212 protein-coding genes, 5 tRNA genes and 15 pseudogenes (2 of these 232 only partly in view) are annotated in these 230,686 nt (G+C 60.1%); 117 read left to right on the top strand and 115 right to left on the bottom strand.

The genetic code is table 11. The features are described 5' to 3' along the window. The 3 genes and pseudogenes from E2K80_RS01420 to carB all read left to right on the top strand — a co-directional run. Positions 1–34, top strand: the final stretch of a protein-coding gene (locus E2K80_RS01420) for a M23 family metallopeptidase (protein ID WP_135372070.1). Its footprint begins 1,091 nt before the window's first position; the window shows 34 of its 1,125 coding nt (coding positions 1,092–1,125); its start codon lies beyond the left edge, outside the window; its stop codon occupies positions 32–34. Between the two features lie 405 nt (positions 35–439). Then, a pseudogene (locus E2K80_RS01415) lies at positions 440–1,668 on the top strand (class I SAM-dependent methyltransferase). A 152-nt stretch (positions 1,669–1,820) separates the two neighbouring features. Beyond that, the gene (gene carB / locus E2K80_RS01410; RefSeq protein WP_135372068.1) at positions 1,821–5,192 is read left to right on the top strand and encodes a carbamoyl-phosphate synthase large subunit; all 3,372 of its coding nucleotides are present in this window, start codon (positions 1,821–1,823) and stop codon (positions 5,190–5,192) included. A gap of 182 nt (positions 5,193–5,374) precedes the next feature. Here carB and E2K80_RS01405 read toward each other — a convergent pair whose 3' ends face one another. The 4 genes from E2K80_RS01405 to E2K80_RS01390 all read right to left on the bottom strand — a co-directional run bounded on the left by E2K80_RS01405 (position 5,375) and on the right by E2K80_RS01390 (position 9,822). After that, positions 5,375–5,836 (bottom strand): hypothetical protein, encoded by a 462-nt coding sequence (locus E2K80_RS01405; RefSeq protein WP_135372066.1) that lies wholly within the window; start codon positions 5,834–5,836, stop codon positions 5,375–5,377. Between the two features lie 97 nt (positions 5,837–5,933). After that, positions 5,934–7,298 carry a hypothetical protein gene (locus E2K80_RS19250; protein ID WP_210405415.1) on the bottom strand — a complete coding sequence of 455 codons (1,365 nt, stop codon included), beginning with the start codon at positions 7,296–7,298 and terminating at the stop codon, positions 5,934–5,936. A 307-nt stretch (positions 7,299–7,605) separates the two neighbouring features. Beyond that, positions 7,606–8,934 (bottom strand): trigger factor, encoded by a 1,329-nt coding sequence (tig, locus tag E2K80_RS01395; protein ID WP_135372064.1) that lies wholly within the window; start codon positions 8,932–8,934, stop codon positions 7,606–7,608. Between the two features lie 141 nt (positions 8,935–9,075). Beyond that, positions 9,076–9,822: a leucine-rich repeat domain-containing protein gene (locus tag E2K80_RS01390; protein ID WP_135372062.1), complete on the bottom strand. Its 747-nt coding sequence runs from the start codon at positions 9,820–9,822 to the stop codon at positions 9,076–9,078. Positions 9,823–10,240: 418 nt separating this feature from the next. Here E2K80_RS01390 and E2K80_RS01385 point away from each other — a divergent pair, with 418 nt between their 5' ends. Together E2K80_RS01385 and E2K80_RS01380 are read left to right on the top strand one after the other, a co-directional pair. Further along, entirely contained in the window at positions 10,241–10,936 is a 696-nt protein-coding gene (locus E2K80_RS01385; RefSeq protein ID WP_135372060.1) for a GntR family transcriptional regulator, read from the top strand. 134 nt (positions 10,937–11,070) lie between these two features. Next, on the top strand, positions 11,071–12,621 hold the full coding sequence (locus tag E2K80_RS01380) for an ABC transporter substrate-binding protein (RefSeq protein ID WP_135372058.1): 1,551 nt from the start codon (positions 11,071–11,073) through the stop codon (positions 12,619–12,621). A gap of 28 nt (positions 12,622–12,649) precedes the next feature. On the opposite strand, the gene E2K80_RS01375 is transcribed toward E2K80_RS01380, so the two are convergent. From E2K80_RS01375 to E2K80_RS01360, 4 genes are all read right to left on the bottom strand, one after another. Further along, on the bottom strand, positions 12,650–12,979 hold the full coding sequence (locus E2K80_RS01375) for a hypothetical protein (protein WP_135372056.1): 330 nt from the start codon (positions 12,977–12,979) through the stop codon (positions 12,650–12,652). Positions 12,980–13,032: 53 nt separating this feature from the next. Next, on the bottom strand, positions 13,033–13,323 hold the full coding sequence (locus tag E2K80_RS01370; protein ID WP_238475610.1) for a BrnA antitoxin family protein: 291 nt from the start codon (positions 13,321–13,323) through the stop codon (positions 13,033–13,035). 30 nt (positions 13,324–13,353) lie between these two features. Beyond that, complete coding sequence (locus E2K80_RS01365; RefSeq protein ID WP_210405414.1) at positions 13,354–13,575, bottom strand: BrnT family toxin; 222 nt, start codon at positions 13,573–13,575, stop codon at positions 13,354–13,356. A gap of 262 nt (positions 13,576–13,837) precedes the next feature. After that, positions 13,838–15,136 carry an ATP-binding protein gene (locus E2K80_RS01360; RefSeq protein WP_443216542.1) on the bottom strand — a complete coding sequence of 433 codons (1,299 nt, stop codon included), beginning with the start codon at positions 15,134–15,136 and terminating at the stop codon, positions 13,838–13,840. A gap of 47 nt (positions 15,137–15,183) precedes the next feature. On the opposite strand from E2K80_RS01360, the gene E2K80_RS01355 reads away from it, so the two are divergent. Further along, positions 15,184–16,062 (top strand): MBL fold metallo-hydrolase, encoded by an 879-nt coding sequence (locus E2K80_RS01355; RefSeq protein ID WP_135372051.1) that lies wholly within the window; start codon positions 15,184–15,186, stop codon positions 16,060–16,062. Positions 16,063–16,132: 70 nt separating this feature from the next. After that, positions 16,133–16,207, top strand: a tRNA-Asn gene (locus E2K80_RS01350). Positions 16,208–16,912: 705 nt separating this feature from the next. On the opposite strand, the gene E2K80_RS01345 is transcribed toward E2K80_RS01350, so the two are convergent. The 3 genes from E2K80_RS01345 to E2K80_RS01335 form a co-directional block, all read right to left on the bottom strand. Then, positions 16,913–17,410: an SMI1/KNR4 family protein gene (locus tag E2K80_RS01345; RefSeq protein WP_168193068.1), complete on the bottom strand. Its 498-nt coding sequence runs from the start codon at positions 17,408–17,410 to the stop codon at positions 16,913–16,915. Then, positions 17,407–19,110 (bottom strand): HNH endonuclease signature motif containing protein, encoded by a 1,704-nt coding sequence (locus tag E2K80_RS01340; RefSeq protein ID WP_135372047.1) that lies wholly within the window; start codon positions 19,108–19,110, stop codon positions 17,407–17,409. The genes E2K80_RS01345 and E2K80_RS01340 overlap by 4 nt, the downstream gene beginning before the upstream one ends. 79 nt (positions 19,111–19,189) lie before the next feature. Beyond that, positions 19,190–19,699: a hypothetical protein gene (locus E2K80_RS01335; protein WP_135372045.1), complete on the bottom strand. Its 510-nt coding sequence runs from the start codon at positions 19,697–19,699 to the stop codon at positions 19,190–19,192. A 295-nt stretch (positions 19,700–19,994) separates the two neighbouring features. Here E2K80_RS01335 and E2K80_RS01330 point away from each other — a divergent pair, with 295 nt between their 5' ends. The 4 genes from E2K80_RS01330 (at position 19,995) to E2K80_RS01315 (ending at position 23,368) form a co-directional block, all read left to right on the top strand. Further along, positions 19,995–20,612: an IS630 family transposase gene (locus E2K80_RS01330; RefSeq protein ID WP_135371897.1), complete on the top strand. Its 618-nt coding sequence runs from the start codon at positions 19,995–19,997 to the stop codon at positions 20,610–20,612. 147 nt (positions 20,613–20,759) lie between these two features. Next, positions 20,760–21,752: a hypothetical protein gene (locus tag E2K80_RS01325; protein WP_135372043.1), complete on the top strand. Its 993-nt coding sequence runs from the start codon at positions 20,760–20,762 to the stop codon at positions 21,750–21,752. A 312-nt stretch (positions 21,753–22,064) separates the two neighbouring features. Beyond that, positions 22,065–22,828 (top strand): IS5 family transposase gene (locus tag E2K80_RS01320; RefSeq protein WP_135372041.1). Its coding sequence is split into 2 segments (ribosomal slippage): positions 22,065–22,403 and positions 22,406–22,828, totalling 762 coding nucleotides; the frame shifts between segments, so codons are not numbered across the junction. Between the two features lie 72 nt (positions 22,829–22,900). Further along, positions 22,901–23,368: a hypothetical protein gene (locus E2K80_RS01315; protein WP_135372039.1), complete on the top strand. Its 468-nt coding sequence runs from the start codon at positions 22,901–22,903 to the stop codon at positions 23,366–23,368. Here E2K80_RS01315 and E2K80_RS01310 read toward each other — a convergent pair. Beyond that, positions 23,365–23,640: pseudogene (locus E2K80_RS01310) on the bottom strand (transposase); the annotation flags it as partial. The gene E2K80_RS01315 and the pseudogene E2K80_RS01310 sit on opposite strands and share 4 nt — an antisense overlap. Positions 23,641–23,942: 302 nt before the next feature. Between E2K80_RS01310 and E2K80_RS01305 the strand changes: the two are divergent. Further along, positions 23,943–24,371 (top strand): hypothetical protein, encoded by a 429-nt coding sequence (locus E2K80_RS01305; RefSeq protein ID WP_135372037.1) that lies wholly within the window; start codon positions 23,943–23,945, stop codon positions 24,369–24,371. A gap of 292 nt (positions 24,372–24,663) precedes the next feature. On the opposite strand, the gene E2K80_RS01300 is transcribed toward E2K80_RS01305, so the two are convergent. The 10 genes and pseudogenes from E2K80_RS01300 to E2K80_RS18995 form a co-directional block, all read right to left on the bottom strand. Continuing rightward, positions 24,664–26,154: a mannitol dehydrogenase family protein gene (locus tag E2K80_RS01300; protein WP_135372035.1), complete on the bottom strand. Its 1,491-nt coding sequence runs from the start codon at positions 26,152–26,154 to the stop codon at positions 24,664–24,666. After that, positions 26,142–26,915: an L-iditol 2-dehydrogenase gene (locus E2K80_RS01295; protein WP_135372033.1), complete on the bottom strand. Its 774-nt coding sequence runs from the start codon at positions 26,913–26,915 to the stop codon at positions 26,142–26,144. Before E2K80_RS01295 ends, E2K80_RS01300 begins: the two co-directional genes overlap by 13 nt. Next, positions 26,912–27,916, bottom strand: coding sequence for an ABC transporter ATP-binding protein (locus tag E2K80_RS01290; RefSeq protein ID WP_135372031.1), 1,005 nt, complete (start codon positions 27,914–27,916; stop codon positions 26,912–26,914). The genes E2K80_RS01295 and E2K80_RS01290 overlap by 4 nt, the downstream gene beginning before the upstream one ends. A gap of 11 nt (positions 27,917–27,927) precedes the next feature. Beyond that, positions 27,928–28,761, bottom strand: a complete 834-nt coding sequence (locus E2K80_RS01285) for a carbohydrate ABC transporter permease (protein ID WP_135372029.1) — start codon at positions 28,759–28,761, stop codon at positions 27,928–27,930. 15 nt (positions 28,762–28,776) lie between these two features. Continuing rightward, positions 28,777–29,652 (bottom strand): carbohydrate ABC transporter permease, encoded by an 876-nt coding sequence (locus E2K80_RS01280; protein WP_443216541.1) that lies wholly within the window; start codon positions 29,650–29,652, stop codon positions 28,777–28,779. Positions 29,653–29,875: 223 nt separating this feature from the next. Next, entirely contained in the window at positions 29,876–31,168 is a 1,293-nt protein-coding gene (locus tag E2K80_RS01275) for an ABC transporter substrate-binding protein (RefSeq protein WP_135372025.1), read from the bottom strand. Between the two features lie 100 nt (positions 31,169–31,268). Then, positions 31,269–32,300 (bottom strand): LacI family DNA-binding transcriptional regulator, encoded by a 1,032-nt coding sequence (locus E2K80_RS01270; RefSeq protein ID WP_135372023.1) that lies wholly within the window; start codon positions 32,298–32,300, stop codon positions 31,269–31,271. 506 nt (positions 32,301–32,806) lie between these two features. Continuing rightward, a pseudogene (locus E2K80_RS01265) lies at positions 32,807–33,114 on the bottom strand (IS3 family transposase); the annotation flags it as partial. Positions 33,115–33,173: 59 nt separating this feature from the next. Further along, positions 33,174–33,605, bottom strand: coding sequence for an IS5 family transposase (locus tag E2K80_RS01260; protein WP_168193067.1), 432 nt, complete (start codon positions 33,603–33,605; stop codon positions 33,174–33,176). Further along, complete coding sequence (locus E2K80_RS18995) at positions 33,581–33,850, bottom strand: transposase (RefSeq protein WP_168193066.1); 270 nt, start codon at positions 33,848–33,850, stop codon at positions 33,581–33,583. Before E2K80_RS18995 ends, E2K80_RS01260 begins: the two co-directional genes overlap by 25 nt. A gap of 169 nt (positions 33,851–34,019) precedes the next feature. Between E2K80_RS18995 and E2K80_RS01255 the strand changes: the two genes are divergently transcribed. After that, positions 34,020–34,562, top strand: a complete 543-nt coding sequence (locus E2K80_RS01255; protein WP_135372018.1) for a hypothetical protein — start codon at positions 34,020–34,022, stop codon at positions 34,560–34,562. 205 nt (positions 34,563–34,767) lie between these two features. Here the strand turns inward: E2K80_RS01255 and E2K80_RS01250 are convergent. After that, positions 34,768–34,854: transfer RNA gene (locus E2K80_RS01250), tRNA-Leu, on the bottom strand. 105 nt (positions 34,855–34,959) lie between these two features. Next, the gene (locus E2K80_RS01245) at positions 34,960–35,454 is read right to left on the bottom strand and encodes a DUF2306 domain-containing protein (RefSeq protein ID WP_168193065.1); all 495 of its coding nucleotides are present in this window, start codon (positions 35,452–35,454) and stop codon (positions 34,960–34,962) included. A gap of 147 nt (positions 35,455–35,601) precedes the next feature. Here E2K80_RS01245 and E2K80_RS01240 point away from each other — a divergent pair, with 147 nt between their 5' ends. The 4 genes from E2K80_RS01240 to E2K80_RS01225 all read left to right on the top strand — a co-directional run bounded on the left by E2K80_RS01240 (position 35,602) and on the right by E2K80_RS01225 (position 37,998). Further along, positions 35,602–36,318, top strand: coding sequence for a LytTR family DNA-binding domain-containing protein (locus tag E2K80_RS01240; protein WP_135372014.1), 717 nt, complete (start codon positions 35,602–35,604; stop codon positions 36,316–36,318). A gap of 3 nt (positions 36,319–36,321) precedes the next feature. Beyond that, the gene (gene lipB, locus E2K80_RS01235; protein WP_135372013.1) at positions 36,322–36,972 is read left to right on the top strand and encodes a lipoyl(octanoyl) transferase LipB; all 651 of its coding nucleotides are present in this window, start codon (positions 36,322–36,324) and stop codon (positions 36,970–36,972) included. A 170-nt stretch (positions 36,973–37,142) separates the two neighbouring features. Then, positions 37,143–37,325 carry a hypothetical protein gene (locus tag E2K80_RS01230; RefSeq protein WP_135372011.1) on the top strand — a complete coding sequence of 61 codons (183 nt, stop codon included), beginning with the start codon at positions 37,143–37,145 and terminating at the stop codon, positions 37,323–37,325. A gap of 37 nt (positions 37,326–37,362) precedes the next feature. Continuing rightward, positions 37,363–37,998, top strand: a complete 636-nt coding sequence (locus E2K80_RS01225) for an exopolysaccharide biosynthesis protein (protein WP_135372009.1) — start codon at positions 37,363–37,365, stop codon at positions 37,996–37,998. 43 nt (positions 37,999–38,041) lie between these two features. Here E2K80_RS01225 and E2K80_RS01220 read toward each other — a convergent pair whose 3' ends face one another. Beyond that, positions 38,042–38,779 (bottom strand): TetR family transcriptional regulator, encoded by a 738-nt coding sequence (locus E2K80_RS01220; protein ID WP_135372007.1) that lies wholly within the window; start codon positions 38,777–38,779, stop codon positions 38,042–38,044. Positions 38,780–38,788: 9 nt separating this feature from the next. On the opposite strand from E2K80_RS01220, the gene E2K80_RS01215 reads away from it, so the two are divergent. From E2K80_RS01215 to E2K80_RS01205, 3 genes are all read left to right on the top strand, one after another. Continuing rightward, on the top strand, positions 38,789–39,982 hold the full coding sequence (locus E2K80_RS01215; RefSeq protein ID WP_338014571.1) for an acyltransferase family protein: 1,194 nt from the start codon (positions 38,789–38,791) through the stop codon (positions 39,980–39,982). Between the two features lie 395 nt (positions 39,983–40,377). Continuing rightward, entirely contained in the window at positions 40,378–42,042 is a 1,665-nt protein-coding gene (gene ctaD, locus E2K80_RS01210) for a cytochrome c oxidase subunit I (RefSeq protein ID WP_135372003.1), read from the top strand. A gap of 8 nt (positions 42,043–42,050) precedes the next feature. After that, the gene (locus E2K80_RS01205) at positions 42,051–42,584 is read left to right on the top strand and encodes a DUF2244 domain-containing protein (RefSeq protein ID WP_135372001.1); all 534 of its coding nucleotides are present in this window, start codon (positions 42,051–42,053) and stop codon (positions 42,582–42,584) included. A 53-nt stretch (positions 42,585–42,637) separates the two neighbouring features. Here the strand turns inward: E2K80_RS01205 and E2K80_RS01200 are convergent, their stop codons facing one another. The 13 genes from E2K80_RS01200 to E2K80_RS01145 form a co-directional block, all read right to left on the bottom strand. Further along, positions 42,638–44,212: an AMP-binding protein gene (locus E2K80_RS01200; RefSeq protein WP_135371999.1), complete on the bottom strand. Its 1,575-nt coding sequence runs from the start codon at positions 44,210–44,212 to the stop codon at positions 42,638–42,640. 177 nt (positions 44,213–44,389) lie between these two features. Then, positions 44,390–45,172, bottom strand: a complete 783-nt coding sequence (locus E2K80_RS01195) for a crotonase/enoyl-CoA hydratase family protein (RefSeq protein ID WP_135371996.1) — start codon at positions 45,170–45,172, stop codon at positions 44,390–44,392. Continuing rightward, complete coding sequence (locus tag E2K80_RS01190) at positions 45,169–46,038, bottom strand: hydroxymethylglutaryl-CoA lyase (protein ID WP_135376429.1); 870 nt, start codon at positions 46,036–46,038, stop codon at positions 45,169–45,171. The genes E2K80_RS01195 and E2K80_RS01190 overlap by 4 nt, the downstream gene beginning before the upstream one ends. A gap of 52 nt (positions 46,039–46,090) precedes the next feature. Further along, a complete protein-coding gene (locus E2K80_RS01185; protein ID WP_135371993.1) occupies positions 46,091–46,741 on the bottom strand; it encodes a glutathione S-transferase family protein in 651 nt (216 codons plus the stop codon). Continuing rightward, positions 46,738–48,675 carry an acetyl-CoA carboxylase biotin carboxylase subunit gene (locus tag E2K80_RS01180; RefSeq protein WP_135371990.1) on the bottom strand — a complete coding sequence of 646 codons (1,938 nt, stop codon included), beginning with the start codon at positions 48,673–48,675 and terminating at the stop codon, positions 46,738–46,740. Before E2K80_RS01180 ends, E2K80_RS01185 begins: the two co-directional genes overlap by 4 nt. After that, positions 48,668–49,096, bottom strand: a complete 429-nt coding sequence (locus E2K80_RS01175) for an ASCH domain-containing protein (protein WP_135371988.1) — start codon at positions 49,094–49,096, stop codon at positions 48,668–48,670. Before E2K80_RS01175 ends, E2K80_RS01180 begins: the two co-directional genes overlap by 8 nt. Next, positions 49,096–49,233, bottom strand: a complete 138-nt coding sequence (locus E2K80_RS18990; RefSeq protein ID WP_168193064.1) for a hypothetical protein — start codon at positions 49,231–49,233, stop codon at positions 49,096–49,098. Before E2K80_RS18990 ends, E2K80_RS01175 begins: the two co-directional genes overlap by 1 nt. A 115-nt stretch (positions 49,234–49,348) precedes the next feature. After that, positions 49,349–50,953, bottom strand: a complete 1,605-nt coding sequence (locus tag E2K80_RS01170; protein ID WP_135371986.1) for a carboxyl transferase domain-containing protein — start codon at positions 50,951–50,953, stop codon at positions 49,349–49,351. Continuing rightward, the gene (locus tag E2K80_RS01165) at positions 50,950–52,521 is read right to left on the bottom strand and encodes an AMP-binding protein (RefSeq protein WP_238475608.1); all 1,572 of its coding nucleotides are present in this window, start codon (positions 52,519–52,521) and stop codon (positions 50,950–50,952) included. Before E2K80_RS01165 ends, E2K80_RS01170 begins: the two co-directional genes overlap by 4 nt. Continuing rightward, complete coding sequence (locus E2K80_RS01160) at positions 52,518–52,835, bottom strand: hypothetical protein (RefSeq protein ID WP_135371984.1); 318 nt, start codon at positions 52,833–52,835, stop codon at positions 52,518–52,520. Before E2K80_RS01160 ends, E2K80_RS01165 begins: the two co-directional genes overlap by 4 nt. A 70-nt stretch (positions 52,836–52,905) precedes the next feature. Then, the gene (locus E2K80_RS01155; protein ID WP_135371981.1) at positions 52,906–54,069 is read right to left on the bottom strand and encodes an isovaleryl-CoA dehydrogenase; all 1,164 of its coding nucleotides are present in this window, start codon (positions 54,067–54,069) and stop codon (positions 52,906–52,908) included. A gap of 205 nt (positions 54,070–54,274) precedes the next feature. Further along, complete coding sequence (locus E2K80_RS01150; protein ID WP_135371978.1) at positions 54,275–55,468, bottom strand: DegT/DnrJ/EryC1/StrS family aminotransferase; 1,194 nt, start codon at positions 55,466–55,468, stop codon at positions 54,275–54,277. A gap of 108 nt (positions 55,469–55,576) precedes the next feature. Beyond that, complete coding sequence (locus E2K80_RS01145) at positions 55,577–56,242, bottom strand: HAD-IA family hydrolase (protein ID WP_135371976.1); 666 nt, start codon at positions 56,240–56,242, stop codon at positions 55,577–55,579. A 137-nt stretch (positions 56,243–56,379) separates the two neighbouring features. On the opposite strand from E2K80_RS01145, the gene glmU reads away from it, so the two are divergent. Genes glmU through E2K80_RS01130 form a run of 3 tightly spaced genes read left to right on the top strand, consistent with a single transcriptional unit; the run spans position 56,380 to position 60,085 of the window. Further along, positions 56,380–57,729, top strand: a complete 1,350-nt coding sequence (gene glmU / locus E2K80_RS01140) for a bifunctional UDP-N-acetylglucosamine diphosphorylase/glucosamine-1-phosphate N-acetyltransferase GlmU (protein WP_135371974.1) — start codon at positions 56,380–56,382, stop codon at positions 57,727–57,729. Positions 57,730–57,731: 2 nt separating this feature from the next. Next, on the top strand, positions 57,732–59,543 hold the full coding sequence (gene glmS / locus E2K80_RS01135; protein WP_135371972.1) for a glutamine--fructose-6-phosphate transaminase (isomerizing): 1,812 nt from the start codon (positions 57,732–57,734) through the stop codon (positions 59,541–59,543). After that, positions 59,543–60,085: a pyridoxamine 5'-phosphate oxidase family protein gene (locus E2K80_RS01130; protein ID WP_135371970.1), complete on the top strand. Its 543-nt coding sequence runs from the start codon at positions 59,543–59,545 to the stop codon at positions 60,083–60,085. The genes glmS and E2K80_RS01130 overlap by 1 nt, the downstream gene beginning before the upstream one ends. Before the next feature lie 89 nt (positions 60,086–60,174). Here E2K80_RS01130 and E2K80_RS01125 read toward each other — a convergent pair whose 3' ends face one another. Continuing rightward, on the bottom strand, positions 60,175–61,146 hold the full coding sequence (locus tag E2K80_RS01125) for a threonine dehydratase (protein WP_135371967.1): 972 nt from the start codon (positions 61,144–61,146) through the stop codon (positions 60,175–60,177). Between the two features lie 112 nt (positions 61,147–61,258). Here E2K80_RS01125 and E2K80_RS01120 point away from each other — a divergent pair, with 112 nt between their 5' ends. The 3 genes and pseudogenes from E2K80_RS01120 (at position 61,259) to ptsP (ending at position 66,368) form a co-directional block, all read left to right on the top strand. Beyond that, entirely contained in the window at positions 61,259–62,497 is a 1,239-nt protein-coding gene (locus E2K80_RS01120; RefSeq protein ID WP_135371965.1) for an aspartate kinase, read from the top strand. A 274-nt stretch (positions 62,498–62,771) separates the two neighbouring features. Next, the gene (locus tag E2K80_RS01115; RefSeq protein WP_135371963.1) at positions 62,772–64,016 is read left to right on the top strand and encodes an MFS transporter; all 1,245 of its coding nucleotides are present in this window, start codon (positions 62,772–62,774) and stop codon (positions 64,014–64,016) included. 106 nt (positions 64,017–64,122) lie between these two features. Next, positions 64,123–66,368 (top strand): annotated as a pseudogene (ptsP, locus tag E2K80_RS01110) (phosphoenolpyruvate--protein phosphotransferase). A 5-nt stretch (positions 66,369–66,373) separates the two neighbouring features. Here the strand turns inward: ptsP and E2K80_RS01105 are convergent. Then, complete coding sequence (locus E2K80_RS01105; RefSeq protein ID WP_135371961.1) at positions 66,374–66,853, bottom strand: GNAT family N-acetyltransferase; 480 nt, start codon at positions 66,851–66,853, stop codon at positions 66,374–66,376. 79 nt (positions 66,854–66,932) lie between these two features. Between E2K80_RS01105 and E2K80_RS01100 the strand changes: the two genes are divergently transcribed. The 6 genes from E2K80_RS01100 to E2K80_RS01075 all read left to right on the top strand — a co-directional run bounded on the left by E2K80_RS01100 (position 66,933) and on the right by E2K80_RS01075 (position 70,135). After that, a complete protein-coding gene (locus E2K80_RS01100; protein WP_135371959.1) occupies positions 66,933–67,538 on the top strand; it encodes a flavin reductase family protein in 606 nt (201 codons plus the stop codon). A 199-nt stretch (positions 67,539–67,737) separates the two neighbouring features. Next, positions 67,738–68,607 (top strand): S-methyl-5'-thioadenosine phosphorylase, encoded by an 870-nt coding sequence (locus E2K80_RS01095; RefSeq protein WP_135371957.1) that lies wholly within the window; start codon positions 67,738–67,740, stop codon positions 68,605–68,607. Beyond that, the gene (locus tag E2K80_RS01090) at positions 68,604–68,795 is read left to right on the top strand and encodes a hypothetical protein (protein ID WP_135371955.1); all 192 of its coding nucleotides are present in this window, start codon (positions 68,604–68,606) and stop codon (positions 68,793–68,795) included. Before E2K80_RS01095 ends, E2K80_RS01090 begins: the two co-directional genes overlap by 4 nt. A 31-nt stretch (positions 68,796–68,826) precedes the next feature. Further along, complete coding sequence (locus E2K80_RS01085; RefSeq protein ID WP_135371953.1) at positions 68,827–69,195, top strand: hypothetical protein; 369 nt, start codon at positions 68,827–68,829, stop codon at positions 69,193–69,195. Continuing rightward, positions 69,192–69,488: a DUF2927 domain-containing protein gene (locus tag E2K80_RS01080; RefSeq protein ID WP_135371951.1), complete on the top strand. Its 297-nt coding sequence runs from the start codon at positions 69,192–69,194 to the stop codon at positions 69,486–69,488. Before E2K80_RS01085 ends, E2K80_RS01080 begins: the two co-directional genes overlap by 4 nt. 107 nt (positions 69,489–69,595) lie before the next feature. Next, positions 69,596–70,135: an adenine phosphoribosyltransferase gene (locus E2K80_RS01075; RefSeq protein ID WP_135371949.1), complete on the top strand. Its 540-nt coding sequence runs from the start codon at positions 69,596–69,598 to the stop codon at positions 70,133–70,135. 40 nt (positions 70,136–70,175) lie between these two features. Here E2K80_RS01075 and E2K80_RS01070 read toward each other — a convergent pair whose 3' ends face one another. Genes E2K80_RS01070 through E2K80_RS01050 form a run of 5 tightly spaced genes read right to left on the bottom strand, consistent with a single transcriptional unit; the run spans position 70,176 to position 75,693 of the window. After that, complete coding sequence (locus tag E2K80_RS01070) at positions 70,176–71,183, bottom strand: oligopeptide/dipeptide ABC transporter ATP-binding protein (RefSeq protein ID WP_135371947.1); 1,008 nt, start codon at positions 71,181–71,183, stop codon at positions 70,176–70,178. Next, complete coding sequence (locus E2K80_RS01065) at positions 71,180–72,148, bottom strand: oligopeptide/dipeptide ABC transporter ATP-binding protein (RefSeq protein ID WP_135371945.1); 969 nt, start codon at positions 72,146–72,148, stop codon at positions 71,180–71,182. The genes E2K80_RS01070 and E2K80_RS01065 overlap by 4 nt, the downstream gene beginning before the upstream one ends. Positions 72,149–72,174: 26 nt before the next feature. Then, entirely contained in the window at positions 72,175–73,092 is a 918-nt protein-coding gene (locus tag E2K80_RS01060; protein ID WP_135371943.1) for an ABC transporter permease subunit, read from the bottom strand. Positions 73,093–73,094: 2 nt separating this feature from the next. Beyond that, on the bottom strand, positions 73,095–74,018 hold the full coding sequence (gene oppB, locus E2K80_RS01055) for an oligopeptide ABC transporter permease OppB (RefSeq protein WP_135371941.1): 924 nt from the start codon (positions 74,016–74,018) through the stop codon (positions 73,095–73,097). 52 nt (positions 74,019–74,070) lie between these two features. Further along, positions 74,071–75,693 carry a peptide ABC transporter substrate-binding protein gene (locus tag E2K80_RS01050; protein ID WP_135371939.1) on the bottom strand — a complete coding sequence of 541 codons (1,623 nt, stop codon included), beginning with the start codon at positions 75,691–75,693 and terminating at the stop codon, positions 74,071–74,073. A gap of 753 nt (positions 75,694–76,446) precedes the next feature. On the opposite strand from E2K80_RS01050, the gene E2K80_RS01045 reads away from it, so the two are divergent. The 3 genes from E2K80_RS01045 to E2K80_RS19725 are packed head-to-tail and all read left to right on the top strand — an operon-like array spanning position 76,447 to position 78,981. Then, positions 76,447–77,856 carry a cytochrome ubiquinol oxidase subunit I gene (locus tag E2K80_RS01045; RefSeq protein ID WP_135371937.1) on the top strand — a complete coding sequence of 470 codons (1,410 nt, stop codon included), beginning with the start codon at positions 76,447–76,449 and terminating at the stop codon, positions 77,854–77,856. 10 nt (positions 77,857–77,866) lie between these two features. Beyond that, positions 77,867–78,868, top strand: coding sequence for a cytochrome d ubiquinol oxidase subunit II (cydB, locus tag E2K80_RS01040; RefSeq protein ID WP_135371935.1), 1,002 nt, complete (start codon positions 77,867–77,869; stop codon positions 78,866–78,868). Beyond that, on the top strand, positions 78,868–78,981 hold the full coding sequence (locus tag E2K80_RS19725; protein ID WP_135371933.1) for a DUF2474 family protein: 114 nt from the start codon (positions 78,868–78,870) through the stop codon (positions 78,979–78,981). The genes cydB and E2K80_RS19725 overlap by 1 nt, the downstream gene beginning before the upstream one ends. 93 nt (positions 78,982–79,074) lie before the next feature. Here E2K80_RS19725 and E2K80_RS01030 read toward each other — a convergent pair whose 3' ends face one another. Continuing rightward, positions 79,075–80,508 (bottom strand): sulfatase-like hydrolase/transferase, encoded by a 1,434-nt coding sequence (locus E2K80_RS01030; protein WP_135371931.1) that lies wholly within the window; start codon positions 80,506–80,508, stop codon positions 79,075–79,077. Positions 80,509–80,717: 209 nt separating this feature from the next. On the opposite strand from E2K80_RS01030, the gene E2K80_RS01025 reads away from it, so the two are divergent. The 5 genes from E2K80_RS01025 to E2K80_RS01005 are packed head-to-tail and all read left to right on the top strand — an operon-like array spanning position 80,718 to position 85,795. Continuing rightward, a complete protein-coding gene (locus tag E2K80_RS01025; RefSeq protein WP_168193063.1) occupies positions 80,718–81,617 on the top strand; it encodes a tripartite tricarboxylate transporter substrate binding protein in 900 nt (299 codons plus the stop codon). Between the two features lie 60 nt (positions 81,618–81,677). Beyond that, the gene (locus tag E2K80_RS01020; RefSeq protein WP_135371927.1) at positions 81,678–82,151 is read left to right on the top strand and encodes a tripartite tricarboxylate transporter TctB family protein; all 474 of its coding nucleotides are present in this window, start codon (positions 81,678–81,680) and stop codon (positions 82,149–82,151) included. 2 nt (positions 82,152–82,153) lie between these two features. Beyond that, the gene (locus E2K80_RS01015; protein WP_135371925.1) at positions 82,154–83,635 is read left to right on the top strand and encodes a tripartite tricarboxylate transporter permease; all 1,482 of its coding nucleotides are present in this window, start codon (positions 82,154–82,156) and stop codon (positions 83,633–83,635) included. After that, entirely contained in the window at positions 83,632–84,336 is a 705-nt protein-coding gene (locus tag E2K80_RS01010; RefSeq protein ID WP_168193062.1) for a FadR/GntR family transcriptional regulator, read from the top strand. Before E2K80_RS01015 ends, E2K80_RS01010 begins: the two co-directional genes overlap by 4 nt. 22 nt (positions 84,337–84,358) lie before the next feature. Continuing rightward, positions 84,359–85,795, top strand: coding sequence for a sulfatase family protein (locus E2K80_RS01005; protein WP_135371921.1), 1,437 nt, complete (start codon positions 84,359–84,361; stop codon positions 85,793–85,795). 297 nt (positions 85,796–86,092) lie between these two features. Here E2K80_RS01005 and E2K80_RS01000 read toward each other — a convergent pair whose 3' ends face one another. Continuing rightward, positions 86,093–87,154: a hypothetical protein gene (locus E2K80_RS01000; protein WP_135371919.1), complete on the bottom strand. Its 1,062-nt coding sequence runs from the start codon at positions 87,152–87,154 to the stop codon at positions 86,093–86,095. 703 nt (positions 87,155–87,857) lie between these two features. On the opposite strand from E2K80_RS01000, the gene E2K80_RS00995 reads away from it, so the two are divergent. From E2K80_RS00995 to E2K80_RS00985, 3 genes are read left to right on the top strand one after another with little or no spacing between them, the layout of a single operon-like run. After that, positions 87,858–89,186: a hypothetical protein gene (locus E2K80_RS00995; RefSeq protein ID WP_135371917.1), complete on the top strand. Its 1,329-nt coding sequence runs from the start codon at positions 87,858–87,860 to the stop codon at positions 89,184–89,186. Positions 89,187–89,203: 17 nt separating this feature from the next. Next, positions 89,204–91,168 (top strand): SNF2-related protein, encoded by a 1,965-nt coding sequence (locus tag E2K80_RS00990; RefSeq protein ID WP_135371915.1) that lies wholly within the window; start codon positions 89,204–89,206, stop codon positions 91,166–91,168. Next, the gene (locus tag E2K80_RS00985) at positions 91,146–92,114 is read left to right on the top strand and encodes a DUF3883 domain-containing protein (protein WP_135371913.1); all 969 of its coding nucleotides are present in this window, start codon (positions 91,146–91,148) and stop codon (positions 92,112–92,114) included. Before E2K80_RS00990 ends, E2K80_RS00985 begins: the two co-directional genes overlap by 23 nt. 23 nt (positions 92,115–92,137) lie before the next feature. Here the strand turns inward: E2K80_RS00985 and E2K80_RS00980 are convergent, their stop codons facing one another. Continuing rightward, positions 92,138–93,793, bottom strand: a complete 1,656-nt coding sequence (locus tag E2K80_RS00980; protein WP_168193061.1) for a DNA cytosine methyltransferase — start codon at positions 93,791–93,793, stop codon at positions 92,138–92,140. A gap of 164 nt (positions 93,794–93,957) precedes the next feature. Further along, a complete protein-coding gene (locus E2K80_RS00975; RefSeq protein WP_238475746.1) occupies positions 93,958–94,161 on the bottom strand; it encodes a helix-turn-helix domain-containing protein in 204 nt (67 codons plus the stop codon). Positions 94,162–94,239: 78 nt separating this feature from the next. Here E2K80_RS00975 and E2K80_RS00970 point away from each other — a divergent pair, with 78 nt between their 5' ends. The 3 genes from E2K80_RS00970 to E2K80_RS00960 all read left to right on the top strand — a co-directional run bounded on the left by E2K80_RS00970 (position 94,240) and on the right by E2K80_RS00960 (position 96,665). Next, complete coding sequence (locus E2K80_RS00970; RefSeq protein WP_168193060.1) at positions 94,240–95,007, top strand: ParA family protein; 768 nt, start codon at positions 94,240–94,242, stop codon at positions 95,005–95,007. Continuing rightward, positions 95,004–95,861, top strand: coding sequence for a hypothetical protein (locus tag E2K80_RS00965; RefSeq protein WP_135371905.1), 858 nt, complete (start codon positions 95,004–95,006; stop codon positions 95,859–95,861). The genes E2K80_RS00970 and E2K80_RS00965 overlap by 4 nt, the downstream gene beginning before the upstream one ends. A 183-nt stretch (positions 95,862–96,044) precedes the next feature. Then, entirely contained in the window at positions 96,045–96,665 is a 621-nt protein-coding gene (locus tag E2K80_RS00960; protein ID WP_238475607.1) for a metallophosphoesterase, read from the top strand. Here E2K80_RS00960 and E2K80_RS00955 read toward each other — a convergent pair. The 3 genes from E2K80_RS00955 to E2K80_RS00945 all read right to left on the bottom strand — a co-directional run bounded on the left by E2K80_RS00955 (position 96,646) and on the right by E2K80_RS00945 (position 98,830). Beyond that, positions 96,646–97,437, bottom strand: coding sequence for a hypothetical protein (locus E2K80_RS00955; protein ID WP_135371903.1), 792 nt, complete (start codon positions 97,435–97,437; stop codon positions 96,646–96,648). The two genes, E2K80_RS00960 and E2K80_RS00955, sit on opposite strands and share 20 nt — an antisense overlap. Continuing rightward, entirely contained in the window at positions 97,424–98,593 is a 1,170-nt protein-coding gene (locus E2K80_RS00950) for a tyrosine-type recombinase/integrase (protein WP_135376427.1), read from the bottom strand. Before E2K80_RS00950 ends, E2K80_RS00955 begins: the two co-directional genes overlap by 14 nt. Before the next feature lie 147 nt (positions 98,594–98,740). Continuing rightward, positions 98,741–98,830 (bottom strand) — tRNA-Ser (locus tag E2K80_RS00945). Between the two features lie 199 nt (positions 98,831–99,029). Between E2K80_RS00945 and E2K80_RS00940 the strand changes: the two genes are divergently transcribed. From E2K80_RS00940 to E2K80_RS00920, 5 genes are all read left to right on the top strand, one after another. Further along, on the top strand, positions 99,030–99,257 hold the full coding sequence (locus tag E2K80_RS00940; RefSeq protein WP_135371901.1) for a hypothetical protein: 228 nt from the start codon (positions 99,030–99,032) through the stop codon (positions 99,255–99,257). A 59-nt stretch (positions 99,258–99,316) separates the two neighbouring features. Beyond that, positions 99,317–99,673: a transposase gene (locus E2K80_RS19365; RefSeq protein WP_238475606.1), complete on the top strand. Its 357-nt coding sequence runs from the start codon at positions 99,317–99,319 to the stop codon at positions 99,671–99,673. 32 nt (positions 99,674–99,705) lie between these two features. After that, a tRNA-Cys gene (locus E2K80_RS00930) sits at positions 99,706–99,779 on the top strand. 94 nt (positions 99,780–99,873) lie between these two features. Next, on the top strand, positions 99,874–100,248 hold the full coding sequence (locus E2K80_RS00925; RefSeq protein WP_135371899.1) for a transposase: 375 nt from the start codon (positions 99,874–99,876) through the stop codon (positions 100,246–100,248). 64 nt (positions 100,249–100,312) lie between these two features. Continuing rightward, the gene (locus tag E2K80_RS00920) at positions 100,313–100,930 is read left to right on the top strand and encodes an IS630 family transposase (RefSeq protein ID WP_135371897.1); all 618 of its coding nucleotides are present in this window, start codon (positions 100,313–100,315) and stop codon (positions 100,928–100,930) included. A 119-nt stretch (positions 100,931–101,049) separates the two neighbouring features. Here E2K80_RS00920 and E2K80_RS00915 read toward each other — a convergent pair. The 9 genes and pseudogenes from E2K80_RS00915 to E2K80_RS00870 form a co-directional block, all read right to left on the bottom strand. After that, a pseudogene (locus E2K80_RS00915) lies at positions 101,050–101,157 on the bottom strand (transposase); the annotation flags it as partial. Between the two features lie 32 nt (positions 101,158–101,189). After that, positions 101,190–101,741, bottom strand: a pseudogene (locus tag E2K80_RS00910) (IS30 family transposase); the annotation flags it as partial. Next, the gene (locus tag E2K80_RS00905; protein WP_238475605.1) at positions 101,675–101,830 is read right to left on the bottom strand and encodes a CRISPR-associated endonuclease Cas1; all 156 of its coding nucleotides are present in this window, start codon (positions 101,828–101,830) and stop codon (positions 101,675–101,677) included. The pseudogene E2K80_RS00910 and the gene E2K80_RS00905, both read right to left, overlap by 67 nt. A gap of 9 nt (positions 101,831–101,839) precedes the next feature. Further along, positions 101,840–102,396 (bottom strand): annotated as a pseudogene (locus E2K80_RS19360) (IS5 family transposase); the annotation flags it as partial. 232 nt (positions 102,397–102,628) lie between these two features. Next, the gene (locus E2K80_RS00890; RefSeq protein ID WP_135371891.1) at positions 102,629–103,093 is read right to left on the bottom strand and encodes an Hsp20 family protein; all 465 of its coding nucleotides are present in this window, start codon (positions 103,091–103,093) and stop codon (positions 102,629–102,631) included. 148 nt (positions 103,094–103,241) lie between these two features. Next, positions 103,242–104,087: a trypsin-like serine peptidase gene (locus E2K80_RS00885; protein WP_238475604.1), complete on the bottom strand. Its 846-nt coding sequence runs from the start codon at positions 104,085–104,087 to the stop codon at positions 103,242–103,244. Between the two features lie 170 nt (positions 104,088–104,257). Further along, complete coding sequence (gene glcF / locus E2K80_RS00880; RefSeq protein WP_135371889.1) at positions 104,258–105,577, bottom strand: glycolate oxidase subunit GlcF; 1,320 nt, start codon at positions 105,575–105,577, stop codon at positions 104,258–104,260. Between the two features lie 56 nt (positions 105,578–105,633). After that, positions 105,634–106,782, bottom strand: a complete 1,149-nt coding sequence (locus tag E2K80_RS00875; RefSeq protein ID WP_135376425.1) for an FAD-binding protein — start codon at positions 106,780–106,782, stop codon at positions 105,634–105,636. Positions 106,783–106,855: 73 nt separating this feature from the next. After that, positions 106,856–108,295 (bottom strand): FAD-linked oxidase C-terminal domain-containing protein, encoded by a 1,440-nt coding sequence (locus E2K80_RS00870; RefSeq protein WP_135371887.1) that lies wholly within the window; start codon positions 108,293–108,295, stop codon positions 106,856–106,858. Positions 108,296–108,431: 136 nt separating this feature from the next. Between E2K80_RS00870 and E2K80_RS00865 the strand changes: the two genes are divergently transcribed. Together E2K80_RS00865 and E2K80_RS00860 are read left to right on the top strand one after the other, a co-directional pair. Continuing rightward, positions 108,432–109,244, top strand: a complete 813-nt coding sequence (locus tag E2K80_RS00865) for an HAD family hydrolase (RefSeq protein ID WP_135371885.1) — start codon at positions 108,432–108,434, stop codon at positions 109,242–109,244. Between the two features lie 256 nt (positions 109,245–109,500). Continuing rightward, entirely contained in the window at positions 109,501–109,854 is a 354-nt protein-coding gene (locus tag E2K80_RS00860; RefSeq protein ID WP_135371883.1) for a hypothetical protein, read from the top strand. 79 nt (positions 109,855–109,933) lie between these two features. Here E2K80_RS00860 and E2K80_RS00855 read toward each other — a convergent pair. The 4 genes and pseudogenes from E2K80_RS00855 to E2K80_RS00840 all read right to left on the bottom strand — a co-directional run bounded on the left by E2K80_RS00855 (position 109,934) and on the right by E2K80_RS00840 (position 116,774). Then, a pseudogene (locus E2K80_RS00855) lies at positions 109,934–112,005 on the bottom strand (hypothetical protein). 2 nt (positions 112,006–112,007) lie between these two features. Next, a complete protein-coding gene (locus E2K80_RS00850) occupies positions 112,008–114,776 on the bottom strand; it encodes a DUF4159 domain-containing protein (RefSeq protein ID WP_135371881.1) in 2,769 nt (922 codons plus the stop codon). A 103-nt stretch (positions 114,777–114,879) separates the two neighbouring features. Further along, a complete protein-coding gene (locus E2K80_RS00845) occupies positions 114,880–115,770 on the bottom strand; it encodes a DUF58 domain-containing protein (protein ID WP_238475603.1) in 891 nt (296 codons plus the stop codon). Then, positions 115,767–116,774 carry an AAA family ATPase gene (locus tag E2K80_RS00840; RefSeq protein WP_135371879.1) on the bottom strand — a complete coding sequence of 336 codons (1,008 nt, stop codon included), beginning with the start codon at positions 116,772–116,774 and terminating at the stop codon, positions 115,767–115,769. The genes E2K80_RS00845 and E2K80_RS00840 overlap by 4 nt, the downstream gene beginning before the upstream one ends. Positions 116,775–116,848: 74 nt before the next feature. Between E2K80_RS00840 and E2K80_RS00835 the strand changes: the two genes are divergently transcribed. The 4 genes from E2K80_RS00835 to E2K80_RS00820 all read left to right on the top strand — a co-directional run bounded on the left by E2K80_RS00835 (position 116,849) and on the right by E2K80_RS00820 (position 119,296). Then, positions 116,849–117,439 (top strand): DUF1285 domain-containing protein, encoded by a 591-nt coding sequence (locus E2K80_RS00835; protein ID WP_135371877.1) that lies wholly within the window; start codon positions 116,849–116,851, stop codon positions 117,437–117,439. Between the two features lie 414 nt (positions 117,440–117,853). Next, entirely contained in the window at positions 117,854–118,228 is a 375-nt protein-coding gene (locus tag E2K80_RS00830) for a VOC family protein (protein WP_135371875.1), read from the top strand. Positions 118,229–118,276: 48 nt separating this feature from the next. Beyond that, on the top strand, positions 118,277–118,966 hold the full coding sequence (locus E2K80_RS00825) for a helix-turn-helix transcriptional regulator (RefSeq protein ID WP_135371873.1): 690 nt from the start codon (positions 118,277–118,279) through the stop codon (positions 118,964–118,966). A 99-nt stretch (positions 118,967–119,065) separates the two neighbouring features. Continuing rightward, positions 119,066–119,296, top strand: a complete 231-nt coding sequence (locus E2K80_RS00820) for a DUF2798 domain-containing protein (protein ID WP_135371871.1) — start codon at positions 119,066–119,068, stop codon at positions 119,294–119,296. Positions 119,297–119,526: 230 nt separating this feature from the next. Here E2K80_RS00820 and E2K80_RS00815 read toward each other — a convergent pair whose 3' ends face one another. Then, on the bottom strand, positions 119,527–121,866 hold the full coding sequence (locus E2K80_RS00815; RefSeq protein WP_135371869.1) for a DUF4962 domain-containing protein: 2,340 nt from the start codon (positions 121,864–121,866) through the stop codon (positions 119,527–119,529). 178 nt (positions 121,867–122,044) lie between these two features. Here E2K80_RS00815 and E2K80_RS00810 point away from each other — a divergent pair, with 178 nt between their 5' ends. Next, a complete protein-coding gene (locus E2K80_RS00810) occupies positions 122,045–122,710 on the top strand; it encodes a DUF2461 domain-containing protein (protein WP_168193058.1) in 666 nt (221 codons plus the stop codon). Between the two features lie 22 nt (positions 122,711–122,732). Here E2K80_RS00810 and E2K80_RS00805 read toward each other — a convergent pair whose 3' ends face one another. Beyond that, positions 122,733–123,170 carry a MarR family winged helix-turn-helix transcriptional regulator gene (locus E2K80_RS00805; protein ID WP_135371865.1) on the bottom strand — a complete coding sequence of 146 codons (438 nt, stop codon included), beginning with the start codon at positions 123,168–123,170 and terminating at the stop codon, positions 122,733–122,735. A 192-nt stretch (positions 123,171–123,362) separates the two neighbouring features. On the opposite strand from E2K80_RS00805, the gene fahA reads away from it, so the two are divergent. From fahA to pcaC, 8 genes are read left to right on the top strand one after another with little or no spacing between them, the layout of a single operon-like run. Beyond that, on the top strand, positions 123,363–124,619 hold the full coding sequence (gene fahA / locus E2K80_RS00800) for a fumarylacetoacetase (RefSeq protein ID WP_135371863.1): 1,257 nt from the start codon (positions 123,363–123,365) through the stop codon (positions 124,617–124,619). Then, on the top strand, positions 124,609–124,980 hold the full coding sequence (locus E2K80_RS00795) for a VOC family protein (protein WP_135371861.1): 372 nt from the start codon (positions 124,609–124,611) through the stop codon (positions 124,978–124,980). The genes fahA and E2K80_RS00795 overlap by 11 nt, the downstream gene beginning before the upstream one ends. A 4-nt stretch (positions 124,981–124,984) precedes the next feature. Next, the gene (locus E2K80_RS00790; protein ID WP_135371859.1) at positions 124,985–125,935 is read left to right on the top strand and encodes an MBL fold metallo-hydrolase; all 951 of its coding nucleotides are present in this window, start codon (positions 124,985–124,987) and stop codon (positions 125,933–125,935) included. Next, positions 125,932–126,462 carry a DinB family protein gene (locus E2K80_RS00785; RefSeq protein WP_135371857.1) on the top strand — a complete coding sequence of 177 codons (531 nt, stop codon included), beginning with the start codon at positions 125,932–125,934 and terminating at the stop codon, positions 126,460–126,462. The genes E2K80_RS00790 and E2K80_RS00785 overlap by 4 nt, the downstream gene beginning before the upstream one ends. Then, positions 126,459–128,084, top strand: a complete 1,626-nt coding sequence (locus E2K80_RS00780; RefSeq protein ID WP_135371855.1) for an FAD-dependent oxidoreductase — start codon at positions 126,459–126,461, stop codon at positions 128,082–128,084. The genes E2K80_RS00785 and E2K80_RS00780 overlap by 4 nt, the downstream gene beginning before the upstream one ends. 4 nt (positions 128,085–128,088) lie before the next feature. Then, a complete protein-coding gene (locus tag E2K80_RS00775; protein ID WP_135371853.1) occupies positions 128,089–128,271 on the top strand; it encodes a DUF2783 domain-containing protein in 183 nt (60 codons plus the stop codon). Then, positions 128,268–128,900, top strand: a complete 633-nt coding sequence (gene maiA, locus E2K80_RS00770) for a maleylacetoacetate isomerase (RefSeq protein ID WP_135371851.1) — start codon at positions 128,268–128,270, stop codon at positions 128,898–128,900. The genes E2K80_RS00775 and maiA overlap by 4 nt, the downstream gene beginning before the upstream one ends. Before the next feature lie 60 nt (positions 128,901–128,960). After that, entirely contained in the window at positions 128,961–129,341 is a 381-nt protein-coding gene (gene pcaC, locus E2K80_RS00765) for a 4-carboxymuconolactone decarboxylase (protein WP_135371849.1), read from the top strand. A gap of 122 nt (positions 129,342–129,463) precedes the next feature. On the opposite strand, the gene glpK is transcribed toward pcaC, so the two are convergent. After that, the gene (gene glpK / locus E2K80_RS00760) at positions 129,464–130,951 is read right to left on the bottom strand and encodes a glycerol kinase GlpK (RefSeq protein WP_135371847.1); all 1,488 of its coding nucleotides are present in this window, start codon (positions 130,949–130,951) and stop codon (positions 129,464–129,466) included. A 43-nt stretch (positions 130,952–130,994) separates the two neighbouring features. Then, positions 130,995–132,556: pseudogene (gene glpD / locus E2K80_RS00755) on the bottom strand (glycerol-3-phosphate dehydrogenase). A gap of 109 nt (positions 132,557–132,665) precedes the next feature. Between glpD and E2K80_RS00750 the strand changes: the two are divergent. Beyond that, positions 132,666–133,433 carry a DeoR/GlpR family DNA-binding transcription regulator gene (locus E2K80_RS00750; RefSeq protein WP_135371845.1) on the top strand — a complete coding sequence of 256 codons (768 nt, stop codon included), beginning with the start codon at positions 132,666–132,668 and terminating at the stop codon, positions 133,431–133,433. Positions 133,434–133,492: 59 nt separating this feature from the next. Here E2K80_RS00750 and E2K80_RS00745 read toward each other — a convergent pair whose 3' ends face one another. Next, positions 133,493–134,188, bottom strand: a complete 696-nt coding sequence (locus E2K80_RS00745; protein ID WP_135371843.1) for an arylesterase — start codon at positions 134,186–134,188, stop codon at positions 133,493–133,495. Here E2K80_RS00745 and E2K80_RS00740 point away from each other — a divergent pair. The 3 genes from E2K80_RS00740 to E2K80_RS00730 all read left to right on the top strand — a co-directional run bounded on the left by E2K80_RS00740 (position 134,187) and on the right by E2K80_RS00730 (position 138,302). Next, entirely contained in the window at positions 134,187–134,882 is a 696-nt protein-coding gene (locus tag E2K80_RS00740) for an ABC transporter ATP-binding protein (RefSeq protein WP_135371841.1), read from the top strand. The two genes, E2K80_RS00745 and E2K80_RS00740, sit on opposite strands and share 2 nt — an antisense overlap. Then, a complete protein-coding gene (locus tag E2K80_RS00735; RefSeq protein WP_135371839.1) occupies positions 134,879–137,407 on the top strand; it encodes an ABC transporter permease in 2,529 nt (842 codons plus the stop codon). The genes E2K80_RS00740 and E2K80_RS00735 overlap by 4 nt, the downstream gene beginning before the upstream one ends. 100 nt (positions 137,408–137,507) lie before the next feature. After that, positions 137,508–138,302 (top strand): metallophosphoesterase, encoded by a 795-nt coding sequence (locus E2K80_RS00730; protein ID WP_135371837.1) that lies wholly within the window; start codon positions 137,508–137,510, stop codon positions 138,300–138,302. Positions 138,303–138,358: 56 nt separating this feature from the next. Here the strand turns inward: E2K80_RS00730 and mnhG are convergent, their stop codons facing one another. The 7 genes from mnhG to E2K80_RS00695 are packed head-to-tail and all read right to left on the bottom strand — an operon-like array spanning position 138,359 to position 144,121. After that, entirely contained in the window at positions 138,359–138,694 is a 336-nt protein-coding gene (mnhG, locus tag E2K80_RS00725) for a monovalent cation/H(+) antiporter subunit G (RefSeq protein WP_135371835.1), read from the bottom strand. Continuing rightward, a complete protein-coding gene (locus E2K80_RS00720) occupies positions 138,691–139,017 on the bottom strand; it encodes a monovalent cation/H+ antiporter complex subunit F (RefSeq protein ID WP_135371832.1) in 327 nt (108 codons plus the stop codon). Before E2K80_RS00720 ends, mnhG begins: the two co-directional genes overlap by 4 nt. Before the next feature lie 4 nt (positions 139,018–139,021). Beyond that, complete coding sequence (locus E2K80_RS00715) at positions 139,022–139,498, bottom strand: Na+/H+ antiporter subunit E (RefSeq protein WP_135371829.1); 477 nt, start codon at positions 139,496–139,498, stop codon at positions 139,022–139,024. Then, positions 139,495–141,033 (bottom strand): Na+/H+ antiporter subunit D, encoded by a 1,539-nt coding sequence (locus tag E2K80_RS00710; RefSeq protein WP_135371827.1) that lies wholly within the window; start codon positions 141,031–141,033, stop codon positions 139,495–139,497. Before E2K80_RS00710 ends, E2K80_RS00715 begins: the two co-directional genes overlap by 4 nt. After that, entirely contained in the window at positions 141,030–141,392 is a 363-nt protein-coding gene (locus E2K80_RS00705) for a Na+/H+ antiporter subunit C (protein WP_135371825.1), read from the bottom strand. Before E2K80_RS00705 ends, E2K80_RS00710 begins: the two co-directional genes overlap by 4 nt. A gap of 3 nt (positions 141,393–141,395) precedes the next feature. Next, positions 141,396–141,815, bottom strand: a complete 420-nt coding sequence (locus E2K80_RS00700) for a Na+/H+ antiporter subunit B (RefSeq protein WP_135376423.1) — start codon at positions 141,813–141,815, stop codon at positions 141,396–141,398. Further along, on the bottom strand, positions 141,815–144,121 hold the full coding sequence (locus E2K80_RS00695) for a putative monovalent cation/H+ antiporter subunit A (RefSeq protein WP_135371823.1): 2,307 nt from the start codon (positions 144,119–144,121) through the stop codon (positions 141,815–141,817). Before E2K80_RS00695 ends, E2K80_RS00700 begins: the two co-directional genes overlap by 1 nt. 194 nt (positions 144,122–144,315) lie before the next feature. Between E2K80_RS00695 and E2K80_RS00690 the strand changes: the two genes are divergently transcribed. The 11 genes from E2K80_RS00690 to E2K80_RS00640 all read left to right on the top strand — a co-directional run bounded on the left by E2K80_RS00690 (position 144,316) and on the right by E2K80_RS00640 (position 157,578). After that, entirely contained in the window at positions 144,316–145,245 is a 930-nt protein-coding gene (locus E2K80_RS00690) for a hydrogen peroxide-inducible genes activator (RefSeq protein ID WP_238475602.1), read from the top strand. Between the two features lie 80 nt (positions 145,246–145,325). Then, positions 145,326–146,177: an Ldh family oxidoreductase gene (locus E2K80_RS00685; RefSeq protein WP_135371821.1), complete on the top strand. Its 852-nt coding sequence runs from the start codon at positions 145,326–145,328 to the stop codon at positions 146,175–146,177. Between the two features lie 15 nt (positions 146,178–146,192). Continuing rightward, a complete protein-coding gene (locus E2K80_RS00680) occupies positions 146,193–147,158 on the top strand; it encodes a LysR family transcriptional regulator (RefSeq protein WP_135371819.1) in 966 nt (321 codons plus the stop codon). A 632-nt stretch (positions 147,159–147,790) separates the two neighbouring features. Beyond that, positions 147,791–149,725 (top strand): acetate--CoA ligase, encoded by a 1,935-nt coding sequence (gene acs, locus E2K80_RS00675; protein ID WP_274379242.1) that lies wholly within the window; start codon positions 147,791–147,793, stop codon positions 149,723–149,725. A gap of 12 nt (positions 149,726–149,737) precedes the next feature. Continuing rightward, positions 149,738–150,136 (top strand): adenylate kinase family protein, encoded by a 399-nt coding sequence (locus E2K80_RS00670; RefSeq protein WP_135371815.1) that lies wholly within the window; start codon positions 149,738–149,740, stop codon positions 150,134–150,136. Positions 150,137–150,238: 102 nt separating this feature from the next. Next, complete coding sequence (locus E2K80_RS00665; RefSeq protein WP_135371813.1) at positions 150,239–150,496, top strand: DUF4212 domain-containing protein; 258 nt, start codon at positions 150,239–150,241, stop codon at positions 150,494–150,496. Between the two features lie 16 nt (positions 150,497–150,512). After that, positions 150,513–152,282 (top strand): sodium:solute symporter family protein, encoded by a 1,770-nt coding sequence (locus E2K80_RS00660; protein WP_135371811.1) that lies wholly within the window; start codon positions 150,513–150,515, stop codon positions 152,280–152,282. A gap of 102 nt (positions 152,283–152,384) precedes the next feature. Beyond that, positions 152,385–154,199, top strand: a complete 1,815-nt coding sequence (locus E2K80_RS00655) for a DUF294 nucleotidyltransferase-like domain-containing protein (protein ID WP_135371809.1) — start codon at positions 152,385–152,387, stop codon at positions 154,197–154,199. Between the two features lie 36 nt (positions 154,200–154,235). Continuing rightward, positions 154,236–154,760: a hypothetical protein gene (locus tag E2K80_RS00650; RefSeq protein ID WP_135371807.1), complete on the top strand. Its 525-nt coding sequence runs from the start codon at positions 154,236–154,238 to the stop codon at positions 154,758–154,760. Positions 154,761–154,814: 54 nt separating this feature from the next. Next, entirely contained in the window at positions 154,815–156,812 is a 1,998-nt protein-coding gene (locus E2K80_RS00645) for a 3'-5' exonuclease (RefSeq protein WP_135371805.1), read from the top strand. A gap of 55 nt (positions 156,813–156,867) precedes the next feature. Then, complete coding sequence (locus E2K80_RS00640) at positions 156,868–157,578, top strand: GntR family transcriptional regulator (RefSeq protein WP_135371803.1); 711 nt, start codon at positions 156,868–156,870, stop codon at positions 157,576–157,578. 192 nt (positions 157,579–157,770) lie between these two features. Here the strand turns inward: E2K80_RS00640 and E2K80_RS00635 are convergent, their stop codons facing one another. Together E2K80_RS00635 and E2K80_RS00630 are read right to left on the bottom strand one after the other, a co-directional pair. Beyond that, complete coding sequence (locus E2K80_RS00635) at positions 157,771–159,219, bottom strand: NAD-dependent succinate-semialdehyde dehydrogenase (RefSeq protein WP_135371801.1); 1,449 nt, start codon at positions 159,217–159,219, stop codon at positions 157,771–157,773. Then, a complete protein-coding gene (locus E2K80_RS00630) occupies positions 159,216–160,229 on the bottom strand; it encodes a type I glyceraldehyde-3-phosphate dehydrogenase (protein WP_135371799.1) in 1,014 nt (337 codons plus the stop codon). Before E2K80_RS00630 ends, E2K80_RS00635 begins: the two co-directional genes overlap by 4 nt. A gap of 155 nt (positions 160,230–160,384) precedes the next feature. Here E2K80_RS00630 and pobA point away from each other — a divergent pair, with 155 nt between their 5' ends. From pobA to pcaG, 3 genes are read left to right on the top strand one after another with little or no spacing between them, the layout of a single operon-like run. Next, positions 160,385–161,554, top strand: coding sequence for a 4-hydroxybenzoate 3-monooxygenase (gene pobA / locus E2K80_RS00625; RefSeq protein ID WP_135371797.1), 1,170 nt, complete (start codon positions 160,385–160,387; stop codon positions 161,552–161,554). Positions 161,555–161,574: 20 nt separating this feature from the next. Next, positions 161,575–162,318, top strand: coding sequence for a protocatechuate 3,4-dioxygenase subunit beta (gene pcaH, locus E2K80_RS00620; protein ID WP_135371795.1), 744 nt, complete (start codon positions 161,575–161,577; stop codon positions 162,316–162,318). A gap of 1 nt (position 162,319) precedes the next feature. Further along, positions 162,320–162,937, top strand: coding sequence for a protocatechuate 3,4-dioxygenase subunit alpha (gene pcaG, locus E2K80_RS00615; protein ID WP_135371793.1), 618 nt, complete (start codon positions 162,320–162,322; stop codon positions 162,935–162,937). 12 nt (positions 162,938–162,949) lie between these two features. Here the strand turns inward: pcaG and iolG are convergent. The 5 genes and pseudogenes from iolG to iolD form a co-directional block, all read right to left on the bottom strand. Next, positions 162,950–163,944, bottom strand: a pseudogene (gene iolG, locus E2K80_RS00610) (inositol 2-dehydrogenase). After that, positions 163,938–164,789: a class II fructose-bisphosphate aldolase gene (locus E2K80_RS00605; RefSeq protein ID WP_135371791.1), complete on the bottom strand. Its 852-nt coding sequence runs from the start codon at positions 164,787–164,789 to the stop codon at positions 163,938–163,940. Before E2K80_RS00605 ends, iolG begins: the two are co-directional and overlap by 7 nt. After that, positions 164,786–165,628, bottom strand: a complete 843-nt coding sequence (locus E2K80_RS00600) for a 5-deoxy-glucuronate isomerase (RefSeq protein ID WP_135371789.1) — start codon at positions 165,626–165,628, stop codon at positions 164,786–164,788. Before E2K80_RS00600 ends, E2K80_RS00605 begins: the two co-directional genes overlap by 4 nt. A 13-nt stretch (positions 165,629–165,641) precedes the next feature. After that, on the bottom strand, positions 165,642–166,610 hold the full coding sequence (gene iolC, locus E2K80_RS00595; RefSeq protein ID WP_135371787.1) for a 5-dehydro-2-deoxygluconokinase: 969 nt from the start codon (positions 166,608–166,610) through the stop codon (positions 165,642–165,644). 1 nt (position 166,611) lies between these two features. After that, entirely contained in the window at positions 166,612–168,474 is a 1,863-nt protein-coding gene (gene iolD / locus E2K80_RS00590; RefSeq protein ID WP_135371785.1) for a 3D-(3,5/4)-trihydroxycyclohexane-1,2-dione acylhydrolase (decyclizing), read from the bottom strand. 125 nt (positions 168,475–168,599) lie between these two features. Here iolD and E2K80_RS00585 point away from each other — a divergent pair, with 125 nt between their 5' ends. The 3 genes and pseudogenes from E2K80_RS00585 to E2K80_RS00575 all read left to right on the top strand — a co-directional run bounded on the left by E2K80_RS00585 (position 168,600) and on the right by E2K80_RS00575 (position 171,791). Next, a complete protein-coding gene (locus tag E2K80_RS00585; protein ID WP_135371783.1) occupies positions 168,600–169,715 on the top strand; it encodes a Gfo/Idh/MocA family protein in 1,116 nt (371 codons plus the stop codon). A 14-nt stretch (positions 169,716–169,729) separates the two neighbouring features. Beyond that, entirely contained in the window at positions 169,730–170,632 is a 903-nt protein-coding gene (locus tag E2K80_RS00580) for a TIM barrel protein (RefSeq protein ID WP_135371781.1), read from the top strand. A 2-nt stretch (positions 170,633–170,634) separates the two neighbouring features. Continuing rightward, positions 170,635–171,791: pseudogene (locus tag E2K80_RS00575) on the top strand (Gfo/Idh/MocA family protein). Positions 171,792–171,912: 121 nt separating this feature from the next. Here E2K80_RS00575 and E2K80_RS00570 read toward each other — a convergent pair. Beyond that, positions 171,913–172,923: a LacI family DNA-binding transcriptional regulator gene (locus tag E2K80_RS00570; protein ID WP_135371779.1), complete on the bottom strand. Its 1,011-nt coding sequence runs from the start codon at positions 172,921–172,923 to the stop codon at positions 171,913–171,915. A 192-nt stretch (positions 172,924–173,115) separates the two neighbouring features. Here E2K80_RS00570 and E2K80_RS00565 point away from each other — a divergent pair, with 192 nt between their 5' ends. From E2K80_RS00565 to E2K80_RS00555, 3 genes are all read left to right on the top strand, one after another. After that, positions 173,116–174,066, top strand: a complete 951-nt coding sequence (locus tag E2K80_RS00565; protein WP_135371777.1) for a sugar ABC transporter substrate-binding protein — start codon at positions 173,116–173,118, stop codon at positions 174,064–174,066. A gap of 84 nt (positions 174,067–174,150) precedes the next feature. Next, positions 174,151–175,266 (top strand): ABC transporter permease, encoded by a 1,116-nt coding sequence (locus E2K80_RS00560; protein ID WP_135371775.1) that lies wholly within the window; start codon positions 174,151–174,153, stop codon positions 175,264–175,266. 82 nt (positions 175,267–175,348) lie between these two features. After that, positions 175,349–176,137, top strand: coding sequence for an ATP-binding cassette domain-containing protein (locus tag E2K80_RS00555; protein WP_135371773.1), 789 nt, complete (start codon positions 175,349–175,351; stop codon positions 176,135–176,137). Positions 176,138–176,450: 313 nt separating this feature from the next. On the opposite strand, the gene E2K80_RS00550 is transcribed toward E2K80_RS00555, so the two are convergent. The 9 genes from E2K80_RS00550 to E2K80_RS00510 form a co-directional block, all read right to left on the bottom strand. Next, positions 176,451–176,855 (bottom strand): RidA family protein, encoded by a 405-nt coding sequence (locus E2K80_RS00550; RefSeq protein WP_135371771.1) that lies wholly within the window; start codon positions 176,853–176,855, stop codon positions 176,451–176,453. Beyond that, positions 176,852–177,256, bottom strand: coding sequence for an acyl-CoA thioesterase (locus E2K80_RS00545; RefSeq protein WP_135371769.1), 405 nt, complete (start codon positions 177,254–177,256; stop codon positions 176,852–176,854). Before E2K80_RS00545 ends, E2K80_RS00550 begins: the two co-directional genes overlap by 4 nt. Positions 177,257–177,263: 7 nt before the next feature. Then, positions 177,264–178,877 (bottom strand): AMP-binding protein, encoded by a 1,614-nt coding sequence (locus tag E2K80_RS00540; RefSeq protein ID WP_135371767.1) that lies wholly within the window; start codon positions 178,875–178,877, stop codon positions 177,264–177,266. Between the two features lie 7 nt (positions 178,878–178,884). Continuing rightward, the gene (locus tag E2K80_RS00535; RefSeq protein WP_210405412.1) at positions 178,885–179,049 is read right to left on the bottom strand and encodes a hypothetical protein; all 165 of its coding nucleotides are present in this window, start codon (positions 179,047–179,049) and stop codon (positions 178,885–178,887) included. Positions 179,050–179,070: 21 nt separating this feature from the next. Further along, complete coding sequence (locus tag E2K80_RS00530) at positions 179,071–180,222, bottom strand: acyl-CoA dehydrogenase family protein (RefSeq protein ID WP_135371765.1); 1,152 nt, start codon at positions 180,220–180,222, stop codon at positions 179,071–179,073. Between the two features lie 136 nt (positions 180,223–180,358). Continuing rightward, the gene (locus E2K80_RS00525) at positions 180,359–181,159 is read right to left on the bottom strand and encodes an enoyl-CoA hydratase family protein (protein WP_135371763.1); all 801 of its coding nucleotides are present in this window, start codon (positions 181,157–181,159) and stop codon (positions 180,359–180,361) included. A gap of 1 nt (position 181,160) precedes the next feature. Next, entirely contained in the window at positions 181,161–181,637 is a 477-nt protein-coding gene (locus E2K80_RS00520; protein WP_135371761.1) for a MarR family winged helix-turn-helix transcriptional regulator, read from the bottom strand. Next, the gene (locus E2K80_RS00515; RefSeq protein WP_135371759.1) at positions 181,634–182,353 is read right to left on the bottom strand and encodes an SDR family NAD(P)-dependent oxidoreductase; all 720 of its coding nucleotides are present in this window, start codon (positions 182,351–182,353) and stop codon (positions 181,634–181,636) included. The genes E2K80_RS00520 and E2K80_RS00515 overlap by 4 nt, the downstream gene beginning before the upstream one ends. Then, positions 182,350–184,647 carry a bifunctional salicylyl-CoA 5-hydroxylase/oxidoreductase gene (locus tag E2K80_RS00510; RefSeq protein ID WP_135371757.1) on the bottom strand — a complete coding sequence of 766 codons (2,298 nt, stop codon included), beginning with the start codon at positions 184,645–184,647 and terminating at the stop codon, positions 182,350–182,352. Before E2K80_RS00510 ends, E2K80_RS00515 begins: the two co-directional genes overlap by 4 nt. Positions 184,648–185,052: 405 nt before the next feature. Here E2K80_RS00510 and E2K80_RS19895 point away from each other — a divergent pair. Next, positions 185,053–185,479, top strand: a pseudogene (locus E2K80_RS19895) (IS5 family transposase); the annotation flags it as partial. A gap of 640 nt (positions 185,480–186,119) precedes the next feature. Here E2K80_RS19895 and E2K80_RS00500 read toward each other — a convergent pair. Next, a complete protein-coding gene (locus E2K80_RS00500; RefSeq protein ID WP_168193056.1) occupies positions 186,120–186,620 on the bottom strand; it encodes a Hint domain-containing protein in 501 nt (166 codons plus the stop codon). A gap of 304 nt (positions 186,621–186,924) precedes the next feature. On the opposite strand from E2K80_RS00500, the gene E2K80_RS00495 reads away from it, so the two are divergent. From E2K80_RS00495 to E2K80_RS00445, 11 genes and pseudogenes are all read left to right on the top strand, one after another. Then, entirely contained in the window at positions 186,925–187,578 is a 654-nt protein-coding gene (locus E2K80_RS00495) for a protein-L-isoaspartate O-methyltransferase family protein (RefSeq protein ID WP_135371751.1), read from the top strand. Between the two features lie 48 nt (positions 187,579–187,626). Continuing rightward, the gene (locus E2K80_RS00490; RefSeq protein ID WP_238475601.1) at positions 187,627–189,006 is read left to right on the top strand and encodes a TolC family outer membrane protein; all 1,380 of its coding nucleotides are present in this window, start codon (positions 187,627–187,629) and stop codon (positions 189,004–189,006) included. 153 nt (positions 189,007–189,159) lie between these two features. After that, positions 189,160–190,341, top strand: coding sequence for a hypothetical protein (locus E2K80_RS00485; protein ID WP_135371749.1), 1,182 nt, complete (start codon positions 189,160–189,162; stop codon positions 190,339–190,341). A gap of 67 nt (positions 190,342–190,408) precedes the next feature. Further along, complete coding sequence (locus tag E2K80_RS00480) at positions 190,409–191,266, top strand: rhomboid family intramembrane serine protease (RefSeq protein WP_135371747.1); 858 nt, start codon at positions 190,409–190,411, stop codon at positions 191,264–191,266. A 402-nt stretch (positions 191,267–191,668) separates the two neighbouring features. Then, positions 191,669–192,649 (top strand): response regulator, encoded by a 981-nt coding sequence (locus tag E2K80_RS00475; protein ID WP_135371745.1) that lies wholly within the window; start codon positions 191,669–191,671, stop codon positions 192,647–192,649. A 19-nt stretch (positions 192,650–192,668) separates the two neighbouring features. Further along, positions 192,669–192,881, top strand: coding sequence for a hypothetical protein (locus E2K80_RS00470; protein ID WP_135371743.1), 213 nt, complete (start codon positions 192,669–192,671; stop codon positions 192,879–192,881). 29 nt (positions 192,882–192,910) lie between these two features. After that, positions 192,911–193,834: a formylglycine-generating enzyme family protein gene (locus E2K80_RS00465; RefSeq protein WP_135371741.1), complete on the top strand. Its 924-nt coding sequence runs from the start codon at positions 192,911–192,913 to the stop codon at positions 193,832–193,834. A gap of 118 nt (positions 193,835–193,952) precedes the next feature. After that, positions 193,953–195,086, top strand: a complete 1,134-nt coding sequence (locus E2K80_RS00460) for an ABC transporter substrate-binding protein (RefSeq protein WP_135371739.1) — start codon at positions 193,953–193,955, stop codon at positions 195,084–195,086. Beyond that, a complete protein-coding gene (locus E2K80_RS00455; protein ID WP_135371737.1) occupies positions 195,083–195,805 on the top strand; it encodes an SDR family NAD(P)-dependent oxidoreductase in 723 nt (240 codons plus the stop codon). The genes E2K80_RS00460 and E2K80_RS00455 overlap by 4 nt, the downstream gene beginning before the upstream one ends. Before the next feature lie 3 nt (positions 195,806–195,808). After that, complete coding sequence (locus tag E2K80_RS00450; RefSeq protein ID WP_135371735.1) at positions 195,809–196,834, top strand: zinc-dependent alcohol dehydrogenase; 1,026 nt, start codon at positions 195,809–195,811, stop codon at positions 196,832–196,834. A gap of 81 nt (positions 196,835–196,915) precedes the next feature. Further along, a pseudogene (locus E2K80_RS00445) lies at positions 196,916–197,623 on the top strand (IS6 family transposase); the annotation flags it as partial. 17 nt (positions 197,624–197,640) lie between these two features. Here the strand turns inward: E2K80_RS00445 and E2K80_RS00440 are convergent. The 6 genes and pseudogenes from E2K80_RS00440 to E2K80_RS00415 form a co-directional block, all read right to left on the bottom strand. Next, positions 197,641–198,434: pseudogene (locus E2K80_RS00440) on the bottom strand (IS5 family transposase). Positions 198,435–198,565: 131 nt separating this feature from the next. Then, a protein-coding gene (locus tag E2K80_RS00435; RefSeq protein ID WP_168193246.1) for an IS5 family transposase occupies positions 198,566–199,335 on the bottom strand; the annotation gives its coding sequence in 2 pieces (ribosomal slippage) (positions 198,566–199,014 and positions 199,014–199,335; 771 coding nt in all). Between the two features lie 272 nt (positions 199,336–199,607). Then, positions 199,608–199,692: transfer RNA gene (locus E2K80_RS00430), tRNA-Leu, on the bottom strand. Positions 199,693–200,144: 452 nt separating this feature from the next. After that, positions 200,145–200,891, bottom strand: coding sequence for an SDR family oxidoreductase (locus E2K80_RS00425; protein WP_135371733.1), 747 nt, complete (start codon positions 200,889–200,891; stop codon positions 200,145–200,147). A gap of 9 nt (positions 200,892–200,900) precedes the next feature. Then, a complete protein-coding gene (locus E2K80_RS00420; RefSeq protein WP_135371731.1) occupies positions 200,901–202,355 on the bottom strand; it encodes an aldehyde dehydrogenase family protein in 1,455 nt (484 codons plus the stop codon). 86 nt (positions 202,356–202,441) lie between these two features. After that, entirely contained in the window at positions 202,442–203,686 is a 1,245-nt protein-coding gene (locus tag E2K80_RS00415) for a lytic murein transglycosylase (RefSeq protein ID WP_135371729.1), read from the bottom strand. Positions 203,687–204,220: 534 nt separating this feature from the next. Between E2K80_RS00415 and E2K80_RS00410 the strand changes: the two genes are divergently transcribed. Then, complete coding sequence (locus tag E2K80_RS00410; protein WP_135371727.1) at positions 204,221–204,922, top strand: DJ-1/PfpI family protein; 702 nt, start codon at positions 204,221–204,223, stop codon at positions 204,920–204,922. Between the two features lie 8 nt (positions 204,923–204,930). Here the strand turns inward: E2K80_RS00410 and E2K80_RS00405 are convergent. Further along, positions 204,931–205,248, bottom strand: a pseudogene (locus tag E2K80_RS00405) (hypothetical protein); the annotation flags it as partial. Between the two features lie 71 nt (positions 205,249–205,319). Here E2K80_RS00405 and E2K80_RS00400 point away from each other — a divergent pair. Both E2K80_RS00400 and E2K80_RS00395 read left to right on the top strand, forming a co-directional pair. Continuing rightward, positions 205,320–206,351 (top strand): SIS domain-containing protein, encoded by a 1,032-nt coding sequence (locus E2K80_RS00400; protein WP_135371725.1) that lies wholly within the window; start codon positions 205,320–205,322, stop codon positions 206,349–206,351. Between the two features lie 119 nt (positions 206,352–206,470). Then, positions 206,471–207,592 (top strand): beta-ketoacyl-ACP synthase III, encoded by a 1,122-nt coding sequence (locus E2K80_RS00395; RefSeq protein ID WP_135371723.1) that lies wholly within the window; start codon positions 206,471–206,473, stop codon positions 207,590–207,592. Positions 207,593–207,659: 67 nt separating this feature from the next. Here E2K80_RS00395 and E2K80_RS00390 read toward each other — a convergent pair whose 3' ends face one another. The 7 genes from E2K80_RS00390 to E2K80_RS00360 all read right to left on the bottom strand — a co-directional run bounded on the left by E2K80_RS00390 (position 207,660) and on the right by E2K80_RS00360 (position 212,382). Continuing rightward, on the bottom strand, positions 207,660–208,166 hold the full coding sequence (locus E2K80_RS00390; RefSeq protein WP_135371721.1) for a hypothetical protein: 507 nt from the start codon (positions 208,164–208,166) through the stop codon (positions 207,660–207,662). 338 nt (positions 208,167–208,504) lie between these two features. Continuing rightward, positions 208,505–209,458 (bottom strand): 2-hydroxyacid dehydrogenase, encoded by a 954-nt coding sequence (locus E2K80_RS00385; RefSeq protein WP_135371719.1) that lies wholly within the window; start codon positions 209,456–209,458, stop codon positions 208,505–208,507. Beyond that, complete coding sequence (locus tag E2K80_RS00380; protein WP_135371717.1) at positions 209,458–209,796, bottom strand: tRNA-binding protein; 339 nt, start codon at positions 209,794–209,796, stop codon at positions 209,458–209,460. The genes E2K80_RS00385 and E2K80_RS00380 overlap by 1 nt, the downstream gene beginning before the upstream one ends. A 7-nt stretch (positions 209,797–209,803) precedes the next feature. Next, the gene (gene proC / locus E2K80_RS00375) at positions 209,804–210,616 is read right to left on the bottom strand and encodes a pyrroline-5-carboxylate reductase (RefSeq protein ID WP_135371715.1); all 813 of its coding nucleotides are present in this window, start codon (positions 210,614–210,616) and stop codon (positions 209,804–209,806) included. A 29-nt stretch (positions 210,617–210,645) separates the two neighbouring features. Next, positions 210,646–211,149 (bottom strand): YbjN domain-containing protein, encoded by a 504-nt coding sequence (locus E2K80_RS00370; protein ID WP_135371713.1) that lies wholly within the window; start codon positions 211,147–211,149, stop codon positions 210,646–210,648. Positions 211,150–211,529: 380 nt separating this feature from the next. Continuing rightward, entirely contained in the window at positions 211,530–212,030 is a 501-nt protein-coding gene (locus tag E2K80_RS00365) for a hypothetical protein (RefSeq protein ID WP_135371711.1), read from the bottom strand. A gap of 100 nt (positions 212,031–212,130) precedes the next feature. Next, a complete protein-coding gene (locus tag E2K80_RS00360) occupies positions 212,131–212,382 on the bottom strand; it encodes an accessory factor UbiK family protein (RefSeq protein ID WP_135376418.1) in 252 nt (83 codons plus the stop codon). A 113-nt stretch (positions 212,383–212,495) separates the two neighbouring features. Here E2K80_RS00360 and lgt point away from each other — a divergent pair, with 113 nt between their 5' ends. From lgt to E2K80_RS19720, 4 genes are all read left to right on the top strand, one after another. Then, on the top strand, positions 212,496–213,410 hold the full coding sequence (gene lgt, locus E2K80_RS00355; protein ID WP_135371709.1) for a prolipoprotein diacylglyceryl transferase: 915 nt from the start codon (positions 212,496–212,498) through the stop codon (positions 213,408–213,410). Next, positions 213,407–214,504, top strand: coding sequence for a class I SAM-dependent methyltransferase (locus tag E2K80_RS00350; protein WP_135371707.1), 1,098 nt, complete (start codon positions 213,407–213,409; stop codon positions 214,502–214,504). The genes lgt and E2K80_RS00350 overlap by 4 nt, the downstream gene beginning before the upstream one ends. After that, entirely contained in the window at positions 214,479–215,252 is a 774-nt protein-coding gene (gene pgeF / locus E2K80_RS00345; protein ID WP_135371704.1) for a peptidoglycan editing factor PgeF, read from the top strand. Before E2K80_RS00350 ends, pgeF begins: the two co-directional genes overlap by 26 nt. A 282-nt stretch (positions 215,253–215,534) precedes the next feature. After that, positions 215,535–215,666, top strand: a complete 132-nt coding sequence (locus E2K80_RS19720; RefSeq protein WP_274379241.1) for a hypothetical protein — start codon at positions 215,535–215,537, stop codon at positions 215,664–215,666. A gap of 28 nt (positions 215,667–215,694) precedes the next feature. On the opposite strand, the gene E2K80_RS00340 is transcribed toward E2K80_RS19720, so the two are convergent. Together E2K80_RS00340 and E2K80_RS00335 are read right to left on the bottom strand one after the other, a co-directional pair. Beyond that, positions 215,695–217,350, bottom strand: coding sequence for a tetratricopeptide repeat-containing sulfotransferase family protein (locus tag E2K80_RS00340; RefSeq protein WP_135371701.1), 1,656 nt, complete (start codon positions 217,348–217,350; stop codon positions 215,695–215,697). Further along, positions 217,347–217,847 (bottom strand): Lrp/AsnC family transcriptional regulator, encoded by a 501-nt coding sequence (locus tag E2K80_RS00335; RefSeq protein ID WP_135371699.1) that lies wholly within the window; start codon positions 217,845–217,847, stop codon positions 217,347–217,349. The genes E2K80_RS00340 and E2K80_RS00335 overlap by 4 nt, the downstream gene beginning before the upstream one ends. A gap of 218 nt (positions 217,848–218,065) precedes the next feature. On the opposite strand from E2K80_RS00335, the gene trxB reads away from it, so the two are divergent. Then, positions 218,066–219,061: a thioredoxin-disulfide reductase gene (gene trxB, locus E2K80_RS00330; RefSeq protein ID WP_135371696.1), complete on the top strand. Its 996-nt coding sequence runs from the start codon at positions 218,066–218,068 to the stop codon at positions 219,059–219,061. A gap of 205 nt (positions 219,062–219,266) precedes the next feature. Continuing rightward, positions 219,267–220,973: a bifunctional sulfate adenylyltransferase/adenylylsulfate kinase gene (locus E2K80_RS00325; RefSeq protein WP_135371693.1), complete on the top strand. Its 1,707-nt coding sequence runs from the start codon at positions 219,267–219,269 to the stop codon at positions 220,971–220,973. A gap of 84 nt (positions 220,974–221,057) precedes the next feature. Here the strand turns inward: E2K80_RS00325 and E2K80_RS00320 are convergent, their stop codons facing one another. After that, entirely contained in the window at positions 221,058–222,602 is a 1,545-nt protein-coding gene (locus tag E2K80_RS00320; protein WP_238475599.1) for an MORN repeat-containing protein, read from the bottom strand. 184 nt (positions 222,603–222,786) lie between these two features. Here E2K80_RS00320 and E2K80_RS00315 point away from each other — a divergent pair, with 184 nt between their 5' ends. Then, positions 222,787–224,457, top strand: coding sequence for an NAD+ synthase (locus E2K80_RS00315; protein WP_135376416.1), 1,671 nt, complete (start codon positions 222,787–222,789; stop codon positions 224,455–224,457). A 278-nt stretch (positions 224,458–224,735) separates the two neighbouring features. Here E2K80_RS00315 and clpX read toward each other — a convergent pair whose 3' ends face one another. Both clpX and E2K80_RS00305 read right to left on the bottom strand, forming a co-directional pair. Next, a complete protein-coding gene (gene clpX, locus E2K80_RS00310) occupies positions 224,736–226,001 on the bottom strand; it encodes an ATP-dependent Clp protease ATP-binding subunit ClpX (RefSeq protein ID WP_135371691.1) in 1,266 nt (421 codons plus the stop codon). 153 nt (positions 226,002–226,154) lie between these two features. Continuing rightward, the gene (locus tag E2K80_RS00305) at positions 226,155–226,784 is read right to left on the bottom strand and encodes an ATP-dependent Clp protease proteolytic subunit (RefSeq protein ID WP_135371688.1); all 630 of its coding nucleotides are present in this window, start codon (positions 226,782–226,784) and stop codon (positions 226,155–226,157) included. A 186-nt stretch (positions 226,785–226,970) separates the two neighbouring features. On the opposite strand from E2K80_RS00305, the gene E2K80_RS00300 reads away from it, so the two are divergent. Continuing rightward, positions 226,971–227,327: an ArsR/SmtB family transcription factor gene (locus E2K80_RS00300; RefSeq protein ID WP_135371686.1), complete on the top strand. Its 357-nt coding sequence runs from the start codon at positions 226,971–226,973 to the stop codon at positions 227,325–227,327. After that, positions 227,327–227,809, top strand: coding sequence for an SRPBCC domain-containing protein (locus E2K80_RS00295; protein ID WP_135371684.1), 483 nt, complete (start codon positions 227,327–227,329; stop codon positions 227,807–227,809). Before E2K80_RS00300 ends, E2K80_RS00295 begins: the two co-directional genes overlap by 1 nt. A 40-nt stretch (positions 227,810–227,849) precedes the next feature. Here E2K80_RS00295 and E2K80_RS00290 read toward each other — a convergent pair whose 3' ends face one another. Next, entirely contained in the window at positions 227,850–228,746 is an 897-nt protein-coding gene (locus E2K80_RS00290) for a zinc ABC transporter substrate-binding protein (protein WP_238475598.1), read from the bottom strand. A gap of 165 nt (positions 228,747–228,911) precedes the next feature. On the opposite strand from E2K80_RS00290, the gene E2K80_RS00285 reads away from it, so the two are divergent. The 3 genes in view from E2K80_RS00285 to E2K80_RS00275 are tightly spaced (each overlapping or abutting the next) and all read left to right on the top strand, a layout consistent with a single transcriptional unit that may run on beyond the window. Next, positions 228,912–229,349, top strand: coding sequence for a transcriptional repressor (locus tag E2K80_RS00285; protein ID WP_338014569.1), 438 nt, complete (start codon positions 228,912–228,914; stop codon positions 229,347–229,349). Beyond that, positions 229,346–230,083 (top strand): metal ABC transporter ATP-binding protein, encoded by a 738-nt coding sequence (locus E2K80_RS00280; protein ID WP_135371676.1) that lies wholly within the window; start codon positions 229,346–229,348, stop codon positions 230,081–230,083. Before E2K80_RS00285 ends, E2K80_RS00280 begins: the two co-directional genes overlap by 4 nt. Beyond that, a protein-coding gene (locus E2K80_RS00275; RefSeq protein WP_135371674.1) for a metal ABC transporter permease crosses the window boundary here: on the top strand, positions 230,083–230,686 show its 5' portion. It continues 191 nt past the right edge of the window; the window shows 604 of its 795 coding nt (coding positions 1–604); the start codon lies at positions 230,083–230,085; the stop codon falls past the right edge of the window. The genes E2K80_RS00280 and E2K80_RS00275 overlap by 1 nt, the downstream gene beginning before the upstream one ends.

Genomic DNA, 230,686 nt, shown 5'->3' with positions numbered 1-230,686 from the left:
CGAGGCCGTGGACCCGAGCGAGTTCATCAACTGACCGAAACGGACGTGTCTCCGACGGAAGTATTTCTGAGATGAAGAAGATACTTCATGACGGTCCAGCCCCCTTGGTTATCCTATCGGCTTCACCAGGGGGCCTTCTCCATCTACGGTCATCGGCGCTTCCGCCTGTACCGCAGGAAAATCCTTCCGCGATTCTGGTCACCAAAGGGTTAATTCCCCTCTTCTTTATCTCATAAATACTTCCGTCGGAGACATCTTCGCCTGAGGAGGGCTCCCGCTTCGGGGGCGTGACGCAGGCGAATGCCCGGGCGCCGCGGCCGAACAGGCCGATGGCGCAAATTCGCCATTTCTGGAATTTTCTTCTTTTTCCCCCCAATCCGGCGGAATATGATGTCTCGGAACTTCGGATCGACCTTTTAAGAAGGAGGGAGGCGAGAAGATGTGGAATCATATATTGGATCATATGCTGGGTGGGTTTATCACCCTCGGAGCGCTGCACGTCACCTACCCTGATGGCACTGAACGGCAATACGGGCAATCCGATGCCGAGCCCATCCGCATCACCCTGCATAAGGCAAATCTGCCGAGACGCCTTTTTTTCAGTACCGAGATGACACTGGGTGAGGCGTACATGAATGGCGACATGACCATCGCCCAGGATGATCTGGGCGGGTTCCTGACCCTTGTCACCCGCAATGTCAAAACCTCAGACAGGCTCTGGTGGCGGCGTGTCTCGCTTGCTTTCCGCCGCATCCGCCGGGTGTTCGACCAATGGAACCCGGCCCCGCGCGCCCATCGGAACGTGGCCCATCACTATGATCTGTCATCGCGGCTTTACGACCTGTTCCTTGATGAGGACCGGCAGTATTCCTGTGCCTATTTCGCCCGCCCGGATATGTCGCTGGAACAGGCGCAGGCCGCAAAGAAACACCATATCGCCGCCAAGCTTCTGCTGGAACCGGATATGGAGGTGTTCGAGATCGGCTGCGGCTGGGGCGGGCTTGGCCTGACGCTGGCTCAGGAATACGGCGTCCGGGTTCTGGGCGTGACACTGTCGGAGGAGCAGCACCGCTATGCCACAAGGCGCGCGGCCGAGGCTGGCCTGTCTGACCGGGTGCGCTATGAACTCCGCGATTACCGGCATGTCAGTGGTCAGTTTGACCGGATCGTCTCGGTGGGGATGTTCGAACATGTGGGCGTGCCTCATTACCGGGAATATTTCAACCATGTGAATGCCCGTCTCAAACCCGATGGCGTGGCGTTGATCCATACCATTGGCCGGGCCTCCCCCCGGGTGCCACATCACCCTGGATCACCAAATATATCTTTCCCGGCGGCTATGTCCCGGCGCTTTCCGAGATGTCGAAAGCGATGGAGAAATCCGGGCTTTACCCCACGGATCTGGAGGTCTGGCGGCTGCATTATGCAGACACCCTGCGCCACTGGCATGACCGGTTCGTAGCCCGCGAGGGGGAGGCCGAAAGCCTTTTTGACACGCGGTTTACCCGCATGTGGCGCTATTATCTGAAAGCTTCGGAACTGACCTTCCGCCACAATCGCCAATGCGTGTTTCAACTGCAACTGGCCAAACATCAGGAGGCAGTGCCGCTGACCCGCGATTATCTCTATTCTGCCGATGTCAGCCGCCATATCCGTGCCGCTGAATAGACGCGCGGACCCGCCTGTTCCGCGTCCCTGTCGGGTTGCACGAGGCCCCTGATCCCTGTCAGGTGATCCAAAGACCCGTTCCGGGGTTGCGCCGACCTGCGCGCTGTCTATAACACGGCCAATTTGCGCAGCTTGGCCGCCCGGGGGACCTCATGCCGAAAAGAACCGATATCAGCTCGATCATGATCATCGGCGCGGGCCCCATCGTGATCGGCCAGGCCTGCGAATTCGACTATTCCGGGGCCCAGGCCTGCAAGGCGCTGCGCGAGGAAGGCTATCGGGTCATCCTTGTCAACTCGAACCCGGCCACGATCATGACCGACCCGGGGCTTGCCGACGCCACCTATATCGAACCGATCACGCCGGAAGTCGTCGCCAAGATCATCGAGAAGGAGCGCCCCGACGCGCTTCTGCCCACCATGGGCGGGCAGACCGGTCTCAACACCTCTCTTGCATTGGAAGAATCCGGTGTGCTGGACAGGTTCGGGGTGGAAATGATCGGCGCCAAACGCCCCGCCATCGAGATGGCCGAAGACCGCAAACTGTTCCGCGAGGCGATGGACCGGATCGGGCTGGAAAACCCCAAAGCCACCATTGCCGAGACGATGGCAGACTGCATGGCGGCGCTGGAACATGTGGGCCTGCCTGCGATCATCCGCCCGGCCTTCACCCTTGGCGGCACCGGCGGCGGGGTGGCCTATAACCGCGATGAGTATGAACGGATCTGCAAATCCGGCCTTGATGCCTCGCCCGTTTCTCAAATCCTGATCGACGAAAGCCTGCTTGGCTGGAAAGAGTTCGAGATGGAAGTGGTCCGCGACAAGGCGGATAACGCGATCATCGTCTGTGCCATCGAAAATGTGGACCCGATGGGCGTGCATACGGGCGACAGCATCACCGTGGCCCCGGCGTTGACCCTGACCGACAAGGAATACCAGATCATGCGCAATGGCTCGATTGCCGTGCTGCGCGAGATCGGGGTGGAAACCGGCGGGTCCAATGTGCAATGGGCGATCAACCCCGAAGATGGCCGGATGGTGGTGATCGAGATGAACCCGCGGGTCTCGCGCTCCTCCGCGCTGGCCTCCAAGGCCACCGGGTTCCCGATTGCCAAGATCGCCGCGAAACTGGCGGTGGGCTATACGCTGGACGAGCTGGACAATGACATCACCAAGGTCACGCCCGCCAGTTTCGAGCCCACCATCGACTATGTGGTCACCAAGATCCCCCGCTTCGCGTTTGAGAAATTCCCGGGCTCCGAGCCCTATCTGACCACGGCGATGAAATCCGTGGGAGAGGCAATGTCGATCGGGCGCAGCTTTCATGAAAGCGTGCAGAAGGCGCTGGCGTCGATGGAAACCGGCCTCAGCGGCTTTGACGAGATCGGGATCGCGGGTCTCACACCGAACCCAACCCCGTCGAGATACATGAGCTACGACGAGGCCTGGGAACATAAAGACGCCTATATCGCTTGGTTGTCGGACAACCGCGCTGCAATCACCAAAGCCCTCTCCCAGCAAACCCCCGACCGCTTGCGCGTCATCGCGCAGGCCATGCGCCACGGCCTTACGGATGACGACATCCACGCAGTCACACGCTTCGACCCCTGGTTCCTGGCTCGGATCCGCGAGATTGTCGACGTGGAGAAACAGCTGCGCGACACCGGCCTGCCCGAGGACGCGGCCGGGTTGCGGCGCCTCAAGATGATGGGCTTCACCGATGCCCGCCTCGCAAAACTCACCGGCCGGGCCGAGGTGTTCATCCGCGCCGACCGGATCGCCCAAGGCGTCACCGCCGTGTTCAAACGGATCGACACCTGCGCCGCCGAGTTCGAGGCGCAAACCCCCTATATGTATTCCACCTATGAGGCCCCGGTCATGGGCGAGGTGGAATGCGAGGCCCGCCCGTCAGCTGCAAAAAAGATCGTCATCCTGGGCGGTGGCCCGAACCGGATCGGCCAGGGGATCGAGTTCGATTACTGCTGCTGCCACGCCTGCTATGCGCTGACCGATGCGGGTTTCGAGACGATCATGATCAACTGCAACCCCGAGACGGTCAGCACCGATTACGACACGTCCGACCGGCTGTATTTCGAACCTCTCACCTTTGAGCATGTGATGGAAATCCTGCGGGTGGAGCAGGAAAATGGCACGCTCCACGGCGTTATCGTGCAATTCGGCGGCCAGACACCGCTGAAACTCGCCAATGCGCTGCATGATGCGGGCATCCCGATCCTGGGCACCACGCCCGATGCCATCGACCTGGCCGAAGACCGGGAACGATTCCAGCAACTGGTGCAGCGTTTGGGCCTGAAACAGCCCGCCAATGCCATCGCCACCAGTGATGCCGAGGCCAAAGCCGCCGCCGAGACCCTTGGCTACCCGCTGGTCATCCGCCCGTCTTATGTGCTGGGCGGCCGCGCGATGGAGATCGTCCGCGATACCGCGCAGCTTGATCGCTATATCGCCGAGGCCGTTGTGGTCTCCGGTGACAGCCCGGTGCTGCTTGACAGCTACCTTTCCGGCGCGGTCGAGGTTGATGTGGATGCGCTTTCTGACGGTGAAGATGTCCATGTCGCCGGGATCATGCAGCATATCGAAGAGGCGGGCGTCCATTCCGGTGACAGTGCCTGTTCGCTGCCCCCCCATACACTGCCCGATGACATCATCGCACAGATCACCACCCAGACCGTGGCGCTGGCCAAAGCGCTGAATGTCATCGGCCTGATGAACATCCAGTTCGCGGTGAAAGAGGGGGAGATTTACCTGATCGAGGTCAACCCCCGCGCCTCGCGCACCGTGCCCTTCGTCGCCAAGGCCACGGACAGCGCGATTGCATCCATTGCCGCCCGCCTGATGGCCGGAGAGCCGCTTTCGGCCTTCCCGCTTACCCCGCGCCAGACACCCGTGCCCGACGATGTGGACCTGCCCCAGGCCGACCCGATGACCCTGGCCGATTTCCGCACCCAGTGGTTCTCGGTCAAGGAGGCGGTGATGCCGTTTGCCCGCTTCCCCGGTGTCGATACCCTGCTTGGCCCCGAGATGCGCTCCACCGGCGAAGTCATGGGCTGGGACCGCACCTTCCCCCGCGCCTTCCTGAAAGCGCAACTGGGCGCCGGAACCGTTCTGCCCGAGGCCGGTGTGGTTTTCCTGTCGATCAAGGACGCCGATAAAACCGACCAGCTGATCGAAGCCGCCCGGACGCTCACCGATCTGGGCCTCACAATCCTCGCCACAAGCGGCACCGCCAGCTTCCTGTCAGACCACGGGATCGCATCAGATGTGGTGAACAAGGCCTATGAGGGCGGCCGCACGATTGTGGACATCATGAAAGACGGCCATGTGGCGCTGGTGATGAACACCACCGAAGGCGCACAAGCGGTGGAAGACAGCCGCTCCATGCGCGCCGTGGCCCTATACGACAAGATCCCCTATTTCACGACGCTGGCCGCCAGCCATGCCGCCGCCCTGGCAATGAAAGCCGCCCGGGAAGGGGAGTTGGGGGTCAGGTCACTGCAGGGGTGAGTGGCCTGCTGGCGGTTTCGTAGATACCAAGATACGTGAAGAAATGTGCACGCGGAACCGTAGGCCATCCAAAAGCAGTTCCGCCCGGCTCAAGGCGTCCTCATATTCGTAGAACAACAAAAAAACAAAACCCGCCTTATCAGCGGGTTCTGCGAAGTCATCTAGGCTGTCTTGCCGGAAGGTCAGTTGTTCCAGGTTTCCAGTTCAAGGCTGGCGTTGCAATAGGCCCCATCGAAGGTGCCGACCCAGATATCGACCTTACCGTTCAGATGCTCACCACCGCGGATATTGATGACCGGGTCAAGGTTTCCGCGTGAATCGTCATCGAAGAACCAGGTTGTGTTGGCCGAGTTGACCAGCAGAACCGTGTCACAGTTGGAGGCGACTTCGATCTCCAGCCGATAGCCCTGCATCCCGCTCAGATAAAACGAGAAGTCCGGTTGCGAGATCACATAGCCGGAATGGTTGAAGCCACAGTTTCCGAGGCTGTTCTGTCCGCCTGCGGTCACCGAGAAGCTCTGCGGGGAGTAAAGCTGGTCGCCGGTGAAATTATAGCTTGCCCCGGTCTGGGAATAATTGGGGCAGGCGATCGCCGCCGCTGTCAGACTGAAAAAGGCGAGGAGCACGGAGAACACAAGTTTCATAGTTACCATCCATATTTTGAACAAAAACACGCCCCGAGGGACGATTTTGCCGCAGGTTTTCTACCTGCGGCAAAATTCACATTCAGAACAAACCTGTTCAGTTAAGCCAGGTTTCCATATTCAGCGTTGCCGGGCAAGAGCTGCCGCCAAAGGTGCCGACCCAGACATCCACGCGCCCGTTCAGCTGATTGCCGCCACGGATATCCATACGCGGGTCCAGATTGCCATTGCTGTCATCGTCATACAGCCACTGACCATCGGCCGTGTTCACAATCAATGTGGTATCGCATTGGCTGTCCACATCAATGGCAAGCCGGTAATCTTCCATCCCGCTCAGATAGAAGCTGTAGTTCGGTGCAGCATTGGCATAGCCACCTGCGTTGATCCCGCAGCCGCTGACATCTGCGCCGCCACCGGCCTGCAAACCATAGGATTGCGGGCTATAGAGCTGCTGACCGGTCAGGTTCAACTGCTGGCCTGTCAGCGCGAAGGTCGGGCAACCGGAAACCGGCTGTGGCTGGGGCTGAGGTTGGGGCGCACTGGCATAGAACGTCTCCATGTTCAGCGTCGCATTGCAGGGCGTGCCATTATAGCTGCCAACCCAGACATCCACCCGACCATTCAGGGCCTGGGCACCGACCAGATCAAGACTTGGGTTCGGATAACCCGCGCCATCATCATCGAAATGCCACTGGGTATCAGCGGTATTGACCAGAAGCGTCGTGTCACAATCGGCCACAACGTCGATGGCCAGGCGATAGGCATCCATACCGCTCAGATAGAACGAATATTGTGGCGCGGCGCTGAAATAGCCGGTTCCCTGGAACTCGCCACAGGACGAGGCTGACATGCTGCCCTGGGCCTGAACGCCATAGCGCTGCGGGGCATAAAGCTGATCACCGGTAAGTTGAATCTGGGCGCCCTGCATGTTCCAGTTCGGGCAATTGGCCGGAAGCGGCGCAGGTGCGGGAACTGGTGCCGGGGCGGGGGCCTGCTGGTTGAAGAAGGTCTCCAGCGTGACCGTGCCGCTGCAAGCGCCCCCTGAAAAGGTGCCAACCCAGATGTCCACCCGGCCATTGAGCTGTGCTGCGTTATTCAGTTCGATCCGCGGGTCAAGGTTACCATTGCTGTCATCATCGAACAGCCATTGGGCATTTGCAGTATTGACCAGCAAGGCCGCATCGCACTGGCTGTCAACGTCGATCGCCAGAAGATATTGGTCCATACCGGTAAGATCAAAGGAATAATCCGGCGCGGAGCGGAAGTTGCCCGAGCCCAGGCTGCCAAGCCCGCAATTGGTCAGGCTGTTATTGCCGCCCGCCTGCACGCCAAAGGTGGTCGGCGTATAAAGCTGTTCGCCGGTATAGCTGAACGCGTTGCCACCCAGCTGATAGTTCGGGCAGGCCATCGCGGCCACGCCCATGGACAGGAATACGAAAATGCTGGCTAAGAATAATTTCATAAGGAATACCCTCCTACATTATATCAATACGAAACCGTTGGCCGGGGGTGTCGTGCCGGGACAAGGGTCCAATACCCAGGCCCGGTTTGCTGTCTCATAAAATAGCGTCATCACTGGCACCCAAGGCACAAACGGATCAAGTTGCCCCAATACGGGACGTGGCGGCACGATAAGCGGCTTTCCGCCGCAAGCATAGGCAAAATAACCTTAAAATGTGGCTTTCTTTGTGCAGGTCACGAAAAAGGCCGCCCCAACGGACGGCCCAGGTCATATCTTTCTGCAATCAGCTTGGGTGGCGGCCCCGGTCTCAGCTATCGTCATCCAGGGCTTCCACCGCTTTTTGCAGATCGTCTTTGGTCACATCCTTGTCTTTGACCGCCGCCATTTCAAAGACGAAATCCACCACTTTATCTTCGAAAAGCGGTGCCCGCAGCTGCTGTTGCGCCTGCTGGTTTTGCTGAATGAAATCAAAGAACTGACGTTCCTGACCCGGATATTGTCGTGCCTGATTCATGATCGCCTGGGTCATTTCCGCATCCGAGACCTGAACGTCGTTTTTCTGCCCCAGCTCGGCCAGCAGCAGGCCCAGACGCACCCGGCGTTCGGCCAGTTTGGTATGTTCGTCTGTCGGCTCGACCTCGGGATGGTCATGGCCTTCGACATCGGGGTTTTCCTCATGCCACAGCTGATGGGCAATCTGGCCCGCCTCGGCCGTAACAAGGCTGGGCGGCAGGTCGAATGCCACATGTTCATCCAACTGGTCCAGCAACTGGCGCTTGAGCACCTGACGCGCGGCACCGGAATATTCGGTGCCCAGGCGTTCCTCGACCTGGCCTTTCAGGGCGGCCAGATCCTCGGCCCCGTATTGCTTGGCCAGATCATCGTTCAACTCGGCGGCAACCGGTTTCTTCACCTCTTTGATCTTGCACTCAAAGATCGCGGCCTTGCCCGCCAGATGTTCGGCCTGGTATTCCTCGGGGAACGACACCTCGACATCTTTCTCTTCGTCCGCCTTGGCACCGATAAGCTGTTCCTCGAACCCGGGGATGAAACTGTCAGAGCCCAGAACCAGCGGATAGTCTTCGGCAGCACCACCCTCAAACGGCTCCCCGTCGACCTTGCCCAGAAAATCAATCACAACCTGATCGCCCTTGGCCGCCTTGCCCTTCTTGGTTGCGAAATTCTGTGCGCTTTCGGCAATCTTGCCCAGGGCCTCATCCACCTCTTCGGCGGCGGGTTTTACAACAAGGCGTTCCAGCTTCAGCTTCTTGTAATCCACATCCGGGATTGCGGGCAGCGCTTCGTAAGACATGGCGACGACGATATCATCGCCCTCTTTCCAGTCCTCGTTGACCATCTTGATCTCGGGCTGCATCGCCGGCCGGTCGCCGCTGTCTTCCAGATGGGACTGCATCGCCCCGTCCACGGTTTCCTGCATCGCCTCGCCCATCAGACGCTGGCCAAACTGCTTTTTCAGCAGCGGCATCGGCACCTTGCCCTTGCGAAACCCCTTCATCTCAACCTCGGGCTGCGCCTCAGCCAGCTTTTCGTCCACCTTCGCATCCAGTTCCGCACCGGTGATGGTGATTTCATAAGCGCGTTTCAATCCGTCGTTCAGCGTCTCGGTGACGTTCATAAGGTCCTCGCATGGGTGAAGAGGCCCCCACAGAGGCCCCTGGCAGAATTTGCGCCTTACTAGTGGGGGGCAGGGTGCGTTCAACCCCGAAATGCAAGGGGTTTGATGCAGGTCGCGCGGACCATACAGGCCGCCCGGCCACTAACAGACCGGCAGCAGCACCTCATAGCTCACCTCGACCCCTCTGGCGCGCAACGCTTCGATCTGTGCCTCTGCCCCGGCATCCCCCCAATCGGCGACCGAGACCTGCCGCAGATGGGGCAGGGTCAGCAACGCGCCAAGATCGGTGGCATAGGTATGACCAAGATCGACCGCAAGCAGACCGGGATGCCCTGCGAGGTCTGACAGATCCTCAAGTTCATATGCACCCGATATGATCAGACGTTCCAGCCCGGGCAGATCCGCCACAAAGGACAGATCGGTCAGTGTTGCGCCGCCAACCGCCAGTTCCTCAAGCCGGTTCAGCCGCCCGATCGGGGTATAATCGTTCAGGGACACATCCTGAATATGCAGAACCGTCAGCCGCTGAAACCCGTCCAGCCCGGAGAGTTCGGTCAGCCGCGTGCCGCCCAGATGCAATTCGGTCAGTTGGGTCATCGGTGCGATATCGGACAGATCGGAAAAATCCGTAAAGCTTGCCATCAGCACCGTCACATGATCCAGCGAGGCAAGAACGGCATAATCCGGCAGGGATTGCCCGTCGAGGTTGAGCGTGCTGCACCGCTCGGCCATGCAGGCGGCCAATGTCGCCTCGCCCTGCGCCAGACGCTCTGCGCGCCATTGCGTGGCATTGCTCCCGTCGCTGACCGTCTGGCAGGCGGTCAGAACACCAAGAGCTGTGCCCAGCAGCGCCATCAGGGCATAGATATGAAGGGGTCCGGGTGTCATGATCAAAACAGGCCTTCCTTGACATGCAGGCAGGGTAGAAGCCCCACCGGCCTCTTGCCAAATGATATATTCCTACAGGTCTGTCGGCGCAGAAACCCCTTGGGTTCAAACGATCATCCGGTGCGGTGAATGCGGCCCGGAACCAAACAGGCCGGCAAGAGCGCTTGACAAGCCTTTCACCCGTGCCGCATTGTCCACTTATGGATTGTCGACATTACACAACATGGCGGCCGCATCCGGGCATTACACCAAATGCCACGGATTGTATCCAATCGACCTGCGCCTTGCTGATTGATGTTGCCAGACCCGTGACCCCCTCCTTTAAGTATCGCCACCTTCCTGTCGGACATTTCCCGCACACCAGGCCGGTTCCGACGGTCCGACAGGCAGGCAGTTATTGCCTTGGAGGAAACATATTATGACCCTTGCAAAACCCGCTTTGACCGATCCGATGCCCCATGACATCGCCCCGATCGAAAATGTGCCCCTGCGCGTTCAGGTGGCCGATCGCTTGCGCAGCGCCATTCTGAGCGGACGCTTGCGGCCCGGAACCGGGCTGGTGGAAACGGCACTGGCCGAACAGATGAATGTGTCGCGCGCGCCGATCCGCGAAGCGATCCAGATTCTGGAAAATGACGGGCTGGTGGAAACCATCGCCTATAAGGGCAAACGGGTGAAACCGCTGACTGCCCGCGAGGTGGCCGAGACCTATTCCCTGCGCGAGGTCTTTGAAGTGATGGCCGTGCAGCGCATTCTGGAAAACGGCGCCCCGCTGGACCTGCTGCGCGAACATTGCGATGCGATGACCGCCGCCGCCGCGGATGATGATTTCGAAGCGCTGATCGCCGCCGATGAGGCCTTCCACCATGCGCTGATCATGCTTGCCGATCACGATCTGCTTCTGGCGTCATGGAAAAATCTCTACCTGCGCATCCACCAGATCATGGCACTTAGAAACCGCGATGAACGCAACCTTGATGAGGTTGCGGGCAATCACCCGCCCATTGTCCAGGCGCTGGCCGATGGCGATGCGGACCGTGCGATCAAGCTGATCTCTGACCATACACGTGTACTGGCCGCGTTCGACCCCGCGACCATTGTGCAAGCCCTTTGATATTCTGTGACCTGACATATGGCGGAACCCACGCCCCGGATGGTTGCGGTTTTAGTGAACCGGACTGCGGCAACGATAATCAAAAGACCAAAAACAGTCCTTTGAAGACCATCCAACAGGTGAAAGGAAAGCCAATGCAAAGACTACACCACTTGCTTGCAGCCGGCGCTGCAAGCCTCATCGTCGGGACCGGCGCAATTGCGCAGGTATCTGATGATACAATTGTCGTCGGGTTGAGCGCGGATATCAGCACATTCGACCCTTCTGCGATCTCCTCGCGCGACAATGCCAATATCGCCCGCCACGTTTTCGGAACGCTCTTTACCATTGATGGCGCAGGCGTGGCCCAGCCTGATCTGGCCAACAATCTTGAGGTTTCCGAAGACGGCATGGCCTATGTCTACACCCTGAACGAGGGGTTGACCTGCGAGGACGGGGAGCCGCTGACCGCCGAGGATGCGGCCTATTCCTTCAACCGTGCGGCCGACCCGGAAAATGCCTTCACCGGAAATACGCCCGGGTTCGTGTTCAGCTCCATCGACTTCCAGAGTGCCGAGGCGCTGGATGATCTGCATGTACAGGTCAATATCGGCGCCCCAAACCCGATTGCATTCGGCCTGATCGCCGAGGTGCTGATCCACTGCAAGGATAGCTATGAAGCGATGTCTCTGGATGAAGCCTCGGGCAATCCTGTCGGGTCCGGTGCGTATCGCGTGGCCGACTGGCGGCCCGGCTCTGAAATCGTTCTGGAACGCGTCGGTGGCGACGTGACGTTCGACCGGATCGTCTGGCGCATCATCCCCGAAGCCTCCACCCGGTCTGCCGAACTGATGGCGGGCAATGTGGACATCATCACCAATGTGGCCCCTGATCAGATGGATGTGATCAATGCCAGCGGTGCAGCCGAGGTGAACCCGATCCAGGGCACACGGCGGATGTATGTGGGCTTCAACCTCAGCGATACGATGGCGCTGGAACCCGGAGGCGATGCCATTCAGGATCCGGCGGTCCGGCGCGCGCTGCAATATGCGGTGGATGTGCCGACGATCTGTCGTCAGTTGCTGAACTTCGAATGTGAGCGGATGACCGGCATTGTGAACCCGCCCAATGCGAACCCCGATATCGACCCCTACCCCTATGATCCCGAAACGGCTGAACGGCTTCTGGACGAGGCCGGCTGGCCCCGGGGGGATGACGGCACCCGGTTCTCGATCCGCTTTCAGGCCGGTCAGGGCCGGTATCTGAATGACGCCAATGTGGTTCAGGCCATTGCCCAGTACCTGTCGGATGTGGGGCTGGATATTGATCTGGACATCATGGAATGGTCCAGCGTCTACATCCCGCTGATCCGGGAACGCAACGCAGGGCCGCTATATTTCATCGGTTCCGGCGGGGCATTGTGGAGCCCGCTTTACGACATGACCGATCTGGCCGCTGTCGATGCAGGCACCAACTACACCCATTGGGATGATCCCCGCTGGTTCGACCGTTGGGCCGATATCGCCGCGGCCAGCAGCGACGAAGAGGTCCGCACGATTGTCGATGAGATGTTGCAGGTCTTCTATGATGACGGTCCCTGGCTGCATCTGTACTTCCAGCCGGATTTCTATGGCGTCAGCAACCGGATCAACTGGACCCCGCGCCCGGATGAAAAAGTCTACCTGTTCGGTGCCACTCTGAACTGATCAGGTTTCTCCCTGTCGCCTGCGACGGTCAGGTGCCGGATCTTCGGGTCTGGCACCTTTCCGTTTGGGGGCACGCATCTTTGCCACTCGGCACAAAGCGGCCAGACACGCTTAAAGCACCCTGCCTGAAACTTGAATCACAAATACCCTGCCACGCTTCGCGTTCTCGGGACATTTGTGATGCGCGATGTCTCAGGTTTAAGGCAGCATGCTGTAGGCCGTCGCGCATTTCGCATGAGATCGCACCGCTGTCCTTCTGCCATGCGCTGCCGGTATTGGTGAAATACGCCTTCTGTTCGCCGTCGCCCTCTTCACAGTTTTCGACCGGTAAAATGTCATGTGTTGGCTTGTTGCCCATGCTCAAATCTCCTTTTCGAAAAAGGGATTCTACCATCTACCGCCCTGCCCTGCTCATGGGGTGTGACGGTCATCCGCCGCTTTTTTATGCGCATCAACATACGCCCTCAGCACAGAGTGCATTCGTGTCAGATGGCCGTTGCCCTGCCCTTTGAAGAACTCCAGAATATCAGGATCAACGCGCAAGCTGACGGGCTTTTTGGCCTTGGGTTCTTGGGGCTTGGCTACATCCCAGAAGCCTTCAGGCATATCAATTTCTGGCGCATCGGCGCGAGGAGACGTGACCTCTCCGTGTTCGTGCATATCCCTCAAACTTTTAAGGGAAGCTGTTTTTGTATTTTTCATAGTCTTTTCTGCCTCCTTTCCATGCAGAGATCAGGCGTATGTTTTCGCCTCGCTCGGTGTGAATGACGGTGTACGGCGCACCATCAACCAGACCCAATGACGCAATGACGCAAACCTGACTTCCCCATAGTCCTCTCGGTTGTCTTCTCGTGTGAGGGTTTTTCCCTCAAAGATCAGAGCAGCATAGAGCAAATCGACGCCGCGTTCTTTGAGCGTTGCCTGCCTCTTTTCTTCGTCCCATTCAAACTCCATTTATTCCGTCCCCATAGATTTCTTGTATGTTCCCGCATGGTCTCTGCCTCATGTTATGGATTCGACTTAGTGCCGATTGATCAATGATATGGTAGCAGTTACCTGTATATACTATATGTATATACAGTCAATAGGTACATATTCCTGCTGTCTGCCAGTCCTGCCTCGCGGCAGGTTTCTTGCTGTTTTCCTCTGCTTTCCGTCGCCGCTTCGCTGATCCCGTTAAGAGCCGTGACAGGTTGTCGTCTACAAGCCACACAGATTACCGCGCCAGAACCAGATCGACCCGAAGCCCGCCCATATCCGTGCTCTGGCTCAGCCTGAGAGTGCCGCCATGACTGCGCGCGATATCATGGGCAATCGCCAGACCCAGACCCACACCGCTGCCCTTGTCCTGATTGCGCGCCTCATCCAGCCGGGCAAAGGGCCGCAACGCATCGGCCCGTTGATCGGGCGGAATGCCCGGCCCGTCATCTTCGACCGTATAGCGCAGCGCGTGATCCAGCACATGCAGGGTAACCCGGGCCTGACGCCCATAGCGCAAGGCATTTGACACCAGATTTTCAAGGGCCCGATGCACCGCCTGGGGGCGGATATCCACAGAAGGCGCATCATCCGGGGCCACCAGATCCACCTGCTTCCCCGCCCGGCCCGCATCCAGGATGATCCGCTCCACCAGCGCCCGCGGATCGGTCGGGGCCGGATCATCCAGCGCATCGGCACGGGCAAAATCCAGGAACGTGGTCAGCAGCGCCTGCATCTCTTCCACATCACGTTCCAATGCCTCGATATCCGGCGATCTTTCCTGCAGGCTCAGCCCCAGTTTCATCCGTGTCAGCGGCGTGCGCAGATCATGGCTGACACCAGACAGCATCATCGTGCGCTGCTCGATCTGCTGCTCGATCCGGCTGCGCATGTCCAGAAAGGCCCGCCCGGCGGCACGCACCTCAAGCGCACCGCGCGGGTTATACCCCACCACCCGGCCCTTCCCGAACGCCTCGGCCGCGCGCGACAGGCGGCGAATGGGACGCAACTGGTTGCGCAGAAACTGAAAGGCAATAGCCGTCATCAACAGCCCGGTGAACACCATCAGCACAAGCAGCTGATGCGGGTTTGAGGCTGACACCCGGTTGCGTCTTACCGCCAGTTCAAGCAGCCCGTCGGGGGTGTGCATCCCGATCTGAACCATCCGCTTATTCTCCAGCAGATCAATGAACTGAACCTCGGGGATCGCGGCCCGCAACACCCGGATCACCTCGCGCCCGGACAGATCGTAGAACAGGCGCTCATCCTGTGAAGGCGGCGCATCGCCGGTCAGTATGATCTGCAACCCCTCCGCCGACGCAGCGGCGGCTGTGGCGCCCTCCTGCTCCCAACGATCCAGAACATAGCGCAGGTCCAGCGCCAGCGCATTGGTCAACTGCTCTGTCACCCCCTCGAAATGGCGTTGCAGAAATGCCGCCGAGACGACAAGTTGCAGCGTGACGATCGGCACGATCAGGATCAGCGCGGCCCGGCCATACAAGCCCCGCGGCATGAATCTATTGAGCCAGCCAAACATCATGCCCCATCTAACCCGGGGCGCAGGGCGGTGCAAAGGACAAGCGAATGGCTCTGACCCAGATGGAACCGGGATTGCGCCGTATCCTGGCCCCCAACCCCTCGCCGATGACCGAACAGGGCACCAATACCTATCTGCTCGGCCAGACCGATCTGGCGGTGATCGACCCGGGCCCGGCCATTGACGCGCATCTGGACGCCATTCTGGCGGCGGTCGGCCCCAGCCAGCGCATCACCGCGATCCTTGTCACCCATTCGCATCTGGACCATTCCCCTCTCGCCCGCCCTCTGGCCCTGGCCACCGGCGCCCCGGTTCTGGCCGCCGGTCCAAGTGACTGGGGCCGCAGCGCCACGATGCAGACACTGGCCCGCACCGGTCTGATCGGCGGCGGCGAGGGTGTGGATGACAGTTTCGCGCCAGACAGGCGGCTGACCGATGGAGAGGTTGTGACCGGAGCCGGCTGGCAGATTGAAACCCTCACCACCCCCGGCCATATGGCCAATCATCTCAGCTTCGTCTGGAAGGGTGCGCTTTTTTCAGGCGATCTGGTCATGGGATGGTCCAGTTCGCTGATCTCGCCGCCTGATGGGGACATGACTGCCTTTTACGCCTCTCTCAACGGGCTGCTGGCCCGCCATGACCGCATATACTACCCCGGCCATGGCGCGCCGGTGCACGACCCGCAAACCCGCTGTGCCGAACTGGTCGCCCATCGTCGCACCCGCGAGACCGCAATCCTTGACGCCCTGAAAACCGCCCCCGCAGACACCGCCGGTCTGGCAGAGCGCATCTATACAGATACACCGCCTGCCCTTCTGCCAATGGCAGAGCGCAATATTCTGGCCCATCTTATTGATCTGGAAGAAAGAAATCTCATCACAACCGATGGCGATCTGTCTGCCAGCGCCCGGTTCAGATCAGTTTGAAAATCCAAAGGGGTTTTTCACCCCTGCCCACTGGACGCGGCAAATCGGGCTTGCTATATCGGCGCTCAGTTCCGGCGTAGCTCAGCGGTAGAGCAGTTGACTGTTAATCAATTGGTCGTAGGTTCGATCCCTACCGCCGGAGCCAAAGAATTCAAGTAGATCAGAGATTTACGAGACACCTCAGCGAGGTGGCTCAAGGGGGTGTTTGGCGTTAGTAGGCACATAGTAGGCAGTTGAAGCTGATTTGCTTGGGCCGTGATGCAGCGATTTGGCGCTTCAACAGCCCAGATTTCGTTTAGCGAACCAGCCCAACTTGGGACCCAAAATGCAAAACACCCTATGCCGCTCCTACGCCGAACCGCCTAGCATACGATCCCAGATGATGGATCGGTTGGCTGTTGCTGTGTCTTCATTGCCCGAAAATCAACTACAGCATGCTGCCTTAAACCTGAGACATCGCGCATCACAAATGTCCCGGGAACGCGAAGCGTGGCAGGGTATTTGTGATTCAAGTTTAAGGCAGGGTGCTTTAGAAACGATTGTGATGCAGACCGAGGCTCTGGCCTTGCCGAGGCCCAAAAAGCCTGGCCCCAAAACCCGATAGCGCATGCGCAAGGCCACTGTCGTCGGGGCGGAATAAGATCGCGGCTCAAGCTTTCCATATGCAAGGCATACTTGTGAGCAATTGTTAGGTGACGCAGTGAGTTAGCTTGAGCCGCACCCGGGACACTTGCCTGAACGGCACCAGATGAATGAACTACGAAAAGGGGAAGTCGACAAAAAGCGGCACGGCGGCCGCAAATTGTCTGGCCACAATCGGATTAGAATAATCAAAGCGCCCACTCAGCACTCATTCTTCAAGTTGTGGATCGGGGCCGAGCATAGCTATGAATTCAGACCAGCTGCTTGCGACGGGATGAAGAAACCTGGCTTCGTCATAGTCGCCGTCGTCCTCAAAACCCGCGTCGTCGACCAAAACAGTTTCGTTTGCGGGACGAGCCAAAATGTAGATTTTGCCGTGCATAGACCCTTCTCGCAGGTCGATGTATATGCCTTGCGAACCCGTATTGGCGACTTGAAGCAAGCGCGCATGGATGTAGTCTGAGAAGTCATTGTAGCGAAAACTTGCGATGTCATTTAGCGATTCTTCTGTAAATCCAAAAAATTCTTCTACGCTTAACCAGGTAAGTCTGTCTGGCTGAAATGAGGAATTTGCGTCTGCGGGTCGACCGCCATTGTATTTCAGAAGGAACACCCTGTAATCTTCAGGAAGCGTGAAACCTCTGCTCGCCTCAAAATCCTTGATTTGAGCTTCATCGGTCGGTTTGTTTTGCCTGTCAAAAATCATTGGTTCCTCGCAATTGATGCGCCGCCAAGATGATAGAAATCGCGGTTTATTTCGAGTGGAATCAGCTGCATTGTTCGCGCATCTTCGACATGGTGCCAAACCCATCCTGCAGGCGGACTGCTTCCCCATTCCGGGTGACCAGCTTCCGTGTTGGCGCGCCGATTATCTGTTCGTGAATGCCCCGACACCTCAATCTCAACAGATCTCACCCCGCTCGGATGTGTCATGAAGGGGGTGAAATCCGGGTATCCCTCGGGATATTCCACCGAGACCCGCTGGCGCTGACCCTGCACGTCAATCTCGGCAGAGTAGCGGAAATGCCCTTCTGGCATAAGCTCAACATTGCCGCCCTGATTGATCCAGCGCTCGAACCGAGGCGCATTCGACCCCGCATTGAGAATGCCCTCGAAGTCGGGGTCGGTTTGAAGCCGCTCAAGCGTGAGTTCTTCGGGCGCGGATAGCCCCTCGGCACGATTGCGCACTCGGCCCAGTGCGGCCACGCCCGCGATCACCTCCGGCAGGGCGTATCCCAATGCGCCCGCGTAATCGCCAACGGCAATGCGTTCTCTGAATGGCTCGACCATCGCCTCAGGCAGCGCCGATGGGTCGGCATAAAGCGCCTGCGCAACACGGCGAATATCTGACCATCGGATGTTCGGGATGTTTCGGATGGCGTCGGCAATATCCACCAAGGACGTTGCCGTTCCACCCACAAACCGATCAATGGCGCTTCGCGATTGGGTCAGCGCCTCATTGACCAGCGCTTCCGGGGCACCCGAGGCAGCCAAGGCCGCCGCCGTCATCAGGGCTTCGGCATTGGTGATACCAAACACCGATGCCAGCCGATCAAAGCCCTCGCCATAGCGACCGATCAAGTCCAGGAACGCACCCGGATCATCCTTGATCGCGTCGCCAAGCTGCTGGAAGGCAACGGCGAGATCACCCTGCGTTTGGATATCGAGCATTTCGCCGTCGATAGTCACGCCGGGTTCGGGCTGGAACAGATCGCGGAGCCGTTCGGAAAATGATTGTGGCCGGACGCCCAGACCAGCCGAGAAATCCTCATCAAGGGTTCCGAGGAAGCGGTCCAGCAGACCAAGCGGCCCCAAGACACCGATACCCGTATCAGGTGGCACCGGACGGGCCGAACAGCGGCAATTTGGGGCCTCTCCGGGGCGCTCGCCATCTGAATCCCAGCGGAAAACACGGCCATCCAGAGCGGCATGTCCCGCGCGGACCCTCTCATCACCAACCGTTTCCCAAGTGTATTGCTCAATGCCCAGTTCACGCTGTCTGATTTCATTGATCAAACCCGCATAGCTGCGCAACAGCCTTTCCTCCATTGCCAGCCGAAGAGGCCGCAATCGCTGAGGATGAGAATGCCATTCGGCCCGGATTCTTGCCAGCCGCTGATCCCAGACGGCCAGCGTTTCGTTTGTCGCCGTGTCGATGTTGGGCAGGTCTTGCTCTTCAAGGAGTGGATCGTAGGATTCTGCCAACGCGGCCAGAAGCATGCTGGCGTTTTCAGCTGCTGCCTCGCCAAGCTGGCCCTCGAAGGCTGCTCGTAGGGAACTGTAGTTGGGTAATGCGTTTTTAACGGACCAACCAACCCGGCGACCGATCATGCCGGTGGTCGATTTGCGCAAAAGAAACTCTCCTTCACCGCCGGAGCGGAGAAACTCTGAAAATGACTGATTCATGGATTTTTCCGCGATTGACGAACCAAGATCATGTCAAATTGATCTTAAATTTTTGATAACGCCTCGAACGGTTGCGCGTTCAGCTTGGTTTCAATCCAATCCGGTCGCTCGTGTATTCCTGAAGATCCGCGCACAGCTTTTGCAGGCAACCGGCGTCAACACGTGTCGAAAGAGCATCCAGTTTCAATAAATCGGGCGTCAGATAAGGGTGGTACTTCTCAAAAACTAGGTTCGGAGCATGGGTGAATAGATCGGGCATCTCCTCGTAGGCCATTGCCGATAGCACCTGCCCCAAAGAGTGATCAGCGTCGCCTGTCTCAACCAATAAAAACCCATCGTGCTGAGTGATCTGAAAACCTGATGCGCCCAGTGCCATGGCCAGCGTCGTCGTTTTTACCGTGCCGCAGCGCGTTGCCAGAATACATGCGCCTCCACCCAACTCAACGAAAGGCGTTGCCGCGAACCCCTGCCGCGCATAGTTGGCGCAAGCCTCGCTAAGCAGGCGCAGGGCTGCTTGATCCATGTAGCTCGGCTCAAAACTCCCTTCGAGAATGTCGAACATCTTCTCGATAACACGATCATGGATCATCCCGGGATCGCCCCCGAATAGCGGCGGAACCCCATAGGCAAGCTGACGCCTCACAAAGATTGGGTGCGCGCGCAGGTGGACGCCAAAGGCGAGATCACGCTTGACGAAATGGCGGCGCGTTTACAGGCAGAGCGCGGCGTGTCTGTCGCTCCTACAGCATGCTGCCTTAAACCTGAGACATCGCACATCACAAATGTCCCGGGAACGCGAAGCGTGGCAGGGTATTTGTGAGTCAAGTTTAAGGCAGGGTGCTTTAGCTCGGTCTGGCGACTTTTTCAGCGGCTCGGGCTGACGCATAAAAAAAGACCTGCAAGCTCTTGAGCAGAAGCGTGCCAAGGTTGCCCGGCAAAGGCATATCTGGATCACACACAGCCAGCCGTTCATGGCACATATGCTGGAACGTATTGGCTTCATTGACGAAACCTGGCTGAAAACCAACATGGCCAAGACGACCGGCTGGGCACCGCGCGGTCAGCGGCTGGTCGATCACGCGCCTTTCGGGCACTGGCGCACGCAAACCTTTGTCGCGGCGTTGCGACATAACAGGCTGGACGCGCCATGGGTCATCGACGGTGCCATGAACCGCGTGACATTCGATACCTACGTCGAAACCCAACTCGCACCGACCCTGAGCAAGGGGGACGTGATCATCCTGGACAACCTTTCCAGCCACAAAAGTGCGCGGGCCGCCGAAATGTTGCGCGATGTCGGTGCGTGGTTCTTGTTCTTGCCGCCATACTCGCCCGATCTCAACCCCATAGAGATGGCTTTCTCAAAGCTCAAAACGCTGATCCGAAAAGCCGCAGCAAGAACATATGACGCGTTATGGAACGCGGTCGGTCAAGTGTGCGATCTCTTCACGGACGAAGAAGGCTTCAACTTCTTCAAAGCCGCAGGATATGGAACCAATTAAACGCAAAACGCTCTAATCTGTATCAAAATCCTCTGCCTCTCGATCAGCAAGATGCTGATCTCGAACGCGAATTTCAATGAGCGATGTTGCAGAATAAAACGATTTCGCTTTAGACTGACCACACGCCGTTCGGGCCAGTGAGCAGATATGCCCCCAGATCATCCCTTTAACGTCTTCGTCGTCGCGCAAGCGGGCCGGTTGCAATATGAGGCGGCCTTGTTTGCCGCGTCTTTCCGGCATCACAACCCCGACTTTCCCGGCACGCTTTATATTGCCGAGCCGCAGCCCGGGCCTCGCTGGCAGAAAGACCCCCGTATCAATGACGAGGCCGTGCGCCAGTTATTTGCGCGTCTCGACGCCGAAATCCTGCCCTTCGAGACCCGGCATTTCGGTGACAGCTACCCCTATGGCAACAAGATCGAGGCCCTGACAGCCCTGCCCAAAGGAGAACCTTTCGTCTTTTTCGACACAGATACCCTGATCACCGGGGACCTGACCCGGGTGCCCTTCGATTTCACCAGACCCTCCGCCTCTCTCAGACGCGAAGACACATGGCCCCGGCAAGAGCTCTACGGCCCCGGATATACCGCCACCTGGAAATCCCTCTATGATAAATTCGGGCTCGATTTCGAAAGCTCCCTCGATCTCGACCAGCCCGATGAATACTGGCAGCGTTATCTCTATTTCAACGCAGGCTTCTTCTATTACAAATGCCCTCATGTCTTCGGTGCCCGCTATCTGGAATATGCGGTTGCAATCCGCGATGACGCGCCCGGGGAACTGGTCTGCCAGTCTCTGGATCCCTGGCTTGATCAGGTGGCCCTGCCCCTTGTGATCCACGCCCTTGGCGGCGGTCGCGACACGCTGGAACCGGGCTGGCTTGACGGGCAAACCAGTTGCCACTACCGGGTCCTGCCGCTGCTCTATGCCCGAGAGCCCCAATCCGTGATCGACGCCCTGGCAGAGGTCGCAGCCCCCAACTGGGTCAAAAAAGTCCTGAAAGCCTATGAGCCGATGAAACGCATGATCTACCAGTCCAAAGGCGAGAAAGCCCGCGCCTTGTTTGATCAAAACAACCTGCCCCGCCGCGAGCAAGCCATCCGAAACACCCTGAAACGCGAGAAACTCTGGTTACGGTAGAGGGGGCCCGACTTGGTCTGTGCGCCCGATAGCCGTGAGACGGTTTGAGTACCGGACCCCGAATTCGGGCCGCCAAATCTGACCTTCTATAGTAAATCTCGAAAAACCCGACTCACAAAGCCCTGCCAAGCGATTGCTTTCTCGGGGGTTTTGTAATTCTGGATATTTCAGGTATTTCGAGACATGCTTTATTCATAAGATAATAGAAGCTTTGGTCTTGTACGTCCTCGACCGCATCGTCGCCAGCAGCAATACTAGGGCGTAGACCTATAAATGGCGATGTGCTTCAAGATGTGAAATCTGGGAGGTTTCATGTCGTCGAATTTCTGGCTCACCGAAGAACAGTTCAATAAAATCAGTCCTTTGCTGCCAAACAAGCCCCGAGGCGTGCCACGGGTGGATGATCGTCGTGTCTTGTCCGGGATCATTTTCTGTATCCAGCGAGGCTATCGCTGGTCCGATGTGCCGCCCGAATATGGCCCGGCAAAGACGCTCTACAACCGCTGGAAACGTTGGTCCGAGGCAGGCGTTTTCGAACGTGTCTTTGACGCGCTGGCGCGCGAGACGGCCGACCTGTCGACACTCATGATCGATGCGAGCCATGTCAAAACGCATCGGATCGCAGCGAACGGTGTCAAAAAAACAGCCCGGGCGGACGGAGCATCGGCAAGACCAAAGGCGGGCTGAATTCGAAGCTGCATCTGGTTTGCGACGGTGGCGGTTGCCCGGTTCACTTGGGGCTGACTGCGGGAAATCGGGCCGATATTTCCCAAGCACGCCAGTGCCTTGAACCCTATGTCGCCAAAGGCTGCACCGTCATCGCGGACCGTGGCTATGACGCCAATCACCTGCGTGACTGGCTGACCAAGGCAGAGGCAACAGCCTGCATCCCGCCCCGCAAAAACCGCAAGGTGCAGTTTGAATATGACGCAGATCTCTACAAAACCCGCAATATCGTAGAGCGCATGTTCAATCGCCTGAAAGACTGGCGACAACTCAGCCTGCGCACATTCCGATGCCCCAACACCTTCCTCGCGGCCGCCCACATCGCCGCTACAGTGATTTGGTTCTTATGAGTCTACGCCCTAGGGTTGTCGCCATCTATGATAAAAAGATTGATGCGCTTGAGCCAGAGAAGACCCGACTGCGTGGACACCAACGCGATCCAGAAATACGAGGAAAAGATTGCAGCACATGACGGCACCAAGGCGCGCTTGACCGAAAATCTTGCAAAACAGGCGGAACCAAAAGACACATTCGAAGAAAAACTAGAACCCGCGCTCCTGTTCCTCGCAAACCCCTGGAAACTCTGGGAAAGCCCCAGCCTGCACCGCACTCAACTACGCCGTTTGGTGCCCAAATTGACCTTCGCAGAACGACTCAAATACTACCGAAACCAAGGAGCCAGAAATCCAGGAATTTCCTTTACATTAAAAGGGTTATTGGAAAGCTCACAGGATGAAGTGTTATACGGTGCACCACAGGGGAGCGACCTAGAACCCGAATTGATTGCAGAATGCCTGTCCGAATTTGAGGATTGGGCGGATATCATTCAGGATGATGATGCGCTGGTCGAACAGCTGAATGCTCTGCCGCCGGTGTCTAGGTTCTGTTAACAGTTAATCATATCCACGATGAGGGCGAAGTTTAGGAAAGCGCGGTACATTACATCGAGCTTTTCGAAGCGCGAGAAGATGCGGCGGTAGCCTTTGAGGCGTCGAAACAGGCGTTCTACCTCATTTCTGCGCTTGTAAATCGTGCGGTCATACTCCCATTTCACCAGCCGGTTAGCTTTTGGTGGAACGACGGGCTCCATACCAAGATCGAGGACGAGCTGGCGGGTCTCATCGCCCTCATAAGCGCTATCCACCGTCATCGGCAGGCCCTTGATCGGGTTCCTGGCCCGCGCGAATGCACTAGTGATCAAAGACTTCGACAATTCCAAATACTCCAAACTCGTCACAACCGATCTCAGGCAGATATCAACTGCAAATATCAAACATCCCAACCCGCCCCTTCAATGGTTCGAGCCGTTCCGAATGGTCAACCGCCAATCTGGCATCGGGCGTCTCGGGGTCAATGGGCGGCCCGCGCCTTCCCCGTGTTGCCCATGACCCGTTCGCCTCATCCCCGCTGCCCTTTCTTTGACGTCCTTCGGGACGGTCCAAACCAAAATGAAAGGAAAAAGTTATGGGATTAGATTTATATGCAGGAGTTACACATGAGGATTATCCGGTTGGACATAGCTGGTATTATCGCCTCGGAGGCGAAACCCTGAAACCAAAGGCGATCCGCGCCGAGGTGATTGCAAGCGGATATGAAGGATATCGCGGCGATGAGATCGAAGCGATTGACCAAATGGCCGAGCCCGTCAGATCGCAAAAACTGCGCGCTTTGAACGCAACAGTCCCCCGCGATTTGAAGTGCGATCTCGCCCGCTATCGTCAGATTGCATCGGACATCCGCCGCTTGCCGCGCAATGGTATCATTGCCGAACACCCCATCTCAAGCTGCCCATACATGGCAATCTCACTCAAATACGCCCATCTCAGCAACAGCTTCGCACATCTTACGCGCTTGGAGAAACTGCTAACCCAACAAGGCGATCTCTTTGGATAATGAACCAAATCCCGGCTTCGGCTGGACCATTTGCGGCAACGCCAAAGCCGCTCTCATGCCGACACGTACGAATTACGTTATGTTTGACGTCCCAGTTGGCCACTTTGCGGGACAAACCTGCCGTTCTTTATCGAAGCGTCAAGGTTCGCTTTGCGCGCTTCGCGACTGCAGCGAAAAACACCTAGGGCGGGAAGCGGTACTTCGCTGTGGCTGCGAACTGATCACTCAAATTCGTCTAGGCTGACATTCGACTGCTTCTATATCATGGGGCAGAATTGGGGCTTTTGACGCTTCAATCGTTCAAATAGGCCTTTAAGGTGCCAATCGCACCTTCTCTAGACAAGATATTCAGCCAATTCGCAAATGCCGCCTCAAATTGCGGGGCAGCGTTTAGCTCTCCGTAGATCGCCGATTGCTCCAGCCACTTAATTGGATGGTTCTGGGCAGCCGTTGCCGTGGCTTGAAGCGCAGCCCAATGTGGGTCGTTTGGTTCGATCTGGGTGCCATCGTCCCGCGATCCGGCACACATCTTGGCCCATAGCGCTTCGACCAGCGCCAAACCTTCGATTGAGCCGTTTGCGGCGATGGCGTCGCGCAAAACGGGCAGCACAAAGCCCGAATGCCGGGCCGAGCCGTCAAAGGCTACGCGACGGGTCGTGTCGCGGATTGCGGGGTTGGCGAACCGGCGCTCAATCAGCTCAAGATACTGACTTGGCGTCGTGCCCGGAACAGGCGCGACATAGGGCAATATCTCTTCGCTTTGAACCTTGTGAAAAAATGCCGCGACGGTTTTGTGGGCCATACAATCGGCAATGGTTGTCAGCGAGAGGAGCTCGCCGACATTTGCCAGAACCTGATGGCCCGCGTTTAAAATGCGGATCTTCATCGCTTCATAGGCATGTACGTCATTGGTAAATGTCGCGCCGACGGCGTCCCAATTGGGGCGCCCATTGCAGAAGGTATCCTCCAAAACCCATTGGCGGAAATCTTCGTGGACGACAGGGGCCACATCGGCAAGGCCGAAGCTTTGCACGAGGGCAAGTTCCTGGGGGCCGGTGGCGGGGACGATGCAATCAACCATTGAATTGGGGAAGGCACCCTCGGTATCGATCCAATCGGCGAGGTCCGGATCGCTCAAACGAGCGAGGCCAACAATGGTGTGGCGTAGGATATCGCCGTTGCTGGTTAGGTTATCGCAGCTAAGCCCGCTGAATGGTCGCGCGCTTTGCGCTCGACGATGCCTGAGCGCCGCAACCATGGCGCCAAAGGCGGTGCGCGGGTTATCAGGGTGGGCAACGTCGTGGCGAATGTCGGGGTGATTGGAGTCCAACCCGCCCGAGCCCGGGTCGATGTAGTGTCCACCCTCTGTCACTGTGAGGGCCACAATGCGGATGGCAGGATCGGACATGGAGCGGATTAGCGCGGCATTGTCTTCTTCAATCGGCAGGTAGTCGATCATCGAGCCGGTGATCTCGGCCGAGCGGCTTTCGGGCGCCAGTTCAATCAGCGTTGTTAGGCAATCTTGCGCCAAGAGCTTTTCGCGCATCGCGGCATCATAGGGACGGACGCCGGCACCTAAAATCGCCCAATCTTGCGCGTCGCCTTGCTGCATCAATCGGTGCAGATACCAAGCCTGATGGGCGCGATGAAAATTGCCGAGGCCAATATGGACTATGCCCGGTGTCAGACCACGGCGGTCATAGCGGGGTCGCTCGATGCCTGCGGGCAGTTGGTCAAGCGTGGCGTCCGACAATGGCACGAGATCTGTCTTCAGCTCATCCATTGGCCACCATCCACGTTGTAGCATTGTGCGACGATGTAGTCGGCCTCATCCGAGGCCAGAAACACCGCCATTCCGGTGAGGTCTTCTGGCCTCCCCATCCGGCCATATGGCACCGCGGCGCCTACCTCAGCCTTTTTCTGGCCTAGTTCTTTGCCTTCATGTTTGGCAAAGAACGCATCCACACCGTTCCAGTGTTCACCATCGACCACGCCGGGGGCGATAGCGTTTACATTGATGCCATGTGGGATCAGATTCAGGCCCGCCGATTGCGTAAGCGAGATCACAGCGGCCTTCGTCGCGCAGTAAACGGCAACCAGCGGTTCGCCCCGGCGCCCCGCTTGGCTCGCCATGTTGATAATGCGGCCCCGGATGCCTTTTTCGATCATGTGGCGCGCCACGGCCTGCATGGTAAAAAGCGTGCCCGAGACGTTAATATCAAAGACGCGCGCCGCGTCGCTGCGGTCAATCTCGACCAGAGGAGCCGCGGTAAAGATAGCGGCATTGTTGATCAGAATATCAATCTGTCCAAGGTTAGCGACGGTCTGGGCAATGGCACTGTCTATGCTGTCTTGACGCGTCACGTCCATCTCAACCGCAATTGCCGCTTCGCCCATTTCTGCGGCTGTGATGCGCGCCCGTTCAATGTCGATATCGGCAATAGCCACGCGCGCGCCTTGCGCGACATAGGCCGCAGCAAAGGCGCGCCCAATGCCGCGCGCGGCACCGGTTATCAAAGCCGATTTCCCGACGAGCCGTGTCATTCGATCCGCAGCCCCTCTTCGTCGAAGCGGTGAACTTGATCCTCAACCGGCGTCAGAAAAACGCTATCACCGTGATACATATCGACCTCGCCCACCGCGCGTACGGTCATTGGGTCTTCGCGGCCCGGAATATGGACGTGGAAAAAAGTATCAGACCCCAGATGTTCAGACACGCCAATGGTGCCTTCCCAAGCGCCTTCTGTCTTGGAGACGGTGATATGTTCGGGCCGGATACCAATGGTTGGCACGCCAAAGGGCGCGGCCATATCACGATCAAGAAGGTTCATCTTGGGCGAGCCAATGAAACCCGCGACAAACAGATTGCGGGGCGTGCGGTATAGGTCCAGCGGACTGCCGACCTGTTCGATATTGCCCGCCCGCAGCACGACTATCTTGTCTGCCATGGTCATGGCCTCGACCTGATCATGGGTCACATAGATCATCGTCGTTTCGAGTTTTTTGTGCAGTTCGGCAATCTCAAGCCGCATGCCAACACGCAGCGCCGCATCCAAATTTGAAAGCGGCTCGTCGAACAGAAAGGCCTCGGGTTCGCGTACAATCGCCCGTCCGATGGCGACTCGCTGGCGCTGCCCCCCGGAAAGCTGACCGGGTTTGTGTTCCAGGTAATCGACAAGGTTCAGCGACTTGGCTGCCGCCTCGACCCGGGCGTCTATGTCAGGCTGTGCCATCTTTGCCATACGCATCGGAAAGGCGATATTTTTGCGCACGGTCATGTGCGGGTAGAGCGCATAAGATTGGAACACCATCGCCAGTCCGCGTTTAGCGGGGGCCACTTTTGTGACATCCTCTCCGTCAATTGAAATCGTACCCGAGGTCACCTCCTCAAGGCCCGCAATCAGGCGCAAAAGCGTTGATTTACCGCAGCCCGAGGGGCCTACAAAAACCACGAACTCGCCATCTTCGATGGTCAGATTCAAGGGGGGGATGACCTCAGCATCGCCAAACCGTTTTACCACGTTCTCAAGGTTAATCTGTCCCATTACGTGTTTCCCTATTTAACGGCGCCGAAGGTCAAGCCTTGGACGAGTTGTTTTTGACAGAACCAACCAAGCACCACGATCGGCCCGACGGCGGCGGTTGAAACAGCGGATAGGCGACCAAAGAAGAGGCCCTCTGGCGCGCGATTGCCTTCGATCAATTTGGACAGCGTCGCCGCATCCGTCGTCGTCAGACGAACGGTCCAATAGGCCTCATTCCAGCAAAAGATAAAACACAGCAGCGCCGTTGAAATGATTCCGCCCCATGCCAGTGGAATCAGGATTTCCTTGATCTCATCCCATGTGTTGGCACCATCCATTTTACCAGCTTCGATGATGTCTTTCGGGATCTCTTTGAAATAGGTGAACAGCATCCAGATCACGATCGGCAGATTGATCAGGCTGAGCACCAGAACAATCAGGAAATGCGTGTCATAGATCCCCAACCCCTTGGTCAGGAAGTTCATCGGATAAAGCACGGCGGCCGCCGGTAGCATTTTGGTGGATAACATCCACATCAGGATGTCTTTGGTAGAACGGCTTGGATAAAACGCCATCGTGTAGGCACAGGGGATAGCCACAAAAAGCGTAAAGACGGTCGCAAAGGTTGCCGTGATGACCGAGTTGGCCGCAAAGCGCCAATAGTCATAATTCTCGGTCATATTCAGGTAGTTTTCGAGCGTCGGCGTAAAGAAAAACAGGAATTCCGGGCGCACCGCATCGGCATCGGTCTTAAAGCTGGTCAGCACCATCCAAAAGATTGGAAAGAAGAACAGCAGCGCCACGACCCACGCGACAACAGGGCGGCCAAACAGGCTGAACCTTGAGGTTTGTGCAACAATTGCCATGGTCCGAACCTCTCCTTAATCCATCAACGTCTTGCCAATCATGCGCAGCAGAAAGAACGCGACGATATTGGCAAGAATGACTGCGAAAATACCGGTAGCACTGGCGGCGCCGATATTGTTGTTGGCGAATTCCCCGATCAGATAGGGCAGGTTTTTGTTGCCATTGCCCCGGCTGACGATCTCAATCTCGGCGTAAAGCGAGAGATGAAAGATGGCCTGGATCATCACGACAATCGCTATCGGACGGGAAAGGTGAGGCAGCGTCAGGAAACGAAACTGAGAGAACGTCCCGGCCCCGTCCAGCACGGCGGCCTCCTTCTGCTGCTGATCCTCGGATTGCAGCGAGGTCATAAAGATAAGTACTGCAAAGGGGGTCCACTGCCAGGTGACCATGATGATGACAGCAATCGCCGAGGTTTGCGTTGCCCGAAATGAGATTGGCTCAAGCTCAGGCCAAAGCGAGAAAAACCAACCGACGCCTCGCGCATTTTGTAACGACGATACAAGATCATTGATGCCATCAATGGCCAACCCCTGAAGGCCCAAAACGGGATCGAGCAACATATTGATCCACAGCACGGCATTCACCGCAGGCATGACAAAAAAGGGTGAGATGATCAGCACCCGCGCGATTCCGCGTCCCGGGAAGGTCTTGTTGATCAGAACGGCGATCAAGACGCCCAGAATAACGGTCAGCAATAGGATGCTACACACGATGAACAGGCTGTTTTGGATCGCCAGCCAGAACCCATCGTTGTTCCAGACAAACTGATAATTCCCAAAGCCGCGCCAATTGCTAAACGACGGTGTTGTCCAGTGCGGGTTCCGCAGATTGTTCAGCACATAGCGGATAAAGGAAAAGAATAGGGTCATTCCAAGGGGAACCACCATCCAAACCAAAAGCAGCGCAACAGCGGGCGTTTGAAGGAGGCGAGGAAGTCTTCTGTCGGACATAAGTCTATCATCCCTGCAAAACGAGTATTCCGTCTTGCTTACAAGAATTCGGTTCCGATTGGATCGTTTGAACGGCGAAAATCGCTATAGCGTAAATTTTGACGCCCGTTCTGGAAAAGGTGGCCCGGCGCAAACCGGACCACCAGAGATCTCGCGGCCTTTAGAAGTAGCCTGCTTCGCTCATGATCGCCTCTGCGGCGGCCTGCGCGTTTGCAAGTGCTTCATCAACGGTCTGTGCGCCAGACAAAGCCGCAGCCATTTCCTGTGCAACTGCCGATCCCACTTCTGGGAATTCGGGAATTGCCGCAAACTGGACCCCGACGTATGGTTTTAGCTCTGTGGCCTCTGGGGCCGCGGATTCGATGGCTGCAAGCTCTGCTTCTGCGAAACCTGCGACCGCCTGGAACTCAGGGGACGCATAGGTAGATGCGCGTGTGCCGGTTGGAACGGAACCCCAGCCAAACTCAGGATGGTCAGCGACCGCCTGAATATAGTCGCGCGAGGTTGCCCACTCGATGAAGGCCATTGCCTCTTCTGTATTCTCAGTGCCTGCTGGCACCGCCATGGCCCATGCCCACAACCAGTTGGCCCCTACGGGGTTACCGGCATTTGGCGATTGCGCGTAGGCGACGTTGTCCACCTCTAGGAACGAGGCCGCGATCGTGGCGTCGATCCACATGCCGCAACGCCCTTCGTTATAAAGCGCCAGGATCTCGTTGAACGAGTTCCCTTCCGAGCCCGGAGGACCATAGGTGCCCAAGAGATCAACGTAGAAGTTGATCGCAGCGCGCCATTCGTCGCTATCGATAGTTGGGCGGAAATCTGCGTCGAACCATGCACCACCAAAGGAATTCACCACGGTTGTGATAAACGCCATGTTGTCGCCCCAGCCGGGTTTGCCGCGCAGACAAACGCCGTAGACGCCGTTATCGGGATCATGGATCGCCGCCGCTGCTGTGGCGATGTTGTCCCAGCTGTCATTGTCTGTGATCGAGACGTCAGCGGCCTCCATCAGGTCGGCACGGTACATGACCATAGAGGATTCACCATAGAATGGCGCCGCATAAAGCGTGCCATCTGCGGATAGGCCATTGCGGATTGCGGGCAGCATGTCGTCGATGTCGTAGTCGTCGCCGAAATTCAGTGCTTCGATCCAGCCAGCCTGACCCCAAATCGGGGCTTCCTGCATGCCGATGTTGATAATGTCATATTGACCACCGCCCGTGGCAGTGTCCGAGGTTACCTGTTCACGCAAGACACCTTCTTCGAGGGCAACCCATTCCAGCTGAACGCCGGTTTCTTCGGTATACGCTTCGGCAACGGTCTGCATGTTAATCATGTGGCCGTTGTTCACGATGGCGATGGTTAGCGTTGTGCTGTGGCCGTCCGCAATCGCGGCGGTGGCACACAATGAAAGCGCAGTCGTCGCGCTTAGTGTGAGCTTAAAGGACATCCGTTCCTCCCTGATTGGATGTGATGCTCAAAAGGTAGTCAACTTTGCATTCGCGCGTCAATTAAAAACTTTACGCGAGTTAATTTTTTAGTACGCGCCGCTATGCCGAATTTCGCATGACCAACTTCCCCGGAATAAGTGTTTCAATTCTGTATCTTACATCGCTTTCGGTCTCAACTCTTTCGACAAGCCGAGCAACACTTTTGCGGGCAATCGCTTCATAATCCTGGGCAACGGTCGTCAGGCTTGGGCAGGTGAAGCGCGAAAACGGGTGATCGTCATGACCTGCGATTCGGATATCGCAAGACGGCCCATGGCCCACGCTTAGCCCGCTTTCATATGCCGCCGATAGCAGTCCGATGGCCAGACGGTCATTAGAACAAAGAACGGTCCCGGGGCGCGTCGCCCTGCGCGAAAACAACTCCATCCCGCCGCGGAATCCGATCTCTTCAAATGACCAGCCTTCGCCATCAATCTGGAACAGCTCGGGGTTGTGCCCCAGCCGGTCCATTGCCGCCAGATATGCGGCCCGCCGCTTGTTCGCGTTCGGGTTGACCGGCTTAGCCATCTCGAAAAAGGCAGGGGCTTCCCCGGTGCGATTGAGATAGTCCACGATCATACCTACGCTTTGTTGATTGTCTGACCCAATGAAGTCTTCGCCAACGCCTTCGGTGTTGGAGTCGAACAAAACCGTCGGGACATCCTCGCAGAACCGCTCGATTTCGCCCCTGTCAGACGCCCGGCCAAGCGGTGCCATCAGAACGCCCGCTGGTTTAAGGGCCTTCAAGCTGTCGAGGTTTTCGTTTTCAAGCGCTCGATCACCGTGTGAACTAAGCAAGATCGGACGAAAGCCGGCCTCCATGCAGAGCGTTTCAATTGTGCGGGCAATTTCGGCAAAGAACGGATCGGCCAGAAACGGAACCAAGATCCCAACATTCTTTGTCAGGCGTCGGTTCTGGTTCACAGCGTAAATATTGGGACGGTAATCATATCGATCTAGCGCAGCCTCGATTCGGTCGCGCGTCGTTTTTCGCACGCTATCCGGGTCATTGAAATACTTCGAAACCGTGGGACGAGACAGCCCGCTTACGGCGGCGAACTCCTCCATATTCTTGATCTTCTGGGCGCTCATGCAAACCTGCGTTTTGGTTTAGACGGGGTGTCAAAGTTCATAGCCAAAAACCACAAAAACATTGCGCGAGTAAAGTTATTCTTTCTTAGCGTAAGGTTTTTGATCGCGGTTTGAGAATTTTGTTTCCGTCTGAAGTCAATCGATAGGTGGGCTACCAAACGTTGACATATATGAGTGCTGGTTTTTTCCTCTAACGCCGAACGGCTGCTTTGCCGGGCCGCACTGCGACAACTCGTGGTTCAAGTGAAAGTCCTGTGTGGATGGCTCCTGCATTGCAAGAGTTTTTGCGATATTGCGATGGTCTGTCAGTACAGTCGTGTGTCCGGCCTGTTTGCGTGGCGGCTGCCACTGGCCCTGATGAGTTCCGCAAGCAAGGTTCCTATCGGCTAAACGACCTCTGAGGGCCGCGACATTCGTCGGAGTGTCCTTACTCTTGGTTGACTTCGTTTCGCATCATCACATCAAGCGTCTTGCATCTTGTGACAGGATCAGACGATCGGCTGCCGGTAGCCCTGCACATTGCGCAGATACAAAAAGCACAGGCCAAAGCCCCAATTGCGCTTGTTCGTCGTCAGCCGTTCCAACCAGTCCGCGATCTCTTCGTTCTCGTCGCTCAGAACCGGGCTGTATCGATAGCACGTCTCGCTGATTTGGAACGTGCGGCAAGCCAGCGCCACGCTGATCCCATGCACTGCGACCACCTTTATGGCCATCTCTCGTCGTTGAGACGGCCTTAACGCTTTTTTCCAAGGGCTTCCTTCAGCAGATCATTCTGCATGCTCATCTCAGCATACATGCGCTTCAGACGGCGGTTCAGTGAAAACTACGTTCTTGAATCTTTCGTTGTCCTCGGTGAACACGTCTTCGAAGAAATTAGGCAGCGGACTCATAAAACTGGCACCATAGCCTGACGGATGCGAGTTTGATCATCGCCAAGAAGTTGGCAGATGTCTTTTCGTATCGGGTTGCGATGCGGCGGAAGGAAGCTTTGAGGCGGCCAAAGAACCGCTCGATCTTGTTGCGCTCGCGATAGATATCGACGTCGAACTCGGCGGGCAGTTTGCGGTTGGATTTGGACGGGATGACGTCGATGGCGCCCTGTTCCCAGATCATCTTGCGGATCCAATCCGCGTCATATGCCTTGTCAGCCAGAACGTATTGGCCAGGTTGCAGCCCGTCCAAAAGCTGTTCGCATGGGGGTGCATCGTGGGCTTGGCCCGGCGTCAGTTCATAGCGGATCGGCAACCCGTCCTGATTGGTAAGTGCATGTATTTTCGTGGTTAACCCACCCCGCGACCGGCCCATGCAACGACGCGGGTCGTTTTTTTGAGCGTCGCTGCAGAATGGTGAACCCGAACCGATGTGCCATCCACCATCACGGTGTCGATATTGTGCGCATCGGCGACCGCCTCCATTACCCGATCCCAAATGCCCGCATAAGTCCATCGGTTGAAACGGTTGTAGATCGTTGTGTATTCACCAGTTGTGGCGGCGGGCGCGATTGTTGCCCCATCCGGGGGCCAGGGTATCGGATCGGGGCAATTGCCCATGGTGGGGCAAGGTAGCAGCGCTGCTTCCGGGGCGGGCCAGGCTTCCGGCCGTGGGTATGCCCGCGCGGTTATTGTCGGCGCAGGGTCTGATACTCAAGCCGGCGATATGGCGGGTGCCGGCCGCCGGCCTGTTTCGACAGCAGGTGCGCTGGCGCTCACAGGTGTGGGTATGACATCCGGCATTGGCCATCTGCCCGCTGTGATAAAGTACACGCCAGTCCCAATTGCCACGGTGATCGGCACCCCGCGCAGTATCGTGACCTTAACCGGTGCGCCGCAGGGTGTGATGCAGATGGCGGCCGCGCCTGTCGGCTGGCGTGACATCCTCGGCGCACCGGGCGGGTCGGCCAGTATCATCGGTGCGCCCTCGGGCGTCAGAGAAATGGAGGGCAACATGCCTGCGACAGACACGAAGATCACACATTATTATCACGGTGAACCTCTGATTATCCAGATCACGGCTCATGATCCCGACGAAGTTGTGCTTGGTGAGGAAGAGGTGAGTCTGGCGTTGTCGGATACGGCGGGTGGTGATCCGCTTTGGACCGGAACGGAGACCACCGATGCCAGTGGTGTTGCGGTATTCACCGTTCCGGTCGAGCATTTGCCGGAAGGCACCAGGAGATTTTTCAACATCTGGGACAGCAGTAACCGGGTGCAGGCTGTGGGATCTGTCCGGGTTCTGAAATCAGTCCAGCCCGCCGCCGAATGACCCGCTGCCGCCGGCGATCACCGGCCCGCTCTTTTGCGATATGGTGACAGAGCGCTTCCGCTACATCCAGGCGGAAATCGACCTGCACGCGGTTGAATCGTGCAAAAAAGATGAAAAATGTCGGTGGTGCCTGCGCGTTGCTTTCGATCTCAGGAACTAACTATTTACGAACAAATCTACCAAGTATTTGATATTATGTAGTTTCTGGTGCGGTCGGTGGGACTCGAACCCACACGGGTGTTACCCCACAGCGACCTCAACGCTGCGCGTCTACCAATTCCGCCACGACCGCACGTGATCAGAAGTGGGCGCACGTTTAGTCAGGTCATCCCCGAAAGAAAAGAGGAAAAGTTGCGCCATCGGCGCACGCCGTTCCGCGGTGGCCCTCATGCATATGTCATACCGGGCGTCGGGCTTTCCTCTGCCCAAGGGTATGGGCCAGAACCCCGGCCAAGAGCAGCAGGATCATCACATAGCCAAACCTTTCGGCCCCGGCAAAAAAGACCCGGTTCATCACCCGCCCCGGCAGAAAGGTGAAGGCCCCGGCGATCCCCAGACTGTTCCAGTAAAGCGCCCGCATCGACTGTGCATGCAAAGCCCGCCGCCCGGCGCGAATGTGGCGATATCCTTTCCAGAGTATGTAAAATACCGCAATGGACAGAAGATGGATCGGCCCGAACATCCCGACAATGGGGAAGACATGTGCCGGGATCGTCAGGCTGCTGCCCGCAAGCAGCATCATCGCCATGATCCAGATATACCCGGTGAGTTTATGTATCCGGTCGCGCTGACGGCGATAAATCGCGAATGGCCCCAGGAGGATTGCCAGACAGGCCGCCGCGATGTGAACCTGAACAGCCGGCGATGCCGAAAGGATCGGGTCGATGGTCACAGGCGGGCTCCAATCTTGGCAAGATGCGTTTGCCATGGCACCACAGGCGACAACGGGCGCGGGTTTCAATTCCGGATGCGCCAATGACGGGAGAATTGCGTGGTCACCAACGGGTCGCAATCCGCGCTTCGCATATGGCGGCGGCATATGCGTGAGCCTCTGGTGCTGCCTGCGTTGGCCGGATTGGCCGCGATTCTGGCGCTGGTCGGGCCGTTCGGGACAGATCGGGTGCTAAGCTTCTGGCCACGGCTGGCCTATTGGGGCGGCATTGCCTTGGGAAGCTATTCCATCGGCTATTGGTCGGGTCAGCTTTTGAAGCCGGTTGTGCCGGTCCGGGGTGGGGTCCTTCTGATCGGGATCGTGACGGGGCTTGGGGTGACGGGGCTGGTCGTCGTACTGAATTATCTGGTTTTCGCGCAATCGCCCGCGCGGGACGAGATTGCCAGCTTCATCGCAACGGTGGTCAGTATTGCGATGATCATCACCGTGATGCTCGACATTGCCGGGCGCCAGTTGGGGGCTAGTACCGATCTGGCAACAAAGCCGACAATCCCGCTGCTCGACCGACTGCCGCTTGAGAAACGCGGGCGCCTGGTGGCGCTCTGCGTCGAGGATCATTATGTGCGGGTCAGGACAACGAAAGGGGAAGAGATGCTGCTGATGCGTCTGTCGGATGCGATCCGCGAGGCTGGCCCTGTCGAAGGGATACAGGTCCACCGGTCGCATTGGGTGGCTTTGGCCGCGGTCAAAGCGGGACGGCGGGACGGGGACCGGGCGATCCTGACCATGAGCCATGGAGCCGATATCCCGGTCAGCCGGTCACGCCTGGCCGAGGCCAGGGCCGCCGGGCTTTTACCGCGCTAAACGATGGTGGAATGGCTGACATCCCACGGGCTTGTGCCCTATGAAACCGCGCTGGCAGAGATGGAGGCGCGGGTCAGTGCCATTGCCGGGGGGCGGGCGGAGGAGGCAATCTGGCTTCTTGAACACCCGCCGCTTTACACGGCCGGCACTTCGGCCAGACCCGATGATCTGCTGCAACCCGACCGGTTTGCGGTCTATGAAACCCGGCGCGGCGGGCAATACACCTATCACGGGCCGGGCCAGCGTGTGGCTTATGTGATGCTTGATCTGAACCGGCGCGAGCGCGATGTGCGCCAGTTTGTGAGCCGGATCGAGGATTGGGTCATCGCCACGCTGGCGGAGTTCAATGTCACTGGCGAACGGCGGAAAGGCCGGGTGGGTGTCTGGGTTCAGCGGCCGGAAAAACCACCCCTGCCCGATGGCAGCCCGAGGGAAGACAAGATCGCTGCCGTGGGCCTGCGGATTCGCAAATGGGTCAGCTTTCACGGGGTGTCGATCAATGTGGAGCCGGATCTGAGCCATTTTGACGGTATCGTGCCCTGCGGCATCACCGGTCATGGGGTCACCAGCCTTGTGGATATGGGCCTGCCCGTGACGCTGGAGGATGTGGACGCAGCACTGAAACGCACATTTCCGCCGATCTTTGGCAACTGATTGCCTAAATTTCCCGTCCGACATCAAACCCTTTCTGCCTCTGGCCCCGTTTCTGCAACAATCACATTCATAACGTGTTCTCAGTCTCACATGTTCCCTGTCTTTGAAGTTCCCGATCCCTACAGAGGGACGAAAACAACATGACGATACAGGATACCCGCCTTCCTTCCGTGGATTCGGATTATCAGATCGGTCGTGATGACTGGCTGGAGGTGCATATGCTGGTGGCCGCCCTTGCCGGTCTGTGCATCGTGCTGGGCATGGCCATTGCCGAGTTCGTGTCTGACGTGACGCCGCCGGACATGCCTGACCCCACAGTTTTACATGCGCCCTCAGTCTGGATATCCGGGTGACCCCTCTTGATCGGCATGGCCCGGCCATGTCCCTCCGATGGGCCTGCGGACCAGGCGCAAGCAGGCCGCTTTGATCATTCAGCCTGCCACAGCACCGGTTCCCCCAACGGGCCTGGCCGAGATCGTTGACGATATTCTGGCCCTCTGCAAAACGGATCGGGTCAGCATGGGCGATCTGCTGGCCGCCTTCGGCGCGACGGGGTTTCTGCCCGCCCTGTTGATCCCCGCCGTGATCGTCCTGTCACCGCTTTCCGGCATCCCGATCCTTCCAAGCATCTGCGGCATGATGATTTTTCTGGTTGCCTGTCAAATGCTTGGGCATCGCCGGTCTTTGTGGCTGCCCGGTTGGCTGCGCAGACGCGGGATCAGTTCGCACAGGCTGCGCTCAGGCATTGTGCGGCTGCGCCGGCCCGCCCTTTGGCTTGATGCCCATAGCGGGCAGCGATTGCGCCTTCTGACCCGGCAACCGATGCTCAGCATCCTGCAACTGGCCTGCGCGCTTTGCGGGTTTGCAATGCCGTTTCTGGAACTTGTTCCCTTTTCCTCGTCCCTGCTGGCCATGGCGGTCTGTCTGATGTGCCTGGCAATGATGACCCGTGACGGGCTATGGGCGTTGGTGGCCTTGATCCCCGTGGCCAGCGCCGGTGCGGTTTTGCTGAGCCTTTGGGGCTGAGGCGGCGAGACACGGAACCAGAGCCGGGCCAGAATGCGCTTGCCTACCCTCTGTTGGTCAGCCCGGCGATGGCAAACCCAATACTTGCGCTGCGCGCGGCAGCGTCATCGCAGAGTGGCGGATCGCGGTCGCCAGGTCTGCGCATCGCCATCCAAACAAGCATTTCCACTGCCGCGCGCGAGGCCGCAGCGATATCAAGATCGCGTCGGACATAACCCGACATTGAGAGCCGATCTATACAGGTTTCGAAATCCCTGAAAAACAAGCTGCGCTGACCCTTGGTGTAGAGCCGTTCAAGCACCGCGTTTTCCTTGGAACAACTGTCTAGCAAGGTGATGAGTTGGTGCTCACGCCGAAGCATATCGTAGGTCTCGGACAAGACAGCCGCGAGCACGTCGGCACTTGGCGGTGCGCGCAGCGCGGCCTCCTTGAGCACCGGCCAGTCCAACCGCTCCTCAAGGGCGCGGGACGCAGCCTGTTTCAACCGCGCCGCACTGAACTTCACGGGCTTGCCCGCGTCTGGCAGATCGAAGCGGGCGGCGTAAAGAATAGCGAGCTCAATCAATGCCTCCTTTTCAGAAATGTAGACATATACTGTTCCCGCCGCGACGCCGGCGGCCTGCGCCACATCGGCGATCTGGGTCAGCCGCGGCCCGTTCATGGCCAGCACATGGCGCGCGGCGCGGGCGATAGCTTCAAGCTTGGCTGGGCTTCGCTTCGGCCCCCTGCGTCTTGAAGATTTAGCGTTTTTCTGGTTATCATGAATGAGTGATTCGTTCATTATTTAGGAGTGCCTGAAAGTGATCGTGACGTCCAGCCCCCGCGCCGAAACGATGTCGATACACTCCGCGCTGTTGTCGTCTTGCTTTTGGTTCCATTTCACACCGCCCGGCTTTTTGATGCGGAGGTCTGGCATATGAAGGATCTTGAGGCGCCTTTCTGGATTGCCGGTTTTCTGATCCGGTTCCTTAATGTCGCGCAGATGTCGCTACTCTTTCTGCTGGCAGGGATGAGCGCGGCCTGGGCCCTGGAACACCGCAGCGGAGTGGCATTTTTGAAAGAGCGTTCCGCCCGGCTTATCGTACCGCTGCTGATCGGCGCTGTGGTGCTGGTTGCACCGCAGGTCTGGTTGGAACGGATCACGCCCGAGGTGCCTTTGCGGATGAGCCCGCACGATCACGAAGGCGGCCTTTGGTTGTTCATGGGCACCTACTTTCGCTGCTGTTATCCCGAAGCCAATTTCTCCTGGCATCACCTGTGGTTCCTTCCCTATCTCTTTATCTACTGTCTGCCGCTCGCTTTTCTCAGCCATGCCGGTGTTGCACGGCGACCTGCCCAGTCGATGATCGAAGCGCCCTGGCGGCTGTTCCTGCCAGGCTTGATCCTGATCGGTATCGAGGCCGCCCTGCGCCCGGCCTTCCCAAGCACCCATAATCTTGTCTGGGACTGGGCGAACCATGCGCATTATGGCTTTCTGGTGCTCTTTGGGTGGTGGTTGGGACGCAATCCCGAGGTAGAGGCATCTATCGGCGCCATCCGGCAAATTGCGTTGATCATCGCGCTGGGCCTGATTGCAATCTGGTTCGCAACAATGCCGATAGACGTGGGCGGTTTTGGTATAATCGAAACCTCACACACGATCCGCCACCTGATCCGATTTGCTGCAGAATGGTGCCTGCTGTTGACCCTGCTGGGATACGGGCGGACCTTGTTCAGCCATCCCATTCCGCTGTTGCGCGCCTTTGTGCCGATTGCACTGCCATTCTACCTTTTCCACCAGACGATTATCGTTCTTCTTGGCTGGTTGTGGCTGGATTGGGCCAGCATGACGCTATTGAAGGCAACGACCATCGCAATCCTTACAACCATATTGAGTATCCTGCTGGCGTGGGGCGCGGCGCAGTTTGCCGTTACGCGCTTTGCGACGGGCTTGCCGTTTCATCGCAAACCTCGCTTCCACTTCAGGTCTATAGAGGCGACCTAGAACCGCTGGCTGGCGCAACTTAGCTAAAGCTGCCATTCGTCAAGCTTCCAGCATTTGGAAAATACCGCATGCTGCCTTACACCTGAGACATCGCGCATCACAAATGTCCCGGGGCCGCGAAGCGTGGCAGGGCATTTGTGATGCAAGTCTAAGGCAGGGTGCTTTAGGCTCTTTCCAGCCACTACAGCACGCCCATCCTGACCCATCCGGGCCGTTCTTTGACAGGCAGGTCAAACCTGTTTGTGGTGCGACACCCGGACTGAGGCAATTTTTCCCACCCCTCTCGATCCTTCCGCATTGCACGCAGGCCCATGCAGCACTAAAACGACCCACAGCAACTCAGGCAGTGCGGGCAGATCCATTGCCATCTGCATAAGCTAGACAGGGAGCGCATTATGGCCGACGCCGCCATTTCCGGGCATGATCACGACCGGCCGGGGTTTTTCACCCGATGGTTCATGTCCACCAATCACAAGGATATCGGGGTTCTCTACCTTTTCACCGCAGGGTTCGTGGGGCTGATCTCGGTCGCTTTCACCGTCTATATGCGGATGGAACTGATGGAGCCGGGTGTACAGTATATGTGCGCCGAAGGTGCCCGTCTGCTCAGCGCCGCGGCAGAGGCGGAATGTACACCTGACGGCCATCTATGGGGGGTGATGATCACCGGACATGGCGTCTTGATGATGTTCTTCGTGGTGATCCCGGCGCTGTTCGGCGGGTTCGGCAACTATTTCATGCCGCTGATGATCGGCGCGCCCGATATGGCATTTCCGCGCCTGAATAACCTCAGCTACTGGATGTATGTGGCGGGCACCGCCCTTGCCTTCTGCGCGGTCTTTGTGGACGGTGGTGCCGGCCCCGGCTGGACATTCTACCCCCCGCTCAGCTGGCAGGATGCCCCCACATCCCGCGCCGTCGATTTCGCAATCTTCGCGGTGCATGTCTCCGGCGCCTCCTCCATTCTGGGGGCGATCAACTTTATTACCACCTTCCTGAATATGCGCGCGCCGGGCATGACCATGCACAAAGTGCCGCTTTTCGCCTGGTCGATCTTTGTCACTGCATGGTTGCTGTTGCTGTCGCTGCCGGTTCTGGCCGGGGCCATCACCATGCTTCTGACCGACCGGAATTTCGGCACCACCTTCTTTGATGTGGCTGGTGGCGGTGACCCGATCCTGTTCCAGCATATCTTCTGGTTCTTCGGTCACCCCGAAGTGTATATCGTGGTTCTGCCCGCCTTTGGCGTGATCTCCCATGTGGTGGCCACCTTCTCGAAAAAACCGATCTTCGGGTATCTGCCCATGGTCTATGCCCTTGTCGCCATTGGCGGCTTGGGTTTCGTGGTCTGGGCACACCATATGTACACGGTTGGTATGACATTGAACCAGCAGGCCTATTTCATGGTGGCCACCATGGTGATCGCGGTGCCGACGGGGATCAAGATTTTCAGCTGGATTGCCACCATGTGGCAGGGCTCGATCAGCTTCAAGACACCGATGCTGTTTGCGATCGGTTTCATCTTCCTGTTCACCTTCGGGGGCGTGACCGGCATTGTTCTCAGCCAGGCAGGCATCGACCGGGCCTATCATGACACCTATTACGTCGTGGCCCATTTCCACTATGTGATGAGCCTGGGGGCCGTCTTCGGCATCTTCGCGGCCGTCTATTACTGGATCGGCAAGATGTCGGGCCGGCAATATCCCGAGATGATGGGCAAGATCCATTTCTGGTTGTTCTTCATCGGCGCCAATGTGACCTTCTTCCCGCAGCACTTTCTGGGCCGCCAGGGGATGCCGCGCCGCTATATCGACTATCCCGAGGCCTTTGCCTACTGGAATCAAATCTCGTCGATCGGCGCTTTCGTATCCTTTGCCTCTTTCCTGATGTTCATCGGTATCGTGTTCTACACGCTGCTTTATGGGCGCAAGATCGAAGACAAGGCCTATTGGGGCGAACATGCCGACACGCTGGAATGGACCCTGCCGAACCCGCCACCGGAACACACATTCGAGGACCTGCCGACACCCGATATGTGGGATAAGCAGCCCCATCACTAGGCAGGCCGATGCCCGTCTATATAGACACAGCAGATACAGGGGCCGCGGAGGATTTCGCGGCCCTTTCTGATACGACCCACGGCCTGCCCCGGCTGCGGATGATCCTGCGACCCCATCGCTCGCTCACGCCGGATGGGTTTGTCTGGTTCATCGGGGTGACCGCCTCGCTGATCTCCCTGCCGCTGCTTGCGGTGATCGGCACCTCGCTCTTCTGGGGGCTGCTGCCTTTCATCATCGCCGCCGTGACCGCGATCTGGGTCGCGCTGAAACGATCCTGGCGCGACCGGGCGATGTATGAAGAGCTGATCCTCTGGGACCGTCTGATCCGTCTGGAACGCCATGACCCCCACCGCGCGCGCCGGGATTGGCAGGCGAACCCCTATTGGGTTCGTGTGACCCTTTATGCCAAAGGCGGGCCCGTGCCCAATTACATCACCCTGTCAGGCGGGGACCGCGAGGTTGAGATCGGCGCGTTCCTCACCCCGGGCGAACGGGTCGCCCTGAAGGACCGGCTGGAACAGGAACTGCTGCACTGCGGTTAAGACACCCCGCTCTGATCTGATCCGAACCACCCCGAAACAGGACGGCTCCTTTTTCAGGATTTCACCCCTTCGGCCCGCAACTCATCGCGCAGGAACCGGCGTAATATCTTGCCCGAGGCGGATTTCGGCACGCTGTCCACAAAGCGGAACTCAACGGGATGTTTGTAATGGGCCAGACATCCCTGCAGATGGGTGCGCATATCCGCCTGCCCGATCCCGGCCCCGGGCGCGGACACCACGAAAGCAATCGGCAATTCCCCGGCCTCATCATCAGGCTTGCCCACAACGGCGGCGTCAATCACCTGATCATGGGCGATCAACGCGGCCTCCACCTCGGCGGGGGCAACCTGAAACCCCTTGTATTTGATCAACTCCTTCAGACGGTCGCGGATGAACATATAGCCCTGCCCGTCGATCACCGCCAAATCCCCGGTTTTCAACCAGCCATCTTTGGTCAGTGTGGCCGCCGTCGCCTCCGGATTGTTCAGGTATCCCATCATCACCTGCGGGCCGCGCACCCATAATTCGCCCTCTTCATCGGGGCCCAGATCGGCGCCGCTTTCCGGCTCCACGATCCGGCATTCGGTGCCCGGCACCGCCTGCCCCGAGGACCCGTGGCGCGGCTTGCCCTTATAGGTGGAATGGCTGACCGGGCTCATCTCGGTCATGCCGTAACCCTGGATTGATTCCGCCTGCAATCGCTGGCCTACGGCCTCCTCCACCTCAGCACCCAAAGGCGCCGCACCGGAAAAGATATAGCGCACCGAAGACATGTCATACTGATCCACCATCGGATGTTTGGCCAGCGCCAAGGCCACGGGCGGCACGATATAAAGCCGGTTGACCCCATGGGTCTGGATCAATTGCAAAAACTGCTCCAGATCGAAACGCGGCATGGTCACCAGCCGGCCTTTTTCTCCAAGGATCAGATTCATCAGAACCGTCATCCCGTAGATATGAAAAAACGGCAGGAAGGCGATGACCGTTTCCCCGGGTTGCAGCTCCGTGGGCAAGGCCAGCTGGTTCACATTGGTGACGATGTTCCGGTGGCTCAGCATCACCCCTTTGGGCCGCCCCGTGGTGCCGCTGGAATAGGGCAGAACCACCGGAAAACTGTCCAGACCAACCGGGGACTGCGCGGCCTGTGCCGGACCCATCAGATCGTCAAGCGACAGCGCGCCCTCACCCCCACCACCGATCACAACCAGTTCCTCAGCAGGCGTATCCGCCATGCCCGCGCGGGCCAGATCTGCCAGCGCCGGAATGGTGATCACCATCACGGCGCCTGCATCCTGCAACTGATGCTGGATCTCGGGTGCGGTATAGGTGGGGTTCAATGTGGTGATCGTCCCTCCGGCAAAAGCCACCCCATGGAACACCACTGCGTATTCGGGGCAATTGGGGGCCAGAATGGCGATGGTCCGCCCCGGGGCCGATCCGCGCGCGGTCAACCCGCCAGCCAGCGCCCTGATCTGATCCATCAGACCCGCAGCCGTCATATGCCGACCTGTTGGTCCGTCAATGATCGCCACATCATCGGGGCGGGTTTCCAGACCCTGAAACAACCGTTCACTGATCGACAGATCGCTTTGCGCAACCTCTGGATAGAGGCTTGGAAAAATTGTCATGGCTCCTCCCGTCTGGCCCTCTTGCCCGGGGCCGGTCCCGGAAGGCTAACACAGGCGCGCAAAAACGAAAGCTGTGATCATGAAAACAACTCCGCCCGCTTCTTCTTGTTCCAAATACGCAAAATCCGACATGGGCCACAGCCGGAATGGCCGCGAAGGGTCATCAGGCAGGCCCTGTTACGCCTGCCAACCGGGTTTCCGCTTGTCGAAAAAAGCCGCAATCCCCTCCGTGCTTTCGGGGTTTTCCCACCGGGCCACCAGCGCATCCACACTCATCGCAATCGCCGCCTCATCGACACCGCCGCCCAGACGCGCAACCAGCGCCTTGCCCTCGGCCACAGCCCCCGGAGCAGCCGCCAGATACGGGGCCACTTCCCGCTCGATCGCCGCATCCAGCTCCGCCTCCGGCACCGCGCGGGCCAGAAGCCCCAGGGCCACGGCCTCTTCCGCGCCGAAAACCCGGCCCGAGAACATCACCCGACGCGCCCACGCGGCACCCATACGCGCCACCACATAAGGCCCGATTGTCGCCGGGATCAGCCCCAGACGCACCTCGGTCAGGCCGAACCGCGCGCCATCAACGCCCAGAGCCACATCGCAGACCGACATCATACCGACACCACCGCCAAAGGCCTGGCCCTGCACCCGCCCGATCAGGGGTTTCGGCATCCGGTCCAGAACGCTCAGCATATTGGCCAGATTGCGCGCCTCCCGCGCGCGGGTCGCCCCGTCAGCCCCCATCTGCGCCCGCATCCAGCCCAGATCGCCCCCGGCGCAGAAGCTTTGCCCCGCGCCGGTCAGAACCACCACACGCACCGCCGGGTCGCGGCCCAGCCGCTCTGCCGTCCCGGTCAGCTCCGCGATCATCTGCGCATCCAGCGCATTATGCTTGTCCGGCCGGTTCAGCGTCACGGTTGCAACCCCGCGCATATCCACCGCGATTTCGATTGTCTCCATCACGCACCCTCCCGCATCGCCTGCGCCATCGCGGCAGCCTGTTCAACCGCGTCTATATCAAGCCCGGTGTCATAACCCAGATCCGCCAGATGCCGCGCCACCGCCTCACTGGCCACATTGCCAGCGGCCCCCGGCGCATAGGGGCAGCCGCCAAGCCCGCCCACAGCCGCATCGAAGACCCGGAGCCCTAGGCTGAGCGAGGCATCAATATTGTCCAGCGCACGACCGCCCGTGTCATGAAAATGCCCTGCCAGCCGCCCCGCAGGCACCACATCGCGCACCGCCAGCAACATCCGCGCGATGCTGTCAGGCGTGCCCTGGCCAATCGTATCGCCCAGCGAGATTTCATAGCAGCCCATCGCAAACAGCTGATCGGCCAGCCAGGCAACCTGCCCCGGCGCAACCGGCCCGTCATAGGGGCAATCGGTGACACAGCTGACATAGCCCCGCACCGGCAGGTCAATATGCCGGGCGGCCTCCACCACGGGCCGGAACCGCGCAAGGCTGTCTTCAATGCTGGCGTTGATATTCGCCCTGGAAAACCCCTCGGAAGCCGACCCGAAAATCGCAATCTCATCAGCGCCTGCCGCCAACGCCGCCTCATAGCCGCGCATATTCGGGGTCAGGGCCGCATAGCGGATGCCCTGCCCCCGTGTGATACCGCGTGTGATACCGGCCAGCACCTCGGCGCTGTCGGCCATCTGCGGCACCCATTTCGGGCTGACGAAAGAGGCCACCTCGATCCGGCGGAACCCGGCCTGGCTCAGCCGGTCGACCAGCGCGATCTTCTCGGCAACCGGGATCGGGCGCGCCTCGTTCTGCAACCCGTCCCGGGGGCCCACCTCGAATATCTCCACGGCTTCCGCCATCACCCTGCCTCTCCTCTTTGTGCCCGGCCCGCACTCCTCTACAGGGCGGGCCTCATCCGTCCCAGGCCTCATAATAGTCCCGGGTATAAAGCCCCGGCCCTGCGGGCAGCGACGCAATGAAACCGGGCCGCCCGGTGATCCGCTGATACCAAGCATGGGCCGCCTCAAACGGCTCCAGCCTCGTGAAATGGCGCGCCATATAGACTGCTTGCCCACAGCTGATATCAGCGGCCGAGAACCCGCCCTCCAGCAGATATGCCCGCCCCGCCAGACGGGTTTCCAGCGCCTGATAACATTTCTCGATCCGCTTCGCCTCGATCTTCATCACGATGGGGGAGCGCATGCTGTCCTCATAGAGCGCCTCATGCTGTTGCGTCAGCGCCGCCGCATGCTGAGAGATCGTTTCGGCGAAATGCACCCAGATCAGCCAGTCGGCCCGCTCTGCATTTTGCCCCGCGCGGCCCAGGCCGGCCTCGGGGAACCGCTCACACAGGATTTCGGTAAGCGCGCCTGTCTCCCACAGGCAACGCCCATCCATCTCAAGCGCGGGCACCCGCCCTGCCGGATTCAGCGCCAGAAATTCCGGGCTGCGCAGGGTTTTATCGAATGGCCATTCCAAGAGGTCGAACGTGACCCCCAACTCATGCAGCAACCACAGCGTCCGCATGGAGCGGCTTTGCGGCACATGATGCAGACGGATCATGTCTCCTCCTCCAGAACAATCAGCGCGGCACCCGCTTCCACCTGATGGCCTTCCCGGGTCAGAACCTCCGCCACAATACCATCGCGCCCGGAACTCAGCGTATGTTCCATCTTCATCGCCTCCAATACTGTCAATCGGTCGCCCTGTTTCACCGCCTGCCCCACCTCGACAAAAACCGCCTTCACCAGCCCGGGCATCGGTGCCTCGATCCGGCCCGCCGCTGCGCCGCCCTCGACCACCACATCCAGCGGGTCGATCAACTCGAACCCGTAATTATTGCCCCAGAAGACCGAGATACCGGCCCCGTGCCGCACCACATTTGCCGAGACCGCCGCGCCATCCACATGCCAGCCACCGTTTCGCACAACCTCATGGGTCGCCCCCCCCACCGACACCCGGAACCGCCCGGACCCGAGCGTTTCGACCGCAATATCAAGCAGATCACCCTGATATCCCAACTGCACCGATTGCCGAAGCGGGGCCCAAAGCGCGAAACCGGCCAGGGGATCACCGCCCTCATGCAGCCCCAACGCCCCCAAAGCCGCCAGAGACCGGGAGCGTGTGCAGGCAACCGGGGCCGCAGCCAGCGCATCCAGATCCCTGTCAATCAGACCGGTATCCACATCGCCCGCGCCAAACCCTTCATGGCGCGAGAGTTTCCGCAGAAAGGCCAGATTGGTGACCGACCCCGCCACTTCGGTCCGGGACAGGGCCTGTTCCAGCCGGGCAAGCGCCACGGCGCGGGTGGGGCCATGGGTGACCAGCTTGGCGATCATCGGGTCATACCAGGGGCTGATCACATCCCCGGTGCGCACGCCCGTATCCGCCCGCGCGCCATCAGGAAAGGCCAGATGCGCCAGCGTTCCCGTGGCGGGCAGAAACCCTTTCGGCACATCTTCGGCATAAAGCCGCGCCTCGAACGCATGGCCTGAAATCGTCAAATCCTCCTGCCGTACGGGCAGTGGCTCACCTGCGGCCACCCGCAACTGCCATTCCACCAGATCAACCCCGGTGATCGCCTCGGTCACCGGGTGTTCCACCTGCAGCCGCGTATTCATCTCCATGAACCAGAACCGGTCGGGCCGCAGACCGTCAGAGCCGTCGACGATAAACTCCACCGTCCCCGCCCCGGCATAGCCGATCGCCTCCGCCGCCCGCACGGCCGCCAGCCCCATCTCGGTCCGCATCTCATCGGTCATGCCCGGTGCCGGGGCCTCTTCAATCACTTTCTGATGGCGCCGCTGAAGCGAACAGTCCCGCTCGAACAGATGCACCGCACGGGTGCCATCGCCAAAGACCTGCACCTCGATATGGCGCGGTTTGTCCACGAATTTCTCGATCAGAACCGCATCATTGCCAAAGGCGGTCGCGGCCTCGCCCTTCGCGCTTTCCAGCGCCTCGATGAACCCGCCGGGTGCATCGACCTTGCGCATCCCCTTGCCGCCGCCACCCGCCACGGCCTTGATCAGCACCGGATAGCCGATGGTATCCGCCGCGCCGGACAGATGCTCCGAATCCTGGTTTTGCCCGTGATAGCCCGGCACAACAGGCACGCCGGCCTCGCTCATCAGCGCCTTGGCCGCGTCTTTCAAACCCATCGCCCGGATCGCCCTGGCGGAGGGCCCGATGAATACCAGACCTGCCGCCTCCACGGCCTCCACGAAATCCGGGTTCTCGCTCAAAAACCCATAGCCCGGATGGATCGCCCCGGCCCCGACGCTCTGCGCCGCTGCGATGATCGCATCCCCCCGCAGATAGCTGTCTTTCGGCGCGGGCCCGCCGATATGCACCGCCTCATCGGCCATCGCCACGTGGCGGGCGCGCGCATCCGCATCGGAATAAACCGCCACCGTCCGCACGCCCATGGCCTGTGCCGTCTTGATCACACGGCAGGCAATCTCGCCCCGGTTGGCTATCAGGATCTTCCTAAACATCCCCACCCCCAAAATCCTCGATCATCCGGAAGCGCTCACAGACCAGCATCATCTCGGGTTCAAACCCGCCATTGCGCTCAAAATACGCCTGATGGGCCGCCCGCCATCCGGCCAGACTCTCATTCTCACCCTCAGCCAGCGCAAATTCCGCATCCACGTCACAGAACCGGCATTCGCTGACCGCAAGCGATTCAATCACCAGCGCCGGATTGCCGTCCCAGTCCAGAGCGATATCGCGCTGCCCGGGTATCGGCTTGGGCTCCCCACCCGGCGAAAACTCTCTGAGCGCCCCGCAGGTCGCGGTCTTGACGCCGGCCCGCACCAGCGCCAGCAGCTCGTCACACAGCGCCCTGCTGTCACCAAAAGTGAATGTCTCCGCCCCCGGATACCGCGCCTTTGCGTCATCGACCGAAATGCTCATCATAGCTCTCCCTGCCAGATCGCGCGGCGCGACACATCTTGCCACCCATCACACAAGGTATCACGCCCTGCTTCGGCGGTCGCGAACCCACATGACGGCACAACACACCAGCCGACGATCAGGATCGTATCAGACATCCGCACCTCCCGGATCGCTCATCATCCCAAGACCGCCCGCTTCTCTGCTTCGCAAATATCCCGGGGAGCGCGAGGGGCTGGCCCCTCGCTCCCGCGCGCTCAACGCTCTCACCGCTCACATCCGGAAGACGCCAAACCGCGTCTCCTCTATCGGTGCGTTCAGGGCTGCCGACAGGCTCAGAAACAGCACTTCGCGGGTTTTCCGCGGGTCCACCACCCCGTCATCCCAAAGCCGGGCACTGGCATAAAGCGGATGCGACTGGCGCTCGAACATATCAATCGTCGGTTGCCTGAACGCGGCCTCGGCCTCGGTGGACCAATCCTCCCCCGCGCGCTCCATCGCGTCGCGCTTCACGGTTGCCAGCACGCCCGCCGCCTGCGCGCCGCCCATGACCGAGATACGACTGTTCGGCCAGGACCACATGAAACGCGGCTGATAGGCGCGCCCGGCCATCCCGTAATTCCCGGCCCCGAAGGACCCGCCCACCACCATGGTGATTTTCGGCACCGATGTGGTGGCCACCGCCGTGACCATCTTGGCCCCGTGCCGGGCGATCCCCTCATTCTCGTATTTCCGGCCGACCATGAAGCCGGTGATATTCTGCAGGAACATCAAAGGAACCGACCGCTGCGAGCACAGTTCCACAAAATGCGCGGCTTTCTGCGCGGCCTCGGAAAACAGCACCCCGTTATTGGCGACAATCCCCACCGGGCAGCCCATCAGATGGGCAAAACCGCACACAAGTGTCTCCCCGAACCGGGGTTTGAACTCGTCAAAGCGCGAGCCGTCCACCACCCGCGCAATCACCTCGCGGATATCATAGGGTGTGGTCAGCGCGGCAGGCACAACCGAGAGCAGCTCTTCAGGGTCATAGGCCGGGTCTTCCGGGGTCTGCCATTGCACGGTGGCGGGTTTTGCCCGGTTGAAGGATTGCACGGCCCGGCGCGCCAAAGCCAGCGCATGGGCATCATCCTCCGCCAGATAATCCGCAACCCCGGACAGGCGCGTATGCACATCGCCGCCGCCCAGATCCTCCGCCGTCACCACCTCGCCGGTCGCGGCCTTGACCAGCGGTGGACCTGCCAGAAAGATCGTGCCCTGTTCTTTTACAATAATGGTCACATCCGACATCGCCGGAACATAAGCCCCGCCCGCAGTGCAGGAGCCCATGACAACCGCAATCTGCGGAATGCCTCTGGCGCTCATCCGCGCCTGGTTGTAGAAAATCCGCCCGAAATGATCCCGGTCGGGGAACACCTCATCCTGATTGGGCAGGTTCGCCCCGCCACTATCGACCAGATAGATGCAGGGCAAACCGCATTCCCCGGCGATCTCCTGCGCACGCAGATGTTTCTTTACGGTGATCGGATAATAGGTGCCGCCCTTCACCGTCGCATCATTGCAGACAACCATCACCTCCTGCCCGTGCACCCGACCGACCCCGGCGATGGCCCCGCCACAGGGGGCAGCACCATCATACATCTCATGGCCTGCGGTGGCACCCACCTCCAGAAACGGTGAACCGGGATCAAGCAGGTTCGCCACCCGGTCCCGCGGCAGCATCTTGCCCCTGGACAGATGCCGGTCACGGGCCTTCTGCCCGCCGCCCGATGCCGCCAGATCCGCCGCCGCGCGCACCACAGCCAAAGCCTCCAGATGCGCCGCGCGGTTGGCTTTCGCCTCTTCCGATCCCGCCATAAAGGCCGATCTCAACTTCATGCGCCATTCTCCTGTTCCGCAACCGCCAGAGCTTTCAGGTCCTTGCGGATCACCTTGCCGGTCACGGTCATCGGCAAAGCCTCCACAAAGCTTATCTCACGCGGATAGGAATATGAGGCGAGCCGCCCTTTCACCCAATCCTGCAAGACCCCGGCGGTGATATCCGCCCCGTCTTTGGCCACCACATAGGCCTTGACGATCTCGGTGCGCAGCGCATCGGGCTTGCTCACCACTCCGGCACTTGCCACGCCCGGATGGCTCAGCAGACAATCCTCGATCTCTGCGGGGCCGATCCGGTAACCCGCCGAGGTGATCACATCATCCTCGCGGCCCATGAACCGCAGATACGGGCCCTCCCAAAGCCCCCGGTCGCCGGTCAGCATCCAGTCGCCCCGGAATTTATCCGCCGTTTCCTGTGGTTTCTGCCAATAGCTCAACATCATCGAGGCCGACCCCCGCCGCACGGCCACATCGCCCTCTTCCTGCGTTTCTCGGCCATCCGCACCGATCACAGCCACCTCATGACCCGGCACCGGCCTGCCGATGGCCCCGGGTTTGGCCGGGAACAGGGAAGAACAGGAGGACACAATCATGTTGCATTCGGTCTGGCCATAGAACTCGTTGATCTCCAGATCAAAAGCACGCCGCCCCCAGTCCAGCATCGCAGCACCAAGCGGTTCGCCCCCCGACGCGACCGAGCGCAAACCGTCAATCCGCGCCTCCGCCGCCTTCAGCATCCGCAAGGCCGTGGGCGGAAAGAACACGTTGCGCACAGCGCCTTTGCGACAGATTTCCAGACAGGCCGCGACGGTGAATTTCGGCATCCGGGCGGCCACTACCGGCACACCCAGGGCAAGGCCCGGCATCAGCACATCGAACAACCCGCCGATCCAGGCCCAGTCCGCAGGTGTCCAGATCACATCGCCGGGCTGGCCCAGGAAATCATGGCTGATCTCGACCCCAGGCAGGTGGCCGGTCAAGACCCGATGCCCATGAAGCGCGCCTTTGGGGCTGCCGGTTGTGCCGCTGGTATAGATCAGCACCGCCGGGTCTTCCGGGCCGGTATCCGCCATCTCGCCAAAGCGGGGTGGCAGCGTTTCAGTCTCGGGGACCAGCACATCCAGATCAAACGCCGCCAAAAGACCCGCACCCTCGCCATCGCTGATCACCCGGCCCGCACCGCTATCCGCCAGCCGGGAGCTGAGCGCATCTTCCCGGAACAGCTTGAACAGGGGCACCGAAATCGCGCCGAGTTGCCATATCGCGATATGGGCCGCCGCGCACCAGCCATCCTGCCCGCGCAGCACGCCTACCCGATCGCCCCGTTTCACACTCCGACTGCGCAGCGCCGCCGCCAATTGGCCCGCCATAAGGCGCAATGCGCCAAAGCTGATATCCTGCCCCGCTGACAGATCGCGGATCGCCAGCGCCTCCCCGGGGTGGTCCAGAACCTGCGCTGCCATGTTCAGCCGCCCGGGCAGATCCCAGGCGAAGCCATCGCGCAATGCCTCGTAGGACCTGCCTTTGAGGCGGGGCAGCATCCCGTTCAGGCCCGAAAAATCGCTCATATCCGGGGCGCCTCCCCATCCAGCGGGTCAGCGATGTCCACAAGGACACCCCAGTCATCCACAGGATACAGCCGCAGCGCGCCATGACCCGGCTGGCAAACAATGACCAACCGCACCTCCGGCAGGGCCGAGGGTTCTGCATGGCAATCTGTCAGCGACCCGCCGGTTTCCACCACATAGCCCGCAGCGATCACGGTGATAATCTCCATCTCCCCCGGAGGTTGGGCGCGCAAACCCAGCCACAGACCCACCAGGCCTGCCAGACCCAACAGACCAGCCAATGAAAACGCATAGCTGCGCGAGAGAGAGGCCATCACATCCCCTCCAGCCGGTCATCTGGAACCTTCCCTGTGGGGGCCGCCCGGCGCGGGCCGATATCGGCGCTCACCCCATCGCCCCCATCAGTTCCCGGCCCACAAGCATCCGGCGTATCTCTGACGTGCCGGCGCCGATTTCCATAAGCTTGGCATCGCGGAACAGCCGGGACACCGCGCTGTCATTCATGAACCCCGCCCCGCCCATGGCCTGCACCGCCTGATGGGCCACAACCATCGCCTCTTCCGACGCATAGAGCACGCAGGCCGCCGCATCCTGACGTGTCACCTGCCCCCGGTCACAGGCTTTGGCGACCTCATAGACATAGGCCCGGGCCGAATTCATCTTGGTATACATATCGGCGATCTTGCCCTGCATAAGCTGGAAATTCCCGATGCTCTGGCCGAACTGCTTGCGCTCGACCATATAGGGCATGATTTCATCCAGACAGGCGGCCATGATGCCGGTGCCGATCCCACTGAGCACCACACGTTCATAATCAAGGCCCGACATCAGCACACGCACGCCCTTGCCCTCTTCGCCCAGCACATTCTCGAACGGCACTTCCACATCGTCAAAGATCAGTTCCGCAGTGTTCGACCCGCGCATGCCCATCTTGTCGAAATGCGGCGATGTGCTGAACCCCACCATATCCTTTTCGATCAGAAAGGCGGTCATACCCTTGCTGCCCGCCTCCGGGTCGGTCTTGGCATAAACCACCAGAGTGTCCGCATCCGGGCCATTGGTGATCCAGTATTTCGTCCCGTTCAGAATATAGCGGTCATTGCGTTTCTCGGCGCGCAGTTTCATGCCGACCACATCGCTGCCCGCCCCCGCCTCGGACATCGCCAAAGCGCCCACATGCTGGCCCGAGACCAGCCCGGGCAGGTATTTCGCCTTCTGTTCCTGGGTGCCATTCAGCCTGATCTGGTTCACGCATAAATTGGAATGCGCCCCATAACTCAGAGAGACAGACGCCGAGGCGCGCGCGATCTCTTCCACCGCGATCACATGGGCCAGATAGCCCATGCCCGCACCGCCGAATGCCTCATCAACAGTGATGCCCAGCAGGCCCAACTCCCCCATCTCGGCCCATAGTTCCGGCGGGAAAGCGTTGGAACGGTCGATCTCGGCGGCCATCGGCCTGACACGGTCCTGGGCCCAGCGATGCACCATATCGCGCAAGGCACCTACATCCTCACCCAGATCGAACGTCATGGAGGCCATGAACATGGGCCGCCCTCCCTTTAATTGAACGATTGTTCAATTCATATCCAAACCGGGCCGCAAAGTCAAAACATCTCGCAGGCACAGCCTTTCTCTATCTCAAAAATACTTCCGCCGGAGGCGCATTTCCAACCTGCGGCCCCGGCCCGCTCTCTTCACGGGGCCGGAATTCTCAAGAATTCCACCGGAAATCCGCGCGGATTTCGGCCCCTCATGCAACCGCCCTCACCTCATCACGGATGATCGCGGCAATCTGGTCGCAATCGGTCTCCTTGAATGTCAGCGGCAACCGCATATCCATCAAAACCGCCAGCACCCGGTCGGTCTTTGGAAGCGTCTGGCGTGGCGCATACTGCCAGCTGTCATAGCGCGAGGTGAACCCCGCCGGTTGGTCCGCGCCGAACCATTTCAGTTCCACCCCCCGGTCCAGACAGGCCGCGATAACGCTTTGGATCACCTCGGGGCTTTTTCCGGGCAGCAGAAACTGGATGGATGAGCCCACTATCCGTGCCCGGGCATCCCGCTCGATGATCCTGAGCCCGGGTGTGTTTCGCAACCCGTCCTCCACCCTCCTGTAAAGCGCGTTCCAGCGGGCCACCTGCGCCGGCAGATCGGCCAGTTGCGGGCGCAGGATCGCCGCGCGCAGATTGTCCATCCGCCCGGAGATATTCGGGGTCACATATTTCACCCGTTCGAACACCTCCGCCGGGGGGGCGGCCCGATGACGGCCATAAAGCATATAACTGCCCGACTGGATGATCGCCCGCGCCATCAGTTCCGCGTCGTCGGAGATCAACACTCCGCCCTCGCCGGAATTGATATGTTTGTAGGTCTGCGCCGAATAACAGCCGAATACGCCATGGCGGCCCGAGGGCACATTCTTCCAGGCCGCACCCATCGTGTGGGCGCAATCCTCGACCACGGCAAGGCCCGCCCGGTCACAGATTTCCATCAGCGCATCCATATCACATATATGCCCGCGCATATGGCTGAGCAGCAGCACCCGCGCACCGCTGGTTGCGGCTTTCTCGGCCAGATCGGGCAGGTCGATGGTCAGACTGTCCGTCGTCTCCACAAAGACCGGCTCGGCGCCAAGGCTGGCAATCGCGCCGGGCACCGGGGCCAGGGTAAACCCGTTCGACAGCACTTTATCGCCGGGCTGAACCTCCAACGCCCGAAGCGCGCAGCCCATGGCATAGCCGCCAGAGGCCACCGCAAGGGCATATTTCGCTCCGGTGAAGGCGGCGAACTCCTCCTCCAGAAGCGCCGTTTCTCCGGCCTCATCGCCTTGCAGGTTATAGCGATGCAGGCGCCCGTGTTGCAGAACCTCCATCGCGGCGGCAATGCCTGCCTCTGGGATCGGTTCCTGTTGTGTGAAACTGCCGGTGAAACGCGTTTTATCCATGGGGCAAGGATTATGCGGCACGCGGCGCGCGTCAATCCCATGTCAGACCCCGCCTGAGAGATCAGAATGCCTCCGGCGGGGATGTTTGAAAAGCAGAGAAGACCCGGATCAGGGGATCAGGCGGGGGATGATAGTGTCGAGATCATCGTAATGGTCGAGAAGCGCCTCGGGCTCCAATCTCTGAACCCCGCGGCCATCGGGGCCGAAGGTGACCAGGATGCTGGGAACACCGGCGGCCCGGGCGGTTTTGCGGTCCGTGTCGGTGTCTCCGATCAGAAGCGAGCGGGCAAGCGTGCCGCCCGCCCGTTCTACCGCCAGCCGGTAGGGGGCCGGGTCCGGTTTGCGCACCGGCAGCGTATCAGCGCCCACAAGGGCATCAAACCGGTCACGCACGCCCAGCCGGGTCATCAATGTCTCGGCCAGTGCTTCGGGTTTGTTGGTGCAGATGCCCACCGCCAGACCGGCGGTGCGCAGACGATCGACCGCGTCGATCGCGCCGGGATAAAGCCGTGTATGCACATCAATCGCCTTGGCATAGGCCTTCAGCAGCACCGGGTATCCGGCCTCCAGCTCCGCATCAGACCATGGGATGCCCAGCCGCTCGAAGCCCAGTTTCAGCATCGCCCGCCCGCCGCGAAAGGCGGTGGCGTCATCGCGCCCCTGCACCAGTTGCGGCGGATGCCCCAGCGCGCCAAGTGCCGCATTGGCCGCCGCGATCAGATCGCCCGATGTATCGGCCAGCGTCCCGTCCAGATCGAAGATCACACAGCGCATCGCGCCCTCCGTTTTGGGCAGGTTTCCGCCTGCATTTGAAATGTAGCGTAAGCCGAAGTGACCCATGCCGACCTTGCGCGACGGGGTGGCATGGATAATACCGGGTTCACAAGACCAAAAACAAAGCGGACAGGCCCATGCCCACAGCCCTTGTTATCCTTGCAGCCGGTCAGGGTACGCGGATGCAGTCAGAGCGCCCGAAAGTGCTCCACCAGATCGGCGGCGCGCCCCTGATCGCCCATGCCATCCTGTCCGGCGCGACCCTGGCGCCTGACCGGATTGTGGTCGTCACCGGCCATGGCGCCGCAGAGGTCGAAGCCGCCGTGACGACATTTGACCCTGATGCCATATGCATCCGCCAGGCGGAGCAACTGGGCACCGGCCATGCAGTCCTGCAGGCCGCACCGGCGCTGGAGGGGTTTGAGGGGGATGTGATCGTGCTTTATGGCGACACGCCCTTTATCCGGCCCGAAACGCTGCATGCCATGCTGGAGGCGCGCAAAACCCATGACATCGTGTTTCTCGGGTTCGAGGCCGCTGATCCCGGGCGCTATGGAAGGATGCGGATGCAGGGCGACCGGCTGCTCCGCATTGTCGAGGCGGCGGATGCCACAGAGGAGGACCTGGCGATATCCTTCTGCAATTCCGGGCTGCTGGCAGGTGATGCCGCAACCCTGATGGGGTTGCTGGCCAGGGTAAAGACCGACAATGAGGCGGGCGAATATTATCTGACCGATCTGCCCGCGCTGGCAACGGCAGAGGGCCTGTCAGCCACCGCGATTGCCTGCCCCGAGGCCGAGACGCTTGGCATCAACACCCGCGCGGAACTGGCCGGGGCGGAAGCCCTGTTTCAGGCCGGCAAACGCGCGGAAATGCTTGATGCGGGGGTCACGCTTATCGCGCCCGAAACGGTCCATTTCGCCTATGACACCCATATCGGGCGCGACGCGCTGGTGGAGCCGCATGTTGTTTTCGGCCCCGGTGTCACCGTGGAGACCGGGGCCCATATCCGCGCCTTTTCCCATCTGGAAGGGGCCCATCTGGGTGCCGATACAGTGGTCGGGCCCTATGCAAGGCTGCGTCCGGGCACGGAACTGGGCAACGGGGCCAGGATCGGCAATTTTGTCGAGGTGAAAGCGGCCCGGATCGGCGAGGGGGCCAAGGTCAACCATCTCAGCTATATCGGCGATGCGGAGCTGGGCGCGGACGCGAATATCGGCGCGGGCACGATCACCTGCAATTATGACGGGGTGATGAAGCACCGGACCACGATCGGCGCAGGCGCCTTCATCGGGTCGAACACATTGCTGGTGGCCCCTGTCACGGTCGGGGCGGAGGCTTTCACCGCCACCGGCTCTGTCATTACCGAGGATGTGCCGGATCAGGCGATGGCCCTTGCGCGCGCCAGACAGGTCAACAAACCGGGGCTTGCGGCAAAACTCATGGCCCGTCTCAAGGCTATAAAAGCCGGTAAAAAGGAACCATAGCGATGTGTGGCATTGTCGGTGTTCTGGGCAATCATGAGGTTGCACCAATTCTTGTCGAAGCCCTGAAACGGCTGGAATATCGCGGTTATGACAGTGCCGGGCTGGCCACCGTGCAGGCAGGACGGCTGGACCGCAGGCGCGCGGTGGGCAAACTGGTGAACCTGTCCGATCTTCTGGTCCATGATCCGCTGGCGGGAAAGTCAGGCATAGGCCATACGCGATGGGCCACCCATGGGGCCCCGAGCGTGGCCAATGCCCATCCCCATCGCACCGGCCGGGTGGCCGTGGTGCATAACGGGATCATCGAGAATTTCCGCAGCTTGCGCGACAGTCTGGCCGGTCGCGACTGGGAAAGCGAAACCGATACGGAAACGGTTGCACAGCTTTGCGAGGATTTCATGTCCCAGGGCATGACACCCCGTGAGGCGGCAGCGGAAACGCTGACCCATCTGGAAGGGGCATTTGCAATCGCCTTTCTGTTTGAGGGCGAAGAGGATCTGATTGTGGCGGCGCGCAAGGGTCCACCGCTTGCAATCGGCCATGGCGAGGGCGAGATGTATGTCGGTTCTGACGCGATTGCCCTGTCGCCGATGACCAACCGGATCACCTATCTTGAAGAGGGGGATTACGCCTTTGTCACCCGCGCCGGGGCCGAGATTTATGATGCAGAAGGCAGACGCGCCAATCGCGAACTGCGTGAAATCCCGGCAAAGACGGCCCAGATCGACAAGGGCGGGCACCGGCATTTCATGGCCAAGGAGGTGTTTGAACAGCCGGTGGTTCTGGCCGAATGCCTGACCCATTATGCCCCGGGTGATGCGGTGCAGATCCCCGAGGGGCATGTGGATTTCACCAATACCGACCGGCTTATTCTGGTTGCCTGCGGCACGGCGCATTATGCCTGTCTGGTGGCGAAATACTGGTTCGAACAACTGGCCGGTCTGCCTTGCGACGTGGATATCGCAAGCGAATTCCGCTATCGCGCGCCGCCGGTCTCTGATCAGGCGACGGCATTGTTTGTGTCCCAATCCGGGGAAACCGCCGATACGCTGGCCGCGCTGCGCTATGCGGATGGCAAAGCCGCGCGCACCCTGTCGGTGGTGAATGTGCCGGAAAGTTCCATCGCGCGGGACAGCGATCTGGCGCTGCCGATCCATGCGGGCGTCGAGGTCGGCGTTGCCTCGACCAAGGCTTTCGTCTGCCAATTGGGTGTACTGGCAAATCTGGCGATCCTCGCGGCCCGGCAGCGGGGCCATATCGACGCCGCGCGCGAGGCCGATCTGCTGGGCCAGTTGCGGGCTTTGCCCGCGCTGATCAATCAGGCGCTGGCGCTGGAGGATCAGATCAAGCGCCATACGGGCACGCTGGCCCGGGCGCAGACAGTGCTGTTTCTGGGGCGGGGCGCGATGTATCCCCTGGCCCTGGAAGGGGCGCTGAAACTCAAGGAGATCAGCTATATCCATGCGGAAGGCTATGCCTCGGGCGAGTTGAAACACGGGCCGATTGCGCTGGTCGACAAAACCGTGCCGGTGGTGGTTCTGGCGCCCCGGGACGAGCTTTTTGACAAGACCGTCTCGAACATGCAGGAGGTCATGGCCCGCGAAGGCAAGGTCTGGCTGGTGAGTGACAAAGCAGGGGCCGATGCCGCCTCGGACGGGGTCTGGCAGACGCTGGTCATGCCCGGGGGGGACCCGTTTTTCGCGCCGATCCTTTATTCGATCCCGGCACAATTGATCGCCTATCACACGGCGGTGCATAAGGGCACGGATGTGGATCAACCGCGCAATCTGGCAAAATCGGTGACGGTGGAATAATGGCCAAGCAATTCGCCCGGATTGAAGAGGATCACCAGCGGTTCATCGCTGAACAGCATATGTTCTTCACCGCCAGCGCCGGGCCCGATGGCCGCGTGAATATGTCTCCCAAGGGGATGGAGTCCTTATGTGTTCTGGGCCCCAACCGTGTCGCCTGGCTGAACCTGACGGGTTCGGGGAATGAAACCGCCGGGCATCTGCGGGAAAATCCGCGTGTGACGCTGATGTGGTGTTCCTTCACCAAGCGCCCTTTGATCCTGCGGCTTTACGGAACGGCGCGCGCGATCCATCAGGGGGATGCAGAATGGGCGGCCATGAGCGCCCATTTTCCACCCCATCGGGGTGCCCGGCAGGTGTTTGATATGGATGTGGATCTGGTTCAGACCTCTTGCGGCTATGCGGTGCCCTTTATGGAATATACGGGTGAGCGGGTAACCTTGCAGAACTGGGCGGAAACCAAATCCGACGCCGAGATCAGGGCCTATTGGTCCGAAAGAAACACCAGAACCATCGACGGCAAAGAAACCGGCATCCCCGTATGAGGGACGATGACGGACGGTGATGTTTTCCTGAAGGAAAACAGAACGGAAAACGCGCGTTTTCCTGTTGCAATTCCCGGGAATTGCAAGGCTCAGATTTCGGGCACACCGCCGGACATCACGGTCACAAACCACTCTGTGTCGATATTGCCGCCACAGAGGATCACACCGACCTTCCGGCCCTGCATCCGGGTTTTCTCCTGCATCAGCGCAGCCAGCGGGGCCGCCCCTGCCCCTTCCGCAAGATTATGGGTGTCGCGGTAATAGATGCGGATCGCCTCTGCCACCTCGGCATCGCTGACCGACACGATCCGGGCGGCCTGCCGGGAATAGATATCAAAAGCCCCCTTCACCGGCATCCGCACGGCCATGCCATCGGCGAAGGTCGCGGAACTGTCGGTCTCGATCAGCTGGCCGGCCTCCACTGACTGTTTCACACAATCGGCCCGGGTCGAGACGACGCCGACAATCTCGGTCTGCAGGCCCAAAGCGTTGCGCGCCAGAATATTGCCGCAGATGCCGGACCCGCAGCCAACCGGCACATAGATCACATCCAGATCGGGCACCGCAGTTAACAATTCATAGGCATAGGTCGCAACCCCGCGCACAATCTCGGGATGGAAGGGCGGCACAAGCACCAAGCCTTCGGCCTCGGCCACGCGCATGGCCTCTTGCCGCGCCACATCGAAATCCTCCCCGAATTCGATCAGATCGGCGCCGAAGGCCCGCATCGCCGCGTTCTTCTCGACCGAGTTGCCATGGGGTACATAGACCCTGGCCGTCATCCCCGCCGCCACGGCCTGACGCGCCTGGCCCTGGCCGTGATTGCCACGCGTCGCGGTGCAGATGCCCTTTGCATCGGGATGGTGGCGTTTCACCCAGTCGATGAATGTGATCGCGCCGCGCGCCTTGAACGATCCTGTGGGGCTGTGGTTTTCATGTTTGACCCACACCTCGCAGCCCGCCCGTTCCGCCAGCTGCGGCCAGGCATATTGCGGCGTGGCCTGCATCTGGGTGTAAACCAGACCCGCCGCCGCCTTCAGATCCTCCACTGTCAGTTTCATCGTCCCACCTTTACATGTCATAGGCGGACCCTAACGACACCGCCCCCCCTTGTCAGCCTCCACCCGCACCCGTATGACCCGCCGGAACCCAGAAACGACCAGGGCGCAGCCTATGCCCATTCTCGTGATGAAATTCGGCGGCACCTCGGTCGCCACGCTGGACCGTATCCGCCGCGCCGCCAAACGCGTGGGGCGCGAGGTTGCCAATGGCTATGACGTGATCGTCATTGTCAGCGCGATGTCGGGGGAAACCAACAAGCTGGTGGGCTTTGTCGAGGAAACCTCACCCCTGTTCGATGCCCGCGAATATGATGCGGTGGTCAGTTCGGGCGAAAACGTGACCGCCGGTCTGATGGCCCTGACCCTGCAGGAAATGGATGTGCCCGCGCGCAGCTGGCAGGGCTGGCAGGTGCCGCTGAAAACCACCTCAACCCATGCCTCTGCCCGGATCGAGGAAATCCCCACCGGCAATATCATCGGCAAATTCGACGAAGGCATGAAAGTGGCCGTGGTCGCGGGTTTTCAGGGGATCAGCCCCGAGGGCCGGATCACCACACTTGGCCGGGGCGGATCGGACACCACGGCAGTGGCCTTTGCCGCCGCATTCGGGGCGGAACGCTGCGATATCTATACCGATGTGGACGGGGTCTATACCACCGATCCGCGGATCACGTCGAAGGCCCGCAAACTGGACCGGATCGCCTTTGAAGAGATGCTGGAACTGGCCTCGCTTGGGGCCAAGGTGCTGCAAACCCGTTCTGTCGAACTGGCGATGCGCTATAATGTGCGTCTGCGGGTGCTGTCGAGTTTCGAGGATAATGACGAACACGCGGGCACGCTGGTCTGTGCCGAGGAGGATATCGTGGAAAGCAATGTGGTTGCCGGTGTTGCCTATTCCCGGGATGAAGCGAAGATGACGCTGGTATCGGTGGCCGACCGCCCCGGTATTGCGGCCGCGATCTTCGGGCCGCTGGCCGAGGCGGGCGTGAATGTGGACATGATCGTGCAGAACATCGCCGAGGAAGGCCGCACCGACATGACCTTTTCCTGCCCCACCGATCAGGTCAAACGCGCCGAGGCGGCGATGAACGAGGCCAAGAAAAAGGAAGAGATCAATTTCCACGATCTGGTCGCGGATACGGATGTCTGCAAGGTCTCGATCGTCGGGATCGGGATGCGCAGCCATGCGGGTGTCGCCTCCAAGATGTTCTCCACCCTGCGGGACGAAGGGGTGAATATCAAGGTCATCACCACGTCCGAGATCAAGGTCAGCGTGCTTGTGGACCGGAAATATATGGAACTGGCCGTGCAGGCCCTGCACGACGCGTTCGGGCTGGAACAGGCGGGCTGAACACCGCGTGATTGCGGGCGGGGGGCGATCCTGTCTATAGCGAAATCGTTTTATTCTGCTCTGTAGCTTTGGCCTGAAATTCTTCACCACCCCGCATCATGCTCCCGCCCGGCGGCCCCGCCGGGCAGCGCCTGAGCCGACCCCACGGGGCGCGGGCGCTTCTCGCCCACCCCTCGGCTCGGACGCGGCCCTCCGCGCAATGCATATGCGTTGCAGATTATACAATTCCTGCTTTAATATCCGCTGTCCGCCCCTGATATATGAGCCCGCGCCGATGTCCCTACTGGCTGCAAACCGATCTTACCGCCTGCTGTTTTCGGCCACAGCCATATCCAATCTGGGCGATGGCGTCTCTGCCCTTGCCTTCCCATGGCTGGCCACGCTGATCACCCGGGACCCGATGCTGATTGCCGCCATCGCCTTTGCGACCCGCCTGCCCTGGTTGCTGTTTGCAATCCCCGCAGGTGTGATCGTGGACCGGGCCGACAGGCGGGTTCTGATGGTGCGCGCCGATCTGGTGCGTCTGGGGCTAACGGCGCTTGTCATCGCACTGGTTATCTCGGCCCCGTCCTTTCCCCTGCCCGGCAGCGAATTGCCCTATGTGGCAGCGCTTGGAGCGCTGGCCTTTCTTCTGGGCACGGCCGAGGTGATCCGTGACAATGCCGCCCAGACCGTGCTGCCCTCAATCATTCCCAAACCCGATCTGGAACGCGCCAATGGCCAGCTTTGGAGCGTTGAGCAGATCATGGGGAGTTTCGTGGGCCCGCCCCTGGCCGGGGTCCTGATCGCGCTGGCCGTGCCTGCGCCTTTCGTGCTGGATGCGATCAGTTTCGGGCTGGCCGCGCTTCTGGTCTGGGCCATCGCCCTGCCGCGCCGCAAAGCCCCGCCGCCGCGCCGGATGCGGGTTGAGATGGCCGAAGGCTGGCGCTGGATGCGCGCCCATCCCATGGTTCTGCGGCTGGCCATCATGCTGGGCATCATCAATGCCCTGTCAACCATGGGGCTGACAATTCTGATCCTTGTCAGTCAGGAGGTCTTCCGGCTGGATGCCGTTGGCCATGGTATCCTGCTGACCGCAGGTGCGGCGGGCGGTGTTGTCGGCGGGCTGGCGGGCCCTTGGGTCATTGCCCGGATCGGCGGGCAACGCGCGGTGATGCTGGCGCTGGCGCTGTTCCCGCTGCCGATGCTGGTCATCGGGCTGACCCATAGCCCATGGATCGCAGGTGCCGCCCTGTTTCTTGAGATGATTGCCGCCCTCCTGTGGAACATCGTGACCGTCTCATGGCGGCAGCGACTGATCCCCGATGAGCTTCTGGGCCGGGTCAACAGCCTGTACCGGTTTTTCGGCTGGGGCATGATGCCCGTCGGCGCACTGGCCGCGGGATGGGTTGTCGGGCTGGCCGAACCGGGGCTTGGGCGGGAAACCGCCCTGCGCCTGCCCTATCTTCTGGGCGCGGGCGGGGCGGGGCTTCTGGCGTTCTATGGCTGGGCACAGTTGCGGTTGACGCAACCCACCTGACATCCATGTGAGCTGCCGGAACCGGCTGGTATGGCCTGTACCGTTGCGCCCTGCCCGTCCGTCGCGTTATGCGTGGTTTCAGGACCATGGGGATTGGCTGCGCGACATGCCCGAACAGACGGAAACCGAAAGCCGCAAGCTGCTCAGCCGCTTGCAGGCCACTCTGGCTGAGGCCGGAGAGGGGCAGGAACGGCTTGACCGGATCACCCATCTGATTGCGGATTCGATGGGCACCGAGGTGTGTTCGATCTATCTGCTGCGGGATGCGGACACGCTGGAACTTTGCGCAACCGAGGGGCTGGCATCCGAGGCCGTACATGTCACCCGGATGCGCATGGGCGAAGGGCTGGTGGGCCGTGTCGCCTCGCGCGCCCGCGCGATCAACACCGCAAACGCCCCGGCGGAACCGGGCTTTCGCTATATGGCCGAAACCGGGGAGGAACGGTTTTCCAGCTTTCTGGGCGTCCCGATCCAGCGGTTGGGCGAACGGCTGGGCGTGCTGGTGGTGCAGTCGAAAGACGCGCGTGAATTTTCCGATGACGAGATCTATGCGCTTGAAGTGGTGGCCATGGTCATCGCCGAGATGACCGAACTGGGCGCGTTCCAGGGGGAAGGCGCCGCCCTGTCGGCCCGCCACCAGCAACAGGTCATGATCCGCGGCGGCGTGGCCCAGGAAGGTGCCGCCGAAGGCCGGGTCTATCTACATGAGCCGCGCGTCGTGATCACTAACCCGATTGCCGAAGACCCCCAGGCGGAAAACCTGCGCCTGCGCGAGGCGGTGGACCAGTTGCGGGTGTCGGTCGATGAGATGCTGACCCATGTGCCCCAGGGCGATGGCGAACAGGCCCAGGTGCTGGAAGCCTATCGGATGTTCGCCAATTCCCGCGGCTGGATGCGGCGGATGGAAGAGGATATCGCCCGGGGTCTCAGCGCCGAGGCCGCTGTGGAGAAGGAACAATCCACCGCCCGCGCGCGGATGGAAACCGTGCCCGATGCCTATATGCGGGAACGCCTGCAGGATCTCGATGACCTGTCGAACCGGCTGCTGAGATTGCTGACCGGTCAGGGCAAGGGCACAACCGGCGGCCAGATACCGGATCGCCCTGTGCTGGTGGCCCGCAATATCGGCCCCGGTGACCTGCTGGATTACGGCCGCTCGCTGAAAGCTGTGGTGCTGGAGGATGGCTCGGTCGGGTCCCATGCCGCAATTGTGGCCCGCGCCCTGGCGATCCCGCTGATCGTCAATGCCAAACGGATCACGACCGAGGCCCTGAACGGCGACCCTATTCTCGTGGATGGCGATCAGGGTCTTGTGCATCTGCGCCCCGAAGACACCGTGGCCGCCGCCTTCCGTGACAAGATCGCGATGATGGCCGCGGCACAGGAACGCTATGCCTCGATCCGCGAAAAGCCCGCTGAAACCCGCTGCGGCACGGTGATCAATCTGCATATGAATGCGGGGCTGATGGCCGATCTGCCCTCTTTGCCGTCATCCGGCGCCGAAGGCGTGGGCCTGTTTCGCACCGAATTGCAGTTCCTGACCCGCAACAGCGTGCCCCGCAGGGGGAGCTGGCCGCGCTTTATGCCCGAGTGATGGACAGTGCGGGCGGCAAGCGCGTGGTGTTCCGCACCCTTGATATCGGTTCTGACAAGGTGCTGCCCTATATGAAGCCGCAGGATGAACCGAACCCCGCGCTCGGCTGGCGTGCGATCCGTGTCGGTCTTGATAAACCCGGCGTCATGCGGATGCAGCTTCAGGCGCTGATCCGCGCGGCCAATGGCCGGCCCCTGACCATCATGTTCCCGTTTGTCGCGCAGTTTGAAGAATTTACCGAGGCACGCGCCCATCTTCTGCGCGAGATGGAGCGTGAAGAGGCGCTTGGTCATATCCTGCCCGAAAAGCTTGAAATCGGCGCGATGCTGGAAACGCCAAGCCTTGCCTTTGCGCCCCGGCATTTCTTTGAACTGGCCGATTTCATCTCGATCGGCGGCAATGACCTGAAACAGTTTTTCTTTGCCGCCGACCGGGAAAATGAACGTGTCCGGCGGCGCTATGACACGCTGAATGTGTCTTTCCTGACCTTTCTGGAACAGATCGTGCATCGCTGCGACGACACCGACACCCCGCTCAGCTTCTGCGGTGAGGATGCGGGGCGCCCGATCGAGGCGCTCTGCTTTGCCGCCATGGGGCTCAGAACCCTGTCGATGCGCCCGGCCTCGATCGGGCCGGTGAAAAGCCTGCTGCGCCGGGTCGATCTGCGCGAAGTCCGCAGTGTCATCAACGAGGCCCGCGCGACAGGGGCTCAATCCGTGCGATCCGCAGTAATGGACTGGTTCCGGCAACAGGGCTGAACCGCTCAACCACCCCAACGGGTGACCGGCCCGGTCACACCCTTCCAGTCGCCCAGGCCCAACACCCGGTCGGGATTTGTCGGCGGCGGCATCAACACGTCTTTGAGCGGCAAAAACCCGAAGCGTCTGTAATAGGGCGCATCGCCCACCAGCATGACCCGGGTCCAGCCATCAGCGCGGGCCAGGCTCAACCCGCCCTCGATCAGCACCGCGCCCAGACCCTCGCCCTGCCGCGTCGGATGCACGGCAATCGGCCCCAACAGCAGCGCCTCGGCCCCGCCGCCCACATGGACCGGCCAGAACCGCACCGCACCGGCCAGAATGCCGTCTGCATCCCGCGCCACCCGGCACAGGTCACGTATCGGCGGCACCCCGTCGCGCAAACGATAGCTTGCCAAGGCTTCCCGCCCCGGAGCGAAACACAGATCATACAGCGCCTCGACCTCCCATCGGTCGTCAGGCTCTTCGCGGAGCAGGTGAAACATGGCCCGATTGCTCATTTGCCTCTGGCCCCGGCCCTAGCACGGCGCTACTTCTTTGCCAAATTAGAGAGGCTTATCGTACATGTTCTACAGACCGGAAGACGGCCACGGCCTGCCCCATAACCCGTTCAACGCCGTGGTGTCGCCCCGGCCCATCGGCTGGATTTCCACACGCGGGGCAGAAGGCGCGGATAATCTGGCACCCTATTCGTTTTTCAACGCGGTCGCTTACGAACCGCCGCAACTCATGTTTGCCTCAACCAGCACCAAACCCGACCGGAGCGATACCAAGGACAGTGTTGCCAATATCCGGGAAACCGGTGTCTTCTGCGTCAACATCGTGGAATATGCCGCACGCGACGCGATGAACCGAACCTCCGGCCCCTGGGAGAAAGAAACAGACGAGTTTGATCTGGCCGGCATCGACCGCGCCCCTTGCGAAACGATCCCCTGCAGCCGCGTGGCAAATGCACCGGCCAATCTGGAATGTAAGCTGACCCAGATTGTGCACCTGGCAGGAGAGGCGAATGTCGTTGTCTTCGGTGAGGTGACCGGCGTCCACCTGCGGGACAATTGCCTGCGCGACGGGGTGTTTGACGTCACCAGCTACCAGCCGCTGGCCCGGCTGGGATACCGCGATTATGCCCGCGTGACAGAGCTGTTTTCCATGACACGCCCCGGCGCCTAGCGGCACATAGAGCCACCAGCCCGATCACGCCTGAAACACTGTCTGCCCCGGCGGATCGCAGATAAATTGATGAAAATTGCCCTTCTTCTTGTTCCAAATACGCAAATAACAGGCATCACCCCCATGCGGTGCCCCATCCGGTTGTCGCCCCTGCGTTCCCTCGTTAGCGTGCGGTGAAACCGCTTGGAAAGGGATCGGCATGGACAGGGTGATTGGTGTGATTGGCGGCTCGGGCGTCTATGAGATCGACGGGCTGCAAAGCCCGGACTGGGTCACCGTCGACAGCCCCTTCGGCGCCCCCTCCGATGCCTGTCTGGTGGGGCATCTGGACGGAGTGAAAATGGCGTTTCTGCCCCGCCACGGGCGCGGACATGTCCACAGCCCCTCCTCTGTCCCCTACCGCGCCAATATCGACGCGCTGAAACGATTGGGGGTGACCGATGTCATCTCGGTCTCGGCCTGCGGGTCGTTCCGTGACCAGATGGCGCCGGGGGATTTCGTGATCGTGGATCAGTTCATCGACCGGACATTCGCCCGCGAGAAAAGCTTTTTCGGCCCCGGGCTGGTCGCCCATGTCAGCGTTGCCCACCCCACCTGCCCCCGCCTTGGCGCGGTCTGTGCCCGTGCCGCGCGGGAGGCCGGGATCAATGTGCATGAGGGTGGCACCTATCTGGCGATGGAGGGGCCGCAGTTTTCCTCGCAGGCGGAATCCAGACTGTACCGCGAGGTCTGGGGCTGCGATGTGATCGGCATGACAAATATGCCTGAGGCGAAATTGGCCCGCGAGGCCGAGCTTTGCTATGCCTCGGTCGCGATGATCACCGATTATGACAGCTGGCACCCGGATCACGGCACGGTGGATATCACCGATATCATCACCACCCTGACCGGCAATGCGGGCAAGGCCCGCGCATTGCTGGGCAGCTTGCCATCCCTGCTGGGCCCTCACACCCCCTGCCCCCATGGCTGTGACCACGCATTGGACCATGCAATCCTGACAGCCCCCGACAAACGCGACCCCGATATGGTGGCCAAACTCTCCGCCATCGCAGGCCGCGTCCTGGGATGAGACTGGACGGGATTGATCTTGCCCGGTTTGCGGCTTTCGCCGGGATGGTTCTGGTGAATGTCCGGATTGCTGCGCAGGTGACACCGGGGGCGGATATCTATTCCAGCCTGACCAGCCTGCTGGAGGGGCGCCGACAAGGCGCGCCCCGGCTGCAACACTTGCCACCGGGCGCCGCGCCAACCGCTTGAAACATGACCTGTTTTTGCCCATCACACCTTAATGCTGACCCGCCGCACCTTTCTTGCCGCCCTTCTGCCCCTGCCCGCCGCGGCCCAGGAATTCGTGGCCGTGCCAGGCCTGATCAGTGATGAGGCTTTCTATAACCTCGTCTCCTGCGGCGCGGCCCCTGATGGCGATTGCACCAAACCGCAGATCCGCTGGCCCGCCGAGCGGCAATTGCGCCTGCGCGTGGGCATTGCACAGGTTGGCATAAGCTTCCCCGGCTACAAGCTCGACCTGGTGGACAGAGCCCTTGATGGCGCGATTGAAGAGATCAACACATCCGGCGCAAGGCTGTTTCTGGAACGGGTCTATGAGGGCCATTATGACATTCCGATCTACCTGCTTGATGTCTCCCGGGGGACATGATTGCCGGAACCGGCAATACGGAACTGGACGGGTCGGATATCTCCATTGGCCGGGTCTCGCTCCGCTCCCGCGGGGTCGACATCACCGCCGCCGCCATCGCGATCAGCCGCGATATCCGCCGACGCGAAATTGCCAGTGTGATCCTTGAAGAACTGGTGCAGTCCCTTGGCCTGCATACGGATATCGCCTCGCCCGCCTATCGCCGCTCGATCTTCTCCGAAGAAAGCAATTCCGTCACCCGTCTGAACGGCCAGGACCTGACTGCGCTCAGACGTCATTACCCGTCCCCATGACGCAGGTATAAGGGCTGTATCCACACGCCCGAACCGCTAGACTGCCAACGGCATCTGCTCCAGCCCCGCCGCAATGGCGGCCAGAAACCCAAAGGACCACCCCCGGAATGCTCGATCAGAAACAGGTGCAGGATTACATCCGCACAATCCCCGATTTCCCCCATGACGGCATCATGTTCCGGGATGTGACAACGCTTTTCCAGGACCCGCGCGGGTTCCGCTTAGCGGTTGATCAATTGCTGGCCCCGTTTGTCGGGCAGCATATCGACAAGGTCACCGGGCTGGAGGCGCGGGGCTTCATTCTGGGCGGGGCCATCGCGCATCAGCTTTCCAAAGGGTTCGTGCCGATCCGCAAGGCAGGTAAACTGCCCGCCAAAACCATCTCGCAGGATTATGAGCTGGAATACGGCCAGGCCACGGTAGAGATCCATGACGACGCCTTCAGCCCCGGCGAAACCGTGCTGGTGGTCGATGATCTTCTGGCCACGGGCGGCACTGCCGAGGCCGGGATCAAACTGATCGAACGCCTCGGCGCCGAGGTTGTGGGCACTGCATTCGTGGTGGACCTGCCCGATCTGGGCGGGCGCGCGAAACTGGAAGCAATGGGCATGTCCGTCCACGCGCTGTGCAGCTATGCGGGCGATTAAAGCGTTTCGAAACGCTATAGCCTCACGTCTCGGCAAGCCTTTACACTACCGCTGCATCCGTGTTCTCGGAATGGTATGGGCATGCGACGATATGGTCATTGCCGATATCCGTGACCGGGGGCACTGCCTCTGCGCAGGCGGGTTGCGAAATGGGGCAGCGGGTGCGGAAGACGCAGCCGGAAGGCGGTGCCAGGGGTGAGGGAAGCTCCCCTTCCAGAACAGGGCGGTGGCGGGCACGTTCCGCCTTGGGTGAAGGGACCGGGACCGAGGCGATCAGCGCCCTGGTATACGGGTGGCGCGGGTTCGCGATCAGTTCCGGCGCGGGGGCGGCCTCGACGATCCGGCCCAGATACATCACTGCGATCCGGTGCGAGATATGGCGCACCACGCTGAGATCATGGGCAATGAAAAGCAGCGACAGACCCATGTCACGCTGCAAATCCTGCAACAGGTTCACCACCTGCGCCTGAACCGATACATCAAGCGCGCTGACCGGTTCATCGCAGATCACCAGTTCGGGCTCGGTGATCAGCGCGCGGGCGATACCGATCCGCTGGCATTGACCGCCCGAAAACTCATGCGGATAGCGATTGACCAGCGCGGGCAAAAGCCCCACCCGTTCCATCATTACCCCCACCTTGCCGCGCACCTGATCTTTTGAAAGATCGGGGAAATGGGTGATCAGCGGTTCTGCCACGATCTGCCCCACATTCATCCGCGGGTTCAGCGCGGCCAGCGGGTCCTGAAACACCATCTGCACATGGCGCCCATGGGATTGTCTGCCGGTCGGCCCCATCGCCGCAACATCATCCCCGCGCCAGAGCACCTGACCGGCACTGACCGGGACGGTGCCGATCACGGCGCGGGCCAGCGTGGACTTGCCAGAGCCGCTTTCGCCCACCAGCCCCAGAGTTTTCCCGGGCTCAAGTCTGATCGAGGCATCCTTGACGGCCTGCAATCTGTCGGGCGCGGCCCAGGGCCAGGCGCCAGGGCGGGGCACATCGAAGGAGACGCTGACATCACGGGTTTCCAGAAGCGGTGCGGTCATACCATACCCTCCCGCGGGGCATGACAGGCCCGCAAACGGCCATTCCCGAAGCCTTCAAGCGCGGGCATGCTGTTCATGCAGGGCTCGTGACTGGAAAGACAGCGCGGGCTGAACGGGCAGCCGGCTGGCAGGGCCGTCAGATCAGGGGGATCGCCCGGAATCGTCTGAAGCACGTCCTGCGGCACGTCGAGACGCGGCACCGCTTTCAGCAGGCCAAGCGTGTAGGGGTGTGACGGTGCCTCGAACAGATCATCGGTTGCGCCGGTCTCCATCACCTGTCCGCCATACATCACCAGTGTTTCGGCACAGGACCCCGCGACAATCGCAAGGTCATGGGTGATCAGGATCAGCGCGGTGCCGAAATCGCGCTGGATATCGGCCATCAGTTCCATGATCTGGTTCTGCACGGTCACATCCAGCGCCGTGGTCGGTTCATCGGCGATCAGCAGTTTCGGGCGGCAGAGCAGCGCCATGGCGACCATGATCCGCTGCCGCATACCGCCGGAAAACTCATGCGGATACATGGCCAGCCGGGACCGCGCGTCGGGAATGCGCACCGCGTCAAGCATTCTGGCGCTTTCCTCAAGGGCGGCGCGTTTCGATGTGCCCTTATGCAGCATCAGCACCTCGGCCATCTGGGCACCGACGCGCATATAGGGGTTCAGTGAGGTCATCGGATCCTGAAAGACCATCGCGATCTCATTGGCGCGGATCTGGTTCAGCCTGGCCTCGGGCAGGTTGAGGATTTCCTGACCGTCAAACCGCACGGAGCCCTCGGCATTTCCGTTCCTGGCCAAAAGCCCCAGAATTCCGAAGGCAAGCTGTGTCTTGCCAGAGCCGCTTTCGCCCACAATGGCAAGGCTGTCGCCGGGATCAAGCGACAGGCTCATGCCGTTGACCGCATGGACCTTACCATCGGGTGTGTCGAAACTGACGCTGAGATCGGTCACGTCCAGCAGAGCCATCTAGCGATCCTTGGAAAAATTGTTCATTATCGATCCTTCGGATCAAGGGCATCGCGCAGCCCGTCGCCCACAAAAAAGAAGCCGAAAAGCGTGATGACAAAGAAGAAAAGCGGCACCAGCAGCATCCAGAGCGTGCCGTTGTTCATCTCATCCGCGCCATCATTGATCAACGCGCCCCAACTGGTCAGCGGTTCCTGCACCCCCAGGCCAAGGAAGCTGATGAAGGACTCGTAGATGATCATCGAGGGGACCAGCAGCGTGGCATAAACGATCACCACGCCCAGAAGGTTCGGGATGATATGGCGCAGGATGATTGTGAAGGGTGCCACACCTGTGGCCACGGCGGCCTCGATGAATTCCTTGCCCCGCAGGCTCAGCGTTTGCCCCCGCGCGATCCGCGCCATGTCAAGCCAGCTGACCAGCCCGATCCCGATGAACAGCATCAGCATGGACCGGCCAAAGACCACCAGCAGAAGGATCAGCACGAACATGTAAGGGATCGACATCAGCACATCGACGACGCGCATCATGATATTATCAAGCCGCCCGCCGAAATAGCCCGCAACAGCGCCATAAAGCGTCCCGACGACGACCGAGATCAGGGCACCGATAATCCCCACCATCAGCGACACCTGGGTGCCCTGCACAGTGCGCGCAAAAAGGTCACGGCCCAGCGCATCGGTGCCGAACCAATGGCCGGTCTCAAGCGAGGGACGCCCGGCTTGAGCCACATTGCCCAATACGTTCCAGTCGATATCCTCGTAATTCCACGGCGCGATGAACGGTCCGACCAGGGCGAAACCGGTCACCAGAACCAGAACGATCAACCCCGCCACAGCCGCCCGGTTGCGAAAAAACCGCGTGCGGGCATCAGCCCAAAGCGATCGCCCCTTGACGGGCGCGGCCCCCGCCAGATCATCCGCAATGGTTTTTGTGGCGAACATGTTCAATACCGGATTTTCGGGTCGATCCAGGCGTAGAGGATATCGACCAGCAGGTTGAAGAAGATGGTAAGCGCGCCAAGCAGAACGGTGATGCCCATCATCACGCCGTAATCGCGGTTCAGCGCCGAGGCGACAAAGAACTGCCCGATGCCGCCGGTGGAGAAATAGATGTCAATCACCACCGATCCGGTGATCATGCCCACAAAAGCGGGCCCAAGATAGGAGATCACGGGCAAGAGCGCGGGTTTCAGCGCATGGCGAAAAATCACCCGCCGCATCGGCAGGCCCTTGGCCCGCGCGGTGCGGATGAAATTCGAGGTCAGAACCTCCAGCATCGAAGCCCGCGAAATCCGCGCAATCGAGGCCATGAAACTGGTCGACAGCGCGATCACCGGCAGGATCACGAATTGCCACTGGCCACCTTGCCAGCCACCGCCGGGCAACCAGCCAAGCCAGAGGGTGAAGACCAGAACAAGGATCGGCGCCAACACGAAATTCGGCAGCACCTGCGCACCGATGGACATACCGACGGCCAGATAATCAAGCCAGGTGTTGTGGCGCACGGCTGCAAGAATGCCAAGCGTGCCGCCCACCAGAACAGCGGCCAGAAAACTCCAGAACCCGTAGGTGAGCGTCACCGGAAACCCCTGGCCGATCAGGTCATTCACATCCTGATCGCGATAGATGAAGGACGGCCCGAAATCGAACTCGGTCACGATCCCGACAATGTAGCGCCAGATCTGCACGTGAAATGGCTGGTCCAGCCCGTATTGCGCTTCCAGATTTGCAAGGACGGCGGGGGGGATTCCCCGCTCGGTCGCAAACGGGCTGCCGGGGGCGGTGTACATCAATATAAACGTACCCACGATCAGGATCAGAAGAACCGGAACCGCGACCAGAAGGCGCCTGATGATGAAGGCAATCATTGATGGAATGTAGCGCCGGGGCGGGCTTTGTCACCCGCCCCGGCGGCACCAATCACTCAGCGGCGCGATAGATGTCGCGCACATACCAGTTGTTTTCCACATTCTGCATCGGCCAGTTCCGAATGGTCGGATCCAGCACGAAATTCTGCGTGTAGTGATAGATCGGCAGGATCGCCATGTCTTCCGCCAGGATCTGCTCGACCTGGGTATATGTCGGCTGCGGATCAGCCTCACTGACACTTTCGGTCATCAGCCGATCGACATCTTCACTGAAATATTTGCCGTCATTGTTCGCGTTGCTTGATGTCATGAGATCAAGGAAGGTCGAGGCCTCGTTATAATCCCCGCACCATGCGCCGCGCGCCACATCGAAGTTCTGATTGCCCCGGATATCGAGATAGGACTGCCATTCGTAATTGTTGAGCACCGTGGTCACACCAAGGGGGCGCCACATCTGGCTGATCACGGTAGCGATCTGCCGGTGGTTTTCCGACGTGTTGTAGATCAGGTTTATCTCAATGGGGTTGTCGGGTCCGTAACCCGCCTCCTCCATCAGTTCCAGCGCGCGGGCCATACGCTCTTCCTGGGTCCAGGTGGCATATTCGATCTCGGGCAGTTCAAAGCCCGCTGTCGCCCAATGGGTGAAACTATAGGCCGGGGCCTGGCCCGCCTGCAGGATCTGATCGGTGATCACATTGCGATTGATCGCATAGCTGAGCGCTTGACGCACACGCGGGTCCTGCAACGCCTCATGGCCATTCTCGGACTGGTTGACCGCGTAATAATAGGAACAGAGACGCGGCACCGAATGGGCGGTATCCGGCATCTCTTCCTCAAGCCGCGGATAGCTGCCGGCGGGCAGGTCGTCCATCATGTCGAACTCACCCGCATGGAACCGGTTGAGTGCCTGATTGGCATCATTGATCACATAGCCGGTGATCTCGGTGATAATGGCATCATCCGCCCCCCAGTATTCCGGGTTCGGGACCAGGTGAAAAAACTCGTTCACGGCGATCTGGTCCAGCACATAAGCGCCGTTGGAGACGATGTTTTCAGGATTGGTCCAGTTCGCGCCATGGGCCTCGACGGTCGGCTGATGGGTCGGCATGAAGGTGTAATGGACGGTCATCTGCGGGAAATACGGCAGGGGTTGGCCAAGTGTCACCTCAAGCGTTCGATCATCAATGGCGCGCACGTCAAGCTCTTCGGGGCCGACTTCACCGGCGATGACGGCGGCGGCATTCCGGATCTGGCTCAACTCAACATACCATGCGTATTCGGAGGCGGTGGCCGGGTCCGCGGCACGCTGCCAGGCATAAACGAAATCATGCGCGGTCACCGGATCACCATTCGACCAGCGGGCATCGTCTCGCAATGTGAATACCCATGTCTGGTTGTCCTCTGACGTCCATTCCTCGGCCACACCGGGACGCAGCGTTCCATCGGCATTCTGGGTCAAAAGCCCCTCGAAGATTTGCCGTGCCACATGGCCGCCCGCCGTTTCTTCGATCAATTGCGGGTCAAGGGACGGGAATTGATCCTGCAGGCGGTATTGAAAGGTTTGATCCTCGGCCAGCGGTTCCCCGGTTTCAGGATGCGTGGCCTGGGCCCATGCGGCACCGCACAGGGCCATTGAGAAAAGAGCGGATGTGGCGAAAAGGCTGTGTCTGATCATTTTTATATCCTTTTATTTGGCAGCATGCGCCATTGCGCCGTCTATAATCGGATGGCACGTGAAGGCGTCAGAAGATTTACAATCGGCATCGAGAATGCCCGTCATCAGAGAGTTTGGGACAGATCGCGTTTTGACTTTGAGGCGTCATTGCTCATCTGTTTTTAGTTAAGCAGCGGTTTTCGCGTGTGGCAAGCGACTTGGTTTCATAGCCCTTCAGTCTGTTTTTTTCCGCTCAAACAGGGCCATTCGGCGGGGCATGGGGAAACCCGTCAAGCGCAGCGGGTCCATTAAAATCCGCGCCGGATAGCACAAGCGCGACAGCCCCAGGAAAGCATGCGCGCGCCATGCGATTGTTTTTGTCGGTGGGCTGCTTTCTCTGATCGGGGCGTCTTCAGAGGGGCCTTGGGGCCGCAAGCGGCAATAACCGCATCGTATAATGTGTGTCGCTGGTGAATTTAATGCCTGTATCCTTGTGTCGCACCAGAAGATGCATTCGGTCTGTTTCTTTTCAAATCCGCCTTCATTAGGGTCAGGACCCTGAGACACGACGAAACAGGTTCTGACATCACAAATGTCACACCAACTGGTCTGATCTGGTTTCATGATCGGGTTCCGGTGCAAGGCTTGATCCTGCCCTCACCCGTGACCGATGCGGCGGCGCAAGACGCCTTCCCGCGGGGGGATAAGACAATCCACCCGTATCTGCGTACCGTCACGCTCTGACCCGCCTGTTCGAATTGGAGACAGCCACCCATGTTCGACACATTCACAGCAGAGACACTGGCCCGAATGCAATTTGCGTTCACCGTGTCGTTTCACATCATCTTTCCGGCTTTCTCGATCGGGTTGGCCAGCTATCTTGCCGTGCTGAACGGGCTTTGGCTGCGCACCCGGGATGAGACCTACCTGACCCTCTTCACGTACTGGAAGAAAATCTTTGCCGTGGCTTTCGGGATGGGTGTCGTCTCGGGCATTGTGATGTCCTATCAGTTCGGCACAAACTGGTCGGTCTTTTCCGACAGAACAGGCCCGATCCTCGGGCCATTGATGGCTTATGAGGTTCTGTCGGCATTCTTTCTGGAGGCAGGCTTTCTTGGCATCATGCTGTTCGGGCGCGAACGCGTGGGTGAGAAACTGCATATGTTCGCCACGGCCATGGTGGCCTTTGGGACGCTGATGTCGGCGACATGGATTCTGTCGGTGAACAGCTGGATGCAGACACCTGCGGGTTATGGCATAAATGAGCTGGGGCAATTCGTGCCGGAAGACTGGTGGCAGATCGTCTTCAACCCCTCTTTCCCCTACCGCCTGGTTCACATGGTTCTGGCGGCGTATCTGACAACCGCTTTGGTCGTCGGGGGTGTCGGGGGCCTGCATTTGCTGCGCAACCGCACGGACGGACCGGCCCGCCGCATGTTCTCCATGGCGATGTGGATGCTTGTTGTTGTGGCGCCGTTGCAGATTTTGGCGGGCGATCAGCATGGGCTGAACACGCTGGAACACCAGCCCGCCAAGGTCATGGCGATGGAGGGGCATTATGAAAGCCATCCCCACGGCGCGCCGCTGATCCTGTTCGGCATTCCCAATGCCGCAGAACGCCGGATCGACTACGCCATTGAAATACCCAACCTGTCGAGCCTGATCCTCAAGCACAGCTGGAATGCACCGCTGGATGGTCTGGACACGATCCCCGATGATGAAGAACCCCCCGTGGCCATCGTCTTCTGGAGTTTCCGCGTCATGGTCGGCCTTGGCTTCGCCATGCTGGGATTGGGCGCCTGGAGCCTGTGGCGACGCCTGCGCGGACGGCTTTATGAGGACCGTTGGCTGCACCGCAGCGCAATCGCGATGGGACCAATGGGGTTTGTTGCCGTCCTCGCAGGCTGGATCACGACAGAGGTCGGCCGCCAGCCATTCACAGTCTATGGTCTGCTGCGCACAAGCGACAGCCTTGCGCCGGTCGCCGCCCCGGCTGTCGCGGCATCCCTGCTGGCCTTCATCATTGTCTATTTCTTCATCTTCGGCGCGGGCACATTCTATCTGCTCAGAATGATGAACAAGCCACCCGCAACCCCGCATCTGGGCCTGAAAGACGGCCCCATCCGCACCGCCGGGATTACCCCGGTTGCGCAAACCAATCCAGACGGCCTTCCCGGCGAGTAGGAGCCTTGTGATGTTTGAACTTTCTTTTATCTGGGCCGGGATCATCGCCTTTGCCATCCTGACCTATGTCATCCTTGACGGGTTCGATCTGGGTATCGGCATCCTGTTTCCCTTCGCAGCGGGGGAACGGGAAAAGGCGACGATGATGAATTCCATCGCGCCGATCTGGGACGGCAACGAAACCTGGCTGGTGATGGGCGGGGGCGGGCTTTTTGCGGTCTTTCCCCTGGCCTATGCAATCATCATGCCCGCACTTTATATGCCGATCATTCTGATGCTTCTGGCATTGATCTTTCGCGGCGTCGCCTTTGAATATCGCTGGCGGACAAAACGCTGGAAACCGGTCTGGGATCTGGCTTTCTTCGGCGGATCGCTTGTCGCCGCATTCATGCAGGGCATCGCCCTTGGCGCCTTGGTGCAGGGGATAGAGGTCGCGGAGCGCGCCTATGCCGGTGGCTGGTGGGATTGGCTCAGCGGGTTTTCGATCCTGACCGGCTGTGCCGTTGTTGTCGGCTATGCACTTCTTGGGGCGACATGGCTGGTTCTGAAGACAGAGGGCAGCCTGCAAAGCCAGATGCAGGTTTACGCAACAAGGCTTGCGGCGGCCACGCTTGGGTTCATCGGCCTGATCAGCATTCTGACACCGTTTCAGGACCCTGTTTACTTCCAGCGCTGGTTCAATCTGCCGGGCAGCCTGTTGAGTGTGTTGATGCCAGGTGCCGTGCTTGCCGCTGCCTGGGCGCTGTTCCGCGGGCTGAAAGCCGGCAAGGATGCGCAGCCGTTTCTGGCGGCGCTCAGCTTGTTCATTCTGTGTTTCATCGGCATCGGGATCAGTTTTTACCCCAATATTGCCCCACCCGGCCTGACCATCGCCGAGGCGGCTGCACCAGATGAAAGCCTGCGGTTTGCCCTTGTCGGAACGGTTATTCTGGTTCCGATGATCCTGGGATATACCGCCTATGCCTATTGGGTGTTTCGGGGCAAGATTGACCCCGAAGAAGGGTATCACTGATGCAGCCCCGCGCGACCTTGCGAAAACTCGGTTGGTTTGTCGCCATATGGATTATGAGCGTCACCGCACTTGGCCTTGTCGCTTACATCATCCGGCTGGCCCTCAAGGTCTGAGGCAGCCACAACAAGACCGGGCGGCAGGTGAATGGGGAGGCGCGTTTAGTCCATGGAATAGCGCCGATCTGCGTTTGACGGAGCGCGTTTACATCATGTGTACCGGTTCCGCTCGGGCGTGTGGTCAAACCAGCGATAGGACTCCTCCGGTCTGGTCTTTCTCACCCAATTTCGAATAACCGAGAATTGTGCGCTTTTTATCGCCTGAGCATCCGCGATTTGCTTGACTGACCATCCGTCGAGCAATTGCGTTGATAGATCTGCCAAAGTGCTAGCATAGCGGACATCTTCCGCGAGATTGCACAATTCATCGGGATCCGACCTTAGGTCAAAAAGCTGAGCATCGTGGCCATCATACCAGATCAATTTGAACCGCCCTTGTCGCAGCATTCTGTGGCGGATATCGGGCAGTCGGATATTCATCAGTCCGCCGTAATAACTGCTGATACAGCGCCCGCCAGCAACCGGATCTTGGGTTAAAGAATGTCCGATGTGCCCCGGCAAACTGGCATTGGCCTGCTCAAGGATCGTTGCAGAGAGGTCGGCCAAGCTGGTCACCCGGCCATCCTGGTGGCCAGCTTCAAACCCTACCCCCCGAAGGATCATGGGGACCTTTGCGCTCTGATCATACATCACGCTTTTCCACCACAGCCCCCGCTCGCCCAAGCTTTCGCCATGATCAGAGGCGTAGATACTCAACGTGTTTTCGCGATCTTTCACCAAGTCGAAGACGCGCCCGCACATACCGTCAATCATCCGCACCAACCCGTAATAGGCGGTGCGGCTAATGCGCTGATTTTCATCCGATATTTCTGCGGTGCGACCCGCGGCGCGCCAGTCGGCAATGGCGGGGTGATCTTCGTTGGGTGGAGGTAATCGAGGGGGCGGCAGGGTGCCATCAAACGCATCGTAATCCTCCCGCGCGCAGATATAGGGCGGGTGCGGGCAGAAAAGCGAGGCCAGCACGAAAAAGGGTCGCCCCGTGTGGGCACGTTGGGCCTTGAGCGCCTCAATCGTCTCAATCGCCTGATCCGTCACGGCGTGATCATAGGCCTGGTAGGATGTCTCACCCGCTCCTGAATGGGCCAACTCGGGCCCGCGATTGCCCCTGCCTTTGGTCAACGGCCCGATCTCGGGCGGGTTGCCCCCCGGATAGCTGGCACCGATATCGCCGATGGGGCGATGGGCAAAACCATGCAGCTGATCCGGCCCATAAAAATGCATCCGCCCCACCAGGTGGCAATCATAGCCCGCCGCGCCCAATGCGTGGGCGATGGTGGGGATGTCAGAGGGCAGGTAGGCGTCGTTGTTCAGTACACCCGAAACATGCGGCTCCAGCCCCGTCAGAAACGACATGCGCGAGGGCACGCAGAGCGGCGAATTGCAATAGGCGTTGGTGAACCGCGTGCCAGCAGCGGCCAGCGCATCCAGCGCCGGGGTCTGGGCATGCGCGTCCCCCGTGCAACCCATAACACGCGCCGCGTGCTGATCCGTCATGACCATCACGATATCGGGCCGAACATCCATAATTGGTTGGTCCTTTGCAGAGTCTGATTTTAAATTGGTCTAGACGACTGGGCCTGTTTTGTCTATTGGTTAGACCGATTTTATCTTGAGAAATCGGCAAATCGGGAGGAAAAATGCTGAATCTTAAAGGAATTCGAGATATTTCGAATCGGGTCCGACATCTATGCGGTATTGCGGCTGTGGCCGGGATTGCCGCATCGGTTGGACCAATGACAGCAACCGAGGTGCAAGCGCAGAGCTTTCCCTCAGAGCCGATCGAGGTGATTATCCCCTTCAATCCGGGCGGGCGCACCGACACGGTTGCGCGGCTTTTGGCGGAAACCATTGAATCGAATGGGTGGCTGGATCAGCCGATGGTGGTGGTGAACGCCGCTGGTGGCGCGGGCGCAAATGCCGTGAACCAAATGCGCCGGGGCGAGGCCGATGGCCATACCATCATCCATTGGCACCATCAGGCGCTGATTGCGATGGCGATGGGCCTGGGGGATTTCGACCTCGGGGATTTTCGGTCCATTGGATATACCGGCGGCGGTAGCCCGGTTTGGGCCGTACGGGCCGATTCCGAGTTCGAGACCATCGAGGATCTGATTGCGCATCTGCAAGCTGAACCGCGCAGCCTGGTTGAGGCCGTGGGCATCGGCACCATCCCGCATTTCGTGGGCGGCATGTTCGCCAATGCGGCCGGATTTGAAACCCGCTATGTGACCGCCAACAGTGGCTCGGACCGTCTGCGCCTTCTTTTGGGCGGGAATGCCGATATCGCGCTTTTCGCCGCCTCGGAATTCCTGCTTCAGGGCGAGGATCTGCGGGCGCTGGTCTATTTCGGGCGTGAACGCCTGCCGGATCTGCCCGATGTACCGACCGCAACCGAACTGGGCTATGACGTTTCCTGGGCCAACCCAAACTGGTGGCTGGCCCCAGCGGACACGCCCGATGAGGTGATCGAGGTTCTGGCCGGTGCGTTGGAACAAGCGATTTCGGACCCCGACATCGTGGCGCATTTCAATTCGAACACGCTGGAGCCCTATTGGATGAGCGGTGATGACGCACTAGAACAGGCCGAGAGCATTCTTGAGGCGCTGAACGAAGTGGCCACGACCATTCAATAAATGAAGGACCGGCGCGCGGCGGGGAACGCGGCGCGCCGACGGGCCGGGGAGAGCCCTACCATGACATCGAAACAGGCCAGAGCGTTGGGCGATCTTGCATTACTCGGCGTCATTTTTCTGGGCGTGGCGCTTTTGTTCATCGGGGCCTCGACCCTGCCGCCACCACGGTTCGAGCCGCTCGGCTCGGCGGCAATGCCGCGCATCCTGGGTGCGGCGCTGGTGCTTTTGTCCTTGCCGGTAGCCTGGGTTGCGATCCGAGATCTGATGGCGCGGGAGGCCGATGCAGAGCGTCAGGCGCTGAAGCTGCCTTATGGTGGGGCGCTGGTTCTGGCCACGCTGGTCGCCTATGTCGCGGCCTTGGATTTCGCGCAGGCGCCTTTCGTGCTCTCGACAACCGCTTTTGTCGCCGCGATCGGCCTGATCGTTGACCGGGTCAACCTGCGGGTGCTGGCGATCTATGGCGGGCTGGGGCTGATCCTGTCCAATGCGCTGCTCTACGTCTTTTCCAACTTCCTCTATGTGCAGATCGGCTGACCATGCTTGATGCGTTTTCGCTTCTCTTTCAGTGGCATAACCTGCTGATCCTGGCGGGCGGCACGGCGCTTGGCATCGTGGTGGGGGCCATTCCGGGTCTGACGGCCTCAATGCTGATCGCGCTCACCCTGCCGCTGACCTTCCATATGGATCCGGTCAGCGCGGTAACGCTGTTGATCGGGGAATATGTCGGCGGGATTTCCGGTGGGCTGATCACCGCGATCCTGCTGAGGATGCCGGGCACACCGGCCTCGATTGTCACCACATTTGACGGCTATCCGATGGCCAAAAGCGGGCGGGCGCAGCGCGCGCTGGCCTTGGGCATCACGGCCTCGGTCGCGGGCGGGATCATCTCTTGGGTCTTTCTTGCAGGCATGTCGCCCTCGCTGGCGCGGTTTGCGCTGCAATTCGGGCCTTGGGAATACTTCGCGCTGGTGCTGATGGCGCTGGTGATGCTGGCGGTGCTGGCGCAGGGATCGCTGGCCAAGGGGCTCTTGGCCGCCGCTTTGGGCATGGCCTTTGCCTTGCCGGGGATCGACAGTTCCATCGGGCAGGCGCGGCTGACCTTTGGCAGTTCTGCGATGCTGTCAGGCTTTGGCATTTTGCCGGTTCTGATCGGCGCCTTTGCCATCAGCCAGGTCTTGCGCGACGCCTCGGCCCCCAAGATGCAGACTGAAAAGATCAACATGCCGAAAGAGCGCCTGCCGGTCTATCGCTCGGACATGAATACTCATGGCGCCAATATGATGCGATCCTCGGTCATTGGCACTTGGATCGGGCTTTTGCCGGGGATCGGCGCCAATATCGCGGCGCTGGTCTCTTATTCCACTACCAAACAGCTATCGCATGAGCCCGAGAAATTCGGCACCGGGCATGAACCTGGCGTGGTCGCGGGCGAGAGCGCCAATAACGCCTCAATCGGCGGCGCGCTGATCCCGCTGATTACGATGGGCATCCCCGGCAGTGTGACCGAAGCCATCCTGATCGGTGCGCTGACCATCCATAATCTGCAACCGGGGCCTTTGCTGTTCCAGAACGCGCCCGAGATCGCCTATGGCATCATCGCCGCCTATCTGATCGCCAATATCTTCATGCTTTTGATGATGTGGAGCGCGGTGCACCATATCGCCAAGGTTGTTCACATCCCACGCGCGGCCCTGCTGAGTGTCATTCTGGTCTTCTGTGTGCTGGGCTCTTACGCGGTGAATAACAGCTTTACCGATGTCTGGGTCATGGTCGCCTTTGGCGTCATCGGCCTGGTGCTGGAAGCCACCAAAATGCCGCTTGGGCCTTTCGTGATCGGCTTTGTCCTCAGCCCGATTGCCGAGGAACAATTGCGCGCCTCGCTGATGATGGCCGATGGAAATGTTGCCGACATCCTGACCCGGCCCTACGCCCTGCTTTTCCTCGCACTATCGGCATTGACCGTTGCATGGCCCTGGATCATGACGAAAATCTCCAGCCGAAAGGGGACTGGGGCATGAGCGCGCTTGATCTTCCCTCTGGCGGACGCCGTTATTTGCAGATCGCCCAGGATCTGGCTGATCAGATCACGGCGGGCGCCTATCAGTCCGGCGATCGCCTGCCGCCTGAGCGCGAGCTGTCGGTACAGCTAGAGGTCAGCCGCACCACAGTGCGCGAGGCGCTTCTGGCGCTGGAGATCATGCGCTATGTCGAGATCCGCGTGGGCGCGGGCGTGTTCGTTCTGCCCGAACATCTGCGCGGGCAGGAAAACGGCGATCTGATCTCGCCCGAAACGGTGGGCCCTTGGGAGGTGCTGGAGGCGCGGCGCATGGTTGAGGGCCACTCGGCCTTCGCTGCGGCGGGCCGGATGACGCCCGCAATGCTGGAGCAGATCGGCGCCACCATCACCCGTATGGAGGCGGCCATCAATGACATCCCCAAATTCGACATGGCCGATGCCGAGTTTCACGCCCTGATCGCGCGGGCGGGCGGCAATGCGTTGATTGAGTCCTATGTCGCCCATCTCTGGGCCATGCGGGGAAACTCGCTGTGGCAGACCTGGTATGACCAGACCCGCAAGGTCGAGAACCGTCGCCGGTCGATCAGCTGCCACAAGGCGATCTATCGCGCGCTTCAACGCGGCCAGGCCGATGTGGCGCGCACCGCGATGGAATCGCATCTCGACATGCTGGCCGACCGCTTTTTCGAACTGAACCTATAGCCCATTTGCCGGGGAGAGAGATTTGTCTGACAAACCCGATATCGTGATGATCGTCACCGATCAGCAACGCTACGACACGATCCGCGCGCTTGGCGCAAGCCATATGGATACGCCCAATCTGGACCGTCTGGCCGAACGGGGCGTGACATTCTCGAACTGTCATGTGACGGCGCCAAGCTGCGTGCCATCGCGCGCCTCGCTGTTCTCGGGCTACTATCCGCATACCAATGGCGTCTTGGCCAATGGGCAGGCGTGGGAGCGCACGTGGGTTTCAGACCTGCAAGAGGCTGGCTATCAAACCGTCAATATCGGCAAGATGCACACGATCCCCTATCTGGCACCCGCCGGCTTTGACGAACGCTTTGTCGTTGAAAACAAGGATCGGTATATGGAGGGGCGGTATTTTCTGGATGAATGGGACAGGGCGCTGGCGGCCCATGGTCTGGTGAAACAGCAGCGCGAAAAATACCGCGAATTTCCAGATTACAAGGACCGCCTTGGGGCCTTCACATGGGATCTGCCGCCCAACCTGCAGTCGGATAATTTTGTAGGCGGCATGACGCGCTGGTGGTTGGAGACGAAGCCCGTTGAAAAGCCGCTCTTTCTGGTTGTCGGCTTTCCCGGACCCCATCCGCCCTATGACCCAACCCCGGATTACGCCGAGAAGTACATGGCGCGCGATGTGCCTTTGCCGGTTGTCACCGATGAAGAGATGGACGCGCTACCGCCGCCGCTGAAGGAAAAACGGATCCATGACGTCGAGGTCGATCATGACTCCGTCAGTTGGAAACTGAACCCGACACGCGACGAACTGCATCGGATGCGCGCCTATTACTATGCCAATGTCGAGATGATCGACCGTGAGATCGGCGATATTCTCGACGCGCTTGAGGCGCGCGGGCGGCTGGACAATACGATCCTGATCTTCACCTCGGATCATGGCGATTGTCTGGGCGATCACGGGCTCAGCCAGAAATGGTCCGGCTATGAAGAGGTCACGCGTGTGCCGCTGATCATCTCGGCACTAGGTCGCATTGAGGGCGGGCGCGAGGTTGAGGAGCTGGTGCAGCTCTTCGATCTAGGCCCCACCATTTTGGAATGGGCGGGCGTCACACCCGATGCCAGTTTCGAGGCTGAAACGCTGAATCCCGCGCTTGAGGGCGACGCCTTCGCCGGTCGCGACCATGTCTATTGTGAACAAGGCGGCGATGTGAATCTGACGGGCACCACGTTTTTCACCATGATCCGCTCCAAAACTCATAAGCTGGTACATTTTCAGGGACAGGACTACGGGCAGCTTTTCGACCTGAGATCAGATCCGAGAGAGGTGCAAAACCTCTGGGACGTTCCTGAAGCAGCAGCAGTCAAGCAGGACCTTTTGAACACCATGCTCAACTGGCATATCGATAGCGCCCTCGCCACGCGTGACGCCCGAAAACGCGTGGTGTCGAGTGGGTGAGTGCCTGGATTGTTCAGAGCCAGGGACGCCCACATATACCAATAGGGCCAATGAACCCGAAAGCCTTTCTGATCCTCCCGCATTGAAGTGGTCCTCCGCTATGTTTATGCGGATTTTCCCCCAAGCGCTGATCCACAAGGGAACCCATGCCCCTTGTGCGCGGGCCGGGTCGGAAGTGATGGTTTCGGCTTCCCAGCTTTTGATCCGGCCTAATCCTGCCGCCTCTGGTCTAGCGCTGGAGGTTGAGTCTCCGAATGCTTACGGCAAAACTTGCTGTGCGAGCAAATTGTAATCCCGTCAAACTTCGTCTTCATCTTCATCTTCAACATACGTCAGAAGTTTCGTCTTCTGGACCTCTGATCGGTAGTCTTGGATCAACTCCCGAACGTCATCGACGGTTTGCGCCAAGTCTTCGTCATAGTCTTCATCTTCTGCATCAAGTTCGGGTGGCAAAACAAAATCCACATCGCCGCCGTCCTCAGAGAATTTGATGTGACGATCCACGGCTTTTTCGAGCTTGGCAATTTCCTCAGGCTTTGCACTGGGTGCGATCTCCTTAATAGCCTCGAGAATAGTGGCTTTGCCGCTCGCGCGCCGTTCATCCTCTTGCCTTTTAAGGTCTTTTTCAATCGCATCGGACATCATTTGAGACCGGCGAAGTTCTTCCCTCTTTAGCTGAAAATCCAAATAGTCATTGGCTATGCTCGCAATATGTTTGGAAACCGTTGCTAGAATTTTGGTGACGATTGGAGTCGCACTGAGAGTGTAGATTATGGACCCATTCTGCGCACCAACAACGGCTACGTCTTCGGGCTTTTCGCCAGCGACGGCGGTTACACCGCTGATGATGAGTTCCCAATCTGTCGCTGTTTTCTTCCAGTCACGCACGTTTTCGATAGCGGCATTTTCTTGGAAAACAACGTTGAAGACATAAGGTGTCGGGGCATCTACTTTGTCGGCGTCAGAAAAACCCACCTGTCCGGCTGAAGTCTGGAACGCCTTCAACAGGCGTTGCGCTTCCTGTAGTTTTTGTTGGCCTTGCTGGACCGTTTGGAAAGTCGTGGCGGGGTCGTAAGTAGTAGCCCTAACGCGATGGTTGATCCAAGCTTTCCCTTGCTTGCCGACGAGCTTTGCCACTTCTAGGTTTTCCAAAACGCCTAGCTGCAACGTGGAAAGTTCAGACGTCTGCATGTCTGCAAGTGCTCGCGACAGTTCTTTAAGCGGTTGCGTTACAGGCTGTTGGCTTGGCTGCTGTGAATTGTTCTGCAGCACAGCCACCAATGCCGTGAACTTTGGCATCACATCAGAGAGGTTTTCCTCCAACCATTCTGACAACTGCACAACCTGTGAAACTTCCATAAAACAATATCCTTTTCTCAAAAATGCGTCTTACCAGCGATATATGGAACTGACACGTAATGCCATAAGGTTGTAGCCCATTATGAAGCTTTCCGAATAGAGACAACCCACTTCGGAAAAAGCCAACAGTTTTGAGGATACTAATTTGCGTCGGCGTTAGAGAGGTGCCGTTAGGGCGAAAGGGCTATCGACCCCGCCGTTGCCAATGGCGCGCTGCTATCACCGAGCTACCCCGGCATATCTGTGGTCAAACCGCCAGAATCGCACGCACATTAGGTGTGGCAATAATACTATAAAAATTCTACCCCTGAGCGTACCCCAGCGCCCGATCTGCGCTTTTCTTAGGATATACCAACCCCGAAGGGGTGCAGATTAATATCTTGATTTTATTGATTTTTTGTGGCGGAGACGAAGGATTCCTATTATTCACTTAATATTCTGATATAAAACAATATTATCCCTTGAATCTCGAAACATACCACAGAAAATACCACAGCCCGTCCCTCACGCAGAATACAGTACCGTCAACATGCGGAGCAAATCGATTGGCTACCTCAGACGACCAATGGAGCTTCACCTTAGAGGGAAACAGTGCTCTTTGCGAGATAAACCACTGGGCAATCCTTGAGCTCACGTCTAAGTTGCTGAGTGCGCAGCATAAGCTTCGTTGCCGCTTTCATTTTGTGAATTTTCTGGGGGCTAGATGGTTCTTTCGACAGATATCCGAAAAAAAAAGCTATCGGAGGTAAAGGCCTCTGAAGAAGAAAGCCAAGGCAAACAAAAACTCTACTACATGAACGAAACGCAGAGTTTTGATGTCTACAGAATTGACCTCGATTTCCTGATCTATAATCGGCACAACGGCAGGATCGAAGCCGAAATGTTGACTTGGGAGCAAGAAAATTCTGCTCCGTATGACGCATACGATGATGAACTTCATGCAAAGATTGGAGCGTTCCTTTGGGAGTCGAATAAGGGGCGAAACAAGACGACCCTCACTGACTTGGCTGCAAAGGGACAACAGAGGCCAGGAATTGTCAGTCTTGACGGTGTAATAATCGATGGCAATCGGCGAGCAATGCTGCTGAGGAGGCTAGAAGAAGCGCCCAAGGGCAAAAAGGAAAAACAGTATTTCGATGCAATTATTCTTCCTCATGCGTATGCGGACAATCAGACCGAGATTGTTCGACTTGAGACTCAGTATCAACTGGGTGAAGACGCAAAAGTCGAGTATGGGCCGCTTCAAAAATACCTCCATGCTCGCCGCCTCCACGATGATCTGAACATCGACGAGAGAGAGATTGACACGCTGATGGGCGAACGCCCTGGGTACACAAAGAAGCTCCTAGGGATCATGCAACTCATGGATGATTATTTGGAGCATATTGGCTGTCCAAAGCTCTATCTGATGCTCAAGGACACCGATGGCACCAAAGAAGGGATGTTCGTTGACCTATATGCGGATTTGCGACGCTTAGAGGCAGGTGACCTGAAAATTCCATGGCCCTATGATCAGGAGATCGATCCGCTTCAGTTAAAGCTGATACAGTTTGACTTCATCCGCTATGGTCAATTCGCCGACGCAAAAAAGGTGTACAGAGAGATTTCGCACAACAGCAAAGGAAAGAACTTCTTTGCTAACAAGGACATCTGGGAGCGCTTTCGCGATAGTCATGCGGCGGAGGTTGACCCTGTCACTATGGATCTCGGCGACCTTAGATCTTTTATACAAGAGGATCCTGACGCTTACGCCTCAAGATTGGATGCGGCACGTGCACGCGACAGAGTATGGTGTGAAAAAGTTCAAGACGCCATGAAAGGTAATTTCGGCCAAGCCAGCTATAAACTGGGCTTGGCCACTGACGATCTGATGCCTGGAGAGCACCTGAAGCGTGCTAAAGATCAACTTGAGAAAATTGATATTGAAGCAGACGGACTGCTTAACTCTCCGGAAAATGAAGGATTAGCGGTCGAGATAGGAAGACTAATCTGGGAGATCAAGAAACGTTTTGATCGCCAATCTAAGAAATAAAGTTTTAGGGCGGATGAATGGCCACCATCGAGTATAATACTGAAGATGAAGTGTTGGCCATTCATGATGTTGGCCAGGCGGTGCGTCACCCGCTTCTTGCTGCTTTCACACGACAAGCCAACGGCTTCGTTGATGAGGCAGGAGTAATTCATGTTCCAACATCTTCCACAGAGCTAACGACCCTATATCGAACCATTGCGAGACTGTTTGATAAACTAAAGATCAACATCGAAACTGGTGAGCATGTGTCGGATGCAGTGCGAAGCGTGGAATCCGAAGAGGCTCTATTTGACGAGTTCTCCCGAAAAGCAAAGGAAATATGGGAAGCACAGATCGACACTTCTGATTTTCGGCGATTTGTTGAGATCGTTGAGGAAAAGTGCCCAGGCCGTGTGTTCTATCGCAAGCAATTGCTTTCAGCTTTTCATCTAGCGTTTTCTCAAAATGCTTGCAATTTTTCAGTTCCCGGAGCCGGTAAGACCTCAGTTGTATACGCAGCCTATGCGTATTTGAGCAGTTTGGGGCTCGATGATGCTAAGTCGGTTGATCGCCTGCTAATTGTCGGGCCACTGTCTTCTTTCAAAGCTTGGGAGGATGAGTTTGCAGCAATTTTTCAACGTAGCGCGTTAGCCAAGAGAATATCTGGACAGATATCGATGGACGCTCGTATCGAACATCTTCGAGGCATATCTGTTGCCTCGAGAACTACGGAGCTAACGCTCACAACATATCAGACGCTCGCGAACATGGAGGAGGAGATAACTACCTTTCTTCAACATGTCGGTACTCGCGCCATGGTCGTTCTGGATGAAGCTCACTACATCAAGAGCAGCGACGGTCAGCAAGCTGCCGCCGCCCTGAGGTTAGCACCACTAGCGAGGTCGCGTGTCGTGCTCACCGGAACACCTGCTCCGAATGGTTACGAGGATTTATCAAATCTTTTCCGATTCATTTACCCAAATCGCAACGTGGCCGGATTTCCTCCGGCAACGCTTAAAGCCATGACCGATGGCTCGATGCCTGGTGCCGTCACTGAACTCAAGAAGCGAATACAACCGTACTACACTCGCATACGAAAAACCGACCTCTCTCTTCCAAAAGTTGAAGAGAAAAGGGTCGAAGTTCCTATGATTGGGGATCACGAAAAAATTTATCGCACCCTTGAAAAGCGGATCGTGCCGCATCTGGGACAGCACTTTGAAGATTCGTCTGCGGGTATCCGACTTCGCGCTAGACTAATTCGACTGCGGCAAGCTGTAGTGAATCCGGAATTGCTTCTCCGCCCCCTAGAACAAGAGGAAGGTATCTTCGATACAGGGGGCACCGGAGATTTAAACGTTGCTGAACTCGAAGTCGCAGACCTTGTTAACCGGTTTGTCGCAGACACAAACCTTGCCCGACTTGACGTATGCCGCAGTTTAGTAAAGTCGGTATTGAATGAACAAGGCAAGGTGCTGATCTGGTCTTATTTCTTGGGAAACCTCGAACTCCTGAAGCAAGGCTTGTCGAGCTATGCGCCATTCGTCGAAGTATTGACCGGCGCGACTCCGGTTGCGGATCGAGAAGGTGATGCACCTCCTGAAATCGGCACTCGAGAAGAGATAATTGATCGTTTCCACTCAACTTCCGGGAAGGCGGTTCTGATCGCGAATCCCCAAGCTGTTGGTGAATCGATCTCTCTCCACAAAGCCTGCCGAACTGCCATTTATTTCGATCGTGACTTTAATGCTGGGCGCTTTATTCAGTCGAAGGACCGTATTCATAGATACAACCCTTTAGGAGGTCGCACCGTGACCTACCATCATTTAGTGACCCCAGCCTCGGTAGATAAGGATATTGATGCAAGGCTAACAATCAAAGAACAACGTTTGGCTGAACTTGTTGACGCCGACGACATCCCACTTTTGACAGCAGCCGAAGACAATGACCAGGCAGATCTTCGCATGATTTTTGAGAGTTATGAGCACCGTAAGACCAAGTGATGGCCTACTTTCGGCAAGCGACACGATCAGATTGATCGAGTTGCTGGCCAAGCGCAGTTCTCCCGTTGATGGAGAGGCACTGCTCTTCGATCTTGCCGCAACAAGCCCGATTTCCTGGTCTCGCGCCAGGAACACAATTGCAAAGCTCTCAAGCTACGGAATGGTTAGGCAAGCTGGCCCCTCAAGCCTTGAGGTTGCCAAACCCCAGACAAAAGACTGGTCTAACGCAATCGTCGCACAGCTAGCACAAGACTTAGCGGCACGAATAACTAGAGACAATGCTTGGTCATGCCTCAAGCGTGAGTCTACCTCCGGTGAATTCAGAATTGACTCGATGACGCTTCCTTCGTTGGAAGATGGCCTTGGCCTCTGGATTACCGAATTTGGAATTGCAACCCGTAGTAGTTTTGCAGCTCGTTATTGGACAGTAGTCATAGAACACCAACACCTTTTCCTTGCTGAAGCAACTAATGCCAATCGAAAGCTTCCACGTCGATCAAAGTCTGCGGCGCGTTTGGCAGCTGACTTGGAGAGACAAGCACATCACGGCGAAGCAGCCGAAAAGTGGGTGCTCGAGTTTGAGCGCAGGCGTCTGAGCAAACATCCACTCCGGGACCAGATACGACGAATATCGATCGATGATGTCGCGGCAGGCTACGACATCCTTTCCTTCGCGTCCGAGGGTTCATTAAACCATGACCTTTTCATTGAGGTGAAGTCGCATGGGGTGACAAAGCTCTTTCATTGGTCCCGAAATGAAATTGCCACCGCCAGGGAATTTGGCCAAGAATACGCACTCTATCTCGTTGACAGAGAACAAACCAGCAAAGCAGAATACTCGCCACATATAATTATGGCACCATACCCCGAGATGTTTTCATCGCCAGATAGTGGATGGAAAGTCGAGGCAACGTCGTTTGAACATGTAGCGTTACACGATGGATGAACGCCTACTGGTTCGGGCAAGGCTTAACTTTTGTTTGCTTTCGTGTGAAATGCAGGAGGGCGGCTCTTTTGTGCAAGTACAGGGTTCAATGAAGACCCCAGAAGCAAACCCGCTATGATCAAAACCGAGTTGCGATGAAGTTTTGCCACACCAGGAAGCTCCTCGCTAGCATCCGGGTGTTGCTGAAGGAGAGCGGCATCTACCAAACCTTTGGCTTCTTCCTCATAAGGGATCAAACTTTCAATCAGTAGCGAACCCGCTTCGTCGAGAGCATCCAGCAACATGAACGGACGTGTACCGCCTGGCCCCTTGTGCGTCCAAACGGTTTGCATGTTGGCGATATCAGCCGATCGGGCAAAGGTTAACGCTGAACATGTTACCGATGAAACTGTGTTAGCCAACTCATCAGTCATGGATTCTATCATATGGTGGTAAAGATCTGAGTCCAACTGAAGGCTTTTGATCTGCTTAGAGGTACCAAAATAAAAATATACCTGCCAGCTGACAAAATCTGCAGAAGTATCGTTACGCAACTCAAACCGAACACCGCTCTTCAGTTGCAAACTTGGCACTGCAAAGCGAAAGGATCTGTTTGCTGGATAGCGCGCACCTACTCGATCGGGAGGTGTATCAATTGGTATTGGTTTGGGCCGTGTCAGACCGCGCGACGCGGTCTTCAAGTCCAGATCATCATCAATTTCCTGATCATTTAATACCTTCCCCATCAAATACGAGAATGCAGGTGGGACTGCATTGCCTATCATACGAAGCTTCTGACTGTACGATGATCCATAGAACTGAAAAGTGATCGGGAAGCCTTGCAAACAAGCGCGCTCTCGCAGCGTCAATCGCCGAAAATCGGTTGGCGACCCTTCGGCAGGAATGACAACACTTTCGCGAGAGACACGAGTACACGTAGCCGTAATGGTTCGGACGGACCGATCGAGTGCGTCTGGAAAAGGCATGGCGTTGTATATGACGTGCGTAGTCTTATTGGCTCGATTTATTCTGACTTCTTCCTCGCTCAGGACGTCCTCCTTAACATGATCGGATAGCTCTTCTCTTGGCACGGAAACTCCAAAAAGTGGATCAGCAACTGGCTCAGCGGAGAGTGCGGCAATGACGTCACCCAGTGTATGGGTCTTCACTTCGGTGCGGTAAGCTTGCAGCTTCTTGAAGTCGAAATTTCCGGCAATGCAACGGCGGCGGCGCTGCGGCAAGCCGTATTCCGACATATCCACAATATGCGTTGCGCATCCGAGATGACGAAATTCTGCCAGCTTTCCGCCTAGCTCGAGCTCAGCATCAATGATCTTTGAAACTCTCGGGACGTTTTCCATCGCCCAAAACCGAGGTTTGAGATGGTCTACAATCGCTAGGAACTTCTTTATGTCTCTTAGACCATCCTCAAGGTTCCCCCCACCTCCGCGGTTACTGAACGAAAATTGGGTGCAAGGCGGGCTGCCAACCACAATATCTATATCGGGCGGAAGATCATCCAGTGAAAGCCTACGAATGTCCACCGTTTGCGCTTGATGGGCATTGTTCTTAAAGTTCGTCTCGTTCGCTGGCCCCCAGAGCTCATAAGAAGAAATGACATCTATACCAGCAAGACGTAGACCAAGTGACCAGCCGCCGACGCCAGAATATAAGTCAATCGCTCGCAGGTTACTGATCATGGTTTTGCCATCCAAATGAGCATTGGCGCTCCGCAACACTTGAACACTATTCCTGAGGAATGGACAAGATCCTTTTCGGTCACGTCTGTCAAAGACCCTGACAGCACGTGTTCCAATTGGCGACATCGAATCAACAGTTAGCGATTTCTAAAGTAGCTTCTATCTCAGTCAGGCTTGACTAAATCGACATGACTGACCCCTAGTGCTTGCGCTAACTCATACAAGGTGATCACAGTAGGATTACGCCTACCTCGCTCTAGGCCGCTTAGATACTGCTGACTGAAGCCTGAACGCTCTTCAACTTGCTCCTGCGTTAAGCCCTTCTTACGCCGAAGGCGTGCAAAATTATTTCCAACTAGTTTGCGCATATCCATGCAACAGACCATTGGAAATTACATACTTTAATGTTATCTACTATATTATGTATTTTGCAGATTGAGGTTCCGATGAAGACCATTGTGATGTTTGCCAACAAGGGCGGCTCTGGCCGCACGATTGCAACGATGGCGCTTGCGTCTGGCTTTCTGGCGCAGGGTAAGCCCGTCGCGGTGATGGATTGCACTGATCAGGCGGGGACCAACCCAAAAGGTCGCCAACCCTCGACCTTGCAAAACTGGATGATGCAAATGGCGGCCTGCAAAATCCGCCCACCGCAACTGGAGCTGATCGAATGCAGAACACGCGATGAGGTCGAGGACAGCGCCGCCGCTGCTGATGCCCGTGGCATTGATGTTCTTCTGATCGACACAAAGGCTCGGCTGGATGAACCGCAACTCGCGGCGCTTGGTTTAGCTGATCTCATCATTGCCCCTGCTATCAGCCCGTTTGAGGCCAAGTGCATTGTTGAAGGCATCGATCAGTATCTTGGAACGCCCGAAGACCTGATGTGCCTGATCACTGGATGCAGAAACGGTGCCGGTGAAGCTGCCGAAACCCGAACAGCTTTCGGCTATCACTCTGTGTTCCAATCGGAGCTACCTTGGGCCGAAGCAATCTCCGATCAGATCCTCAACGGCGATATCGCACATTTCGTCTCATCGCTCGCGTGCAAGCCCGACAGGCCCGGTTTCGCCCGCTATCGCGATGCTCTTGCCGCCTGGAATGCGGTACAACGCCTTACCCACGAGGTCGAATGGGCCTTGGACGGTCAGCGCTTGGAACCCTTTACCGGCGACCAGTCCCCCTATGCATTCAAAAGAAAGGCCGTCGCATGATCCGCACATCGCTGACACTTGGAGTGGCTCTGGCCTCGATAGCGCTGCCTGTCGCAGCAGAAGACGCGCTGACAGCATTGCCTGCACCAGAAGCCCGTCCCTATCCATACGAAATCCTCGGCCTCCAACCCGGAGACCCGCTCAATGACGTTCTGGCCGTCTACGCAGAACGCAGCGACGCTGCCCCAACGAGCGAGAGCGAAGTTCTGCGGGTACAATCCCCTGACGGCAACGTGTTTGAATTCACATACCAGCAGTTCAGCCGAAGCGGCGATGTTGGTGTCAATGGCAGGCTTACTGGCGCAGATCAGGATCAGGTGACAGCCACCCTGTCGTCCGATGTGATGGAACAACGCCCTATGGCGATCCACCGCTCCATGCGCCAGCCAAGCGACGAGCTGCCTGAGCCGCTGGAACTGAAGGCGCAGATCGAGGGGCTCTATGGTCCTCCGTCCCGCGTCGAGATTGATGGGCGCACCATGACGCTGACCTATGCCTGGAGCACCGAAGGCTTCATTGAGGATCTGGATGCACTCGGCGAACTGATCCATGAGGAAACCCGCACCGAGATGGGTCGGGAGCGCACCATCCGGACGACTTACGAGCTGTGCGGCAACTCCCGCCACTATCGCAATGACGTGTCTTACCGCTTCGCCTATCCGCGCGATGAAGAGATCAAAACGGGCTGCCTCGCCACCTTCACTGTCACTTATCGTGGCGAGCCCGGCAGCACTCTCATCGGCTTTTCGCTGGTCGATTATGAACTCGGCCGTCAGCATATGGCGGAGCTTGATCGGCAAATTGTGGAAGCCCTGACCGGCCAGGAGGTCGAAGCCTCGGACATGGACCTGTAATCATGGATAGCCAGACGCAAAAGAACCCGCTATGAGGCGCACATGATCATGAAGCGCAAACATATCACCCTGATTTAACGCTCGCACATATGGCGGGCGGCATCGCGCTGTTCGCCTTTGATGATCGTGCCATCTCCGCAACCGCTCTTGAGGCCGCCGCCATCAACCGATGGAGATGAAGACATGACCAACTGGTACACCGCAGACCCGCATTTCGGGCATGAGAACGTCATCAAGTTCTGTGGCCGCCCCTTTCGGTCGGCCAATCACATGGACGCGGTTCTGATGCAAAACCTCTGGGCAATGATCGGACCCAAAGATGCGCTTTGGATCATCGGCGATTTTGCTCATGGGCCAAAAGCCAAGGACACCGACTGGCTGCGCAAGCTCTTCGACAAACTGCCCGGCGCGGAAAAGCACCTCATTGTTGGCAACCATGACCTGGAACCGACGCAGGCCCTGCCGTGGACCAGCGTTACGCATCTGGCCGAGGTGCGTGACGGACCCCAGAACCAGGCGCATACACTCTGCCATTACCCGATGATCACCTGGAACCACGCCCGTCGCGACGCGCTCCAGATCTTCGGCCATGTCCACAACAACTGGCGCGGCTCACGCAACAGCGTGAATGCCGGGGTCGATGTCTGGGGCTACATGCCTGTCCGGTTCGAGGACATCGCGCGCCGCGCCAAGACGCTTCCCGTGAACAAGCATTCAGGCGATACCTTGAGAGCCAAACGAGCGTTCTTGAGGCACACTTTTGTTGGGGAGACTGGGAGTTCTGTTAGCGAACTTCATAAATGATTGGCCCCGCTGGAGCAGGAGGCTCTTCAACATAATGCTCTTCAAGGATATCGATGTATTTTTTCAGCTGATGGTCGTCGCGCGCAAGTTTTTGAGCCTCCCGCGCGTAACGGTAGAAGTTAACTGGAATACCTGCCCGAGAGAAAATCTCTTGCGCACACTTACCAAAATCACCTTCGGGAACCTGCTCCGTTACGCCAAGAGTAATGCGTTCGTCAGAGTGGACCTCAAATAGAGCCCGCACTACGATTGCAACAGTTCGTGCTCTTTGATGCCCGGATTTCCCCTCACGCTCCTTGGCGTATTCAGAGAAGAGAACATCGATAAGCTCAAGTAAATCCGCCCATTCTAAAGGAGACTTGCAGGCTGCATTGTCAACCCACAGTGAGACCGGAGATGGAAGCTCCTTCATGCGACAAAGCGCGCGCGCCAATTCGGCATCCGACGCATCGTTAGCGCCAGCACGTTCGAGACGCACGGCTTGTTTGACCAACGTCCTAGCCGTCCGCGTTTGCTTGATGACCTTACGGATGTCACCGATTTCCTGCCCTTGATCGGAGTGCATCCAAACCGGCCCTTCGTATGAATTTAACATCAATGCCGCTGGCAAATAGGTCTCTTGGTAGTCCAACGGAACTCTAAGCCATTTCTCTAGGCAACCCGTTATCTCGCGGGCGGCACGATACATGATGTAGTCATGATTTGAGGCACCGTGTCTCAGCGCTGGTAATTTCAATTTGCGCCCGTTCTCCCAAATTTCACGAGGCAACATGATCGCACCACCTTTCCATCAACTGTCGACGCTTTTCCAACAGGTCGGACCGCGCATAGGCGCGCTCAACGTCTGAACCGACTGTGTGTGCAAGGCTAAGCTCGGCGACCTCACGCGACACCCCGGCTTGTTCCGCAGCCCAGTCCCGAAAGGTGGACCTAAACCCATGGACAGTAATACCTTCCATCTTCATCCTACGCAGCAACATCAGCATTGCCATGTTGCTCATTGGCTTGTGGCGTTTCTGACCTTCGAATACGACTTCCGATTTCAGAGCCTTCAACGGCTCGATAACCGCCAGCATCGCTGCGGTAAGCGGAACGCGATGCTCCTGGTCTGCTTTCATGCGCTCTGCCGGGACAGTCCATAGCCTCTCGTCGAAATCAATCTCTTCCCAGCGGGCATGCAAAACCTCGCTCGTGCGACTGGCTGTTAAGCAAGTGAACATCAGCGCCTTTGCTGCCATGGCCTCTTTCGTTGCCAGCTCGGCGTAAAAGTCTGGAACGTCTTTCCAGTGCATTGCCTTGTGGTGTTGTACCTTCTGTTTGACTTGCGGCAAAACGCGCGCGTCCCGGATCGTTGTCACGGGGTTCTCGCCATCTCGAAACCCCTTGGACTTCGCCACGTCCAGCACGGCTTTGATCCGCTGAGCGAGGCGTTTGGCTGTTTCATGTTTCTCTGTCCAAACCGGCAGCAGGACTTGTAGCACTTCGGGCTGACCGACCTCCGACACTGGCAAGCGTCCGATCTTGGGGAAGGCATACTCGGCCAGCGTATTGATCCATTGCTGGCCGTGCTTGGGGTTCTTCCATGTCGGAAGGCGCTCGATGTGGACTTGCCGCGCGATCTCCTCGAAGCAGGGGATTTCTTGGCGTCCATTGTAGCGTGGATTGATGCCTTTCTTTGCGAGGCGGCGATACTCCAGGGCCCGGTCTCGCGCTTCGTTGAGGGTCACGACATCCGCACCGCCTAACCCGAAGTCAGTTCGCAAAGGCTTGCCTTCGCGGTTACGTTGGCCCTTCACTGTGACACGTACGATCCAGCGTCGTGCGCCAGTTGGATCGACCACGAGGTACAACCCGCTCCCATCACCATGACGACCGGGGCCGAGGGTTCGGACCAAATTCTTCGTCAGCTTTCCGCTCAGAGCAGCCATCAAGATACCACGATTCCTACCACGCAATGAATAGAAACGAGTCTAATCGAAGAGAAACCAAAAGCAACAACGAATGCAGATAAACCAGCAAAAACAGCCCCATAAGGGGTTGAATGAGTACCAACAGAATTGAATGAAAATGGTGGGTGGCGGAGACGAAGGGATTCGAACCCTCGAGACGATTCCTCGCCTACTCCCTTAGCAGGGGAGCGCCTTCGACCACTCGGCCACGTCTCCATCGGCGGGGATACGCTGCTAAGCTTTGATGTTCAAGGGCATTTCAGCCACGAATAGCCATTTCTCGCTGCCCTCAGCAGGTGCAAAGAGTATCTTTAATCGCATCAGAAACTGTCCAAACATCGCGGAATATGACTTGCCCCCGATACTTCCCTCGTTCTGATGTAGAGTTTGGTCAACCTTTCGAAGGAGCAAACGAATGAGAAAGAGCCGTTTTACCGAGGTGCAGATCATCGGGATGATCAAGGAACAGGAAGCCGGGATGCTGGAGCGCAAGGGAATGATCATGAACCACAAGAAGCTCTATCGGCTCTACATAGAGATGTTCTACAACGCAAAACGCAAGCACACCAACAACGGCATGCTGTCGCCCGTTGATTTCGAAACCAGGCAGCTCAATCGTATCCGTCCGGTTTGCCTGCTCTGACGCGGCATAGGATGCGGTGATATTGTCCACCATCGATAGTGGACATCTTGGGGCACTCCATGTCGGGCAAGAAGGGCCAAAAGAAGCGTTTCTGGTCGGATGATGAGAAGCAATCCATTTGCGACCAGACGCGGGCTCCCGGCGTTTCGGTTGCGCAGGTTGCGCGTCGGTATTCGATGAATGCCAATCTGATCCACAAATGGCTACGTGATCCGCGTTTTGTGCCATCTTACGCCGAGCCGGAGGATGATATTGAGGTTTCTGATTTTCTCGAAGTCGCGGTGACCGCATCTGATTTCCCTGTTGCGCCAAACACCGACACGGCAATAGCCAACGGCGATCTTTCTGCTACTCGGCCTTGCGCTTACAACAGAACGAGGATAGGTCGTAAATGTATAAAACAACCTATGTGCTGATGCGCCTTTGACAGTCGCGAAAGCCTTAAGTCGGCGAGTTGGCGGAGTGGTTACGCAGCGGATTGCAAATCCGTGTACACCGGTTCGATTCCGGTACTCGCCTCCATTTCATTCTAGAGCGTTTTGCGCCTGATTGGATTCGGGATTCCCAAATGGTTTGAACCGTGATTCCTTGTTTTCAAACAACAAGGGCGGTCTTTATGGGGAAACCTCATCCGATGGAGCTTCGGCAACGTGTTGTTGCGCATGTCGAGGCAGGTAACACGCATCACTCAGCGGCGACGCGGTTCGACGTTTCCGTCAAATTCGTCAATGACATGGTCAAGCTGAAGCGCGGGACGGGATCGCTTGCGCCGACACGCCAGGGTCATCGCGGTATCGGCAAGCTGACGCCTCACAAAGATTGGGTGCGCGCGCAGGTGGACGCCAAAGGCGAGATCACGCTTGACGAAATGGCGGCGCGTTTACAGGCAGAGCGCGGCGTGTCTGTCGCTCCTACAGCATGCTGCCTTAAACCTGAGACATCGCACATCACAAATGTCCCGGGAACGCGAAGCGTGGCAGGGTATTTGTGAGTCAAGTTTAAGGCAGGGTGCTTTAGCTCGGTCTGGCGACTTTTTCAGCGGCTCGGGCTGACGCATAAAAAAAGACCTGCAAGCTCTTGAGCAGAAGCGTGCCAAGGTTGCCCGGCAAAGGCATATCTGGATCACACACAGCCAGCCGTTCATGGCACATATGCTGGAACGTATTGGCTTCATTGACGAAACCTGGCTGAAAACCAACATGGCCAAGACGACCGGCTGGGCACCGCGCGGTCAGCGGCTGGTCGATCACGCGCCTTTCGGGCACTGGCGCACGCAAACCTTTGTCGCGGCGTTGCGACATAACAGGCTGGACGCGCCATGGGTCATCGACGGTGCCATGAACCGCGTGACATTCGATACCTACGTCGAAACCCAACTCGCACCGACCCTGAGCAAGGGGGACGTGATCATCCTGGACAACCTTTCCAGCCACAAAAGTGCGCGGGCCGCCGAAATGTTGCGCGATGTCGGTGCGTGGTTCTTGTTCTTGCCGCCATACTCGCCCGATCTCAACCCCATAGAGATGGCTTTCTCAAAGCTCAAAACGCTGATCCGAAAAGCCGCAGCAAGAACATATGACGCGTTATGGAACGCGGTCGGTCAAGTGTGCGATCTCTTCACGGACGAAGAAGGCTTCAACTTCTTCAAAGCCGCAGGATATGGAACCAATTAAACGCAAAACGCTCTAAATCATAGGGTTAGCGGCTGATCGGTCGGGTGTGACACAAAGTGGGACACACGCCCTATGATGCTGTCATCCTATCTAAGCCCATCAAGACACGGGATTTACTACTTCCGCTGGCGGTTCTCCTCCGCCATATCCTTCATCTCAGACATCAAAGACGCATCCATGCCGCCAAACTTGGCGCGCCATTTGTAGAAGCTTGCGCTGCTCATTCCTGGTGGCTCAAGGGTCGTTGCGACGGTATCCTCTATCTCAGTTTCATCATCTCTTCTCTGAACGCCTCGGTCGGGGTGCGCCATCCGAGGCACTTTCTGGGTGTGCCGTTCAGGCGGTCGCAAATCGCGTTCATATTGCGATTTGAGAGCGCCGCGAGCTGGGTGTCTCGGGGTAGATATCGGCGCGCGCGTTTATTCAGGTTCTCGACCGAACCTTTTTGCCAGGGTGCTTGCGGATCGCAAAACCAGCTTTCGGTCCCGATGCCCGACTTCAGCTTGCGCCACGCGCGGAACTCGAAGCCGCGGTCGAAGGTGATCGAGCGCCTTGCAGGCTGGGGCAGGGGTTCCATCACATCCATCAGCTTGTTGACGAAGTGTGTCGAGCTGCGGTCGTTGTTGAGGAACAGGATAGCGAAGCGGGTCTTGCGCTCGACCAAGGAAGCGACATTCATCTTGCCCGTCTTCTTCTCAAAGATCATCAAGTCACCTTCCCATTCTCCAAATGTCTTGCGGCTCTTCACGTACTCGGGCCGATGATGAATGGACCGATAGTCGGGTGCAAGCCTGCCGCGACGACGGCCCGCGCCGTCGCGGCCCGTAAGACAGTGTAACCGTAATTCAGGAGAGCGTTTTCATCGCTCGCGCCTGTATCCCGTCGAAAGTCGGGGCCCATGGCCTACGGCGGGATCACAGCAGTCGCGCCACGCGTATCAAGGTCTTTGAGCAGCCAGTCGGCGTCGAACGCTTTGTCCGCCAGCAGCGCGTCAAAAGAGACATCGCGGATCAGCGGGGCAACGCCCTTCATATCGTGCGCCTGCCCCGGCAGCAGCAGAAACCGGATCAAGTTTCCAAGCGCGTCCACCAGCGCCACGATCTTGGTCGTCAACCCGCCGCGCGAGCGCCCAATGGCCTGAGCTTGAGTCCCCCTTTTGCGCCGGTCGGCTTTTGGTGAACCTGAACAATCGTGCCATCGATGAGCGCGTATTCGAGGTCGCGATCATCACTCAGCACGTTGAAAAGACTCTCGAAAACGCCCGTCTTAGCCCAGCGGCGAAACCGCCGGAACTGACTGTTCCAGTTGCCGAAGGCTGGCGGCAGATCGCGCCACGGAGACCCGGTACGAACGCGCCAGAACACAGCCTCAAGGAACAGCCTGTTGTCTTTCGCCGTCACCCCGCAATCGCTGGCCTTACCCCGCAAATGCGGTTCAAGCCGCCGCCACAACACATCCGACACCACAAACCGCTACTCGTCCATTCAGACCTCCCGTTTGGGACTCTGAATCAGAAATCAACGCAAATGGAAATCCTTATTGTCCACGGGCCCTAGCTGCGTGTGGAAAACTCGAGTTTCCACACGGAATTCTGCAGAATTCCGGCACCCGGGCTTGCGGTCAGTCCAGCCTGACGCTGGAGCAGAAAAACGCAGCCCCTTGGGGGACTGCGCCAATGTCATTCCGAAAAAAGCCGTATCAGGCGGCGTTGACAGCCTCTGCGTCAAGCGCCCTGGGACCTGCGCTGGTGATCGCAATCTGGCGCGGTTTCAGCGCCTCGGGCACTTCGCGCATCAATTCGATATGCAGCATCCCGTGTTCATGGGACGCACCGGTCACCCGCACATGATCGGCCAGTTGAAACCGTTTCTCGAACGCCCGCGTGGCGATGCCACGATGCAGATAGGTATGCGAGGTGTCATCCTTGGCCTTCCGCGCGGCAACGATCAGCTCTGCTTCGCGCTGCTCAACGGTCAGTTCTGCCTCAATGAAGCCCGCAACCGCGACGGAAATGCGATAGGCATCCTCGCCGGTCTTTTCGATATTGTAAGGGGGGTATGTGCTGGTGCCCACATCCTGCGTCATCACGCGGTCCAGCAAATCAGTCATCCGGTCAAAGCCGACGGTAGCCCGGTACAGGGGCGACAAATCATAAGTGCGCATCACGTTATCCTCCGTTTGAGCGACAACTCATTTTGATCAGGCGGTCCATCACCGGACCCGCCAGGGGTTACGCCGCAGCCCCGTTCGGGCACCGCGACACCCAATATGTGTGACGCCGGATTTCCGGTTTCAAGAGGCGGCGGTCAGGTCAGGGCCGCACAAATCGCGCGCCCGAGCTTTCCCGGCCATCATTGGCACCTGACAGGCTGCGCACCTGCGGCAGGGACCGGACGAATTGCGCGTTTGAACGATCAAGCAGGTCCAGAAGCACCACAAGCTGCCCCTGCAACTCTGCCGACAAAGCCACCGGATCATCGCGCCAATCAGCTGTGGCGGACACAACAGACACCACATTCATCTGCCCGTCCCGGTCCACCATCACCGGGGACCCGGAAGACCCCTGCACAACCGAGCATGACAGGACCAGAACCCCCGGATCATCGGCCAGAACCTCACAATCATCCTCAAGCGAGGCAAACTCCTCACGCTCCGCCCCGTAGGAGACAACCTGAACATGATCCCCGGTTTCAACGCTGCCCCGTGTGGCCAAAGGCCGAATCGTCTGTTCGGGGATCGCCCTGTCCAATTGCAACAGCGCCATATCGCTGCGAATCCGCGACAGTTCTTCCGGCGAACCATAGGTGTAATCCGGGTGCAGGATGCTCTGCCGGACACTGCGCTGCGCCACGGCCCGGCCGTTTCTGAGCCCCGCGTTGAATGACAATGCGCTGTCGGGGCGACGGGTCGCCTCCTGATCGAACAGGCAATGGGCGGCGGTCAGCACCAGATCAGGGGCGATCAGCGTCGCGGTGCAAAACCCGGTGCCGGTGTCAAGGCGGCCCACGGCCTCCCACCCGCGCAGATCATCGGCGGTGTCAAGCGGACGCAAGGCTGTGTCAGGTTCGATACTGGGCAAAAACTGCCCTTCTGCCCGGGCCATCGGCACCGGGGCCAGAACCAGACCAATCACAAACAGACGCAAAAAAGCCTTCATAACCGGGTCTCCACACAGATTTCACCCGGCGCGATTTACGAGGCCAGTGGGGCGAAATTGAGGCTCCACCAAGACCTGGACAGGGGATAATCCGAACGGGATGCAACAGGGCCGATCCACATCAGGATTGCATCACAGACGCCCCATGTCATCAGGCTTACATCAGGGCATCAGCGCAGGACCGGCACCTTCATCTCTGCCCTCCCGACCGTCATCGCGGGCGGTTTCGGCCCGCCGGTCGCCCAGTCGAGCAGCTCCACCGTATGCACAACCGGGATCTCCATCGCGCCACCGATCTGCATCATGCAGCCGATATTGCCTGATGCGATGACATCGGGGTTTTTCGCCGCCAGCGTCTGCACCTTGCGGGCTTTCAACTGCTGCGAAATCTCCGGCTGCATCAGGTTATACGTGCCTGCCGAGCCGCAACACAGATGGCTGTCAGCCGGTTCCACCACCTTAAACCCAGCCCGTTTCAACAGGTCTTTCGGGAAGCTCTTGATCTGCTGGCCATGTTGCAGGGAACAGGCCGCATGATAGGCAACCGTCATATCCGCCGCGCCGCCCTCTGCCAGATCAAGTTTCATCAGCACCTCGGACACATCCATCGCAATCCCGGCAACCGCGCTTGCTTCTGCCGCCAGAGGATCGTTGCGGAAGATATGCCCGTAATCCTTGACCGTGGTGCCGCAACCCGAGGTATTGATCACCACCGCATCCAGCCCCGCCCCGGTCATTTCACCATGCCAGACCCGGATGTTCCGCGCCGCCATCCGATGGCTTTCGGCGGTCTTGCCCATGTGATGGGTCAGCGCCCCGCAGCAGCCCTGCCCGGCGGCAATCACCACCTCACACCCAAGCCGGGTCAGCAGCCGGATCGTAGCATCATTGATATCCGTATTCAGCGCCTGCTGTGCACATCCGGTCATCAATGCCACCCGCATCTTCCGCTCTCCCTGTGCGGGGAAAACCTGCGGGTCGTCATTGCGCGACACCGGCGGGATGGTTTTCGGCGCCATTTGCAGCATCGCCTTCAGCCGGGCATCAGGCATCAGAAAGGCAAAGGGCCGCCCGATTTTGGCGCCAAGCAGCGCCAGACGGAACCGGCCGGGATAGGGCAGAATGCGCGCCAGCATCCAGCGCAGGGCCCGATCGGTAAAGGGGCGTTTATAGGTCTCTTCGATATAGCTTCGCGCGTGATCCAGCAGATGCATGTAATGCACGCCCGAGGGACAGGTTGTCATACAGGCCAGGCAGCCCAGGCAGCGATCCAGATGTTTGACGGTTTTCTTGTCTGCCGGGCGCCCCTGCTCCAACATATCCTTGATCAGATAAATCCGGCCCCTCGGGCTGTCCAGCTCATCGCCCAGCACCTGATAGGTGGGGCAGGTGGCCGTGCAGAACCCGCAATGCACGCAGGATCGCAAAATCTCGTTCGACCGTTCGGTCGCCGGGTCTTTCAATTGCTCTGGCGTAAAACTTGTCTGCATTCCCGCTCTTTCAGATCAGCGTTGCATGCCGGCGACCGGCGCCATGCTTATCCATCTCAACCCATAAGCCCCGGGTTCAGTATGCCCCTGGGGTCAAACTCCTTGCGCAGCCCCGCCGACAGCGCCGCCACCGGCGCGGGTTCCGGGTGGAATACGGGCAGGGTCGCCCGGGTTTCCTCACCTGCGCGGATCAGGGTTGCATGGCCCGAAAATGCGCCAAGCACCGCCCTGAGATCAGTGCCCGGCGCCACTAGGGCCCAGATCAGCCCACCACCCCAATCGTAAAGCACATCGCGTGCGCCCATCCGTGCCACCAGCCCCGGCGCATCGGACGGTTTCACCGACAACCGCCAGACATCCCCGTCCCGTCCGGCAAACCCGTCCACGTCGCGCACCCATTTCCAGCCCGCATCAGTGCCATAGCCGCCGGTCTCAGCCGCCAGTCCGGTCTCGATCTCGGCACTGGCTTCGAACCGGGCCAGCAATGCCTGCAACTGCGCCGCGCGATAGGTGACCGAGGCCGCGAACCCCTCGACCCGGATCATGGTCACCGGGTCACCGTCCAGCCCGCCAGGCGTATGGGCCGCGCCCGATACCTCATAGGGAGAGCCAAGCGCGGCTGCCATCGCCGCCACTGCGGTCTTGTCATCCAGCCCTTTCAGCAACACACAGGCGGTTGCCGCCACGCCCGGCAGCACCTTGAAGCTCAATTCCGTCAGCACCCCAAGCGTGCCGTAACTGCCCGCCATCAGCTTCACCAGATCATAGCCGGTCACATTCTTCATCACCCGCCCGCCATTCTTGATCACCCGGCCGCTGCCATCCACGAAGCGCACACCGATCAGACTGTCGCGGCAGGCCCCGGCCTGAATCCGGCGCGGCCCCGACACATTGGCCGCAACCACACCGCCCATGCTGGGCACGCCTTCAGTCCCCAGCAAGGCCCTGTGATCCATCGGCTCAAACGGCAAGCGCTGGTTTTCAGCGGCCAGCGCCGCCTCGACCTCAGCCAAAGGCGTGCCCGCCTGCACCACGATGGTCAGCGCACCGGGCTCATAAAGCGTGATCCCGCGCAACCCCGCCAGCGACAGAACCTCACCCGTCACCGGGCGCCCGATCGGGCGCGTGCCCCCGCCCTGCACCTGCAACGGCGCCCCAGCGGCCGCCACCATCCCGGCCAGTTCCCTTTCACTTGTCGGCGTCAGCACAGGCGTGGCCCTTCTTCTCTGCTTGGTAAATATCCTGGGGCCCGGGGCAAAGCCCCGCGGATAGGCGCCGTCAGGCGGCGATATCCCGGCGCGGCTGCGACGCCTCCAGCGGAAACACCTTCGCCGGGTTCAAAAGCCAGGCCGGGTCAAACACATCCTTCACCTGCATCTGCAGTTCCAGATCCTCCGCTGTGAACTGCGTCCCCATCAGATCGCGCTTTTCAATCCCCACCCCATGTTCCCCGGTCAGACAGCCGCCGACCTCCACACAGAGTTTCAATATCTCCGCCCCGAAGGCCTCGCAGGTTTCCAGATCGCCGGGCTTGTTGGCATCAAACAGGATCAGCGGATGCATATTGCCATCACCCGCATGGAACACATTGCCGACCTGAAGCCCGTATTCCACGCTCATCTCGCCGATCCGGCGCAGGACATGGGGCAGGCTGGACACCGGGATCGTGCCGTCCAGACACATATAATCATTGATCTGCCCGACAGCGCCAAAGGCAGATTTCCGGCCAAGCCAGATTTTCGCGCTTTCCTCGGCGGATTTGGACTCGCGCAGTTCCACCGGATCATATTTTCGTGCGATGTGCAGGATCATCCCCAACTGTTCGTCAATCTCCGCATCCGATCCTTCCACTTCGACAATCAACAGCGCCTCGCAATCGGGATAGCCCGCATTGGCAAACTTATCCGTGGTCTCGATACACAGCCGGTCCATGAATTCGATCGCCACCGGCAGAACACCGGCCTTGATGATATCCGCGACACAAGCGCCGGCCACTTCGGTATCGTCAAAGCCGATCAGCACCGGCCGCGCGCCCTCGGGCTTGGGCAGGATCCGCAGGGTGGCCTCGGTCACCACGCCCAACTGCCCCTCGGACCCGCAGATCAGCCCCAGCAGGTCATAGCCGCCCGCATCCAGATGCGCGCCGCCGATCTCCATCACCTGACCGTCCATCGTGACCAGGGTCACGCCCAGCAGATTATTCGTTGTGACCCCGTATTTCAGGCAATGCGCGCCCCCGGAATTCATCGCGATATTGCCCGCGATGGCGCAGGCCAGCTGGCTGGACGGGTCGGGCGCGTAGAAAAACCCGTCTTCCTCCACAGCGCCAGTCACACTCAGATTGGTGCGCCCTGACTGAACCCGGATGATCCGGTTGTCGTAATCAGTGTCCAGCACCTGGTTCAGCCGTGCGACACCCAGTATCACGCAATCCGCCGTGGGCAGCGCCCCACCTGCCAGCGATGTGCCCGACCCGCGCGGCACCACCGGCACCCCCATCTCGTGGCATATTTTCAGAACCGCCGCGACCTCCCCGGTCGAGGCGGGCAGAACAGCGACCATAGGCGGGCAGGTATAGGCGGTCAGCGCATCACATTCATAGGCCCGCGTCCCCGTCTCTTCATGGACCACCGCATCCTTGGGCAGGACCGATAACAGCCGGGCAACAAGCTCTGCCTTGCGGGCAAGAATGGCGGGGTCTGGCAGCGGCATATCCATGATATCAGGCCTTTCATCGCATATTGGTAAATAAATATAACCAATTTACGCAAATGGCAAGGGATACCTCCGGGCAGGCATCTGTCGAACGTCGCGCACCTTTGACTCGATGCAACGGATTTGCTGAATCCTATCAATGTTCCGCGTCACGCAATACTGGCCCAAACGTAAAACAATTCTGACCCAGACCGGACCTTCGGCGTTGTTTCTGTTAAGGTCGGCAGTTGGGACAAAGCGGCCTTTCATCAATTGCGCTTGCCTGAATCACCACGAGCTTCACTCAGCATCATTGAAAGGCGATAAGGGGCTAGACCTGATTGTTTCAAGGAAGGGTGCACTGATGCCCAAATGTCTGATGCTCGATGTCGATGGAGTGCTTGTAGACGGTCGCCCTCGCGATGGATTGCGTTGGGACACTGATCTAACCAAAGACATGGGGGTTTCGTCCAAGGCTCTTGTCGATGAGTTCTTCAAGCGTGACTGGAACGATATCGTCATAGGCAAAAAGGATCTGCTGCCTGCACTTTCTGCAGTGCTGAACCGTATCGCCCCGTCTTTGGAGGCAGAAGACCTCATAGCTTATTGGTTTGAGATGGATTCTCGCATCATGGAAGTAGTTCTCTCAGATGTAAGGAAGGCGCGGCAGTGTGGAGTTCTTGTTTACCTAGCAACAAATCAAGAGCACTTGAGGGCAACTTACTTAATGCAGACGATGGGCCTGTGTGACGAAGTTGATGGCATCGTTTACTCTGCCAAAGCGGGTAGCAGGAAGCCCCAAATCGAGTTCTATTCCTTTGCTGAGCGCGAGATCGAGCGCCAGCCGCACGAAATGCTTTTGGTTGATGACACGCTGCCAAATGTAGAAGCTGCTCAATCGGCGGGTTGGGAGGCAGTTCTCTGGGATGGAACGGACGAACTGTCTGCTATTTTGCAACGCAGCATTTGGTAAAGTGGGCTCTTCGGTAGCCTTCGCCGCGTTTTGCACGAAGGGCAGCTTTGCTGTTTTCATGAATTTGGTTCAGTTTATGACATAAAGGTCAAAACCGTCTGACGCTCCATAGCGTCTGACACCGACGAATACCCTGATCGTCACCGCGCCCGGGGACGCCCCCAGCGCCGGGCTTCGGATTGCCTCGGCTTTGTTCCGCAGCTATGTGAGACCTGACCACGCGCCCACCACACCCCGCACCGCGAAGGAGAAAACGATGAAATATCCGCTGATCCTGACTGTCGCGCTGACGCTCAGCTTCCCGCCTGAGGCGGTCAGGGCCGATCCGCCGGTGATCCTTGAGGCCAGATACACAAACGGCCAGATATCGGTCACGCTGTCCCACCCTGATACCGGGTGGGACCATTACGCGGATGGCTGGCAGGTGGAGTTGGAGGACGGCACGGTTCTGGGCAGCCGCACTCTGTTCCACCCCCATGTGGAGGAACAGCCCTTTACCCGGTCCCTTGGCGATCTGGTGATCCCCGATGGGGTCACACAGGTTTTCATCCGTGCGCATTGCAATGTGACCGGCTGGGGAGAAGACCGGTTTGCGCTGACGATCGAATAACGGCACCCGGCAATCAGATTGGCAGGTGGAATTCTCGGGAATTCCACATGTTTTCCTCAAGGAAAACAGGTGCAGCCTTTCAGCGCCGCCCTTCGCGCAGCCAGGCCCCCAGCATCAGAAGGGCCGCAATCAGCAGAAACAGCCATGATGCGATCAGCGGGGTCACCGTGACATCCGTTGTCAGATAGGCCGCACGCGGGGTCACACCGATCCAGCCCCGTCCCGACGCGTTGCGCCCTTCCGACACAAGGCGCAGATCGGGCAGCCCGTCTTCCAGCCGCAACACCCCGCCACGTGTCGGCGCGACCGCCGGGGTCAGACGGGCGGCGCTGGCGATGGTTTCCTCGAACTCCCGGGGGGCTGCCGGGCCAAGGGCAACCACCGTCTCCCTATCGCCTTCGCTCAGCCGGTAGAGCCCCTGTTCGGGCGCGTCATAGGTGCCGGTGAACTGACCCGGCATGGTCTCTTCCAGGTCCACCACCACCTCACGGCCGTCAGGGGGGATCACCTCCACAGGCTCCACCTCTTCGGCCAGGGTCTGGCGGGTGATCCGAATGCTTTGCCCGTCGGCCTCGGCGCGCAGCGCTTCCTCTTCCAGATCAGGCTCCCCCATCATCCAATGGGCGAGACGGCGCAGCATTTCCAACTGCGGCCCGCCCCCCTCATAGCCGCGATCCCATAACCAGGCATGGTCAGATGCCAGAAGCGCCACGCGCCCCTCCCCCACCCGGTTGAGCATCAGCAAAGGCGCCTGATCCGCCCCGGTCATCACGGTCTGGCCGCCCGCCTGTTCGATCACCTCAATCTGGCGAAACCACCGCCCCCAGGAGGCATCGGTGCTGTCCTGCTGCCCCGCATAGTCCTGATCCAGACCTGCGGTCACCGGGTGGCGATCCCCCAGATCCGAGATTTGCGGCAGGAACGGGTTTCCACCACCCGCGCCGTGGGCCTTCCCGGCAGGATCGAGGACAGGGGCGTGCGGTACAGGGAATCCGCGCTGGCAAAATCGGGGCCCGCAGCCAGAAGCAGCGCGCCGCCGTTTTCCACATAGCGCCGGACATTGTCGAGATAGAGCATCGGCAGGATACCACGGCGCTGATACCGGTCGAAGATGATCAGATCGAACTCGTCAATCGCCTCGGTAAACAGCTCCCGCGTGGGAAAGGCGATCAGGCTCAATTCGGTCACCGGCACGCCATCCTGTTTGTCCGGCGGGCGCAGAATGGTGAAATGGACCAGATCGACCGATGGGTCGGATTTCAGCAGGTTGCGCCAGGTCCGCTGCCCCGGATGCGGCTGGCCCGAGACAAGCAGCACCCGCAGACGGTCACGCACCCCGTTGATCTGGACAATGGCCGCGTTGTTGCGGTCGGTCAACTCGCCCTCTGCCTCGGGCAGGGTCAGTTGAATCACATTCACCCCCGCATGCGCCAGGGTCAGCGGCAGGGTGATATCCTCCCCCACCGGCACCTGAAAACTGCGCGCCTGATTGCCGTCAATGGCGATGCGCAGCTCTGCCCGCCCGGCGACACCGGCGGGCACTGCACCCTGATCTTCAATGCGCAGCGTCAGGGTCACTTCCTCATCAAGGATCGCAAAGGCCGGGGCATTCTGCACCATCAGGCGGCGGTCCCAATCCCCGCTTCGCCCGGTAAGAAGCGCATGCAATGGCGCGGGCATCTCAGGTACAAGACCGGCATCATGCAACTGACCGTCGGTCAGCAGAATGGCGCCTGCGATACGGGCGCGGGGTTCATCACCCATCAGCCGGGCCAGCGCCGCCATCAGCAGCGTGCCGGAATTGTCAGCCCCGTCCCCCACACGGGTCTGGCGCAGATCCATCCCCAGATCGGCAACCTGATCTTCCAGTGCCGTGACCGCCTCGGCAACCTGTGTCTGCCGGTCCGACAGGCCCTGGCTGGCGCTGTCATCAATGATCAGCAACACGATATCGCGCAGCGGATCGCGGTCTTCATTCTGCAACGCCGGATTGGCCAGCGCCAGCAAAAGCGCCAGTGATGCCAGCGCCCGGAACGGCCAACCCGACAGGCCCCGCCAGACAGCCAGTGCGGTGATCAGAAACGCAGCCCCGATCAGGGCCCAGATCACCGGCCAGGGCAGAAGCGGATCGAAGAGGATATCACTGGTCATGGCTATTGCCCCAACCGGTCAAGGAGTGCGGGCACATGCACCTGATCGGATTTGTAATTCCCGCTGAGCACATGCATCACCAGATTGACCCCGAACCGCAGCGCAATCTCGCGCTGGCGTTCGCCGGCAAAGCCCCGGCCCACCGGAAATAGCGACCGGCCCGTGTCATCCACGGCCCAGGCCGCAGCCCAGTCATTGCCACCAATCACCACAGGCGTGACCCCATCATTGAGATTGCGGAACGGCATGCCTTCCACCTGTTCCGCATCCGGCGGGGCGGCCTCCACCCAGACATCGCGGCTGAGATGACGGCCTGGAAAATCCTGCAACAGATAGAAGGTGCGGGTCAGAACATGGTCAGACGGGATCGGCTCCAGCGGCGGAATATCCAAGGGCGCGGCCAGCTGGCGCAGCCTGCGACCCGCCGGTGTCGCCGTGCCATACCCGCCGATATCCGCATCGCGGGTGTCGAACACGATCATCCCGCCGGAACGAAGATAGGTGTTGAGCCGTGCATAGGCCGCTTCTGACGGCAGCGGCTGATCGGGGTAGACCGGCCAGTACAGCATCGGGAAAAAGGCCAGTTCATCGGTTTCCAGATTGACGCCGATCGGGGGCGCCGGTTCCACCGAACTGCGCTGCCAAAGCGTGTTGGACAGGCCCAGAAGCCCCGCCCGGCTGACCTCGTCAATCCGTGGGTCACCGGTTTCCACATAGGCCAGTGTGATTTCAGCTGTGGCCAGAAGGGCCAGCCTGTCCTCCTCGGTGTCCTGCGCGTCGGCCATGGGCGCAACAAGCGGCGTCAGGCCAAAGGCGAGGATCAGCAGGGCCGCGCGCCGCACCAGGCCGGACAGACGCCCCGACAGCCAGAGCGCGGCAAGCGCATCCAGCATCAACATCGCCAGCGCTGCGGTAAGAAAGGCCGCCATCAGATCCGTGGGGGCGATGATCGACATCCCCTCCACCGGGATATCGGCGGTCCAGACAGCCGGGGCCAGCATGTCGTCAGGTCCGATGACATTGCGCGCAACCCGGCGTTCGGCCCCGGCATAAAGACCGGGCAGGATATCGGCGGAAAGCGGCGCCTCGGCCAGATCATGGCCCGCAACACCCGGATGATTGCCCGCATCGCGCAGTGTGCCAAACCCGTCCAGCACCTGTTCGGGCACCCAGATGATGCCATCCAGATCCTCAGCCGCCGGGTTTACCGGCCGGGTGGACACCGCAAGCCGTTCCAGCATCTGCACGAACAATCCTGAAAGCGGCAGGCTGGACCATTCCGCATTGGCGGTGACATGGAACAGCACAACACTGCCCTGCCCCAGACGTGCGCGGGTGACCAGCGGCGTGCCATCGGTCAGGGCCGCAATGGTGTGATCGGCCAGCATCGGGTCGGGCTGGGCCAGAACCTGGCTGGTGACCTGCACATCCCCCGGGATCGCCAAACCGAAAAACGGCGATGTTTCCGGGAACGGGCGCAGCACCTTCGGCTCCCCCCAGCTCATCGCGCCGCCAACGGTGCGCCCGCCTTCCCTGAGCCGGACAGGCAGCAGCGGGTCCATCCGATCCCGCGCCACGTCAGACCCGGCAAGCCGTGGCCCGGCAAAGCGGACCAGCAGGCCCCCGGCCTCAACCCATTCGGTGACCCCGGCCTCTTCCTCGGGGCTGAGTTGCGCCACATCGGCCAGAATGATCACATCCGGGCTGGCCAGAAGCAGATCATCCAGCGCACCCTCCAGCAGATCGGCGGTGGGCTCCAGCGCCTCGCGCAGGAAATGCAGCGGCGACAGCAGCATCTGCCCTTCCCGATCCGGCGCCCCGGCGATCAGCGCGATTTCACGGCGTTGCAAACTGTCATCGGTCAGCGAGACCGCCCCGGCACTGCGCGCGCCGCTGATTTCAAACCGGGTGATCCGGTTGCGCAGTTCCGGCGGCAGGCTCAGCTCCAATTCCGCGTCGCTCGCGCCTGCACCAAATCGCAGCCTGTCACGGGCCAGTTCGCGGGGGATGCCCGCAGGGTCGAGGCCATGGGCGGTCAGGGTCACCTCATGCGGTGCGGTGGACCCAAGTCGCAGGCCCCGCACACGGATCGCACCATCTTCAAATTGCGGCGGGGTCAGGGCCAGCACATCCCGCGCGCCCTGAAACACCCGCAACGGGCCAAGCGCCTGAAACGCGTCGATCAGGTCATCCCGGCCGGGATGATCCAGCCCGTCAGAGACCCAGAACACCTCCAGCGGGCCCTCCAGCCCCCGGGCCCAGTCGAGGGCGGCGGCCATATCCGGTGCGTAAGGTCGAGGCGCAAGGTTCGGAAGCCGCGCAGCCCAGGCATTGGCAGCCTGCAAGGGCAACGGGCCTTCGGGCCTGTCACCCAATTGGGCCAGCGCCACGGGCCGACCCGCACGCCCCGCCTCATCCAGCAGCAGATCCACCCGGTCAAGCCGCGCCTGCCAGTCACCCGCACTGGCCCAGGAGGCATCCATGACGATCAGCAAAGGGCCATCGCCCGCGCGCTCTGCCTCGGGGTTCAGCACCGGACCGGCAAATCCGATGATCGCGGCGGCAATTGCAACCATCCGCAACAGCAAAAGCCACCAGGGGGTTTTATCCGACTGGCTGTCCTCATCCTTGAGACCCAGAAGCAGGGCCACACCGGGAAACCGCCGACGGATCGGCGCAGGCGGCACCGCACGCAGCAGCCACCACAGGATCGGCAGCGCGATAAGGGCGGTCAGCAGAAGCGGCGTGGAAAAAGCAAGATTGGCGATCATGGATGCGCCCCACCTTTGCAGACGCCCGGATTTCTGCAGAAATCCACCCCGGAATTCTCAAGAATTCCGGGGTGGAAAACGCGCGTTTTCCGCATGCCACCCCTCATCTGGCCCGGTCCAGGGTCTGGTAAAGCCACAGCAAGGCCGGTTCCGCCGGGCGGTCCGTGTGATGACACAAATAACGCCAGCCGGTGCGGCGGGTCATATCCTTCAGCCGGGCCTTGCGCGCGGCCAGACGTTCCAGATAGGCGGTTTTCAGGGATTTGGCCTTCAGCGTTTCAAAACGGATCGCACCCGACATGCTTTCAAACACCGTGCGCCCGTCATAGGGGAACAGCTCTTCATGGGGGTCAAGAACCTGCACCAGCGCGCCTTTGACACCGCGATCAGCGGCCTGGCCCAGAACCGTTTCCGTCAAGGCGGGATCCCCCATGAAATCGGAAAAGAACACCGCCCGGCTGCCAGCAGGCAGGCTGCGCGGTTTGGGCGCGCCGTAATCGCCCGGTTCATGACTGTCCATCAGGGCGGCGGCCATGCGGATCAATTGCGCCTCGCCACCGCGCGGCGGGTCCGCCAGATGGGTCAGCCCCACCCGCTCCCCGCCGCGCACGGCCAGAATGCCCAACGCCATGGCAAGTGTCTGGGCCCGGCGCAGTTTCGAGGGGCGGGAGGCGGCACCCGTAAAGGTCATCGAGGCCGCATCATCCACACCAATCATCACCGATTGCGCGGCCTGCCATTCGGTCTGACGCACGAAATGGCTGTCCGCGCGGGCGGACCGGCGCCAGTCGATGCTGCGATAGGCATCGCCGGATTCCGCCGGGCGGTATTGCCAGAATTCATCGCCCGTCCCGGCCCGCCGACGGCCATGGTTCCCCAACAGAATCGTGGCGGCCAGATGCTGCGCATCCGCCATAAGCGGCGGCAGGCTTTGCGCCACCGCCTCGGAACGGGAGCGGAGCGTGGCCGGGGTATGAAGGGCCGTATCGCTCAAGCTGCGGCCTCGACACGGGTGACCCGTTCGGTGACCTCACGGATGACCTGATCAAGCTCTGCCCCTTCGGCGCGGGCCGCAAAGCTAAGCGCCATACGGTGGCTGAGAACGGATTTCGCCAGGGCCGCCACATCCTCGGCCGAGGGGGCCAGCCGTCCATCCAGCAGCGCCCGGGCGCGAACTGTCAGCATCAGGGCCTGCGCGGCGCGGGGGCCGGGGCCCCAGGCCACCGTATCGCGCACCCCTTGCGGGGCGCTGTCATCTTCGGGGCGGCAGGCACGGACCAGATCCAGGATCAACTCGACCACCGCCTCACCCACGGGCATCTGGCGGACAATCTGCTGCGCGGCCATCAGGGCCTCGGGCGTGAACACCCGGACAGCCTCTGCCTCTGTCCTGCCGGTGGTGGCCAGCAGGATGCCCCGTTCAGTGTCCCGATCCGGGTAATCCACGTCGATTTTCACCAGAAACCGGTCCAGCTGCGCTTCGGGCAGGGGGTAGGTGCCTTCCTGCTCAATCGGGTTCTGGGTTGCCAGCACATGGAACGGGCGCGGCAGATTGTGATGCACACCGGCGATGGTCACCTCCATCTCCTGCATCGCCTGCAACAGGGCCGATTGGGTCCGGGGCGAGGCGCGGTTGATCTCATCGGCCATCAGAAGCTGGCAGAAAACCGGCCCTTCGATGAACCGGAAAGACCGGGCGCCATCGCCGGCGGTTTCCAGAACTTCCGAGCCCAGGATATCGGCAGGCATCAGATCGGGCGTGAACTGGATACGGTTGGCAGACAGGCCCATGACCGTCGACAGGGTATCGACCAGCAATGTCTTGCCCAGCCCCGGCAGACCCATCAGCAAGGCATGACCGCCCGAAAGCATGGCCGCCAGTGACAGGTCCACCACGCTTTGCTGACCAATGATCTTTGTGGCGATGCTGGCCCTGGCTTCGGCCAGTTGGCCCCCAAGGCGTTCAATCTCGGCCACAAGGTTTTCAGGCTCAGGCATGGCAATGCTCCACAGGGTGAATATGTTAGGTTTAGTAAATCGAACTATTGCTCCGATCACAAATGGCAAAAAGCATGTCCGCACAAAACATTGTGACCCCCGACGCGGAAAGCCTGATGGCATCCGCCAAAGCCGCCCAAAAAGATGGCAAATTACCGCCTGTGCATCTGTGGGATCCCCCGTTTTGCGGCGACCTGGATATGGAGATCAAACGCGACGGGACCTGGTTTTACAACGGCACACCGATCGGGCGCGCGCCTTTGGTACGGCTTTTCTCATCAATCCTGAAACTGGAAAAGGGCAAGTATTTTCTGGTCACACCGGTGGAAAAGGTCGGCATCCGGGTTCAGGATGCCCCCTTTGTCGCGGTGGATTTTGAGACGGCGGGGAACGGCCCGGACCAGATCATCACCTTCACCACCCATGTGGGCGATACGGTGATCGCAGGGCCCGACAACCCGATCCGCGTGCAGCGCGATGCGCGCGGCGAACCCTCCCCCTATGTCATGGTGCGCGGGGGTATGGAGGCGCTGATCGACCGCAAAAGCTTCTACCGGCTGGTCGATCTGGGGGAGGCATATCCGGTTGATGAGGTTGACTGGTTCGGGGTCTGGTCGGGCGGTCTTTTCTTTCCGATCATCCCGGTCGCGGAACTGGAGATATAGGGTATTTGGGCGCGGGTGCTTATTCCACAGATCAAGTGTTACGGCGTTTCAGGTAAGATGAGGGAATTTCGCCCGGCTGAGCCGCCCTCACGGCGCGCGCTTCCTGCCCCCGTTTCAGGCTCGGTGCTATAGCACGTCCATTTATCTGCATCACATATACATTACGCAGAGGGCAGCGCCCGAACCGAGGGGTGGGCGCTGCCCGGCGGGATCGCCGGGCGGAAGGATGGTGCAGGGCGATTCAGAATTTCAGGCCGAAGCTATAACGCAGCATGCTGTGGGTTACGAATAACCTCCAAGAACAGATCAACAGCTGACAAAATCATCTCAGCCATCGCAATCCCTCCTGACAGGACGCTGTCAGGAGGGATGTGTCAAAAGACCCGGGCAAGACCTCAATTATGGAGACCTCATATGCCCGTACATCCCAAAAACACCGCCTGCTGGTTCGAAATTCCGGTCCGTGATCTGGACCGCTCCGTTGCTTTCTATAACGCGGTGCTCGACACTGATATGACCATCGACACCAGCGGCCCGAACCCGATGGCCGTTTTCCCCTATCAGGACCCGGCTACCGGCACATCCGGCCATATTTACCCCGGCACGCCGTCGGAAAACGGCCCCACCGTGCATCTGGTCGCCCCTGACAGTCTGGCCGCGACCCGCAAACGGGTTGAAGCGGCGGGCGGCAAGGCGGAAAGCCCAGATATCGCTATCCCTGCCGGGGCGTTTTTCTATGCCCGCGACCCGGATGGGAATTCGATCGGTTTCTTCCAATACGCCTCCTGACAGGAACGCGCTGGCCCCCGCCCCGGGGGCCGCGCTATTCTGCCTGTCATGCGACGCGCCGACCGCCTGTTTCAGATCGTCCAGCTTCTCCGCTCGGGTAAGCTGATCACCGCCCGCCATCTGGCGGATACGCTGGAAGTGTCTGAACGCACGATTTATCGTGATATCGCCCATCTTGTGGGCTCTGGCCTGCCGATTGATGGCGAGGCCGGGCTGGGATATCTGATGCGCGCGGGCTATGACCTGCCGCCGCTGATGTTCACCACGGATGAAATTGTGGCCCTGACCGCGGGCGCGCGGATGATCCGTGCCTGGGGCGGGGCGGCAATGGTCAAAGGCGCCGAACAGGCGCTGGACAAGATCACCAGTGTTCTGCCCGATGACACCCGCGCCCGGGCCGAGGCCGTCGCCATACATGCCCGGCCGCGCGCAGATATGACCGAAACCGTCCGCCGGATCATCGACCAGCTTGAGGCCGCCGTGACCCGGCGCGAGCGGATTACCATGGCCTATTCCGATGAGGCCGGACAAAAGACAAAGCGCACGGTTCGCCCCATCGGCCTGTGGTATTGGGGCCCGGTCTGGACCTTGATCGGCTGGTGTGAATTGCGGCAGGATTTCCGCATGTTCCGGCTGGACCGGATCGGAACCGCCGAAGGTGCAGGGCCATTCGAGACCGAACCGGGCCAGAGCCTGCAGGATTTTTATGCGCAGCAAGCGGCCCGGCACGGCTGCTAGGGTCAGGACCTATTCATGATAGCTCGATTGTGACTTGTTCACCGGTATGGGATATTTACTGTCCGGTTCGACACAGCAACCAATGTCGAAGACTTGACGATGATCCCCGCCCGTTTTTCCCAAATCCTGTTTGGCCTGATCGTTTCAGGGTTTATGTCATTGCTGGTATCCGGCATCGCCACCCATCGCGCGACAGGGCTGGTTGACGGGTTTGTCGGCATCTGGGTGGTGTCCTGGGTGCATTCCTGGGCGGTGGCCTTTCCCACGATCATGATCGCCAGCCCGATTGCCCGGCGTCTGGTGGCCCGCATGGTCCGCGAAGACAACTGATACCGACCGCCGGAAGGCCGGGTTTCGTGGCGCAACTGTCAGGCCGCAATTTTTCTTTGAACCAATCCACCTGTCACCCCGACACATAGACGAAATGGGGCGTGTTATGCCTGTCTCGTGCAGATGCATGATGGTCCTGTTTCAGCTTTTTATCAGCAAAACCATTTTAGCCACGGCCCCGCTTCGGCGGGGCCGTTTTTACTTTGACAGCAAAAGACCAAAACACGTTGTCAGCCGTGGATGCCGGCTGCTTTGGAAACCCTCACTTTGAAACGCTGATCAGCCGCATCAGAGAAATGAAGGTCACAGCCATCATTCTGCACATCGAAACGGCTGACCACCCGGTATGGCCTGACCAACGGGTATGGGACCAAAAGCGTCGCGATCCGGTGGCGGGTCGCTTTGGGATAGGTCGCATGCAGGCAGGTGCTGACCGGAAGGCCCTTGATCTCGGCCGGGTCAACACCGGGAAAGCCGACCTCCTGTGTCAGGACCGGCGCCCCGGCCTCGGACCACAGGCACTGACCATAAAACCCTGCACTCTTGCCGGAATAGCAGAACCTGTCATCGCCAAGCTCCATCGGGGCATTGGCGTGAAGCAGCCAGTCGATTGTCACCTCTGTATCGGCTTCAATGGCATCGACGATCACGAAATACCTGTCATGGATGAAATAGATATCGCGCAGAACCGATGTCACCTCGGGGGACAGGGCGCGATATGCCTGGGTCGCGTCGCCGCGGATGAAAATATGATCGCTGCGGTCCTCGGCGGTGACAATCCGGCCGGTGGAGGCCATCGCCATCGCTTTGTCATCCCCTGCATATTGACCTTTTCCATTGATCAGAATGGCGTTTTTCGATCGGGTCTGCCGCCGCCAAACCTTGTGCATAGAGCTGTTGAACGCAATGTAATGACCTGACTGAACCGCCAGATCCTCACCGAATCCCGACAGGCAAAAGGCGTTCTGATCCCCATGGCTGTGGCTGACCGATCCAAAGGGGCTGGATTTGAAATTGAACTGAATGTGCCGGTCCGGCTCTGCCATCCGGTGTTGAATGCAGGCCCATCCGATACCTTTGAAACAGCGCAGCCTGTCGATATCGGCGGGCGGGATGGCTGTCACATGGCCATAATCATGCAGACAGGTCATCTGATCAAAGTTCAGATCCCACCAGCCGTAATTATAGAACATCATTTCCGTGCCGGGATCGGCCGCGATCACCTGATCACAATACCATTGATAGACGCCATTGCCGGTCACGCCGGCGAATTGGCGCATGATATGGCCAAGCTTCAGGCAAACCGTATCCCCCAGGGTGCTGTCATCGCCAAATGTGCCCCGTCTGGTATCGGGTGCCTTGGCATATAGCGGGAAATCGGCGGTGTGCTGAAAGAAAGGCCGCTGGAACAGGTCGTAGCCCATGAAACTTTTCAACAGGGTCGCGGCCTCGGTCAGGCTGGCCATGCCGGTCATCCAGTAATGCGGCCCCTCGGCCCAGCCCCCCTGCACATCCCCCCAGGGGGAATAAAGCGTAGCCAGAAATTCGATGGCGTAATCCAGCCAGCCCCTTGCCTCCGGCACCTCGTCCATAAGGGCGATGCAGGCGGGCACCAGAACAGCCGAGACCGCGCGCACCGCGTGGCTGTCAAAGGGCAAGCGGTGAAGTGCTGTGTGATGGATAATATGTTCGGCAATCTCCCGGGTGCGGATCAAAAGCGCCTCCCGCACGAGGTTGCGGTCCGCACCCGTCAGATCATCATGCAGCCAGTCATACCCCCAGGCGAGCGCCACAGTCACCCGAAACGCCCATTCATCCGTATAGCTGCGCGCGGTGCTGCCCGTCGGAGACCAGGCCGCGACCGATAGCAGCCAGTCCCTGGCCCGGGCCTGCATCGCGTCATCACCGGTGATCCTGCTGCCAATCGCCAGATGGCGGATCGCATAGAGCACCTCCTGACAGTCGATATAGGTCTGCCGCCAGATCGGCGCACTGCGCTTGCCATCGGGATAGCCTGTGGGTTCCGGCAGGATATCGCGCGCCATCCAGGGCGTAACCGATTTCTCGAAAAAGACCTGCCAGGCGCAATGGGTCTGATCCTCGGCCACCGCCTTGCGGAAGGCCGCCACCTGATCAGAGCACAGCCAGAGACGTGGATGGGTTTTGGGGGCAGCCAGATAACGATCTGTGCGGGAAGGCAGCGGCGTTTGTGGCAGACCAAGCGGAATGGTGAAGCGGCGGGATATGCTCCACGCACTGGCAGGACCCGCAGTTGCGGGGGACCAGACGGCATATGACCAGTGATAGGCACCGGGCGGAAACACCATATCGGGGGTAAAGAAGTTCAGCGGCAGACCCGTGAAACACCAGGTCTGTCCAGCAGGAAAATCCGGGTCCGCCGACACGCGCAGCACATATGCAGCCACCCCTTCCCCGGCGGGCAGCCAGGAAAATCGCGGCGGGTTTTCGACCACGGGGCCATCCTCCGGGGCGTATTTCACCGTCAGGCGCCCGGCCTCGGGCGCCTCCAGCCCGGGCAGGGCCGATGGGAGTTTGGCAGCCGATGGCATCCTGATCTCTATAGCTTTCCGCGTTTCATTCCGCGCCTTCTATCACATTTTGAAATCCCGCGATGCGGCGGCTGTCTTTGCCATATTTCCTACCTCATACCCTGCCGCGCGCCGGATCGCGGTTTTGATTTTGCATCCGGGCCATGCCAAAATGGTCTGACACCCGAAAGGAGCGATGATGAGCGACGGATTCGAAACGATGGTGGACACCGCACAGGGGTTCTTTGCGGAATTATCCGCGAATAATCGCAAAGACTGGTTCGAGCCGCGCAAAACACAATATAATGATGACATCCGCAAACCCGGGGAACTGTTCGCCGACCTTCTGGCCGAGGATATCAGCCGTCTGACCGGGGTAAGCCATACCCCGAAACTGTTCCGCATCTATCGCGATGTGCGGTTTTCCAAAGACAAATCGCCCTATAAGCCATGGCTGCATATGCTGTGGCGCCCGGCTGATGCGGATGATCTGGCGCCAATCTGGTTTTTCTCCTGTGCGCCGGGGGAACTGCTGCTGGGCATGGGTGTCGTATCGCTGAAAGGGGCGGCCCTGACCCGATACCGCGTCTGGGTCGACACATGGGGTGATTTGGCCGCCGAGGCAATGGCCGAGGTCACCGCTGCCACCGGGGCCGGGCTATCCACCTTCGGGGCCCCGCCCCTGCAACGGGTGCCCAAACCCTATCCGCCCGATCACCCCCATGCGGAGCTTCTGAAACGCAAGGGTCTGGCGATGATGGCCCCGCTGCCCGACACCTGGCGCGACCGGGGTCTGGTGGGCGCAACCAATGACCGGGCCAAGGCGATGATGCCGCTTTGGCACGCCTTTCACGACCATCTCTGAAGGCCAGGCAAAGGCAACGGTGTCAGGAGATGCGGGCAATCCGGGTCAGACATTGACGCAATACGGCCTCTTCATCGGGTGTGAACTCTGCCGTCATCGCCTGATCGAACTGCTGCGCGGCGGCCAGCAGATCGGCAAACACGCTTTCGCCCGCCCGGGTCAGTGACAGCCGTTCCTGCCGCCGGTCCGTATCCATGATACGGCGCGACAGGTAGCGTTTCCTCTCCAATGCCGCCACGGCGCGGCTGGTCTTGGTCTTGTGAATGCGGGATCGCCTGCAAATCTCTGTCGCGGTCATCGCACCGTACCGCCCCAGATGGAACAGCACCCGCCATTCCATGCGCAACATCCCATAGCGGTCCTTGTATTCACGCTGAAATTCCAGGCTGGAGACTTCGGCAGCCTGGGTCAGAAGATAGGGCAGGAAATCCTGCAGATCAAACCTGTCATTTTGTGTCATTGGCGCAGGTTAAGCCTTGTTAGTTACAAAACCAACTAATATCTCTGATCCCAATGGGGAGGGAGGACCCCCGTCATTCACGACCATCGCGCTGGCCAGCCAGCCCCGGTGCCGGATACATTCCTTCCCGGAACAGATATCGCTGTCAGGCCGCCAGAGCCGCACCTGACGGACCAGAAAGAAAGCAGTTGCATGCCATTGATGAAAAGCTGGGTCACCTCGGCCAACAGCGCCGACACACCCTTTCCGCTGAACAACCTGCCCTATGGTGTCTTTTCCGTCGGGGACATGCCGCCGCGCTGCGGCGTGGCCATCGGCGCGATGATTCTGGATATGGCCGCAGTGGAACAGGCCGGGCTGCTGGATCTGGGGGACCCGGACCTGTTCGACATGCCGTTCTGGAACGGGATCATGGATCTGGGGTCAGAGGTCTGGGCCAACCTGCGCGCCCGGCTGACGCAGATGCTGGCCGAAGGCTCCACCGATCAGGCCGCGCTGGAACCGATGCTGGTGCCGCTGGATCAGGCAGAACTGCATATGCCGATCATCGTTGAGGAATATACCGATTTCTACGCCGGGCGGCATCATGCAACCAATGTGGGCACGATGTTCCGGGGCGCGGAAAACGCGTTGCCGCCGAACTGGCTCCATATTCCGATCGGGTATAATGGCCGGGCATCCTCGGTCGTTGTGTCGGGCACGGATATCCGCCGTCCCTGGGGTCAATTGAAAGGCCCGAATGACGATCTGCCCCGCTTCGCCCCCTCGGCACGTTTCGATCTGGAACTGGAAATGGGCGCCATTGTCGGGCAAGCAAGTGACGGCCCGATCAGTGTGACCGAAGCGGATGAGGCGATCTTTGGATATGTGCTTCTGAACGACTGGTCCGCCCGTGACATTCAGGCCTGGGAATATCAGCCACTTGGGCCGTTTCAGGCGAAGGCCACCGCCACAACGATCAGCCCGTGGATCGTGACCAAAGCCGCGTTGGAGCCGTTCCGGGTGGATACCCCCGCGCGTGAGTTTGAGCTGCTGGACCATCTGAAAGACGCAGGCCCGATGCTGTATGACATTGATCTGACCGTCACACTGGCCCCCAGGGGCAAGGCCGCGACCGTTCTGGCCCGGACCAATTACAGGGAAATGTACTATTCCGCCGCGCAGCAACTGGCCCATCACACAACTGCGGGATGTCCGATGAATGTGGGCGATCTGCTTGGCTCAGGCACCATATCGGGGCCTGAAAAATCGCAACGCGGCTCGCTGCTGGAGCTGAGCTGGGGCGGCAAGGAACCGATCACACTGGATAGTGGCGAGACCCGCAGTTTCCTTGAGGATGGTGATACGCTGGCCCTCTCCGGCGCGGCCCGGGGCGATGGTTATCAGATCGGGTTCGGGCCCTGTACCGGTACGCTTCTGCCTGCGCTGGCTGACCCCTATGCGCGCTGATCCGGTGCTCGCGCTCGACCATATCCAGATTGCTATCCCCAAGGGTGGAGAAGCCAAAGCCCGCGCCTTTTGGTGCGATGGCTTGGGCCTTACCGAAATCGACAAGCCAGAGGCGCTGAATGGGCGTGGCGGCCTGTGGCTCTTGCTGGCCGGCGCCGAGCTGCATCTGGGCGTGGAAGAGAACTTCTCTCCTGCGCAGAAGGCCCATCCAGGCTTTGCAGTAGATGACATTGACACCACTGCGGCGCAGATCGTGGCCACCGGCCAGTCCCCGCGCTGGAACGACATGATCAAGACCCGCCGCCGGTTCTTTGCCGAAGACCCCTTTGGCAATCGTCTTGAATTTTTGCAGAAGGACTAGACACATGGCCAAAGCTTTTGCCTCACAAGGCGACATGACGGAAAAAACCATCTCGTTCACCGAAGTGGGCGAGGGACTTTGGGCCTTCACCGCAGAGGGCGACCCCAATTCCGGCATCATCATCGGCGATGACAGCGTGATGATCGTCGAGGCGCAGGCCACCCCGCGCCTGGCGCAAAAGGTGATCGAAAAGCTGCGCAGCGTCACCGACAAGCCGATTTCCCATGTGGTGCTGACCCATTACCACGCGGTCCGGGTGCTGGGCGCCTCGGCCTATGGCGCCGATCAGATCATCATGGGGGATACGGCCCGCGCCATGGTGGTGGAACGGGGTCAGGAAGACTGGGACAGCGAATTCCAACGCTTCCCCCGCCTGTTCGAGGGTCATGAAAGCATCCCCGGCCTGACCTGGCCAACCACAACCTTCAGCGAGGGTATGAGCGTTTATCTGGGCAATCGCCGGATCGACCTGATGCATCTGGGCCGCGCCCATACGGCAGGCGATATCGTGATCCATGTGCCCGATCAGAACGTGATGTTCACCGGCGATATCGTCGAGGATCATTCGGCCTGTTATTGCGGCGACGGGCATTTCGCGGATTGGGGCGATACGCTCGACAATATCGCCAGTTTCGATGTGGATGCGATTGCGCCCGGTCGCGGCGATGCGCTTATCGGCAAGGAGGCTGTGGAGCGCGCCATCGAAAGCACGCGCGATTTCGTGGCCAGCACCTATGCGCCAGCCGCAAAAGTCGCGGCCCGTGGCGGCAGCCTGAAAGAGGCCTGGAATGCGGTGCGCGCCGCCTGTGACCCGAAATTCGCCGATTACGCGATCTATGAACACTGCCTGCCCTTCAATGTTGCCCGCGCCTATGACGAGGCGCGCGGCATCGACACGCCCCGTATCTGGACAGCACAGCGCGACCTCGACATGTGGGAGGCGCTACAGGGATGAGCATCGACTATTTCCTTGCGCAGGCCCGGAACAATGCATGGGCCAATGCCACGCTTTTCAAGGCCGTGACCACCTTGCCACGCGCGGCTTATGACGCGGAATATCCCAGCTTCTTCGGCACCATCCCGCGCACATTGAACCATATCCACGAGGTTGATCTGTTCTATATCGACGCCCTGACCCGGGGCGGCAAAGGCCGCGCCATCTTCCAGCGCGAGGATATTGACGACCCGCAGGCGCTGGCAGCCGCTCAGGCCGCCAGTGACGGTGCGCTGATGGCGTTCTGCGCGACCCTCACCGATACGGACCTGCCGCAAACCGTGACTGTCGGGCGCTCTGACGGGCCGTCCCATGAGCGTATCGACCATCTGCTGCTGCATCTGTTCCAGCATCAGATTCACCATCGCGGTCAGGTCCATGCCCTGTTGAGCCAGACCGGCGCGGAACCACCCCAGCTTGATGATTTCTATCTGGTCTGGGGCCGGGTCGAGACCGCAAAACCCTATTGGGAGGATACTGCCCCATGACCGCATCCCGCTATCGCCTCGCCTTTGAGCTTTACCCGTATGAAAAGGTCGCGGCCCAGGATATGCCCGCCCCGGACCGTCACCCGATTGTCATCGTCGGCGCAGGCCCCATAGGGGCCGCCACCGCCCTTGACCTTGCCCAGCGCGGCCAGCCGGTGCTGGTGCTGGATGACCATGGGGGGATCGGCGAAGGCTCCCGCGCGATCTGCTTTTCACAGCGCTGTCTGGAAATCGCCGACCGGCTTGGCTGTGGTGAGGCGTTGGTGGAAAAAGGCGTTGTCTGGAATCTGGGCAAGGTGTTCCACGGCGAGGATCAGGTTTTCGAGTTCAACCTGCAACCCGAAGAGGGCCACAAGAACCCCGCTTTCATCAACCTGCAACAGCCCTATTTCGAAAAAGCCCTGATCGACCATCTGCGCCTGGAACAGGCCAATGGGGCAAAGATTGAAATCCGCGGCAAGAACCGGGTCACGGCCCTGGAAGACAGGGGCGATCATATGGCCCTGACTGTGGAAACGCCCGATGGCCCCTATGAGGTGCTCGCCGATTGGGTGATTGCCTGTGACGGTGCCCGCTCCCCCCTGCGCGACATGATGGGGCTGGGGTTCGAAGGCCGGGTGTTTGAAGACAATTTCCTGATCGCCGATGTGAAGATGACCGCCGATTTTCCCACCGAACGCTGGTTCTGGTTTGAACCACCGTTCAAAGATTCAGGTCAGTCTGCCCTGCTGCACAAACAGCCCGATGATATCTGGCGGATCGATTTTCAGCTTGGCTGGGACATTGATCGCGACAAGGAACTGGATGAGACCAATATCCGCGCCCGTGTCGATGCGATGCTGGGCCCGGATGCGCAATATGAGCTGGAATGGACCTCAATCTACACATTCCAATGCCGCCGGATGGATCAGTTTCGCCATGGCCGGGTGATGTTTGCAGGTGATGCTGCGCATCAGGTGTCTCCCTTCGGGGCGCGCGGCGCCAATTCGGGGATGCAGGATGCGGAAAACCTGGCCTGGAAACTCGACCTGGTGCTGCGCGGTCTGGCCGGCCCCGCCCTGCTTGACAGTTATTCCGAGGAACGGGTTTTCGGGGCTGATGAGAATATTCTCAATTCCAGCCGGGCCACGGATTTCATCACCCCGAAATCGGAAATCAGCGTGATCTTCCGCAACGCGGTGCTGGCGCTGGCCCGGGACCATGGCTTTGCCCGCCCGCTGGTGAATTCCGGCCGACTGTCGGTGCCCTGCACCTATGACGGGCTGTCACTGACCGGCGAAGACGCGCTGAAAAATGGCCCCGAACGCACCCGTCCGGGTGCGCCTTGCGTCGATGCGCCTTTGGGTGACGGGTTTCTGCTGAACGCGCTTGGGGCCGGTTTCACCCTTCTGACGATAAATGCAGAGGCCCCGGACGAGATAGCTGAGGCGGGCCTTGCCATCACCCGGCTGGCCCTGACCGGCGCCGATGACCCCACAGGCGCGCTTATCCAGCGCTATCTGGGCAAGGCGGACAGCGCCGTTTATCTGATCCGCCCCGACCAACATGTGACCGCCCGCTGGCCTGCCTATGATGAGGCCAAAACCCGAAATGCGCTCTGCCGCGCCCTTGGACAGGAGTGATCCGATGCCCCTGACAGACATCCCCAACATCCCCGATCAGGATGGGTTCTACCAGGAGTTGCTGGCCGCCCATGACGGTCTCGGCAAAGCCGAAAGCGACGCGCTGAACGCCCGGCTGATCCTGATCCTCAGCAACCAGATCGGCGACCGGGCGATCCTCTCGGCCGCGCTCAAGGCCGCCGCATGAGTGATATCATCCTCTATGATTACCCGAAATCCTCCGCCAGCTACCGGGTGCGTATCGCGCTCAATCTGGCGGGGCTTCCCTATCAGGCGGTTCAGGTGAACCTTCTGCAGCGGGATCACAAGGGCGCGGATCATTTGGCGCGGAACCCGCAAGGTCTGGTCCCGGTGCTGGAGATTGACGGGCACAGCTTCACCCAGTCGCTCGCCATTCTCGACTATCTCGATCAGACCCGCGATCTGGGCCTCCTGCCGCAGGAACCCGCGCGCCGCGCCAGGGTCCAGGCTCTGGCCTATGTGCTGGCGGTCGATCTGCACCCGGTCTGCAACCTCTCTGTCGCCACCCATGCCACCGGCGGGACAGACCCGGCGCACATCAAATGGATGCAGCATTTCATCCGCCCCGGCCTTCTGGCCTTCGAGGCCCTGTTGGCGCAATTCCCCCAGGACACGCCGTTTACCACAGGCCCCCAACCCGCCCTGCCCGATCTCTGCCTGATCCCGCAGCTTTACAATGCCGACCGCTGGGAAGTGGATTACACCGATTGCCCACGTATCCGCGCGGTGCAATCCACCTGCGCCACCCATCCCGGTTTTGCCGCCGCCACGCCCGAGGCCGCCACCCCGCAATGAGGCTGGCCAAACCGCCACGCATCCGCCAATCTGAAAGGATCAAGCGATCTGGAGGTAAAAATGACCGACCGCTGGGAACAAGGCATGGCCACAAGACGCAGCGTTCTGGGCAATGCCCATGTGGACGCGGCCGAGGCCCGGCGCACCGCCTTCGACACCCCGTTTCAGGAACTGATCACCGAGGCCGCATGGGGCCATCTCTGGTCGCGCCCCGACTGGCCGCTCCGCGAACGCTCCATCATCACCATCGCGATCCTGGCCACGCTTGGCCAGGATGAGGAACTGGCGATGCATGTCCGCGCCACCGCCAATACCGGCGCGAGTGAGGCCGATATCCGCGAAGCCCTGCTGCATGTGGCGATCTATGCCGGTGTCCCCGCCGCCAATCACGCCATCCGCATCGCCAAAGACACGCTGGCCGAGATGCAGACCCCGGATTGAAGACGAACCCCGCCCTCTCTTCTCTATCTTAAAAATACTTCCGCCGGAGGCGCGCGGACCGCAGGACCGCGCCCGGATCGGTGATGGCGTCCCGCAGCAGCGGGGGGCCTGAGCCGATCCGGCTATCGGCTCAACGTCCGCGCCACCGCATCCTTCCAGCCCGCATAGCGCGCCTCTCGCCTGCCCGCGTCCATCTTCGGGCGGAATGTCTGGTCCAACGCCCAACCGGCGGCAAACCCCGCCTGATCCGGGTACACACCCGCGCGCATACCTGCGGTCCAGGCCACCCCCAATGCTGTTGTCTCCAAGACGGTCGGGCGGTCCACCGGCGCGCCCAGAATGTCGGCCAGAAACTGCATCGTCCAGTCCGAGGCGCTCATCCCGCCATCGACGCGCAGCACCTGTTCGACGCCTTCGCCCTGCCAGTCCGCGCGCATCGCCTCCCACAGGTCGCGGGTCTGAAAGCCGACACTTTCCAGCGCCGCCCGCGCAAATTCCGCCGGGCCTGACCCACGGGTCAGCCCATAGATCGCGCCCCGGCATTCCGGGTCCCAATACGGCGCGCCAAGGCCCACGAAAGCCGGCACAAGATAGAGATCCTGGGTCTCATCGGCGGCGTCTGCCAGCGCTTGTGTCTCCCCTGCCTTGCGGATGATCCGCAACCCGTCCCGCAACCATTGCACCACTGCACCGGCGATGAAGATCGACCCTTCCAGCGCATAGGTCGGCCTGCCATCAAACTGATAGGCAATCGTGCCCAGCATCCGGTTCCGGCTTTCCACCAGCATGTCACCGGTATTGAGCAGCGCAAAACACCCGGTCCCGTAGGTCGATTTCATCATCCCCGGCTGGAAACAGGCCTGCCCAAGGGTCGCGGCCTGCTGGTCACCCGCCACACCCAGAATGGGCAGCGGTTTGCCAAACAGCTCTGCCCGGGTCATTCCGAAATCAGCGGCGCAATCCTTCACCTCGGGCAGCATCCCCATGGGGATGTTCAACAGCCCGCAAATCTCTGCATCCCAGGTGCCTTCGCGAATATTGTAAAGCAGGGTCCGCGCCGCATTCGTGGCATCCGTCACATGGGAGGTTCCACCGGTCAGCTTCCAGATCAAAAAACAATCCACAGTCCCGAACAGCAGCCGACCAGCCTCTGCCTTCTGCCGCGCGCCATCCACCTTTTCCAGCAGCCAGGCCAGCTTGGTGCCCGAAAAATACGGGTCCGGCAGCAGCCCGGTCTTGTGACGCAGCATTGCCTCATGCCCGTCGGCCTTCAGTCGCGCACAGAGATCTGCGGTGCGCCGGTCCTGCCAGACAATGGCGTTATGGATCGGCTCGCCAGTGTCCCGGTCCCAGACCAGCACGGTTTCCCGTTGATTGGTGATGCCGATCCCGGCGATATCTCCAGGCCCCAGATCCGCTTGCTCAAGGGCCGCGCGGCAGGTGCCGATGGTTGTCGCCCAGATATCCGATGGGTCATGCTCCACCCAGCCCGAGCGCGGGAAATGCTGGGTGAATTCCTCCTGCGCCGAGGCAAGCGGTTTCAGCGCCGCGTCAAAAACAATCGCCCGGCTGGATGTCGTCCCCTGATCAATGGCCAGAATATGGGTCATCGTACCCTCCCCTTTGTTCTGTCAGCCTATGGTTTTGCGCCTCTTATTTCACGACCGCCGCCTGATCGGCCAGAAACGCATCCAGCGCCGCAATCTGCCCGGCATCCATGCGCAGGCCCAGTTTCGACCGCCGCCAGATAACATCCTCAGCCGTCACAGCATATTCCCTGTCCCTGAGCCAGCCAAGCTCTGCCTCGGTCAGATCGGCACCGAAATTCCGGCCCAGATCCGCGGTGGTTTTTGCATCGCCCAATACCTCCCGCGCCTCGGTGCCATAGGCCCGCACCAGACGCCGGGCCCATCGCGGGGTCAGGAAGGGGAAATCCCCCTTCAATTCTTCTACAAGAGCACCAAACCCATCCACCGGGAAATCCCCACCGGGCAGGGCCACGCCTGCGGTCCAGTCCCCCGAGGCTTCCGGGAAATGGGAGGACAGTTTCGCCATCGCCGCCTCGGCCAGTTTCCGGTAGGTGGTGATCTTGCCGCCGAATACATTCAGCATCGGCGCGCCATCCGCATCCAGCGACAACACATAGTCGCGCGTTGCCGCCGTTGCCGATTTCGCCCCGTCATCATAAAGCGGGCGCACGCCGGAATAGGTCCAGACCACATCTTCCTCGGTCACGGGTTTCTTCAAATAGTCCGACACGAACCGACAAAGATAAGCCGTCTCCTCCGGCGTACAGACCGGCGTGGCGGGATCGCCCTGATGTTCCTCATCCGTGGTTCCGATCAGGGTGAAATCGGTCTCATAGGGGATGGCGAAGATGATCCGCCCATCGGGGCCCTGAAAGAAATAGCATTTGTCATGGTCGAACAGCCGCCGGGTCACGATATGGCTGCCACGCACAAGCCGCACCCCTTCTGATGAGGTTACCCGCGCCACGTCGCGGACCACATCGGCCACCCAGGGCCCGCCCGCATTGACCAGAGCCCGGGCCCGGATCACGCGGGGTTCCCCCCGCGCATGACCGTCACCTGCCACAGACCCTCCACCCGATCCGCATGGGTCACCTCGGCCCGGGTCAGGATCTCCGCCCCGCGCTCGGCCGCGTCCCGTGCATTCAGCACCACAAGGCGGGCATCCTCCACCCAGCAATCGGAATACTCGAACGCTTTGGCAAATCGCGGCTGCAATGGCGCGCCCTCGGCACTGCCCGGCAGGTGCAGTGTTTGTGTCGCGGGCAATATCTTCCGCCCGCCCAGATGGTCATAGAACACAAGCCCCAGACGGATCAGCCAGTCAGGCCGCCGCCCGCGCATCCAGGGCATCACGAAAGACAATAACCGCGAGGTCGGCGTCTGATTGTCGAACCGCATATCCCCGGACAGCGGCAGCACAAAGCGCATCGGCCAGCTGATATGCGGCATCGCGCGGAGCAGCGTTTCCCGCTCGGCCAGCGCCTTGCGCACCAGCCCGACCTCGAAATACTCCAGATAGCGCAAACCGCCATGGAACAGCTTGGTCGAGGCCGAGGATGTCGCCCCGGCCAGATCGCCCTTTTCCGCCAGACAGACCGACAGCCCGCGCCCGGTCGCATCCCGCGCGATGCCACAACCATTGATGCCACCGCCGATGATGAACAGGTCATAGATCTGGGTCACGACGGGCCGCCTTTTTCAGAAGATCGCTCTGTGATCTCACGCGATATTCGTTTTGTCAATTTTCATGTTCGAAATTCTTCGTTATAACCCAGGAAACCGAAAGCACAGCATGCCCCTGACCCCGCGCCAGTCCGACATCCTTACACTCGCCCGTGCCCAGGGCCGGGTGATGGTGGAGGATCTGGCGCATTCCTTCGCGGTGACGGTACAGACCATCCGCCGCGATCTGAGCGAAATGTGCGACGCCGCCGTGCTGGACCGCATTCATGGTGGGGCTGTTCTGCCCTCGGGCGTCACAAATATCGGTTATGAGACCCGGCGACGTCTGAATGCCGGGGCGAAAGACGCGATCGGGCGCGCTACGGCGGCCCTGATCCCCAATGGCGCGTCCCTGTTCCTGAATATCGGCACCACGACCGAGGCGGTGGCCCGGGCGCTGCATGCTCATACAAACCTCATGATCGTGACCAACAACATGAATGTGGCGCAAAGCCTTGCGCCAAACCCCACGGCAGAGGTGGTGCTGACCGGGGGCAGCCTGCGCCGGGCAGATGGTGGGCTGGTGGGGGATCTGGCGGTGCAGACCATCCGCCAGTTCAAGGTCGATCTGGCGGTGATCGGCAGTTCGGCACTGGACGCATCGGGCGACCTGCTTGATTTCGACCTGTCGGAAGTGCGGGTTGCCCGCGCAATCCTTGATCAGGCGCGCGGTGCGATTCTGGTGGCCGATACGGGCAAACTGACCCGCAGCGCCCCCGTGCGCATCGCCGGGCTGGGGGAGCTTGACCATTGGGTCACCGATGCGCCGCCGCCCGCCCCGTTGCGCGATCTCTGCCATGAGGCGGAAACCCAGATCACGATTGCAGAGCAGACATAGAGATAAGTACCGGAAAACGCGCGTTTTCCGTAACGGAATTCTCGGGAATTCCGATCCGCCTACACCCCCCGAGCCTCTGCGATCAGCGCCTCGACCTGCGGTCCCAAAGCCTGAACGATCAGCGCCACGCCTTCCGCATTGGGGTGGAGACCATCGCTTTGCATATAGCGGCCCAAAGCGCCCGGCTCCCCGGCCACGGCCTCAAGCCCGGCCAGAAAACTCTCTGCATGACGCACATCATATTCCGCCGCCAGTTCCGGGTACATTGCGTTGAAAGCGGCCTGATAATCCGGCCCGTAATTTCCCGGCGCCTGCAACCCCACCAGCAACACCGCAACATCGGCCGCCCGGGCCGCCTGCAAGATCCCGTCCAGATTGGCGCGCGAGACCTCGGGCGCGATCCCGCGCAGCAGGTCATTGCCGCCCAGGGCCACGATCATCGCATCCACCTCGGGCGTCAGGGTCCAGCCGACCCGTGCCAGCCCGCCTGCGGTTGTATCGCCTGACACACCTGCATTGATCACCGTCACCTCATGGCCCCGCACCCGCAGCCAGGCTTGCAGTTGCGGAACGAACCCGTCCTCCTGCACCAGACCATAGCCCTGGGTCAGACTGTCACCCAAAGCGGCAATGGTGATCTCATCGGCGGTTACCGGCCCGGCTGACAGCCCGAAAAACCCTGCCAGAACAACCTTGCCCAATGCGCCGCGCACCCCATATGCGAGGGAACGCAAAGACCCGAGGCGCCGCAGCATGGCCAAGCCGATCCTGTCCCTGACCGACACAAAACTCACGCTTGACGGCAATGCCGGTCGCATCGACATCCTGCATGGCATCACCTTGCAGATCATGGGCGGCGAAACCGTGGGGCTGGTCGGGCCGTCTGGGTCTGGCAAATCATCTCTCCTTATGCTCATGGGCGGGCTGGACCGCGCCACGGGCGGTAGCGTCATGGCTGGGGGCCATGACCTGACAGCGATGAGCGAAGACCAACTGGCCCGCTTTCGTCGCAAACATATGGGGGTGGTGTTTCAATCCTTCCACCTTATTCCAACGATGACAGCGTTGGAAAATGTCGCCACACCGCTGGAACTGGCCGGCCACCGCGATGCGTTCGACCGGGCCGAGACAGAGTTGTCGGGCGTTGGCCTTGCTGACCGGCTGCACCATTACCCGTCGCAAATGTCGGGGGGAGAACAACAGCGCGTCGCACTTGCCCGTGCCGCCGCCCCCCGGCCCGATATCCTTCTGGCCGATGAACCCACCGGCAATCTGGATGAGGCAAATGGCAGGGCGATCATGGATCTGCTGTTCGGGCTGCGCGACCGGCATGGCACCACGCTGGTGCTGGTCACCCATGCGGCTGATCTGGCGGCGCGCTGTGACCGGGTGATCCGCCTGCGCGATGGCCGGATCGACGATACCGCGCCCCGCGCCGCCGCGGAATGAGCGTTGCGTTCCGCATTGCCCGCCGGGAACTGCGCGGGGGCCTGCACGGGTTTCGCGTCTTTCTGGCGTGCCTGGCCCTTGGGGTTGCGGCCATTGCCGCCGTCGGTTCTGTCCGGGTGTCGATTGAGGAAGGGCTGGCGCGGGAGGGCGCGGTGATCCTGGGCGGCGATGCCGAGATGTCCTTTACCTATCGCATGGCCACGACAGATGAACGCGCCTGGATGGAGACCCATGCCAGCGCAATTTCCGAAACGGTCGATTTCCGCTCCATGGCGGTGGTCGACGGGCCGGACGGGCCTGAACAGGCCCTGACCCAGGTGCGCGGCGTCGATAATCTCTACCCGCTTTACGGGCAGGTCGTGCTGTCACCGGATATTCCCATCGCCCAGGCCCTGGCCGAAACCGATGGCCTGCCCGGTGGCATCATGCAGCCCGTGCTTGCAGACCGGTTGGGCCTGCAACCGGGCGACAGTTTTCGCCTTGGCACGCAGGTCTTCCGCCTGACCGCCCTGCTTGAGACGGAACCCGATAGCGCGGCGGGCGGGTTTTCCCTTGGCCCCCGCAGCATTGTCAGCCTTGACGGGCTGGCAAGGTCCGGTCTGTTGCAGCCGGGCACGCTTTATAACAGCCAATACCGCCTGCGCCTGCCCGAAGGCACCGTTCTGCAACCGCTGGAAGACGGTGCGCTCACGCGGTTTCGCGATACCGGTCTGCGCTGGCGCGACAGCCGCAATGGCGCCCCCGGCATCCAGCGTTTCATCGACCGGATCGGCGCGTTTCTTGTGCTTGTGGGGCTGGCCGGGCTGGCGGTTGGCGGGGTCGGCATCTCCTCGGCAATCCGCACCTATCTGGAGGGCAAGACCGCCACCATCGCCACCCTGAAAACCCTGGGCGCGGAGGGGCGCATAATCTTTGCCGTCTATTTCCTGCAAATCGGGGTTCTGACCGTGACAGGCCTTGCGCTTGGCCTGATCCTTGGTGGGCTGGCACCACTGGCGCTGGCCCCGTTGATCCAGGCGCAATTGCCCGTGCCTGCCAGTTTCGGTATCCATCTGGCCCCTTTGGCCGAGGCCGCGCTGTATGGCGGTCTGACAGCGCTGATCTTCACGCTCTGGCCGCTGGCCCGCACGGAACATATCCGCGCTGCAGCCCTTTACAGGGCAGTGTCAAACCCGTCCGGCGCGCGGCCACGGCTGATCTATCTGGGTCTGACCGCTGCGCTGACCGCCACGCTTGTGGGTCTGGCCGCCTGGCTTTCGGGCATTCCGCAGCTTGCCCTCTTCACCGCTGGCGGGGTTCTGATCGCGCTGGCACTGCTTGCGCTTTCGGCCCTGTTCGTGCGTATGCTTTGCCGCCGTCTGGCCCGGGCCCGCATGGCCCGGGGCCGAACGGCGCTGCGCCTGGCGCTTGGGGCGGTCGGCGCGCCGGGATCCGAGGCAGGCTCGGTCGTTCTATCCCTCGGGCTTGGCCTGACAGTGCTGGCCGCAGTGGGGCAGATCGACAGCAACCTGCGCAGCGCCCTGACCGATGATCTGCCCGATGTGGCACCCTCATATTTCTTCGTCGATATCCAGAATGACCAGTTGCCGGGCTTCCTGAACCGGGTTGAAACCGACCCTGGTGTCAGCCGTGTCGAGACCGCGCCGATGCTGCGCGGTGTCATCACCCGGATCAACGGGCGCCCCGCGCAGGAGGTCGCCGCCGATCACTGGGTGTTGCAGGGCGACCGGGGTGTCACCTATCTGACCACGGCACCGCCGACCGAAGAGATCACCGCCGGAACCTGGTGGCCCGACAGCTATGCAGGCCCGCCGCTGGTCGCCTTTGCCGCCGAGGAGGCCGCAGAGATCGGGTTGGGCATCGGTGATGAGATCACCGTCAACATCCTTGGCCGCGACATCACCGCGACCATCGCCGCCCTGCGCGAGGTCGATTTCTCGAACGCCGGTATCGGTTTTATCCTGACCATGTCGCAAAACGCGCTGGCAGGCGCCCCGCACACCCATATCGCCACAGTCTACGCGGAAGAACAGGCCGAGGCACAAATCCTCCGCGATGTGGCCACAGCCGCACCCAATATCACCGCGATCCGCATGCGGGACGCGCTGGAACGGGTGGCCGATGCCCTGTCAGGCCTTGCGGCGGCCACATCCTACGGGGCGGCGGCCACGCTTCTGACCGGGTTCATCGTGCTGATCGGTGCCGCCGCCGCGGGGGAACGTGGCCGGGTGTTCGAGGCCGCCATTCTGAAAACTATCGGCGCCTCGCGGACGCGCATTCTGGCCAGTTTTGCGCTGCGCTCCGCGATATTGGGGGCCGCCGCCGGGATCGTGGCAATCGGTGCGGGCACGCTTGCCGGTTGGGCGGTGATGACATTCGTGATGGAAGCCGGGTTCCGTTTCATGGCGGCTCCGGCACTGGCGATCATCGCAGGCGGGGCAATGGCCACATTGCTGGCGGGTCTTGCCTTTGCGCTCCGCCCGCTGGCGGCGCGCCCGGCACAGGTGCTGCGCACCCGTGATTAAGGCGGTTTTCGATTTAGCTCAAACGCAAACCGCTTTAACCATTCTCACAATCTTCGGCCACCTCTTGCCAAGACCTGTTTGAAGGCGCACTTCATACCCCATGATGCGCAGTCTCAAATCCCTCCTTCAGCGCCCGGATCAGACCGCCGCCCCCACCCCCGCGCCGGATCTTCCGGCCCCCGGCCGCGCGGTTTATGTGGTGGGCGATCTGCATGGCTGCGCCGATCTGCTGGAACAGATACTGGAACTGATCGACGAGGATATCGGCCAGATCAGGACCCACGACCCGCAACTGGTTTTTGTGGGCAATTATGTCGACCATGGCCCCGACAGTGCAACTGTGCTGGAACGGTTGCACGAGCTGACAATCGAACTGCCGAAAAACGTCACCTGCCTGATGGGCAATCATGACCGGATGATGCTGGACTTTCTGGCCGATCCGGTGATCCGTGGGGCCCGCTGGCTGCGCGCAGGCGCCGCCACAACACTGGCCAGCTTTGACCTGCCCGCAGACCACCTGCCGAAAACACCGGAGCCGGAGACCCTGATCGAACTGGCGGCGCTTCTGAAATCGAACTTGACCGCCGCGCGCCACAGCTGGCTGACGGGCCTGCCGCTCAGCTGGTCAAGCGGCACCCTGTGGGTGGTGCATGCCGCCGCCGACCCGCAGCACCGGATGGAAGACCAGAACCCGCGCACCCTGCTTTGGGGGCACCCGGAATTCGAAACCCGCCCGCGCAGTGATGATATCTGGGTTGCCCATGGCCATGATCAGGTCGATCTGCCGGGTTTTGCAGCAGGGCGTATCGCCACCAATACCGCGGCCTGGAAAAGCGGCCGTCTGACCGCCTGCGCGATCAGACCCGATGGCAGTCACAGAATCTTGCAGACCTGATCCGGGGGCGTTTTCCCAAGGCAAACCGAAGGGAATTCGCGCGAATTCCGGCGCTGTCACTTGCGCCGCAATGCGTCTTTAACGCCGTCTTCAACGGTTGTTCTCCACATAGTCACGCCGGACCGGAACGCGGCCCGCCCGATCATATGGGCCGCGACCGGCGCGGTGATCAGCAGAAATACGATGGTCGCCACCGCCCGGGTCACGGTTGCCAGATCCGCAAACAGCACCGCCACCGCGATCAGGATCAGCCCGCTGCCCAAGGTCCCCGCCTTGGTCGAGGCATGCATGCGGATCAGCACATCGGGCAGGCGCAATACGCCCAGACCGGCAACAAAGCAGAAAAACCCGCCCAGCAGGACCAGCACCGCCAGAATGATGTCGATGATCATGGCGATGTGTCCTTGTCATCTGAGATATCCGGCCCGGGGGTGTCCTCACCGACCCGCGCCACGCGCCGTTCCACAAACCGCGCCAGGGCCACGGTGGCCAGAAACCCCACAAGGGCCAGCACGATCGCCACATCCAGAAACGCCGTTTCACCGGAGGCAATGGCGAACAATCCGCAGAATGCCACAATCTGCACGGTCATCATGTCAAGCGCCACGATCCGGTCAGGCAGGCTTGGCCCCTTGATCAACCGGATGAAGGCAAAAACAACGCCCAGCATCACCAGAACAAAGGCGATATCGACGGCTGTCTGCAAAATCCCCATATGGCTACTCCATCGCCTCGATCACCCAGCGTTCCATGCCGTTTTTCAACTGCGCGCGGATCGCCTCGGGATCATCGGCAAACATGGCATGGATATAAAGCGTATCGCAGGCCTCATTCACATCCAGGCTGATCGTGCCGGGGGTCAGGGAAATCAGATTGGTGACCAGAAGAACCTCCATTTCATCCCTGACATCCAGCGGCATCGAAATGATGCCGGGGCTGGACAATTGCGTGGGTGTCAGCACATCCCAGACCACCTGAACGGAACTGACCACCAGTTCGTAAAGGAACAGCGCGATGAGTTTCACCCAGCGCCAGACACGCAGAAAGTACCTCTCGGACCCGGGGAAAAGCGGGCGGGTGACATAAAGCGCGGCAGACCCGAGGGCAAAGCCGACCGCCAGCCCGGGCAGGGTGAAAGTACCGGTCAGCGCCGCCCAGGACACTGCCAGCACGATATTCAGGGTGAAAATATTCATTCGCCCGCCTCCAGTTGCGCCAGACCGCTGGCATTGGCCGCCTCTGCACCCAATACGGTTGCAACGTAATCCGCCGGGTTCAGCAATTGCCCTGCCGCGCGGGTGGCGAATTGCACGAAAGGCTCGGGGAACAGCCCGATGATACAGGTCAGCATGGCCAGCGCCGCAATCGGCAGAAGCAGGGCGGCCCGGTCGCGGGCGGGCAGGCTGCTCAATTTTGGGTGCAGGCCTGACGGGTGCGGTTTCCAGAACGCCGCGCCCCAGATTTTCGTCATCGAATAGATGGTCAGCAAACCAACGGTTAACGCCACCCCGGCGATCAACCAGATCTCAAGATCCAGCGAGGCTTTCACCAGAATATACTTCGCCCAGAAACCCGACAGCGGCGGAAACCCTGCCAGCGAAAAGGCCGGGATCAGGAACAACAGGCCAAGCAGCGGCGCGGTTTTGTACAACCCACCAATGGCCGACAATTCGGTTGATCCGGCAATCCGCCGCGCCACACCGGCCACCAGAAACAGGTTGGCCTTCACGATGATATGGTGGACCAGATAGAATACCGACCCCACCAGAGCCAGCGGTGTGAACAGGGCCAGCCCCAGGATCATATAGCCGATCTGGCTGACGATGTGGAATGACAGGATGCGCCGGAAATCATTCATCGCCGCAGCCCCCAGAACGCCGGTGACCATGGTGAACCCCGCGACCCAAAGCAGGATCGTATGGGTATAGGCCACATCCAGCGTGAACACCAAAGTGAACATGCGGATCAGGGCATAGACCCCGACCTTGGTCAAAAGCCCCGCAAAGATCGCGGAAACCGCGACAGATGGCGTGTGGTATGAGGCAGGCAGCCAGAAAAACAGCGGGAAAACCGCGGCTTTCACCCCGAAGGCCACCATGAACATCACTGCAATAACACTCAACAGCCCCGGGTTTTCCACCCGCTGCACCACCAGATGCAGATCGGCCATATTCAGGGTGCCGGTCATTCCGTAAAGCAGGCCGATGCCGCCCAGAAACAGGATGGTCGAGACCAGATTGATGGTGACATATTTGATACCGCCATCCAGTTGCTGCCGCCGCCCGCCAAGGATCAGCAGCCCGAAGGAGGAGATCAGCATCACCTCGAACCAGACATAGAGGTTGAACAGATCACCGGTCAGAAACGCGCCGCAGACCCCGGCCAGAAGCATCTGGAACAGCGCGTGATAACCCAGCTTCTCCAGCCGTTCCTCGATATCCGCCAGGGCATAGACCGCCACCGCCAGCCCGGTGATCCCGGTGATCACCACCATCACCGCGCTTAGCAGATCGGCGGCAAGCGTGATGCCGAAAGGGGCCGGCCAATTGCCCATCTGGCCCGCCACAACACCATGGGTCAGCACCGCCTGCATCAGCAGGCCCGAGGCGATCAGCAATGCCGCCGAGCCGATGACCGAAATCCACCGCCCTTCCGGGCCATTGCGGAACAGGAATGCCAGCACCGCCGTGGCAAACGGAATGATCAGGGGCGCCGCCAGAAGCCAGCTCATTTCCCGTCCTCTCTCGGCTCTGCCAGGCGCATCTCGTCACTCATCAACGTGCCCATGGACTGATAGCCGCGATAGACCAGCGTCAGGGCAAAGGCGAAAAGGCCAAAGCCGATCACAATCGCCGTCAGCACCAGCGCCTGCGGCAGGGCATTGGCCACCAGATCGGGGGGAAGCGCGGCCCCTTCCGCAATCAGGGGCGGGCTTTCGGCGGTCAGGCGACCGGCCACGAAAATCATCAGATTTGCCGCATTCGAGATCAGGATCAGCCCGAACAGGAACCGCAGCACATTGCGGGCCAGCATCAGATAGGTGCCTGTGGCGACCATGACCCCGACCATGATGGAAATCAGAAGCTCCATCGCTCAGACCTCCTCTTCCAGGGCCAGCACAATGGTCAGGATCGCCCCGAACACCACCAGATACACCCCGATATCGAAGACCAGAACCGAACTGACCGGCAGGCCCTTGTCCTCATCGGTGCCACCAATGAACAGCCATTGCCCGGTAAAGAACGCATCGCCGAAAATCGCCGCGAAAACGCCCGCGGCCAGGGCAATCCCCAACCCGGTCATGGCGATATTCTGCGGCTCCACCCTCAGCGCCGCGCGGGTGGCCGCACATCCATGGGCGATGGTGTAAAGCACAAACCCCGTGGCCCCGATCAACCCGCCGATAAAGCCGCCGCCGGGCAGGTTATGTCCGCGAAGCAGCATATAGACGGAGAACAGCAGCAACAGCGCCACAAGCAGCCGCGTGGCCGCGTTCAGGATAACGGAGTTCATCATCTCTCCTCCTCCGTCCCGGGCGCAGGTTTCCGGTAATAGGTGCCGCGCAGCAGCGCATAGGCCGCCAGCGCCGCGATCACGACCACGGCAATCTCACCAAACGTGTCCAGGGCCCGGAAATCCACCAGGATCACGTTTACGATGTTGCGGCCATGGGCCTCGGGCCAGCTTGCGATCTCGAAGTAATCGGTCAGGCGGCGGTCGATATCGCCTTGCAACACGGCGATCAGAACCACGGTTGTGATCAGGCCCACAGCCACTGACAGGCCCATATGCCAGGGCCGCCGGTCACGGGTGCCGGTCGGGTCAAGATGCGGCAGTTTCAGCATCGCCACAGCCACCAGAACCACCACCAGCGTTTCCACCAGCAATTGCGTGATCGCCACATCCGGCGCACTGAACATCAGAAAGATCAGCGCAACCCCGATGCCGACAACGCCAAGGGATGCAATCGCGGTCATCCGGCTGTTGGTGGCCGCCGTCAGGATCGAACCTGCGGCGACAAAGACCAGCACCGCCCAGTGTTTGAACAACAGCCCGTCCAGTTCTGCCGCCAGATCCAGATCGAAATCCAGCGCCCCCCGCGCCCAGATCGTCGCGCCGATCGCCAGCCCCAGCGTGGCAAAGACCACAAACAGGTAGCGCTGCAACACACCGGATTGCAGATGCCCGGTCTGCCAGGCGGCCAGCGCTTTCAGCCCGTCCAGCAACCGGTCCCAGCCCGGGTCGAATTTGACCGGATTGGCCTCAAACAGCCGGGCCAGCCAAAGCCGCAGGGGCCGATGGATCGCATAGATCCCGGCACCGGCGGCGAAAGTGGCAAGCGACAGAAGGAAAGCCGTGTTCACCTCGCGGAACAGGTAGAGATCAACAGCAACCGACGGGTCACCATAAACCGCCCAGGTGCCGGGCGCGACCAGCCAGGCCTCTATCGTGTCGGGGAAAAGCCCGAAATACAGGCTGAGCCCGGCCAGTATCAGCGGCCCTGTCAACATCGCAACCGGCCCTTCCCGGGCCGGGCGCGGGGTTTCGGCAAGCGGACCGAAGAACGGGCGAAGCGCCACGATACCCGCCACGGCGAACATCAGCGCGCTGGCGACAAAGGCCGCACCGGTGACCCAGATCATCCCCTGATCCAGGCTCAGACCGGCCTTGTAGAGAAACTCTTTTCCGATGAAACCGATCAGCGGCGGAATGCCCGCCATGGACAGGGCAGCGATGATTGCGACCACAGCCGTGACCGGCATCTTCCGCCCCAGCCCGCTGAGCGTATCCGCATCCCGGGTGCCGGTGGCATGATCGACAATCCCGATCATCAGGAACAGCGCCGCCTTATACAGTGAATGCACCACCAGAAACAGCATCATCGCCTTGATCGCGGCACTGCTGCCCGCGCCGATAAACAGGGTCAGCGTGCCCAGCGCCATCAGCGTTGTGTAGGCCAGCACCTGCTTGATATCGGTCTGCCGCAGGGCCAGCACACTGGCAAAGACAGCAGTGACCCCGCCGAACAGGACCAGCATCCAGAACCAGAATTCCGTACCGCCCAGTGCCGGGGTCATCCGCGCCATCAGAAACACCCCCGCCTTCACCATGGTCGCCGAATGCAGATAGGCGGATACCGGCGTTGGCGCGGCCATCGCGTTTGGCAGCCAGAAATGAAACGGGAATTGCGCGGATTTCGTAAAGGCGCCCGCCAGAAACAGGATCACAATCGGCAGGTAAAGCGGATGGGCACGGATCAGATCGCCCCGGCTCGACACCACGGACAGGTCAAATGACCCCGCCACATTGCCCAGCAGAATGATACCCGCCAGGAGCGCCAGACCGCCGGTGCCCGTCACCAGCAGCGCCTGCAGGGCGGAGCGGCGCGATTTAGCCTCGTCCGAATTGAACCCGATCAGCAGGTAGGACGAGATCGTCGTCACCTCCCAGAACACAAACAACCCGATCAGGTTATCCGCCAGAACCAACCCCAGCATGCCGAACATGAACGCCATCAGAAACAGCACGAAACGCGGATATTCCGGGTGGTTTCCCAGGTATTTCGAGGAATAAAGCGTCACCAGCGCCCCGATCCCGCTGATCAGAAGCGCGAATGTCAGGCTCAACCCGTCCAGCATGATCGACAGCCGAATGCCCAGCGAGGGCACCCAGTCATAGGCCCAGAGCAGAACCTCGCCCGCAGCGATGGCCGGTACGAATTGCACCAGCCAGGCACATATCGCCGCCGGGATCGCAATTGCCACCCATCCCGCGGGTCCGCCCGCCAGACGGGGCACCTCACCTGCTGTCTCTGCCACGTTTCCGCGTTTCCTTTTCGTCCGGGGAAGATCACCCCCGCCCGCACCGATCAGGGCAATGTCAGGCCGCCCCGGTCAGGCGCGCCCGAATACCCGTATGTTTCCTGTATCCAATTGTCAGGGGACAGATAAAGCCCCCTTGCTGATTGAGCAAATCGAAATTAAACATGTTTTTGATAGTTATTTCCGATCACATGCGCCTCATGCCCACCCTGCAACAACTCCGGTATCTGGTCGCCGTGGCCGATACACTGCATTTTCGCCGGGCGGCGGAACGGACCCATGTGACCCAACCCACCCTGTCCGGTCAGTTGAAACAGCTTGAGACCAAACTGGGCACGCAACTGGTTGAACGGTCGCGCAGCCGGGTGGTGCTGACCCCCACCGGCGCCGGGGTCGCCGCCCGCGCCCGGGCGATCCTGCGGGATGTGGCGGATATCGAGGAGATCGCCAAACAGGGCCGGCACCCGCTTGACGGCACAATCCGTGTCGGCGTGGTGCAATCGCTTGGCTCCTACCTGTTGCCACTGGTGATCCCCGATCTGCATGCCAGCCAGCCGGATCTCAAGCTCTATGTCCGCGAGGGGCCGGCCAATGATCTGCTGACACGTATTGACGAGGGCAGTCTCGACCTGCTGTTCTTCCCCCTGCCCGCCCCGGGATCAGAGCTGGAAACCGCGCGCCTGTTCCGCGAGCCCCTGCTGGCCGTCACCGCCACCGATCATCCCCTGACCGACAAACCCCGGATTTCCCGTGACGATCTGAAAGGGGAAACCATCCTGACCCTGGAACCGGGCCATCGGCTGCATGCGCAGGTCAGGCAGATCTGCACCGATACGGGCGCGCAGCTTAGCCTGGATTACGAGGCCACATCGCTTGACACGATCCGGCAGATGGTGGCCATGGGCCTTGGCATCTCCCTGCTGCCGGCGCTTTATGTCCGCTCGGAAGTGACACAGAACACATTGGTCACCTCACGCCCGCTGACCGGGCCGGTGCCGTTCCGATCCATCGGGATGGTCTGGCGCAAAACCGCCGCAAGGGGGGAGGCCTTTGTGGAACTGGCCCGGATCCTGCGTCGCATCCTGCGGGCAAATGCGCCGGATGTGACCGTCATTGAGTGACCGCCAGCGGGCCCACCCGCAACGGGCATAGCGGCCCGGCGGGATTGACGGCGGCGGAGTCCCTGATGAAAGAATAACCCATGAGCGAAATTCTCGGCCTGGATGATGTAGAGGCTCTCACCTGCGACACGTTGCGACGGGCCGGGGCCAGCGATCTGGCCGCAGGATCGGTTGCCCGCGCGATCCGAATGGCTGAACGCGACGGGCTGCGCGAGCACGGGTTGCGGCAGGTGCCTGCCTATGTGGAACACCTGCTCTGCGGCACAATTGCTGGGCGGGCCGAACCAGAACTCAGACATGTAAAACCGGCCGCAATCCGCGTCGATGCAGGCGCGGGCTTTGCAGATCCGGCCATGGAGGCAGGCTTTGATGCCTTGATCAAAGGCGCGGATGATCAGGGCATGGCCGCAATGACCGTCTTCAACGGCTATGGCTGCGGCTTTCCGGGGCACCCTGCCGAAAGGATTGCCGAAGCCGGGATGCTGGGCCTGTGTTTCACCAACGCGCCCGCCCGGATCGCCGCTTTGGGTGAGCCTGACCCGATGGCGGGCCCGGCCCGGTTCGCGCTTGGCGTGCCCGGCGGCCCGCATCACGATGCGCGCGTCATTGTCATGCCCGCCAGCGCAATGGCGACAGCGGGTGCATTTGACATCGGCCTGATGGCACAGATATGCGCCACCTGTCTGGCGGGTGTGCCGGTAAGCCGTGATGTGGCTGCGATTGATCCTCTTGGCACGCCACCCCTGAGCGGGCATTGTTGTATCGCAATTGAGACCGGGGCGTTGTCAGGCGGCGCATTTATGGCACATATGGCCAGGTTGACCGCCACGCCCAGGGGCATTGACCTGCCGGGTCGCAAGGCACGGGCGCTGGCCGAGACCAATGGGGTGGCGGTGCCACAGGACCTTCTGGAGCGGATCATCAACGCATGACCGGGGAGCCGTAAGATGAGCGAAAGCACCCTGAAAGGCGTGTCGATCCGGGGGTTGGAGGTGTTTGAAGCGCTGGCGCAGACCGGATCGGTCGCCAGCGCCGCCGACAGGCTGGGGATGAGCGCACCCGCGGTCTCGCAACAGTTGAAGAATCTGGACGCGGTTCTGGGGGTTGACCTGATTGACCATTCCCGGCGGCCCATGACCCTGACACCGGCAGGACGGCTGTTTCTCAAACGGGTCGAGACAGCACTTTCGGCGCTTCGCATGGGGCAACGCGATGTGGTGGCGCTGGATCTGTCCGGTCTGTCCTCCCTGCGTATGGGTGTGATCGAGGATTTCGAGAATGAGGTGACACCCACCCTGACCTCGCGCCTGGCCGAAACGATGCAAAGCTGCGCCTTTCACCTTGAGACCGGCGCCAGCCATGCCATACAGGCCCGGATCGGCGCCCGCGAACTGGATATCGCGATCTGTGCTGCCGGGCGCAGCGCGCCTTCCAACACAAGGGCTCATCTATTGTTGAATGACCCTTATATTCTTGCCGTCCCGCGCGGCACCAATGTGTCCGGCGGGCTGGATGCGCTTTCAGACATGGCGTTTCTGCGCCGTGATATGAACCAGATCATGGGCAAACAGATCGAGGATTATCTGGGTCGGCACGGGTGGATCCCCCCACAGCGTTTCGAGATGGACAGCAATCAATCCATCAGCGCGCTGGTTGCAGGCGGACAGGGCTGGACGATCACCACACCGCTCAGCCTGCTGCGGGCCGGACGCTTTGCCGCCGGGATCGAGGCCCATTCCCTGCCCGATGGCGGGATCGCGCGACAGATCGTGCTTTATGCCAGCGAGGACTGGACCGGGGACATTCCGGCGCAGATCGCCCGGATCGCGCGGGAATTGATCGCCCTGCATTTCATCACACCGGGCCTGACGGCGATGCCCTGGCTGGCCCCGGAGTTCGTCGTGCTGGATTAGGGTTGGGGCGGAGCGAGGGGCCAGCCCCTCGCGCTCCCCGGCGTATTTGAGACAAGGAGAAAGGGCGGGATGGCGTTTGTGTCGGGGGGCCAACTCAATCGGGGGATTGAGGATTATGCCGCGCTGCCGCGTGACATTGTTGGGACGTGCAGATGAGATGTCGGGTTCCGATTATGGGAACTCGTTGATCCGGCATTGTTATTTCTCAATTTTGTAAATTAATTTACATTTTCTGCACCGCGACATGAAAATCCGTTACAGAAAAATCATTTCCCCTCAGTAACATGTTCTTACTTTAACGGATTCCTGTACTCTCGCCCCAACCGGTTTCGGGCCTTGGGCAGCGCTGCTGCGCATAGGGGCGGAACCGGGGATCAAGGGCCGATATGGCAGCGCGATCTGGGAGGTATCGCCCCATTTGGCGCTGCGGGAACGCAGGGAGGTCCGGGAGACGGTTGGGGAGGCTGACCATTACATTCGGCCCGTATGACAGGGCCCGGCCAGTGGCCGCGCGGGCAATCCGGCGCGGGCTGGCCGAAACGGCGCAGCGCGCAGGCCTGTCCAGGGCCAGCCACGGTTCAGCGTGTTGCACCAATGGGATCAGAACCGTGACCTCTTGAGGGAGAGAGATGTTGCCCAAAGGCACCCCCGATCTGCTGCAAAACCCCCATATTGATGCCGCCCGCTATGAAGAGATGTATGCCGCCTCGATCAACGATCCCGATGGGTTCTGGGGTGAACATGGCAAGCGGATCGACTGGATCAAGCCTTATACGAAGGTAAAGAACACCTCATTCGCGCATGAGGATGTCCATGTCAGCTGGTATGAGGATGGCACGCTGAATGTTGCCGCCAATTGCATCGACCGGCATCTGGTGACCCGCGGCGATCAGACCGCGATTATTTTCGAGCCGGACAATCCCGATGAAGCCGCCCAACACATCACCTATGCCCAACTGGCGCGCGAGGTCGGCACCTTCGCCAATGTGCTGAAGGATTGCGGCATCCAGAAAGGCGACCGGGTTGTTCTGTATCTGCCGATGATCCCCGAGGCGGCCTATGCGATGCTGGCCTGCGCGCGGATCGGCGCGATCCATTCCATCGTCTTTGCGGGTTTTTCACCTGATGCGCTTGGTGCGCGGATCAACGGGTCGGGCGCCAAGCTGGTCATCACATCCGATGGCGCGCCGCGCGGGGGCCGGGTCACCGAGTTGAAGGACAATGTCAACAAGGCCCTGCTGCACAATGTGATCGACACCAGATGTCTGGTCGTCAAACGCACCGGCGAACAGGTGGCCTGGGTTGGCGGGCGCGACATCTGGTATGAGGATGTGGCCGGGCGCGTCAGCAGCGACTGCCCGCCGGAAGAGATGAGTGCCGAAGACCCGCTTTTCGTGCTGTACACATCCGGGTCAACCGGGCAGCCCAAGGGCGTGGTGCACACCACCGGCGGGTATCTGGTCTATGCCTCGATGACCCATGAATATGTCTTTGACTATCATGATGGCGATGTTTTCTGGTGTACCGCCGATGTGGGCTGGGTCACCGGGCACAGCTATATCGTCTATGGCCCGCTGGCCAATGGCGCGACAACGCTGATGTTCGAAGGCGTGCCCACCTATCCCGATGCGGGTCGGTTCTGGGCGGTGTGCGAGAAACACAAGGTCAGCCAGTTCTACACCGCACCCACCGCCATTCGCGCGCTGATGGGTCAGGGTGCGGAATTTGTCGAGAAATACGACCTGTCCAGCCTGAAGCTTCTTGGCACTGTCGGGGAGCCGATCAACCCGGAGGCCTGGAACTGGTATAATCAACATGTCGGCAAGGGCCGCTGCCCGATCGTCGACACCTGGTGGCAGACCGAAACCGGCGGCCATATGATGACCCCCCTGCCCGGCGCCCATGAGCTGAAACCCGGCGCCGCGCAGAAACCGTTCTTTGGTGTGAAACCACTGGTTCTGGACCCCACAACCGGAGAGATCATCGACGGGGACGGGGTTGAAGGTGTTCTGGTCATCGCCGACAGCTGGCCGGGCCAGATGCGGACGGTCTATGGCGACCATGAGAGGTTCGTGAAGACCTATTTCAGCGATTACAAAGGCTATTATTTCTCGGGCGATGGCTGCCGCCGCGACGAGGATGGCGAGTATTGGATCACCGGCCGGGTGGATGATGTGATCAATGTCTCGGGCCACCGGATGGGCACCGCCGAGGTGGAAAGCGCCCTGGTCGCCCATGAGACCGTCAGCGAGGCTGCCGTGGTGGGCTATCCGCACTCGGTCAAGGGTCAGGGCATCTATTGCTATGTCACGCTGATGAATGACGAAACCCCGTCAGATGCGCTGAAGAAAGCCCTGTCTGACTGGGTCCGCCGCGAGATCGGACCGATTGCAAAACCCGATGTCATCCAATGGGCTCCGGGCCTGCCCAAGACCCGGTCGGGCAAGATCATGCGCCGCATCCTGCGCAAGATCGCCGAGAATGATTTCGGGTCGCTTGGCGATACCTCGACCCTTGCCGATCCGTCCGTGGTGGATGATCTGATCGCAAATCGTGAAACCATGTAAGGGGCCGGGAGGATGAACGAGACCATAACCCGCCCTGTGAACCTGATCGTGCCGGGCCCGCCCGGGGCCGGCAAAGGCACACAGGCCCGGATGCTGGAGGCGCTGCTGAGTGCGAAAAACCAGAAGATCGACGCGGCCATCAGCCTGAAAGTGGATGATGAAGCGATGGTGGCCCGGGTCGCCGGGCGCTATACCTGCTGCGACACATGCGGCGGCAGCGCCTTCAAACGGCGCCCGGATCACAATGCCGAAACCGTCCGCACATGTCTGACCGCCTATCACGCGCAACCCGCGCCGCTGATTGAATATTACCGCACACGCAACGCAATGTCCGAGATGCCCGGCATGGGCGCCATCAAGGACATCGCAGCCAATCTGGACGCCATCGTCGGGAAACTGACCATGGCGTAAATCGCATTCGCCGCGGCCCGGACCGGTGATCGGGTGGCGGCGGGTACCTTGCCGGTCGGATCAAGGAGGGTCTGGCGGGCATTCATTCGAAGGGAGTAAGCAATGGCGGAAGAGCCAAACAACAACGCATACTGGTCTGCGAATATCCGACTGGTCACCATATGCCTGGTGATCTGGGCGGTTGTTTCGTACGGCTTTGGCATCCTGCTGCGCCCGACGCTGTCGGGCATCGCGGTCGGCGGAACGGATTTGGGCTTCTGGTTTGCCCAGCAAGGCTCCATTCTCGTGTTTCTTGTCCTCATCTTCTTCTACGCCTGGCGTATGAACAAGATCGACAAGGAACATGGGGTGGACGAATAAGGGGCGGACCTGAACCATGGAACAAACAACACTAAACATTATCGTCGTGGGGCTGTCATTCGCGCTCTACTTCGGTATCGCGATCTGGGCCCGTGCCGGGTCAACCTCGGAATTCTACGCCGCTGGCCGCGGTGTGAATCCGGTGATCAACGGGATGGCCACCGCCGCTGACTGGATGTCGGCCGCGTCCTTCATCTCGATGGCAGGTCTGATTGCCTTTGTCGGATACAATAACAGCTCGTTCCTGATGGGCTGGACCGGCGGCTATGTTCTGATGGCGCTTCTGCTGGCCCCGTATTTGCGTAAATTCGGCAAGTTCACCGTGCCCGAGTTCATCGGCGATCGCTACTACTCCAACACCGCGCGCGTGGTGGCAGTGGTCTGTCTGATCGTGATCTCGACCACCTATGTGATCGGGCAGATGGCAGGCGCCGGTGTGGCGTTCTCCCGCTTTCTTGAAGTGGAAAACACCACGGGTCTGGTCATCGCGTCCTGCGTTGTGGCGGTTTATGCCATTCTGGGCGGCATGAAGGGCATCACCTATACCCAGGTGGCGCAGTATTGCGTTCTGATCATCGCCTATACGATCCCCGCAATCTTCATCTCACTGCAACTGACCGGCAATCCGATCCCGGGTCTGGGCCTGTTCTCGACCCATACGGCCTCGGGCGCGCCGCTGTTGCAGACACTGGACAGGATTGTGACGGATCTGGGCTTCAACCAGTACACGGCACAAAGTTCGCCGGTCAACATGGCGCTGTTCACCCTGTCGCTGATGATCGGTACGGCGGGTCTGCCCCATGTGATCATCCGCTTCTTCACGGTTCCGAAAGTGTCGGATGCGCGCTGGTCCGCGGGCTGGGCACTGGTGTTCATTGCGCTTTTGTATCTGACGGCCCCGGCTGTTGGTGCGATGGCGCGTCTGAACATCATGACCACCATGTGGCCTGAAGGTGTGCAGGGCGAAGCCGTGTCCACGGATGAATTGCCCGACTGGTTCAGCACCTGGGAGGTTACCGGCCTTCTGGCGGTTGAAGACAAGAACGGCGACGGTCGCATCCAGTACTATAACGATGGCAATGAAGACATGCAGGCCCTCGCGGCCGAGCGTGGCTGGGAAGGCAATGAGCTTGTCACATTCAACCGTGACATCCTTGTGCTGGCCAACCCGGAGATTGCCAATCTGCCGGGCTGGGTGATCGCCCTGATCGCCGCCGGTGGTCTGGCGGCAGCGCTGTCGACGGCAGCGGGTCTGTTGCTGGCGATTTCATCTGCCATCTCGCACGATCTGATCAAATCGACCCTGAACCCGAATATCTCGGAAAAGGGCGAGTTGATGGCGGCACGCATTTCGATGCTTGTGGCGATCATAGTGGCAACCTGGCTGGGGCTTAACCCGCCCGGGTTCGCGGCGCAGGTTGTGGCGCTGGCCTTTGGTCTTGCGGCGGCATCGCTGTTCCCGACGCTGATGATGGGTATCTTCTCCAAGCGGATGAACTCCGCCGGGGCGGTTGCGGGTATGCTGGCCGGTCTTCTGGTCACCTGCCTGTATCTGTTCACCTATCTGGGATGGTTCTTCATCCCCGGCACCAACATGCTGGACAATACCTCGGCCAACTACCTGTTCGGTATTCCGCCAGCCTCGTTCGGCCCGATCGGCGCCCTGTGCAACTTCGCGGCGGCCTATGTGGTCTCGCGGATGACGGCAGAACCGCCGCAGGATATCCAGGATCTGGTTGAAAGCATCCGTGTCCCGAAAGGGGCCGGTGCGGCCGCCGATCACTAGGGGATCGCTCCAATAGGGCCTGCGACACCGTGGGCCCTATCAGAATATGGGCGCATCCCGCCTGATCGGGATGCGCCTTTTCTTCACCGAAGGTTGAAACTGATGACTATCGACCTTGCCACGCTTCTGACACAGACACATCCCTATGACGGCCTGCCGCCAGAGGATCAGGCGCAACTGGCCGGCGAGTTGTCAGAGCAGCGCTTTGACAAGGATCAGGTCATCTATCAGATCGGCCGGCAGCAGCAGTCGCTGTATCTGATCCTTGAAGGTCGGGTCGATATCACCGATGCCGCCGGAGAACTGGTTTCGATCCTTGGCCCCAGAAATTCCTTTGGCGAACGTGGCCTGATGAAAGACGGCATCGCCGCCACCACCGCCACCGCCGCTGAACCCTGCACACTTGTGCTGATCCCCACCGCAACCTTCCACCGGATTGTCAGCGATCATCCCTCCGTCAAACGCTTCTTTGACCGGACCCGGCCCGCCACCTCACGCAGGCATGACCTGACAACGATGGCCCTGGCCGAGGTGATGACACCTACACCGCTGACCTGCCCGCCCGAAACCTCGCTGATCGAGGCGGCCCGGCTGATGCGCGACCATGCCGTGTCTTGCCTGATCATCACCAGGAACAATGTGCCGGATGGCATTCTGACCACCCGCGACCTGACCAACAAGGCCCTGGCCGAGGGGCTGCCCTATGACACGCCCGTGACCCGGGTCATGACCGCCGATCCCGTCACCCTGCCGCCCACCGCCCTTGTTGCGGATGTGCTGCACGCGATGATTGAACGGGGTATCACCCATATGCCCGTGGTCGATGGCGGCAAGCTTGTCGGCATCCTGACCCAGACCGATCTGACCCGGATTCAGGCGACCTCTTCTGATGCGCTGATCCGCGACATCACACAAGCCGTCAATCGCGCCGAATTGGCACAGATCGTGGGCCGCATCCCCCAGCTGCTGGTGCAGCTTGTGGGCGCCGATAACCCGCATCAGGTTGTCACCCGCCTGATCACCGATATCGGTGATGCCACCACCCGGCGGCTTCTGGCGATGGCCGAAGACAGGTTTGGGCCCCCGCCCGTGCCCTATCTCTGGCTGGCCTGCGGCAGTCAGGGCCGTCAGGAACAGACCGGCGTGTCGGATCAGGACAATTGCCTGATCCTCGACGATACCGCAACGGTCGAGGATGACCGCTATTTCGCCGCGCTGGCCAAATTCGTCTCGGACGGGCTGGACGAGGCGGGATATTTCTATTGCCCCGGCGACATGATGGCGACAAACCCGAAATGGCGGCAACCGCTGCGCGTCTGGCGACAGTATTTCAACGGCTGGATCACCACCCCCGATCCCGAGGCGCAGATGCTGGCCAGCGTCATGTATGATCTGCGCCCGATCGGCGGGCAGCACAGCCTGTTTGCGGGCCTGCAGGAAGACACGCTTGCCAAATCCGCCAGAAACAGCATTTTTGTGGCGCATATGGTCTCCAACTCGCTGAAACACACGCCGCCGCTTGGCCTGCTTCGGGGCTTTGCCACCGTGCGTTCGGGGGAACACAAGAACACCATTGATCTGAAACATAACGGCGTTGTTCCCGTCGTCGATTTGGGCCGCATCTATGCCTTGAGAGGCCAGTTGACACAGGCGAACACCCGCGCACGTCTGGCGGCGGCGATGGAAGCGGGCATCATCTCGACTGCGGGCGGGCGGGATCTGATCGACGCCTATGACATGATCGCCGATACACGGCTGGCCCATCAGGCCGAACAGATCAAACGCAGCGAAGCCCCTGATAACTTCATGGCCCCCGCAACCTTGAGCGATTTTGAACGCAGTCACCTGCGCGACGCCTTTGTGGTTATCAAAACCATGCAATCCGCCGCCGGATCGCGCAGCGGACCTTTGAGTTGATAAAAAAGTCTGAACTGACAGAAAAAGAGTGCGCCGATGTTCTACACCCTGATCGCAACCCTATGTGCCGGGATCGCAGGCGCCGGTCTGGTGATGCTGCTCAGAACCGTGTTGAAAGGCCGGGTGCCGAAATGGGCCACACCGGTTGCCGCAGGCGCCGCGATGATCGCCGCAACCATCGGCAGCGAATATGCCTGGTATGAAACCTCGGCGGATGCGCTGCCCGAGGGGATGGAGATTGTGGCCACCCGCGAAAACCAGTCCTGGTATCGGCCCTGGACATACCTTTCGCCCTATATCGACGGGTTTGTCGCGGTCGATCTTCTGTCAGTGCGTACAAATCAGGCCGCCCCCGGCCTGCATTTGCTGAATGTGTATGTCTTTGGCCGCTGGTCTGCCGCCACCGAGATTCCGTCACTGGTCGATTGCGATCAGAACCGCCGCGCCACCATTATCGACGGGATCATCTTTGACGAGGATGGCACACCGCAGAATGTTCAGTGGCAGGATGCAGACGAGACTGACGAGCTGATCATCGCCGTCTGTGCGGAGGCCAACTGAACCGACCCGGCCGGGAGGGGCCGACACGCGCGGGACAGAGGAGGCCCGCAGCCCATGTTCACCCATCTCAGCCTGCGCCTGCGCATCTTCATTTTCTTTGCCGCTCTGGCCTGCGGGGCCGCGCTGCTTGTGCTTGGCGGGCTGACCCTTGGCTATACACGCCTGGGCGAGGATCACGCGCTGTCCTCTTTCGTGATTGCGGGTGTGGTGGCCGTGTTTGCGGTTGTCGCGCTGATCACCTGGGTCTGGGTTCTGTTTGACGAATATATCGCCCGCCCTGTGGAACGTCTGGCCGCCGATATGCGCGCCCGTGCCCATGCAGGCGTTGGCCATGATATCGACCATGCACCGGCGCGGTATCTGGGCGATCTGGCCCCGGCAGCGGCAGCCGTGGCCGCGAACCTGACCGAGGCGCGCAATGCCATGGCGCTGTCCATCGGGCGTGAAACCGCCCGGCTGGGGTTGGAGAAAACCCGACTGGAAACCTTGCTGGCCGAGGTGCCCGACGGGGTGTTGTTCTGCACACCGGATCATGTGGTGGTGCTGTATAACGGGCAGGCACGGGAGATATTGGAGGATCACCCGGCACTTGGCCTGAACCGGCCTTTGTCTGGCGTTCTGTTACCCGGCCCGATACGGCAGGCCTATGACAGGCTGCTGGCCGCCGAGGCCCGCGAGGGCGCGGATATCCTTTGTGCCACCCGGGCGGGCGCAAAACTTCTGGCCGCCCGGATACGGCTGATGTGGCTGGAAGGGCAGGAAACCAAACGCCCCGGCTATATCCTCAGCCTGCAGGACGTGACCGGCGATTTGCAGGTGCAGGCGGAACGCGCCCATCTATTGAACGATCTTCTGGATGAGGTGGACCGGGCCTTGCCGGATCTGCCTGCCGATATTCCTGCCGTGCAGGCTTTGGCAGCGCGCGCCGCCGAAACCGCCCGCCGCAAAGCCCTGACCGACACCGAATGGTGGCCGAAAGAGGCGCTGCCAGCCAGCGATCTGGGCATCGCGCTGACCGCCCGTCTGGCCCGCAAAGGGATTACACTCACCACCGATCTGCCCGCCACCACGCTGCGATGTGACGGGTTTGCAATCACCCGGCTGCTGGAACGGCTGGCTCTGGAATGGTCTGTCAAGGATGCCACTGACCTGCAGCTGCGCCTTGTTGAAATCGCTCCGGCCTCGGCCACGCTTGCGCTTTCGGCCAGCGGCGCCCTGCCCGATGCGGATGTTCTGGCACGCGCGCTCGACATCCCGCTCAGCCCCGGTCTGGCGCAATTCACCGGCCGTGATGTGCTGGTGACCCATGCCACACAGCTTGTCACCGCCGCCTCTGGCATGCTGCACCTGACCCTGTCTCGCGCCGACCCGGACCCTGCCATGTCAGCCCGCGCTGTCCTTTATGATTTCGAATTGCTGCATGCGGAGGTGCCAAGGGCAATGTCCGAGGCCATGCTGAAACAGTTGAGCTATGTGGTGTTCGATACGGAGACCACGGGCCTGAACCCGCAGGTGGATGAAATCTGCCAGATCGCTGCGGTGCGGATCGTGAATGGCAAAGTGATTGATGGCGAACGTTTCGATATGCTGGTCAATCCGGGGCGCCGGATTCCGCAAGGCTCGATTGATGTCCATGGGGTGACAAATGAGATGGTCGCCGATGCGGCCCCGGTGGGCGAGGCGCTGAAACGGTTTCACGCCTATGCCAATGGCGCCGTTCTGGTGGCCCATAACGCCCCTTTCGATATGAGCTTTCTGCAACGCCGCGAGACCGAGATCGGCACGCGTTTCGATCAGCCGATACTGGATACGGTGCTGTGTTCGGCCATTCTGTACGGGCAATCGGCGGATCACACGCTGGATGCCTTATGTGAACGGCTGGGAATCCTGATCGCAGAGGCCGACCGGCACACCGCGATCGGCGATGCAATTGGCACGGCAGAGGCGTTTCGAAAGATGATCCCGATGCTGGATGCGGCAGACCTGCCTACATTGGGGGCTACAATAAAGGCATTCGACAAACATAGCCGGCTGATTGCGCATCTGAATTGACGATATGCTGCAAGTGCAGCATTTTCTGGTAGAAGAGTCGTGAAAGGACATCCCCATGGCCCGTGTACCCCTGTACCGCCAAGCCGAAACCGAAATGCTGCGCCGGATCAGAACCGGGGACTGGCCGGTCGGGCAACGGCTTGGCAACGAGTTTGAACTGGCCGAGGAATTCGGTGTCAGCCAGGGCACCATGCGGCGGGCCCTGATGACGCTGGAGGCACAGGGGTTGCTGGCCAGAAAGCCGGGCCGCGGCACGATTGTATCAGAACCGGCTGCCAAACCCGATGAGGCTGCGGCCCCGGACCTACCCGGCTTTGACCGTCTGGCCTTGCCCGATGGCGCCGCACCGAAGCTGGAGGTGTTTCGCAGCCGCAGCGGCAGCCAGCGGGTTGATGGCGATTTGGCAGAGCTTTTGGGCGAGGCCAGGGCGCTGGTGATTGAGCGGATGCTGAAACAGGGCGGCATCCGGTTTGCGCTGGATCAGATCATCCTGCCTGAAAGCCTGCTGAACGCCTGCGACGGAGAGGCGGCGGTAGACCTGCCGGATCTGCTATTGGCCCATGGCGTGCAGGCCACCGGGATCGAAGATCGGTTAACCGCCTCCATGTGCAGCATGGGAGAGTCGGTTGCCCTTGAGGTGGATCGCAACTCTGCCTTGCTGGTCCTGACCCGGGTGGCCCGGGATGCATCGGGGCGGGTTCTGGCACAGCAGATGCTGAAAATGGCAGAGGGTGATGTAGGGTATACGGTTGGTCTGAAAGGGTAATACCAACTTCCACAGGCAGGATATGCCGCAAACCCCAAGCACCGGAATTCTCGAGAATTCCGTGTGGAAAACTCGAGTTTTCCACACGCCTAACGCACCCTGCCCTTATCCTCGGCCATGGCGCATCGCCAATATAGCAAGAGCGGCGAAGGCCTGGGGCAGGTATTGGCGATGCCGATTTAAGGTGGTGCTCTAAATCCCGTCAATGCAGACATATTTCGTGTCGAGATAATCATCGAGGCCCTGACTGCCGCCTTCCTTGCCCATGCCGGATGCCTTCACCCCGCCAAAGGGCGCCTCAACCGTGGTGATCAGGCCGGAATTGATACCAATCATCCCGTATTGCAGCCGCTCATTCAGACGGAAGGCACGGGCCAGATCGCTGGTATAGGCGTATGAGGCAAGGCCAAACACCGTGTCATTGGCCATGGCGATGGCCTCGTCTTCCGTGTCGAATTTGAACACAGGCGCAAGGGGCCCGAAAATCTCTTCCTGCGCGAAAGCCATGGCCTGGGTGGCACCGGTCAGAACCGTGGGCTCAAAAAAGCGGCCACCAAGCGCGTGACGTTTGCCGCCGGTTGCGATTTCCGCCCCTTTGGAGGTCGCATCCTCCAACAGGCTTTCCACCTTCTCGACCGCGTCCATATCCACCATCGGGCCCTGGGCAACGCCATCTTCGCGCCCGTCACCCACCTTCATCGCCCGGGTCTGTTCCACCAGCTTTTCAACGAAAGCGTCATACACCCCGGCCTGCACGTAAATCCGGTTCGCACAGACGCAGGTCTGCCCCATATTGCGGTATTTGGAGACCATGGCCCCTTCAACCGCCGCATCCAGATCGGCATCGTCAAACACCAGAAACGGCGCGTTGCCACCCAGCTCCATCGACACTTTCTTGAGCGTATCGGCAGCCCCGCGGATCAGTTCTTTGCCCACCTCTGTCGAGCCGGTGAAGGTGATCTTGCGCATCTCGGGCCGCGCCATCATCGCACCGGCAATGGCGCGCGCGGACCCGGTGACGATATTCACCACCCCTTTGGGAAAGCCAACCTCTTCGGCCAGCGCCGCCCAGGCCAGACCGGAATAGGGCGTGGCGGTGGCGGGTTTGGCAACCACTGTGCAGCCGACGGCCAGCGCCGGGGCCAGTTTCCGGGCCAGCATGGAAGAGGGGAAATTCCACGGTGTGATCATGCCGACCACCCCAACCGGATGCCGGGTGACAAGGATACGGCGGCCGGTGACACCGGCGGGCACAATCTCCCCCTTGGCGCGGCGGGCCTCCTCGGCGAACCAGCGGACATATTGCGCGCCGATGGCAATCTCCCCCTTGGCTTCTGCCAGCGGTTTGCCCATCTCCACCGTCAGCAGTTCTGCCAGATCACCCTGATTGTCCATCAGCGCATCATGCAGCTTCCACAGCAGATCAAGCCGCGCCATCAGCGCCATATCCGCAAACCCGGGAAAGGCCGCATCGGCCGCATCAATCGCGCGCAGGGTTTCGGCCTCGCCTGCATTCGGGATCGTGCCGATCACATCGTCATTCACCGGATTTGTGACCGCGATGGTCTGGCCGCTATCCGCACCAACCCATTGCCCGGCAATAAAATTCTGCTCCCGCAGCCAGGTATTGTATCCGCTCATCCGATCTCTCCCGCAGTCAGGGCGCCCATCCGGCTGGCCACATCCAGCATCCGGCAGGAAAATCCCCATTCATTGTCATACCAGCCGAAAACCCGCAGCATGCCGCCCTCGGACCGCTTTATTTCCGGTCCCGCGATGATCAGGGATTCCGGGCGCGCGCGCAGGTCTGATGACACCAGCGGCTGATCGGTGAAGCCCAGAATTTTCCCTGCGGCGCCGCGCAGCATCTCGCGGGCCTCCTCTGCTGTCGGCGCATCATCGGTGATCAGCGCAAGATCCACCGCAGACACGCTGGCCGTGGGCACCCGCACAGCAGAGCCGGTGATCCGCCCGGCCAGATGCGGCAGGACCAGGCCAACCAAAGCCTCGGCACTGGTGGAGGTCGGCACCATCGACAGTGCCGCCGCGCGGGATCGGGCCAGATCCCCCGTCGGGGCATCCACCGTCGGCTGGCTGCCGGTATAGCAGTGGATCGTTGTCATCAGGGCGGTTTCCAGCCCGTAAGCCTCATCCAGTATCTGCACCAGCGGCGCGACCGCATTGGTGGTGCAGGAGGCGTTGGAAACGATCCTGTGCGCGGCGGTCAGCCGGTCATCATTGGCCCCCAGAACCACGGTCAGATCCGCGTCAGGCGACGGGCCTGAGATCAGCACCCGGGCGGCACCCGCAGCGAGCCCTGCCTCGGCCACCGCACGATCCCGGGCACGACCGGTGCATTCCATCAGGATATCGACCCCGTCCAGCGGCAGCGCGCCCAGATCGGATGCCTGCGAAAACGGGATCACCCGCCCGTCGATCACCAGCGCATTCGGCGCCGTTTCCACACGCCCCGGATAGGGGCCAAAAACGCTGTCATATTGAAACAGATAGGCGCAGGTCTCCAGCGGGGCGATATCGTTGATCGCCACGATATCCACCCCGGACCAGTCCGCGCGGGTCAGCCAGGCGCGCAACACCGACCGGCCGATCCGCCCGAACCCGTTCACTGCCACCCGTACCGGTCCTGTCATCTTGCCGTCTCCTCATCCGCGATCAGTCATGCACCCTGCCTGCGCCAGACGCAACAATCTGTACCGGGCGATACATTCCGCCCCGGCCCGAAGACAGAACGCAATCGTTTTACAAAGCGGGTGCAACCCTCCAATATCTGCAAGGGGGGGACAGAATGCGCACACAGGTTGTCATTATCGGCGGCGGGCCTTCGGGTTTGCTGCTGGCGCAGCTTCTGCACCGACAGGGTATTGCCACGGTCGTGCTGGAACGCCGCACCAGGGAATATGTGCTGGGCCGGATTCGCGCAGGTGTGCTGGAACGCGGGCTGGTGGCTCTGATGGAACAGGCCGGGGTCGGTGACCGGATGCATCGCGAAGGGCTTGAACATGATGGCGCATTGATCAGCTATGGCGATCAGATGTTTCGCATCGACCTCAAGGCCCATACAGGCAATGGCGTCATGGTTTATGGCCAGACCGAACTGACCCGCGATCTTTACGAGGCCCGCGAGGCGGCAGGCGGTGAGATGGTGTTCAATGTCGCGGATGTGGAGATCAAGGACGCCGACAGCGACAGGCCCCATGTCACCTATCGCGTGGGCACCGAAACCCACCGGCTGGACTGTGATTTCATCGCAGGGTGCGACGGGTTTCACGGGGTCAGCCGCCAATCAATCCCGCCGGACCGGAAACGGGAATATGAGAAAACATACCCGTTCGGCTGGCTTGGTATCCTGTCAGAAACCCCGCCGGTCAGTGATGAGTTGATCTATGCGACCTCCACCCGCGGTTTTGCGCTTTGTTCCATGCGCAACGCCCGTCTCAGCCGGTATTACATCCAATGCCCGGACTCGGACCGTGTGGAGGATTGGAGCGATGCCGCCTTCTGGGAGGAATTGAAATGCCGCATTCCCCCGGCGCAGGCCGAGGCGCTGATCACCGGCCCGTCGATTGAGAAATCCATTGCACCGTTGCGCTCCTTTGTCTGCGAACCCATGCAATGGGGGCGGCTGTTTCTATGCGGGGATGCGGCCCATATCGTGCCGCCCACCGGCGCCAAGGGTCTGAACACCGCCGCCTCGGATGTGCAGTACCTCTATGCGGGCTTGCGCGCGTTCTATGAGGATGGGAAAATGGGCGGGCTTGCGGCCTATTCCGCCAAAGCCCTGTCGCGCATCTGGAAGGCGGAGCGGTTCAGCTGGTGGTTCTCGACACTGATGCATCGCCACCCGGAGATGTCAGAGTTTGACCACAAAATGCAGATCGCGGACCTGGAATTTCTGCGCAGCAATGCAGCGGCACAGAAGGCCATGGCAGAGAATTATGTCGGGTTGCCATATTAAGGGTGGGGAGTAGATCACGGATGACAAATACGAACAAGACACCACCGGACGGCTATCTGCCCCGCGACCGGGGCTGGCACCCCGCACCCCATTATCCGGCCTATAAAACCAGCATCACCCGCTCCCCCCGCGCGGCGCCCTTATCGTTTCCCAGCGGTTTGAGCGAGGAAACCGGACCGGTTTTCAGCCCGCAGATCATCGGGCCGCTGGATCAGGACCTGACGCGGAATTTCGCCGCACCGGGAGAGACCGCAATTGGCCCGCGCATCATCGTCTATGGCCAGGTACGTGATCAGACCGGGCGGGGTATTCCCGATGCGCTGCTGGAAGTCTGGCAGGCCAATGCCGGCGGGCGTTACCGGCACAAGAATGAGGGGTATCAGGCCGCGCTTGACCCGAATTTCGGCGGCTGCGGGCGGGTGATCACCGATGCCGATGGCCATTACAAGTTTCGCACGATCATGCCCGCGCCCTACCCCTGGCCGAACGGGCCGAATGCCTGGCGCCCGGCGCATATCCATTTCTCGCTATTCGGTGCGGGTTTTGCACAACGCCTGATCACCCAGATGTATTTCGAAGGCGACCCGCTGATTGCCCGCTGCCCGATTGTCGCCAGTCTCAGCAATCCCGAAGCAGTGCGTATGCTGATCGCACCGCTTGATATGGACCGCTCGATCCCGATGGATGCCCGCGCCTATCGGTTTGACATCACGCTTCGCGGTCGGGACCAGACCCCGTTCGCAAACCGGGCGGAGGGGATGTAAGATGGGTGATGCCCCTGAACATCTGAAAGAAACCCCGTCACAAACGGCGGGGCCTTATGTGCATATCGGCTGCACCCCCAATGTCACCGGCATTCACCGGGTCTATGAAACCGATCTTGGTGCTGTGATGAAAACCGGGCCTGTGCAGGGTCAGGAGATCACCCTGACCGGCACCGTGTATGATGGCACCGGGCTGGCGCAGAAAGATACGATGGTCGAGATCTGGCAGGCGGATGCACATGGCCGATACCCATCGCCGCAAGACCCGCGTGGCGGGGCCGATCCGAATTTCACCGGCTGGGGCCGATCTGCCGGGGATCTGGAAACCGGCGCCTTCGCCTTCGACACGGTCAAACCGGGCCCTGTGCCCTTGCCCGATGGGCGATTGCAAGCGCCCCATGTGACCCTTTGGATCGTCGCGCGCGGCATCAATATCGGCCTGCACACCCGCGCCTATTTCGCCGATGAGGACACCGCCAATGCAGGCGATCCGATCCTGAGCGCGATCAAACCGATATCGCGCCTTTCAACGCTGCTGGCGCAGCCTGACGGGGTGAACCGATACCGGTTCGACATTCATTTGCAGGGGCCGCAGGAAACCGTGTTTTTCGATATCTGACCCTGCGCGCGCCTATTCCACCGGCAGATCGACAATGGTGCCGTTTTGCTGCGCCTCGCTGGCCGCATCCGCCAGTATCTGCGCCCGCAACCCATCGGTGATATCCGGCTGTGGTGTCTGCCCGTCCAACACGGCAGAGACGAAATCGGCCATCTCCAGGGCATAGGCCTGCTGATAACGTTCCAGAAAGAAATGCTGCGCCGGTGCCCGGCGAAACCCGGCACCGGTGGCCAGTTCCACCGTGCTTTCCAACTGGTTCTCCGCCCTCAGCAAACCCTTTGCGCCATGTACCTCGACCCGCTGGTCATAGCCATAGCTTGCCCGGCGGGAATTGGAGATCTGGCAGATCCGCCCCGAGGCCGTGGTCAGGATCGCGGCGGCTGTATCGACATCGCCCGCCCCCCGATTGCCGGGTCCACCAGGGCCGCGCCCACGGCCTGAACGCTGACCGGTTCGTCACCCAGCAAAAACCGTGCCATGTCGAAATCATGGATCATCATGTCACGGAACAATCCGCCGGAGCTTTTTATATAAGAGATAGGTGGCGGGGCCGGATCACGCGACAGGATCGTGACAATCTCGATCTCGCCGATCTCGCCCGTGCGCAGGCGGCGTTCCAACCCGGAAAAATTCGGATCGAACCGGCGGTTGAACCCGGTCATGAACGCTATACCGGCCCTCTCCACCGCCGTGATACAGGCGCGGATACGGGCCACATCCATGTCGACGGGTTTTTCGCAGAAGATCGCCTTGCGCTCCGCCGCCGCCGTCTGGATCAGGTCGAAATGCGTGTCGGTGGGGGTGCCGATGATCACCGCATCAATATCCGGGGCCGTCAGAATATCGCCAGCATCGCGGGTTTCGGCCCCGGTCGCCGCGGCCAGCGCTGCGGCTGCATCCGGCATCGCATCGGCAACAGCCACCAGCTGTGCCCGATCAACCTGTGCAACAGATCGCGCATGCACCTGCCCGATCCGGCCGCATCCCAGAATGCCCAGTCTCAGCATGTGCTTGCCCCCTGCCCGCTGGCACCTACCCCTTGAATCACGGTGCGCGCCGCCGCCATCACCGGGTCATGGGTGTCTTGCAGGATTTGCACCCGATCAAACCGCGCCTTGTCTGCGGTCACGGCCTGCCGCAGGGCGGCCCCGAAGGCCATCCGCAACTCCGTTCCGATGTTGAATTTGCAGATGCTGGACCCTGCGGCCAGCGCCTTGCGCTCTGCCACGGGCACGCCAGACCCGCCATGGATGACCAAAGGCACTGTGGTCAGGGCCTCGATGGCCCGGATGCGCGGCTCATCCAGCCCGCCTTCCCGGTCCTGTTGCAAATGCACATTGCCAACGGAAACCGCCATCGCATCCACTCCGGTTTCACGGACAAACCGCGCGGCGTCCTCCGGGTCGGTCCCGGCAGAGGCTTCACCACCGGAATAGCCCACGAACCCGATCTCTCCCTCGCAGGATACACCGGCCACATGGGCCATCCGGGCAATCTCGGCGGTTTCGGCGATGTTTTCGGCAAGGGGTTTGCGCGATCCGTCATACATCACCGAGGAAAATCCGGCCTCAATCGCCTCCCGGCATTCTTCAGCCGTATAGCCATGATCCAGATGCACCACGACAGGCACCGATGCGTTCTCGGCCAGATTGCGGAACATCGCGCCCAGAACCGGTAGCGGCGTATGCGCCCGGCAGCTTGGCCCCGCCTGCAGGATCACCGGCGCATTCTCGACCTCTGCGGCCATCACATAGGCGCGCATATCCTCCCAGCCCAGACAGACCAGACCGGGCACCGCATAGCCATGGGTCAGGGCGGGTTGCAGAACCTCGGACAGGGTTGCCAGCGTCATTTGAACTTGGCCACCATATCCATGATCCCGGGTATCGTGTGCAGCTGGTCCGCATGGGTCGGCTGAAAATACTGTTTCAGGCTCCGCTGGCTCAGCCCGCCGAGGATGGTGAAATAATACATCTCATACCCCGGCAGCACGGCGCAGGGATGATAGCCCTTGTCGATCAGAATCGTGGAGCCATCGACGATATGATAGGCATCGCCGGGCTTGTTATCCTCGCGCTGCAACATCTGCAGGCCCGAGCCGTAATCGGGTCTGAACCGGAAGTTATAGGTCTCGTCATGGCGGGTTTCGTCGGGCAGCCGGTCGGTATCATGCTTGTGGCTGGGAAATCCCGACCAGCCCCCCTGCCCCACGGTATAAAGCTCGCTGACCAGCAACCGGCCCACACGGTCATGATGGTTGCCACCCAGAATATGTTTGATCTTGCGATGGGTCTTGGTGTCGTCTGAGCCGTATTGGACCAGATCAAGCTCTGCCGCGCGGACCGCAAAGGGTTTCAGCACGCCATCATATTTCGCACCGGCGATGAACACCTCGGCCGTGTCTGTCTGACAGGTGATCCGCGCGCCTGCGCCGGTCGGTATATAAACGCCCTCGGGCTCCCCGTCCCAGACATCTATCACCCGGTTGCCGATATCCGCATAGGTCTCTCCCGCCACCTCAACCGTCACCGTCCCGGTTGCGGGCACAACACAGGTTTCATACCCCGGCACGGCATAGTCAAAGCTTTGCCCCGCCGCCAGCCTGACGATGTTGAAATAGTTCAGCGGCACCAGATCATGGTCCACATCGACGATGGGCGTATTGGCGTTGTCATAGGGGGGAATATGCATCTGAATGGTCCTTTCAGGCCGCAACCGGCCCGGGATGGGAGGCCAGGAATGCCTCCACTTCTTCGGTTGTAGGCATCGCAGGCGCGCAACCCACGCGGGAAACAACAATGGCCGCAGCGGCGGAACCGCGCAGAACCGCCTCCTGCACCTCGCGGCCTGCGGCGAGGGCGGCGATGAAACCACCCATGAAACTGTCACCTGCACCGGTGGGTTTCAGCGCCGTGGTGGGAAAGATACCGGTGCGGAATTCACCTTCGGGTGTCAGGGTCACAGCCCCCCTTTCCCCCATTTTGTAGATGACGACCTGCGCGCCTTCGGCAAGCAGAGACCGGGCCTTTTCAAGGCCTTTGTCATAATCACCGGCCATAAACCCGAATTCCACATCATTGCCGATGATCACATCACAGATAGCCCCGGCACGGGAGTAGACCTGTGCGGCCTCCTCTGCCGAGGGCCAGGAATAGGGGCGATAGTCGATATCGAAAATCAGCGGCAGACCGGCAGCCTTGGCCAGATCGAAAGCATGGAAACAGGCGCTGCGCGACGGTTCTGCCGCGAAAACGGTGCCGGTGGTGATCAGTGCGGAATAGGCGGTGTAATCCACCGCCTCCACATCGGCTTTGGTCATCTGGAAATCCGCCGCGCCATTGCGGTAGATCACCGATTGATGGTCTTCGATGCGGGTCTCAACAACCGCCAGGGATGTACGCGCCTCGCCCCCCACGGGGGTCACATGGGCATGATCAATCCCGTATTTCCGCAACTCATTGACGGCAAAGCGCCCGATCGCATCATCCGACACCCTTGTGACCAGCGCCGCGCGCCCGCCCTGCCGGGTGATCGCCACGCCGATATTGGCCGAAGACCCGCCAAGACAGCTGAAAAACTGTATGGCTTCCTCGGTTCTGGTGCCCGGCGGGTCGGGGTAGAAATCCATCCCTGCCCGCCCGATGATGACAAAATTATTGCCCGAGAGGTCCATGTCACACGCCCTTGCGCTGCCGGGGTCGGGTGGCTTCCTGCTCTGCATAGGCCTTGCGCACTTTGGCGCTGTCGGAAACTTCGGGTGTGCCGACCTCCCACCAGGTGTGGCCCTGCGTGGTCCAGCCCTCGTAAGGGTCCACTTTCATGACAATCACATGGGTCTTGTCGCTGGCCTTCGCACGGCTGAACGCCTCCCCCAGCTCTGTCGGGTTCGCCACGGTCTCGGCCACAGCCCCCATGGAGGCGGCATGGGCCTCGAAATCAACGGTGAAGGGGGCGGGCACGGTCGGGCAATCGGCGATCAGATTGTTGAAGCTTTCATTCCCGGTGTTGTTTTGCAGTTTGTTGATCACCGCAAACCCGCCATTGTCGAGCACCAGAATGATCAGCTTCATCCCCGTCAGGACCGAGGAATAGATGTCGGAATTCATCAGCAGGTATGACCCGTCACCGGTGAACACGATGGTATCGCGCTCCGGCTCAATCTGCGCCTGCGCGATCCGCGCGCCCCAGCCTCCGGCAATCTCATACCCCATGCAGGAAAAGCCGAATTCCACATCCACCGTGCCAATATCCAGCGTGCGCCAGTTGGCGGTGACCTCGGCAGGCAATCCACCGGCCGCCGCCACAACCCGGTCGCGGGTATCGCAGAGCGCATTCACCACGCCGATGGCCTGCGCATAGGAATTGGGCCGGTTGCCGGGGGCGATATTCTCCGCCACATAGGCATCCCATGTCTCCCGTTCCGCCCGCGCCATCGCGGTCCAGCCTTTCGGCGCCCTATACCCGGCCAGTGCCGCATCAAGCGCCATCAGCCCCAGTTTCGCATCCCCCACCACCGGCAAGGACCGGTGTTTGCCCGCATCATGGCGCGCCGCATTCAGGGAGATCAGGGTCGCGTCATGGGCAAAGGCGGTCCAGGACCCGGTGGTGAAATCCTGCAACCGGCAACCAACCGACAGGATCACATCGGCCTGTTCGGCAATGCTGTTGGCGCTGTCTGATCCCGTCACCCCCAAAGGCCCGATATTCAGATCATGGGTGGCAAGCAGATTGGCCCGCCCGGCAATGCTTTCCACCACCGGGATCTGATGCGCCTCGGCAAAACCGGTCAACTGATCCACGGCGCGGGAATACTGCACCCCGCCACCGGCGATGATCATCGGGCGTTTGGCTGCTGTCAGCGCCGTTGCCGCATCCCGTATCTCATCCGCATCGGGTGTGACCCGGCGTATGCGATGCACGGTCTTTTCAAACAGGTCGACAGGGTAATCATAGGCCCATCCCTGCACATCCTGAGGCAGGCCGATAAAGGCAGGCCCGCACTCCGCCGGGTCCAGCATCACCGCCAATGCGGCGGGCAAAGACTGGATGATCTGGGCCGGATGGGTGATCCGGTCCCAGTATCGGGTCACCGCTTTGAAGGCATCATTCACACCCAGGGTCGGGTTTCCGAAATGCTCCAGCTGTTGCAGCACCGGGTCGGGAAGCCGGGTCAGAAACGTATCGCCGCACAGCATCAGCATCGGCAGGCGGTTGGCATGGGCCAGCGCCGCCGATGTCAGCAGGTTGGTTGTGCCCGGCCCGGCACTGGCGGTGCAGAACATGAACCGCCGCCGCAGGTGATATTTCGCATAGGCCGCCGCCGCGAACCCCATGCTTTGTTCATTCTGCCCCCGATAAAGCGGCAAATCCTCCTGCACGGCATAAAGCGCCTCCCCCAGGCAGGGCACATTGCCATGGCCGAAAATGCCGAACCCGCCACCGCAGATCCGCTGCTCAACCCCGTCCAGATCGATAAACTGGTTCTGAAGATAGCGGATGATGGCCTGTGCAACGGTCAGGCGAAGGGTTTGCGGCATCCTGCCCTCCCCAAGCAGATGGTGTCTTTTACATGAGGCACGCCGATTCAGTCTTGCCTGCCACTGTCCGCAACGATAATTGTTTTGCAACCGGTTGCAATAAGAATCTCGGAGAGGAGCCTCTGATGACCGAAATCGGCATCGGAATCATCGGCGGCGGATATATGGGCAAGGCCCATGCGGTCGCGATGGCGGCCGTCGGGGCCGTGTTCGACACTGTGCTGCGCCCGCGGCTGGAAATGGTCTGCGCCACCACACCGGACAGTGCCGAACGCTATCGCAAGGCTTACGGCTTTGCCCGGGCAACGGATGACTGGCAGGCGCTGGTCGCCGATGCCCGCGTTCAGGCCATCATCATCGCCGCCCCGCAGGACATGCACCGCGAAATTGCCCTGGCCGCCTTCGCGCTCGGCAAACCGGTCCTGTGCGAAAAACCACTTGGCGCATCGCTTGAGGACAGCCGGGCCATGGTCGAGGCCGCAGAGACCAGCGGTGCCGTCAACATGGTCGCCTTCAACTATATCCGCACACCCGCCAGCCAATATGCCAGACAGCTGATCGCCGAGGGCACAATCGGCGATCTGACCTGGTTTCGCGGCGAACATACCGAAGATTTCTACGCCGATCCCGACAGCCCCGCGAGTTGGCGCACCAAAGGCATGAGCAACGGTACAATGGGCGATCTGGCCCCCCATATGATCAATGCCGCCCTCGCCCTTGTCGGCCCGATTGCCCAGGTGATGGGGGAGGTTGAGACCGTTCACCAAACCCGCCCCGGCGCGGGCGGGCCGGAACAGGTCACCAATGACGATCAGGCCCAGATCATGTGCCGCTTTGAAAACGGCGTGATGGGGCATATGTATTTCAGCCGTATCGCCACCGGCCGCAAAATGGGCTATGCCTATGAGATCACTGGCACAAAAGGCGCGATCCGCTTCGATCAGGAAGATCAGAACGCGCTCTGGCTCTACCGGGCCGAGGGGCCCGGGGCCACGCGCGGCTTCACCAAAATCCTGACCGGCCCGGCCCATCCTGATTATCTGTCCTTCTGTCAGGGGCCCGGCCACGGCACCGGCTATCAGGATCAGATCATCATCGAGGCGAAGGATTTTCTGACCGCCATCGAAACCGGCCAGCCGGTCTGGCCCAGCTTCCGCGACGGGATGGAGGTGAACCGAATCATCGCCGCCGCACTCACCTCTTCAGCCCGGAAACGCTGGATTTCACTTACCTCTGTCTGAAAGGGACACCGGACATGACCATAAAGATCGGCAATGCGCCCTGTTCCTGGGGTGTGGAATTTGCAGATGACCCGCGAAACCCGGACTGGCAAAGTGTTCTGCAACAATGCGCCGAGGCAGGCTATACAGGTATCGAGCTTGGCCCCGTGGGCTTCATGCCGGAAGACCCCGCAGTCCTTGGCGAGGCTTTGGCAAAGCATGATCTGGACCTGATCGGCGGTGTGGTGTTCCGCCCCTTCCATGACCCGGACGCGTGGGAGGATGTGATGGATGGCGCCCTGCGCACCTGCAAGGCGCTGACCGCCCATAGCGCGCAGCATCTGGTGCTGATCGACTCGATCTCGCCGCGCCGCGCGCCCACCGCAGGCCGCGCCGATGAGGCCGAGCAGATGGATGCCGCCGAATGGGCCGCCTATCGCGACCGGATTGCCACCATCGCCAGAATAGGGGCCGAGGAATACGGGCTGACCGTGGGCATCCATGCCCATGCCGCAGGCTTCATGGATTTCGAACCCGAGCTGGAACGGTTGCTGGACGAGGTCGATGAACAGATCCTGAAAATCTGCTTCGATACCGGGCATCATTCCTATGCGGGGTTTGACCCGGTGGGTTTCATGAAACGCCATATGGGGCGTATTTCCTACATGCATTTCAAAGATATCGACCCCTCCGTCAAGGCAGATGTTATCGCCCGGCGCACCGGGTTCTATGATGCCTGCGGGCAGGGCATTTTCTGCAATCTCGGGCAGGGTGATGTCGATTTCCCCGCCGTGCGGCACCTGCTGCTGGAGGCCGGGTTTCAGGGCTGGTGTACGGTCGAACAGGATTGCGACCCGACGCTTGACCCCGACCCTGTGGGCGATGCCCGGGCCAATCGCGACTATCTCACCTCCATCGGCTTCAACGGAAAGGTCTGATCATGGCGAAACTGACATGGGGCATGATCGGCGGCGGGGAAGGCAGCCAGATCGGCCCCGCCCATCGTCTGGGCGCAGGTCTTGACGGCGCCTTCACCTTCACCGCCGGGGCTCTGGACCACAGGGCTGAGGCAGGCCGCGCCTATGGACAACAGCTTGGGCTGGCCGCCGACCGCTCTTACGGCGACTGGCGCGAGATGCTGGACCGCGAGCAGCAGCGTGCAGACAAACTCGATCTGGTCACCATCGCCACCCCGAACGCCACCCATTTCGAGATCACCAAAGCCTTCCTTCAGGGCGGGTTCCATGTGCTTTGTGAAAAACCGATGACCATGACCGTCGAGGAAGGCGAAGAGATCGTCAGGCTGGCAGAATCAACCGGCAGGATCTGCGCGGTGAATTACGGCTATTCCGGGTATTCGCTGGTCCGCCATATGAAGGCCATGGTCGCACGGGGCGATCTGGGCCGGATCCGTCTGGTCATGGCCGAATTCGCCCATGGCCATCACGCGGATGCCGCCGATGCCGACAACCCGCGCGTGCGCTGGCGCTATGACCCGGCGCAGGCGGGTGTCTCGGCACAATTCGCCGATTGCGGCATCCATGCGCTGCATATGGCCAGTTTCGTGACCGGGCAGGAGGTGGAAAAGCTCAGCGCCGACACCGTATCGGCCATCGAAAGCCGGGTTCTGGAAGATGACGCGATGGTCAATTTCCGCATGTCCGGCGGCACTGTGGGGCGGCTCTGGACCTCCTCCATCGCCATCGGGCGCCAGCATGGGCTGGGCCTTCAGGTGTTCGGCGAAAAAGGCGGGCTGCGCTGGACGCAGGAACACCCGAACCAGCTGTTCCATATGCCCCTGGGCGAACGTCTGCAGGTCATCGAACGGGGGAGGCGGGGCTCAGCCCCGAGGCAGACCGTACCACACGTGTCACCATCGGCCATACTGAGGGCATGCCGCTTGCCTTCGCCAATATCTACAAAGACCTGGCCGAAGCGATCCGGGCGGAAAAAGAGGGCCGCGTGATGGACCCTGTGGCCAATCTCTATCCCCGCGCCGAGGACGGGCTGCGCTCCATGGCCGCCGTGTTCGCCGTTGCCGAAAGCGGCAAGGCAGAAGGCAAATGGGTGGAGGCCCGCCCGCCGATGTTTCGCTGAACCCGGCCCGCCGGGTCCCCACTCCCCCTGCCCTTTCTTCTTGTCACAAATACGCCGGGGGGTTTGGGGGGCTGGCCCCCCGACCGGTCGGTGCCGAAGGCGGCGACACCCCTGCCAAATGTTATGCGCCGCGCGCCACCAGCGGTCGCAACGTGCCGCGTTCCACAATCCGGCATGGAAACAGCCGCGCCTCAGGTGTCCGCTCGGGCCTGTCCACTGTCGCCACAACCAGATCGATCGAGGAATTGATGATCTCTCCCACCGGCTGATGAATGGTGGTCAGGTTGATATTCTCCCACCTCGCCATCTCCATATCGTTCAGCCCGATAATCCCCACATCACCGGGCACGGACAGCCCGGCCTCGGCCACCGCGCTCAACGCACCGATCGACAGCACATCATCGCCGCAGAAATACGCCTCTGCCGGGTCGGTCATCAGCTGTTTTGTCATCTCGACCCGGCCCGCATCGAAAGAATATTCCGACGCGAAACTGTGGCTCACCGCGATGCCGGGATGGCGCCGCATCACCTCCATAAATCCGGCAAGGCGATCCTGGGTTGAGGTCGCGGCCTCGGGCCCGCCCAGAAAGGCCACATGTTCATAGCCCCGGTCGATCAGGGCCTGCGCCGCCATCCGCCCGCATTCCACATTGTCGATACCCACCACATGCACCTGCGGCGCGCTGGAACGGCGACCGAAAGAATGCACAACCGGTACGCCCGCATCCCGGAACTCCTTGGCGAAACTGGGCGGCAGGGTGGATGAGGCCACGATCACCCCATCGACGGAATATTGCCGCAGCATCCGCACAGAGCCCGCCGGATCCGTCTGATCGCTCAGATTGACCAGAAGCGGGCGCAGCCCGCGATCCTGCAATCCCCGGGTGAACAGATCGAACACCTCAAGGAAAATCGGGTTGTGAAAATTGTTCGATACCAGCCCGATCAGCTTGGTGCGCCCCGTTGTCAGGCTGGAGGCGAGCGCATTGGGCCGATAGCTCAGCTCATCGGCGGCCTTCTCGACCTTGCGCCGGGTCTTTTCAGAGACAGAAGCCCCTTCGGTAAAGGTCCGGGACACGGCCGAACGGGATACACCTGCGCGTATGGCCACATCTTTCAGGGTAACTGCCATTCTCTCCGACGATCCGATTGCAAAGCGTCCAGCCTCTCTTTTCAGATAAAATGCGCGAAATCACCATGCATCATGGCCAAGTTTTTTGCAACCGGTTGCAAATTGAGCCGATTCGTGCTTACGATCTGCCCAAGGCGGAAAAACCAACGGCCCCCGTATCCGCCGAGGGGGATATTCCTTGGGAGGAACTTCATGACATCATTTTTGAAAACTGCCGCGCTCACCGCCCTGGTTGCCGCCGCCCCGCTTATCCCGGCGGGCCAGGCCGCCGCAGAGGGGGAACGCTATGTGCTGGTCAGCCACGCGCCTGACAGCGACAGCTGGTGGAACACAATCCGCAACGCGCTGGCCCTTGCCGGTGACCAGATGGATGTCGAGGTTGAATACCGCAACCCGCCCACCGGCGACATCGCCGACATGGCCCGGATCATCGAGCAGGTTGCCGCATCCGGGCCCGATGGCATCATCACCACCCTGGCCGATTACGATGTGCTCAGCGGCCCGATCCAATCCGCCGTGGATGCGGGGATTGACGTGATCATCATGAATTCCGGCACCCCCGAACAGGCCGCCGATGTCGGCGCGCTGATGTATGTGGGCCAGCCGGAATATGATGCGGGTCTTGCTGCGGGCCAGCGGGCGGCGCGTGATGGCGTCACCTCGTTTCTCTGCGTGAACCATGTCATCTCGAACCCGGTTGTGGCCGAACGCTGCCAGGGTTTTGCCGATGGTCTTGGGGTTGATCTGGGCGATTCCATGATCGACAGCGGCACCGACCCGTCCGAGATTCAGAACCGGGTTCTGGCCTATCTGAACGCCAATCCCGACACCGATGCGATCCTGACGCTTGGGCCGACCTCGGCGGATCCGACGATTCTGGCGCTGGAATCCAACGGCATGGCCGGGGATATCTATTTCGGCACCTTCGATCTGGGTGACAATATCGTTCAGGGCATCCGCGATGGCGTCATCGAATGGGGCATTGATCAGCAGCCCTTCCTGCAGGCCTATCTGCCGGTTGTGGTTCTGACCAATTACCACCGCTATGGCGTTCTGCCGGGCAACAATATCAATTCCGGCCCCGGTTTCATCACCGCAGACGGCCTTGATCTGGTGTCCGAATACGCGGGCGAGTACCGCTAGGATACCCGGGCGAAACCCACTTTCCGGCGCGGCCCCCGGGGACAAGGGCCGCGCCGGTTTCATAAAGACAGGCGGGAGGGGCAGATGTCTGACACAGCAACACCACAGGACGAACGTGTAAAGCAGATGTCGGGCATCCGCCGGGCGCTGATCCGCCCGGAGCTGGGGGGCATTGTCGGCACGGTCGCGGTCTTTGTCTTCTTTCTGCTTTTTGCCAGCGACAGTGGCATGTTCAACGCCCAGGGCGTGATGAACTGGTCGACCGTATCAGCCCAGTTCATGATCATCGCGGTCGGCGCCTGCATGCTGATGATCGCCGGCGAGTTTGATCTGAGCGTCGGCTCGATGATCGGGTTTGCGGGCATGTCGATTGCCATCTTCTCGGTCACGCTTGGCCTGCCGGTCTGGCTGGCGATCCTGATCACCTTCGCGCTTTGCGTCTGTGTCGGGGCGATGAACGGCTATATCGTGATCAAGACAGGGCTGCCCAGCTTCATCGTGACCCTGGCGGCGCTGTTCATCCTGCGCGGGTTCACCATTTTTTTCCCCCAGACCATCGAGCGTCGCACCATCATCGGCGGGATTGATACCGCCGCAGAGGGTGATTGGCTGGCGCCGCTTTTCGGTGGCGAGGTGGGCGGGCCGATCTTTGTCTGGCTGGCCGATCTGGGGGTGATCGACACGTTCGAGCGCGGCACGCGCGCGGGCGAACCGGTGATCGACGGCATCCCGATGCTGATTGTCTGGGCGGTCGTGCTGGTGATTTTCGGCCATACGGTGATGACCCGCACCCGGTTCGGAAACTGGGTTTTCGCGGCGGGCGGCGATGCCCAGGCGGCGCGCTATGTGGGGGTACCGGTGAACCGGGTGAAAATCCTGATGTTCATGTTCACCGCTTTCTGCGCCTGCGTCTTTGCCACCTGTCAGGTGATGGAATTCGGATCGGCGGGCGCGGATCGCGGCGTGCTGAAAGAGTTTGAGGCAATCATTGCGGTGGTTATCGGCGGGGCGCTTCTGACCGGCGGATATGGCTCGGTCGTGGGGGCCGCCCTGGGGGCGCTGATCTTCGGCGTGGTCCAGCAGGGCCTGTTCTTTGTGGGCGTCGAAAGCTCTCTCTTCCGGGTGTTTCTGGGGGTGATCCTGCTGTTTGCGGTGATCCTGAACACCTATATCCGCCGCATCATCACCGGGGAGCGTTGATCGTGACCGATCACAGGACGGCGTTGATCGTGACCGATCACAGGGCAGCACTGATCGTGACCGATCATGAGGAGGACAAGCGATGAGCACCGATCATGCACCCATCGTCGAGATGAAGAAGATTGAGAAACACTTCGGCAGCGTTATCGCGCTGAACGGGGTGACACTGGAGGTGTATCCCGGCGAATGCCATTGTCTTCTGGGCGATAACGGTGCCGGCAAATCCACCTTCATCAAGACCATGTCAGGGGTCCATAAACCGACCCGGGGCGAGATCTTCTTTGAAGGCAAACCGATGCAGTTCGACGATCCGCGCGATGCGATCACCGCCGGGATTGCAACCGTCTATCAGGATCTTGCGATGATCCCGCTGATGTCGGTCAGCCGCAATTTCTTCATGGGGAACGAGCCGATCCGCAAGGTCGGGCCGATCAAGATGTTCGATCATGAATATGCCAATGCCGTGACCATGGAGGAAATGGGCAAGATGGGCATCAATCTGCGCGGGCCCGATCAGGCGGTTGGCACATTGTCGGGCGGGGAACGCCAGACCGTGGCCATTGCCCGCGCGGTGCATTTCGGGGCCAAGGTGCTGATCCTGGATGAGCCGACCTCGGCCCTGGGCGTGCGCCAGACGGCCAATGTGCTGGCCACCGTGGACAAGGTGCGCAAAAAGGGCATCGCCGTGGTCTTCATCACCCATAATGTCCGCCACGCGCTGGCCGTGGGTGACCGGTTCACCGTGCTGAACCGGGGCACGACACTTGGCACCGCGCAACGCGGGCAGATCACGCCTGAAGAGTTGCAGGACATGATGGCAGGTGGTCAGGAACTGGTGGCGCTGGAAGGATCGCTTGGCGGCACGGTGTGAGAAGTTTCGCCCTCGGGAACGTCACTGCTGCCTTATTGAACAGACACACGGAAATGCCCACCATCACGCTCCCGCCCGGCGGCACCGCCGGGCAGCGCCCGCACCGCCCCCACGGGGCGGGCGCCGCTCTCAGCTTTCATGTGGAACCGTCTTATGGAATTTCGCTCCGCTTTGAGTAGAAATCATTTAAAGCACCCCCTGCCTTAAACTTGAATCACAAATACCCTGTCACGCTTCGCGTTCTCGGGACATTTGTGATGCGCGATGTCTCAGGTTTAAGGCAGCATGCTGTAATCTGAATCGAAACCCGCTCTTAGCCCTCACCGCCCAGATAGGCGGTGGCCTCGATCTCGACCAGGGCCTCATCCTCGACCAGCCCGGCAACAACCAGCATGGACATGGCCGGGAAATGGCGGCCCAGAACCCGGCGATAGACCTCGCCCACCTCGCGCTGGCGGGCCAGATATTCCGATTTGCTGGTCACAAACCAGGTCAGCCGGGTGATATCAGTCACCGTTCCGCCCGCCGCCTCAACCACCGCCACGATATTGCGCAGCGCCTGTTCCATCTGGGCAATGAAGTCATGGCTTTCAAACACCTGATCCGCGGTCCAGCCGATCTGACCGCCGATATACAGCGTGCCATCGGCGGCAAGCATCCCGTTGGCATAGCCTTTGGCCGGGGCCCAGCCCCTGGGCTGAATGATTGTGGCGGTCATGGTCTGCTCCGAATATAGGGGGTAAGGGCGGCGCGCATCGGGTCGGGCCAGCGCAGGGGCCGCCCGGTGGCATCGACAAGAACCAGGGTTGAGGTGCAGGCGAACCGCGCCTCGGTGCCGGCGGATGCCGTGATCTCAAGGCCCAGGCTGGACCGGCCAAGACGCGTGGCTTCAAGCGTGAGGATCAGATGATCCCCATGGCGGCTTGGCGCGGTGAAGCGCGTGGAAATCTCGGCCGTGGGAACCGAGGCGGTTTTATGCAGGGTTTCGAACGGAAACCCGATCTGCGCGAAAAACGCTTCGACACAGTCATTGATCATCTCGAAATAGCGCGGATAGAAAACGATCCCCGCCGGGTCGCAATGCTTGAACAGAATCTTTTGCGGATAGGTGAATACCATCTGACACTCAGGGCATCTTCAGCAGGAACCGCTGGATCTTGCCCGTCGCGGTTTTCGGCAGCCCCTCGGCAAACACCACCCGGCGCGGGTATTTGTAAGGCGCGATCATCGCCTTGACATGATCCTGCAGCAGCTTCGCCGTCTCGGGGGTCGGGTCACCATCGGCCAGAACCACATGGGCCTCGACAATCATCCCCCGGTCGGCATCAGGCGCACCGATCACCGCACATTCCGCCACATGGGCATGAGACAGAAGCGCCGCCTCCACCTCGGGCCCGGCAATGTTATAGCCCGAGGATATGATCATATCATCATTGCGGGCGGCAAAATGCAGATACCCCTCGGCATCCATGGAAAAGGCATCGCCGGTGATGTTCCAGCCATCGGCCACATAGCCTGCCTGCCGGTCATCAGCCAGATACCGGCACCCGGTGGGCCCGCGCACCGCAAGGCGCCCGACCTCTCCGCGCGGCAGTTCCGCCCCGTCTTCACCGATGACCTTCGCCTCATACCCGGTGACGGGCCGCCCGGTGCAGGCCGGTTTGTGATCATCGAACCGGTTCGAGATGAAGATATGCAGCATCTCGGTCGCGCCGATCCCGTCCAGCATCGGTTTGCCGGTCTTGGCGATCCAGTCCTCATATACCGGCGCGGGCAGGGTTTCGCCCGCCGACACCGCCGCGCGCAGGCTGGACAGATCGGCCCCCTGTTCCATCGCCGACAGCATCGCGCGATAGGCGGTGGGGGCGGTGAAACATACGGTCGCCTTATATTTCTGAATGATCTCGATCATGTTGGGGGGCGAGGCCGCCTCCAGCAGGGTTGCCGTCGCCCCGAAGCGCAGCGGGAACACCGCCAGCCCGCCGAGCCCGAAGGTGAAGGCCAAAGGCGGTGAGCCGATAAACACATCCTCTGGCGTGACGCCCAGAACTTCCTTGGCATAGCCATCGGCGATGATCATCAGATCCCGGTGGAAATGCGCCGTCGCTTTCGGCGACCCGGTGGTGCCAGAAGTGAAGCCCAGCAGGGCCACATCATCGGCCGCCGTGGCCACCGCATCGAAGGTCACCGGTTTTTCCAGCGCCAGCCGATCCAGTTCCGCATCATGGTTCGAGGTGCCGTCGAACCCGGCCACATGGGTCAGGAAGGGGCTGTCCTTGGCGCAGGCCACCATTTCATCCATCAGCCGCGTGTCGCACAGCGCATGGGTGACCTGCGCCTTGCCCACGATCTTGTCCAACTCGCCCGCGCGCAGCATCGGCATGGTGTTGATTACCACCGCGCCGACCTTGGTCGCCGCCAGCCAGCAGGCCACCATGGCAGGGTTGTTCGCCGATCGGATCAGCACCCGGTTGCCCGGTTCCACCCCCATATCCTCGACCAGCACATGGGCCAGCCGGTTGGTCCAGTCGGTCAGTTCCTTATAGGTGCGCCGCCGCCCGTTTCCGATCAGCGCCGTATCGTCCCCATGCCCTTTTGCAACCATCGCATCGGTCAGTTCGACCCCCGCATTCAGACGGTCGGGATACTCGAACCCGTCCAGCAGGAAATCGGGCCATTGATCAGATGGCGGCAGGGCATCGCGGGTGAAACTGTCCGTATGGGCGGAGGGGCTTAACATGGGTCACTCATTTGTTTCGAGGGGACAGGAAATCATCGGGGACAGAATTGGTCTCAAATGCGAATGTGGTCTCGCAGACGGCTTTCGGATAATAGGTCTGCCCGAGGATATTCCAGGTCGTCTCCCGAGACCCGACCCGGTTTTTCGTAATGCCTTTTTCGAGCGCTTGCATGACTTGTTCCTCCCTTTCAGATTAGCCGCCGATACTCTGGCGGGCGATGATGGTTTTCTGAACGTCGGAGGCGCCTTCATAGATACGAAGCGCGCGAATTTCGCGGTAAAGCTTTTCAACCGGCGTGCCGGAACGGACGCCGTCACCACCATGCAACTGCACCGCCCGGTCGATGACTTTCTGCGCCTGATCGGTCGAAAACAGTTTGGCCATCGCCGCTTCCCGTGTGACACGCGGCGCGCCCGCATCCTTGGCCCAGGCGGCGCGATAGACCAGCAGCGCACTGGCATCCACATCCACCGCCATATCGGCGATATGGCCCTGCACCATCTGCAAATCGAACAGCGGCGCGCCCTGAACCTGCCGGGTTGTGACACGGGCGATGGCCTCGTCCAGCGCGCGGCGGGCAAAGCCAAGGGCCGCAGCCGCGACAGTGGACCGGAAAACATCCAGCACTGACATGGCGATTTTGAACCCCGCCCCGCTGGCCCCGATCAGGGCTGTTCCGGGGATGCGGCACTCGGTGAAATCCAGCGTCGCCAAAGGGTGCGGCGCGATGGTCACAAGACGCTCGGCAATGCGCAGCCCCGGCGTGTCGGCGGGAACGATAAAGGCAGAGAGGCCTTTTGCCCCCGGCGCCTCCCCGGTGCGGGCAAACACCGTGTAGAGATCGGCAATGCCGCCATTGCTGATCCAGGTTTTCTGGCCATTCAGGAGATAATCATCGCCATCGCGCGTGGCCGTCATCGTGGAATTGGCCACATCCGACCCTGATTGCGGTTCCGTCAGGGCAAAGGCCGAAATCGCCTGACCGGCGCGGATTTTCGGCAGCCATTCGGCTTTCTGCCGGTCATTGCCGAACAGCGAAATCGCGCCGGTGCCCAAGCCCTGCATCGCAAAGGCAAAATCCGCCAGCCCGTCATGGCGGGCCAATGTCTCGCGGATCAGGCAGAGGCTGCGCACATCCAGTGATGTGGTGCTGCCCGGCTCCACCGCAGCATGGGTCAGCCATCCGCCCTGCCCCAGCTTTGCAACCAGATCGCGGCAGGCCGCATCGGTATCGCTGTGGTCGATCTCGCCCAGGGTCTCGCCCGCCCAGATGTCCAGCATCTTGGCCAGTTCCCTGTGGCGAGGCTCGAAGAAAGGCCAGTCGAGGAAGGACCGGTCAGGCATTGGCAATCCTCCGGTGTTGCAAGGGCCGCGCCCGAGCCTGGATGGGTGCGAAAGCGCCCTCCCGGGGGAAGGGTCGGGCGCGGCCCGGCGTGACGCCGGGCACAACATGTGTTCGATGCCGCGCATTGCTCATCCATCAATCCCCCTCGAACACCGGTTTTTCCCTGGCGACAAAGGCTTTGTAGGCGCGTTCAAAATCTGCCGTCTGCATGCAGATCGCCTGCGCCTGCGCCTCGGCCTCGATCGCCTGTTCGATCGACATGGACCATTCCTGCGCCAGCATGGTCTTGGTCATCATATGCCCGAAATTGGGGCCCGCTGCGATGCGCGCGGCCATGGTTTGCGCCGCCTCGTCCAGCGCATCGCCCGCGACCACCTTGTTGTAAAACCCCCAGGCCGCGCCTTCCTCCGCACTCATGGACCGCCCGGTATATAACAACTCTGCCGCGCGGCCCTGGCCGATGATCCGGGGCAGGATCGCACAGGCGCCCATGTCACAGCCCGCCAGCCCGACCCGGGTAAACAGAAAGGCGCATCTGGCCTCGGGCGTGGCGATCCGCAGGTCAGAGGCCATGGCGATGATCGCGCCCGCACCGACGCAGACCCCGTCAATCGCCGCAATCACCGGTTTGCCGCAAGTCACAACGGCCTTGACCAGATCGCCGGTCATCCGGGTGAAGGCCAGAAGCTCCTTCATGCTCATCCGGGTCAGCGGCCCGATGATGTCATGCACATCGCCGCCCGAGCTGAAATTGCCGCCATTGGAGGCGAAAACCACCGCAGACACATCATCGGCATAGGCCAGATCGCGGAACCAGTCGCGCAGCTCTGCGTAGCTGTCGAAAGTCAGCGGGTTCTTGCGGTCGGGCCGGTCCAGCGCGACGGTGGCGATGCCATCGGAAATCTCACATTTGAAATGGGTTACATCGCTCCGCATCTCAATCCTCGCCCCCGTGCAGGCTGCCTTCCAGCCGGTCCAGCCTGGCGGCGATATCCGCCGCCTCTTCCGCCGAGAAATCGGCCAGCATGCTGTTGATCCAAGTCTCATGGGCGGCGGCCTGGCGGTCAAATTCCTCGCGCCCGCGCTGCGTCAGCCGCGCCAGGGCGGCGCGCCGGTCGCCGGGTACAGGCACGCGCACGATCAGCCCGTCTTCGGTCAGCCGGTCCACAATGCCGGTAACATTGCCGTTCGAGACCCGCAGCACACCGGAAAGCTGGCTCATCTTAAGCCCGTCCTCATAGCGCGACAGCGCGGCCATCACGTCAAAACGCGGCAGCGTGGTGGCACATTCCTTGCGCAGGTTTTCGCGCAGTTGCGATTCAATCATGCGGCTGACTTTCAGGAACCGCAGCCACAGGCGCAACCGTTCCTTGGAGGCGGGTGAGGTGACAGTTCCGGGGTCGCTTTGGGTCATATCTCCCCTCCCGACAGGCTAAGCGCGTGACCGTTGACCATCGCGGCCCCCGGTGACGCGAGATAAAGCGCCGCCGAGGCAACTTCCTCGACGCCAATCATGCGCCCCACCGGATTGTTCGCCACGACCATGGCCTGGGCCGCTGCCTCATCCACGCCCCGGCCCTTCATCACGCTTTTGACCGCGGCCTCCGCCATCGGCGTGTCAACAAAGCCCGGGCAGATAGCATTGCAGGTGATATTCCGGCGCGCAACCTCATGGGCGACGGAGCGCACAAGCCCCAGAACCCCGTGTTTGGAGGCGGAATAGGCGGCAATGCGCCCCCCGCCTTTCAGGGCCTGTGTGGATGCCACGGCGATCAGCCGGCCACCTTCCGGCATCTGCCGCAGCGCGGCGCGAAAGGTCAGAAATGTGCCGGTCAGGTTGACGGCAAGGGTGGTGTTCCACTCCTCCAGCGTCACCTCCACCAGAGGGGTTGCACGCCCGATGCCCGCATTGGCCACGACCACGTCGAACGGTTGAAGGAACAATGCGTCAACCGCCGCTTCATCGGTGATATCCGCGACAAGACACGCCATGCCACGGCCGCCATCGGTTTCGGCAAGCGCATCGGCCCGCCGTCCCACGATGCTGACAGTGTCGCCCGCCCCGGCAAAGGCGCGCGCAATACCGCGCCCGATGCCTGAGCCGCCTCCGGTCACAAGAACACGTCTCATACCTTGATCTCCATCTCTGCCGCGCGGTCGGCCAGACGCCAGGCCTGATCGCGCCCCGCCTCATAGGGTTTCGGCCAGGTCTCTGCCCGGTCACCCAGATCGGTCGCGGCATGCAGGGTCCAATAGGGGTCTGACAGATGCGGGCGCGCCAGGCAGACCAGATCGGCCCGACCCGCCATCAGGATCGAGTTCACATGATCCGGTTCATAGATATTGCCAACCGCCATGGTGCTGATCCCCGCATCGTTGCGGATACGGTCGGAAAACGGGGTCTGGAACATCCGGCCATAGACCGGCGCGGCCCCGGTCGAGGTCTGCCCGGCAGACACATCGATGATATCCGCTCCGGCGGCTGAGAACATCCCGCCAATCGCAACCGCGTCTTCCGGGGTGATGCCATCACTCCCCACCCAGTCATTGGCCGAAATGCGCACCGCCATCGGCTTGCCCCCGGGCCATGCCGTACGCATCGCCTCGAACACCTCCAGCGGGTAGCGCATCCGGTTTTCAAGACTGCCGCCATAGTCATCGTCGCGGATATTGGACAGCGGCGAGATGAAAGAGGAGATCAGATACCCATGGGCGGCATGCATCTCGATCATGTCAAAGCCCGCACGGTCGGCCATCTGCGTGGCAGCGACGAATTGTGCCGTGACCTCATCCATATCGGTGCGGGTCATGGCCCGGGGCGTGGCATTCCCGGCAGACCATGGGATCGCAGAGGCCGAGATCAGATCCCAGTTGCCATTTGGCAGCGGCTCATCCATCCCCTCCCACCCCAGATTGGTGGAGCCTTTGCGCCCCGAATGCCCGATCTGGCAACAGATTTTCGCCTCGGTCTCCCCATGGGTGAACGCCACCAGCCGCGCCCATGCCGCCTCGTGTTCCGGCGTATAAAGCCCCGGACATCCCGGCGTGATCCGGCCCTCGGGCGAGACACAGGTCATTTCCGTATAGACCAGCCCCGCACCGCCCTTGGCGCGTTCCCCGTAATGGATCAGATGCCAGTCGGTCGGGCAGCCATCCACCGCCTTGTATTGCGCCATGGGCGACACCACGATGCGGTTCTTCAATGCCATGTCGCGCAGCTTGAAAGGCGCGAACATCGGCGCGCGGGTCGGGGCATCATCAGATGCGCCGGCCTGCATCTGAAACCATTTTTCCGCCGAGGCCAGCCAGTCCGGATCCCGCAGGCGCAGGTTTTCGTGGGAAATCCGCTGTGACCGGGTCAGCAGGGAATAATTGAACTGCACCGGGTCCATATCAAGATAGCGTTCCACCTGTTCGAACCATTCCAGCGAATTGCGCGCCGCCGATTGCAGGCGCAGAACATCCAGCCGACGCTCCTCCTGATAGCGTTCAAACGCCTGCTCCATGCCGGGTTCCGTATGCAGCAACTCGGCCAGGGCAATGGCGCTGTCAAAGGCCAGCCGTGAGCCGGAACCGATGGAAAAATGCGCCGTGGCCGAGGCATCGCCCAGCAGCACCACATTCTCATGGTGCCATTTTTCGCACAGCACCCGGGGGAAGTTCATGAAAACCGCCGAGCCGCGCAGATGATCGGCATTTGAGATCAGGCTATGGCCATCCAGATGATCGGCAAAGATCTCTTCGCATTTGGTGATGATCTCGGCTTTCGACATCGCCTCGAACCCGATCCTGTCCCAGGTATCCTGCTGGCATTCCACGATCACCGTCGCGGTGTCCTCATCAAACTGATAGGCATGGACCCAGACCCAGCCATGTTCGGTTTTCTCGAAGATGAAGGTAAAGGCATCGTCGAATTTCTGATGGGTGCCCAGCCAGATGAATTTGCATTCCCGCACATCCACCTCGGGCTTGAAATGCGCGGCCCATTCGGTGCGCACGGCACTGTTGATGCCGTCGCAGGCCACCACAAGATCATAAGCCTCCTTATAGTCGCTGACCGGCCCGACCGGGGCCTCAAATTGCAGATCGACGCCCAGCGCACGGGCACGGTCTTGCAGAAGAAGCAGCATTTTCTTCCGCCCGATCCCGGCAAACCCATGGCCGCCGGAAACCGTGCGATGCCCGGCATGCACCACCGCGATATCATCCCAATAGGCAAAACTCTCACGAATGGACGTGGCCGAAACCGGATCATTCCGCGTCATATTCTCCAGCGCATCATCGGACAGAACCACACCCCAGCCAAACGTGTCATCGGCCTTGTTCCGCTCAAACACGGTGATCTCATGAGACGGATCGCGCAGCTTCATCGAAATCGCGAAATAGAGGCCCGCAGGGCCGCCTCCGAGACAGGCAATGCGCATCTGACGTCACCTCCGGTGCTGGTCCGGTCCGGGTGACCGGGGCCTTCTCTTCAGGCTAGGCCAGGGGTGTGGAAACTTCAAGTACAAATATTTTATACTTAAAGCATATAGCCTCAACCCGCTGCACCTGGGCGATTTTGTTCCCCATCGGAGAGATCAAGATGACCCGATCAATAGCCCCCGAATGGGACTGGCCAGATCTGCTGTGCCCCCTGAAATTGTCCTCGTCTGAGTTTAGAGTTTTCCGCTACAGCATGCTGCCTTAAACCTGAGACATCGCTCATCACAAATGTCCCGAGAACGCGAAGCGTGGCAGGGTATTTGTGATTCAAGTTTAAGGCAGGGTGCTTTAGATTTTCCCTGGCTGGGAGAGGAGCGGATAGCGATGAAAGCATCCAAATTCACAGACGCGCAGAAGCTCACGCAATCGGACGCTCAAAGGGCGGGCTGACCACAAGGGTGCATGCCGCAGTTGACGCGCTTGGCTTGCCAATTCGGTTCGCGATCACACCCGGCCAATGGGGTGACAGCCCGCAGGCACGCGGCTTGATTGAAGGGCTGAAGGGCGTCGGCCATGTCATCATGGGCGCCGCCTGTGACGCGGATCACTTGCGCAGCTTCATCGACGATGAAGCTGGGCGCAACCGCACATATCAAGCGAAATCCCACGCGCCGCGAAGATCACCCCATCGACTGGATGCTGTACAAGGAGCGGCACCTCGCCGAGTGTTTCTTCAAAAAACTCAAGCGCTTCCATAGGATCGCCTTGCGCTGCGAAAAGACCGTGAGCTCTTTCAAAGCCTTTATAAACCTCGCATGCGCAATGGCGTGAATCCCCTAAATCCAGACGCCGTTTAGAGCAATTTCATTGACCGTGGTCAGAATGCCATCTGACATTTCCCCATTCGGTATGCATCCGCCATCCGCACCGGCTTGAACACATCGGCATGACTACAGTATGCTGCCTTAAACCTGAGACATCGCGCATCACAAATGTCCCGAGAACGCGAAGCGTGGCAGGGTATTTGTGATTCAAGTTTAAGGCAGGGTGCTTTAAGGCCCGCGTTCAGCAAACTGCCCAAACGGGCCTTTACAAGCCATCCAATAGCACGGCAAGTCTTTGCCAGACTTCCTCGGCTGACGCGCCCTCTCGGGGCATATAGGGCGTTGCTAGAGCGAAATCGTTTTAATCTGCACCATCGCTCATCGAAATTCTCGTTCGAGATCAGCAGTTTGCTTACCCGGAGGCAGAGAATTTTGATCCAGATTAAACGATTTCTGCTCTAGCATCGGCTTACCGAGACAAGAGCCTTGCGCTGAGAGAGAGGACTCCTGAGGCGGCCCTCAAACGGTTGCCCGGAACCCCTTCAATACCCCGACATACCGCCAAGAATATCCTGCGACCCCACTCCTGCTTCCTCATTTCCCGGGAGTAACGCTTGTAATACCAGCACCACCCCTGAGATCAGACCTCAGACCGTGCCAAATCCCGGGGCGTTATCGGGGGCGGCGCTTTGCAGTTCCAGACCGGCGGCATAGACGATGCGCATCTGGTTGAAATGGAGCGAGATCATATAGGCCGGGTTCTTGCTGGCCCAGGTAATATGTTCCCCGTCGATCAGCCGTTCAGCGGCGATCGTTGCCTGTGGTTCGCCGTAAAGCAGTTTCGCGCGCCAGTCGCGGATCAGGACGGGCTGATGGGGCAACAGCACAATATCGGTTTCGGGTTTTCCGCCAAGCGCATCGCATCTGATCTGAACCATCCGCAGATTGGCGGGCACCTTGCGGCGCACCACAGCGCGCAGGCTTTGCGCCCCGCCATCGCGGGTGATGACCCGATCACCGGGAACAAGATGTTCCACCGGCAACGCCCCATCAAGGGTCAAAACGATTGCCCCTGTCGGCAGGGCAGCATCAAGCTTGGTATCGGAATGGGTATAGAGATCGGCCTCGGGCCGAAGGTTACGGTCCATCATGTGAAATCCTGCTCAGGGATGCGGGCAATGCTGCCTCGTTTGTTAATGTTTATTAACACAACTTTACGTCGGCTCCGATCACTTTGTTAAGATTTTTCCACACTGCATGGGATTTTGGCTGCATTATGGCGTTTCGACCTGAAGATGTCAGGTTTCTTTCCTGTTGCCCCGGTCCCCGCCATCACCGGCCCGTATCATATATCATCGCGGGCAAAGGTCGCGGACACAGCCATAGTTATTGCGAAGCCGGGGCGCATGTGCCATCACGGCAAGATCGAAACTAGACTCATTGGTTCAGTTCATGATCGACTTCAAATCTCGCCGCACCATCATGGTCGACACGCAGGTGCGCCCGTCTGATGTCACGAAATTTCCGATCATCGACGCGATGCTGTCTGTCCCGCGTGAGGTTTACATGCCCGATGGCAAACGGGATCTCGCCTATGTGGGCGCCCATGTTGATCTTGCGCCCGGTCGCGTGGTGCTGGACCCGCGGGTGATGGCCAAACTGCTGGATGTGCTGGATGTGATGCAAGGCGATCTGGTGCTCGATCTGGGCTGTGGCCTGGGGTATTCCGCAGCCCTTCTGGCACATATGGCCGAGGCCGTGGTCGCGATTGAGGAAGATCCGGCCCTGGCCGCCGAAGCCGAAAGCATTCTGAGCAGCGAAGGCGTCGACAATGCCGCAGTGCTCAACGCCCCGCTCACCGAGGGCAGCGCGAAACACGGACCCTATGATGTGATCTGCGTCGAAGGCGCGGTTGAACGGGTGCCAGAGGCGATTATTGATCAGTTGAAAGAGGGCGGGCGTATCGCTGCGATCTTCATGGATGGTGCGCTTGGCGAATGCCGCCATGGGGTGAAACGCAATGGACAGATCAACTGGCGCATGACATTCAATGCCACCGCCCCGGTATTGCCCGGATTCGAAGCGGCCTTTAGTTTTGAATTTTGAGTTCTAAATCAGCGGAACGGCCCCGTCTGGCCTGAATGAGGCAGAATAATGATGCGATTTTCCGTCACTGCAACCGCAGGTTCCCTACTGGCGCTGGTAATGTGCCTTGGCGGCATGCCCGGCCCGGCAAAGGCAGATAATCTGCGTGCCGCTTTGGAGGATGCCTATGAAAATTCTGATCTTCTGGATCAGAACAGGTTTCTCCTGCGACTGCAGGATGAAAGCGTGGCACAGCAGCTTGCCGGTCTGCGCCCGATCATCAATTTCGTCGCCAACAGCACATGGAATTCGGTCACGGACACAACCACCAACAGCTTGTCGCTGGTGACCGACCTGCTGCTTTTCGACAATGGCAACAGACGACACCTGACCGAAGCGGCACGCGAAGCCGTGCTGTCGACCCGGCAAAGCCTGATTGCTCTGGAACAGCAGGTGCTGCTGGATGGTGTCACCGCCTATATGAATGTCTGGCGGGATATTCAGGTTGTGCAGGTGCGCGAAAGCAATGTGCGCGTGCTGACGCAACAGCTGCGCGCCGCCCGGGACCGGTTCGAGGTGGGTGAAGACACCCGCACCGATGTTGCCCAGGCCGAGGCGGAACTGGCCACTTCACGGTCAAACCTTGCCACGGCACGGGGCCAGCTTGAGATCAGCCAGGAACTGTTCATCCTTGCCATTGGCCGCCCCTCTCACGGGTTGGTCGGCCCCGGTGCGCTGCCCGATCTGCCCGATACCGAAACCGATGCCGATCATCTGGCCCGCCAGCAGCACCCGCAGATTATCAGCCTGCAGCATGAGGTCCGCTCTGATGAGCTGTCTCTGGCTGCGGCCCGGTCTGATTACGGGCCGTCCATATCGCTCAGGGCGGAAGCCGGAGAGAGCTTCGGCGGCACAAATGACGGCTCAAGCTCAACCCTCAGCCTGACACTGACCCAGCCGATTTATCGTGGCGGGCAGTTGTTTTCGCTGGAACGCACCGCCCGTGCAACGCTGAGCGCAACCGAGTTTGAATTGCAGCAGCAGGTGCGCGTGATCATACAAACCGTGGGCAATGCCTATGCAAGGCTGCGGATTGCCAATGCCCAGATCCAAGCTTCTGAACAACGCATCCGCGCTGCGCGTCTGGCCTTTGAGGGGGTTCAGGAAGAGGCGACGCTTGGCGCGCGTACAACCCTTGACGTTCTGGATGCGGAACAGGACCTGCTGGATGCCCAGATCAGCCGGATCGAGGCCCAGGCCGATCTGTATGTGGGGGCCTATTCCGTCCTGGCCAGTGTCGGCCTGCTGACGGTGGAGCATCTTGATCTGGACGTTGCCTCCTATGACCCCACCGCCTATTATAACAGCTATAGCAACGGGCCTGCACGGTCCTTGTCGGTGCAGGGGGAACGCCTGGACGGTGTTCTGGAACGGATCGGTCGCGACTGACCTGAAACAGGCCAAACCTGCGAAGTTGCACGGCTATTTACCTACTCCATTGTGTCAGATCGCCTCTGACGTTATCATTCCTGTCAAAAGAGCGCCCGCCTATGCAGAGAATCAGGGCGCGTTGAGGGGTGGGACGTTGAGGAGTATCGGCATATGTCAGATGCGGCAAAATCAGAGGCGATAGAAGATGTTCTGTCGTCGATCAGGCGACTGGTGTCTGAACATCACTCGGATCCGGACGGCTCTGCCATCTCGGATGAGAGGGCGGAACATCAGGCAGAGGCCAGTGAAAAACTGGTGCTGACACCTGCTTTGCGGGTGTCCGAGGCTGAAGATACCACGCCTCCGGTCGGCATCGTTCCGGATATCTCATCGGATCTGGATGAGATGGCGGAAGACACACCCACCGTTCCATTTGATACCTTCGGCAGCGGGCTGGAAACCCCGATCAGGGCCGTGCCCGATGCGGATGAAGACACCACATCCGAAACGCAGCAAAACACAGCTGCGGACACCACTTTGATCTTTGACGATCACGACGCAACCGACACCCGGGATGCCACGCCATTTGAACCGGAACATGGCGATACAAACTGGCCCGACCTGGCCGGGGCCGATGCCGCTTTGGATATTGCGGCCCTGCGGCAGGCGCGCGATGGCAACGCCATCTCGGACCCGCAGTCACATATCGCCTCCGACGGGCCGGAAGACACGCAGGTTGAGGCGGATGGCACGGATGGGATTCTGTGGCAACCGGATGCAGTTCAGGACAGCGCAGATGAGGCCGCTGCGGCGCAGCCGGAGCCCGATGAGATCACCGAGGACCCTGATACCCACCTGGAAGACACATCCTTGGATAATGGGGATGACCTGCCTTCCGACAGCGCCATCGCGGATATGCCTGCCGAGGCGGCAGAGCCTGTGATTGATCAGACAGAAGAGACTGAGGCGACGACAGAGGATACCGCCGCGGAGAGCGCAGAAGACGAAACCACCCCCGAGGCCGAGACCACAGAAGGGGAGGGAGACGCTTTCGCCGCCACCCCGGTTTTCAGCAGCGTCCGCGACCGCGTTGTCGAACTGGGTGCGGAACTGGACGGGTTGCAAGGGGATCATGGCTCTGAGGAGGTAGAGGATCTTGGCGAAGACCCGGGTCTTTTCACCTTCCCCGACACCGGCGAAGCCGTGATTGACGAAGACCTGCTGCGCGAGATTGTCGGCGAAGTCGTGCGCGAAGAGCTGAAAGGCATGCTGGGCCAGCGCATCACCCGCAATGTTCGCAAGATGGTCCGCCGCGAAATTCGCCAGGCCCTGGCCGCCGAGGGGCTGGAGTAACGAACGCGAACGCCAAAAGGCCTGCTTTTCTCTTGACCTGAGGCGTCGCGCTGCCAGTCTTGGCCATATGTTCCCGATCCGCGATCACAACCCGTCAGAACGTACACCCTTCGTGACCTATGCGCTGATCGCGATGAATATCGTGATCTTCCTCACCTATTACCCCTTTATCGGCAATGACCCGCATCTGTTGATGGAGTTTTATGCGGATTGGGGCCTGACCCCGGCAAACCTCTACAAGGGCAATGACCCGCACACATTGCTTTCGTACATATTCCTGCATGGCGGCTGGATGCATCTTGTCGGCAACATGCTGTTCCTGTGGATTTTCGGCGATAACCTTGAGGATTTGCTCGGCCATTTCGGCTTTCTGCTTTTTTACCTCGCCTCCGGTGCGGCCGCAGGTCTTGGGCATATGCTGTCAGATCCGGTCTATCCCGTGCCGATGGTTGGTGCCTCGGGCGCCATTGCCGGTGTCATGGGCGGCTATCTTTTGATGTTCCCCCGCGCGCGGATCGACATGCTGGTGATCCTCGTGGTTATCTTCAAGGTTTTTACCATTCCCGCCTGGCTGATGCTTGGCCTGTGGTTCACCCTGCAACTGTTCAATGGCGTCGCAGTGGGTGCAGAAAATAGCGGTATCGCCTATTGGGCGCATGCAGGTGGGTTTATCGCCGGCATCATCATCATGCTGCCGGTCTGGTTGCGCAGGGGCGGGCCGGGGTATTGGGCCACCACCCATGGCAAACCACCCCATGAGGATGTGGAATACCGTGTGACGCGGCGGCGCAGTGGCATTCCCCGCATTCACCGCCATAGCGCACCGCGTGGGGCTGATGACCGCCCGATAAGCGATCTCAGCCGCATTCCCCCCGCAGGCAACAAACGCGATCCAAGCTCCCCCTGGAGCGGTGGGCGCCGCTAGACTCAAGCCCGTTCATACCATGGGTGATGACGATTTTGCGGGGCAAGGGCAGAAACACACAGCATCTTGTTTCTGAAATGTTTACTCGGCGGGTCCACCCGTATATTCTAACAATCGAGGCAACGAGATATACGTGACTGCGCGACATGCTGCTAAAAATGCAACCCTGTGTTTGGTCGTCTTTGTCGCCTCAAACATTTTGGAATAGACGTGCCGACAGGCACTTTCGCCCTGATCACCGGCTTAGGATTTCCGGCGCGGGAAATCTGCGCATCGGCGGTGTCTAAGACCCGGGTGCATATGTGAAAGCAGGAGCGCATAACAGTTTCAGAATGATGTGTTTTAGGATGTACGGCTTGGGGCGGCCAGGCGTGTTCGGGTGCTAATAATCAGGAGCAGGCAATGAAGATACTGGCCGTAGACGATGATGAGTCCATTCTTGAATTGCTTCCGATCATCGCGGCGCAGGCGGGGTTTGACGATCTGACAACTGTCACCTCGGGTGAAGATGCGCTGGACATCCTGACCGATGATAAGGGCACCCTGTTTGACTGTCTGCTATTCGATATAAAAATGCCCGGCCTCGACGGGATCGAGTTATGCGCCCGCGTTCGGAAAATACCGGCCTATCGGCGCACACCGATCCTGATGCTGACCGTCTTGACGGATATGAAATATGTCGATGAGGCCTTCAAGGCGGGCGCAACCGATTATGCCTCCAAACCCTTCGACGTGATCGAACTGGGCGCGCGTCTGCGTATTGCGCAGGAACTGGCGATGATCCGGAAAGGCCCGATTATGGCGGTCAGCCCGGAGGGCGAGACCCCGTCGGCTCCTCTCTTGACGCAAAGATTTGACCTTTCTGATGAGATCGAGATTGAAGGTATAGATGATCTTGTCGACTACACGGCATTGGGCAACTACCTGACGCAGCTTTCCCGTGCCGGATTGGCCAGTACACAGGTGGTTGCGGTCAAGATTGACCGAATCGAAGGTATCTACGCAAAGGCGTCGCAGGACGAGTTCATATACGCCCTCACAGAGGTTGCCGAAGCGATCTCGGAGATATTCGAACCCAACGGGTATATCATGGCCTATGCCGGGAATGGCGTCTTCGTCATCATTTCGAACCGTGCGACGCTTTTGCCGTCCATCGAACTGGAAGCCGAGATTCAAAGCCAGCTCGACGACAGGAACACCGAATACGACAATGGTGAGCCTCTGGATCTGGAAGTGTCGATGGGGCGCCCGATACGGCCCAATGCAAGCAAGACCCAGCGGGTCAGAAAGACATTCGAGCGTGCGATCTCACGCGCCGAGAACAAGATGACCAAGAAGCGAAACGACACTCAAATCGTCAATATCTGTCTGGCCGAGAAATAGCTGCGGCCGGTCGTGGGGGATGGGGTCTGCCGATCCGGCCATTTGCATCCTGACGATTGTGAATGTTATGGAACCGGCACAGCTTTTAAGGATCACCGGCTTGCCCATGGCCCTGTCTGACATCGAAACGGCGGATGATACGCCCTTTGGCCTGATCTGCCGGATCACCTCAGCAGGCATACGAAGGCGACAGAAGGCAACCGCTGGCATAATGGGCACATCCCCGATATGAGCATGGATGCTGTTGGAAAACCCTGTTGCATGCCACCCCGGGGCGGGACTGACGGGGCAGATAGCCCCCCGGATCAGACCTTTGACCTGCCACAGGGCGCTGAAACCACATCCGTTTCAAAAGCCGCCATTCCCGGTGGTTCGGCACTGGTCGGCACCTCAACAGAAATGATCCCCTTCGACGGGGAAGGACCGCAGCGCAGACTGCGCGTCAAACCGTATCTGATTGACACAACCGCGGTGACCAATGCCCGGTTTTCCCGGTTCATCGACGACACCGGGTATGTCACCGAAGCCGAGCGGATCGGCTGGTCCTTCGCGTTTTTCGCGCATCTGCCGGAAGGTGTGGAGGCGCCCGAACGCGTCCCCGAAGCGCCGTGGTGGCGGCGGGTGGATGGCGCCGACTGGCGGTTGATCAACGGCCCCGGATCCGAGGCAGACTGGCATCCTGATCATCCCGTGGTGCAGATATCCTGGAACGATGCGCGCGCATTCGCCAAATGGGCGGGCGGGCGCCTGCCAACCGAGGTGGAATGGGAACATGCGGCCCGTGGCGGGCTTGGGGATGTCCGCTTCCCCTGGGGCATGGCGGAACCGGATGATGAAACCCATATGCCGTGCAATATCTGGCAGGGCCATTTTCCAAGGGTCAATACCGGCGCAGACGGCCATATCGCCACCGCCCCGGTGCAGTCTTTCGCGCCGAATGGCTATGGTCTTTACAATATGTGCGGCAACACCTGGGAATGGACGGCGGACCCGTTTCGCATTCGCTCTCTCCACCGTCAGGCCAAAGCCAGGCAGGCTGCCGCCAAAGGCCATAAGATCTGCAAAGGCGGCTCATTTCTCTGCCACCGCTCCTATTGCTACCGATACCGGATCGCCGCGCGCACCGGAACATCACCCGACAGCGCCACCACCCATCAGGGCTTACGCCTCGTCTATGACCCGTAGAGCCTGTGCATGAAACCTTTCGAAAAAGGTGGAAGGCATCTTCAAATAAGATGGTAAATCGCTTTACCATTGTGCTTAATCAGCGTATTCAACAAAAGGCAACATCCGGGGCACCACAATGGCAACGCATCACCTGAAAGGCATGACCTGGGATCATCCCCGCGGATATCGCGGGCTTGAGGCTGCCTCGGCCGTTTTTGCCCGGACCCATGATACCGATATTTCCTGGGACCGACGCAGCCTTCAGGCCTTTGCCGATGCCTCGATCGCTGATCTGGCCGAAACCTATGATTTCATCGTGCTGGACCATCCCCATGTGGGCCAAATCGCAGAAACCGGCGCGCTTCTGCCCTTGCCAATGCCACAGGATGCCGAAACCGCCTCTCTCGGGGGCAGTCTGGAAAGCTATGTCTGGAACGGTACGCTTTGGGCCTACCCGGTTGATGCCGCCTGTCAGGTGGCCGTGAAGCGGGCCGATATGGTCACTCCTGAATTGCCGGACTGGGAAGCCGCGTTAAATGCCGCCGTATCCGATTACAGACTGGTTACACCGCTTTTGCCGGTGGATGCGTTCGACATGATGATGACCCTGGTGGCCAGTCGCGGTGAACAGGCGCTGCCCTGTTCCGAAACCGCCTTCACCTCGGACGTGAATGGCCAGCTTGCGCTTGCAATCCTCAAGGCGCTGTACCGGCTGGCCCCGGCTGAGGCGGTGGGCTGGAACCCGATCAACGTGCTGGAAAGGATGGCTGAAACCGATGATTTCGCCTATTCCCCCTGTCTGTTCGGCTATATCAATTATGCCCGTCCGGGGTTCCGGCCCCATATCCTTGACTATTGCGATCTGCCGTCCTTTTCCGGCAGCCCGCTGAAATGCGGCATTCTGGGGGGCGCGGGTATCGGGGTTTCGGCCCGGACTGAGGCCCCGGAAACGGCAACGGCTTTTGCACAATGGGTCGCATCCCGCGACGTTCAATCCGGCGTATATCTTGAAAACGAGGGCCAGCCGGCGCATCGCCAATCCTGGTATGACAAGGGCGGTGACCCGGCATATCGCCGGTTTCTGACCGGTGCCCGTGCAACGATCGAGGCCGCCTGGACCCGGCCCCGCGATGTCTGGTTTCTGGGTTTTGTCGATGATGTCTGCGAGATCTTCCCGGATTTCTTCCTGAAAGACCGCGCCCCGGAAGACATGATGAAAGACATCAACGCGCTGTACCAAAAACACCACGGCAGAAGGACCGCGATATGAAAACCGTCGTCATCACAGGGGGCAACAAAGGGCTTGGCCTGGCCCAGACCAGATGCTTTCTGGACCACGGGTTTGCGGTGCATGTGGTTGCCCGGTCGCGGGGTGATCTGGATCAGATCGACGCAAGTGCACCGCTCCACTGGTATGACCATGATCTGAGCAACTGGCAGGATGTCAGCTATCTTAACCGGATCGCGAAGCTTGCGGGCCGGATCGACATCTTGGTCAACAATGCCGGTGTACATCTGAAACAGCCGGTTTGGGAGGTTGCCGCCAATGACCTGGATCATGTGCTTGATCTGAATGTGAAGGCGATGTTTCTGGCCTGCGGGCGGTTTGTGACGCTGAACAAGGCGCAGGGCGGCGCCATCGTGAATATCAGTTCGATGGGCGGGCTGATGGCCCTGCCCTCGGCCGCGGCCTATGTCACCGCCAAAACCGCCGTGATCGGGCTGACCCGGGCCGTCGCGGTTGACGCTGCCGCCCATGGCATCCGCTGCAACGCGGTCTGCCCCGGTTTCATTGATACCGATATGACCCGCGCGGTTCTGGCCAGGGATCCCGCCCGCCGCGACAAGATCGAAGGGCGGATCCCGACCCATACTTTCGGAACCCCGGAAAACGTGGCAGAGGCCGTGCATTTTCTGGCCGGCGATGCCGCGACCTATATCAACGGCGTGGCCCTGCCCGTGGATGGCGGATATGCGATTGGGTTCTAAGCCATGACATACACAAAATCCCTTCTGACAGCGGCGCGCAGCATCTCGTTTGAACAGGCACACATGCCCGATGAGATCGCAACCGGATGGGTGCGCCTGAAACTGGCCATGGCCAGCATCTGCGGCACCGATATGCATTATTTCCGGCATTTCGCGAATGCGGGGTTCTTCCTCGATTATCCGGTGACCCTGGGCCATGAGGCCTGCGCCTATGTGGTGGATGCCAATGAAAGTGGCCTTGCCAAAGGTCAGTTGGTCGCCATCAACCCGGTGATCGAATGCGGCACATGCGAGCATTGCGCCAAGGGCGATATCAATATGTGTGCGACAAAGCGGTTTCCCGGCTCGGCCACGACCAAGCCGCATATTGACGGGTTTTTCCGCGACCGGTTTGATTTTCCGGCCCGCTGCCTTGTGCCGGTCGAGACGATCAACCCCGCCCATCTGACCTTTGCCGAACCGCTGGCCTGCGCCATGCACAGCGTCAATCAGGCGGGCACCTCTGCCGGGGCGCGGGTTCTGGTGACGGGCTGCGGACCGATGGGTCTTCTGGCCTGCATTGCCGCCGTTGCCAAAGGGGCACGCGTGGATGTGACCGATATCAAACCGGCCTCATGTGAGGCAGCACTTGCGGTTGGGGCGGCCCGGGCCTTTGTGCCGGGCCGGGATGACATGGCAGAACTCAGCGCCCGGTATGATGTGGTGATTGAGGCCAGCGGCTCACCACATGCCTATAATCAGGCGTTAGAGGCCTGCCGCAAACAGGGCACGATTGGTGTCTTGTCACTGATCCAGCCCAGCGAAGTGCCGATCAACCTGCATCTGAATGCGCTGAAGGAAATCCGATCCATCGGCAGCATTCTTTACACCCATGAATTTGCCGACGCGGTTGCGCTGATCGAAAGCGGAACCATTGATTTCGAGGCGATCACCGCAGCCCGCTTCCCCGTTGCCGAGGCCCAGGCGGCCTGCGAGTTGATGGAAAGCGGTGGCGCCATCGGCAAGGTGTTGATCCACCCCACGGGTTGACCCATGGCGCCATCTTCTCGGAAAAGGGGACTTTTTCATAAAACGGTCTATTGGATCAGGTGGTGAGGAAAGAGGCCCACAATGACCCGTAAGCATCCCTTCAAGCGCCACCGTTTTCCAGCCGTCATTATTCTTTGTGCGGTTCGTATGTACCTTCGCTATTCCCTTTCTTATCAGGATACGGCTGATTTGCTTGCCGAGCGCGGCGTGTATGTTGACCGATCAACTCTCTATCGTTGGGTGCGTAAGTTCGGACCCCAGATAGCCAATGGTATTGAAAGGCGCCGCCAGTGGGTTGGCCTGAACTGGCATGTTGACGAAACGTATCTCCGGGTTGGCGGAAAGTGGCGGTATTTGTGGCGCGCGATAGACCGTCAGGGTCATCTGATTGACTTTCGCTTGACCGCCCGGCGCGATGCCGAAGCTGCGAAAGCCTTTCTGCGGAAAGCCATTGAGAAGGCGCGATTGCATCGACCCGTCTCAATCTGCACTGATAAAGCGCCGACTTACCGCAAGGTGATCCAGGATGAAAACCGGCGCTATGACCCACACTTTGACAGCATTACACACATCAACAAAAAATGGCGAAACAACCTGATCGAAAGCGACCACGCCGCATTGAAGAGGCTCTTGGGTTATCGGTAGAGCTTTCGATCGCTCAGCTCTGCAAAGGCGACGCTCCGCGGAATAGAAGCCATCCGCACTATCAAAAATCGGCACGTCTACGACATGAAGCCCGGCATTCAAGGTGAGATCGCCCTTGTGCACGAAGTGTTCGGATTGGGTGCCCTAGGTTTTGTTGACATTCAATGGCGCCATTTGAGTGCGCATACGAGGTTTGTAAAGCCGATATAGTTGCGAGCCAGTTTGTCGTATCGGGTGGCCACTGCGCGGAAGTGTTTCAATTTGCTGAAGAACCTCTCAATTGCGTTTCGATCCTTGTAAAGGCAGGCATCAAATCTCCGCCACGCGGCAGTCGTTGAGCGGCGCGGGACGACCGGCGTCGCTCCGGTCGCGGCGATGGCATCCATCGCACGCGCTCCATCATACCCTTTGTCAGCCAGAACGAACTCAGCTTTCAGCCCCTCAAGTAGTGGTTCAATTTGGGTGATATCGTTGCGCTGCCCGCCTGTGAGGATCTGCCGCACAGGATTGCCATGGGCATCGGTCGCGAGATGGATTTTGCTGCTGATCCCACCCCGTGATCGCCCTAACGCTTGAGTTTCAGCCCCCCTTTTTGCGCGCCCGCGCTGTGCTGATGGGCGCGCATAATGGTGCTGTCTACAAGGATGTACCCGAAGTCTGGATCATCCGCCATCGCATTGAAAAGGCGCTCGAATACACCATCCCGACACCAGCGATTGAAGCGAACATAGACCGAATTCCACGTACCGAAGGAATCAGGCAAGGCCCGCCAATGCGCGCCGGTTCTGGCAAGCCAGAGAATGGCCTCCATGAACAACCGATTGTCTTGCCCGCTACGCCCCGGATCGGTCTTCTTACCCGGTAAATGGGGCGTCTTGTGCTGCCGAACCTGACCTTCGAGAAAGCGGCGCTCTTCATCGCTCAGCACCACCGCATCCGCAACCCGTCCAACCATCGCATCACCTCCTGAAGCTCAGTTCAAACAATGATACGAATTACAGTTCCAGGTGACTAGAAAAAGAGCGCGCCCGCATGACGGAGAATCTGACCAAACAGAGCCCACCAAAGCGCGCCTTCGACGAAAAACTAGGCAGCGGACTCATAAAACTGGCACCATAGCCTGACGGATGCGAGTTTGATCATCGCCAAGAAGTTGGCAGATGTCTTTTCGTATCGGGTGGCTATACGGCGGAAGGAAGCTTTGAGGCGGCCAAAGAACCGCTCGATCTTGTTGCGCTCGCGATAGATATCGACGTCGAACTCGGCGGGCAGTTTGCGGTTGGATTTGGACGGGATGACGTCGATGGCGCCCTGTTCCCAGATCATCTTGCGGATCCAATCCGCGTCATATGCCTTGTCAGCCAGAACGTATTGGCCAGGTTGCAGCCCGTCCAAAAGCTGTTCGCATGGGGGTGCATCGTGGGCTTGGCCCGGCGTCAGTTCATAGCGGATCGGCAACCCGTCCTGATTGGTAAGTGCATGTATTTTCGTGGTTAACCCACCCCGCGACCGGCCCATGCAACGACGCGGGTCGTTTTTTTGAGCGTCGCTGCAGAATGGTGAACCCGAACCGATGTGCCATCCACCATCACGGTGTCGATATTGTGCGCATCGGCGACCGCCTCCATTACCCGATCCCAAATGCCCGCATAAGTCCATCGGTTGAAACGGTTGTAGATCGTTGTGTAGGGGCCGTATTGATCGGGCAAATCGCGCCACGGGATGCCTGTGCGCAAGACATAGAAGATGCCATTGATCACACGCCGATCATCGACACGCTTAACCCCTCGGCTGTTATTTGGGAGCACTGCTTTGATGAACTCCCACTCCAAATCGCTCAAATCTGACCGCGCCATTCCACTGCTCCGCATATTGTCTTGCGGGAAATGAATCATAACAGGCTGGAAACGTGAAGCTCTTTGTAAGTACGCTGCCTAGAACTCTGCCTGAGATTCCTCTCAAACCCCTGGAAAATCTGGGAAACTGGCTGCGTCACCACCCGCCGACTGGTCCTGAAACTGGCCTTTATGGAGCCCCTTCAATACCACCGATTTGAGGGAGCTAGAACTCCACAAATATCCAAACCATTCAAGGCTTTAAGGGGTATTGAAACCCTAAATAAGAGAAATGGTGCGGGTGGAGGGACTTGAACCCCCACGCCTTGCGGCGCCAGAACCTAAATCTGGTGCGTCTACCAATTCCGCCACACCCGCTTGTCAGCGTATGGGGTAGCCTGCGCAGTCTGTCGTTGCAAGGGCCTCATATGGGCCTTTCTGACGACACGAAGATATTGCTGCTTATCCTTACGGTTTGCGGTTTATGTGCTGCCTTCACAGTGGAAACACGGTTGCCCCAAAAGATGAGCTTGAGCATCGTCCATGTAATCTGCAACGCACATGCATTTCGTGGAGGGCATCGCCCGAACCGAGGGGCAGGAAGCGAAGCGCCCGCCCCGTGGGGGCGGCTCAGACGCCGCCCGGCGGTGCCGCCGGGCGGGAGCATGGTGCGGGGTGATTCAGGATTTCAGGCCGAAGCTTTAGTGGCAGTTTTCGATACAACCCACCCGCAAACCACTATGGTCTTAGCAAAGCAAAACCATTTTCCACCTCCGGTGCCACATGAGCATTGGGGGAGATGGCGGCAACCGGATAAAAAGCCAACAACCTCAGATACACCTCCCGCCATCGACCTCCATACAGATGCCGGTGACCATGCTGGCCTCGTCCGAGCAGAGGTAGCAGGCCGCGTTTCCCATATCTTCGGGCGTCGAAAACCGGCCCAGGGGAATGGTGGCGAGGAACTTGGCCCTGATCTCTGGCGTGTCTTCGCCCATGAACATTTTCAGCAGCGGTGTATCGCCCGCCACCGGGTTGATCGCGTTCACCCGGATGCCCAGAGGCGCGAGTTCCACCGCCATGCCTTTGGTTGCAGTGTTCATCCAGCCCTTGGAGGCATTGTACCAGTTCAGTCTGGGCCGGGGTGAGACCGCCGCCGTTGAGGCGACATTCAGGATCACACCTGCGCCTTGCACCTTGAACAGCGGCACGATGTGCTTCGCGGTCAGATAGACTGATTTGCAGTTCACCGCGAAGACCTTGTCGAAATCCTCTTCGCTGACCTCTTCCATCGGCGCGGGCAGATGTGTCGTGCCTGCATTGTTGATCAGAATGTCGATCTGCCCGAAGGCCTGCACCGTCGCCTCGACCATCGCCTGCACGCTTTCCCCGTTGGCCACATCGGTCTGCACGGCCTGCACGCCTGCGCCAAGCTCTGCTGCCAGATCATCCGCCATATCCTTGTTCAGATCGGCAATCATCACCTGCGCCCCTTCGGCGATGAATTTGCGCGCAATCCCGGCCCCGAAGCCCGATGCGCCACCGGTCACAATCGCCGTTTTGCCCTTTAATCGCATCTGTCTCTCCTACCCGTGCAAGGCCGCGACGGTTTTCAGAACTGAAAACCCGTACAATGCCTCGAACCCTTTTTCACGGCCATGGCCTGACAGGCCCGTGCCGCCAAAGGGCAATTCGACCCCGCCACCCGCACCATAATTGTTCAGAAACACCTGGCCTGCGCGCAATTGCCTTGCCAGCCGCATCTGCCGGGCGCCGCTTTCCGTCCAGACAGAGGCGACAAGGCCGAAATCCGTGCCATTGGCGATGGCTATGGCCTCCTCTTCGGTCTCGAAAGGGATGACGACCTGAACAGGCCCGAAAATCTCCTCCCGGGCCAGTATGTGATCCGGGGGAACATCCGCAAACAGCGTTGGTGCCACATAGGCCCCGCCCGCGGGGGCATCGCTGATGATCTGCCCCTGCGCCGCGATCTCCAGATCCGCGCCCTTGGCCAGAAACCCCTCCACAATCTCTTTCTGACGGGGGGAGACCAGCGGACCAAGGTCAAGATCATCAAGCGCAGGGCCTGCACGCAGCGCTGCATACCGCGCGGCCATGCCGTTCAGCACCTGATCATAGACGCGGCGCTGGACCAGAATGCGCGAGGATGCCGAACAGGTCTGGCCCGCATTCTGGATGCCCGCATTGACGAGGAAAGGAAGTGCCGCGTCGATATCCGCATCCGCAAACACCAGTTGCGGGGATTTGCCGCCCAGTTCCAGCGTCACCGGCACCACATTCTGCCCCGCCGCCTGTTGAATGCGTTTCCCAACCCCGACCGAACCGGTGAAGGAGATATGATGCACACCGCCATGACCGCTGAGCGCGGCACCCGCTTCGACCCCCAGCCCCGGCACCACATTCAGCGCCCCGTCCGGCAGCCCGGCGCGCCGCGCAATCTCACCAAAGGCAAGGGCTGTCAGACAGGCCTCTTCGGCCGGTTTCAACACGCAGGCATTGCCCATGGCCAGCGCGGCCCCCACTGAACGTCCGATGATCTGCATCGGGTAGTTCCAGGGGATGATATGGCCCGTGACCCCATGGGGCTGGCGCAGGGTATAGACCGTATACCCTTCCAGATAAGGGATCGTCTGGCCATGCAGCTTGTCCGCCGCACCGCCATAGAATTCCATATACCGGGCCAGGGCCAGCACATCGGCGCGCGCCTGTGTCAGCGGTTTGCCCACATCCATGGCTTCCAGCCGGGCCAGCTCCTCCACCTGTTCCAGAACCATCTGACCGATCCTGAACAGGACCCTCCCCCGTTCTGCTGCTGTCGCGTGACCCCAGGGGCCGGTCAGGGCAGAACCGGCAGCCCTGACCGCTGCATCAATATCCTCATGATCCCCTCTGGCGATCCGGCAAATCTCTGCCCCGTCCGAGGGGGAGTGCAACGGCAAACCCGCGCCCGAGGCTGGCGCACGCCAGACCCCGCCGATAAGGCAGTGCGTGGGGTCAAGGCCAAGGGGGCGTATGGTCATCTTGTCATCCAATGATCGGGTCACATCTCGCACATCATCCCAGGGCGGGCATGATGTGCATATACTGCATAGCGTCAGAGGCGGTGCTACCGCAAACGCCGCAGCAATGCCTGCGATGGTTCTCCCGTCACGGCCAGACCGGTCGCCTGCTGATAGGCGCGGATCGCGGCTTCGGTTCTGGGGCCGATCACCCCGTCATCGCCGCCGGTGTCATAGCCTGCATCGGTCAACCGGCGCTGAAGCGTCTGCCGGTCGGTGATACTCAGCCCGAACCGGTCGGGCGGGAACGCCGCGCGCAGGCCCGGGCCACCGGCCAGCCGGTCAGACAGATACCCCACACCCAGCCCGTAATTCTGCGAATTGTTATAGCGCAGGATCACGCCGAAATTCCGAAACACCAGAAAGGCCGGGCCGGTGAGACCCGCAGGGATCAGGATCGACCCCGCCCCGTGATCCGGCAAAGCGCCGCCCGCCGCAGGCCGCACCCCCATACCGGACCAGACCGACACGGCGCGCGCGCCTCCCCGCCCGGCCAGCCCGGTGTCAAACCCGTCGGGCAGCCGCACTTCCAGCCCCCAGGGGTGGCCCCGTTGCCAGCCGGAACGCGATAGATACGCCGCCGCCGAGGCCAGCCCATCGGTCGGATCATCCGACCAGATATCGCGCCTGCCATCGCCCCGGAAATCAACTGCATAAGCCTCAAACGTGGTAGGAATGAACTGCGTATGGCCCATGGCGCCGGCCCAGCTTCCGGTCATCCGCGCGGCGCTGACATCGCCGCGTTGCAGAATGCGCAGGGCCGCGATCAGCTGACGTTCGAAAAACGCGCCGCGCCGCCCGTCATAGGCCAGGGTTGAAACGGCCGAGATCACCGGGATCGCCCCGCGCCGCTGCCCGTAATTGCTTTCCACCCCCCAGATCGCGGCCACAAGCCTGGCCGGAACGCCATATTGCCCCTCAATCTCGTTGAGCAGCGCCTGCTGGCGGCGCAACCGGTCACGGCCTGTGGCGATTTTCGCATCCGAGGCCACGATGGCGAGGTAATCCTGCAAGCCGCGCGAGCTCTCGGTCTGGTTCCGGTCCCGCTCGACCACGCCGGGCAGAAAACCGGCCCCGCGAAACCCCGCATTCAGCGTGGCAGCCGTGATACCCTGTGCTTCGGCGCGGGTGCGAAACCCGGCAACCCAGGCGTCATAGCCCGCATTGGGAACGGCCCGCATAGCAGGATCATCACGGCCCGGCGCAGACACCGCCGAACGCATCGCGGGCACGCAGCCCGAAATCAATATGGCCGATCCGCCGCAAACCACCGCTCGCCGTGACACAGGCATTATATCAATCCTTTACAGGTCCATCTTCATACTGATCCGCGCAAAACAGCGTCGGAATCCCGGAGGGTGCGAGGCGCAGTCCTCATATTGCCCAACCGCCACCTTTGACACTCCTGCGGCCCTATCGGGACATGTGTTGCCTTATACGCCTTGAGCCACCCGCAATTCAAACGTGACGATATCAACCAACCCGCCTGTTATTGTATACATTCCAGCTTGACTTGATGAATGGTTTTGCACAACCCTCCCGCAGCCGCTGCGCGTGGGGAAACGACAAAGGCAAATCAGGGAAATCAATGGCCGCCTCATGCAGAATAATATTCAGAAAGACGGCCCCGAAGCATTGCGCATAGGGAGCTGGCGCAGCCACAGGGATTTCGGCACCCCCAACCTTTCAAACCATCTGTCCCGGATATGCTCAATGCAGATATCTGATCGTTTCGGGCTAGCGGCCACGCATGGCAACCGGCTGCATACGGCCATGTCAGTTTCAAACGGCCCGGCTGTGTCAGTCCGCCTGACCAGAGGTCTGTCATGAACACCCGCATCGGCATACTGGCATTTCCGAACATCACCCAATTGAACCTGACCGGGCCTTATGAAGTGTTCTCGCGGCTTCCCAACACCAGAACCGATCTGGTCTGGAAATCCACCGACCCGGTTCTGTCGGATACCGGCTTTACCATAACCCCGACCCTTGCCTTTGCAGATGCCCCTGAATTTGATGTGATCCTGGTACCCGGCGGTGTCGGTCAGCAGGGGTTGCTGGAAGATACAGACGTGCTGCATTTCATTCGTCAGCAGGCCAAAACCGCAAAATGGGTGATGTCGACCTGTACCGGATCACTGGTTCTGGGGGCCGCCGGGTTGCTGGATGGCAAGCGCGCGACCTGTCATTGGCTATCGCTGCCCCTTCTGCGGCATTTCGGGTGCATAATTGTCGAGGAACGTGTTGTCTTTGACGGCCAGATCATAAGTGCCGCAGGCGTCTCTGCGGGGATCGACGGGGCGCTGGAACTGGTGGATCGTCTGGCAGGCCGGGACATGGCGGAAACGATCCAGCTTTCCCTGGAGTATGATCCGCAACCGCCCTATTCCGCAGGCTCACCGGCCACCGCCCGACCGGAACTGTCTGCCCGGATCCGCAAATTCACCGAACCGATCATAGCGGGCCGCGACGACCGTGCCCGCGCGGCAGCAGCCCGGCTGACAGAGGGTGTTCGAGACGTGCTTTAAAACGACTGTTACGGTTTCAATGGAAACCCGAAACGCTTCAGATCAACAACGCGGGCCTCCCGGATATTCTCATCCGCCGCAAGGCAGATCGCCTGATTTTGCACGGCATCCTGCATATGACGGGTCAGGTCGATATCCTCGGCAATCGCGCGTAGCACAAACCCCTGCCCGGCATCGCAGAGTACCTGATGGCCGGGTTCTTCCGGCAATTCGATCATCTGATCGCCAGAGGCGCGATGCACCCGCAATGGTCGCGCATCGGTGATCTGGCACACCACATTCACATAATGCACGCCGCAATCGACAATCGGGCGGGTGGTCTGCATCTGCAATGGTGCTGGTGGAGCCGCGGGCAAAACCCTATTCTGGCCGGACGACAGGCAAGGAGCAGAGCAACATGACCGATACCAGCACCCAGATGCGACGTGAAATCCTGCAGATTCCCTCTGCCGTTGCCCGTCTGCTCGACAAGGGAGGCCCGGCAATCGCCCGCCTTGCAACCGAATTGCGCACACGCGACCCCAATCTGGTGGTGACCGTCGCGCGCGGGTCATCCGACCATGTCTGCACCTATCTGAAATACGCGGTTGAGTTGGAACTGGGCCTGCCTGTTGCCTCAATCGGGCCCTCCGTCGCCTCGCTTTACGGCGCAAAGCTGCGTCTGGACAACGCGCTGTGCCTGTCGGTGTCACAATCGGGGCAAAGCCCGGATATCGTGGCGCTGGCGAAAGCGGCCACCGAAGGCGGGGCATTGTCCATTGCGGTCACCAATGATGCGACCTCCCCCCTGGCGGAGGCCGCCGCCCTTTGCATGGACATCCATGCCGGCCCGGAACGGAGCGTGGCCGCAACCAAGACCTTCGTGACCTCGGCGGTCGCGACCCTGATATTGCTGGCCCATTGGACGGAAGACCACGCCCTGAAGGACGCATTGCACAACCTGCCCGCCCGGCTGGAAGAGGCCACACGGCAGGACTGGTCCCCCCTTCGGCGGGCAATCGGCACGCGCAATTCCCTGTTCACACTCGGGCGCGGGCCATCCTGGGCCATCTCGAACGAGGCCGCGCTGAAATTCAAGGAAACCTGCCAGATCCATGCCGAAAGCTATTCTGCCGCAGAAGTGCTGCACGGCCCCGTCTCGATCATCGGTGACGGGTTTCCGGTGCTGTGCTTTGCTGCAAAAGACGCGGCAGAAACCGCCGTGGTCGATGTTGCCGATACGCTGGCCGGGAAAGGCGCGCAGGTCTTCGTGACCTCTGACAAGGCCCGCCACGCAACATGCCTGCCGCATATCCGCACCGATCACCCGCTGACCGACCCGATTGCCCTGATGGTCTCGTTTTACACCCTGGTTGAACAGGTCGCGGTGGCCCGTGGCATCAACCCCGATGCCCCCCGTCATCTGCGCAAGGTGACAGAAACCGTCTGACCGGTTTTGAAACGTGGTTGAGCGACCTGCTGCGGCCCATCCATTCCACCCATGCAAGCGCCAACAGCTTGACCTGTGGTTAAAACCCGGGCCATCTGAACAGCGTAAGGGAGCCCGCCATGTATCAGCCCGCGATCACCGGAACCGGTGTTTTCACGCCCTCATCCGTCATCACAAATGATGAACTTGTGGCCGCCTTCAACGCCCATGTGACCCGGTACAACGCGGAAAATGCAGACCGCATCGCAGCCGGCGAGATCGAGGCCAAAGCTCCTTCCTCATCTGAATTCATCCATGCGGCCTCGGGCATCGAACAACGCTATGTGCTTGATAAAACGGGCGTTCTGGACCCGGATGTGATGCATCCCTGGCTGCGGGAACGCACCGATGATGAACCGGGCCAGATGGCTGAAATGGCACTGGAAGCGTGCCGTCAGGCCCTTGAAATGGCGGGAAAGACCGCCGCGGATGTGGATGCGGTGATCTGTGCGGCCTCCAACCATGAACGCGCCTATCCTGCCATTGCCGTCGAAATCCAGAACCTTCTTGGGATCGAAGGCTTTGGCTTTGACATGAATGTTGCCTGTTCCTCGGCCACATTCGGCATTCAGGCCGCCGCCGACATGATCAGATCGGGCAGCATACACAGTGCGCTGGTCGTAAACCCAGAAATCTGTTCCGCCCATCTGGAATGGCGCGACCGCGATTGTCATTTCATCTTCGGAGACGTCTGCACAGCCCTGTTGATCGAGCGTGCGGACAGCGCGAATGGCCCGCATTTCCTGATCAAATCCACACGATTGGCCACACAGTTTTCTAACAATATCCGCAACAATAACGGCTTCCTCCGCCGCACCCGCAAGGGCCATATGGAGGATCGCCGCGACATGCAGTTCATGCAGAACGGGCGCAAGGTTTTCAAAGAGGTTTTACCGCTGGTGTCCCGGCATATCGCCGCCCATATGGCCGATGAAAACATCACCGCCGACAATCTGAAACGGCTCTGGCTGCATCAGGCCAACAAGACCATGAATGATTATATCGGCAAACGTGTTCTTGGCCGTGATCCCGCGCCCGGTGAACAGCCCAACATCCTTCAGGATTATGCGAATACATCCTCTGCCGGGTCGATCATCGCTTTCGCAAAATATTCCACCGATCTCGCCCCCGGTGACGCGGGGCTGATCTGTTCCTTCGGGGCGGGGTATTCTGTCGGTTCGGTCATTGTCGAACGTGCTTAAAGGCATGGCGGGGGATTGACCGGTTTCGGGTAAATCCGAAACGCGAAAACGCCAATTGCCTTCCGGGTCACGCTGCCGTTTCATCCTCCAGATGCAGCTTCATCTCCAACAGCACTTTCTGAATTTCCAGCGTCTCCCGCAGCAGGCGTTTGGCCTCGTTGATCGTGATCACCCCATCCGCGATCGACTGGTGATATTCTCCCATCAGCATCGCAAAGCGCTGGCTTAAGGCAACCACATCGGTATTCACACCACCTTCGCGCCCCTCATTGCGTTTGGAATTATCATAGCTCAGCGTGATCCCCTGCAACTCTGCCAGCGCGGTCGTCACATGGGGAAACTGCGCCGCATTTTCCAGCGCCGCCACCGCGTCGATGGGCATGAACCGATCCCCGTGTTCCGCCGCGTCCGAGAAATAGCGGCCCAGCGTCGCCTTGGATTTTCCCGTCAACTCGCAAGCTGCGGCAAAGCCCACATCCTTGATCAACGCCTCAGTATGTTTCTTCAGGTAATTTCCCACGCGCCATTGCCTCAAAATCGGTCCGACTGGGGAAACCAAACCGGTTTTTCCCATGATGGTCAATCGCCCCGGCTGACAGGCTTTGATATGCCCCGCATGTGTTGCGGGGTGATGAACCTGTCATCGGCTCCTGTACCAGGCCGATTGGGTGGGGGTTCGCCGTCATGGTCGATCCGGCCCAGCGCCGGATCGATCCCCCCATGTACGGCGGACCCTTTCATTTACCTGGCTTGCTGTTGAGCCTTGTAAAACCAAGCAGTCATACCTGATCAGGGTCGGTTTTCAGAACTGTTGATCTTTGCCTTTTGTGCATCGGCGCGCAGGCTGCGGCATATCGGGCAATCTGTTGCTCAGGCTAAACTCTGCGCCCGTCTGTGTGAAAACAACGGGTATCAGACCGGGTTGGGCAGTGCCTGACCCTCGGCGCATGCAATCACATTGGCCAGCGCCATCCGCCCCATCGCCTCGCGCACCTCCAGGGCGGCGGTGCCCAGATGGGGCAGAAGCGTGACATTTTCCATCGCGATCAGGGCCTCGGGCACCTCTGGTTCAAACTCATAGACATCCAGACCGGCGCCCGCGATCTGCCCTGCCTGCAAGGCTGTGATCAGGGCGGCCTCATCAATGACATCGCCACGGGAAATATTGATCACCATGGCATGGGGGGGCATCGCGGCCAGCGCGCCTGCGCCGATGAAATGATAGGTGCCCGGCCCGCCCGACAGGGCGATCACCACGATATCGGCCGCAGACATGGCCCGCTCCAGCGACATCTGCTCGGCCGGGAAATCCAGCGATTTACTTGATCGGTTCGCATAGACAATCCGGCAGCCGAACCCGAAATGGCAGCGTCGGGCAATCGCCTGACCGATCCGGCCCATGCCGATGATCGCCACGGTCTTGCCGGTCACATGCATGCCCAGCATCTGCGTGGGCTTCCAGCCCAGCCATTTGCCCGCCCGCACAATCCGTTCACCTTCGCCCGCACGCCGGGCCGTCATCAGGATCAGTGTCATCGCAATATCGGCAGTGGCATCAGTGACCGCACCGGGTGTGTTGGTCACCGCCACCCCGGCCGCCGCCGCGGCTTCCACATCAATATGGTTATACCCCACCCCGAAATTCGCCAGCAATTTGCAGCGCGGGGTTGGAACCCCGGCAAAGACTTCGGCCGAAAACCCGTCCCCAAGGGTGGGGATCACCATATCCTGCTCGGACAGCGCGGTGATACATTCCTCATGGCTCATCGGGCCTCCGCCCGGGCGATGGGTCACCTCAAACCGGGTGGCGGCCTCGGCCATCACCGCATCGGGCAGACGGCGGGACACAAGCAGTTTCAATGTCATCAATGCATCCTCTGGCCGTTGTCCACCACCTGATCCGGGGCCAGCAGGACAATCCCGCCTGTGTCATCGGACACGCCCAGAACCAGCACTTCCGACCGCATCGGCCCGATCTGACGCGGCGGGAAATTGACCACCGCCATCACCTGACGCCCGATCAGCGTCTCGGGCGTGTAATGGGCGGTGATCTGGGCCGAACTTTTCTTTTCCCCAAGTTCCGGCCCGAAATCGACCCAAAGCCTGATCGCGGGTTTGCGCGCCTCGGGGAAAGGTTCGGCCCGGGTCACGGTGCCCACCCGGATATCGACCTTGAGAAAGTCATCAAAGCTGAGATCAGACATGAATGTTCTAGCCTTTCAACGCACGGGACCGGTCGGTGGCCGCTTTGACCGTGGCCTGCATCAGCGGGGCGAGGCCCCTGGTGTCATCCATCAGCACCTCCAACCCGGCCTGGGTTGTGCCATTGGGTGAGGTCACGTTGATGCGAAGCTGTTCCGGTGTCTCATCCGCAGCCTCGGCCAGGGCGCCCGCGCCCGCAACCGTGGCGCGCGCCAGATGCATCGCCATCTCTGCCGGCAGACCCTCGGCCCGGGCCGCGGCGGCAAGCGCATCAATCATGTAGAACACATAGGCCGGACCAGAGCCGGAGGTGCCGGTAACCGTATCGATCTGGTCTTCGCTCTGAAGCCTGACGACCTGGCCCACGGCCTCCAGCAGCCCAGCGGCCAGATCCGCATCTGCCGGGCTGGCCGCAGCGTTGCCGATGATTGCCGTGATGCCTTTGCCTATCGCGGCGGGGGTGTTGGGCATGGCACGGATCACCCGGGTCTTTTCGCCCAGAGCCGCCTCGAAAGCCGCAAGGGGCGTGCCTGCGGCCACCGAAATCACCAGGGTGCCGCCCCCGCCATATGGCGCCAGTTGCGGCAGGGCCTCCTCCATCATCTGCGGTTTCACGGCAACCAGCGCGATGGCCGGGTCCGCAGGCAGGTCGGCATTCATCTGAACACCGGTCTCTCGCAACCAGTCTGACGGGACCGGGTCGATCACCCAGACCTTACGGGGCGGCAGCCCCCGGGCCAGCCAGCCCTGCAACATCGCCGACCCCATCTTGCCACAGCCCAGCATCACCAGGCCACGGCGCATCACTTCGTTAAAATCCATAACCCCTCCGACGGCACGCGCCGCCGAGATTAGGCGCGGCCATAGCTCTCCGCAATGGCGACTTGCATGGCCTCGGCCGGCGTGCTGTTGCCCCAGCAGGCCAGTTGAAAGGCCGGGTAAAACCGCTCGGCGGCCAGAACCGCGGTTTCCACCATGCAGGAAATCTGCTCTGGACTTGCCAGTTGCTCCCCCGCCAGAACCAGCCCGTAGCGATAGACCATCAACTGCTGTGCCTGCCAGTAGCTGAACGCCCCTGCCCAGCATTTGTCATTGGTCAGGTTCAGTGTCTCGTAGAGTTTCGGCAGGCTGTCCTCAGGCGGTTCCATGTCGAAGGTGCAGATCATCCGCAACGTTTCATCATAGGACGACCAGGCCAGCGTCACCGAATAGGTGCGCCACTGCCCCTCGATCGCCATGGCGATCTGATCATCTGCAACACGGTCAAAATCCCAGTCGTGATGGGTTGCAATGGTTTCGACGATATCAATCGGATGAATGTCGTCAGTTTCGAAATACTGCTCGGAAAGTGACATAGCCCAGGCCTCGTTATTGTTGGCAGCCTCGGAGGGGCCTGGCCTTTGCGGCCATGACGCCCACTAGAAGCTGGGTGCCTCACTATGGGTCGCCGGGTTGTTCCCGACCCCATACAAGATATGGTGGGCTGTAGAACCGGGCCTGTAAAGCAGTATTTTCAGGAAAAAGCGCCTTCAACCGCACCAGTTGATGCGTGAGCTGTAGCGGAACACTCAATGCTGCAGTGTATTTACAGTCAAAGTTGCAGCAAGCAAAAAGTTGTGGATAGATGCGACGCCGCTTTCTCTGGCCCTATGCTCGGTCCATTTCAGAGAGACAGCGAGGGCAAGATCAGACGGGCATCCGGTCAGAGGCGCGCGCGGGGGGGACAATAAGCCTGTCAGGCCGCCCGGTCAGACAGGGTTTGCGGCTCATGATCTGCGGGGGCTTCGCGCGGTATATGCATGCGAAGCGTGGCCCCGACCCAAACGCCGATGACCCCGCACAACCCGGCGGCCAGCACCGTATGCCACGGGAAAGACCCGACCACCGCCCCCTCCATAAGATGGGCTGGTGACAGAAGGGCATACATAAGACTGCCAATCTCCCATTGTGACAGGAACATAAGCGCAAAAGCCCCGACAAAGGCCCACACACCGATCCAGAGCGGCCAGAACCCGTACCGTTCAAGGATCTCTTTTGGCAACAGGATCGAGGCCAGCATAACCGCAAGGCTCACCCCCGGCAACCAGACCAAAAAACTGATCCCGTCGGCCAGAAGAAATCCGAATACCGCCGACAGCAATCCACCACTCGCGCCCAGATAAACCATCATAAATACCGATTGCGCCCCCGCGACCACACCGGTCCAGATCGCACCGGTCATAGCAGACCGAAACACGGTATGTGCAAGAGACTCGTCGGGGGTCTGTGGTGGTGGTGTGATAATCATACCCAACATCTAGGGGGGCCATTGGGTCAAAAAGATGGTCAGCCCATGATCACTTTTTGGCTTTGGCCGCTTCCAGCACCTCGATTCGCCCTTTCAGCGCCTCATTTTCCTCTCGCGCCTTCTGGGCCATGGCGCGGGTGGCGTCGAATTCTTCGCGGGTGACAAAGTCGCGGTCTGCCAGCCATCGGTCCATCATGGATTTCATCGCTGTTTCGGCCTCATCCTTCGCGCCCTGGGCGACGCCCATCGCGTTGGTCATCAATTGCGAGATATCTTCCATGATCTTGTTGCGGGTCTGCATCGGTTTCTCCATTTCGCTTACACCTGATATGGCGGTGCGGGGCCTGCCAATCAAGGTTGACTTCGCCGCAGGCACCCCCCATCCAACCCTCACAAACCGGTAACGGAGACCCCATGCAGGCCGCCATTCCCTTCCCCGATATCTCGCCCGAGCTGTTTGCGATCACACTTGGCGGGTTCGAATTTGCCCTACGCTGGTATGCGCTGGCCTATATCGCGGCGCTGCTGATCGGCTGGTGGCTGGTGCTGCGCGCGGTAAAACACCCCCGGCTCTGGCCCGGCGACACGGCACCGATGACCCCGACGCATGTGGAAAATCTGGTCACATGGGTGATCATCGGGGTGGTCCTGGGCGGGCGGCTTGGCTTTGTTCTGATCTATCAGCCCGGCTATTATCTGCAAAACCCTGCCCAGATTCCGATGATCTGGCAAGGCGGCATGGCCTTTCATGGCGGGCTGGCCGGGGTGCTTGTGGCAGCTATGCTGTTCTGCCGGCGGTACAGATTGCCCATGATCAGCGTTGCTGATGCGCTGGCCATGGCAACCCCGCCGGGCCTGTTGCTGGGCCGGATCGCGAATTTCATCAATGCAGAGCTGTGGGGGCGACCCACAGATGCACCCTGGGGCGTGATCTTCCCGGGCGAATACGCCCAGGCCTGCCCCGGGCCTGAGGGGCTGGTCGAGCATGCATTGGTGACGTTATGCGCCCGCCATCCGTCGCAACTTTACGAGGCCGGGCTGGAAGGGGCGCTTCTTGGGGCGGTTATCTTCTATCTGGTCTACCGGCGGGGCTGGCTGAAAGTGCCGGGTCAGGTGATGGGCCTGTTTCTGGCAGGTTACGGGCTGGCCAGGTTCATCGTCGAATATTTCCGCCAGGCGGACCCGCAATTCATCACCCCCGATACGCCTCTGGGCCATGTGATCTCATTGACCCCCGCGCTTGGCGTCAGCATGGGGCAATTGCTGTCCCTGCCGATGCTGGTGATCGGCATTGCAGTCATCATCATTGCCCGCCGGCAGGCCGCGTGACAGCACTTGGCGACAGGCTGATCGCGCGGATACTGCGCACCGGGCCGCTTTCGGTCGCCGAGTTCATGACCGAATGCCTGCTGAACCCGCGGGACGGGTATTACACAACCCATGCGCCGTTTGGCACCAGCGGCGATTTCACCACCGCCCCCGAGATCAGCCAGATGTTCGGGGAGCTTCTGGGCCTGTGGCTGGCACAGGTCTGGCTGGATCAGGGCCGCCCCGCCCGGTTTGTGCTGGCCGAGCTTGGGCCCGGGCGCGGCACGATGATGGCCGACATATTGCGCGCCACTGCAAGGATCGACGGCTTTCACGACGCCATGCATCTCGCACTGGTCGAGGCCTCCCCCGCCCTGCGCCAGTTGCAGAAGGCCGCGCTTTCCGGTCATGAGCCCGGATTCTGCGACCATGTGGGGGCCTTGCCGCCGGGTCCTCTCTACCTTTTGGCCAATGAGTTTTTTGATGCCCTGCCGATCCGGCAATTCCAACGCGGCAAACGGGGCTGGCATGAACGCCAGATCGGCACCGATGGCAGCCGTCTGGTCTGGGGCCTTGCCCCGGAACGGGACATTGCCGCCCTTGATGACCGGCTTGAGGCGACCCCCCACGGCCATCTGGTAGAGCTGAACGCCCCGGCCCTGCCATTTGCCGGAGAGATCGGGCAGCGCATTGCGCGGGACGGCGGCGCGGCGCTGATCGTGGATTACGGCGGTTGGGAAAGCCATGGCGATACGTTTCAGGCGGTGTCCCGGCACGGGTTCGCCGACCCGCTCAACGCGCCGGGAACCGCTGATCTGACCGCCCATGTCGCCTTTGGCCCTTTGGCCCGGGCGGCCACCCCGGCGCGGGCCACTGATCTGATGCCACAAGGCGTGTTTCTGGAACGCCTTGGCATCACCCCGCGCGCGGAACATCTGGCCGCAGGGCTGACCGGCCCGCCCCGGGATCAGCATATTGCCGCGCATCGGCGCTTGACGCATCCCGATGAAATGGGAACCTTGTTCAAAGTGATGGGCCTGCGCCCACCCGATGCCCCGCCCCTGCCCGCCCTGGAGCCCGCTGCCCCCGATGTCCCCGGCCACGACACGCCTTGAGCCTTTGACCTCTGATCTGCTGGAGGGCATGACCCATGGGTTTTTCACCCGTCGCGGCGGCGCCTCATCAGGTATTTTCGAGGGGCTGAACTGCGGCGGCGGGTCCTCTGATCAGGCCGAGATCGTCGCCCTGAACCGTGCCCGCGTGGCCCATAATATGGGTGTTGCCCGCGCCCGCCTTGTGACCATCTATCAGGTGCATTCCGCCGAAGCGGTCATGGTCGAAGACAGCGCCCCGGACCCCACCCCCAGGGCGGATGCGATTGTCACCTCCACCCCCGGCACCGCGATTGCGATTCTCACCGCCGATTGTCAGCCGGTTTTATTTGCCGACCATAAGGCAGGGGTGATCGCCGCCGCGCATGCGGGCTGGAAAGGCGCACTTGACGGGGTGTTGGAGCGGACAATTGATGTGATGGTGGAGGCCGGAGCCACACGAGAGGCCATCTGCGCGGTCATCGGCCCCGCGATCAGCCAGCGCGCCTATGAGGTGGGGCCGGGATTTCTGGACCGGTTCATGGAGGATGACCCGGACAACACGCGGTTTTTCATCAATGGTTCGGGCGACCGGTATCTGTTCGATCTGCCTGCCTATGGGTTGATGCGGCTGAGGGCCGCGGGTGTGGGAGAGGCGGAATGGACGCGCCATTGCACCTATTCCGACCCCGACCGGTTCTATTCCTATCGCCGTTCCACCCATGAAGGCGCGGCAGATTATGGTCGCCTGATCTCGGCGATTCGCCTTTGAAGCGCGGGAATTGGGCTGTTTTGCCCCGTTTTTGATATACCGCCGGAATATTGGGCAAGCTTGGGCCGGATGATGCCGCACCATCGCCCCATTTGTAGACACCCGGTTACATAAGGCCCCGAAAATCAAGCTGAACCGGCCAGGGGCACCGCCACATTTAAGCCATGAAAATCCACCGGAAATAAGCACGAAAGCCGCAAGACTGCCTGAATGCCAAGGCAGGATGCTCTCAACCCGCGAAAACACGGGATATGAGATGCCAATGCACGAAGGAACACGAAAATGACAAAGCGACGCTGGATGAAATCGGCGCTGATCGAAAGCCGGAAAGATCAGATCGAGATGCCCTGGGCCCGGCAACTGCGCGCCGCACGGCGGGCAGAGATACAGGTGCCGCTCAAGAAAGCCAGCTGAGGCCGGTTCGACCGGCACTACCCCGTTTTCAGAGAATGATCTCGGTCTCAAGCGCGTCGATCAGTGGCTTCAGATCACCCTCGAACCGCCGCCAGGCGGCCACGGACCCCCGATTGATCGGCTGGCGCACCTGGGCCACACTCAATGTCTTGACCGCGCGGGAGGAATGCTCCGGCGTCAGACAGGCCGGATCCCATGCCAGATCGCAAAACGCCAGCATCGCGCGGATCTGCGGTTCCGGCTCTGTGGTCAGGGCCTCATACTCCACTACATGCACCCGCCCCGGCAGCCGGTTTTGCCAGGCGGCGGTCGTGGCATCGAACAGCCGAATGAACCGGCCGATCTCTTTCAGATCATAGGCGTAGCGATGCAACCCGTCAGGAAACAGGTTTTTGTAGATCGACAGGCCCACATCCCGCGGATCGCGGTTCAGCAACACAAATCTGGCTTTTGGCAGGGCGCGGGCCACGGGGCCCATCAAGGCAAAGGTCGAGATTGACTTGTCCGTCACCCGCCCGGTCCCGGCTTTGGCCAGCGCCTTTTCGGCCCAGTTTCTGCCCGCCTGCCACCAGTCATTGCCTGCGGGGGTGTCGCCCGCCGCCAAAGCCTCGGCCAGCGGCAATATCGTGTCACCAAACAGCGCCATCTCACCGCCCGGCGCCACATCCGCATGCACCCCAAGGATGGTTTCGACCAGCGTGGTGCCCGATCGGGGCAGGCCAACCACAAAAATGGGCGCGGCCCCTTCATAGCCATCGAAAACATCGTCCTGAAAACTGTTCAACCGGTCGCGCGCGGTTTTCAGATCATTCTCGAACCCGTAGGGAAATCGCCGCGCGGTGATCCGGTTGGCGGTGTTCAGATGGGCAAAGACGGTATCATACCGGCCCTGATCCTCCAACGCCTTGGCCAGACCGAAAGACATCAGCCGCCGGTCTTCCGGGTCGCTGACATGGTCAGCCAGTTGTTGCTCCAACGCCACGACATCTGCCGCGTCTTTGGGCTGTTTGCGCCCGCGCATCAGCGACAGCCAGGCCCGCCCATGGGTCGGTGCGGTTTTCAATGCCGCGCGCAGATCCGCCTCCGCCTTGTCCAGCGCGCCCATGGTCTGGAACACACCAGCCCGCAACACCCGGGCGGCGGCGGCTTTCGGCGCCAGTTTCACCGCCTCATCCAATGCCGACAGGGCGCCGGTATAATCATCAGCGGCGCTCAACCGACCGCCCATATGGGTCAGAACCTGCACCGGCGATCCACCCGCCTTCATCGCAGCGCGATACATCTGCTTTGCCTTCGACACCTGCCCCGTATCCAGCAGCCGATCCGCCTGATCGACCAGTTGCGCATCATTGGTGCGTAAGGTGACACCCGCCGCCCTGGCCTGACGGATCAGTTTCTGACGGTCGCCGCCGGTGTTTATCTCTGCCAGCGCCTGCCACAGGGCGGGTTCCTTCGGTTTCAGTTTCAGCGCCCGGCGATACCATTTCGCCGCCGCCGCCAGATCGCCGCTTTGCGCGCTGATCTGGCCCAACTGGAACATCGGTTCTGCCAGGGGGCGCTGGTCGAGAATACGCAGATATCCCTGTCGCGCCACATCCATCTGCCCGGCCTGCTGTGCCTTCAGCGCGGCCTGATACGCCTCTTGCACCGAGGTTGCACTGCGCAGAGACCCGGGCTTTTTCATGCGGATTGGCTCAGCCGGTCCTCCATCACGTCGAAGGGCACGCCGGGGTCATCCTTTGCCCCGCGGATCACCAGAGACGTGCGGACCGAGGCGACATTGGGCGCGGATGTCAGAAATTCGGTCAGGAAGGTCTGAAAACTGCTTAAATCCGGGGCGACGCATTTCAGGATGAAATCAATGTCCCCGTTCAGCATGTGGCATTCGCGGACCAGGGGCCAGGACCGACACAGGGCCTCGAACGCAACCAGATCCGCCTCCGCCTGGCTGTGCAGACCGACCATCGCAAAGACCTGCACCTCGAACCCCAACTGGCGGGCATCCACATCGGCGTGATAGCCCCTGATATACCCCGCCTCTTCCAGCGTGCGGACCCGGCGCAGACAGGGCGGCGCCGATATGCCCACCCGTTTGGCCAGTTCCACATTGGTCATCCGGCCATCTGCCTGCAATTCGGCCAGAATCTTCCGGTCAATCGGGTCCAGCTTTGTGCTTGCCATGATGGCCCCCCTTTGCGCTTGCCGGTTTTGGAATCATCTCGATTCAGAACCACATGCGCAATAATATTTCGTTCATGCGCAATATATGAAAGAGAGCCTGCCTGAATGCAAGGCTTTCCCCGATCCCGCGCACAGAGCCTTTATTCCGCTGGCGCCCGTCGCTATATCGCTGTGACGGGCATTCTGCCTTATTCCAAATCTGCCGAAAGCTGCCGCATATGTCTGACACACGCCACACCCCCGTCCTGATCATCGGCTCTGGCCCTGCGGGGTATACCGCTGCCGTCTATGCCAGCCGCGCGATGCTGAAACCGATCCTTGTGCAGGGCATCCAGCCCGGCGGGCAGTTGACGATCACAACCGATGTGGAAAACTGGCCGGGCGATGCCTCTGTCATGGGTCCTGACCTGATGGTGCGGATGGAGGCCCATGCAAAAGAGATGGGAACCGAGATCATCGGTGATCACATCATGTCGCTGGATCTGTCGAAACGCCCCTTCACCGCGAAGGGAGACAGCGGCACGGTCTATACCGCCAATGCGGTCATTCTGGCCACCGGCGCACAGGCGAAATGGCTGGGCCTGCCGTCTGAGGAGCATTTCAAAGGCTTCGGCGTGTCGGCCTGTGCCACCTGCGACGGGTTTTTCTATCGCGGGCAGGAGATCGTGGTGATCGGCGGCGGCAATACCGCGGTCGAGGAAGCGCTGTTTCTGACCAATTTCGCCTCCAAGGTCACGCTGATCCACCGCCGCGACAGCCTGCGGGCCGAAAAGATCATGCAGCAACGCCTGTTCAAGAATCCCAAGGTCGAAATATTGTGGGACCATACGGTGGAAGAAGTTGTCGGCAGTGACGAGCCGCGCGGGGTTGAGGGCGTGCGCGCCAGACATGTGGAAACCGGCGCGATCACCGAGATCCCCTGCAAGGGGTTTTTCGTGGCCATCGGTCACGCGCCCGCCACCGAACTGGTGAGTGAACAACTGGATATGCATAATGGCGGCTATGTGAAGGTTGAGGCCGGATCGACCCGCACCTCTGTTCCCGGCGTGTTCGCCGCCGGTGATCTGACCGATCATATTTATCGTCAGGCGGTGACGAGCGCCGGGATGGGCTGCATGGCCGCGCTGGATGCCGAAAAGTTCCTTGCCGAGATGGCAGGCGAAGCCCCGGCAGAGGCCGGGGTCTATGCGGTCGCGCCAGACGCTGCTGAATAAGGACGCTGCTGAATAAGCAGGCATAGGGTTCCCCGGGGTCAGCCTATTCATGCTGCAATCGCAGAAAATCTGCGCCAAATCCGCCCCAGTGACACGGGATGGCTTGAATATCGCCCTGTTCTGGCACTAGAGAGCAGCCGAAGGGCGGTTTCTGGAGCCGTCTTGTTGTTCATCTGCACCACCAAATATTTGAAAGTCCGATTAAATGACCACCCAACCGCTTGCGCCGATCCCTGAACTTTATGTCTCTTATGACTCCGCCCAGAAGCTGAAAACCGAAGCCGCCGACCTGCCAAGCTGGGACCTGAGCCCGCGTCAGATCTGTGATCTGGAACTGTTGATGAATGGCGGGTTCAACCCGTTGAAAGGTTTTCTGACCGAGGCGGATTATACCTCTGTCGTCGAAAACATGCGCCTGGCCGATGGCACGCTCTGGCCGATGCCGATCACCCTGGATATCAGCCAGGAATTTGCCGATGGCATCGAACCCGGTCAGGATATTGCGCTGCGCGATCAGGAAGGCGTGATTCTGGCGATCCTGTCGATCAGCGACAAATATATGCCCAACAAGGCGCGCGAGGCCGAAATGGTCTTTGGCGCCGATGATATTGCCCATCCGGCAGTGAATTATCTGCACCATGTGGCCGGTCCGGTCTATCTGGGAGGGGCGATCACCGGCATTCAGCCGCCGGTGCATTATGATTTCCGCGCCCGCCGCGACACGCCCAATGAGCTTCGCGCCTATTTCCGCAAGCTTGGCTGGCGCCGTGTGGTGGCCTTCCAGACCCGCAACCCGCTGCACCGCGCCCATCAGGAACTGACCTTCCGGGCCGCGAAAGAGGCACAGGCGAACCTGCTGATCCATCCGATTGTCGGGCTGACCAAACCCGGCGATATCGACCATTTCACCCGCGTCCGCTGCTATGAGGCGGTGCTGGATCAATACCCGTCAGCCACCACCACGATGAGCCTGCTGAACCTGGCGATGCGCATGGCCGGCCCGCGTGAGGCCGTGTGGCATGGTCTGATCCGCAAGAATCACGGCTGCACCCATTTCATCGTCGGCCGTGACCATGCGGGCCCGGGCAAGAACTCCCAGGGTGAGGATTTCTATGGCCCCTATGATGCGCAGGACCTGTTCAAGGAACATGCCGATGAGATCGGCATCCAGATGGTGCCTTTCAAACATATGGTCTTTGTGCAGGAACGGGCCGAATACCAGCCCGCCGATGAGGTCGCCAAGGATGCAACCGTTCTGAACATCTCGGGCACGGAACTGCGCCGCCGTCTGGCCGAAGGGCTGGAAATTCCGGAATGGTTCAGCTTCCCCTCGGTGGTGGCCGAACTGCGCCGGACCCGTCCGCCCCGCTCCCGTCAGGGGTTCACGGTGTTTTTCACCGGTCTGTCCGGCTCCGGCAAATCCACCATCGCCAATGCGATCATGGTGAAACTGATGGAGATGGGCGGTCGCCCGGTGACCTTGCTGGATGGCGATGTGGTGCGCAAACACCTGTCATCCGAGCTTGGGTTTTCCAAAGAGCATCGTGACATCAACATCCGGCGGATCGGCTATGTCGCCTCGGAGATCACCAAGAACGGTGGCATTGCCATCTGTGCCCCGATCGCACCCTACACCGCCACGCGGCGGTCGGTGCGGGAGATGGTCGAAAGCTATGGCGCCTTTGTCGAGGTGCATGTGGCCACCAGCCTTGAGGAATGCGAACGCCGGGACCGCAAAGGGCTGTACAAGCTGGCGCGGGAAGGCAAGATCAAGGAATTCACCGGGATTTCCGATCCTTATGAGGTGCCCGAAACCGCTGAGCTTGTGGTCAACACCGAAGGGATGGAAGTGGATCACTGCGCCCAGCAGGTGCTTCTGAAACTGGAAAGCATGGGCCTGATCGCGGTCTGAGCCAATCAAGGCATGGGGGCGCTGCCCCCATCGCCTGCGGCGATTCCCCCGGCGTATTTTGCACAAGAAGAAAGGGCGGCTGGTCTATTGATCGGTGCCCGCTTCGGGTGTGGTTTCCGATGTATCGGGGTCTTCCGCCGGGGCGGGGGCCTCTTCGGGCTGAACCGCGCTGTCATCGGTCGCATCGGTCAGCCGGCCGTCTTCCCAGGCGCCTTCGACCACCTGGCCTGTGGCATAGGTCATGGTGCCCGTACCCTGACGGCGGCCATTCACAAAGACGCCTTCATAGACATCGCCATTGGCATAGGTGGCCACGCCTGAGCCATTGATCTCCCCTTCGGCCCAGGCACCGGTATAGGAAAACCCGTCGGGCATGGTCAATGTGCCCTCACCCGCGCGCTGGCCTTCGGCAAAGCCGCCCTCATAGGTGGTGCCATCGCCATAGGTGGCGATCCCCTGACCATGGCGCAGCCCGTCTTCCCAGGCGCCCTCATAACGATAGAGCAGTTCCGGTACATCATAGCCTTGACCTGCGGCTGTCGCGACCTCGGCATCATAATCCGGGTTGGGCTGGGTCATCACGCCCTGCCCGTGCTGACGGGCATTCAGGAACTGGCCTTCATAGACAAGCCCGTTGGCGTAACGTGCCACGCCAAAGCCCTGGATCACCCCATCGGCCCAATCGCCCTCGTAGCTGGAGCCATCCTCATAGGTGATCGTGCCGCGCCCATCGGCCAGATCATTGCGGAACACCCCCTGATAGATGGAGCCATCGGGATAGGTGACCTGCCCCTCACCCTCAATCCGGCCTTCGGTCCATTGCCCGACATAAAGATAGCCATCGGCGCCCGTGAAACTGCCCTGACCATGGCGCCGGTCATCGGCAAACGCCCCTTCATACACATCCCCGTTGGAATAGCGCACGATGCCCTCACCCTGACGCTGGCCATTGACCAATATGCCCTCGTACACATCGCCATTGGGCTGGGTCAGCACGCCTTCGCCATTGATCTGGCCACCGGCCCAATCGCCTTCATAGATCACGCCATCGGCCATCTCCAGCCGCCCGCTGCCCGCCCGCTGACCGGCCTGGAACTCTCCTTCATAGACCGCACCATCCGGGTAGGTGATCGTTCCGCTGCCCTCTTTCAGCCCGTTATTCCACTGGCCCTCATAGCGATAGCCATTGGGGCTTTCCATCACGCCGCTGCCATGGTGCAGCGCGTTCTGAAAGCCGCCTTCATAATGCACGCCATTGGCGTAAAGCGCGGTCCCCTGACCGTTGATCAACCCGTCCGACCACTCCCCTTCATAGGTTGAGCCATCCGCAAAGGTGATCAGACCGACCCCTTCGGGCCGTCCGGCGGCGAAATTGCCCTGATAGATCGACCCATCGGGAAAGATCGCACGGCCCTGGCCCCTGATTTCGCCATCAACCCATGTGCCGGTATATTCATATCCGTTGGGCAGCCGGTACGTGCCCTGGCCGTGCTGCACACCACCGCGGAACTCCCCCTCATATATCCCGCCATTTTCATATTGCTGGATATCGACCTGGCTGTCCTGCGCCAGGACCATTGCTGGCAGCGCCAGACAAAGGGCGCTGGCGCCTAGCATCTGTCGGATCATGCCCCACCCCGGCTTTTGCACATCACACTCTCCCTATCGGATCCCTTGTGTCTGGTCCGCCCCAAACCTAGGTGAGGACCACAGGCCCCGCAACGCATTTCGCCGAAACCGGGCAGGCTTGCGCTTGGCCCTGACCGCCGATCTGTTAAACCATGCCTGACAAACACCGGATAGCGTGAGCGATATGGCCGATAGTTTTCACCTTTGCCTGGCGCAACTGAACCCCACTGTGGGGGATCTGTCGGGCAATGCCGCCAAGGCGCGCGCCGCATGGGCCGAGGCAAAAGCCGCAGGCGCGCATATGATTGCCTTTCCCGAGATGTTCGTGACCGGATATCAGTTGCAGGATCTGGTGAAAAAACCGGCCTTTGCCGCCGATGTGCAGCGGGTGATCGAACAACTGGCGGCGGATTGTGCCGATGGCCCGGCGATTGGCATTGGCGGGCCGCTGCCCGGCGGGAACAAGCCATTCAACACCTATTTCGTGCTGCAGGAGGGCAAAATCAGTGCTCAGGTGCTCAAGCATCATCTGCCCAATTACACCGTGTTTGACGAAAAACGCTATTACAATGCGGGCGATCCTGCGGGGCCGGTGCGTGTGGGGCCGCTGCGTATCGGCATCCCGGTCTGCGAGGATGCCTGGTTCGAGGATGTGACCGAGACCCTGGCCGAAACCGGAGCCGAAATTCTGCTGGTTCCGAACGGGTCGCCTTATCATCGCAGGAAATTCGGCCTCAGACAGATGATCATGGTCTCCCGCGTGATCGAAACCGGCCTGCCGATGGCCTATCTCAACCTGCTTGGCGGGCAGGATGACCAGATTTTCGATGGCGCCTCCTTCGTTCTGAACCCGGGCGGCGCCCTGACCCATCAGATGCCCGCCTTCGAGGAAGGGCTGTTCCATGTCAGTTTCAAGAACACCGCCGATGGCTGGCGCGCGGTCGCGGGCGAAAAGGCGTTTCTGCCAGATGAATGGGAGGCCGATTACCGCGTCATGGTTGAAGCCACGCGGGATTATCTGACCAAGGCGGGGTTTTCCAGGGTTCTGCTTGGCCTGTCCGGCGGGATCGACAGCGCGATTGTCGCAACCATCGCGGCGGATGCGATCGGCCCGGAAAATGTGCGCTGCGTCATGCTGCCCTCGGAATACACGTCTGAGATCTCGCTGGAAGATGCCGCCGATGTGGCCCGCAGACTGGGCACGAAGCTGGATACGGTTTCAATCTCCGGGCCCCGCGCCGCCGTGACCGACGCCCTTGCACCGCTGTTCAACGGCACCAAACCCGGCGTGGCCGAGGAAAACATCCAGTCCCGCCTGCGCGGTGTCGCACTGATGGCCCTGTCGAACAAGTTTGACGAGATGCTGCTGACCACGGGCAATAAATCCGAGGTCGCGGTGGGCTATGCCACGATCTATGGCGATATGGCCGGCGGCTATAACCCGATCAAGGACCTGTACAAAACCCGGGTGTTCGAGACCTGCCGCTGGCGCAACGCCAATCATCGGCCCTGGATGAAAGCGCCCGCGGGCGAGGTGATCCCGCCCCGGGTGATCGACAAACCGCCCACCGCCGAGTTGCGCGAGAACCAGAAGGATGAAGACAGCCTGCCGCCTTATGAGGTGCTGGATGTGATCCTGGAAATGCTGATCGACAAGGAGGCCTCGGTCGCGGATGTGGTCGCCATGGGGTATGACCGCGCCACGGTAAAAAAGATCGAGCATCTGATTTACATCAGTGAATACAAGCGCTTCCAGTCCGCCCCCGGCGCGCGACTGACCGAGCGCGCGTTCTGGCTTGACCGGCGTTACCCGATTGTGAACCGCTGGCGGGATGATACGGCAGAAATCGTTTAAAGCAGCATGCTGTAATCTGACTGCCTCTTGATCAGCAAACTGCTGATCTACGGCGAAATCATTTTATTCTGCACCAAATATAGTTTGCGTAGAGGGCATCGCCCGAACCGAGGGGCAGGAAGCGAAGCGCCCGCGCCCCTTGGGGGCGGCTCAGACGCTGCCCGGCGGTGCCGCCGGGCGGGAGGGTGATCTGAGCCAAGGCTGAACACACACCCTGTAGATTTCGCCCGCAAACGAGCAATCGCCAGAAGTTTGAAAATCGTGAATAGCAGCGCGTCTCAGCCTGCGGAGGCCGGTTCTTCTTTCGGGCGCTCCGCATAGATCAGCAAAGGCTGTGCATCGGAATTCACCGCTTCTTCATTGACCACAACCTCTTCCACCCCATCGGTGCCCGGCAGATCGAACATCGTATCAAGGAGGATATCCTCCATGATCGAGCGCAGGCCCCGCGCACCGGTCTTGCGCGCAATCGCCCGTTTGGCAATCGCGCCCAATGCGTCATCGGTGAATTTCAGGCTGGCATCTTCCAGTTCGAACAGCCGTTGATATTGCTTCACCAGCGCGTTTTTCGGCTGGGTCAGAATGGTCACCAGCGCATCCTCATCCAGATCGGTCAGGGTTGCGATCACGGGCAGACGGCCAACAAATTCCGGGATCAACCCGAATTTCAGCAGATCCTCCGGCTCCAACTCGCCAAACATCTCACCCACGCCGCGGGTATCATCCTCTTTCACATCAGCGCCAAAGCCGATGGCCGAACCCTTGCCCCGCTGCGCGATGATCTTTTCAAGACCCGCGAAGGCCCCGCCGCAGATGAACAGGATATTTGTGGTGTCGACCTGAAGGAATTCCTGTTGCGGGTGTTTGCGCCCGCCCTGGGGCGGCACACTGGCCACCGTGCCTTCCATGATTTTCAGCAGCGCCTGCTGCACCCCCTCGCCCGAGACGTCACGGGTGATCGACGGGTTGTCGGATTTCCGCGTGATCTTATCAACCTCGTCGATATAGACGATCCCGCGCTGCGCCCGATCCACATTGTATTCAGACGCCTGCAACAGTTTGAGGATGATGTTCTCCACATCCTCACCCACATATCCGGCCTCGGTCAGGGTTGTGGCATCGGCCATGGTGAACGGCACATCCAGAATCCGGGCCAGTGTCTGGGCCAGAAGCGTCTTGCCGCACCCCGTGGGGCCAATCAGCAGAATATTCGATTTCGCCAGTTCGATATCGGTTTTGCCCGCATGGTTCAGGCGTTTGTAATGGTTGTGGACCGCCACCGACAAAACCCGTTTCGCATGGGCCTGACCGATCACGTAATCATCCAGCACTTCGCAAATCTCTTTCGGGCTGGGCACACCATCGGTGGCCTTCAGTCCGGCAGATTTGGTTTCTTCCCGAATGATATCCATGCACAGCTCGACACATTCATCGCAGATGAACACGGTCGGACCCGCGATAAGCTTTCTCACCTCGTGCTGGCTTTTGCCGCAAAACGAGCAATAAAGCGTGTTCTTGCTATCCGTGCCGGAAGAACTTGCCATGTTATCTACCTCAACCGGTTGGGTCCGGGGGCCTGTCCAAACCCGATTTCGCGCATGTATAATGTCCTGTTCCGGGCAGACTAGAACAGGCAAAACCCGGCCACAACGCCAAAATGCCTGTGGCGGGCCTGCCCCCGCAACAGTGTGACATGCTCAACTCTCGTCCTCTCCGGTGGCGCGGTTTTCGACAATCTCGTCAATATGGCCCCAGTCCTTGGCCTCTTCGGCGGACATGAAATTGTCCCGCTCCAGCGCCTTTTCCACCTCTTTCAGACTGTTGCCGGTATGTTTGACATAGATCTTGTTCATCAGAGTCTTGATCTTCTGGGTCTCGGCCGCGTGGATCATGATATCGGTCGCCTGCCCCTGATACCCGCCCGAGGGCTGGTGCACCATGATCCGGCTGTTGGGCAGCGAGAACCGCATGCCGGCCTCCCCCGCGACAGACAGGATCGACCCCATCGAGGCCGCCTGCCCCACCACAAGGGTGGACACTTTGGGCTTGATGTATTGCATCGTGTCATAGATCGAGAGACCCGATGTCACCACGCCGCCGGGCGAATTGATATACATTGAGATCTCTTTGGTCGGGTTTTCCGCCTCCAGATGCAGAAGCTGCGCGACCACCAACTGGCTCATCCCGTCATGGATCGGGCCATTGACGAAAATGATCCGCTCTTTCAGCAGACGCGAGAAAATATCATAGGCGCGTTCGCCCCGGCTGGTCTGTTCGACCACCATGGGGACAAGATTGTTCGAGAAATGATCAACGGGGTCTTGCATCGGGTCCTGCCTGTCTGATGTCTGAGAAATCTTATGATCTTACGGTTACGAGAGTCTTAGTTGTGGGCACCCGGGGCTTCAAGGGGCCGTGATTGTGGCCCATGATGTGGGAGCCGCGAATTATGAGCACATTCTATCGGCCATCTTCCGGTTGACAGAATCGTAAGTTTATACTTACGGTAAGTCATGACTAACGCAACCCCCGGACCCGAAGATGCCATCGCCGCCCTTGGCGACCCGACCCGACGCGCGATTGTCGAGCAATTGCGTCATGGCGCCCTGCCCGTGGGGGAACTGGCCCGCGGATTGACTGTCAGCCGCCCGGCCGTATCCCAGCATCTGAAAATCCTCAGCGATGCGGGATTGCTGGAGGTCACCCCGCGCGGCACCCGCCGTGTCTATGCCCTTGCCCCGCAAGGCGTGGCCAATCTGCGCCGCTATCTTGACAGGCTCTGGGATGACGCGCTGGCCGCCTTTGTCGCCGAGGCAGAGCGGCGCGCAGAACCCGCCAAAACCCCGCCCCCAAAACCGGAGATTTCCTGATGACCGACCCGATCCAGAAAACCGTTCATGTTCCCCTGTCCCCCGATCAGGCCTTTGATCTGTTCACCGAAGACATGGCAAGCTGGTGGCCGCTTGACAGCCATTCGCTTTCTGCCGGGGATGGCACCACGGCCCGCGATGTCACGGTTGAGCCCGGCAAAGGCGGGAAAATCATCGAAACCCGCCCGGACGGGCAAACCGCGCCCTGGGCCACGGTGACCGAATGGGCACCGGGCGCCCGCCTTGCGCTGGATTGGTATGTGGGCCGTGACCCGTCTGAGGCAACACAGATCACCGTCACCTTCACCGCCGAGGGCTCTGGGACCCGGGTTGACCTGACCCATGGCGGGTTCGAGGTTCTGGCCAGCGCGGCCTCCGGTATCATGGCGGGCTATCAGACCGGATGGGACCATGTTTTCGGCGCCTGCTATCGAAACGCCTGCCAAAGCCGCGCCGACAGCAAGGTTTCGGCAGTTATGTGAACGTCAGGTCTACAGCGAAATCGACACGCATGGCAGCACCTTAGCGACAGGTTGCAAATCGATCCGCAATCCCCCGCATCAGCGCCGGGTACAGGTCCGGCCCCACCTCCAGCGACGCCCCCAGGGGATCAATCATCGCTGTTATCGCAGGGGTGTTTTCGGTCACGGATGCGACAATCCGAGAGTCGAACTGCGGTTCTGAAAAAACGCAAACCTCCCCCAGTGCCGCCACCCGGTCGCGGATTTCATCAAGCCGTGCCGCAGATGGCGCCTGCGCATGGGAAAGTGATATTGTGCCCAGCGGCTCCAGCCCGTGGGCCCGTTCAAAATACTGATATGCATCATGGAAAACGACAAATTCCAACGGTGTCTCGGATCGCAACATGCCGGAAATTTCAGATCTCAGCGCTTCAAGTTCCCGCACGCCGGCTTCTGCATTGGCCTGATAAAGCGCCGCATGTCCCGGATTCGCCATCGCCAGATGATCTGCGATCCTGACGGTCCAGACAATCGCATTCTCCACATCAAGCCATCCATGGGGGTCCAGCCCGTGATGGGCAGACACCGCACGCTCATGATGATCATCATCGGCTGCCTGATGGTCATGGGCGGCGCCTGCGGAAATGGTGTCGCGATTGGGATATGTCACGACCCCGTCCAGCGCCATCAGCTCCAGTATCTCGGCATCCTCGGCCAGCACCGTGACGGCCTTGGCCAGTCCGGGCGTCAGCTCCGGGCCCATCCAGATCACCAGATCGGCCTCGGTCAGGGCCCTTGCCTGCGACGGGCGCAGAGAGAAATCATGGGATGAAACGGTCCCATCCATCAGAAGGCCCGGCACGCCAACACCCTGCATAAGCCGCGCGACCAGAGACTGCACCGGCGGAATATCAGTAATGACAACGGGATGATGGGCAAAGGCACCTGTCGATGTCAAAGCAACACATAGTGCAGCGGCAGAAAAAAATCTGATTGAAAACATCACAAAATCCTACCAAGATCGGGCGCTTTTCCTAGCTTATGTGTTATACTACATCAAGAATACCTGATCGGACCATAAATGCCTCAAAATGATTTTAAAAACCATGACCACAACCACTGCGTGCAAGACGCGATCGCGGCGGCCGAGGCCAAATGCACCGCTGAGAATCTGCGCCTGACACCGGTACGCCGCAGGGTACTGGAACTGCTGCTGGAAGGTCATCGCGCTTTGGGGGCTTATGACATCCTGAAACAGCTTCAGGCCGAAAATCTCGGATCCCAGCCTCCTATCGCATACCGTGCTTTGCAATTTTTGACCACACATGGGTTCGTCCACCGTATCGAACGCCTGAACGCCTATGTCGCCTGCGTGTTTTCAGACAGCAACCACCAGCCCACGTTCATGATCTGCCGGGAATGTGACAGCGTGGCCGAAGCCGGGGCGCATCCTGTCAAGGAAAGCCTTGATCATGCAGCCGAGACCATGGGCTTTACCCCGGAACATATGATGATTGAAGTCGAAGGCCTGTGCCCGGTCTGTGTCGAGGCGCAGGCGTGAGCCTGGTCGAAACCCGTAATCTCAACCTCCGGTTTGGTCACAGCCTGGTCCTGAAGGATTTGAATTTTACCATCTCTCCGGGCGAAATCGTCACCCTGGTCGGCCCGAACGGTTCTGGGAAAACCAGTTTTCTGAAGATTCTGATCGGCGTTCTTGAACCAAGTACGGGCACCATCAGGCGCGATCCAAAATTGAAAATCGGCTATGTGCCGCAGCAGTTGCATATCGACAGAACCCTGCCGCTCACTGTGTCACGGTTTCTCTCCCTGCCCCGCAGGCATTCGGTAAAAACCATGCGCACGGCCTTGGATGATGCGGGGGCCAAAAACCTGCTGTCGCGGCAGATGACCGATCTTTCCGGCGGCCAGCGCCAACGCGTTCTGCTGGCCCGCGCGCTGCTGAACGACCCCAATCTGTTGATCCTTGACGAGGCGACACAGGGCCTTGACCAACCCGGCTCTGCCGCTTTCTACCGCCTGATCGAACGGGTGCGCCGCGATTTCGGCTGCGCGGTTCTGATGGTCAGCCATGAATTGCATGTGGTGATGAGCGCATCGGATCGTGTCGTCTGCCTCAACGGCCATATCTGTTGCGAGGGCAAACCCGAAACCGTTGCCTCTGCCCCCGCTTACCGGGCCCTGTTCGGCTCTGGCACGCAAGGGGCGCTGGCCTTGTACCGGCATCAGCATACCCATCATCATGATCACGGCCTGCCGCAAGAGAATACACCGTAATGCTGGATGACTTTCTTGTCCGCGCGGGGCTGGCAGGCGTTGGCGTTGCAATCGCAGCCGCCCCGCTGGGCTGTTTCGTCGTCTGGCGACGAATGGCCTATTTCGGAGATGCCACAGCCCATGCCGCCCTTCTGGGTGTCGCACTTAGCCTCAGCTTCTCTATCTCGATTTTCGTAAGCGTCCTGGCCGTTTGCCTGGCCATGGCCATGCTGGTGTCAACCCTGGCGGAACGCGGCTATGCGCTTGACACGGTCCTGGGCGTTCTGGCCCATGCCGCGCTGGCATTTGGTCTGGTGGCCGTGTCCCTTCTCAGCGGTGTCAGGGTGGATCTCTCGGCTTATCTTTTCGGCGACATCCTTGCCGTCACGCGTGAAGATCTGACCATCATATGGGGCGGCGCGATCGCGATTGTCGCGCTTATTTCATGGCGTTGGCAACCCTTGCTCACAGCGACCCTCAGCCCGGAACTGGCCAGGGCCTCGGGCCTCAGCCCACGTAAGGAACAACTGGTTCTCACCCTTGCCCTGGCCACTGTTGTGGCCGTCGCGATCAAGGTCGTCGGCGCGCTGTTGATCATCTCGCTGATGCTGATCCCGGCTGCCG

This window comes from Rhodophyticola sp. CCM32 (assembly GCF_004751985.1).
Lineage (GTDB): Bacteria > Pseudomonadota > Alphaproteobacteria > Rhodobacterales > Rhodobacteraceae > Rhodophyticola.
Note: the sequence above shows the minus strand (reverse complement) of the source record. Positions and strands in the feature narration are given on the sequence as shown.

Coding starts and splice junctions, on each gene's coding strand:
- E2K80_RS01130 (WP_135371970.1), top strand. CDS start 59,543: ATGGCCAAGCAATTCGCCCGGATTGAAGAGGATCACCAGCGGTTCATC.
- E2K80_RS00495 (WP_135371751.1), top strand. CDS start 186,925: ATGATCGACTTCAAATCTCGCCGCACCATCATGGTCGACACGCAGGTG.
- E2K80_RS00450 (WP_135371735.1), top strand. CDS start 195,809: ATGACATACACAAAATCCCTTCTGACAGCGGCGCGCAGCATCTCGTTT.
- E2K80_RS01080 (WP_135371951.1), top strand. CDS start 69,192: ATGATTGCCGGAACCGGCAATACGGAACTGGACGGGTCGGATATCTCC.
- E2K80_RS01115 (WP_135371963.1), top strand. CDS start 62,772: ATGTCCCTACTGGCTGCAAACCGATCTTACCGCCTGCTGTTTTCGGCC.
- E2K80_RS00795 (WP_135371861.1), top strand. CDS start 124,609: ATGCGCGCTGATCCGGTGCTCGCGCTCGACCATATCCAGATTGCTATC.
- E2K80_RS00740 (WP_135371841.1), top strand. CDS start 134,187: ATGGCCAAGCCGATCCTGTCCCTGACCGACACAAAACTCACGCTTGAC.
- ctaD (WP_135372003.1), top strand. CDS start 40,378: ATGGCCGACGCCGCCATTTCCGGGCATGATCACGACCGGCCGGGGTTT.
- E2K80_RS01380 (WP_135372058.1), top strand. CDS start 11,071: ATGCAAAGACTACACCACTTGCTTGCAGCCGGCGCTGCAAGCCTCATC.
- E2K80_RS01225 (WP_135372009.1), top strand. CDS start 37,363: ATGGGCCTGCGGACCAGGCGCAAGCAGGCCGCTTTGATCATTCAGCCT.
- E2K80_RS00965 (WP_135371905.1), top strand. CDS start 95,004: ATGATCCGCACATCGCTGACACTTGGAGTGGCTCTGGCCTCGATAGCG.
- E2K80_RS00510 (WP_135371757.1), bottom strand. CDS start 184,647: ATGCGCATTGCCTGTCTCGGAGGCGGCCCTGCGGGCCTCTATTTCGCG.
- E2K80_RS00560 (WP_135371775.1), top strand. CDS start 174,151: ATGTCTGACACAGCAACACCACAGGACGAACGTGTAAAGCAGATGTCG.
- E2K80_RS00540 (WP_135371767.1), bottom strand. CDS start 178,877: ATGTTAAGCCCCTCCGCCCATACGGACAGTTTCACCCGCGATGCCCTG.
- E2K80_RS01180 (WP_135371990.1), bottom strand. CDS start 48,675: ATGTTTAGGAAGATCCTGATAGCCAACCGGGGCGAGATTGCCTGCCGT.
- E2K80_RS00380 (WP_135371717.1), bottom strand. CDS start 209,796: ATGTCTGATCTCAGCTTTGATGACTTTCTCAAGGTCGATATCCGGGTG.
- E2K80_RS00455 (WP_135371737.1), top strand. CDS start 195,083: ATGAAAACCGTCGTCATCACAGGGGGCAACAAAGGGCTTGGCCTGGCC.
- E2K80_RS01010 (WP_168193062.1), top strand. CDS start 83,632: ATGAGCGCGCTTGATCTTCCCTCTGGCGGACGCCGTTATTTGCAGATC.
- E2K80_RS00810 (WP_168193058.1), top strand. CDS start 122,045: ATGAGCGACGGATTCGAAACGATGGTGGACACCGCACAGGGGTTCTTT.
- E2K80_RS01355 (WP_135372051.1), top strand. CDS start 15,184: ATGGCTCTGACCCAGATGGAACCGGGATTGCGCCGTATCCTGGCCCCC.
- E2K80_RS01220 (WP_135372007.1), bottom strand. CDS start 38,779: ATGAACGAATCACTCATTCATGATAACCAGAAAAACGCTAAATCTTCA.
- E2K80_RS00730 (WP_135371837.1), top strand. CDS start 137,508: ATGATGCGCAGTCTCAAATCCCTCCTTCAGCGCCCGGATCAGACCGCC.
- E2K80_RS00790 (WP_135371859.1), top strand. CDS start 124,985: ATGGCCAAAGCTTTTGCCTCACAAGGCGACATGACGGAAAAAACCATC.
- E2K80_RS01205 (WP_135372001.1), top strand. CDS start 42,051: ATGCCCGTCTATATAGACACAGCAGATACAGGGGCCGCGGAGGATTTC.
- E2K80_RS00715 (WP_135371829.1), bottom strand. CDS start 139,498: ATGAATATTTTCACCCTGAATATCGTGCTGGCAGTGTCCTGGGCGGCG.
- E2K80_RS01160 (WP_135371984.1), bottom strand. CDS start 52,835: ATGGCCTCTCTCTCGCGCAGCTATGCGTTTTCATTGGCTGGTCTGTTG.
- E2K80_RS00605 (WP_135371791.1), bottom strand. CDS start 164,789: ATGACGCTGGCAACCCTGTCCGAGGTTCTGCAACCCGCCCTGACCCAT.
- E2K80_RS00645 (WP_135371805.1), top strand. CDS start 154,815: ATGTTCACCCATCTCAGCCTGCGCCTGCGCATCTTCATTTTCTTTGCC.
- E2K80_RS00925 (WP_135371899.1), top strand. CDS start 99,874: ATGGGGAAACCTCATCCGATGGAGCTTCGGCAACGTGTTGTTGCGCAT.
- E2K80_RS00825 (WP_135371873.1), top strand. CDS start 118,277: ATGCGACGCGCCGACCGCCTGTTTCAGATCGTCCAGCTTCTCCGCTCG.
- E2K80_RS00530 (WP_135371765.1), bottom strand. CDS start 180,222: ATGCCTGACCGGTCCTTCCTCGACTGGCCTTTCTTCGAGCCTCGCCAC.
- E2K80_RS01275 (WP_135372025.1), bottom strand. CDS start 31,168: ATGTCCTTTAAGCTCACACTAAGCGCGACGACTGCGCTTTCATTGTGT.
- E2K80_RS00750 (WP_135371845.1), top strand. CDS start 132,666: ATGCCCCTGACCCCGCGCCAGTCCGACATCCTTACACTCGCCCGTGCC.
- E2K80_RS00325 (WP_135371693.1), top strand. CDS start 219,267: ATGACCACCCAACCGCTTGCGCCGATCCCTGAACTTTATGTCTCTTAT.
- E2K80_RS00320 (WP_238475599.1), bottom strand. CDS start 222,602: ATGATCCGACAGATGCTAGGCGCCAGCGCCCTTTGTCTGGCGCTGCCA.
- E2K80_RS00535 (WP_210405412.1), bottom strand. CDS start 179,049: ATGCAAGCGCTCGAAAAAGGCATTACGAAAAACCGGGTCGGGTCTCGG.
- E2K80_RS00465 (WP_135371741.1), top strand. CDS start 192,911: ATGCCACCCCGGGGCGGGACTGACGGGGCAGATAGCCCCCCGGATCAG.
- E2K80_RS00705 (WP_135371825.1), bottom strand. CDS start 141,392: ATGGAGCTTCTGATTTCCATCATGGTCGGGGTCATGGTCGCCACAGGC.
- E2K80_RS00420 (WP_135371731.1), bottom strand. CDS start 202,355: ATGACCATACGCCCCCTTGGCCTTGACCCCACGCACTGCCTTATCGGC.
- E2K80_RS01365 (WP_210405414.1), bottom strand. CDS start 13,575: ATGGAGTTTGAATGGGACGAAGAAAAGAGGCAGGCAACGCTCAAAGAA.
- E2K80_RS00370 (WP_135371713.1), bottom strand. CDS start 211,149: ATGTCACTTTCCGAGCAGTATTTCGAAACTGACGACATTCATCCGATT.
- E2K80_RS00685 (WP_135371821.1), top strand. CDS start 145,326: ATGAGCGAAATTCTCGGCCTGGATGATGTAGAGGCTCTCACCTGCGAC.
- E2K80_RS19725 (WP_135371933.1), top strand. CDS start 78,868: ATGCAGCCCCGCGCGACCTTGCGAAAACTCGGTTGGTTTGTCGCCATA.
- E2K80_RS00395 (WP_135371723.1), top strand. CDS start 206,471: ATGTATCAGCCCGCGATCACCGGAACCGGTGTTTTCACGCCCTCATCC.
- E2K80_RS00980 (WP_168193061.1), bottom strand. CDS start 93,793: ATGATCAGTAACCTGCGAGCGATTGACTTATATTCTGGCGTCGGCGGC.
- E2K80_RS00570 (WP_135371779.1), bottom strand. CDS start 172,923: ATGGCAGTTACCCTGAAAGATGTGGCCATACGCGCAGGTGTATCCCGT.
- E2K80_RS00475 (WP_135371745.1), top strand. CDS start 191,669: ATGAAGATACTGGCCGTAGACGATGATGAGTCCATTCTTGAATTGCTT.
- E2K80_RS00820 (WP_135371871.1), top strand. CDS start 119,066: ATGATCCCCGCCCGTTTTTCCCAAATCCTGTTTGGCCTGATCGTTTCA.
- E2K80_RS00780 (WP_135371855.1), top strand. CDS start 126,459: ATGACCGCATCCCGCTATCGCCTCGCCTTTGAGCTTTACCCGTATGAA.
- E2K80_RS00360 (WP_135376418.1), bottom strand. CDS start 212,382: ATGCAGACCCGCAACAAGATCATGGAAGATATCTCGCAATTGATGACC.
- E2K80_RS00860 (WP_135371883.1), top strand. CDS start 109,501: ATGAAATATCCGCTGATCCTGACTGTCGCGCTGACGCTCAGCTTCCCG.
- E2K80_RS01340 (WP_135372047.1), bottom strand. CDS start 19,110: ATGAATCAGTCATTTTCAGAGTTTCTCCGCTCCGGCGGTGAAGGAGAG.
- E2K80_RS01090 (WP_135371955.1), top strand. CDS start 68,604: ATGAGACTGGACGGGATTGATCTTGCCCGGTTTGCGGCTTTCGCCGGG.
- E2K80_RS18990 (WP_168193064.1), bottom strand. CDS start 49,233: ATGTCTGATACGATCCTGATCGTCGGCTGGTGTGTTGTGCCGTCATGT.
- E2K80_RS01270 (WP_135372023.1), bottom strand. CDS start 32,300: ATGAGCGCCCAGAAGATCAAGAATATGGAGGAGTTCGCCGCCGTAAGC.
- E2K80_RS01105 (WP_135371961.1), bottom strand. CDS start 66,853: ATGTTTCACCTGCTCCGCGAAGAGCCTGACGACCGATGGGAGGTCGAG.
- E2K80_RS01045 (WP_135371937.1), top strand. CDS start 76,447: ATGTTCGACACATTCACAGCAGAGACACTGGCCCGAATGCAATTTGCG.
- oppB (WP_135371941.1), bottom strand. CDS start 74,018: ATGATTGCCTTCATCATCAGGCGCCTTCTGGTCGCGGTTCCGGTTCTT.
- E2K80_RS00390 (WP_135371721.1), bottom strand. CDS start 208,166: ATGGGAAAAACCGGTTTGGTTTCCCCAGTCGGACCGATTTTGAGGCAA.
- glcF (WP_135371889.1), bottom strand. CDS start 105,577: ATGCAGACAAGTTTTACGCCAGAGCAATTGAAAGACCCGGCGACCGAA.
- E2K80_RS01240 (WP_135372014.1), top strand. CDS start 35,602: ATGCGTGAGCCTCTGGTGCTGCCTGCGTTGGCCGGATTGGCCGCGATT.
- E2K80_RS01155 (WP_135371981.1), bottom strand. CDS start 54,069: ATGTTCATGGCCTCCATGACGTTCGATCTGGGTGAGGATGTAGGTGCC.
- E2K80_RS00830 (WP_135371875.1), top strand. CDS start 117,854: ATGCCCGTACATCCCAAAAACACCGCCTGCTGGTTCGAAATTCCGGTC.
- E2K80_RS01095 (WP_135371957.1), top strand. CDS start 67,738: ATGGACAGGGTGATTGGTGTGATTGGCGGCTCGGGCGTCTATGAGATC.
- pcaC (WP_135371849.1), top strand. CDS start 128,961: ATGACCGACCGCTGGGAACAAGGCATGGCCACAAGACGCAGCGTTCTG.
- E2K80_RS00995 (WP_135371917.1), top strand. CDS start 87,858: ATGGTTCTTTCGACAGATATCCGAAAAAAAAAGCTATCGGAGGTAAAG.
- E2K80_RS01370 (WP_238475610.1), bottom strand. CDS start 13,323: ATGAAAAATACAAAAACAGCTTCCCTTAAAAGTTTGAGGGATATGCAC.
- E2K80_RS00950 (WP_135376427.1), bottom strand. CDS start 98,593: ATGGCTGCTCTGAGCGGAAAGCTGACGAAGAATTTGGTCCGAACCCTC.
- E2K80_RS01065 (WP_135371945.1), bottom strand. CDS start 72,148: ATGGCTCTGCTGGACGTGACCGATCTCAGCGTCAGTTTCGACACACCC.
- E2K80_RS00710 (WP_135371827.1), bottom strand. CDS start 141,033: ATGAGCTGGCTTCTGGCGGCGCCCCTGATCATTCCGTTTGCCACGGCG.
- E2K80_RS00690 (WP_238475602.1), top strand. CDS start 144,316: ATGCGCCTCATGCCCACCCTGCAACAACTCCGGTATCTGGTCGCCGTG.
- pgeF (WP_135371704.1), top strand. CDS start 214,479: ATGTCCCCGGCCACGACACGCCTTGAGCCTTTGACCTCTGATCTGCTG.
- fahA (WP_135371863.1), top strand. CDS start 123,363: ATGCCATTGATGAAAAGCTGGGTCACCTCGGCCAACAGCGCCGACACA.
- trxB (WP_135371696.1), top strand. CDS start 218,066: ATGTCTGACACACGCCACACCCCCGTCCTGATCATCGGCTCTGGCCCT.
- E2K80_RS01185 (WP_135371993.1), bottom strand. CDS start 46,741: ATGATCCGTCTGCATCATGTGCCGCAAAGCCGCTCCATGCGGACGCTG.
- pcaH (WP_135371795.1), top strand. CDS start 161,575: ATGACAAATACGAACAAGACACCACCGGACGGCTATCTGCCCCGCGAC.
- E2K80_RS00480 (WP_135371747.1), top strand. CDS start 190,409: ATGTTCCCGATCCGCGATCACAACCCGTCAGAACGTACACCCTTCGTG.
- E2K80_RS00775 (WP_135371853.1), top strand. CDS start 128,089: ATGCCCCTGACAGACATCCCCAACATCCCCGATCAGGATGGGTTCTAC.
- E2K80_RS01015 (WP_135371925.1), top strand. CDS start 82,154: ATGCTTGATGCGTTTTCGCTTCTCTTTCAGTGGCATAACCTGCTGATC.
- E2K80_RS00295 (WP_135371684.1), top strand. CDS start 227,327: ATGACCGACCCGATCCAGAAAACCGTTCATGTTCCCCTGTCCCCCGAT.
- E2K80_RS00680 (WP_135371819.1), top strand. CDS start 146,193: ATGAGCGAAAGCACCCTGAAAGGCGTGTCGATCCGGGGGTTGGAGGTG.
- E2K80_RS01360 (WP_443216542.1), bottom strand. CDS start 15,136: ATGTTTGGCTGGCTCAATAGATTCATGCCGCGGGGCTTGTATGGCCGG.
- E2K80_RS19720 (WP_274379241.1), top strand. CDS start 215,535: ATGACAAAGCGACGCTGGATGAAATCGGCGCTGATCGAAAGCCGGAAA.
- E2K80_RS00745 (WP_135371843.1), bottom strand. CDS start 134,188: ATGCTGCGGCGCCTCGGGTCTTTGCGTTCCCTCGCATATGGGGTGCGC.
- E2K80_RS01190 (WP_135376429.1), bottom strand. CDS start 46,038: ATGGCGGAAGCCGTGGAGATATTCGAGGTGGGCCCCCGGGACGGGTTG.
- E2K80_RS00585 (WP_135371783.1), top strand. CDS start 168,600: ATGACCGAAATCGGCATCGGAATCATCGGCGGCGGATATATGGGCAAG.
- E2K80_RS00470 (WP_135371743.1), top strand. CDS start 192,669: ATGGGGTCTGCCGATCCGGCCATTTGCATCCTGACGATTGTGAATGTT.
- E2K80_RS00940 (WP_135371901.1), top strand. CDS start 99,030: ATGAGAAAGAGCCGTTTTACCGAGGTGCAGATCATCGGGATGATCAAG.
- E2K80_RS00410 (WP_135371727.1), top strand. CDS start 204,221: ATGAACACCCGCATCGGCATACTGGCATTTCCGAACATCACCCAATTG.
- E2K80_RS00735 (WP_135371839.1), top strand. CDS start 134,879: ATGAGCGTTGCGTTCCGCATTGCCCGCCGGGAACTGCGCGGGGGCCTG.
- E2K80_RS00500 (WP_168193056.1), bottom strand. CDS start 186,620: ATGGACCGTAACCTTCGGCCCGAGGCCGATCTCTATACCCATTCCGAT.
- E2K80_RS01385 (WP_135372060.1), top strand. CDS start 10,241: ATGACCCTTGCAAAACCCGCTTTGACCGATCCGATGCCCCATGACATC.
- E2K80_RS00955 (WP_135371903.1), bottom strand. CDS start 97,437: ATGTTGCCTCGTGAAATTTGGGAGAACGGGCGCAAATTGAAATTACCA.
- E2K80_RS00885 (WP_238475604.1), bottom strand. CDS start 104,087: ATGAAGGCTTTTTTGCGTCTGTTTGTGATTGGTCTGGTTCTGGCCCCG.
- E2K80_RS01170 (WP_135371986.1), bottom strand. CDS start 50,953: ATGAAGTTGAGATCGGCCTTTATGGCGGGATCGGAAGAGGCGAAAGCC.
- E2K80_RS00555 (WP_135371773.1), top strand. CDS start 175,349: ATGAGCACCGATCATGCACCCATCGTCGAGATGAAGAAGATTGAGAAA.
- E2K80_RS19365 (WP_238475606.1), top strand. CDS start 99,317: ATGTCGGGCAAGAAGGGCCAAAAGAAGCGTTTCTGGTCGGATGATGAG.
- E2K80_RS00425 (WP_135371733.1), bottom strand. CDS start 200,891: ATGCGATTAAAGGGCAAAACGGCGATTGTGACCGGTGGCGCATCGGGC.
- E2K80_RS19250 (WP_210405415.1), bottom strand. CDS start 7,298: ATGAAATTATTCTTAGCCAGCATTTTCGTATTCCTGTCCATGGGCGTG.
- E2K80_RS00835 (WP_135371877.1), top strand. CDS start 116,849: ATGTCCGCACAAAACATTGTGACCCCCGACGCGGAAAGCCTGATGGCA.
- iolD (WP_135371785.1), bottom strand. CDS start 168,474: ATGCCGCAAACCCTTCGCCTGACCGTTGCACAGGCCATCATCCGCTAT.
- E2K80_RS01200 (WP_135371999.1), bottom strand. CDS start 44,212: ATGACAATTTTTCCAAGCCTCTATCCAGAGGTTGCGCAAAGCGATCTG.
- pcaG (WP_135371793.1), top strand. CDS start 162,320: ATGGGTGATGCCCCTGAACATCTGAAAGAAACCCCGTCACAAACGGCG.
- E2K80_RS00700 (WP_135376423.1), bottom strand. CDS start 141,815: ATGAACTCCGTTATCCTGAACGCGGCCACGCGGCTGCTTGTGGCGCTG.
- E2K80_RS01285 (WP_135372029.1), bottom strand. CDS start 28,761: ATGGCAATTGTTGCACAAACCTCAAGGTTCAGCCTGTTTGGCCGCCCT.
- E2K80_RS01100 (WP_135371959.1), top strand. CDS start 66,933: ATGTTCTACAGACCGGAAGACGGCCACGGCCTGCCCCATAACCCGTTC.
- E2K80_RS01150 (WP_135371978.1), bottom strand. CDS start 55,468: ATGGATAAAACGCGTTTCACCGGCAGTTTCACACAACAGGAACCGATC.
- E2K80_RS00315 (WP_135376416.1), top strand. CDS start 222,787: ATGGCCGATAGTTTTCACCTTTGCCTGGCGCAACTGAACCCCACTGTG.
- E2K80_RS01345 (WP_168193068.1), bottom strand. CDS start 17,410: ATGATTTTTGACAGGCAAAACAAACCGACCGATGAAGCTCAAATCAAG.
- E2K80_RS00305 (WP_135371688.1), bottom strand. CDS start 226,784: ATGCAAGACCCCGTTGATCATTTCTCGAACAATCTTGTCCCCATGGTG.
- iolC (WP_135371787.1), bottom strand. CDS start 166,610: ATGGACCTCTCGGGCAATAATTTTGTCATCATCGGGCGGGCAGGGATG.
- E2K80_RS00300 (WP_135371686.1), top strand. CDS start 226,971: ATGACTAACGCAACCCCCGGACCCGAAGATGCCATCGCCGCCCTTGGC.
- E2K80_RS01085 (WP_135371953.1), top strand. CDS start 68,827: ATGCTGACCCGCCGCACCTTTCTTGCCGCCCTTCTGCCCCTGCCCGCC.
- E2K80_RS00985 (WP_135371913.1), top strand. CDS start 91,146: ATGAGCACCGTAAGACCAAGTGATGGCCTACTTTCGGCAAGCGACACG.
- maiA (WP_135371851.1), top strand. CDS start 128,268: ATGAGTGATATCATCCTCTATGATTACCCGAAATCCTCCGCCAGCTAC.
- E2K80_RS01145 (WP_135371976.1), bottom strand. CDS start 56,242: ATGCGCTGTGTGATCTTCGATCTGGACGGGACGCTGGCCGATACATCG.
- E2K80_RS00865 (WP_135371885.1), top strand. CDS start 108,432: ATGTTCCGCGTCACGCAATACTGGCCCAAACGTAAAACAATTCTGACC.
- E2K80_RS00515 (WP_135371759.1), bottom strand. CDS start 182,353: ATGAGACGTGTTCTTGTGACCGGAGGCGGCTCAGGCATCGGGCGCGGT.
- E2K80_RS01290 (WP_135372031.1), bottom strand. CDS start 27,916: ATGGGACAGATTAACCTTGAGAACGTGGTAAAACGGTTTGGCGATGCT.
- E2K80_RS01305 (WP_135372037.1), top strand. CDS start 23,943: ATGGGATTAGATTTATATGCAGGAGTTACACATGAGGATTATCCGGTT.
- E2K80_RS00840 (WP_135371879.1), bottom strand. CDS start 116,774: ATGCCTGAGCCTGAAAACCTTGTGGCCGAGATTGAACGCCTTGGGGGC.
- lipB (WP_135372013.1), top strand. CDS start 36,322: ATGGTGGAATGGCTGACATCCCACGGGCTTGTGCCCTATGAAACCGCG.
- E2K80_RS00340 (WP_135371701.1), bottom strand. CDS start 217,350: ATGAAAAAGCCCGGGTCTCTGCGCAGTGCAACCTCGGTGCAAGAGGCG.
- E2K80_RS00655 (WP_135371809.1), top strand. CDS start 152,385: ATGACTATCGACCTTGCCACGCTTCTGACACAGACACATCCCTATGAC.
- E2K80_RS01070 (WP_135371947.1), bottom strand. CDS start 71,183: ATGACCGCACCGCTTCTGGAAACCCGTGATGTCAGCGTCTCCTTCGAT.
- E2K80_RS00650 (WP_135371807.1), top strand. CDS start 154,236: ATGTTCTACACCCTGATCGCAACCCTATGTGCCGGGATCGCAGGCGCC.
- E2K80_RS00385 (WP_135371719.1), bottom strand. CDS start 209,458: ATGACATTGAAACTGCTTGTGTCCCGCCGTCTGCCCGATGCGGTGATG.
- E2K80_RS00490 (WP_238475601.1), top strand. CDS start 187,627: ATGATGCGATTTTCCGTCACTGCAACCGCAGGTTCCCTACTGGCGCTG.
- cydB (WP_135371935.1), top strand. CDS start 77,867: ATGTTTGAACTTTCTTTTATCTGGGCCGGGATCATCGCCTTTGCCATC.
- lgt (WP_135371709.1), top strand. CDS start 212,496: ATGCAGGCCGCCATTCCCTTCCCCGATATCTCGCCCGAGCTGTTTGCG.
- E2K80_RS00565 (WP_135371777.1), top strand. CDS start 173,116: ATGACATCATTTTTGAAAACTGCCGCGCTCACCGCCCTGGTTGCCGCC.
- E2K80_RS00400 (WP_135371725.1), top strand. CDS start 205,320: ATGACCGATACCAGCACCCAGATGCGACGTGAAATCCTGCAGATTCCC.
- E2K80_RS01060 (WP_135371943.1), bottom strand. CDS start 73,092: ATGTTCGCCACAAAAACCATTGCGGATGATCTGGCGGGGGCCGCGCCC.
- clpX (WP_135371691.1), bottom strand. CDS start 226,001: ATGGCAAGTTCTTCCGGCACGGATAGCAAGAACACGCTTTATTGCTCG.
- E2K80_RS01120 (WP_135371965.1), top strand. CDS start 61,259: ATGCCCATTCTCGTGATGAAATTCGGCGGCACCTCGGTCGCCACGCTG.
- E2K80_RS18995 (WP_168193066.1), bottom strand. CDS start 33,850: ATGGGCAATTGCCCCGATCCGATACCCTGGCCCCCGGATGGGGCAACA.
- E2K80_RS01050 (WP_135371939.1), bottom strand. CDS start 75,693: ATGATCAGACACAGCCTTTTCGCCACATCCGCTCTTTTCTCAATGGCC.
- E2K80_RS01025 (WP_168193063.1), top strand. CDS start 80,718: ATGACAGCAACCGAGGTGCAAGCGCAGAGCTTTCCCTCAGAGCCGATC.
- E2K80_RS00805 (WP_135371865.1), bottom strand. CDS start 123,170: ATGACACAAAATGACAGGTTTGATCTGCAGGATTTCCTGCCCTATCTT.
- E2K80_RS00870 (WP_135371887.1), bottom strand. CDS start 108,295: ATGGATATGCCGCTGCCAGACCCCGCCATTCTTGCCCGCAAGGCAGAG.
- E2K80_RS00635 (WP_135371801.1), bottom strand. CDS start 159,219: ATGAGCGGATACAATACCTGGCTGCGGGAGCAGAATTTTATTGCCGGG.
- E2K80_RS01030 (WP_135371931.1), bottom strand. CDS start 80,508: ATGGATGTTCGGCCCGATATCGTGATGGTCATGACGGATCAGCACGCG.
- glmS (WP_135371972.1), top strand. CDS start 57,732: ATGTGTGGCATTGTCGGTGTTCTGGGCAATCATGAGGTTGCACCAATT.
- E2K80_RS01075 (WP_135371949.1), top strand. CDS start 69,596: ATGCTCGATCAGAAACAGGTGCAGGATTACATCCGCACAATCCCCGAT.
- E2K80_RS00960 (WP_238475607.1), top strand. CDS start 96,045: ATGACCAACTGGTACACCGCAGACCCGCATTTCGGGCATGAGAACGTC.
- tig (WP_135372064.1), bottom strand. CDS start 8,934: ATGAACGTCACCGAGACGCTGAACGACGGATTGAAACGCGCTTATGAA.
- E2K80_RS01405 (WP_135372066.1), bottom strand. CDS start 5,836: ATGAAACTTGTGTTCTCCGTGCTCCTCGCCTTTTTCAGTCTGACAGCG.
- E2K80_RS01255 (WP_135372018.1), top strand. CDS start 34,020: ATGACATCCGGCATTGGCCATCTGCCCGCTGTGATAAAGTACACGCCA.
- E2K80_RS01325 (WP_135372043.1), top strand. CDS start 20,760: ATGCCCCCAGATCATCCCTTTAACGTCTTCGTCGTCGCGCAAGCGGGC.
- E2K80_RS00545 (WP_135371769.1), bottom strand. CDS start 177,256: ATGGTATTCACCTATCCGCAAAAGATTCTGTTCAAGCATTGCGACCCG.
- E2K80_RS01280 (WP_443216541.1), bottom strand. CDS start 29,652: ATGGTGGTTCCCCTTGGAATGACCCTATTCTTTTCCTTTATCCGCTAT.
- mnhG (WP_135371835.1), bottom strand. CDS start 138,694: ATGATCATCGACATCATTCTGGCGGTGCTGGTCCTGCTGGGCGGGTTT.
- E2K80_RS00660 (WP_135371811.1), top strand. CDS start 150,513: ATGGAACAAACAACACTAAACATTATCGTCGTGGGGCTGTCATTCGCG.
- E2K80_RS00485 (WP_135371749.1), top strand. CDS start 189,160: ATGTCAGATGCGGCAAAATCAGAGGCGATAGAAGATGTTCTGTCGTCG.
- E2K80_RS00525 (WP_135371763.1), bottom strand. CDS start 181,159: ATGCGGAGCGATGTAACCCATTTCAAATGTGAGATTTCCGATGGCATC.
- E2K80_RS01260 (WP_168193067.1), bottom strand. CDS start 33,605: ATGGGCCGGTCGCGGGGTGGGTTAACCACGAAAATACATGCACTTACC.
- pobA (WP_135371797.1), top strand. CDS start 160,385: ATGCGCACACAGGTTGTCATTATCGGCGGCGGGCCTTCGGGTTTGCTG.
- proC (WP_135371715.1), bottom strand. CDS start 210,616: ATGGATTTTAACGAAGTGATGCGCCGTGGCCTGGTGATGCTGGGCTGT.
- E2K80_RS00905 (WP_238475605.1), bottom strand. CDS start 101,830: ATGGGCCCCGACTTTCGACGGGATACAGGCGCGAGCGATGAAAACGCT.
- E2K80_RS00415 (WP_135371729.1), bottom strand. CDS start 203,686: ATGCCTGTGTCACGGCGAGCGGTGGTTTGCGGCGGATCGGCCATATTG.
- glpK (WP_135371847.1), bottom strand. CDS start 130,951: ATGACCCATATTCTGGCCATTGATCAGGGGACGACATCCAGCCGGGCG.
- E2K80_RS00600 (WP_135371789.1), bottom strand. CDS start 165,628: ATGCATATTCCCCCCTATGACAACGCCAATACGCCCATCGTCGATGTG.
- glmU (WP_135371974.1), top strand. CDS start 56,380: ATGCCCACAGCCCTTGTTATCCTTGCAGCCGGTCAGGGTACGCGGATG.
- E2K80_RS00990 (WP_135371915.1), top strand. CDS start 89,204: ATGGCCACCATCGAGTATAATACTGAAGATGAAGTGTTGGCCATTCAT.
- E2K80_RS00550 (WP_135371771.1), bottom strand. CDS start 176,855: ATGACCGCCACAATCATTCAGCCCAGGGGCTGGGCCCCGGCCAAAGGC.
- E2K80_RS01335 (WP_135372045.1), bottom strand. CDS start 19,699: ATGATCCATGATCGTGTTATCGAGAAGATGTTCGACATTCTCGAAGGG.
- E2K80_RS00670 (WP_135371815.1), top strand. CDS start 149,738: ATGAACGAGACCATAACCCGCCCTGTGAACCTGATCGTGCCGGGCCCG.
- E2K80_RS01295 (WP_135372033.1), bottom strand. CDS start 26,915: ATGACACGGCTCGTCGGGAAATCGGCTTTGATAACCGGTGCCGCGCGC.
- E2K80_RS00720 (WP_135371832.1), bottom strand. CDS start 139,017: ATGGGGATTTTGCAGACAGCCGTCGATATCGCCTTTGTTCTGGTGATG.
- E2K80_RS00890 (WP_135371891.1), bottom strand. CDS start 103,093: ATGCGCACTTATGATTTGTCGCCCCTGTACCGGGCTACCGTCGGCTTT.
- E2K80_RS01165 (WP_238475608.1), bottom strand. CDS start 52,521: ATGAGCGATTTTTCGGGCCTGAACGGGATGCTGCCCCGCCTCAAAGGC.
- E2K80_RS01375 (WP_135372056.1), bottom strand. CDS start 12,979: ATGGGCAACAAGCCAACACATGACATTTTACCGGTCGAAAACTGTGAA.
- E2K80_RS00335 (WP_135371699.1), bottom strand. CDS start 217,847: ATGGCAAGCACAAAGCTGGACCCGATTGACCGGAAGATTCTGGCCGAA.
- E2K80_RS00460 (WP_135371739.1), top strand. CDS start 193,953: ATGGCAACGCATCACCTGAAAGGCATGACCTGGGATCATCCCCGCGGA.
- E2K80_RS00785 (WP_135371857.1), top strand. CDS start 125,932: ATGAGCATCGACTATTTCCTTGCGCAGGCCCGGAACAATGCATGGGCC.
- E2K80_RS00970 (WP_168193060.1), top strand. CDS start 94,240: ATGAAGACCATTGTGATGTTTGCCAACAAGGGCGGCTCTGGCCGCACG.
- E2K80_RS00850 (WP_135371881.1), bottom strand. CDS start 114,776: ATGATCGCCAATCTTGCTTTTTCCACGCCGCTTCTGCTGACCGCCCTT.
- E2K80_RS00520 (WP_135371761.1), bottom strand. CDS start 181,637: ATGACCCAAAGCGACCCCGGAACTGTCACCTCACCCGCCTCCAAGGAA.
- E2K80_RS01125 (WP_135371967.1), bottom strand. CDS start 61,146: ATGAAACTGACAGTGGAGGATCTGAAGGCGGCGGCGGGTCTGGTTTAC.
- E2K80_RS00815 (WP_135371869.1), bottom strand. CDS start 121,866: ATGCCATCGGCTGCCAAACTCCCATCGGCCCTGCCCGGGCTGGAGGCG.
- E2K80_RS00975 (WP_238475746.1), bottom strand. CDS start 94,161: ATGCGCAAACTAGTTGGAAATAATTTTGCACGCCTTCGGCGTAAGAAG.
- E2K80_RS00665 (WP_135371813.1), top strand. CDS start 150,239: ATGGCGGAAGAGCCAAACAACAACGCATACTGGTCTGCGAATATCCGA.
- E2K80_RS01020 (WP_135371927.1), top strand. CDS start 81,678: ATGACATCGAAACAGGCCAGAGCGTTGGGCGATCTTGCATTACTCGGC.
- E2K80_RS00630 (WP_135371799.1), bottom strand. CDS start 160,229: ATGACAGGACCGGTACGGGTGGCAGTGAACGGGTTCGGGCGGATCGGC.
- E2K80_RS01175 (WP_135371988.1), bottom strand. CDS start 49,096: ATGAGCATTTCGGTCGATGACGCAAAGGCGCGGTATCCGGGGGCGGAG.
- carB (WP_135372068.1), top strand. CDS start 1,821: ATGCCGAAAAGAACCGATATCAGCTCGATCATGATCATCGGCGCGGGC.
- E2K80_RS01390 (WP_135372062.1), bottom strand. CDS start 9,822: ATGACACCCGGACCCCTTCATATCTATGCCCTGATGGCGCTGCTGGGC.
- E2K80_RS01000 (WP_135371919.1), bottom strand. CDS start 87,154: ATGGAAGTTTCACAGGTTGTGCAGTTGTCAGAATGGTTGGAGGAAAAC.
- E2K80_RS00640 (WP_135371803.1), top strand. CDS start 156,868: ATGGCCCGTGTACCCCTGTACCGCCAAGCCGAAACCGAAATGCTGCGC.
- E2K80_RS01300 (WP_135372035.1), bottom strand. CDS start 26,154: ATGGATGAGCTGAAGACAGATCTCGTGCCATTGTCGGACGCCACGCTT.
- E2K80_RS00580 (WP_135371781.1), top strand. CDS start 169,730: ATGACCATAAAGATCGGCAATGCGCCCTGTTCCTGGGGTGTGGAATTT.